General features: G+C 57.2%; 171 protein-coding genes, 3 tRNA genes, 3 pseudogenes and 1 riboswitch (1 of these 178 only partly in view). Of the genes and pseudogenes, 49 read left to right on the top strand and 128 right to left on the bottom strand.

Annotation, left to right across the window (positions count from 1 at the left end):
* From AC3B5A_RS01360 to AC3B5A_RS01345, 4 genes are all read right to left on the bottom strand, one after another.
* Nucleotides 1-2,339 carry the 5' portion of a glycoside hydrolase family 31 protein gene (locus AC3B5A_RS01360; protein ID WP_489798500.1) on the bottom strand. Its footprint begins 172 nt before the window's first position, so the window shows 2,339 of its 2,511 coding nt (coding positions 1-2,339); its start codon is at nt 2,337-2,339; the stop codon falls past the left edge of the window.
* 95 nt (nt 2,340-2,434) lie between these two features.
* Nucleotides 2,435-3,259 (bottom strand): carbohydrate ABC transporter permease, encoded by an 825-nt coding sequence (locus AC3B5A_RS01355; RefSeq protein WP_489798221.1) that lies wholly within the window; start codon nt 3,257-3,259, stop codon nt 2,435-2,437.
* Nucleotides 3,256-4,146, bottom strand: coding sequence for a carbohydrate ABC transporter permease (locus tag AC3B5A_RS01350; protein WP_489798219.1), 891 nt, complete (start codon nt 4,144-4,146; stop codon nt 3,256-3,258). Before AC3B5A_RS01350 ends, AC3B5A_RS01355 begins: the two co-directional genes overlap by 4 nt.
* An 85-nt stretch (nt 4,147-4,231) precedes the next feature.
* Entirely contained in the window at nt 4,232-5,623 is a 1,392-nt protein-coding gene (locus AC3B5A_RS01345; RefSeq protein WP_489798217.1) for an extracellular solute-binding protein, read from the bottom strand.
* 232 nt (nt 5,624-5,855) lie between these two features.
* Between AC3B5A_RS01345 and AC3B5A_RS01340 the strand changes: the two genes are divergently transcribed.
* Nucleotides 5,856-6,881 (top strand): LacI family DNA-binding transcriptional regulator, encoded by a 1,026-nt coding sequence (locus AC3B5A_RS01340; protein WP_489798216.1) that lies wholly within the window; start codon nt 5,856-5,858, stop codon nt 6,879-6,881.
* A gap of 22 nt (nt 6,882-6,903) precedes the next feature.
* Here the strand turns inward: AC3B5A_RS01340 and def are convergent, their stop codons facing one another.
* Entirely contained in the window at nt 6,904-7,386 is a 483-nt protein-coding gene (gene def, locus AC3B5A_RS01335; protein ID WP_489798214.1) for a peptide deformylase, read from the bottom strand.
* Between the two features lie 88 nt (nt 7,387-7,474).
* Nucleotides 7,475-9,286, bottom strand: a pseudogene (locus AC3B5A_RS01330) (AMP-dependent synthetase/ligase); the annotation flags it as partial.
* Between the two features lie 258 nt (nt 9,287-9,544).
* Here AC3B5A_RS01330 and AC3B5A_RS01325 point away from each other — a divergent pair.
* A complete protein-coding gene (locus AC3B5A_RS01325) occupies nt 9,545-9,793 on the top strand; it encodes a hypothetical protein (protein WP_489798212.1) in 249 nt (82 codons plus the stop codon).
* A 226-nt stretch (nt 9,794-10,019) separates the two neighbouring features.
* Nucleotides 10,020-11,393, top strand: coding sequence for a hypothetical protein (locus AC3B5A_RS01320; RefSeq protein WP_489798210.1), 1,374 nt, complete (start codon nt 10,020-10,022; stop codon nt 11,391-11,393).
* A gap of 644 nt (nt 11,394-12,037) precedes the next feature.
* Here AC3B5A_RS01320 and AC3B5A_RS01315 read toward each other — a convergent pair.
* From AC3B5A_RS01315 to AC3B5A_RS01255, 13 genes are all read right to left on the bottom strand, one after another.
* Nucleotides 12,038-12,571 (bottom strand): hypothetical protein, encoded by a 534-nt coding sequence (locus AC3B5A_RS01315; protein WP_489798209.1) that lies wholly within the window; start codon nt 12,569-12,571, stop codon nt 12,038-12,040.
* A 7-nt stretch (nt 12,572-12,578) separates the two neighbouring features.
* The gene (locus AC3B5A_RS01310) at nt 12,579-13,016 is read right to left on the bottom strand and encodes a Panacea domain-containing protein (protein ID WP_489798207.1); all 438 of its coding nucleotides are present in this window, start codon (nt 13,014-13,016) and stop codon (nt 12,579-12,581) included.
* Between the two features lie 250 nt (nt 13,017-13,266).
* A complete protein-coding gene (locus tag AC3B5A_RS01305) occupies nt 13,267-14,121 on the bottom strand; it encodes a methylenetetrahydrofolate reductase (RefSeq protein WP_489798206.1) in 855 nt (284 codons plus the stop codon).
* Nucleotides 14,122-14,259: 138 nt separating this feature from the next.
* Entirely contained in the window at nt 14,260-16,599 is a 2,340-nt protein-coding gene (gene metE / locus AC3B5A_RS01300; RefSeq protein WP_489798204.1) for a 5-methyltetrahydropteroyltriglutamate--homocysteine S-methyltransferase, read from the bottom strand.
* 148 nt (nt 16,600-16,747) lie between these two features.
* Nucleotides 16,748-17,791, bottom strand: a complete 1,044-nt coding sequence (locus tag AC3B5A_RS01295) for a tRNA (adenine-N1)-methyltransferase (protein ID WP_489798202.1) — start codon at nt 17,789-17,791, stop codon at nt 16,748-16,750.
* A gap of 95 nt (nt 17,792-17,886) precedes the next feature.
* The gene (locus tag AC3B5A_RS01290) at nt 17,887-18,747 is read right to left on the bottom strand and encodes an ABC transporter ATP-binding protein (protein ID WP_489798200.1); all 861 of its coding nucleotides are present in this window, start codon (nt 18,745-18,747) and stop codon (nt 17,887-17,889) included.
* A 1-nt stretch (nt 18,748) separates the two neighbouring features.
* Nucleotides 18,749-19,192 (bottom strand): tripartite tricarboxylate transporter TctB family protein, encoded by a 444-nt coding sequence (locus AC3B5A_RS01285; protein WP_489798198.1) that lies wholly within the window; start codon nt 19,190-19,192, stop codon nt 18,749-18,751.
* A gap of 122 nt (nt 19,193-19,314) precedes the next feature.
* Entirely contained in the window at nt 19,315-20,859 is a 1,545-nt protein-coding gene (locus AC3B5A_RS01280; RefSeq protein WP_489798196.1) for a glutamate synthase subunit beta, read from the bottom strand.
* Nucleotides 20,856-25,430: a glutamate synthase large subunit gene (gene gltB / locus AC3B5A_RS01275; RefSeq protein WP_489798194.1), complete on the bottom strand. Its 4,575-nt coding sequence runs from the start codon at nt 25,428-25,430 to the stop codon at nt 20,856-20,858. The genes AC3B5A_RS01280 and gltB overlap by 4 nt, the downstream gene beginning before the upstream one ends.
* A 351-nt stretch (nt 25,431-25,781) precedes the next feature.
* Nucleotides 25,782-27,224, bottom strand: coding sequence for a radical SAM family heme chaperone HemW (gene hemW / locus AC3B5A_RS01270; protein ID WP_489798192.1), 1,443 nt, complete (start codon nt 27,222-27,224; stop codon nt 25,782-25,784).
* Between the two features lie 196 nt (nt 27,225-27,420).
* Entirely contained in the window at nt 27,421-27,666 is a 246-nt protein-coding gene (locus AC3B5A_RS01265) for a 2TM domain-containing protein (protein ID WP_489798191.1), read from the bottom strand.
* 200 nt (nt 27,667-27,866) lie between these two features.
* Nucleotides 27,867-28,634, bottom strand: coding sequence for an ABC transporter permease (locus AC3B5A_RS01260; protein ID WP_489798498.1), 768 nt, complete (start codon nt 28,632-28,634; stop codon nt 27,867-27,869).
* A gap of 5 nt (nt 28,635-28,639) precedes the next feature.
* A complete protein-coding gene (locus tag AC3B5A_RS01255) occupies nt 28,640-29,521 on the bottom strand; it encodes an ABC transporter ATP-binding protein (protein ID WP_489798189.1) in 882 nt (293 codons plus the stop codon).
* 523 nt (nt 29,522-30,044) lie between these two features.
* Here AC3B5A_RS01255 and AC3B5A_RS01250 point away from each other — a divergent pair.
* Both AC3B5A_RS01250 and AC3B5A_RS01245 read left to right on the top strand, forming a co-directional pair.
* Entirely contained in the window at nt 30,045-30,926 is an 882-nt protein-coding gene (locus tag AC3B5A_RS01250) for an SDR family oxidoreductase (RefSeq protein ID WP_489798187.1), read from the top strand.
* Between the two features lie 394 nt (nt 30,927-31,320).
* A complete protein-coding gene (locus tag AC3B5A_RS01245) occupies nt 31,321-32,094 on the top strand; it encodes an SDR family NAD(P)-dependent oxidoreductase (protein WP_489798185.1) in 774 nt (257 codons plus the stop codon).
* 194 nt (nt 32,095-32,288) lie between these two features.
* On the opposite strand, the gene lepA is transcribed toward AC3B5A_RS01245, so the two are convergent.
* Entirely contained in the window at nt 32,289-34,169 is a 1,881-nt protein-coding gene (gene lepA / locus AC3B5A_RS01240) for a translation elongation factor 4 (RefSeq protein WP_489798183.1), read from the bottom strand.
* A 229-nt stretch (nt 34,170-34,398) separates the two neighbouring features.
* A complete protein-coding gene (locus AC3B5A_RS01235; protein ID WP_489798181.1) occupies nt 34,399-34,818 on the bottom strand; it encodes a YjdF family protein in 420 nt (139 codons plus the stop codon).
* A gap of 341 nt (nt 34,819-35,159) precedes the next feature.
* Between AC3B5A_RS01235 and AC3B5A_RS01230 the strand changes: the two genes are divergently transcribed.
* From AC3B5A_RS01230 to AC3B5A_RS01215, 4 genes are all read left to right on the top strand, one after another.
* A complete protein-coding gene (locus tag AC3B5A_RS01230; protein WP_489798179.1) occupies nt 35,160-35,495 on the top strand; it encodes an ATP-binding cassette domain-containing protein in 336 nt (111 codons plus the stop codon).
* A gap of 161 nt (nt 35,496-35,656) precedes the next feature.
* Nucleotides 35,657-36,439 (top strand): DUF3021 domain-containing protein, encoded by a 783-nt coding sequence (locus AC3B5A_RS01225; protein WP_489798177.1) that lies wholly within the window; start codon nt 35,657-35,659, stop codon nt 36,437-36,439.
* A 92-nt stretch (nt 36,440-36,531) separates the two neighbouring features.
* The gene (locus AC3B5A_RS01220) at nt 36,532-37,572 is read left to right on the top strand and encodes a LacI family DNA-binding transcriptional regulator (RefSeq protein WP_489798175.1); all 1,041 of its coding nucleotides are present in this window, start codon (nt 36,532-36,534) and stop codon (nt 37,570-37,572) included.
* 329 nt (nt 37,573-37,901) lie between these two features.
* Nucleotides 37,902-39,671: a glycoside hydrolase family 13 protein gene (locus tag AC3B5A_RS01215; RefSeq protein WP_489798173.1), complete on the top strand. Its 1,770-nt coding sequence runs from the start codon at nt 37,902-37,904 to the stop codon at nt 39,669-39,671.
* Between the two features lie 220 nt (nt 39,672-39,891).
* Here the strand turns inward: AC3B5A_RS01215 and AC3B5A_RS01210 are convergent, their stop codons facing one another.
* From AC3B5A_RS01210 to AC3B5A_RS01190, 5 genes are all read right to left on the bottom strand, one after another.
* Nucleotides 39,892-40,881 carry a hypothetical protein gene (locus AC3B5A_RS01210; protein WP_489798171.1) on the bottom strand — a complete coding sequence of 330 codons (990 nt, stop codon included), beginning with the start codon at nt 40,879-40,881 and terminating at the stop codon, nt 39,892-39,894.
* Nucleotides 40,882-41,158: 277 nt separating this feature from the next.
* A complete protein-coding gene (pulA, locus tag AC3B5A_RS01205; RefSeq protein ID WP_489798169.1) occupies nt 41,159-43,387 on the bottom strand; it encodes a type I pullulanase in 2,229 nt (742 codons plus the stop codon).
* Nucleotides 43,388-43,527: 140 nt separating this feature from the next.
* Nucleotides 43,528-44,505, bottom strand: coding sequence for a sugar ABC transporter permease (locus AC3B5A_RS01200; protein ID WP_489798167.1), 978 nt, complete (start codon nt 44,503-44,505; stop codon nt 43,528-43,530).
* Complete coding sequence (locus AC3B5A_RS01195; RefSeq protein ID WP_489798165.1) at nt 44,498-45,943, bottom strand: carbohydrate ABC transporter permease; 1,446 nt, start codon at nt 45,941-45,943, stop codon at nt 44,498-44,500. Before AC3B5A_RS01195 ends, AC3B5A_RS01200 begins: the two co-directional genes overlap by 8 nt.
* A gap of 74 nt (nt 45,944-46,017) precedes the next feature.
* The gene (locus AC3B5A_RS01190) at nt 46,018-47,244 is read right to left on the bottom strand and encodes an extracellular solute-binding protein (protein WP_489798163.1); all 1,227 of its coding nucleotides are present in this window, start codon (nt 47,242-47,244) and stop codon (nt 46,018-46,020) included.
* A gap of 393 nt (nt 47,245-47,637) precedes the next feature.
* On the opposite strand from AC3B5A_RS01190, the gene AC3B5A_RS01185 reads away from it, so the two are divergent.
* A complete protein-coding gene (locus tag AC3B5A_RS01185) occupies nt 47,638-49,368 on the top strand; it encodes an alpha-amylase family glycosyl hydrolase (RefSeq protein WP_489798161.1) in 1,731 nt (576 codons plus the stop codon).
* A gap of 192 nt (nt 49,369-49,560) precedes the next feature.
* Complete coding sequence (locus AC3B5A_RS01180) at nt 49,561-50,370, top strand: TraX family protein (protein ID WP_489798159.1); 810 nt, start codon at nt 49,561-49,563, stop codon at nt 50,368-50,370.
* 24 nt (nt 50,371-50,394) lie between these two features.
* On the opposite strand, the gene AC3B5A_RS01175 is transcribed toward AC3B5A_RS01180, so the two are convergent.
* Entirely contained in the window at nt 50,395-51,414 is a 1,020-nt protein-coding gene (locus AC3B5A_RS01175) for a LacI family DNA-binding transcriptional regulator (protein WP_489760954.1), read from the bottom strand.
* Nucleotides 51,415-51,673: 259 nt separating this feature from the next.
* Here AC3B5A_RS01175 and AC3B5A_RS01170 point away from each other — a divergent pair, with 259 nt between their 5' ends.
* Nucleotides 51,674-52,432, top strand: a complete 759-nt coding sequence (locus AC3B5A_RS01170) for a glucose 1-dehydrogenase (RefSeq protein ID WP_489798157.1) — start codon at nt 51,674-51,676, stop codon at nt 52,430-52,432.
* A 92-nt stretch (nt 52,433-52,524) separates the two neighbouring features.
* Entirely contained in the window at nt 52,525-52,785 is a 261-nt protein-coding gene (gene rpsT, locus AC3B5A_RS01165) for a 30S ribosomal protein S20 (protein WP_489798156.1), read from the top strand.
* Nucleotides 52,786-52,860: 75 nt separating this feature from the next.
* On the opposite strand, the gene AC3B5A_RS01160 is transcribed toward rpsT, so the two are convergent.
* Nucleotides 52,861-53,454, bottom strand: a complete 594-nt coding sequence (locus AC3B5A_RS01160) for a hypothetical protein (protein ID WP_489760957.1) — start codon at nt 53,452-53,454, stop codon at nt 52,861-52,863.
* Between the two features lie 135 nt (nt 53,455-53,589).
* Complete coding sequence (locus AC3B5A_RS01155) at nt 53,590-54,714, bottom strand: GuaB3 family IMP dehydrogenase-related protein (RefSeq protein ID WP_489760958.1); 1,125 nt, start codon at nt 54,712-54,714, stop codon at nt 53,590-53,592.
* Nucleotides 54,715-54,834: 120 nt separating this feature from the next.
* Between AC3B5A_RS01155 and AC3B5A_RS01150 the strand changes: the two genes are divergently transcribed.
* Nucleotides 54,835-56,526 carry a type 1 periplasmic-binding domain-containing protein gene (locus AC3B5A_RS01150; RefSeq protein WP_489760959.1) on the top strand — a complete coding sequence of 564 codons (1,692 nt, stop codon included), beginning with the start codon at nt 54,835-54,837 and terminating at the stop codon, nt 56,524-56,526.
* Nucleotide 56,527: 1 nt separating this feature from the next.
* Here AC3B5A_RS01150 and AC3B5A_RS01145 read toward each other — a convergent pair whose 3' ends face one another.
* The 3 genes from AC3B5A_RS01145 to AC3B5A_RS01135 form a co-directional block, all read right to left on the bottom strand.
* A complete protein-coding gene (locus AC3B5A_RS01145; protein ID WP_489798154.1) occupies nt 56,528-56,902 on the bottom strand; it encodes a peptidoglycan DD-metalloendopeptidase family protein in 375 nt (124 codons plus the stop codon).
* Between the two features lie 565 nt (nt 56,903-57,467).
* Nucleotides 57,468-59,402: an acyltransferase family protein gene (locus AC3B5A_RS01140; RefSeq protein ID WP_489798152.1), complete on the bottom strand. Its 1,935-nt coding sequence runs from the start codon at nt 59,400-59,402 to the stop codon at nt 57,468-57,470.
* 488 nt (nt 59,403-59,890) lie between these two features.
* Nucleotides 59,891-61,096 (bottom strand): MFS transporter, encoded by a 1,206-nt coding sequence (locus AC3B5A_RS01135; RefSeq protein ID WP_489798150.1) that lies wholly within the window; start codon nt 61,094-61,096, stop codon nt 59,891-59,893.
* Nucleotides 61,097-61,273: 177 nt separating this feature from the next.
* Between AC3B5A_RS01135 and AC3B5A_RS01130 the strand changes: the two genes are divergently transcribed.
* Entirely contained in the window at nt 61,274-61,621 is a 348-nt protein-coding gene (locus AC3B5A_RS01130; RefSeq protein ID WP_489798148.1) for a MerR family transcriptional regulator, read from the top strand.
* Complete coding sequence (locus AC3B5A_RS01125) at nt 61,605-61,790, top strand: hypothetical protein (RefSeq protein WP_489760963.1); 186 nt, start codon at nt 61,605-61,607, stop codon at nt 61,788-61,790. Before AC3B5A_RS01130 ends, AC3B5A_RS01125 begins: the two co-directional genes overlap by 17 nt.
* A gap of 775 nt (nt 61,791-62,565) precedes the next feature.
* Here the strand turns inward: AC3B5A_RS01125 and AC3B5A_RS01120 are convergent.
* Nucleotides 62,566-62,638, bottom strand: a tRNA-Ala gene (locus AC3B5A_RS01120).
* Between the two features lie 301 nt (nt 62,639-62,939).
* Nucleotides 62,940-64,199 carry a hypothetical protein gene (locus tag AC3B5A_RS01115; protein WP_489798146.1) on the bottom strand — a complete coding sequence of 420 codons (1,260 nt, stop codon included), beginning with the start codon at nt 64,197-64,199 and terminating at the stop codon, nt 62,940-62,942.
* 165 nt (nt 64,200-64,364) lie between these two features.
* Here AC3B5A_RS01115 and AC3B5A_RS01110 point away from each other — a divergent pair, with 165 nt between their 5' ends.
* Nucleotides 64,365-64,769, top strand: coding sequence for a pyridoxamine 5'-phosphate oxidase family protein (locus AC3B5A_RS01110; RefSeq protein WP_489760965.1), 405 nt, complete (start codon nt 64,365-64,367; stop codon nt 64,767-64,769).
* A gap of 125 nt (nt 64,770-64,894) precedes the next feature.
* Here the strand turns inward: AC3B5A_RS01110 and rsfS are convergent, their stop codons facing one another.
* From rsfS to AC3B5A_RS01075, 7 genes are all read right to left on the bottom strand, one after another.
* Entirely contained in the window at nt 64,895-65,278 is a 384-nt protein-coding gene (gene rsfS, locus AC3B5A_RS01105) for a ribosome silencing factor (RefSeq protein WP_489760966.1), read from the bottom strand.
* Nucleotides 65,279-65,359: 81 nt separating this feature from the next.
* Complete coding sequence (gene glmU / locus AC3B5A_RS01100; RefSeq protein ID WP_489798145.1) at nt 65,360-66,742, bottom strand: bifunctional UDP-N-acetylglucosamine diphosphorylase/glucosamine-1-phosphate N-acetyltransferase GlmU; 1,383 nt, start codon at nt 66,740-66,742, stop codon at nt 65,360-65,362.
* Between the two features lie 128 nt (nt 66,743-66,870).
* Nucleotides 66,871-66,941, bottom strand: a tRNA-Gln gene (locus AC3B5A_RS01095).
* A 114-nt stretch (nt 66,942-67,055) separates the two neighbouring features.
* Entirely contained in the window at nt 67,056-68,078 is a 1,023-nt protein-coding gene (locus AC3B5A_RS01090; protein WP_489798143.1) for a ribose-phosphate diphosphokinase, read from the bottom strand.
* A gap of 93 nt (nt 68,079-68,171) precedes the next feature.
* Nucleotides 68,172-68,834, bottom strand: a complete 663-nt coding sequence (nadD, locus tag AC3B5A_RS01085; protein WP_489798497.1) for a nicotinate-nucleotide adenylyltransferase — start codon at nt 68,832-68,834, stop codon at nt 68,172-68,174.
* Nucleotides 68,835-69,027: 193 nt separating this feature from the next.
* Nucleotides 69,028-69,624 carry a phosphoribosylglycinamide synthetase gene (locus AC3B5A_RS01080; RefSeq protein ID WP_489798495.1) on the bottom strand — a complete coding sequence of 199 codons (597 nt, stop codon included), beginning with the start codon at nt 69,622-69,624 and terminating at the stop codon, nt 69,028-69,030.
* 62 nt (nt 69,625-69,686) lie between these two features.
* The gene (locus tag AC3B5A_RS01075; RefSeq protein ID WP_489798141.1) at nt 69,687-71,015 is read right to left on the bottom strand and encodes a glutamate-5-semialdehyde dehydrogenase; all 1,329 of its coding nucleotides are present in this window, start codon (nt 71,013-71,015) and stop codon (nt 69,687-69,689) included.
* A 221-nt stretch (nt 71,016-71,236) separates the two neighbouring features.
* Here AC3B5A_RS01075 and thrC point away from each other — a divergent pair, with 221 nt between their 5' ends.
* The gene (gene thrC / locus AC3B5A_RS01070; RefSeq protein WP_489798139.1) at nt 71,237-72,724 is read left to right on the top strand and encodes a threonine synthase; all 1,488 of its coding nucleotides are present in this window, start codon (nt 71,237-71,239) and stop codon (nt 72,722-72,724) included.
* A gap of 296 nt (nt 72,725-73,020) precedes the next feature.
* On the opposite strand, the gene AC3B5A_RS01065 is transcribed toward thrC, so the two are convergent.
* The 6 genes from AC3B5A_RS01065 to AC3B5A_RS01040 form a co-directional block, all read right to left on the bottom strand.
* Nucleotides 73,021-73,761, bottom strand: coding sequence for a hypothetical protein (locus AC3B5A_RS01065; protein ID WP_489798138.1), 741 nt, complete (start codon nt 73,759-73,761; stop codon nt 73,021-73,023).
* Complete coding sequence (locus AC3B5A_RS01060) at nt 73,758-74,699, bottom strand: ABC transporter ATP-binding protein (RefSeq protein WP_489798494.1); 942 nt, start codon at nt 74,697-74,699, stop codon at nt 73,758-73,760. Before AC3B5A_RS01060 ends, AC3B5A_RS01065 begins: the two co-directional genes overlap by 4 nt.
* A gap of 109 nt (nt 74,700-74,808) precedes the next feature.
* On the bottom strand, nt 74,809-75,180 hold the full coding sequence (locus tag AC3B5A_RS01055; protein WP_489760973.1) for a GntR family transcriptional regulator: 372 nt from the start codon (nt 75,178-75,180) through the stop codon (nt 74,809-74,811).
* Nucleotides 75,181-75,573: 393 nt separating this feature from the next.
* Entirely contained in the window at nt 75,574-76,275 is a 702-nt protein-coding gene (locus AC3B5A_RS01050) for an HAD family hydrolase (protein ID WP_489798137.1), read from the bottom strand.
* A complete protein-coding gene (gene recN / locus AC3B5A_RS01045) occupies nt 76,265-78,085 on the bottom strand; it encodes a DNA repair protein RecN (protein ID WP_489798135.1) in 1,821 nt (606 codons plus the stop codon). Before recN ends, AC3B5A_RS01050 begins: the two co-directional genes overlap by 11 nt.
* A gap of 12 nt (nt 78,086-78,097) precedes the next feature.
* Nucleotides 78,098-79,021 (bottom strand): NAD kinase, encoded by a 924-nt coding sequence (locus tag AC3B5A_RS01040; RefSeq protein ID WP_489798134.1) that lies wholly within the window; start codon nt 79,019-79,021, stop codon nt 78,098-78,100.
* Between the two features lie 206 nt (nt 79,022-79,227).
* Here AC3B5A_RS01040 and AC3B5A_RS01035 point away from each other — a divergent pair, with 206 nt between their 5' ends.
* The gene (locus tag AC3B5A_RS01035; RefSeq protein ID WP_489798132.1) at nt 79,228-80,016 is read left to right on the top strand and encodes a hypothetical protein; all 789 of its coding nucleotides are present in this window, start codon (nt 79,228-79,230) and stop codon (nt 80,014-80,016) included.
* Here the strand turns inward: AC3B5A_RS01035 and AC3B5A_RS01030 are convergent.
* The 10 genes and pseudogenes from AC3B5A_RS01030 to AC3B5A_RS00985 form a co-directional block, all read right to left on the bottom strand.
* Entirely contained in the window at nt 79,980-80,804 is an 825-nt protein-coding gene (locus AC3B5A_RS01030; RefSeq protein WP_489798130.1) for a TlyA family RNA methyltransferase, read from the bottom strand. The two genes, AC3B5A_RS01035 and AC3B5A_RS01030, sit on opposite strands and share 37 nt — an antisense overlap.
* Nucleotides 80,801-81,088 (bottom strand): hypothetical protein, encoded by a 288-nt coding sequence (locus AC3B5A_RS01025; RefSeq protein WP_489760978.1) that lies wholly within the window; start codon nt 81,086-81,088, stop codon nt 80,801-80,803. Before AC3B5A_RS01025 ends, AC3B5A_RS01030 begins: the two co-directional genes overlap by 4 nt.
* Before the next feature lie 19 nt (nt 81,089-81,107).
* Complete coding sequence (locus AC3B5A_RS01020) at nt 81,108-82,139, bottom strand: HAD-IIA family hydrolase (RefSeq protein WP_489798128.1); 1,032 nt, start codon at nt 82,137-82,139, stop codon at nt 81,108-81,110.
* Nucleotides 82,140-82,507: 368 nt separating this feature from the next.
* Nucleotides 82,508-84,034 (bottom strand): annotated as a pseudogene (locus tag AC3B5A_RS01015) (tetratricopeptide repeat protein); the annotation flags it as partial.
* Nucleotides 84,035-84,594: 560 nt separating this feature from the next.
* The gene (gene tyrS, locus AC3B5A_RS01010) at nt 84,595-85,917 is read right to left on the bottom strand and encodes a tyrosine--tRNA ligase (RefSeq protein ID WP_489798126.1); all 1,323 of its coding nucleotides are present in this window, start codon (nt 85,915-85,917) and stop codon (nt 84,595-84,597) included.
* Between the two features lie 275 nt (nt 85,918-86,192).
* A complete protein-coding gene (gene argR / locus AC3B5A_RS01005) occupies nt 86,193-86,753 on the bottom strand; it encodes an arginine repressor (RefSeq protein WP_489798492.1) in 561 nt (186 codons plus the stop codon).
* Nucleotides 86,754-87,101: 348 nt separating this feature from the next.
* A complete protein-coding gene (locus tag AC3B5A_RS01000) occupies nt 87,102-87,881 on the bottom strand; it encodes a hypothetical protein (protein ID WP_489798125.1) in 780 nt (259 codons plus the stop codon).
* 62 nt (nt 87,882-87,943) lie between these two features.
* Nucleotides 87,944-90,547, bottom strand: coding sequence for a phenylalanine--tRNA ligase subunit beta (gene pheT, locus AC3B5A_RS00995; RefSeq protein ID WP_489798123.1), 2,604 nt, complete (start codon nt 90,545-90,547; stop codon nt 87,944-87,946).
* 6 nt (nt 90,548-90,553) lie between these two features.
* Complete coding sequence (gene pheS, locus AC3B5A_RS00990; RefSeq protein ID WP_489798122.1) at nt 90,554-91,621, bottom strand: phenylalanine--tRNA ligase subunit alpha; 1,068 nt, start codon at nt 91,619-91,621, stop codon at nt 90,554-90,556.
* Between the two features lie 182 nt (nt 91,622-91,803).
* Complete coding sequence (locus AC3B5A_RS00985) at nt 91,804-92,907, bottom strand: TrmH family RNA methyltransferase (protein ID WP_489798120.1); 1,104 nt, start codon at nt 92,905-92,907, stop codon at nt 91,804-91,806.
* Nucleotides 92,908-93,179: 272 nt separating this feature from the next.
* On the opposite strand from AC3B5A_RS00985, the gene AC3B5A_RS00980 reads away from it, so the two are divergent.
* Nucleotides 93,180-94,607 (top strand): oligosaccharide flippase family protein, encoded by a 1,428-nt coding sequence (locus AC3B5A_RS00980; protein ID WP_489798118.1) that lies wholly within the window; start codon nt 93,180-93,182, stop codon nt 94,605-94,607.
* Here the strand turns inward: AC3B5A_RS00980 and rfbA are convergent.
* Genes rfbA through rfbB form a run of 3 tightly spaced genes read right to left on the bottom strand, consistent with a single transcriptional unit; the run spans nt 94,600 to nt 98,084 of the window.
* Nucleotides 94,600-95,481 carry a glucose-1-phosphate thymidylyltransferase RfbA gene (gene rfbA, locus AC3B5A_RS00975; RefSeq protein WP_489798116.1) on the bottom strand — a complete coding sequence of 294 codons (882 nt, stop codon included), beginning with the start codon at nt 95,479-95,481 and terminating at the stop codon, nt 94,600-94,602. The two genes, AC3B5A_RS00980 and rfbA, sit on opposite strands and share 8 nt — an antisense overlap.
* Nucleotides 95,482-95,515: 34 nt before the next feature.
* Complete coding sequence (locus AC3B5A_RS00970) at nt 95,516-97,015, bottom strand: sugar nucleotide-binding protein (RefSeq protein WP_489798114.1); 1,500 nt, start codon at nt 97,013-97,015, stop codon at nt 95,516-95,518.
* Between the two features lie 52 nt (nt 97,016-97,067).
* Entirely contained in the window at nt 97,068-98,084 is a 1,017-nt protein-coding gene (gene rfbB, locus AC3B5A_RS00965; protein ID WP_489798112.1) for a dTDP-glucose 4,6-dehydratase, read from the bottom strand.
* Between the two features lie 186 nt (nt 98,085-98,270).
* Here rfbB and AC3B5A_RS00960 point away from each other — a divergent pair, with 186 nt between their 5' ends.
* Together AC3B5A_RS00960 and AC3B5A_RS00955 are read left to right on the top strand one after the other, a co-directional pair.
* Nucleotides 98,271-99,188, top strand: coding sequence for an acyltransferase family protein (locus AC3B5A_RS00960; RefSeq protein WP_489798110.1), 918 nt, complete (start codon nt 98,271-98,273; stop codon nt 99,186-99,188).
* Between the two features lie 1,031 nt (nt 99,189-100,219).
* Nucleotides 100,220-100,384 carry a hypothetical protein gene (locus tag AC3B5A_RS00955; RefSeq protein ID WP_489798108.1) on the top strand — a complete coding sequence of 55 codons (165 nt, stop codon included), beginning with the start codon at nt 100,220-100,222 and terminating at the stop codon, nt 100,382-100,384.
* Nucleotides 100,385-100,471: 87 nt separating this feature from the next.
* Here AC3B5A_RS00955 and AC3B5A_RS00950 read toward each other — a convergent pair whose 3' ends face one another.
* The 4 genes from AC3B5A_RS00950 to AC3B5A_RS00935 form a co-directional block, all read right to left on the bottom strand.
* Nucleotides 100,472-101,377, bottom strand: a complete 906-nt coding sequence (locus AC3B5A_RS00950; RefSeq protein WP_489798107.1) for a rhamnan synthesis F family protein — start codon at nt 101,375-101,377, stop codon at nt 100,472-100,474.
* A gap of 559 nt (nt 101,378-101,936) precedes the next feature.
* On the bottom strand, nt 101,937-103,271 hold the full coding sequence (locus tag AC3B5A_RS00945) for an O-antigen polymerase (protein WP_489798490.1): 1,335 nt from the start codon (nt 103,269-103,271) through the stop codon (nt 101,937-101,939).
* An 8-nt stretch (nt 103,272-103,279) separates the two neighbouring features.
* Complete coding sequence (cps2T, locus tag AC3B5A_RS00940) at nt 103,280-104,458, bottom strand: beta 1-4 rhamnosyltransferase Cps2T (protein WP_489798105.1); 1,179 nt, start codon at nt 104,456-104,458, stop codon at nt 103,280-103,282.
* A gap of 64 nt (nt 104,459-104,522) precedes the next feature.
* Nucleotides 104,523-106,340 (bottom strand): DUF4012 domain-containing protein, encoded by a 1,818-nt coding sequence (locus tag AC3B5A_RS00935; RefSeq protein ID WP_489798103.1) that lies wholly within the window; start codon nt 106,338-106,340, stop codon nt 104,523-104,525.
* Nucleotides 106,341-106,709: 369 nt separating this feature from the next.
* Here AC3B5A_RS00935 and AC3B5A_RS00930 point away from each other — a divergent pair, with 369 nt between their 5' ends.
* The gene (locus AC3B5A_RS00930) at nt 106,710-108,443 is read left to right on the top strand and encodes a sugar transferase (protein ID WP_489798101.1); all 1,734 of its coding nucleotides are present in this window, start codon (nt 106,710-106,712) and stop codon (nt 108,441-108,443) included.
* 125 nt (nt 108,444-108,568) lie between these two features.
* On the opposite strand, the gene AC3B5A_RS00925 is transcribed toward AC3B5A_RS00930, so the two are convergent.
* On the bottom strand, nt 108,569-110,053 hold the full coding sequence (locus tag AC3B5A_RS00925) for a sensor histidine kinase (protein WP_489798100.1): 1,485 nt from the start codon (nt 110,051-110,053) through the stop codon (nt 108,569-108,571).
* A 184-nt stretch (nt 110,054-110,237) separates the two neighbouring features.
* Here AC3B5A_RS00925 and trhA point away from each other — a divergent pair, with 184 nt between their 5' ends.
* Entirely contained in the window at nt 110,238-111,116 is an 879-nt protein-coding gene (trhA, locus tag AC3B5A_RS00920) for a PAQR family membrane homeostasis protein TrhA (protein WP_489798099.1), read from the top strand.
* A gap of 205 nt (nt 111,117-111,321) precedes the next feature.
* On the opposite strand, the gene AC3B5A_RS00915 is transcribed toward trhA, so the two are convergent.
* The 4 genes from AC3B5A_RS00915 to AC3B5A_RS00900 all read right to left on the bottom strand — a co-directional run bounded on the left by AC3B5A_RS00915 (nt 111,322) and on the right by AC3B5A_RS00900 (nt 115,187).
* On the bottom strand, nt 111,322-111,804 hold the full coding sequence (locus AC3B5A_RS00915) for a GreA/GreB family elongation factor (protein ID WP_489798097.1): 483 nt from the start codon (nt 111,802-111,804) through the stop codon (nt 111,322-111,324).
* A 113-nt stretch (nt 111,805-111,917) separates the two neighbouring features.
* Complete coding sequence (locus AC3B5A_RS00910; RefSeq protein WP_489798095.1) at nt 111,918-112,325, bottom strand: FKBP-type peptidyl-prolyl cis-trans isomerase; 408 nt, start codon at nt 112,323-112,325, stop codon at nt 111,918-111,920.
* 44 nt (nt 112,326-112,369) lie between these two features.
* A complete protein-coding gene (locus tag AC3B5A_RS00905) occupies nt 112,370-113,986 on the bottom strand; it encodes an L-serine ammonia-lyase, iron-sulfur-dependent, subunit alpha (RefSeq protein WP_489798093.1) in 1,617 nt (538 codons plus the stop codon).
* 163 nt (nt 113,987-114,149) lie between these two features.
* Complete coding sequence (locus tag AC3B5A_RS00900; protein WP_489798092.1) at nt 114,150-115,187, bottom strand: LacI family DNA-binding transcriptional regulator; 1,038 nt, start codon at nt 115,185-115,187, stop codon at nt 114,150-114,152.
* A 217-nt stretch (nt 115,188-115,404) separates the two neighbouring features.
* On the opposite strand from AC3B5A_RS00900, the gene AC3B5A_RS00895 reads away from it, so the two are divergent.
* The 3 genes from AC3B5A_RS00895 (at nt 115,405) to AC3B5A_RS00885 (ending at nt 118,868) form a co-directional block, all read left to right on the top strand.
* Nucleotides 115,405-117,165, top strand: a complete 1,761-nt coding sequence (locus tag AC3B5A_RS00895; protein WP_489798090.1) for a glycoside hydrolase family 13 protein — start codon at nt 115,405-115,407, stop codon at nt 117,163-117,165.
* A gap of 186 nt (nt 117,166-117,351) precedes the next feature.
* Nucleotides 117,352-118,626, top strand: coding sequence for an MFS transporter (locus AC3B5A_RS00890; RefSeq protein ID WP_489798088.1), 1,275 nt, complete (start codon nt 117,352-117,354; stop codon nt 118,624-118,626).
* A gap of 161 nt (nt 118,627-118,787) precedes the next feature.
* Nucleotides 118,788-118,868 (top strand) — tRNA-Leu (locus AC3B5A_RS00885).
* Here AC3B5A_RS00885 and AC3B5A_RS00880 read toward each other — a convergent pair.
* The 9 genes and pseudogenes from AC3B5A_RS00880 to AC3B5A_RS00840 form a co-directional block, all read right to left on the bottom strand.
* Nucleotides 118,827-119,876 (bottom strand): Ppx/GppA phosphatase family protein, encoded by a 1,050-nt coding sequence (locus tag AC3B5A_RS00880; protein WP_489798488.1) that lies wholly within the window; start codon nt 119,874-119,876, stop codon nt 118,827-118,829. The two genes, AC3B5A_RS00885 and AC3B5A_RS00880, sit on opposite strands and share 42 nt — an antisense overlap.
* Before the next feature lie 115 nt (nt 119,877-119,991).
* A complete protein-coding gene (locus tag AC3B5A_RS00875) occupies nt 119,992-120,609 on the bottom strand; it encodes a DUF501 domain-containing protein (RefSeq protein ID WP_489798486.1) in 618 nt (205 codons plus the stop codon).
* 11 nt (nt 120,610-120,620) lie between these two features.
* Nucleotides 120,621-121,109 carry an FtsB family cell division protein gene (locus AC3B5A_RS00870; protein ID WP_489798484.1) on the bottom strand — a complete coding sequence of 163 codons (489 nt, stop codon included), beginning with the start codon at nt 121,107-121,109 and terminating at the stop codon, nt 120,621-120,623.
* Between the two features lie 520 nt (nt 121,110-121,629).
* The gene (eno, locus tag AC3B5A_RS00865) at nt 121,630-122,925 is read right to left on the bottom strand and encodes a phosphopyruvate hydratase (RefSeq protein WP_489798086.1); all 1,296 of its coding nucleotides are present in this window, start codon (nt 122,923-122,925) and stop codon (nt 121,630-121,632) included.
* Nucleotides 122,926-123,087: 162 nt separating this feature from the next.
* Nucleotides 123,088-126,624, bottom strand: coding sequence for a transcription-repair coupling factor (gene mfd / locus AC3B5A_RS00860; protein ID WP_489798084.1), 3,537 nt, complete (start codon nt 126,622-126,624; stop codon nt 123,088-123,090).
* Nucleotides 126,614-127,213, bottom strand: a complete 600-nt coding sequence (gene pth, locus AC3B5A_RS00855) for an aminoacyl-tRNA hydrolase (protein ID WP_489798083.1) — start codon at nt 127,211-127,213, stop codon at nt 126,614-126,616. The genes mfd and pth overlap by 11 nt, the downstream gene beginning before the upstream one ends.
* Before the next feature lie 177 nt (nt 127,214-127,390).
* Nucleotides 127,391-127,903, bottom strand: a complete 513-nt coding sequence (locus tag AC3B5A_RS00850; RefSeq protein WP_489798082.1) for a GNAT family N-acetyltransferase — start codon at nt 127,901-127,903, stop codon at nt 127,391-127,393.
* A 30-nt stretch (nt 127,904-127,933) separates the two neighbouring features.
* Nucleotides 127,934-131,182, bottom strand: coding sequence for a UPF0182 family membrane protein (locus AC3B5A_RS00845; protein WP_489798483.1), 3,249 nt, complete (start codon nt 131,180-131,182; stop codon nt 127,934-127,936).
* 347 nt (nt 131,183-131,529) lie between these two features.
* Nucleotides 131,530-132,807 (bottom strand): annotated as a pseudogene (locus AC3B5A_RS00840) (uracil-xanthine permease family protein); the annotation flags it as partial.
* 557 nt (nt 132,808-133,364) lie between these two features.
* Between AC3B5A_RS00840 and AC3B5A_RS00835 the strand changes: the two are divergent.
* Nucleotides 133,365-135,005, top strand: coding sequence for a peptide ABC transporter substrate-binding protein (locus AC3B5A_RS00835; RefSeq protein WP_489798080.1), 1,641 nt, complete (start codon nt 133,365-133,367; stop codon nt 135,003-135,005).
* Nucleotides 135,006-135,873: 868 nt separating this feature from the next.
* Here the strand turns inward: AC3B5A_RS00835 and AC3B5A_RS00830 are convergent.
* Both AC3B5A_RS00830 and AC3B5A_RS00825 read right to left on the bottom strand, forming a co-directional pair.
* Complete coding sequence (locus AC3B5A_RS00830; RefSeq protein WP_489798078.1) at nt 135,874-136,086, bottom strand: zinc ribbon domain-containing protein; 213 nt, start codon at nt 136,084-136,086, stop codon at nt 135,874-135,876.
* Between the two features lie 703 nt (nt 136,087-136,789).
* Nucleotides 136,790-137,767 carry a DNA-processing protein DprA gene (locus tag AC3B5A_RS00825; RefSeq protein WP_489798077.1) on the bottom strand — a complete coding sequence of 326 codons (978 nt, stop codon included), beginning with the start codon at nt 137,765-137,767 and terminating at the stop codon, nt 136,790-136,792.
* 187 nt (nt 137,768-137,954) lie between these two features.
* On the opposite strand from AC3B5A_RS00825, the gene AC3B5A_RS00820 reads away from it, so the two are divergent.
* Both AC3B5A_RS00820 and AC3B5A_RS00815 read left to right on the top strand, forming a co-directional pair.
* Nucleotides 137,955-139,217, top strand: coding sequence for an ROK family transcriptional regulator (locus AC3B5A_RS00820; RefSeq protein WP_489798075.1), 1,263 nt, complete (start codon nt 137,955-137,957; stop codon nt 139,215-139,217).
* 59 nt (nt 139,218-139,276) lie between these two features.
* Nucleotides 139,277-140,215: a carbohydrate kinase family protein gene (locus AC3B5A_RS00815; RefSeq protein ID WP_489798073.1), complete on the top strand. Its 939-nt coding sequence runs from the start codon at nt 139,277-139,279 to the stop codon at nt 140,213-140,215.
* 189 nt (nt 140,216-140,404) lie between these two features.
* Here the strand turns inward: AC3B5A_RS00815 and AC3B5A_RS00810 are convergent, their stop codons facing one another.
* From AC3B5A_RS00810 to AC3B5A_RS00790, 5 genes are all read right to left on the bottom strand, one after another.
* Nucleotides 140,405-141,232 carry a hypothetical protein gene (locus AC3B5A_RS00810; RefSeq protein WP_489798071.1) on the bottom strand — a complete coding sequence of 276 codons (828 nt, stop codon included), beginning with the start codon at nt 141,230-141,232 and terminating at the stop codon, nt 140,405-140,407.
* 93 nt (nt 141,233-141,325) lie between these two features.
* Nucleotides 141,326-142,498, bottom strand: coding sequence for a hypothetical protein (locus tag AC3B5A_RS00805; RefSeq protein ID WP_489798069.1), 1,173 nt, complete (start codon nt 142,496-142,498; stop codon nt 141,326-141,328).
* A 109-nt stretch (nt 142,499-142,607) separates the two neighbouring features.
* Nucleotides 142,608-145,067 carry an ATP-binding cassette domain-containing protein gene (locus AC3B5A_RS00800; RefSeq protein WP_489798068.1) on the bottom strand — a complete coding sequence of 820 codons (2,460 nt, stop codon included), beginning with the start codon at nt 145,065-145,067 and terminating at the stop codon, nt 142,608-142,610.
* A gap of 62 nt (nt 145,068-145,129) precedes the next feature.
* A complete protein-coding gene (locus AC3B5A_RS00795; protein WP_489798481.1) occupies nt 145,130-145,774 on the bottom strand; it encodes an ECF transporter S component in 645 nt (214 codons plus the stop codon).
* A 272-nt stretch (nt 145,775-146,046) separates the two neighbouring features.
* On the bottom strand, nt 146,047-147,414 hold the full coding sequence (locus tag AC3B5A_RS00790) for a dipeptidase (RefSeq protein WP_489798066.1): 1,368 nt from the start codon (nt 147,412-147,414) through the stop codon (nt 146,047-146,049).
* Between the two features lie 162 nt (nt 147,415-147,576).
* Here AC3B5A_RS00790 and AC3B5A_RS00785 point away from each other — a divergent pair, with 162 nt between their 5' ends.
* From AC3B5A_RS00785 to glnA (AC3B5A_RS00770), 4 genes are all read left to right on the top strand, one after another.
* Nucleotides 147,577-148,191, top strand: a complete 615-nt coding sequence (locus AC3B5A_RS00785) for a DUF3043 domain-containing protein (RefSeq protein WP_489798065.1) — start codon at nt 147,577-147,579, stop codon at nt 148,189-148,191.
* Between the two features lie 27 nt (nt 148,192-148,218).
* A complete protein-coding gene (locus AC3B5A_RS00780; protein ID WP_489798063.1) occupies nt 148,219-149,799 on the top strand; it encodes an FAD-dependent oxidoreductase in 1,581 nt (526 codons plus the stop codon).
* Between the two features lie 82 nt (nt 149,800-149,881).
* On the top strand, nt 149,882-150,676 hold the full coding sequence (locus AC3B5A_RS00775) for a DUF4191 domain-containing protein (protein WP_489798061.1): 795 nt from the start codon (nt 149,882-149,884) through the stop codon (nt 150,674-150,676).
* A gap of 111 nt (nt 150,677-150,787) precedes the next feature.
* A complete protein-coding gene (gene glnA, locus AC3B5A_RS00770) occupies nt 150,788-152,224 on the top strand; it encodes a type I glutamate--ammonia ligase (RefSeq protein WP_489798059.1) in 1,437 nt (478 codons plus the stop codon).
* Between the two features lie 321 nt (nt 152,225-152,545).
* Here the strand turns inward: glnA (AC3B5A_RS00770) and AC3B5A_RS00765 are convergent, their stop codons facing one another.
* Entirely contained in the window at nt 152,546-152,752 is a 207-nt protein-coding gene (locus tag AC3B5A_RS00765; RefSeq protein WP_489798058.1) for a hypothetical protein, read from the bottom strand.
* Nucleotides 152,753-152,969: 217 nt separating this feature from the next.
* Here AC3B5A_RS00765 and AC3B5A_RS00760 point away from each other — a divergent pair, with 217 nt between their 5' ends.
* From AC3B5A_RS00760 to AC3B5A_RS00740, 5 genes are all read left to right on the top strand, one after another.
* Nucleotides 152,970-153,269: a hypothetical protein gene (locus AC3B5A_RS00760; protein ID WP_489798056.1), complete on the top strand. Its 300-nt coding sequence runs from the start codon at nt 152,970-152,972 to the stop codon at nt 153,267-153,269.
* Nucleotides 153,270-153,413: 144 nt separating this feature from the next.
* Nucleotides 153,414-154,439: a threonine aldolase family protein gene (locus tag AC3B5A_RS00755; protein ID WP_489798054.1), complete on the top strand. Its 1,026-nt coding sequence runs from the start codon at nt 153,414-153,416 to the stop codon at nt 154,437-154,439.
* A 201-nt stretch (nt 154,440-154,640) separates the two neighbouring features.
* Nucleotides 154,641-157,721 (top strand): cation-translocating P-type ATPase, encoded by a 3,081-nt coding sequence (locus tag AC3B5A_RS00750; protein ID WP_489798052.1) that lies wholly within the window; start codon nt 154,641-154,643, stop codon nt 157,719-157,721.
* A gap of 234 nt (nt 157,722-157,955) precedes the next feature.
* Nucleotides 157,956-158,192, top strand: a complete 237-nt coding sequence (locus tag AC3B5A_RS00745; protein ID WP_489798051.1) for a hypothetical protein — start codon at nt 157,956-157,958, stop codon at nt 158,190-158,192.
* Nucleotides 158,152-161,292 (top strand): mucin-binding protein, encoded by a 3,141-nt coding sequence (locus AC3B5A_RS00740; protein ID WP_489798049.1) that lies wholly within the window; start codon nt 158,152-158,154, stop codon nt 161,290-161,292. Before AC3B5A_RS00745 ends, AC3B5A_RS00740 begins: the two co-directional genes overlap by 41 nt.
* Before the next feature lie 434 nt (nt 161,293-161,726).
* Here the strand turns inward: AC3B5A_RS00740 and AC3B5A_RS00735 are convergent, their stop codons facing one another.
* The 14 genes from AC3B5A_RS00735 to AC3B5A_RS00670 form a co-directional block, all read right to left on the bottom strand.
* On the bottom strand, nt 161,727-163,403 hold the full coding sequence (locus AC3B5A_RS00735; protein ID WP_489798047.1) for a glycoside hydrolase family 32 protein: 1,677 nt from the start codon (nt 163,401-163,403) through the stop codon (nt 161,727-161,729).
* 30 nt (nt 163,404-163,433) lie between these two features.
* Nucleotides 163,434-165,329, bottom strand: a complete 1,896-nt coding sequence (locus AC3B5A_RS00730) for a glycoside hydrolase family protein (RefSeq protein WP_489798045.1) — start codon at nt 165,327-165,329, stop codon at nt 163,434-163,436.
* A 113-nt stretch (nt 165,330-165,442) separates the two neighbouring features.
* Nucleotides 165,443-166,492 (bottom strand): LacI family DNA-binding transcriptional regulator, encoded by a 1,050-nt coding sequence (locus tag AC3B5A_RS00725; protein ID WP_489798044.1) that lies wholly within the window; start codon nt 166,490-166,492, stop codon nt 165,443-165,445.
* Between the two features lie 33 nt (nt 166,493-166,525).
* On the bottom strand, nt 166,526-167,518 hold the full coding sequence (locus tag AC3B5A_RS00720) for a carbohydrate ABC transporter permease (RefSeq protein ID WP_489798042.1): 993 nt from the start codon (nt 167,516-167,518) through the stop codon (nt 166,526-166,528).
* 9 nt (nt 167,519-167,527) lie between these two features.
* Nucleotides 167,528-168,463: an ABC transporter permease gene (locus tag AC3B5A_RS00715; RefSeq protein WP_489798040.1), complete on the bottom strand. Its 936-nt coding sequence runs from the start codon at nt 168,461-168,463 to the stop codon at nt 167,528-167,530.
* A gap of 151 nt (nt 168,464-168,614) precedes the next feature.
* Nucleotides 168,615-170,237: an extracellular solute-binding protein gene (locus tag AC3B5A_RS00710; protein WP_489798038.1), complete on the bottom strand. Its 1,623-nt coding sequence runs from the start codon at nt 170,235-170,237 to the stop codon at nt 168,615-168,617.
* 257 nt (nt 170,238-170,494) lie between these two features.
* Complete coding sequence (locus AC3B5A_RS00705; protein ID WP_489798037.1) at nt 170,495-171,208, bottom strand: YesL family protein; 714 nt, start codon at nt 171,206-171,208, stop codon at nt 170,495-170,497.
* A gap of 120 nt (nt 171,209-171,328) precedes the next feature.
* Nucleotides 171,329-172,255 carry a hypothetical protein gene (locus AC3B5A_RS00700; protein ID WP_489798035.1) on the bottom strand — a complete coding sequence of 309 codons (927 nt, stop codon included), beginning with the start codon at nt 172,253-172,255 and terminating at the stop codon, nt 171,329-171,331.
* Nucleotides 172,245-173,381, bottom strand: a complete 1,137-nt coding sequence (locus AC3B5A_RS00695) for an Mrp/NBP35 family ATP-binding protein (protein ID WP_489798034.1) — start codon at nt 173,379-173,381, stop codon at nt 172,245-172,247. Before AC3B5A_RS00695 ends, AC3B5A_RS00700 begins: the two co-directional genes overlap by 11 nt.
* A 152-nt stretch (nt 173,382-173,533) precedes the next feature.
* Entirely contained in the window at nt 173,534-174,295 is a 762-nt protein-coding gene (locus AC3B5A_RS00690; protein WP_489760875.1) for an ABC transporter permease, read from the bottom strand.
* On the bottom strand, nt 174,292-175,146 hold the full coding sequence (locus tag AC3B5A_RS00685; RefSeq protein WP_489760876.1) for an ATP-binding cassette domain-containing protein: 855 nt from the start codon (nt 175,144-175,146) through the stop codon (nt 174,292-174,294). The genes AC3B5A_RS00690 and AC3B5A_RS00685 overlap by 4 nt, the downstream gene beginning before the upstream one ends.
* A 69-nt stretch (nt 175,147-175,215) precedes the next feature.
* Nucleotides 175,216-175,335 (bottom strand): listeriolysin S family TOMM bacteriocin, encoded by a 120-nt coding sequence (locus AC3B5A_RS00680; protein ID WP_489760910.1) that lies wholly within the window; start codon nt 175,333-175,335, stop codon nt 175,216-175,218.
* A 454-nt stretch (nt 175,336-175,789) separates the two neighbouring features.
* Nucleotides 175,790-178,390, bottom strand: a complete 2,601-nt coding sequence (gene ligA / locus AC3B5A_RS00675) for an NAD-dependent DNA ligase LigA (RefSeq protein WP_489798032.1) — start codon at nt 178,388-178,390, stop codon at nt 175,790-175,792.
* Entirely contained in the window at nt 178,390-181,974 is a 3,585-nt protein-coding gene (locus tag AC3B5A_RS00670) for a tetratricopeptide repeat protein (protein WP_489798030.1), read from the bottom strand. The genes ligA and AC3B5A_RS00670 overlap by 1 nt, the downstream gene beginning before the upstream one ends.
* Before the next feature lie 51 nt (nt 181,975-182,025).
* Here AC3B5A_RS00670 and AC3B5A_RS00665 point away from each other — a divergent pair, with 51 nt between their 5' ends.
* Nucleotides 182,026-184,290 (top strand): glycosyltransferase, encoded by a 2,265-nt coding sequence (locus tag AC3B5A_RS00665; protein ID WP_489798028.1) that lies wholly within the window; start codon nt 182,026-182,028, stop codon nt 184,288-184,290.
* A 12-nt stretch (nt 184,291-184,302) separates the two neighbouring features.
* Here the strand turns inward: AC3B5A_RS00665 and AC3B5A_RS00660 are convergent, their stop codons facing one another.
* From AC3B5A_RS00660 to AC3B5A_RS00650, 3 genes are all read right to left on the bottom strand, one after another.
* Entirely contained in the window at nt 184,303-185,514 is a 1,212-nt protein-coding gene (locus tag AC3B5A_RS00660; protein WP_489798480.1) for a pyridoxal phosphate-dependent aminotransferase, read from the bottom strand.
* A gap of 133 nt (nt 185,515-185,647) precedes the next feature.
* The gene (gene ppgK / locus AC3B5A_RS00655) at nt 185,648-186,415 is read right to left on the bottom strand and encodes a polyphosphate--glucose phosphotransferase (protein WP_489760912.1); all 768 of its coding nucleotides are present in this window, start codon (nt 186,413-186,415) and stop codon (nt 185,648-185,650) included.
* A 177-nt stretch (nt 186,416-186,592) separates the two neighbouring features.
* The gene (locus AC3B5A_RS00650; RefSeq protein ID WP_489798478.1) at nt 186,593-187,597 is read right to left on the bottom strand and encodes a glycosyltransferase family 2 protein; all 1,005 of its coding nucleotides are present in this window, start codon (nt 187,595-187,597) and stop codon (nt 186,593-186,595) included.
* A 195-nt stretch (nt 187,598-187,792) separates the two neighbouring features.
* Nucleotides 187,793-187,946, top strand: a riboswitch (FMN riboswitch).
* A 5-nt stretch (nt 187,947-187,951) separates the two neighbouring features.
* On the opposite strand from AC3B5A_RS00650, the gene AC3B5A_RS00645 reads away from it, so the two are divergent.
* Together AC3B5A_RS00645 and AC3B5A_RS00640 are read left to right on the top strand one after the other, a co-directional pair.
* Nucleotides 187,952-188,554, top strand: coding sequence for an ECF transporter S component (locus AC3B5A_RS00645; RefSeq protein ID WP_489798026.1), 603 nt, complete (start codon nt 187,952-187,954; stop codon nt 188,552-188,554).
* 4 nt (nt 188,555-188,558) lie between these two features.
* Complete coding sequence (locus AC3B5A_RS00640) at nt 188,559-190,913, top strand: energy-coupling factor transporter ATPase (protein WP_489798025.1); 2,355 nt, start codon at nt 188,559-188,561, stop codon at nt 190,911-190,913.
* On the opposite strand, the gene AC3B5A_RS00635 is transcribed toward AC3B5A_RS00640, so the two are convergent.
* From AC3B5A_RS00635 to AC3B5A_RS00610, 6 genes are all read right to left on the bottom strand, one after another.
* On the bottom strand, nt 190,914-191,114 hold the full coding sequence (locus AC3B5A_RS00635) for a hypothetical protein (protein WP_489798023.1): 201 nt from the start codon (nt 191,112-191,114) through the stop codon (nt 190,914-190,916).
* Between the two features lie 55 nt (nt 191,115-191,169).
* A complete protein-coding gene (locus AC3B5A_RS00630; RefSeq protein WP_489798021.1) occupies nt 191,170-192,867 on the bottom strand; it encodes an NAD+ synthase in 1,698 nt (565 codons plus the stop codon).
* 7 nt (nt 192,868-192,874) lie between these two features.
* Complete coding sequence (locus AC3B5A_RS00625) at nt 192,875-194,077, bottom strand: M20 metallopeptidase family protein (RefSeq protein WP_489798476.1); 1,203 nt, start codon at nt 194,075-194,077, stop codon at nt 192,875-192,877.
* Nucleotides 194,078-194,249: 172 nt separating this feature from the next.
* On the bottom strand, nt 194,250-194,855 hold the full coding sequence (locus AC3B5A_RS00620) for a methionine ABC transporter permease (RefSeq protein ID WP_489760915.1): 606 nt from the start codon (nt 194,853-194,855) through the stop codon (nt 194,250-194,252).
* 149 nt (nt 194,856-195,004) lie between these two features.
* A complete protein-coding gene (locus tag AC3B5A_RS00615; RefSeq protein WP_489798019.1) occupies nt 195,005-196,219 on the bottom strand; it encodes a methionine ABC transporter ATP-binding protein in 1,215 nt (404 codons plus the stop codon).
* A gap of 77 nt (nt 196,220-196,296) precedes the next feature.
* Entirely contained in the window at nt 196,297-197,286 is a 990-nt protein-coding gene (locus tag AC3B5A_RS00610) for a MetQ/NlpA family ABC transporter substrate-binding protein (RefSeq protein WP_489798017.1), read from the bottom strand.
* 248 nt (nt 197,287-197,534) lie between these two features.
* Between AC3B5A_RS00610 and AC3B5A_RS00605 the strand changes: the two genes are divergently transcribed.
* Nucleotides 197,535-198,071, top strand: a complete 537-nt coding sequence (locus AC3B5A_RS00605) for a peptidylprolyl isomerase (protein ID WP_489798016.1) — start codon at nt 197,535-197,537, stop codon at nt 198,069-198,071.
* 174 nt (nt 198,072-198,245) lie between these two features.
* Here AC3B5A_RS00605 and AC3B5A_RS00600 read toward each other — a convergent pair whose 3' ends face one another.
* The 3 genes from AC3B5A_RS00600 to AC3B5A_RS00590 all read right to left on the bottom strand — a co-directional run bounded on the left by AC3B5A_RS00600 (nt 198,246) and on the right by AC3B5A_RS00590 (nt 201,459).
* Nucleotides 198,246-200,591 carry a RelA/SpoT family protein gene (locus AC3B5A_RS00600; protein ID WP_489798014.1) on the bottom strand — a complete coding sequence of 782 codons (2,346 nt, stop codon included), beginning with the start codon at nt 200,589-200,591 and terminating at the stop codon, nt 198,246-198,248.
* Nucleotides 200,592-200,689: 98 nt separating this feature from the next.
* Entirely contained in the window at nt 200,690-201,166 is a 477-nt protein-coding gene (gene dut / locus AC3B5A_RS00595) for a dUTP diphosphatase (RefSeq protein WP_489760887.1), read from the bottom strand.
* Nucleotides 201,166-201,459, bottom strand: a complete 294-nt coding sequence (locus AC3B5A_RS00590) for a DUF4193 domain-containing protein (RefSeq protein ID WP_489760917.1) — start codon at nt 201,457-201,459, stop codon at nt 201,166-201,168. The genes dut and AC3B5A_RS00590 overlap by 1 nt, the downstream gene beginning before the upstream one ends.
* Nucleotides 201,460-201,629: 170 nt before the next feature.
* On the opposite strand from AC3B5A_RS00590, the gene sepH reads away from it, so the two are divergent.
* Nucleotides 201,630-202,994: a septation protein SepH gene (sepH, locus tag AC3B5A_RS00585; RefSeq protein ID WP_489798013.1), complete on the top strand. Its 1,365-nt coding sequence runs from the start codon at nt 201,630-201,632 to the stop codon at nt 202,992-202,994.
* Between the two features lie 68 nt (nt 202,995-203,062).
* Here the strand turns inward: sepH and AC3B5A_RS00580 are convergent, their stop codons facing one another.
* Entirely contained in the window at nt 203,063-204,295 is a 1,233-nt protein-coding gene (locus AC3B5A_RS00580; RefSeq protein ID WP_489798012.1) for an alkaline phosphatase family protein, read from the bottom strand.
* A 131-nt stretch (nt 204,296-204,426) separates the two neighbouring features.
* Between AC3B5A_RS00580 and AC3B5A_RS00575 the strand changes: the two genes are divergently transcribed.
* The 5 genes from AC3B5A_RS00575 to AC3B5A_RS00555 all read left to right on the top strand — a co-directional run bounded on the left by AC3B5A_RS00575 (nt 204,427) and on the right by AC3B5A_RS00555 (nt 213,650).
* Nucleotides 204,427-207,096, top strand: a complete 2,670-nt coding sequence (locus AC3B5A_RS00575) for a DNA gyrase/topoisomerase IV subunit A (protein WP_489760890.1) — start codon at nt 204,427-204,429, stop codon at nt 207,094-207,096.
* A gap of 669 nt (nt 207,097-207,765) precedes the next feature.
* Entirely contained in the window at nt 207,766-207,921 is a 156-nt protein-coding gene (locus AC3B5A_RS00570; RefSeq protein ID WP_489760891.1) for a hypothetical protein, read from the top strand.
* A 167-nt stretch (nt 207,922-208,088) separates the two neighbouring features.
* Nucleotides 208,089-210,617: a mucin-binding protein gene (locus AC3B5A_RS00565; protein ID WP_489798011.1), complete on the top strand. Its 2,529-nt coding sequence runs from the start codon at nt 208,089-208,091 to the stop codon at nt 210,615-210,617.
* Between the two features lie 451 nt (nt 210,618-211,068).
* Complete coding sequence (locus AC3B5A_RS00560) at nt 211,069-212,622, top strand: C1 family peptidase (protein ID WP_489798009.1); 1,554 nt, start codon at nt 211,069-211,071, stop codon at nt 212,620-212,622.
* A 53-nt stretch (nt 212,623-212,675) separates the two neighbouring features.
* Nucleotides 212,676-213,650, top strand: a complete 975-nt coding sequence (locus AC3B5A_RS00555) for a hemagglutinin (RefSeq protein WP_489760894.1) — start codon at nt 212,676-212,678, stop codon at nt 213,648-213,650.
* Between the two features lie 149 nt (nt 213,651-213,799).
* On the opposite strand, the gene glnA (AC3B5A_RS00550) is transcribed toward AC3B5A_RS00555, so the two are convergent.
* The 15 genes from glnA (AC3B5A_RS00550) to dusB form a co-directional block, all read right to left on the bottom strand.
* Entirely contained in the window at nt 213,800-215,137 is a 1,338-nt protein-coding gene (gene glnA / locus AC3B5A_RS00550) for a type I glutamate--ammonia ligase (RefSeq protein ID WP_489760895.1), read from the bottom strand.
* A gap of 24 nt (nt 215,138-215,161) precedes the next feature.
* Nucleotides 215,162-215,899 carry a bifunctional 1-(5-phosphoribosyl)-5-((5-phosphoribosylamino)methylideneamino)imidazole-4-carboxamide isomerase/phosphoribosylanthranilate isomerase PriA gene (gene priA / locus AC3B5A_RS00545; protein WP_489760896.1) on the bottom strand — a complete coding sequence of 246 codons (738 nt, stop codon included), beginning with the start codon at nt 215,897-215,899 and terminating at the stop codon, nt 215,162-215,164.
* A 46-nt stretch (nt 215,900-215,945) separates the two neighbouring features.
* Nucleotides 215,946-216,578, bottom strand: a complete 633-nt coding sequence (gene hisH, locus AC3B5A_RS00540) for an imidazole glycerol phosphate synthase subunit HisH (RefSeq protein WP_489798007.1) — start codon at nt 216,576-216,578, stop codon at nt 215,946-215,948.
* Nucleotides 216,575-217,492 (bottom strand): hypothetical protein, encoded by a 918-nt coding sequence (locus AC3B5A_RS00535; RefSeq protein WP_489798006.1) that lies wholly within the window; start codon nt 217,490-217,492, stop codon nt 216,575-216,577. Before AC3B5A_RS00535 ends, hisH begins: the two co-directional genes overlap by 4 nt.
* The gene (gene hisB, locus AC3B5A_RS00530) at nt 217,492-218,091 is read right to left on the bottom strand and encodes an imidazoleglycerol-phosphate dehydratase HisB (RefSeq protein ID WP_489798004.1); all 600 of its coding nucleotides are present in this window, start codon (nt 218,089-218,091) and stop codon (nt 217,492-217,494) included. The genes AC3B5A_RS00535 and hisB overlap by 1 nt, the downstream gene beginning before the upstream one ends.
* A 1-nt stretch (nt 218,092) precedes the next feature.
* On the bottom strand, nt 218,093-219,295 hold the full coding sequence (locus tag AC3B5A_RS00525) for a histidinol-phosphate transaminase (RefSeq protein WP_489798474.1): 1,203 nt from the start codon (nt 219,293-219,295) through the stop codon (nt 218,093-218,095).
* 68 nt (nt 219,296-219,363) lie between these two features.
* Nucleotides 219,364-220,743 (bottom strand): histidinol dehydrogenase, encoded by a 1,380-nt coding sequence (hisD, locus tag AC3B5A_RS00520; RefSeq protein WP_489798472.1) that lies wholly within the window; start codon nt 220,741-220,743, stop codon nt 219,364-219,366.
* Between the two features lie 88 nt (nt 220,744-220,831).
* Nucleotides 220,832-224,386 carry a DNA polymerase III subunit alpha gene (gene dnaE / locus AC3B5A_RS00515; protein WP_489798003.1) on the bottom strand — a complete coding sequence of 1,185 codons (3,555 nt, stop codon included), beginning with the start codon at nt 224,384-224,386 and terminating at the stop codon, nt 220,832-220,834.
* Between the two features lie 63 nt (nt 224,387-224,449).
* Nucleotides 224,450-225,376, bottom strand: a complete 927-nt coding sequence (locus tag AC3B5A_RS00510) for an RluA family pseudouridine synthase (RefSeq protein WP_489760902.1) — start codon at nt 225,374-225,376, stop codon at nt 224,450-224,452.
* Entirely contained in the window at nt 225,373-225,921 is a 549-nt protein-coding gene (locus AC3B5A_RS00505) for a signal peptidase II (RefSeq protein WP_489798001.1), read from the bottom strand. Before AC3B5A_RS00505 ends, AC3B5A_RS00510 begins: the two co-directional genes overlap by 4 nt.
* A 22-nt stretch (nt 225,922-225,943) precedes the next feature.
* Nucleotides 225,944-227,200, bottom strand: coding sequence for a DivIVA domain-containing protein (locus AC3B5A_RS00500; RefSeq protein ID WP_489760904.1), 1,257 nt, complete (start codon nt 227,198-227,200; stop codon nt 225,944-225,946).
* A gap of 132 nt (nt 227,201-227,332) precedes the next feature.
* A complete protein-coding gene (locus AC3B5A_RS00495) occupies nt 227,333-227,611 on the bottom strand; it encodes a YggT family protein (RefSeq protein ID WP_489797999.1) in 279 nt (92 codons plus the stop codon).
* Nucleotides 227,612-227,639: 28 nt separating this feature from the next.
* The gene (locus tag AC3B5A_RS00490; RefSeq protein ID WP_489760906.1) at nt 227,640-228,098 is read right to left on the bottom strand and encodes a cell division protein SepF; all 459 of its coding nucleotides are present in this window, start codon (nt 228,096-228,098) and stop codon (nt 227,640-227,642) included.
* Between the two features lie 31 nt (nt 228,099-228,129).
* Nucleotides 228,130-229,401 (bottom strand): cell division protein FtsZ, encoded by a 1,272-nt coding sequence (ftsZ, locus tag AC3B5A_RS00485; protein ID WP_489797997.1) that lies wholly within the window; start codon nt 229,399-229,401, stop codon nt 228,130-228,132.
* A 115-nt stretch (nt 229,402-229,516) separates the two neighbouring features.
* Nucleotides 229,517-230,686 carry a tRNA dihydrouridine synthase DusB gene (gene dusB / locus AC3B5A_RS00480; RefSeq protein WP_489797995.1) on the bottom strand — a complete coding sequence of 390 codons (1,170 nt, stop codon included), beginning with the start codon at nt 230,684-230,686 and terminating at the stop codon, nt 229,517-229,519.

Genomic DNA, 230,686 nt, shown 5'->3' with positions numbered 1-230,686 from the left:
ACGGCTGCAAATGCCTTGTCCTTGACTTCGAACGGCATCTGCGCCCGAAGCAGCACTTCATATGCATCCTCTTGCACCGGGTTCTCCGCCACACGCATGTCCGCAGGAAAATCAACCACCACTCGCTGCATCACATCGACATTGCGAACCGTTACGGTATAGCTCAACGTCCGCTCATCGTATGCCGCATCACAAGCCGCAGCGACACCGCCAACCGAAATCCGGCACGGATCTTGGGGCCTGCCCACTCCGCGCACCGTGATATTCCACGTCCTGCAACCCGGCACCGAACGCACCTCGCCTTCGACAGGGGCGATGACGAAGCTTCCCACGCCCTCCGCGACTTGCGGAACGCCCAAGCTTAAACATGTGCGGGCAACATCGATCCCGGGCTCTCCACCGTCTTCACATAGAGTGAACGATCCTGCCGCGGCAGGAAATACCATGATGTCCAGCTCTTCCGGATTGCTGATGTCGTTGATACGTTTGCGGGCGTTATGCTCTTGGTCGCAATGTTCCAGACGCTGCATAGGAACAATTCCGCCAGCAGGAGCAAACACCGGAATGCGATCGATGGTGCGCCACACGCGCATCGATGCACCATGCTCGCCCTGCGCATGGTATTGCCTGCCGTCAAAGCAGTCAAACCAACGTCCCTCGGGGAACCATACGTCCGTCGCCCCTGCTTGAGCAGCAGCATCGTCGGGAGTGACCACAGGGGCAACCAGCAGCTGCGTGCCAAACCTGAACTCGTCAGGAACCTCATATGCCGCGGCAATCTCGGAAGACTGCCAATACATCGGTTCGACAATCGGCCGCCCCTCCAACGAGGCACGGTAATTCATGGAATACAGATATGGAATCATCCTGTGGCGCAGCCGCAAGGCTTGAGTCATGGATTCGCGAACTTGCGAAGAGAAATTCCACGGTTCTTTGCCGCTGAAAGCAGAGGCACTGGAATGCAGACGGTTGATGGGACTGAACACACCAAGCTGATACCAGCGAGCCTCCAACACATCATCCCGGTAGCCCAGCATATGCCCACCAATATCGTGGCTCCACCAACCGTACCCGATATTGGAGGCCGTTGCGGTGAAGTAGGGCTGGAATCTCAAGGATTTCCATGAAATGATGGTGTCTCCGGAAAAACCGACCGGATAACGATGGGAGCCGGGCCCTGCATAGCGTGAGAAGATGAGCGGGGTGCAGCCTTGATCCTTGGCATCATGGTAGTGCAGACGGTTCAATGCCCACAGAGGATCAAGCCCCGGCTGCCGAGTCACACCACCCTGTTGCCAGTCAATCCACCAGAAATCAACACCCTCGCGCTCCAAGTCGTGATGCATGCCCATATAGGCTTCTACAAAGCGCGGATTGGTTAAATCGAACTCGATGTCTTCCCCGGCTGCAATGTCATCACCCATCACCGCAGCGGCGGCAGCGTAAGGCTGCTCAAAGGCTCTGATGCCGTCACGGGGATGGACGTTAAGCGTGGTACGCAGGCCTCTGTGGTGTACCTCATCGAGGAAGCGCACATGGTCCGGGAAAAGCTCCTTATTCCACGTGTATCCAGTCCACCCGGAACCATATTTGGCATCGATGTCGGTGAGGTGCCAATCCATGTCTATGACCGAGACCGTGAGGGGAATACCTTGTGCATCAAAGCGATCCATAAGATTTATATATTCATCTTGCGTATATGGATAGAACCGGCTCCACCAGTTGCCCATGGCAAACCGCGGCAGGAGCGGGGTGTTCCCCGAAAGCCTGTAGAAATCCCGTATCGCCTCTATATAACGATGACCATACCCGAAGAAGTACAGATCAGTCTCGGCATGATCGCGTGGGTGAATCATTACATCATCGTCAGAGAAAATCATGCTCTCTGAATCATCGAGTACCGACCAACCGTCACGCGAGATCACGCCGGATTCAATGGCGATGGCACCGTCGGCTTCATCCAGCGTACGAGCGGTACCTCCGAGGTTGCCGCTGGGGCGATCCCCATAGTGCCACGTATTGGCTTGACTGTTACTCACCCCGGCAACAACAACGCTGAAGCCCTCCTTGCTGGGAGCCTGACGATTGTAGCTGACGCGAAGATGCTCAGTTCGAATGCTGAGCCATCCACTACGCTCTTCAACACTGAAATCCACTGCTCCCGCAAAGTTCCGGTTCTTGGCGAGTGAGGTGGGTTTATCCTCGAATACACCAGAATCCGACCATTCATAACGAAAGAGCGACTCGGTGAGGAACGTTATCCTCCATTGCTTCCCTTGTAATATATTATGTTCCCGAACCACGGAACTTGCCACGCCCGAACGTGATTTCCCTTCGATTGTTGAACGCACTTCTACCCCTTCACTGATAAGCACATATACGTGGTGCAGAAAGCCGAGACCTTCTGCACCACCAACCATGTGACCTTGATGGTCTACTTTTCACTTCCAGCTGAGATACCCGAAATGAACTGTTTTTGGAAAATAAGGTACACCAGCAGAACCGGAATAATCGCCAAGGAGGTCGCGGCGAACAATCCACCGTAATCCGTACCGTATTGCCCGTTGAACGACTGCAAACCGACAGAAAGCAGCTGCTTCTTATCGCTGGTGATCATGAGGAACGGCCACAGGTAATCTTCCCAGTTCCATAGGAATTGGAAGATGGCAAGAGATGCGACCGTGTTGCGGCTCATAGGCAATATGATGCTATGGAAGATCTTCCAATCTCCTGCACCGTCAAGCTTGGCCGCCTCTATGAGTTCGTCGGAGATACCCGAAATCGCTTGGCGGAATTGGAACACACCAAAGGCGCTGATCATGCCAGGCAGAATCAATGACCAATAGGAATCCTGCAATCCGGCTTTGGTCATCATGTCGTACTGGGGAATGATGGTCACAGCCCACGGCACCATCATCGTTCCCAGCACAATACCGAACAGCAGGTTGCGCCCGCGGAACTTCATCTTGGCGAACACATACCCCAGCACAGCACTGGTGTAGATCATGATTACGGTCTTTACTACCGAGACGAAGAGCGAGTTGCCGAACAATCTCAGAAAGTCAAACTTGTTCTGAATCCCTACGTAATTGTCCAGCGTCGAGGGCTTGGGGAATATACTGCCTCCGACTTTCACGATCTCGCTGTTGGGAGCGAAGGAGGAGATGAACATCCACAGGAACGGAACAATGGTGATGAGCGCGATGATGAACAGCAGCGCGGTGGCAACCCATCCCCCAATTTTTCTTGTTTTCGTCATGACATGTCCTCCTCGCCCGACACCTTGAACATGAGCCAGGTCAGGATTGCAGTGAAGATGAACAACACCACGCTCATCGCTGAGGCTACGCCGAAGTTGTATTTCTGGAATGCCTGATCGTAAATCAGGTAGCTAATGGTGTACGTGGACGTTCCCGGTCCGCCCTTGGTCATGACCATGATCTGGATATAGGCTTGCAGATAGCTGATCAACGATGTAATGATGATGAACAAGGTAGTCGGCTTCAGCAGAGGTATCGTAATCTTGAACATGATCTGGCTTGGTTTGGCGCCGTCAATCTGCGCGGCCTCGTAAACGTCATCGGGCAGATTCATGATACCGGCCAGATACAGAACCACCGCATAACCAAAATCTTTCCAGATGGTCATTAGGATGATTGCAGGCATGGCAAATTTAGTGTCGTGCAACCAGTTGATATTGAGACCGGTAACCTTGTCGATCATGCCGAATTGCGGATCGAACATCCACATCCATACAAAACTCACAGCAATGAGAGGAGTGATGGTGGGCATGTAAAACAGGCCACGGAGCGTATCCTTGAACTTGATGAGCTTCGAGCTGAGCAGCAGAGCCAAAGCCAGACCGATAAGTACGCGAAATACAGTGGCGGCAAGCACGAAGACCGCAGTATTGAGCAGTGAATTCCAGAACAGTTTATCGCCCAGAATCTGCTTAAAATTGGCAAACCCCACCCAGTCATACTGCCCAACCAGTGGGTTCCAGTCGTGCAGGCTGCCTGCAAACGCCTTGAAAATCGGGTAAATCAGGAATATAGCGAAGTACACCACAAAGAATACGACAGCTACATTGCGCATCGAAAATATGCGCCCGAGCGACGCTCCCGAATGCTTCTTTTCCACTTCCATCCATGCTCCTTTACATCTGCACAATGATGGTGTGGCGGTCTCGAAGCTGATTGCCGAGACCACCACACCAACGCTCAATCATGGCCTACTTGTGCTCATCGAAATGAACGTATTTGCTTTCCTTGGATTGGAACTTTGAACTCTTCATGTCCTCATCCATTTGTTTCTGACCAGTCTTGAGCGCCTGGTCAATGGGCATGTCCTTCTGGAACACGTTCTCGAAGGTCTTGATGCCGGTGTTCTCCACAGTCGCAGGGACGGGTCCCGGCCAGATCAGACGATCGAGACGGTCCTTTATTCCAGACATACCGGGCTGAGCAAGAATCTTTGCATCGTCCTGCACGCTCACCTTTGCGGGGAAACCGTTGAGCAGATCGGATGCAGAGCGGATGTAATCATCGTTGGCGAGAATATACTTGATGAAGTCCTGAGCTACGGCCTGCTGCTCTTTGGACTGGCGGGAATTGACGCAGGGAGTGGATTCGCCGTTGTAACGGTCGTATGCGAAAGGCACCTTGTCGTCAAATGTCGGAGTTGGGAAGGCACCATATTCGATGTCGGGGTATTTGTCTTTCAACGTGCCTTGAATGCTGCCCCAGGCGTACACCATGGCGCTCTGCCCCTGACCGAAGCTTGCGATGTAATCATTACCGAAATTAATGGAACCTATCTTGTCTTTATCGTAAAGATCCTTGAGGAACTGCATGTTCTCGGCAGTGGTTGCATTGTCAAAGTTGGCTTTCGTGCCGTCCTTGTCGAAGAGCAGCTCGCCTTTTTGATAGTTGAGACCTTGGAAAATGGCTTTGTACGCTTCACCGTTGATGTTGAAACCGGCTTGAGTCATCTTGTCGCCGTCGCTCTTGGTAAGCTTCTTCGCCACCTGAATGAACTGATCCCATGTCTTTGGATAGTCGGCATCGGTAAGACCGGCAGCAGACCAAAGCTTCTTGTTATAGTAGATGCTACCCGTTGCCAGAACAGAATCGATATACTTTACTTTGCCGTTGGCATCCTCATGCACATTGGCAGTGCTGTAGTCCTTTTCCAGGTCTTTGGTAGGGATGTCGTAGTCTGCGGCGTAGGGCTGGACCAGCGAATCGTAGGAATTGTGAATATTGAACAGCGCCGGCCCGTTCTTGCCCTGCAAGGCAAGCGGCAGTTTGGTCCAATAATCAGCCCAAGGTACGTTCTTCGTAGTGAATTTCACGTTCGGGTAGATCTTCTCGTACTCGTTGATCATTTTGAACACCGGGTCAGTGGTTTTGGTTCCCCAAGACCAGTATTCAAGGGTAATCGGCTTTCCATTGTTGACCAAGTGATTGGGGTCGTACTTCACGGTCGTACCGATGGTCTTCATACCTTTATCGGTTTTGGTGTCTGTGGTACCTGACGCACCGCTGCCTGAGCCACCGCATGCTGCGGTCGCCAGAATGCACACGGTTGCAACCGCCGCTGAAGCGAACTTACGAATATTCATCCATTACCTCCTTGTAAAAGTATGTGGTCTCCAAAATACTACTGTTTTCAAGCATGAAGCAAATTCTCATATTGCAAATGTAAACGTTTTATCTTGAAAAGCTTTACATTTCGCTCGAAAATCCGTATTTGCTTTTTAAAACATGGCGTGTCGTTACATGTAAACCGTTGCATAACGATTTTACACTTAACGGCATTTAGGGGTACTATATGCTCGACAACCAAGGAGCAACATGGAGAACACACATAACCGTCAACGCAAGGCGAGCATCTCCGACGTCGCCGAACAAGCCGGTGTCTCGACCGCAACAGTATCCCGTGCGTTCTCACACCCCGACAAGCTCTCGCCAAAAACACTCTCCTCGGTGTTGGAAACCGCGGAAAAGCTTGACTTCTCCATATCGCGAACGCCGGGAATCTTGAAATCAGGGCATTCCTACCGTGTGGCTCTGCTCATCGGTAGCAGTGAAATCACTTGGTTCACCGCACACATCATAGAAGGCTTAAACTCCGTGTTCAGCAAGGCCGGATATGACCTGGCCATCTATCCAATAACCAACACCGCCGAGCGGCAAAAGTTTTTTGCAGAGTTACCTGTACGCGGTAACGTCGATGCCGTCGTCATCTCCTCATTCGACACCAACAGCAGCGAGATACAGCGTTTGCGCTCCATCAAAGTACCCATTGTCGGTATCAATCCCTCTTCGCGAGAAGGCCTCGCAGCATCAATCAACATCGATGATGTTTTGGGAGTCAACATGCTTGTGCGTCATTTGGCAAAACTGGGGCACCGTAACCTGCTATACCTCTATCCTGCTTTTCTGACGAACCTGAACTACAGTTCGGCTGCTCGTCCTCGTGCTTTCAGCAACATGTGCGCCACACTGGGACTGCACGGCACCTCCATCAGATACAGCGCAAACTCCGAATTCGACACGGCACTCACCGAACTCATGCGCGACGGCGACTCCCCTACGGCAATCTGCTTCCTTGACGACGAACCGGCTATCCCCTTTTTCTCAACACTTCCAAGGCATGGATTCTCCGTGCCTGAAGATGTCTCCATCGTAGGATTCGACGACAGCCAATTCGCCAAGGAAGTCGGCCTGACAACCATCCGTCAACGGCCGCGCGACATGGCCGAAGCGGCTGCAACGAAAACCCTGAGACTCATTGAAAGCAAAAGCATAAGCCACCGTCACGAGACAGCACCGATTCAGCTCGTTATACGCACATCAACAGGCAGGCCCCGTCACTAAATACTGCCTGCCTATTTGTTGCTTACTTGTTATTACGCAGCTGGCGCATGGCCTCGCGGCGCTCCTCTTTTTCCAGCCGGTCAAGGTAGACGTGGCCATCAAGATGGTCGGTCTCGTGCTGCAGCATGCGACCCATGATGCCGCGACCCTCCACCACGATGGTCTTGCCATCCAGGTTGATGCCACGCACACGGGCATAGTCGGCACGCCGAGTCTTGTACCACAGGTTCGGCACCGACAGGCAGCCTTCCTCGCCGTACTGCTCGCCACTGGTCTCCTCAAGCACCGGGTTGATCACATACCCCAGTTTGCCTTCGATATTGTACGAGAACACACGCAGGCCTACACCAATCTGGTTGGCAGAAAGGCCTGCACGGCCGGGATCGTCCACCGTGTCGAGCAAATCCTGCACCAGGCGATGCACCTGCGGCGTAATGGTACGCACCGGGTCGCATGGGGTGCGCAGCACCGGATCAGGGACAACTCGAATTTCACGTAACGACAATTCACTTACTCCTTAGAAGTCTTGACGAGGCTTGGCTGAACGCAACATCAGCTTCCGCCAACCTTACCAGCTACTGCGCGTGTGCGGTTTTCGGCGCGTACAGTTGATGCTCGATCACATCAGCATACTGCTTCAGCACGGCGGGACGTACCACTTTCATGCTCGGTGTCAGCGTGCCGGCATCTTGCGTGAACTCGCTGTCGAGAATCACGAACTTACGCACTGACTCGGCCCGAGAAACCTTGCTGTTGGCCTGGTCTACATACTGCTGCACGCAGGCGCGCACCGCATCGTTCTCCACAACCTCACTCATCGGCATGCGCTCATCCAAGCCGTGACCTCGCAACCACGAGCGCAGCATCTCCGGCTCCAGTTCGATGAGCGCTGAGACGAACGGCTTGCCATCACCCACGACCACGGCGTGTGCCACGATGGGGCACGATCCGATGGTGTCTTCCATGGGAGCCGGGCTGATGTTCTTGCCGCCTGCAGTGATGATGATGTCCTTCTTGCGGCCGGTGATGTAGACGAAGCCATCGTCGTCAATCTGGGCGATGTCGCCGGTCTTGAGCCAGCCGTCGTCCCCCAGCACTTCAGCAGTGAGTTCGGGCTGCTGGTAGTAGCCAAGGAACACGCTTTCGCCCTTGATCATCAGCTCGTCGTCGTCCGCCAGTTTGATGGCAATGCCGCTGCCGGGACGGCCGACCGCCCCGACCTTGTTGAAATCTTCGAAGTTGACGATGCACGGCGCGGCAGTTTCCGTCATGCCGTATCCCTGAATGAAGGTAACCCCGTCGATACCGTTGAAGAAGTGCGCCAAATCGGCGTTCATGGGGGCACCGCCACAAGCCAAGTACTTGAGGTTCGGTCCCATGGCAGAACGTACGGTGTCGCCAACGGTCTTCATATAGAAGCCGTGCATCGCCTTGGCTTTGAGGCTGTGCTTGCGGCCTTCCTGCTCGTCGCGCGACCACTGGTTGAAATGGTCGAACGCTGCTGCGAATACCTTGCCTTTCAGTCCGGCCCCGGCCTTCTGTGATGCGGCGTTATAAACCTTCTCGAACACACGCGGCACACCGAGCAGGTACGTGGGCTTGAAGCTGCGCAGGTCGGGCAGCAGACGCTTAGTGCTTGACGTGTACCCAACCACGCCTTGGGATCCGATGGCAACGTACTGGATGTAGCGCGCGAAGCAGTGCGCCAGCGGTAGGAAGAGCAGCAGGCGGCTGGGATTGTAGAGCATGTCTTTGAGCACAACCCAACCGATGAACACGATGACCATGAAGTTGCGGTGCGAGAGCATTGCGCCTTTAGGAGCACCGGTGGATCCTGACGTGTAGACGATGGTGGCCACGTCATCGGCACTGACACGGTCGATGGCTTGGTCGAGCTGAGCGTCGCTCACCGAGCGGCCGAAATCGACTACGGCGTCGAGGCCACCCTCCCCCATGTTGAACACGTATTCGAGGCCTTCCTGCCGCTGGCGCAGGTCCTCGAGCGTCTGGGCATGTTCATAGTCGCCGGCGAAGGCGATGACCGGCTTGACAGCGCTGACGATGGAGCCGGTCTGCTGGGCGGAATCGGTCTCGTAGACCGGCACACTCACTGCACCAATCGCGGCGCATGCAAAATCAACCACTCCCCACTCGTAGGATGTGGATGCGTAAATGACCACCATGGAGCCGCTGGACACGCCCAGGCTCATCATGCCTTTGGCCACGGCTCGCACACGCTCGAGCATCTGCTCCGCAGTGACATCGTGCCAGTTGTATGCCTTGGTATCCTGCCATTGGGCGATAAGACCTTCAGGGTCACGCTCGGCGCGTCGCGACAGCAGCGAGAAGATAGTGTCCTTCTCGGTTGTCTTACTGACCGGATCCAATTTAAATTCTCTGAGCATGCTGCCACTATACCTGAGCGTCAGGCCAAAGTTACGGTTGCGTAGGGTCGCATCAGTCACGAAACTATGCCCACCCATTTATAAGCGGCTCAATTCATACGAAATCTATCATGTGTTATTTATGTCACAGTCTGTATATATCATTTACTCATAACACTGCGCGCTTGCTCTACCCGCAAGGCAAGAACCGGTGCGCACATGGAAGAGCACAGTTGTCGCCAAGTGGTTCGGGCGCACACACATGGAGGAATCGTTCGCATGACCTTGCCTACCACCACAGGCCGCCACACCAGCACACCAACCCGCAGTTATCACGCGCGCATTGCCTTGGCACTGCTGGTCTGCGCAGCAGTTCTCATCCCCACCGGGCTCAGCGCCGTCGCATCCGAAGACAATACCGCTGCCAGCCAAACTGCAGCTCCCACGAACACCACGTCTGATGTCACGGCACCTTCCAGCGTAAACAGTGAACAAGCCTCGAACATCACCCCCCCCCCGCGAGACTGAACCGCTAAACCCCGTCCCGACACCAGGGCTCTCACCCAACTCGCCACTGCTTGACACAGCCAGCGACGACCAACCACAACCCACAGATGTAAATGCAGTCCCCGAACCAAAACCAGCCGAACCCGAAGTACTCAACAAACCCGGCAGCCCACAACCTCAAACCGACAACAACCCACTACTTCGCGGCAGTGGCGCATGTAATGTCAACCTCACCGACGCATTCAGCATGCGGCTCGAATTCTACAAAGACGCAGGACTCACCCAATACCTCGGATCACATCCACCAGTGAACCAAATCTACTCATACCTCGCATGCGACTACACCGCCAGGAACACCACGCAGTTTCGTTACTCCAACGGCAGCGCAGCCCAAGGCGACGTCACCCAAAACATCACCTATGAAACCGTGAGTAACGGCTCGGCTTATTTCGGTTTCAACTCGTGGATAGGAAATGCACCAGTAGGAACCAGATACCGGAAGGTGGTACTCGCTCTCAGAGGTGTCGACCGACACTCCACAAGTAGCAAATGCACTCCTAAGAATATCTCGATCAAGCCAGACAGCCATGCTCAATTAGCTGCATGCGCAAGTGTTGAGGCATTGTTGCCCATTCCTGAGGGGCAGCTCAACTCTTACATGTTGAACGGTAACTATTACAACGGCGGAAACACCCAACCCGCCTACTCCGGTGTGTACGTGCCAGACAAACCGGGCTACGACGTGACCGTCACCAATGGTTCTTGGAACCCCAACACACGCATCGCCACACCCAACAACCCCACCAACTGGGCAGGCACCCCCGTCTACGGTAGCGACCTACAAAACGCCACTGACTCAGTCACCACCATCACCTACATCAAACCAGCAGCCAGCGCCACCGTCCACTGGAGCCTCGACACCATCGAACACACGGAACTCAACCAAACCTTCAACGGCCGGCAAGACGACCCACTCAACACCACCCTAAGCAGCCGTATTCCAAACGGATATTACGTCGGCTCCACCAGCCCCGGCACCACCTGCAACACCACCACCTGCACCATCAACACCGTCTACCCCGCAGGCCACACCGACTACTGGATCACCTGCTGGAAAACCGTTCCCAAACACGAATCCTGGAACGCCACCCTCATCGTCCACTACAAAGACGACCAAGGCAACACGCTAAGCCCCGACCAGAGCAAAACCATCACCCTGACCCACGACTACACCACCAGACCAGACACCGGAACCATCGTCGTGCCGGGAGACTGGGCATATCCGGGCGGCGACCCGACCGTCATATTCCGCACCGTCACCGGCAACAGCAGAAACCTCAATTTCGCCATCGACAACCCCACCATCCCCCACTACACCACCAACACCACAACCGCCCTCTACGCCAACACCGGCCTCACCATCGGCTACAACCTCGTGGACGGCGGCAACGACACCAAGGAAATCACCGTCATCTACCACCGAGCCGTCAACACCCTGCCGTTCACCGGAGGCACCGCCACCGCAGCCACCATCGCACTCATCGGCCTTGTTGTCGCCGCCCTGCTCGCCACCATCATCACGATCCTGAAGCGCAAACAACACCACATCACTACCAACTAAACACACGGTCTTGTGAGATGTTGTTCGATGCCGTCCAGTGCTGTGCAATGTGTGCAACGGTGGCCGGTGTGTGCGGCTTGCCTGTGATGGCCGGTAACTCACAAGCCGCACACATATCAGCCACCAACCGACAGCCGACTAACAGCCAACCAACCCATGACACCAACCAACCCACAAGTCCGACTACGCCTTCCCAACAACCCATCCTCTGCACAACCAGATACGATTCGATCACCAAATCACCAATCCGCAACCGAATCGTACCCACGTTCCCACACAATCCAAGCTAGCGAGTACAAAACGATCATCAAACCATGGATAAGCGAACGAAACGTAGCCACAAACCCACACAACCCAAGCTAACGAGTACAAAACGGTCAATAAACCAGAGATAAATGAACGAAACGTACCCATATCTCCATACACCACAAGAACACAGGTACATTTCGCTCACATAGTCGCGATGTGAAGTGACCGAACCGTACCAACCAGTCCACCAGACTTCCGTCACCAGCCACAACCTCTCTCACCCAAGGCGATGACGGAACGTGGGGTGGGTGCTGCAGCACTGCATCTGACGCATCCACCTCACACCACTCCCAATGCACATCATCAATCGAGGAAAAATTACGTTTGAATGCTGCCTATGTATGCTTCTTTTTCGAGGGCCAAACAGCGTGCTCCGCATCCCACCATACGATGTGAAACTGGTTATCCACTAGAAAGCCGTACAACCGTTTAGCACCTGAAATACGGAACCGAGCTATACTATCACCCTCACGCTCATATTGTTCTCCCAAGCGCTTCACAGCTGCAGAATTAGGACATAGCGAAAAGTCCTTATACACTTTGAATTCGCCCATCACTTGGGAATTAAGCTCGCCTACAGTACTCTTCTCGAACTCTTTGAGCTTATGCAGCAAATCAGCATGATCATCCGTACTTATACGAGCCAATGACCAGGGGCATTCATCATCAAGATCTACTGCATCAAAACGGAAAACAATATGCATATTATTTAGCTTATCGCGATTTTTTACAGAAGCCGATGGAATTTTAAGACGCCCACATGAATCAACAGCTACAGCCTCAGCAGAAGCCTGCTTTTTACGAACATACGAAGTTCGCGCAAAAGCCGTTTTAGGATGGCGCCGCTTCTTAGATCCATTGTGCCCCATAATAGACTCAGTCAGTCAGGCTGCCGTAATATTCAGCCATAGCTGCGCATGTTATCTCCGCGTTTGAGCGCTCACCGTCGGGAGTGTTCCCTCTTGCTTCCTTCCACGGAGCCTCCTTATGCGTGAGATTACTCAAATCCCATGCGCCCATGTCTCCATAGAACTTAAGGACTGCATCAACGGTGGCCTTTTCATCTTCAGTCAGCGCGGACGCATCTCCATGAATATCGGCAACATCGACACGAAACAGACCGCTGTGCATTTTATACAACTCAGGACTCACCGGCCCATTAGCCCACGCTTCAATTCGGCTGGGAAATAGCCTCTCCTCATCCCACACCAACGACCACGCTTGCGAGTAGTAGCATAATTTTTGCAGTTTCATGGCAGTCATGGAGCCATGCTGCTCCAATATATACCTAGCCACATCTTGAATCTTAGCCATCACTACACCTCCTACTAGGACTGCAATACTGCATTATCTTGTTTTGACGACAACTCATGGAATGTGTGTCTAGACGACTACATATAGGATAGTGTGTTTTGACGACAAAACCAAGTACCGCTTGTCAGTAGCATAAAAATACGGTGCGAAAGTATATGAGACTTCTGTTCTGCACGGGCAAACCAAAAATAGGAGACAACTTCCCTATCCTAAGGAAGCCAGAAACCACCTATGCGCGGAAGTGATGCCCCTACTTCGCGTTTGTCTCAAACAACCCTGCGACATTGTTCCAGATGCCACGGGCCACCGAGGGGCGGTTCATGGTGTAAAGGTGCACGCCATCCACGCCATGGGCCACGAGGTCGGCGATTTGCTCGGACGCATAGACGATGCCGGCTTGGCGCAGAGCTTTGGGATTATCCCCCCATCGATCGAGCATGCGCTGCAGCGCGGGCGCGACGGAAGTGTCGTTGCGCTGGTTCATGGTGGCGACATTGCGCTGGTTGATGACGGGCATGATGCCGGCTTCAATCGGCACATCGATGCCGGCGTCATGCGCCGAGTCCATGAACCGGTAGAAGTCGTCGTTGGAATAGAACAGTTGGGACAGCAGATGGCTGGCGCCGGCATCCACCTTCTTCTTGAGGTTCACAATATCGTCTTCCACACTCGCACACTCCGTGTGACCTTCCGGATAACAAGCGCCGAACACAGGCATGTCCGGGTCGTGACGGCGGATGTAGGCAACCAGGTCGCTGGCGTGCTCGAAGGCGCCATACGGTTCGTTGCCCTCCACCGGATCACCGCGCAGCGCCAGGACTCCGGCGACTTTGGCTTCGTGGAAGTACTCGAGCGCCTGGTCAACGGTGGCTTCGTCGCTATAAAGCGCTGTAAGGTGAGCCACTACCGGGAAACCATACTCGCGGCTGATGGTTGCCGCGATGCGAGCCGTACGCGTGCGATCCTTGAGCGCGCCGTGCCCGTAGGTCACCGAAACAAAATCAGGGTTGACCTCTTTGAGACCATCCATTGTGTCGTAGATAGTGTTGACCGAGGTTTTGGTGTTCGGAGGAAAGACTTCCAGCGAGAAAATCGGCGAGTGCATGGTGTTTCCTTGTATCATCTCAATATTTTGACCATATACACACAACAGTATGTGCATTTATGTCATTATTTATTCAATAAACCGGGCCGCCTGAACATGTCTATGCACGCTTCAGACGGCCCGATGAATCCTGCTCATTTAGCGTCGCGACGCGTCGGCAAGCTCAGCACGTACCTGCTTGGTCGCCTCGACCATATGTTCCAGGCTCGGCCATGTCTCAGCTTCGCCGCGCGTTTTCAGCCCGCAATCAGGGTTGATCCACACGCGAGAGGCATCGGTCTTCTCCAGCACCGCGTGGATGCGATCGACTAACTCTTCCGTGCTAGGAATGCGCGGCGAGTGGATGTCATAAACACCTGGACCCACCTCGGTCTCAAAGTGCGCTTCCTCGATGGCATCAAGCACGACCAAGTCGCCGCGGGAGGCCTCGAAGGAGATCACATCCGCGTCCATGTCGTCGATGTCCTTGATGATGTCGTTGAACTCCGAGTAGCACATGTGCGTGTGAATCTGCGTGGTCGGCTTGACTCCGGAATGCACCAAGCGGAATGCCGGAACAGCCCAGTCAAGGTATTTCTTGTGCCAGTCGGTTCGGCGCAGCGGCAGCTTCTCGCGCAGCGCTGCCTCATCGATCTGAATGACCTTAATGCCAGCCTCTTCCAAATCGAGAACCTCGTCACGAATGGCGAGAGCCAACTGCTGGGTTTGCACTTCGTGACTCACATCCTCGCGCGGCCAAGACCAGTTGAGAATGGTGACCGGGCCGGTGAGCATGCCCTTGACCACACGGTCGGTACGGCTTTGCGCGTACTTGCTCCAGCGCACGGTGATGGGCTCGGCACGGCTCACGTCGCCCCACACGATCGGAGGCTTAACGCAGCGCGTACCGTAGGACTGTACCCAAGCGTTCTTGGTGAACAGGAAGCCGTTCAGCCGCTGGCCGAAGTACTCCACCATGTCGTTGCGTTCAAATTCGCCATGTACCAGCACGTCCAAGCCAACCTGCTCTTGGCGGGCGATCACATCGTCGATGCTGGAGGCGATGAACTGGTCGTACTCATCTTGGCTGATTGCCCCGCGGCGCAGCTTGGCGCGAGTGGAGCGCACCTCGCTCGTCTGCGGGAATGAGCCGATGGTGGTGGTCGGCAGCTCCGGCAGGTTCAGCGCTTCGTGCTGCACTGTGCGACGCTCGGCGCGAGCCGGCTGACGGGTGAAGTCATCCTGCGTGAGCTTGCCGAGACGCTCGGTGACGGCAGCATCGGCGGCCACGCGAGTACCGTCGAACAGTGCCTGGTTGTCGCTCATGGCAGCGAAGGCGTCTCGCTGCGCACCATCGGTGGTGCCGCTCCCCTGTTCGGCTGCGTCGAGCACAGCGATGTCTTTGAGTTCTCCCAGCTTCTCGACGGCGAACGCAAAGTGACGCAGCACTTCAGGTTCCAGTTTGTCCTCGCTGCTGGTGCTGAAGGGCACGTGCAGCAGTGAGGACGAGGTGGCGACGGCCACGTCGTCGGTGACGGTGCGTACCGCTTCGATCAGACCCAGACTTTCGGCGTAGTTGTTGCGCCAGATGTTACGCCCGTTCACCACGCCGGCGAAGATGGTGGTGCCGGCGGCAGAACCGTACTCTTTGAGCGCGGCGAGGTTTTCGTCTCGCCCTTCGTTCAGGTCCAGACCGATGCCGTCGAAGCCCATCTGATTGATGGTCTCATATACGTCGGCGATGTGGCCGAAGTAGGTGTTGAGCAGCACTTTGACCTTGCCCTGACGTGCCTGCAGGATGGTCTTGTAGAGCGAGGTGAAGAGTTTGAGGTCGCCGGGCTGCTTGTCGAGCACCAGGTACGGCTCGTCCAGCTGCACCCATTGCGCGCCAAGCTGTGAGAAGCGTTCGATCACGTCAGCATAAACCGCTGCCACTGCACCGATAAGCTGCTCGTCTACCGGCACCTCTTCGGCCTGCGGTGTGCGGGCTAGCTTGAGGAACGTGTAGGGGCCGATGAGCACCGGCTTGGTGAGGATGCCGAGTTCTTTGGCTTGCGTGAACTCGTCGAATGGTTTGCTGGACGACAGCTTGATATCCGTGTCGTCGCTGATTTCGGGGACAATGTAATGGTAGTTGGTGGTGAACCACTTCTTCATAGGCAGTGCGGTCACGTCGCCGTGGCTGCCCTGGTACCCGCGACCGATGGCAAATAGCGTGTCTTCTGCGTCTTCGAAGCCGAGGTCTTGGTAACGCTTGGGTACTGCGTTCAGCAGTATGGCAGTGTCCAGCATCTGGTCGTAGTAACTGAAGTCGTTGCTGGCAATGAGGTCGATTCCGGCGTCTTGCTGAATCTTCCAATGTTCGGCACGCAGCGTCGCGCCAGTCTCGCGCACACTGTCCAGTGTGGCGTTGCCTTTCCAGTACGCCTCGATGGCTTTCTTGAGTTCGCGGTCGCGACCGACGCGCGGGAACCCGGAAACGGATGTGGCGATGGGCATGAGTCCTCCAGACTATCGCGCGGCTATGCGTCAGACGTTCGACTGGCAGAGCCGCTCAGGTATGGTCTGAGACTACCAAATTTTTACTGAAATGCGGCATTACTGCCGTTAAGGTGTCGCTATAACCTGAAGTTATAAGGGTGCATCATTACGATTGCAGCTCACCCACCTGCATGTCCAGATCGTGCAGCACGTGACGCAGCTTGCGGTCGGAGATATCTCGCAGCTCAAGCTCCTCAAGTCGCTCGGCACGCTCCTGCTCGCTCATGGAATCGACGTCGGTCTGCGTGTCCTTCGCTGCTCGCTCACGCCTGCGCAGTGCAGTGAAGCCGTCGGCCATCGCGCGCGAAATCACCAGGAAACCGGTGTGCCCGATCATCTGATGGTCAGGACGCACGGCCAGCCCTTGGGCCTTCCAATGCCGCTCGAACGTCTCCTGTATTTCGGGTTCCGTCCATACTCCGGATTCACGCAGGGCCTCACACAGTCGGCTGAGCTGAGTGGTAGTAGTGATATATGCAACGAGCACGCCTCCGGGAGCCATGACCCGCCACGCTTGTTCAAGACGATTCCACGGGTCGAGCATATCGAGCACGATCCGGTCGAATGTGTGCGCGGCAAGCGTTGCCGCCACACTGTCGAAATCTCCGGTTTTCACATCCCACCATTGCGGCTCTGCGCCAAAATACAACGTGGCGTTGGCCTGTGCCACGCGCGCGAACTCGGGTCTCATCTCGATGGTGGTAAGACTCCCCGACTCGCCCACTGCATCAAGCAGATTGATGCTCATGGCACCCGATCCGGCCCCCGACTCCAGTACGGACATGCCTGAACGAATATCACCAAGCTGAATGACCTGTGCAATATCCTTGGGGTACATGATCTGCGCGCCACGAGGCATGGAGAGCACATAGTCCGCCAGGCGCGGACGCATCACGCTGAAATCCCAGCCTCCGATAGCTCGCGCAGCCTTCCACGGCTTAGCTTGGTCGCGCTCGGAAAGCTGCTCGCGCTTGGCACGCACCGTGGTGACGACGATGCCTTCAGTTCGGCCAATAACGTCATCGTGCAGGATAATGCCGTGCGAAGTCTGGGTGGTGCCACCTGCCACCAGCTGCGAGGTAATCTTGTTGCCTTTGCGGTCGGTGAACTGCACCTTCTCGCCCGCCTGTAACGCTCCGTTCCTTGCCACGTATACCTCCACTGATAACGCTCACTCATTCATCCGTCTGCTATGACATGATGCCGCATGGCGTTGATATATGGCATGACCGGGGCGCAACTGACTCACTGCGCAAAGGCGTTCCAACGTCCATCATAATGCGTGACCTGCAGCGGAAGGGAGAATATCTCGCTCAGCCGCTCTGCAGTAAAGCCGTGTTCCAGGTCTCCCGTGTAGACGATGGTGCCGGGACGCGGATCGTTCTCGTCCTTCGACATGGTGTGCCGTTGTGCTTCAACGCCACCCATGCGCCCCATGATGGCGACATGGTCGAAGCCTTCGGGAATCTCGTCGAGCCGGTGGGTCACCAGTACCGACGCACAGTTGGACGCCTCATCCAAACCGATATCTCCCAAGGCGCGCAGCACCACCTCACGGCCGCCCAAGTCAAGTCCTGTAATGGGCTCGTCCAAAATGAGCAGATCTGGTTGAGCCATAAGAGCACGGCAGATAAGCACTCGCGTCAGTTCGCCTTGCGAGAGTTTGGACATACGTTTACCAGCCAGATAGCCGATGCCGAATCGTTCCATCAACGCTCGGGCATGAGCATAATCCTCTTCACTGTACCGGTCTCTCCACCGGCCCACTACGGCGTTCAACGCCGTCACCACCGCATCCAGCGGGTCCTCGTCCGCCGGGAACGTGCGCGACAGCTCCAGAGAACTCAAACCGATACGATTGCGGTAAGAGAACACGTCGACTTTGCCCAAACGGTTTCCGAGAATCTCTACGGTGCCGCATGACGGAAAGCCGCGTGTGGCCATCATCTTGACCAGCGTGGATTTCCCGATGCCGTTGGGGCCAAACAGCACCCATTTTTCTCCGGCGCGGACAGTCAGGTTGACATCCGAGAGAATCACACGGCCGTTACGCCGGAATTCGACATCTTCCATGCGAAGCGCATATTCTTCCGCCATCAGCACCATCTCACACCGCAGTGCCGTTGGAATCCAAGTTCGGATTGTCTTTGGGATTACCCGCGGTAAAGAACAGACTCAGCACACCCACCACGAATACTGCGGAAACAGTCATGATGAGCCACATCGGATGGCTGGGCAGCCACATGACCACGATGAACGCGATGGCGGAAACCACAATAAGCACCCACGTCAGGATGCGGAACCACTGACGCACGGAATGTGGCGCACGCACCGGGGCCGGCTTGCGTGAAGCGCTGGCCACGTCGCTCAGATCGACCACATTCCCGCCGGACGGTTTCCACTCGGCTTCCCCACCTTCGGCCAGTCGGCGTGAACGCTCCTGCAGAGCATACTCGTTGACCAATCCTGCGCGAGAGGAACGGCCCTCATTCTGCTGTACCCCTTGGGAGCCGCGCTTGGCTCGGGCCCTTCTTTCGGCGCGATTCGGCATGTGCAATCCTTCCTGTGTCACTGTTTGCTGCTGACCATTCTAACCCGACCTGCGCCAAGATGAGACGCACCTCACGTACCGGCAGCAGATGGCAAGCGAGTTCGCCGGACCGGTCGCACCTGTTACACCTGAGGCAGCATCATCGGCCGCTGGCTGGCATGAATGGGGGTCGGCAGTTCGCTGCTGCGGCCGGACATCAACGATCCGTCAACGGCCGCCGCACAGCTGCGTCCCTCAGCGATGGCCCACACCACCAGGCTCTGCCCGCGCCCGGCATCGCCGCATACGAACACACCCGGCTGGCTGGTGGCGAAGCTCTCGTCACGCGCGACATTGCCACGCGCGTCCAGATCGACTGGCATCTGGTCAATCAGGGTCGACGTGTCGGGGTGCAGGAAGCCTGTGGAGATAAGCACCAGGTCCGCTTCGATGACACGTTCGCTACCTTCTACGGGTACAAAGGAATGCCCGGCGGAAGGCTTGACCGTAACGACCTTTACACCGTTCACGGCACCGCTCTCACCGGCCTCGAAGCCCACAGCCAGGCTGGTTTCGTCAAGCTCGACCCGCTCTGTGGCTCCTGTCTCGCTTCCGGTGAAGCCAACGGTGTCGGTGTTGTACTCATAGACACCGCCCTCCTCCATGGACGAGGTCTTCCCATACAACCTGGCATACGTGGGCCATGGCTGTGATGTCGGTCTGCTGGACGGCTCCTTGGGGTTGATCTGCAATACGGTAACGCTGGAGGCACCTTGGCGCAACGCGGTGCCCAAGCAGTCGGAACCGGTGTCGCCGCCGCCGATGATGACAACGCGTTTGCCCTTGGCGTTGATGTCGTGTACCGGTTCCTGACCATACAGGCGACGTGTGGCATCAGGCAGGAATTCCATGGCAAAATGAATGCCGTCCAAACGGCGTCCTGTCACCGCTACGTCTCTGGGAACCGTAGAACCTATGGCGACCACCACCGCATCGTAGCGAGAACGCAAATCGTCCCAGCTTACATCGCGGCCGATTTCCATTCCGGTGCGGAACACCGTGCCTTCGGCTTCCATCTGCTCTACACGGCGGTCGATAAGACCCTTTTCGAGTTTGAAATTAGGGATGCCGTAGCGCAACAGCCCACCGACCTGTTCATCGCGTTCATAGACCACCACGGTATGTCCGGCACGGGTGAGCTGCTGAGCACATGCCAAGCCGGCGGGACCGGAACCGACCACCGCCACGGTCATATCGGTCAGCCTCTCGGGCGGCATGGGCTTGACATAGCCCAGATCCCACGCTTGGGTGATGATGGTCTCCTCGTCGTTCTTGATCATGGTGGCCGGCTCGTGAATACCCAGTACGCATGCCTGCTCGCAAGGCGCGGGGCACACCAGACCGGTGAATTCCGGGAAGTTGTTGGTCATGGAGAGCCTGTCATAGGCTTCCTGCCATTTACCTTGGCTCACCAAGTCGTTGAACTCTGGGATGAGGTTCCCCAGAGGGCAGCCGGTCATGCAAAAGGGAGTACCGCAGTCCATGCAGCGAGCCGCTTGCTCGGCGGTCCACGGTTCGAAACCGTTATGCTCATGTACGTCGTTCCAATCGCGCAGGCGTTCGCTCACCGGCCGGTCGCGCAGCGTCTGACGAGTGCGGACTTTCAGGAATCCTTTCGGGTCGCTCATGCGATCGCTCCTTCCATCATGACTTGCTGGTAAATGCTGTCCCATACGCCCGGTTGAGCAAAGTCAACGTGGTTCGCCTCAGCGGTTGCCATGGCGTCTTGCATGGCCAGGAAACGGCCGGGAACGATATGCGTGAACCGATCCTGCGCATTCTGCCAGTCGGCCAGCAGCTCTGTGGCGAATGCGGAACCTGTGGCTTCGGCATGCCGTTTGACCAGATCATACACACGTTCGCTGTCTTCTTGGTTCAACGGTTCCAGAAGCAGCGAACCGGAGGCTACGGCCTCGGGATTGACCCTGTGCACGTCCAAGTCGAGCACGTAGGCGTGCCCGCCGGAGAAGCCGGCACCAAAATTGCGACCGGTGGGACCGAGCACCACAACCGTGCCGCCGGTCATATACTCGCAGCCGTGATCGCCGACGCCTTCCACCACGAATGTGGCTCCTGAATTGCGCACAGCGAAACGTTCCCCGGCCACACCGGATACGAACATGAACCCTGACGTGGAGCCGAAACCAGTCACGTTGCCGGCAATGACGTTGCTGTGCGCATCAAGACCCGCTTCCAGATGGGGACGCACCACGATGGTGCCGCCTGAAAGCCCCTTGCCGGCGTAGTCGTTCACTTCTCCGTACACGCGCAGCGTCTCGCCGCTGGGGATGAACGCACCGAGCGACTGGCCGGCCGAACCGGTGAGGGTGATGTCGATGGTGTCTTCCGGCAGTCCCTCGGCACCATATCTCTTGGTGATTTCGTAGCCGACCATGGCGCCGACGGTACGGTTCACGTTGCGCACAGGCACGTCAATGCGCACCGGTTCGCGTTGTTCCAGCGCCGGTTGCGCCAGTTCGATGAGCCTGCGGTCGAGCACATGTTCAAGCTCGTGGTTCTGCTCGGTGGTGTAGTGCAGCACGGTGCCCGGCGTCGGCCCGGGCTGGGCGAGCACGGCGCTTAAGTCGATGCCGTCGGACTTCCACCGGCGAATGGCTTCATCCTGGTCGAGGCATTCCACGTGCCCAACAGCTTCCTCCAAAGTGCGGAATCCAAGGCTGGCCAGAATCTCACGCACTTCTTGGGCGATGTACATGAAGAAGTTGATCACGTGCTCAGGCTTGCCGGTGTACCTGCTGCGCAACTCCGGGTCTTGGGTGGCGATGCCTTGTGGGCAGGTGTTGAGATGGCAAGCGCGCATCATGACGCACCCCTCCACCATGAGCGCGGTGGTGGCGAATCCGAACTCTTCCGCTCCCAGGAGAGCCGCAACCACCACGTCACGGCCGGTCTTGAGTTCGCCGTCGCATTGGAGCACCACTCTGGAGCGCAGACCGTTGAGCACAAGCGTCTGCTGCGCCTCGGCCAAACCGATCTCCCACGGGGTTCCCGCATGTTTGATGGCATTGAGCGGAGCCGCACCAGTACCGCCATCGGAGCCGGAGATGAGCACCACATCGGCACGGCATTTGGCCACGCCCGCAGCCACGGTGCCCACGCCGAACTCGGAGACGAGCTTAACGTGGATGCGAGCCTGCGGATTGGCCATTTTGGCATCGTTGATGAGCTGTTTCAAATCCTCGATCGAGTAGATGTCATGATGAGGGGGCGGCGATATGAGTTCCACTCCGGGAGTGGCATGACGCACTTTGGCGATCCACGGCGGCACCTTGGCTCCGGGCAGGTGGCCGCCCTCACCGGGTTTGGCGCCTTGTGCAAGTTTGATCTGCAAATCCGTGGCGTTCACCAGATAGTTGCTGGTCACGCCGAAACGTGCCGAAGCTATCTGCTTGATGCGGCTGGAACGTTTCGGGTCGGCGAGACGGTCATCGTCTTCGCCGCCCTCCCCGCTGTTGGAACGCGCGCCGATCTGGTTCATGGCCACCGCCAGCGTTTCATGGGCTTCGCGCGAGATGGAACCATAGCTCATGGCGCCGGTGGAGAATCGTTTGACAATCTGTTCTGCTGGTTCGACTTCGTCTATAGGTACCGGCTGCCGGCTCGGCACCAGTTTCATCAGACCGCGCAACGTCATGATCCGATTGGAGGTGTCGTCAACGTGTTCGCTGTAGCGTTTGAACAAGTCGTAGTCGCCACGCTCGGTGGCCTGCTGCAGCAGGAAGACCGCTTCTGGATCGTTGAGATGATCCTCGCCGGTGCGGCGCCACTTGTATTGCCCGCCGGTGCGCAGTTTACGGTGGGGCGTGGCCGTCCACTGATTGGGATACGCCACCTTGTGACGCACCGCCACTTCCTGGGATATCTCCTCGAGCCCGATGCCGCCGACCTGCGAGGTGGTGCCGGAGAAGTAACGGTCGATGACCTCACGACTCAACCCCACAGCTTCGAACAGCTGGGAGCCACGGTAACTCATGATGGTGGAGACTCCCATCTTGCTCATGATCTTCAGCACTCCCGTGGAAAGCACGTGCTTGAGATTGTCCACCGCGGTGACCGCGTCAACGTCGAGCATGCCGGAACGCGCCAGATCCTCCACCGATTCGAACGCCAGATACGGGTTCACGCAGGCGGCCCCGTAGGCGATAAGCAGGGCCACATGGTGAATCTCTCGCACGTCCCCTGCCTCCACGGCGATGGATACCTCGGGTCGTGTGTGCTGGTCGAGCAGATGATGCTGCACCGCGCTGGTCAGCAGCAGGGAGGGAATCGGCGCCCAGGTATGGTTGGATTCGCGATCGGAAAGCACAATGAAATTGCGCCCTTGCGCTATGGCTTCATCAATCTGGGCGAAGATGGCATCAAGCCGTTCTTCCAAGGCTTTGCCGCCGCCAGCCACTTGGTAGAGGCCTTGTACCACAAAGGGACGGTAATGCCCGCCCAGTATCTCGGCCTTGTCGAGGCGCTTGAGCTGAGCCATCTCGTCGGAATCCACCACCGGCTGTTCGATGACTATTTTGCGTGCCCCCGGCTCACTGTCCTCGAGGATATTGGTCTCCGGACCGATGGCCGATTCAAGGGAAGTGACAACGGACTCACGCTCCCAGTCAAGCGGTGGATTGGTGACTTGGGCAAATTTCTGGGTGAAATAGTCGAACAGCTGACGGCTGTGATTGGACAGTACGGCCTGTGGGGCGTCGTTGCCCATCGCGCCCAACGGTTCCTTGCCAGTGTTGGCCATGGGTGTCAGCAGCATCTTCAGCTCTTCCTGCGTGTAGCCGAAGGCACGCTGACGCCGTACGACCGAAACCCTGGAATGCTGCACATGCTCACGTACCGGCAGCTCGTCGAGCTTAACGCTGTTGCCTTCTATCCATTGGCGATATGGATGCTGTGAGGCCAGTTCATTCTTGATTTCCTCGTCGTCGATGATGCGCCCTTGCTCAGTGTCGATGAGGAACATGCGACCGGGTTCCAACCGCCCTTTGGCCACCACATCAGACGGGTTGATTTCGGGTAGCACACCGGCCTCGGAAGCCAATACCACATACCCGTCGTCGCTCAACTGCCACCGTCCGGGACGGAACCCGTTGCGGTCCAGTTGCGCTCCCACCTGCGTGCCGTCGGTAAACACAATGTTCGCAGGACCGTCCCACGGCTCGATGAGCGAATTGTTGTACTCATAGAACGCTCGCACGTCCGAATCGAGAGCGATGTCGTTCTCCCAAGCCGGCGGCAGCATCATAAGCACTGCGTGTGGCAGGCTGCGCCCCGCCAAGTGCAGCAGCTCGAGGCATTCGTCAAAAGTGCCGGAATCTGAATAACCGGGGGTGTCGATGGGCAGCAACGGTGCCATCTCGCCCAGCAGCTCGGAGTCCAGCTTGCCTTCCCTCGCCTTAAGCCAGTTGCGATTGCCTTGAATGGTGTTGATTTCGCCGTTGTGAGCGATGAGTCGGAACGGCTGTGCCAACGGCCAGCTGGGGAACGTGTTCGTCGAAAACCGAGAATGAACGATGGCGATGTGCGCTTTGAACCGTTCGTCCTGCAGGTCCGGGAAGAAGCTGGTGAGCTGCATGGTAGTGAGCATGCCCTTATAGGTGATGGTCCGCGAGGAAAGCGACGAGAAATAGACACCCACCTCGTGCTCGACCCGCTTGCGCACCCGGAACGTCAACCGGTCCAATTCCAAGCCTTGGCGAACACCTGCAGCATCTTTGGCAACGAACATCTCGAATGCGGGCATGGACGCCAGCGCCTGCAAACCCAAACCGTCCGGGTTGACAGGCACGGTGCGCCAAGCAACCGTCTGCAGCCCTTCCTCGGCAGCTATACTGGCAATCTGCCGCTTCTGTTCTCCGGAGCGAGCCAAATCGCGCTCAAGAAATGCAATGCCGGCCGCATACTCCCCGGCTTGAGGAAGATCGGCACCGATGATGGAGCGCATGAATTCGTCGGGCATCGACACCAAAATTCCCGCACCGTCACCAGTGTTCTCTTCAGCGCCCACCGCACCACGATGATTGAGATTGACCAGCACCTCCACGGCATTGTCGACGACTTTGCGCTCGTCTTTGCCATGCAACGTGGCCACCATGCCCACACCACACGCGTCATGTTCACTCGCAGGGTTGTACAGTCCGTTCGCCTGATGAACGGTCAGATCCAGCGCGGTATTGCCCATATGCTCGCCCCTTGCTTGCAGCTTCGCCGTAGCACCTCACTACGCTACGGCCTATGTTGTTTTGTAAGACTAGCGCAGGGAGCTGGAATGTATCTGTTCGTGTCCACAATATGCGACGATTGTTTTCCTTTGTCACGTGCCAGAAGACATGTGCTGGATGCTAGGTGCCCATGTGCGCATACGCCAGATGCTAGGGTGTCAAGTGCTTATGTGCCTATATGCCCATGCTCCCATATGCCGGTGCTAAGTGCCCAAGTGCCACACCAAACATGCTTGATGACGTAAGGGCTGGCAGCGTAAGTGCTGACGGAACGTACCCACGCCGCAGCACCTATAAGATATCAGCAGGGATTATAGGCCATAGCAGTTCAGCACGGACGAAATCACCGTATCGTTGAGCAACCGGCCGCGCCGTGTCGCCGTGATGCGCCCTTCGGAGACGGAGACCAGACCAGCTGCCGTCAGCGGCCGCAAAGCCCCAGGGTCGAGTCTTTTACCCGAAGCCTCGTCGATGCGACGGATATCAAGGCCCTCACGCAAACGAAGCCCCAGCATCACCGTCTCCTCCAGGTTTTCGTCGTGGCTGATGGCCTCGCTGCCTTGCCATGGCACGCGCTCGGCTGAGATAGCATCTGCCCATGTGCGCGGGTGAGCGATGTCCCACGAGCGCACGCCGAACTGAGAGGGATCCGAACGCCTGGGGTTCCCACGGTGCGGTTCGTCGCAGTGTGATTGAGCACGGTGCTGCGCCGGATACTCGGAAGCATTCATGAGATCTTCAGCGTCTCTTGAGTCTGCAGGGACGCTCACAGTCACGTTACCTGCCGCAGATTCATCGGCAACCGCCTCATCATCGTGCAATGACGCGATTTCGGCAGTCCTCATAAAACCTTCATCATTCTTGGCACCTGCCACACCCAAGGCCGACGGGGACTCACGCCATGCTCCCGCGTCCGAGGTGCGGTAGTGGGAATGGGCGCCAGGGCCGATGCCAGCCCAGTCCACATTACGCCAGTAGCCCAGATTGTGCCTACTCTCGTGCCCCGGACGCGCCCAATTGGAAATCTCATACCACTGCAGACCGGCTTGGGAGAACAGATCGTCTGCAAGCTCATATTTGGCAGCCTCATCATCATCGTCAGGTTTGGCGATGTCTCCACGCGCTATCTGCCTGCCCATTTTGGTGGTCGGTTCAACAGTGAGCGCATATGCGGAAACATGGTCCACGTCGAGCGCGAGCGCCGCTTGCACGGAGGTGCGCCAGTCATCCATGCTCTCCCCCGGCGCGCCGTAGATGAGGTCCACGCTGGCTTCAAGGCCTACAGCCTTGGCGGCGGCTACGTTGGCAGTGACGTTGTGCGGGGTGTGGGTACGGTCGAGGGTGTTCAGGACGTGGGGCACGGCTGACTGCATGCCGAAGGAGACGCGGGTGAAGCCGGATGCTTTGAGTTCGGCGAGATAGGATTGGTCGACGGTGTCGGGGTTGGCTTCCGTGGTGACTTCCGCTCCCGTTTCGATACCCCATATCTCTTGTATTGCCTCGAGCATGCGCCCCAAATCGTGTGCCGGCAGCACGGTCGGGGTTCCGCCGCCGAAGAACACGCTCGATACGGCCGGTTCGTTGATACCGCGCTCGGTTTGCCACGCTTTGACCAGTTTCATCTCGGCGATGGCCATATTCGCATAGTTGGCGCGTGACGCTCCTCCGCCCAGATCCGTGGCGGTGTACGTGTTGAAGTCGCAGTATCCGCACCTTTTCAAACAGAACGGCACATGCACATACACTTCAAACATTGCGATTCCTCCAGACAAGCCAATGCTTATGGCATCATGGCCGATAGTGCCGACAGGTGCCGGTAGACGCTACCGATACTCCGACTGTATGCGTTCAGTATTCGGTTTGTGAATCTGGTACTTAGGCCGCGAGTCGGTATTGGCTTGTGGCAGCTCAGTCTAGGTCTACTTCGTCTGGAGTTGGTGGCTTACTGGTCTACTTATATTGGCGCAATGCGATGAATCTGCTGACGACTATCGCACCCCATCCCAGTATCGGCCAGATGGCCCAAAAGTTTTTCGGGAAGGAATAGCCGGGAATAGCGAGGATAGTAACGATATCGACAAGCACAAATACGGTATTGCCGATGAGATACCACCGGAGGCTCTTTATTGCAGATTTTCTCTTTACTTGGTATTCGCTGTCAGGAGTAGGAGCAGGAGCTGGTTCGTTGTGGCCCATGAATGAAACCTTTCGAAAGTAACGCAGTATATTGATCAATGATCTTAAGTGTTGTTAATTGTTCTTCTCTGAAGAGCGCGTGACCATCACAAACGCGCTCCGGGCTTGTGGCCCAGTATTTGGTTTGGCGATGGCCTATGTCAATCTGCAAAGTGGGGAACCTATTCCTCTATATAGGTACATGCTCAGTTGGAATATACTCACCTGTTCTTGTTCACTCGGTAAGCAATGATTTTGGTCAGCAGCACGCTCACTACAGCACATACCGCAAGAGATGCAGCAAAAGTAACGGTCAACTGAGCAGTCATGTTGTTGTTCCAGATGCCCTCGAGCACCCTGTATGTCAAGTACATTGGGGAAACGTGAGCGACATGCTGCAGCGCGCTAGGCAAGGATTCTATAGGAATGACCACGCCTGAGCAGAACAAGAGTATAAAGAACATGCTTGAACCTATCAGCTGCAATGCTCGTGCGGAAAACGGGAGTACGGCAACAAGCCGGGCCACACACACGAACATGATGTAAGAAGCCAAGACAGCTAATATGAACAGTACCGGATTCCCTTGGAATTGAACCTGCGATCGGTATACGGTAAACACGTAGATGAACATCGTGGCTATCGAGATAAATAAAATAAGGCAGTACGCAATGGATTGCGCTACGAATCTGATCCAAGAAGGAAGCGGCAGTAAGCGCATAGCATCACTGACGCCGGTCTCCTTTTGTACTGCAAGATCGGCGGCAACACCCATCAGAGTGAAATTGGCGACAAGGAATGACGCGTCAATGGCAATCAGTGAATTGTAGATGGGTACACCACCACTGTTGTCTCCGTTTCCGTACGACGCACCGAAAATGATGAGGAGAATAAGCGGAAAAATCAGAGTGAAGAACAGCGAAACCGGCTCACGCAAGAATCTTCGAAACTCGATGTTGATCAAGTCTTTCAACATATACAATTGCTGCATGTCATTCACTCTCCCGATTGCATCGTGGCCAAGGCTATGTCGTACATGTCTCTTGTGGAGGTCTTTTGTATGGCATCTGCTGCCTCAACCCACGAGAAGTCGCTCTTGTCATCGGCGTAATACCAGTATCCCTGCTTCCCCGAAACGGTGACACCGTCCCACTGAGTGATTGATGCGGCAGAGAAGGTTTTGTACCGCGCCGAATACCTGTCCACAAAATCTGCCTTCGACACATTCACGTATCCGCTCTTGCCAAGTACCAGCACATTGTCGGCGACTGCAAACGCTATATCCAAATCGTGCGAAGCGATAATCACGTCGGTGCCTTCTTGCCGTATGAGGTTCAGGACTTCCTGTATGGCGTCCCCTATCTCAACGTCAGTTCCCGCAGTAGGCTCGTCAAGAAGAAGCAGCTTGGGGTGTCCAAGAATAGCCAAGAAAACAGTAACCCTGCGCTTTTGTCCTCCTGACAGTCTGCTCGCATACCGATCCCATACGGATTCCATGTCAAGCAAGCGAGCGAACCGTTCGCTGCGTTCATGGAGCAGCGAACGAGGGTGCTCGGCGTCTGCGTACGCGTCTAGATACAGTTTCACATATTCTGAGACGCGCACATTTTGCATGAATGCCGCATCCTGCATTTGGAACGCAATCCCTCTACGCTGCTGGTAGCGCAACGCTTCAGCCGGCGTAGATAGACACGAAACCTGCCCAGATGTAGGACTACTCAGCCCTGAAGCCAATCTCAGCAGTGTTGATTTTCCCGCTCCGTTTGCACCTGCCAGCAGCGTTATTCCACTGTGCAAAGAGAACGATACATCGTGCAGCACTTGCTTGCCAGCATAACTTTTACTGACATGATCGAATACGAGTGTACTACCGCCCATATGGCACCGCCGTTCGTCTTCAAATCCAACATTCTTCGCATATCAACCCAATACGGAGCCGACACACCTTATTACTGATAGCAAGCGAACGCTGATGCAAACCTCTCTTCAACAGCGTCTGCCGCTTAACTTACCCGTAATGCAAAATTATAGCATAGTTCTCAGTATATTGCATTATGATATATTGTAATTTTAAGAAACTCTCATTATGCTCCTCAAAATCAGAGAAGCCTCACTGGACGCCGCGTTCAAAACCCAATCCCCATAGGCAACCGTATGAGCCGCTTATGCTGACTGTGCGACTTGCTTTTTGATCCGGTTTCATTCAGTAGGGACTTTTCGGAGGATTCGCGAGGAAGCCGATTTTAAGAATGTTGGAAAATAGCCGTTTCTGATTTTGGAGTCCCTCTATTTCGTCGGAAAAGTCCCTACTGAATGCCTGGATTCTAGTTTGAAGCACTGCAAAATTTAGGGTGATAAAGTGGCCGTAAGCAGGATTTGCGAGTTCATGAAGGAGGTTGCAGTGGCTGAAGAGGCAACAACAAAGGGCGTAGGCAACGGTACCAAAGTCGCAGTGGTGACGGGGGCTTCGAGTGGTATCGGGCGGGCTATCGCGCGCTCGCTCGCGGCGAGCGGATGGCGCGTGGTGGCGCTGGCTCGGCGCGAGGAACAACTCAAGACGCTTGCCGAGGAGATTAATGCCGACGATTTTGGGAAAGATGTGAACAATTCTGGGAAAGACTCCGACGAAGCTGCCGCTGCAGATGGGGCTACCGACCCGCGCTGCATCTATGTGCTCTGCGATGTGACCGACGAGGCATCCACCCAAGCGGCGGTTGACAAAGTGCTTGCGTTCGCGGATGGGTGCGGCGGCGCGGTGAAGGCGCTCATTAATTGCGCAGGTGGAGCCATCGGCCAAGATTCCGTCGAAACCTCCAGCCTCGACGATTGGCGGCGCATGTACGAGTTGAACGTCATCGGCACCTTGCGCATCACGCAGAAGCTGCTGCCCGCGCTCAAGGCAGCGCCCGGCGGCGGGTCGGTGGTCTTCATCTCCTCCACCGCCGGCATTGAGCCGTACGAGGGTGGCTCGGGCTACTGCGCGGCCAAATCCGCCGAGCGCGTCTTGGCTCGCGTGCTGCGCCTGGAGCAGGTCGGGCAGCCCTTGCGCATCATCGACGTCTCGCCCGGCATGGTCAAGACCGAGGAATTCTCGCTCAACCGTTTCGACGGCGACCAGGCCAAGGCCGACGCGGTCTACGCCGGCGTTCCAGACCCTCTTACCGCCGAGGATATCGCCGAATCGGTGCGCTGGGCACTCTCCCAGCCAGACACGGTCGACATCGACTCGATCGTGGTGCGCCCGCGCGCCCAAGGCTCCTACACCAAGCTCGATCGCCACTGAGCCGCCGGCGCTTGCTTCACTAAATTGCAATCAGCGACGCTTTTGACGGCACAATCCCGTTGGGCGCGCCATTTGCGTCGCTAAGCCGCTGTTAGCGTCGCTTTTGACGCGCAAGTAGGTCGGATGCCGACGCTTACGTCACTGAGCAGTTGTTGGCAATGCTTTTGTCGGCTCGAGCAAGTGCGCGGCCACCAATTGCGACACTGCGTCGCTGTCAGTGACGTTTTGACGGCGCGAGCAAGGGACGCGCTGCCGGCTGCTTCGCTGAGGAGAGCGAGCGCCATTTGAGAAGCGGCCTTGCTGCCGACGCGCAGTCGCACGCCGCGAATTTAGCATTCCCCCAATCTGGTAGGTATACTGAAATAGTCCAATACACTATTGAAAGGTAGCAAATATGGGACGTCTAGATAGCAAAGTTGCAATCATTACCGGCGCAGCAGACGGCATGGGTCTTTCCGGAGCGCAGATTTTCGCCAAGGAGGGTGCCAGCGTAGTACTCACCGATGTGGTGGAAGACAAGCTGAACACCGACGCCGAAGACATTCGTAAGGAGGGCGGTGAGGCCACCGCCATGAAGCTCGACGTCTCCGACCCCGAGCAGTGGAAGCAGGTCGTAGAAGCCACCGCGGCCAAGTACGGCAAGATCGACATCCTGGTCAACAACGCCGGAATCCATATCGCCAAGAACATTATGGAAACCGACGTCGATACTTGGAACAAGGTCATGAACATCAACTCCACCGGCGTGTGGCTGGGTATGAAGGCCGTGGCGCCCTACATGCAGAAAAATGGCGGCGGCTCCATCGTCAACACCTCCTCCATCGGCGCGCTGATGGGCGGCATGGCCACCGGTTTCGGCGCGGCCTACAGTGCGTCGAAGGGCGCCGTGCGCTCACTGACCAAGTTCGGTGCCGCAGAGTTCGGCAAGGACCACATCCGCGTCAACTCGGTGCACCCCGGCTCCACCTACACCGGCATGGCTCGCGCCGCAGGACTGAAGACCAAGGAAGACATGGGCAAGGCTTACGACGGCAAGGCCATGCTGCCCCCGTATGTGGCCGGCCCAGAGGACATCGGCTACGCCTACCTCTACCTGGCCTCAGATGAGTCGCAGTTCGTCACCGGCCTCGAGCTCATCGTTGACGGCGGCTGGACCTACAACTCCTGAGCCTCGCCTTCAGCACGCGCACTACAACTGGGCCGCACATCCGCAGAATATCTGCACGGTGTGAGGCCCAGTTGTATTGCTACTGACAGCGCGGTAAGTTGAAAAGAGGCAAGGACAGCAAAAACCGACCAGCTCCTTGACCTTGCCTCATAACATGTAACAGCAAGTGAGCCGTCGGATTGCCTACTCCTACGTTACCCTTCGGTCTTTTGGGCGGCGCGGATCTTGTCTTTGGTGTCGCGGTCGTTGCCGCCTTCGCCGGTGGATAGGGCGGCGATGAAGGCCTCCTGCGGCACCTCCACATGGCCGAGCATCTTCATGCGCTTCTTGCCGGCCTTCTGCTTTTCGAGCAACTTACGTTTACGAGTGATGTCGCCGCCGTAGCACTTGGCGAGCACGTCCTTGCGCAAGGCACGGATGTTCTCACGGGCGATGATACGGGCGCCGATGGCGGCCTGAATCGGGATCTCGAACTGCTGACGCGGGATCAGCTTCTGGAGCTTCTTCGTCATCATCACGCCGTAGCTATACGACTTGTCACGGTGCACGACGGCGCTGAACGCGTCGATCTTCTCGCCCTGAATCAAAATGTCCACCTTGACCAGGTCGGCGCTCTGCTCGCCGTCCTCCACGTAGTTGAGCGAGGCGTAGCCTTTGGTGCGGCTCTTGAGCTCGTCGAAGAAGTTGAAGACGATCTCCGCCAGCGGGATGCGGTAGTGCATCTGCACACGCTCGGGGCTTAAGTATTCCATCGTGCCCATTTCGCCGCGGTGCTCCTGGCACAGGTCCATCACCGCGCCGATGAAGTCCTTCGGTGTGATGATTTCGGCGGAGACCATCGGCTCCACAATCTCGCGAATCTTGCCGTCCGGGAACTCGCTTGGGTTTGTCACCTGATGCACCGTGCCGTCTTCGGCGGTGACGCGGTAGGTCACGTTCGGGGCGGTGGAAATCAGGTCCAAGCCAAACTCGCGCGAAAGCCGCTCCGAAACAATCTCCATATGCAGCAAACCGAGGAAGCCGCAACGGAATCCAAACCCGAGCGCCACCGAGGTTTCCGGCTCATAAATGAGCGCCGCATCGTTGAGTTTCAGCTTGTCAAGCGCGTCTCGCAAGTCCGGGAACTGTGCGTTGTCGACCGGGAACAGACCCGCATACACCATCGGCTGCGGGTCTTGATATCCAGGCAGCGGCTCAGCTGCCGGGTGCACTGCGGAAGTGACCGTGTCACCCACTTTGGACTGCGAGACATCCTTGGCACCGGTGATGATGTAGCCGACTTCACCTGCGCCGAGCGCCTTGGTCGGCGTCATATCCGGACTGATCACGCCGATTTCTATCGGGTCGTGCGTCATACCGACGCCCATCATGTGCACTTTTTCGCGGGAAGTCAGCTCGCCGTCTTCCATGCGGATGTAGGTGACGATGCCACGGTAGGAATCGTACACGGAGTCGAAAATCAGCGCGCGTGCCGGAGCTTCCGGATCACCATGAGGTGCCGGTATCTCCATCACGATGCGATCGAGCAACTCGGCAACCCCTTCCCCGGTTTTTCCGGAGACACGCAGCACATCACTCGGCTCGCACCCGATGAGGTTCGCGATTTCTTCGGCATGCTGATCGGGTTCGGCGCTCGGCAGGTCGATCTTGTTCAAGACCGGAATGATGGTTAGATCATGCTCGATAGCCATGTAAAGGTTGGACAGTGTCTGCGCTTCGATGCCTTGCGTGGCGTCCACCAGCAGCACCGCTCCCTCACAGGCCGCGAGCGCCCTGGAAACCTCATACGTGAAATCCACGTGGCCGGGGGTGTCGATCATGCCGAGGGTGTATTCGGTGCCGTCGAAGGTCCACGGCACGCGTACGGCCTGGGATTTTATGGTGATGCCGCGTTCCTGTTCGATGTCCATGCGGTCCAGGAACCGGTCGCGCATCTCACGTTCGGGAACGATGCCGGAGAGTTGGAGGATGCGGTCGGCTACGGTGGATTTGCCGTGGTCGATGTGTGCGATGATGCAGAAATTGCGAATCAACGACTGGTCGGTGTATCCCGGTTTGTTCTGTGCCTCTGCCAACTTGGCTCCGCTCCTCGTCCCGCTGCGCTATGTGCCGTCGCTTGTTGTCCTTGCCAACCTAGCAGCGCGCAGCCTTATCAACTGCATTCAGTCTAACCGACGCGGTGGAAACCCAAGAGCGGCGACACTCTGCGGCGTGCAGGAGCAACTGCTCTGCGCGCCCTTGCCGGCAATCACTGTTGGATGTGCTGCGCTGTGAACCATCTCGAAGCGCTGCATCGAATATTGCTTAATGCCCTTTGTGCTTGCGTCTGCGTTTCATCTGTTTAAGCTGGAACCGTTGTTCTTGCAGCAGTCTCTTGTCTTCTTTCGACCGTGCTTTGCGCCCCTGCTTCCGCTGCTCCTGTTGAAGTTTGAGCGCCTGCTGCGCCTTGGTGCCAATGCCGTCGGCGCGCATTGCCTTTTGGGCGTCCCTGCTGAGCCGTTTCGCGCCGCATTTTTTAGCTGGTTTCAGCTGAACCGGTACGGCTGGGCTGAATTCCAACTCATCGTAGTGGTGAAGTATGAAATCATATATTTCACGGTCTTTGGGTTCCGCGCCGAACGTCACTTTCGCGGCCGAAAGCTGTTCACCTTCGTTTCGCTCAAAGACCCCGACCCAAAACGGGTCCTCGAAATACACCGTCAGCGTTCCGCTTCGGCTTGCCATATTGTCCCTCCATGTTTGTGTTCCATGAAGAAGGGACAACCCGGAGGGGCAGGTTACTTACCTCTGGCGAGGCGGCCGGGCTACCTACCGGCTCTATCGGGCGAGCGCCCGAATTGCGTTTTTGTCTTCACTTGAGCCATGCGGTTACTTTATATCGTTGCTTAAAGTCGCTCACATCGCTCGCCTCGAGCATATCATGATTGGCTGTCCACTCACGGGCTGGCGTACACCGCTCACCATTGCGGGCCGACCGCTTGACCGTTTTCGCTTTTGCACACGCCGGTTTTGGGGCAGACTCATGTTTGCACCAAACGCAACGAATACGAAAGGGCGTGATAGCGATGGCGACATTGCTCCGGGCCAATCATCTCACCAAATACTATGGCAGCCACCGGGCGGTGGACGACGTGACCCTCGGCATCGAGCGCGGCAGCCTCACCGCCATCATCGGGCCGAACGGTGCCGGGAAATCCACCACCATCTCCATGCTCATCGGCATCTCCAAGCCCGACGGTGGCACCATAACCTACCCGGACTATGAACGCGCCCGGCAGCAAGCGGTCCTGCGGCAGCGAACCGGCACGGGGCGACCCACCATCGGTGTGGTCTTCCAGAACAGCGTGCTCGACCCGCAGCTCACAGTGCGCGAAAACCTGACCGCTAACTGCATTCCGTGAGCACTTTTAAGAGAGTTGTCTCGCTAACCAATTTGCAAAACGCTGAAACTCCGCTGTTTTGCAAATCCGAAACTCAGAATTTCCTTCCAAAAGTACTCACGGAACGAAAGGGCCTCCAAAATTAAGCCTCTTATGACCAAAATTCACCGAAAGACATCAATATGCTCACTCGTGCCCATAGAAACATCACACTCTACCTATGCAACCGCACGGCCACGTTCTTCTCGCTCATCAACGCGCTCATCGGGTTCGTGCTCTACCTGCTCTTTTTGAAGGACACCATGGCCTCCAACTGGACCGGCGGCAGCCAAGGCCGTGGTTACTTCACGCTCACCGACGGCATTACCCTGCCATGGCGAGATGTGCGAACGGATGTGCTGTTCCTCGCAGTCATGCTACTGGCCGCCGCGCTCAGCTCACTGCTGTGCTACGCCTTCAACGCGGGTATTCGAACCCAATCCGCCGCCTCGGGTCTCACCTCGTTCCTCGGCACGGCGGCAGGATTCCTCTCCTGCGTCTACTTCCCCATCGGTGTCATGCCGAAGGCAGCCCAGCATGTGGTCCAGTTCTGGCCCGGAGCCTATTGCGCCTCGCTCATGCGCCGACTGCTCATGCCCGATGCCGTCAGCGACGCGTTCTCAGGCACCCCGCACGCTTCCGACATGGAGCAGGCGTTCCGTGCCAAAATGGGCATCGGCTACAGTCTGCCCGGCATGAGCGGCGATGCGACGACCTCGGCCACGCAAGATTATGCCATCCATTGCGCGCTGACGTTCGCACTGGTGATGGTATGGATGTCGGTCAATGGCTGGGCGTTCATACTCACCAAGGAGCTTCCCCTGTTCCTGGGTACCTTCGTCGGCATCTACGCGCTGGTCTGGATTATCAATATCGTCTACGCCAAGCTCACCGCCCGCAGTATGAACCAGCGCCTGCGCCAATAAACTGACAAAACCGATAAACCTGCTCCCCTCGGCAAGTGGCTCGGGGCTACGCGCACGCTAGAATTAGGGATAAGCAGAAGGCAGGAGAGCATATGCAAGCCAGCATCGAAGACGTGGCCGAACAGGCGGGGGTGTCTATCACCACGGTTTCACGCGCGTTCCGGCATCCCGATCTCGTGGCTGCCGCAACTCGCGAACGCGTACTCAGCGCAGCCCGGAGCCTCGACTTCTCCATATCCCGCTCCGCTTCCCTGCTGCAGACCGGGCAGACGCATCGCGTGGCATTGCTCATTAACGACCGCTCATCCTCATGGTTCAACGCGCACGTGTATGAAGGACTGAGCGAAGTGTTGCAGCCGTTGGGGTACGACATGGTGTTCTATCAGGTGAGCAGCAGCGCACAACGGCGCAGCTTTTTCGAAGAGCTGCCGATACGGCGCAATGTAGACGCTGTGGTAGTGGCTTCGTTCGATATTGAGGGCCGCGAAGTGGAACGGCTCAAAACCATGCACGTGCCCGTGGCCGGCATCAATGCCATACCTCCCGCCGCCTTTGACGTGAGCGTCGGCATTGACGATGAGGAGGCGATGCGCCGGGTCGCCCGCCATCTGATTTCCTTGGGCCACCGTCGCATCGCCTTCCTCACGTTCCCCAACGAGAGCGAAGGTGCCAATGCGTTGCATTTCAGCGCCAGCCTGAGAGCCAAAGGATTCATAACAGAGTGCGAGCGGGCTGGAGTGGAGCCGAATATCATCACTGTACCGGAGGGTGAGGGAGCCATTGACTCAGCGCTCAACCAGCTGTTCGCTCTTGCCTCCATGCCTACAGCAATCTGCTGCGAACAAGATTCCTTGGCGGCTCCCCTGTTCAGCCGTTTGCAAGGGTTTGGCTACCGTGTGCCCGAAGACGTATCAATCACTGGTTTCGACGACATCGACATTGCTCGGCAGATCGGACTGACCACCGTGCGCCAGGACCCTGCGGCGATGGGCCGGCTCGTTGGCACCAGCTTGGCGCAGGCGATGGGCGAAGGCGAGCCAGCCAGCGACACCTCGACTCCGGCGGCCTTGCCAAGTACCTATGAGGCAACCATCATCTTCCGCAACTCCACCAAACCGCCCAAAAACCGCTAGCCACTAGGCAAAGCCTCACTGCCACCAACGCACCGAGGCACGAGCACAACACAGTATGGCAGCCCACTGACTCACAGCATTGCAGCGAGTCAGTACACCGCACGAACGCACGCTGATGTTGTCACACAGCGCAATAGAGCATGGCGCCCCAGTTGTAGCGCACTCATCACCGTCATGAAAACGCTTTCGTTCCGTAGTATTTCACATCGTCCCAGATAACCTCAAACCTCCCTCGTGTTGTTTGTTAAATCTGCTATGCTAGCGTTGTCATAAGAACGATGCTGCGACGTCACAATACAGCATCGCACGCTCAGACCAAAGGAGGCAGCATGACCGACAACAACGCACGCAGCGACTGGTGGAAGCAAGCGGTCGTATACCAGATCTATCCACGCAGCTTCAAGGACGTGAACGGCGACGGCATCGGCGACATCGCCGGCATCACCGAGAAAATGGACTACCTCAAAGCCCTCGGCATCGATGCCGTATGGCTCTCCCCCTTCTACCCCTCAGCGCTCGCCGACGGCGGCTACGACGTGGACGACTACCGCAACGTCGATCCCCGCCTGGGCACCATGGACGATTTTGACGCCATGGTAGAAGCCGCGCACACCGCCGGCATCAAGGTGATCGTGGACATCGTCCCCAACCACACCTCCAACCGCCACGAACTCTTCAAGGAAGCGCTCTCCTCCCAGCCCGGCTCGGCCGCACGCGACCGCTACATCTTCCGCGACGGGCGCGGCGAGCATGGCGAACTGCCTCCCAACGAATGGCGTTCCCTCTTCGGCGGCAGCGCTTGGGAACAGGTGCCGGACGGCCAGTGGTACTTCCACATCTTCGCCGCCGAACAGCCCGACCTGAACTGGAAGAACCCGGACGTGCACGAGGAATTCAAGAAGACCCTGCGCTTCTGGAGCGACCACGGCACCGACGGCTTCCGCATCGACGTGGCCCACGGACTGGCCAAGGATTTCGATTCCAAACCGCTTGAGGAGCTCGGCCGCGAATTCACCGTGGAAAACAACCAGCAGGGTGTGCTCGAAGGAGTGAACCCCATGTGGGACAGGCCGGAGGTGCACGAGATCTACAAAGAGTGGCGCCAAGTCTTCAACGAGTACAACCCGCCCCGCTTCGCTGTGGGCGAGTCTTGGGTGGTGCCCGAGCACCAGCATCTCTATGCCTCCCCTGACGAGCTGGGACAGGTGTTCAACTTCCAGCTTTCCAGCGCCGCATGGACCGTACAGGCTATGCGCAAGGCGATCGAGGACGGATTGGACTCGGCGGCGCACAGCGGCGGCTCCACGGCCACGTGGGTGATGAGCAACCATGACATGCCGCGCAACGCCACCCGCTACGGACTGCCGCAGGTACCGGCTCCCGATTCCCATCAGCTGGCCAAGGATTGGCTCATGCGCGACGGCACCACCTATCCCGAAGACCGCGCACTGGGTGCCAAGCGTGCACGCGCCGCCATCCTGATGGAAGCCGGCCTGCCTGGTTCCGTCTACATCTACCAGGGCGAAGAGCTCGGCCTGTACGAAGTGGCGGATATTCCGTGGGATCGACTCGAAGACCCCACACCGTTCCGCACCCATCAGAACTTCACCGACAAGGGGCGCGACGGCTGCCGCGTACCGCTGCCGTGGACCGCCGACGATGCACCGCAAGCCGCCGACTGGAGCGAATCCTTCGGTACTGGCGCTTCCTTCGGGTTCTCCCCCGCAACCCGTGCTGACGGCACTGCCAGCGCAGACCCGCATCTGCCTCAGCCGCTCTGGTTCAAGGATTTCGCAGCCAGTAGCGAGGCTGGAGACAGCACGTCGATGCTCACCCTGTACCGCCGCGCTTTGGTGTTGCGCGCTCAATTGCTCACCGCCACCGGCGACACCACGAGCTTTGAGTGGAAGGATATGGGAGACGATGTCATTGCCTACAGCCGTCCCACCGCCGATGATGCGAATCGTACGTTCGTGAGCGTGACGAACTTCGGCGATCAACCAGTGCAGCTGCCGGACGGCGAAGTCGTCCTCACCTCCGGCGAGCTGGACGGCAACGGTCAGCTGGCACAGGACGGGACCGCTTGGCTGCTGGTCTGATCTGAGCGTCCAACGCAAACGGGCTTGTTCCGACACACAACAATCGTCGGAACAAGCCCGTCGCATATCTGTGCTCGCCCATCCAACGCAAGCCTCACAGCACGATGCTTTCACCCGCCCACTCCCCATCCCCAGCGTGATGCATTGCGCTACATGACGCAAATATCGACAGAAATAGCCTGTTTTTTGTCGATATTTGCGTCATATGTCCAAAAATGCGTCATAGCTGAGACGGGGCATACCATCGCTTGATTGATCGAGGTACGCCGGCACGGCTCAAGGCTGCGACCAATGGCTCTCGATCCATCATTTCGCTATAGGTACACCGTATGATCGCCGTAACATTCGGTTCTGCAAGCAGCGCGCGCTCACGCTGCTGCTCTTCCTGCACCACCCGCCGAATGCTGCTGTTCCCGGTCATCGCAGGATCGGTGTACTTCTGCATACCATCGAATTCAACAATGACCACACCGCCATCACTCAAAGAAAACTCGAAATCTGTTCTGAACACGCGTCCCGGACGGTAAGGATTACGGTGCACCGCCTGCATGAGCGGCGGCGGAAAGCCTTCCTCCAACAACGTGCCGCGACACAGCGACTCTCCTACACTCCCGCTATGTTCACTTGCATGAGCAACCAAAGGCACCAGTTTTGTTTTCCCTTGACGCATGCACGCCAACGTAGACTCTAACTGGCTGTGCATCACTTTGCCCAGACTCAACGCGGAGTCAAACATGCTCAGTGCGTCGCGAAACGGCATCATGCCGGCACAGGCAAACAGTGTGTCAGCAACGCTTGTCACCCGCACCCCCTGCACGGTATTGCAATCCTTTGATTCTGAGTGAATGTGCTGAAGCCGGCGGCCAGTCCCGCGTCTGGTTCGCCCCTGAGTCGCAATGTATATTGTCGACTCGTCATACCAATAAGACGGGCCTGCGATGCGATGTATGGCAGCGGCGCTCAATCCGGCGAATACCCAGTCCGGATGCACCAGACTGAGTGCACGTTCGACCCATAGCATCCTTTCGACGCGACTTAGCCGCTCCCATACGCACGCATCGGCATAAACGTTCGGATACGGCTTCACAAGAACGCCTTTATGCCAATAACGCGACAACTGTTTGTGCTCAGACCCATGGCGAGGCACGGCGCAACGATGGTTGCGATGGGCACGGCTGACGCAACTCGGCAATGATTCATGTTGATGCATGCCGCAACAATATCTGCATCGGAACCACCAGCGACCTTCATCACAGCAATGTGGTCGAACGCTTCGCGCTTTATGCCCACTGTGGATAACCGTGTCGCAGCACCGCACCCCATTGCTTCGCATCCTAGCCAGCCATTCTCCCGACTGACACATTTTTAGACATTGGCGCAAATATCGACAGAAAACAGGCTATTTTTGTCGATATTTGCGCCATATAGTGCAATTTGCCATCGCGCACGCGTCGAAGACGACCGCTGAGTCACGATATGTCACCGCATCACGCCGTACGCCGCCAGATGCACAGTGAACGCGGTGGCATGTGCACAGAGCAGATTTTAGCGGGGACAATGGCGGCAGCAGGGGCAGCGACCTTATCGGGGACGACCTCACCGGAACCGATTCCGCTATTGGCCTGATGAACACCCGGGCAACGGAAGCCGACGGAACGGGAACCAGTAGCATGATCGGCAGCAGAACGGCTACCGCTCGAACATACGCCGCTCTTGACGACGCCGTCCGCACGCAGCGCAACTGCAGAGTCGGCAAGTAGCTCCCAGCCCACGGCGGTGCTGCAACCGGCACATGTGCCTCCGTCGGCTTCCTCACGACGCCCCGCAGCCAACGGCAGACCAGCAGCATCACAGGCAATATCGAATTCGCAGGCATCCGCGCTCGCATTGGCGGCGACCAGCAGGGTTTCGTTCCCCTGTCCGACAGCGAAGGCGAGCGTACCGTCGCCGGCATGCAGCGGTGTGCGAGGAGCGTCGTACAGCGCAGGATATCGCTTGCGCAGTATGATGAGCCGGCGATACCACTGCACCAAAGGCGACAAACGTGCGGCTCGATTCCAATCAAGCCGGTTCAATTCGGCGCTGCGATCGAATGAATTGTCGCAGCCGAACTTGGTTCTGGCGAACTCCTCGCCAGAAAGCAGGAACGGCGTGCCAGGCGCGGTGAACACCAGTCCGGCAGCGATGGCATTGGCTGCCAGCATGTCGTGGACACTGGCATCGTCGGAAATTGCGGAGCCACGCGCCATACGCGCATCACCCTGATGCGGCAGCACTGTCTGTGCGCCGAAATCCGCCGTGGTGGGGTTCTCGCGCATCGTGAGGCACAGTTTGTCCCACAATGTCAGGTCGTCGTGGGCGGAAACGTAGTGAATTTGCCTCCCTGCATCCCCCGGTTCCGTCAATATTTTCAGCAGCCGCCGGGCTGTATTCGAATCGTCGGCATCCGCGCCGCCTGACCCTGCGTTGACGAAGCCATGCGAGCGCTCGTCCATCACACTGCCTTTAATGCAGTCGCGCAAGTCGTCGCAGAACCATCCGATGCCGTCATCCAGCGATTTCAACCCTGTCCCCCAGACCAGCGTTGCCGGTACATCACGCGTATCTTTTTCGTTGGCTACCCACGGTTCGCCGTACATGAGCACGTCGTTGCCGCCGGGCAACCGGTTGATGGCGCGGCGCGCCTCGTTCATGGTCTGCACGTCGATCAATCCCATCAGATCGAAGCGGAAACCGTCCACGTGGTATTCACTCACCCAGTATTGCAGTGATTCGACGATGAAACGTCGGAACATGGGGTGTTCGCTGGCCATGTCGTTGGTACAGCCCGAACCGTCTCTCAGCGTTCCCGACGCTGTGCGACGGCAGAAATACCCTGGCGCTATGCGTTCGAAGGAGTTGTCCGGCGTGTACATGTGGTTATAGACCACGTCCATGATGACGCGGAAACCAGATTGATGCAACGCTTGAATCATCGCTTTGCATTCGCGGATTCGACAGGCGCCGTCGTCGGGATCGCTGCTGTAGGAGCCTTCCGGCACATCATAGGCCACGGGGTCATATCCCCAGTTGTATCCGCCCGGCTTGGTTTCATCCACTGAACCGTAGTCGTAGAAGGGCATGATCTGGATATGCGTCACCCCAAGGTATGTGAGGTAGTCTATGCCGGTTGGGAACGCTCCGGCTCCGTCCACGCTGGTTCCCATATCGCAAAAGGCTGCGTATTTGCCACGATGCTCGGCGGGGACACCGCTGTGAACGTCGTTGCTGAAATCGCCGATATGAGTCTCCCACACGACTGTGCTGTGCCGTGCTATCCGTGGCGAGCGGTCGCGGCTCCAACCCTGCGGATCTGTGCAGGCAAGATCGACCACCATGCTGCGCACGCCGTTGGCGCCACTCGCCTTGGCCCACGGGTCGGGGCTGGTGGTGCTCGAACCGTCGGGAAAGTCCAGCTCGTAGTCGTAGTAGGTACCGTCCAGCCGTTGCGCAACCGTGACGTTCCACGATCCCCCATCGCCCGATTCAAGGTCGAATGTCGTCCAGGCAGCTCCTCCCCGACCGGTGGCATACAGTCGAAGCCGCACAGCCGAGGCCGTGGGGGCCCAGAGCGTGAACTGTGTGGAACCGTCGGTACAGCGGGCACCAAGTGGACCCGAATAATAAGGGTACGCACAATCGAAATCTGCGGGGTCGTGCTGCGGTGAGACTGGCATGAACGTCCTTTCCCAGTCGTGGCTGATGGTGGAGAATCCGACGGCGAAGACCTGCCGTCACAGGCATGCGGCAAGACAAAGCCCCACCATCCCATGGGATTGAGGTGGCGGGGCGATGCAGCACCATCAAACGGAACGAGTCAGCCCTTCGTGGACCCGTCGGTAACGGACTCCTGATAGAAGTTCTGCATGATGATGAACAGGATGGCGATCGGAATCGAGACGCAGACGGCACCTGCGGCGAAGCGCGCGTACCACTGGTTGATGTACTCCTTCTGCAGCATCTGCCACAGACCAAGCGCCACAGTGTAGTTGTCCTGCGTGCGGGCGATGGCCTTGACCATCACGAAGTCAAGCCACGGCGACAGGAAGCTAGAGATGGTCTGGTAGACGATCATCGGCTTGCACAGCGGGATGATGATCTTGGTGAACACCTGCCACTTGGTGGCTCCGTCAAGGTAGGCGGCCTCGTCAAGCGATTTGGGGATGGTGTCCATATACCCCTTCATCACGTAGAAACCGGCACCGGCTCCGGCCGAGTAGACCAGAATCAGCGCCACCAGCACGAACTTGCCTTGCGTCAGGCCGAACGTCTTCAAGATGAAGTAGATGGCAATGACCGACATGATGCCGGGGAACATGCCGAGCACCAGGTTGATGTTCATGAACGCCTTGCGTCCGCCGAAACGCAGACGGGACATGCAGAACGCGACCGAGAGCAGCAGGAACAACGATATCACGCATGAGCAGCATGCGATGAAGAACGTGTTGAGGAACATGCGGGGGAAGTTCAGCACGTCAGTCTGCGTAAACAGCTGTTTGAAGTTGTCAAGCGTGTACTGACGTGGGAAGAACGTGTTCTGATATGGCGATGGGTCCTTGTTGAAGGCCTCGAGGAACACCCAGACGATGGGCAACAGCCAGATGACCGCCAGGATGGCCAGAAACAGGTGTGTAAACACGTCGCCTAGGATTCGGCGTTTGCGCTGGTCCTGCCAGAACGGCGTTTTGGTACGCGCTTTGGCTTGGACGGCGGACGTGTTATGTTCGGCATGCTGAGAGGTTTGAACCTCGTTGCGTTCGGTGGCGCCTGTGGTGGCGCGAGTTGAGCTAGGCATTGAACGCCTCCTCGTTCTTGTACGATGCGGAGCTGCGATAGGTGAGCAGCGAGATCGTGGCGAGCACGATAAACGTCAGGATGCCGATTACCGCACCAAGGTTGTATTGGGATTTATCGACCGTAAGCTTGTAGAGCCAGGTGATGAGCAGGTCGGTCTTGCCAGCGGACTGGCCGACCGGTGTGGGGCCGCCGGCGGTAAGCAGGTAGATGATGTTGAAGTTGTTGATGTTGCCGGTGAAGGTGGTGATGAGGTACGGGGTCATCACGAAGAAGATGTAGGGTATGGTGACGTTGCGGAAACGCTGCCACCAGTTGGCTCCATCGAGCATGGCCGCCTCGTACTGGTCGGCCGGAATGTTCTGCAGGATGCCGGTGATCTGCATGATCGTATAAGGAATGCCGACCCACAGATTCACGATGATGACCGTGACCCTGGCCCAGGTGGCATCCGAAAGGAATGGCAGCGGGCCGCTGGTGACACCCCAGTTCATGAGCAGACGGTTGATGGCGCCGTCCTGCTGGAGCATGGTGTTCATGACCAGCAACGAGACGAACTGCGGCACGGCCACCGACATGGAGAAGCATGCACGCCAGAAGCCCTTGAACCGCGTGGTCTTACGGTTGATGATCATGGCCAGGAACATGCCGAGGAAGAAGTTGAGGAACGTGGCGAAGAACGCCCAGACCAGCGACCAGCCCAGCACCGAAAGGAACATGTTCAGGTTGATGTCGTGGCTGGAGGTGGACGAGCTGAACAGGCGGCCGAAGTTCTGCAATCCGACCCAGCTGAACAGCACGGTATGGTTCTTGTCATAGCTGGTGAACGCCATCGAGATCATGAACACCAGCGGCAGCACGGTGAAGACGATGATGCCGAGCGTGGGAAGTGTCATCAGCCCCACCGCAGCATTGGAGTCGGCGAGCGAACGCACGTCCTGACGGAAGGTGAGCGGCACGGAACCGTCCTCCAGTGTCGCCTGAGCCTTGTACGCGCTACGTGCGGAAAGCACCGACAGCAGCACAAGAGCGACGACGGCGAACACCGCCATGACGCCGTACAGCAGAATCTGCACGGAGTTGTCGCCGGCCTGATACACCCAGAAGCCGTCGACCTTCACTTTGGTCTGCGTGGCGGTGCCAAGCGTGCCGAATTTGGACAGGTACTTCACGCCGCTGGTGGCCAGATAGGCGATGATACCGACCTCGCACAGCAGGAACAGCACGCCTTTGGCGAACTGCCGGCGCGCCAGATTGCCCAAGCCGAATATCAGGAACGAACCACGGGTCACTACATCACCCTTGGTCCAAGCATTCCTGGCGGAATATGGCGACGGGGTCAACCCATCGGAATTCACGCGCACCGTGGCGCGTTTGCTGCGCTTGTCATGGTTCGCCGGCCGACGTCGCCGCGTCGGGGCTGCCGATACTTCACTCATAACCGTTTCCTTCACCTTAAGCGCTCCGGCCGCCGGGAGCGTCACACTCACCGGCGGCCGGAAGATGCTCGGTACTACTTCTTGTAGGCCGCGGCCCAATCAGCGGTCTTCTGTGCCGCGTTGTCGACGGTGACCTCCTTGTTGGTCAACGCCTTGCCGAAGTTGTCGCACGGATCCCAGAAGTCACCCATCGCCGGCAACGTGGACTGCACACGCGCCACACTGGAGATGGTGTCCATCTGCGCCTGGGCGGCGGAATCGCCTGTGACGCTCGAGGCCAACGACTTGTCGGAAGGCACCACGGAACGCATCTCGTAATGCTTCTTCTGCGCCTGCGTGGAGCCGAGGAAGGCGGCGAACTGCGAAGCGACCTTAGGGCTCTTGGAATTCGGGTTGTAGCCTACTGCCTTGGAACCCGCGAAGGGCGCGATGGGATAGGTTCCGGAGTCGGTGGTAAAAGTAGGCGGCACCGCGGCGGCGTAATTGTCGCCCAAAGCTTGCTTGGCGTTGTCTGCGTCCCAGGTTCCCGAGAAGAACACGTCCGCAGTGCCGTCCTTGAGCGCCGAAAGACCGGCACCGTTGTTGTCAAGCACAAAGTTGGGGTTGTTGACCAGCTTCGCCAAATAAGTGGAGACATCGGCAGCATGGTCGCCCAGGTTGATGCCGTCGCTCTTCTGGTCGCCGTCCTTGCCGAATACGTTGGCGCCGGCACCGAGATAGAATCCGGGCAAGTACCACGAGTTGCCGAGATCGAAGCTTACTTTGCCCTTGGAGAGCATGGTGTCGAGCGACTTGATGTCGTCGGCGGAGAACTTGGACTTGTTGTAGTACATGAACCAGGTATTGCCGGTGTAAGGAACGCCGTAGATCTTGCCGTCCTCGCCGGTAACGGACTTGATCATCGATTCGTCATCCTGCTTCTTGACCTGCGCCGCGGCGTCGTCGCTCAGTTCGCCGATGGCCTGGGCTTGGACGAGCAGACCGAGCTGATCGTTGGCAAAGAGGTATACGTCAGCAGCCGCGGACGGGTCCTGCTTGACGGTGGTGGCGGCATCGCCTTCGGCGACCACGGAGTTCTTCCATGTGATCTTGTAGTCGGGATGAGCCTTCTCGAACTCACGTTCCATAGTAGGCAGCCAGGAATCTGATTTTGCCTGATCTTCAGACGAGCTCCATACTGTGAGATTCACGTTCTTGTCGTCGCCGGAAGCACTGGAGTCGGAACCCGAGCCGCATGCAGCGACTCCCATGGTCAGCGCCAAGGCAAGGCCCGCGCCCATAATCCGCTTTACGTTAGTCATCTTTGACCTCCTCAATATCTGAGTTCTCTTCTTATATAGCAGGCAAATCCCCAGCTCGTGCGCCACACGCTGCACAGCATCTGCGCGGTACAGCACCGTAACTGTCGTTGTCTAAGTCAGCAGTGTACACGGTTTTGCAAACGTATGCAAATTCATATGACATCTGACGCCACAAACAAAAGAATTCCTTCTCTCCCATACCCTTCTCTTCGCCGCTATACGCCATATTTCGCCTTTTGCGGGATACAGAACACGCGCATCATAGCGTACAGAAAACACCGGTCTGCTAGCGTTTGCATAATCCTGTAGTATGTAGACTGGCAACAACGCCACCAGATACAGGCCACACCGGTTCGACGACGAACACCACAACACCGGAGTTAAGGAACGACGATGAGCGAAACCTCACAGAAACAGCGACAGCAGGCGCAGCAGCCACAACAGCAGACACCGACACCTCAGGCAACACCTCAACCACAACCGGACCCGCATCGCAACCGAGAACACACGCTGCCGCCTCGCCCGAAGTGGCTGGAAGAAGCCAGATTCTACGAGATATATCCGCAGAGCTTTGCCGACAGCAATGGTGACGGCATCGGCGACATCCCAGGCATTTGCTCAAAACTCGATTACATCAAAGACTTGGGATGCAACGCACTGTGGATCAACCCGTGCTTCGATTCTCCCTTCAAAGATGCCGGATACGATGTGCTTGATTACCGCAAGGTAGCCCCCCGCTACGGCACCAACGACGATTTGGTACGACTGTTTGCCATGGCTCACGAGCGCGGCATGCACGTGCTGCTTGACCTGGTGCCAGGCCACACCAGCGAAGAGCATGAATGGTTCCAGCAGAGCCGCAGACCGGAACACAACGAATACTCAGACCGTTATATTTGGACCGGCAGCGCGATGGAGGGCTACTCCATGCCGTTCATCGGAGGCGAGAGCGAGCGCGACGGCGCCTATATTCTCAACTTCTTCAAATGCCAGCCAGCGCTGAACTATGGATTCGCCCATCGCGATAAGCCTTGGCAGATGCCTCCGGACTCCCCTGCCGCATTACGCACACAGCAGGCCATGATTGACGTCATGGAATATTGGCTCGCCCTGGGCTGCGACGGGTTCCGGGTCGATATGGCCAACTCGCTGGTCAAAAACGACGGCGAGGACAAGCCTGAAACCATCAAGGCCTGGCGTCGCATGTTCACCACGGTCAAGAATGATTACCCGAACTCCGCTTTCGTTTCGGAATGGGGTGTGCCCGATCAGGCACTGAGCGCGGGATTCGACATGGATTTCTACCTGGACTGGCGTTGGGACGGCAATCCAAACGGCTACGCCATGATGGCTCGCGACACCGACGACCCGTTAAGCAGGCAGGGCGACGCCAGTTACTTCAATTCCGACAGCGGGCAGAGTGCCACACGCTTCCTTGATGAATACTTGCCCCGGCTTGAGGATGCGCAACAGCTCGGCGGTTACTTCAGCCTCATCACCTGCAACCACGACACCCCACGACTGGCGCCCCGTCTGAGCGAACGTGAGCGCAAGGTGGCCTACGGCATGCTGCTCACCTTGCCCGGCGTACCGTTTGTATATTACGGCGACGAGCTGGGCATGAGCTACCGCAAGCTGCACACCAAAGAGGGCGGGTTCTCGCGCACCGGCAGTCGTACCCCCATGCAGTGGGATCATAGCGCCAACCTCGGCTTCTCCACGGCGCCTGCCAGCCAACTGTACTTGCCGGTGGAAGATGAACGAACCACTGCAACGGTAGCCGATCAGAGCGGCGAGAGCGATTCCATGCTGAATTGGGTGAAATCGCTGCTGCACCTACGCGATACCGTGCGCGCGCTTGATGCCGGCGCTCGGTTGCAGGTCTTGGCCGCTGCGAGCGAGGGGCGTTCCTTGGTATACGAGCGCTTCTCAGATCATGCTACCGACGATGACCGGCGGGTGCTCGTGGCACTCAACCCGGGCACTCGCGAAGAGCAGGTGAAGCTACCGGAGAGCGTCCGTATGCATGCGGCTGTCCGAGCCGCGACCGCCCTCGGAACGGTGCAGCCTCTGGACGACGCATTGTCGATCGGGCCGCAGAGCTTCGCCGTGTTTATCATGTAGGCTGAGTGCCCGCACAGGAAATTCGTCTCGGAAGTTATCTACTTGAATACAAACATGTATATAACAATTTATATACCCTAATATGTAAGCATTTCTGTTGCATAGAATGACGGCTACAGCAACTACGTCACAGCGACCACCGCTACCGGCGACGATATGATACGAACGTCAACAGCCACAAGGAGAGACACGATGAGCAGGAACACCAGCAGACAACGTAACGCAGACGGCACCGGTATGCGCCGGGCACGGCGGCGTGGTCTCTCCGACTTCCGCATCAAGGTGATCGCAACCACGCTGCTGGCTGTAGGCACCCTCGGCACCACCATGATTCCGGCATTGGCCGGCACCGGTGGTTCAGGGGCCGCGTTGCGATCCGATGCAAGCCAGATGACCATGACCGGGCTCACGCTCACCGTGCTGAGCGAAAGTCTGCTATGGGCAGCCACTCCCCTGTATTCCTGGCTGTTGGTTCAGGGACTGCGTCATACACGCAACCTAGGTCGATACATGGCAAGCCTGCTGGTCTTGGCCCTGCTCGCCGAAGTGCCTTACGACCTCACCACCACCGGCACGAGCGTGGACTGGAGTTCGCAGAACCCGACGTTCGCTCTCTTGGTAAGCCTGGTTGTGCTGGCGGCCATCCGTTGGGCGAGATCGCTGCCGGCCAGTCAGGGGCGACTCATGCAGGTGCTGGTGGCGGCGGCCGGATTTGCCTGGATGCTGATATGCCGGGTGGGTGTGCGTCAGCAGTTCATCAACCTCGGTGTGCTCACTTTGGCATGCTGTCTTATCTTCTATCTGTGCCGCACCGAAACCGTCATGATGTTCGGTGCCGGCTTGTTGGGCGCCCTGTTTGGCGTCACTCCGGCTTTTGGCGTGGTGGCACTGCATTGGCGCAACGAGGAGCTGGGATACGACCGGAAGCACAGCTGGGTCAAATGGGTGTTTTATGTGTCATACCCTCTCATACTGTCGGTATGCGCACTAACGGTGATGTAGCGCGGGGCGGCTTAGGGCTGCCGTTCAACCGCGATCGAAGGTGGCGTCAGTGCCTCGCAGCACCAGTTGCGGTCGAACCGTACGGAACGGTTCGACCAGACTGTTGCCGGCAATGAGGTCGAGCGCCTGTTTGGCTGCCCACTGCCCCATCTCCTTGGGATCCTGTCGCATAGTGGTCAGGTCGACAGTATCGGCGTTAGGACTGTCATCAAAGCCGATAATCGAGTAATCCTGCGGGCTGATATGCCCGTACTTGCGCAGTTTCAGCAGCACCGGTATGGCCATCATATCGGTCTGGCAGCAGATGGCGTCAGGAAAATGCGACAGCCCAAGCAGGGCCGCCAAGGCCGAGTCGGCAAAATCGCGCCCACGTGGCACCTCAAGCACCTCCCATTGCAAATCCCGTTCCGAGGCCGCCTCGCACGCCTTTACGAACCCGCTCGTGCGCTTGTCGATACTGGAATTGATGGAATTGCTTTGCGAACACACATAGACGATATGGCGATGCCCGAGATTGATGAGATGCTGTGCCGCCGTATACATGCCCTGCTCATCATCAATGCTCACCGCCGCGTCGAATCCCTTGACACTGGGAGTGTTGATACCCACGATCGGCACATGGATGCGCTCGAGTCGTTCCACCTCATGGCGCGCCACCGCGAACGAAGCCACGAATACCGCATCCACATTACGTCTGACCGGTAGGTTATCAAAAAAATCACGTCGGTTTTCCGCAGTGTCAACGTGCTGAAACAGCGAGATGTCGTAGCCGGCAGGATGCATCACCGATTCGATGCCGGCAAACACCTGCGTATTGAACCAGCTGGTAATCTCCTCGTTCATCAGCATGGCCACACGGTAGGTTTGGCCCGACTTGAGCGTTGTGGCGGAACGGGATATGTTGAAATCCAGACTATCAGCGGTCTCCAACACCTTTTGCCGCGTCTTGTCAGATACCAGGTCCGGACGTGTGAATGCGCGCGAAACCGTCGAAATGGAAACCCCCGCAGCCTTGGCTACATCTCTGATCCCTGCATTCGTCATACGTGTTCCTTCCTCACAGACAGCGCCATCGTTACCCTACTGTGCTCCAACCTACTGCATACGTTCGCAAAAGGGAAGCTCACGGCGTTCCTGCTCTCAGCAAGCACCCTATCTAACTTGATTTCCATCCAAAACCTGAGTTCCGCTCGTCATCCAGCAAAACACTGGTATCATGAGAACAACTCCGCTCTGCAATGCAGCAGCACGAAGCCATGTACCGTGACTCAACGCCGTGGTACGGCACAAGAAAGGAACAAAGATGTCTGAACGTCTAACAGGAAAAGTAGCCATTGTCACCGGCGGCGCGGATGGTATGGGCGCCGCACACGCACGTCTCTTCGTTGAGGAGGGCGCCAAGGTGGTACTCACCGACATCCAAGAAGAGAAAGGGCAGCAACTGGCCGAGGAGCTTGGCCCCAACGCCCTGTTCGTCAAGCATGACGTCACCAGCGAGGAAGACTGGGCGCACGTCGTCGAAGAGAGCGAACGTGCCTTCGGTCCGGTCACCGTACTGGTCAACAACGCCGGCATGAGCTACAGCAGCAAGTCCGAGGAAATGAACGATGCCCAATGGCAGAAGGTCGTGGCGCTTAACGAATCCTCGGTCTTCTACGGCATCAAGCATGTCATCCCATCCATGCGCAAAGCCGGCCAGGGATCCATCGTCAACATCTCCTCGGTTTCCGGCTTTGTCGGGCAAGCCGGCGGCCTGGCTTACAACGCCACCAAATTCGCGGTTCGCGGCATGACCAAGAGCGCCGCACTTGAGTATGCCGACGACCATATTCGTGTCAATTCCATTCACCCCGGCGTGATCCGCACCCACATGATCGACGAAATCATGGCTCGCGGAGGTGAAGGCAAACGCGTCACGGAAGAGATGGTTGGCCAAATACCTTTGAAGCGTATGGCCGAGCCCAAGGAAGTCTCCTACGCAGTGCTGTTCCTCGCTTCCGACGAAGCAAGCTATATTACTGGCACAGAGCTTCTGGTGGATGGCGGCACCACCGCTGTGTGACTTGGCGTAAGCCCATGAAACCGTTCGGCGCGGGGACATGGTATATTAAACCTTGTATGTCCTTAAAGTCGTAACCGTTGTTTGGAGTAGATGTGGCAAACATTAAGTCGCAGAAGAAGCGAGTCATCACCAATGAGAAGGCGCACAAGCGCAACGTGGCAGTGAAGTCCGGTCTCAAGACCGCGATTCGCAAGACCCGTGAGGCCGTCGAGGCCGGAGACAAGGCCGCAGCACAGGCTGCGTTCAAAGTCGCCGGACAGAAGCTCGACAAGGCCGCCGGTGCCGGTGTGATTCACAAGAATCAGGCCGCGAACCGCAAGTCGAGCCTGGCACTCGCCGTCAACGCGCTGTAAATCTGAGCCCTTTCGGGCCGGTGTTTAAGGTGGGGATGCAATCGCAAGGTTGCATCCCCACCTTTTTCTTTTGTCTCATCCCAAGTCCGCCAACGTGCACACCCAACGTGTACCGTCGAGTTTCAGCACCAGCGTAACCCAATATTCAGCGCGACTGATGCGCAGACGTACCGCGATCTCGAACGTGGTCGGACTGATCATCATGCCGTTGACCAGCGTCGGCATTACCGGCAGGTAGCTCAGTTCGTTGCGTTGTTCGGGATGGTTGTTGAGGTGGTTGGCCACCAGCCATGCCATAGTCTCCAGCTTGCTGATGCACGTGCCGGTCAGCTGCCGGTTGAGTGTACGCCCAGGCACACGCTGGCGCACCACATCCACCACGGTGCAGGCTACCCTGCACGCGTGCATGGCAAAACGGTCGCACTGATCTGGATCAATCAACGCCTGGAAACAATAGGCGAAGTGGTATGGTATCGGAGCCGAGGAAAGCTCTACTTGAATATACCCGTCGCACTGCGGCAACCCATTGCGCTGCTGTGAAACCACTGAAGACGCGGCAGCAGAGCCAAGCGAAACTCCCATGGGCGGCTGTGCCACGCCACCATCTGTGAGCGCAAGGACGTCACGGCAGCCCTCATCCGCCTTGCTGGTGCCTGCTGTTCCTGTCATGCGCTACTCCCCGGTCGTGCCGCCTTTGCAGGTGGTATGCCCGGCGCAACACGAGCGCCGGGATTTCATCACACCAGATGGGAGCACGATAAGCAACGTGACATGGAAAATTTCAATGCTTATTTTCGCATGTGCTTATCGGATGCCCGCACCAATTACGTCAACCTCGCACTTCTGGAAGCTTTTTACATCCAAATAGCCCGTTGTGGCCATGGTGCGGCGCAGCGCTCCGATAAAGTTGGCCGTCCCGTCCGCATTATGACTGGGACCATAGAGTATCTGCTCGAGCGGTGCCACCGTGCCCACGTCGGTACGGAAACCGCGTGGCAACGTAGGATGACGAGCCTCGGCACCCCAATGCATGCCCTGCCCAGGAGCCTCAGTGGCACGCGCCAAGGGAACGCCAAGCATCACCGCGTCCGCACCAAGAGCAAGAGCCTTGATGAAGCTGCCCGATGTTCCCATGCCGCCGTCGGCAATGAGCTGCACGTAACGGCCGCCGGACTCGTCCATGTAGTCACGCCGCGCTTCGGCCACATCGGCGATGGCGGTAGCCAACGGAGCCTGCACGCCCAATGTGTCGTTCGTGGAAGAGACCGCTCCCCCTCCAAAGCCGACCAGCACACCCGCAGCACCGGTACGCATCAAATGCAGGGCCGCAGCATAGCTCGCCGCACCGCCAACAATGACCGGCACATCGAGGTCGTAGATGAACTGTTTGAGGTTCAACGGCTCATGGTCGTACGACACATGTTCAGCCGAAACCGCGGTGCCACGAATCACAAACAGATCCACACCGGACCGCACCACGGTCTTATAGAACTCCTGGGTATGCTGCGGAGACAACGCTCCGGCCACCGTGACACCAGCCGCACGAATCTCCTGCAAACGCGCCTCGATGAGTTCAGGTTTGATCGGTTCCGCATAAATCTCCTGCATGCGCGCAACCGCCTGATCGCGATCCAAACGCACGATCTCATCCAGCAACGGCTGCGGATCCTCATACCGGGTCCACAAGCCTTCCAGATCAAGCACACCAAGAGCGCCGAGCTCACCCATGGCAATAGCGGTCTGAGGACTGGTGACCGAATCCATGGGAGCTGCCAGCACCGGCACATCGAACTCATATGCATCGATTTGCCAAGCCGTCGAGACCGCCTGTGGGTCTCTTGTCCTACGCGAAGGCACGATGGCGATGTCGTCGAGGGAATAAGCGCGACGGCTCTTTTTGCCGAGGCCGATTTCAATTGCTTCACTCATGCTTGCAAGAGTAGTGCTCAGGCGTGACGAAAACGGCGGAAAATGAGGCTGCACAAACCGGCTATATTCCCCTCGAGATAGAATCAGGCTGATTCCAGTACGAGGTCGGAGGAAACAGGGATGACAGTACCAAGCTCACGCTCCCGCCGCCGGGTATCCACCTTGCTCATGGCCTGTGTCATGGTGGCTACTCTGGCGGCCTGCGGACAAAGTCCCACCGTGAACGCCGCAGAAACCCCAAACGTAGACGCTGCATCTGCCAGCAACGCACAAGCTGCCGTGTTCATCCCCTCCGACAGCATTACCATCTCCCAGCACACCCCTTTGAACAAGTGGACGGCTTTCGCCCCCCGGTTGGTCTCTGCGCTACGTAAAGCAGGTCTGGCCAAAGACGCCATCGTACAGAAGACCTCACCGTCGCAAGCCAAGCAGAACGACGACCTGGAAGATTATGTGGAACATCATCTTGTCGGCGAGGCTGCAGCCCGCCGCACCACCTTGTTTGTGGCGCCGGCTCAGGCACAGTCCCAAAGTGCTACGGTGCGCCAATACGGCGACTATGTGAGCAATGCACAGTCAACACTCCCAACCGCGTCAAGCAGCGGCGAGGGCAGCACAACACAACAGGAACCGTCTCAAGCCGATACCGCAACGAAACGGCAACACGAAGAGCAAAGACTGGCTCAGACGCTTGGAAAAGCGCACAAAGCAGGAGCACATGTCACACTCATCGCTTCACAGGTTGCCGATTTCACGCCTGATGCCTATGTGAGCCTGTCCACGCCCGAGGAGATTGGCGCGCTGCAGGCCAGTCAGCTGGTCAGCAAGCTGGCATTGGACAACACCACAGCAAACCATCCCAAAGCCATCGAGGTGCTGTTGCCGGCGGATGCGGGCGACCAGAAAAGTGCGTCGGATGACGCCAAGTCCTCTGATAAATCATCAGACAAATCCTCCTCTGCTCAGTCACAAGATGCCAGCAAGTCGTCTTCTGCAGCCTCAGACTCGTTTAACAAAGCCGCATTCAGCGGTATCTGGTCGGTATTGGCGCCGTATTTCCAGTCAGGTCGCGCCTACAGCCCCTCTGGCCTAATCACCGCGTCCAGCACGAACGACGACTGGAAGTCGCTGACCTTTGAGGCGCGCAAGTCCTCGCAGATTCGCGAGGCGTTGAGATCGCGTCTGCAGTCCGGCTCCACCGGCGACCGCGCCTCATCCCCCGCACACATCGACGGCATCATCGCAACGAACGATTTAACGAGCGATGCGGTGACCGCCGAATTGCAGTCGTTGAAATACCATGGCAGTTCAGCCGACATTAATCCAGACATCACCATCCCTAACATTGTGGGCAGCATCACCGGCAAGCGCACCTTGACCAAGCAAGCCGTCCCCAAACCCCAAGATGCCGGTGTCGCAGGTGCTCCTGCCGACGGCGAAGCGGGCGATGCCAAAGGAACGAACGGCAATACCACCGCACCTTCCACTCAACCCAACGAGAGCGGCGACCTGACGTGGCCTATCGTCACTGGGTACGGTTCATCGATCAGCATCATCCCCAACATTGTGGACGGCAAGCAGTGGGCCACAGGGATGGAGGACATCACCGGCATTACCAGCGACATGGCCGCATTGGCGTTGGCGTTCAGCGACCGTACTCCGCTCGATCAGGTTCCCTCCACCAGTATGCAGCAGGTCGGCCAATCCACCGTTCCTGTGCTTCATAGAGGCCTCGTCGCAGTGAGCGCCGGTAATCTCAAACACGAGCTCATCGATCCGGGGTACATCACCATGGCAGATGCGGGACTCTGAGTTACCCATCGCCAGCCGGTTTCAGCACGATTTTTCGGTTGGATACCAACCTCTCCGGATCGTAATATTGCCGTTCCTCACGTCTGACACCCCAATGTACGCATGAGGCTTGGCAATGGTCGGACCCTCCGCTCACCACAGCGAACGGCATGCGCTTGCGCACACTCGCACCCACATGCAACTCGCTGGCAGCTGGCTCAAAAGTCAGTGTGAAGGCGGATGACTGTAGACTGACCACGCTTTTACCAGCCACTTCCCCGTTGAAGCTGACGATACCGTCGTCTGGCGCAAGCAGCGTCGTGCCCGGCAGCGCTTCGAGGTCGAGACCTCGATGCCCGGCACTCCACTCCTGCTCAGGAGCTTCAAAATGTCGCATCACTTGGTGGGGTTCCACAGGCCATGCCATCACAGCCGTGCAGGAAGCCTGCGCATGGTCATACGCCTTCCCACGCACTCTTGGCTGGCTTATGGCAAATATATCTCCAGATGAAGGAAACTCCTTGCCGCCGGTACGCCCACTCACGGGCGTCACGGAAGCCACACCGCACCGGATTTGCCGCACGCGACTCGTATGGCCAACAGCCTGCGTCGTTCCGATTCCTTGAGGTATCAGAGTCGTAACGCACAGCGACAACACGACCGCCATAAACGCTATCGCCATATAGCTGGCGCGCGTACGCTGCCGCCATATCTCCTCACGCCAACTGAGCAGTCTGCGTATCCGTCCTGCCCGTTCCCGACATTCCCTCCGTTTACTGTTCATCGCGCTTCTCCTGCCTGTGTGAGCTTCCATGCCCATCAGTATGCAGGAGATGAAGGTGCAAGCGTGCCGTTTTGAATCGATGTGGACGAATGGTCTGCAATAATTTCATGTTCGGCGTGTCGCGGTATTGAGCACGCGGCAAACAACGCTTCTGACATTGCGTCTCATATTGTTGCCATTATTGGCCACACAATCCTCTCACCACCATTTTTCCGAATGCCTGACGTCCGCCGTCAGCCCCCGGTGTCAGGTGGATGCCATCGTCGTAGAAGTATTCCGGATGATTCTCACTGACGGCATACCAGTCCAGTACACCGACATTGCGGTGCCGGGAAGCCACGGAGACAAGCAACTCATTGTTGTCGTCTTGCCAGGCCACCGGGCCACGTACCGTAGTGAAGTACAACGGCTGACCATGCACCGCAGAGATCAGGTTTTCCACCTGTTCTCGGTTCGCGATACGGCCATTGGTGCCAAGTGCCACAATCACCACGCTGCCCGTGCGCCCCTGATTCGCATACTGCTCATACAAGGGTTGCGCAGCGCTGAACCCACGGCCGACCTTGTTGTCTTGCACTGCTGCGGGAAGGAGCTGCTGCACATAGCTTTGCGCCCCCATCTCCACCGAATCGCTGATGATGAGAGGATTGGCGCTGCATACTCCCGTGGACCGGTCCAGCGTCCACTGCCCAGCGTCGATATTCGAGGGCACTTTCCCCGCTTTGGGCACCAGCTGCGGAGGCAGTCCCAGCGTCGGTTCAGGCACTTGGGAGCGCCGCACCACAGGATGCCCTGAAATCGCTGCACCCAAATCCGACAGTGAAAGCATGGTGCCACGCAACGACTGAGAACGCTTGGCAGCCATGCCGTCAACGCCGTTTGGGGCAACGTTGCATACGAGCACCACCACTAGCCCCAACACCGCCAGAACCTTGGCCGGAAGACTGATTTCACCAAGCACCCCCGCATGGCGTCGCTTTGCTTGACGTGCAACTTCGACACCGCGGTAAAACAGTTCCGCAGCACCCCAAATCACCAGCATCTGCACTCCCCACTGCCACGCGGAGGGCCGGGACATGCGTGTGGCCGGGTTCATCAGCTCGAGCAGCGGATAATGCACCAGATAAATAGAGAAAGCGCGCGATCCCAAGTATTGCAACGGCGCCGATGCCAGCACCCGTGAGCACAAGTTGGTGGGTTCAAGCACCACCACCAGTAGGAATACCACCACGAGAGCCACAATCTGGTAGCCACCTTGATAGAGCGCGCTATCCTCACCGTTCACCGTCACGTACATGACCATCAGCGCCAAGACCAGACACCATCCGGCCACACCGAGGGCAATGCGGGCGAGTTTTGAGGTAGCGACGAACGCCCCGCCCTCTTCGGCCCTCGCAGACCTCCGCCCACGGTCTTCCATCACCAGCGCCAACAAGGCTCCGATCAGTAGCTCAGCAGCGCGCGAATCTAGCCCATAATATGCGTGCGCGTCACCCTGAGCAGCCACCCCATGCCATACCATGACCGCAGTGGAGCCTGCAGCCAAAAGTGCCGTGGACAGCAGCTTCACCGCTTTGGTGCATCGCAGCCAGTTCATCGCCCACAACACCATCGGCCACAAGATATAGAACTGCATGATGAGCGCCACAAACCACAGATGAGTCAAGGGAGACGGCAGGCCGGACGCGGCAAAATACGACACTTGCCGCACAATGTAGGTGATGTTGGTAACGAAGAAGGCGGCAGAAAGCGAGTCTGCACGAAACTTCGGCAGTAGACCCGGAGAGAAGATGTAGAGGATAGGCGCCAGCAGCGCAATCATCGCCAGAACAGGAATCACCAAACGTTTCACTTTGCGCCACAGATACGACCAGTAATCCAGCCCGCGCTCTGAGTTGAGGCGACGCTCCACACTGACCGTGGTCAGGAACCCTGAGATAACGAAGAAAATGGTGACGCCAATGAACCCGCCATCCAACAGTGAAGGACGCGTGTGGTATGCCACCACGCCAAGAATGGCCAACGCGCGTAAACCGTCGATGGCACCAATACGACCATGATGCGTTGCCCGACCACCACCACGCAAGATGGCGGCGCCGGCTCCCCTCGACATGACATCCTTGGCTGACAGGCCACGGAACATCGACACACAAACCTCGATTCACTCGGGCACCGCACTGGCAGTTCGGACAACTATCGCGCCGCTGCATGTGCAGCAACCTCGGTGAAAGAATACCAACGGGCATGGAGCGTTCATTGCCAAGGAACCGAATGTTGCAACTCAGCCAATATTCAATGCCGATATACCGCCATCATCACAGTTCAACCCGCGACACCCTTCCAACGAAGATCCCGCGAGTGGGTACAGTTCGATCAATATCACACTCATTTATGAACGAACTGTACCCACATCGGTCACTCAACAGCATTAATGCGTACGCTGCAATCAACGTACCACCCAATACCGGCCGAAATGTACCCACACCCATAGAATTTGGAATTATGACATTGCCAGTCCACGACATTCTCATCAGAATACGTCGTTTCGTTAAGGTGTGACGACATGACACGCCTTTGGGGAAGAACTAGTAGACCTGCCTATCAATCCTTTTTCAATGCACCTGCCGCAGCGTAGATGAGCATCGACAGCACGAAGGCCACCACCACAATGATGGCGATGCCCCGGTAGCCTCGAGTGGCAGCGAAGACCGGGCCGGCGATGGCACCCTCGATGGTCACGCCCAAGTACATGGCGGCGTTCGTCAGTGCGGAAACGGTGCCGCGGGCGGCACTGGTCTGCTGCTGGGTCTGGTTCATCATGACCGGCAGCATGAAACCGGCGGCCATGAGGGCGAGCACCAGCAACGCCACAGCGAACCACACATTGGTGGCCACGAAGGTCAATGCGTAAGGGACGCCCATACCCAGCGCGCCTGCGACGAGCGAGCGTGCGGTGCCGAGTTTGGCTGCGATCTTCGGGCCGACGATCGAACCGATGGTCTGGCCTGCGCCCACGGCCATCAACGCGCCGGAGGCCCAGGCCTGTGACATGCCGAAATCGCGAGTGAGCCACGAGCTGATGTAGGTCATGCCCGACCAGCTGCCGACCATGAACACGAGGTAGGCCAGCAGGGAGAGCAGCAGCTTGCGGTTGCGCAAAACTTCGGAATACCGTGCGAACGGATTGCCCATGCGAGTGCCGGCCGCGGGGCGGACGTGTGGGAACATGGCAGCCAGCACGATGACGAGCAATACTGCCAGGCCCGAAACCACGTAGAACGGCATGCGCCAGTTCGCCACGGAGAGCAGTGAGCCGATCGGGATGCCGAGCACCTGGGCCACTGCCAAGCCCGTGGTAGCGTATCCCATTGCGGAAACCACCTTGTTCGGCTCGACTACCACGGGGATGGTGGCGTAGATCTGCGAGCCGACGAACGCGGACGCCACGCCGGCAAGGAACCGGGCGGCGAAGAGCGTCGGGAAGTTCCAGGCGAAGCCGCACAGGCAGGTGAAGATGGCGAAACCGGTAACCCCACCGATGATGACGGCCTTGCGATCGAGCGCGTCGGAGATCGGGCCAGCGAACAGGGCGCTTACGACGAAGCCGATGGCGTAGGCCGAGACCAGCAGGCCGCCAAGGGCCGTGGGGATGTGGAGCTCGCGTTGCAGCACGGGCAGCAGCGGGGCGGTCAGGAAAGTGTCGGTGCCGATGACGAACTGCGTGCAGAAGGCAAGCAGGCCCATATGGGTGTTTGGCTTCGCCGCTTCCCCGTACCCAACTTTGGATGGATTAGTGGATGATGTCATGAACGTTTCCTCTCATGTCGAAATCATTGACATGTCGAGCGTATAGGTTGACACTAGTGTCAAGGTCAAATGGATACGGCATCATTTGCCCCAGGCGAACACCGAAACACCAACCGTCGCTGCAAGCCGGCTTAAGCATGGAACCCAGCCAGGAAACTCGAATAGAGAGGAACAATCATGCACATCGGGGAACTCGCCCATCAAACAGGGTTGAGCACGCGCCAAATCAGGTACTGGACGCAACATGGCTTAATCTCCGAGCATAGGGACACCAACGGTTACCGGATTTATGACGATATCTCAGTGGCGAGAGCACTACGTATTCACGCGCTACTTGAGGCAGGGCTGAGCATGGATCAGGTTGGGAAAATCGGCGATTGTCTCGATTACGATCAGGGCGTTTGCGATCGAGAATGCGCTCTGCTTCGTGCCAAGCGCAGGCAGATAGAAGCGAAAATCAACTGCCTGCGCCAAGCTCAGCAACTTATCGACAATACGCTGTCACAACATGATGACGCGCAATGAGATTAAAGCAGTCCACATTCTGTCACTGACAATACTCAAATATTACAATGCACCTGATTTGATGGCAGGCAGATTCCGCAGGCTTGCAAGAGGATTGGGCGAGACGGAAGCACAGCTTGCAGATGGATTCTACCGCGAGATGAAAACGACAAAAGAAACCAAAACATAGGCCAATTACGTTTCCCCTGATCTGCTTAGTGGAGGCAACAATGATGTGTAGGTTCGTGCTGCTGCACGTTAGCGAAGTTCGTTTTTAAGTGAACCAGACCGGTGACGTGATATCCACCAACGCTTCACCAACCACGCACACCAACTAAACAGGAGGAAGACGATGACCACACCAAATGCAAACCAACGCATCCCAACATCAGCTTCATCCCCACCCGGTTCAGCCAACCACCAATTCAACGCCACTGTACACAAGTATGCTGATATACCACAGCATCTAAGTCATCTGCGCGAGCTGCCAATGCCAGAGCGTTGCCTTTGAGAATCTCGATGATCAACCTCTCACCCCCATCGGCCTTATATGGCATCAGACTGAGGATTATTGGGTTATTGGTCAGAATGTGTATCTTTTGGGTACGCGGTGTTGCGGGAGTAAGAGATCAACTGCTTCGAGACGTGGAGGCATGAACCATGTTGACGATACGATGCCATGCAGTTGTGCTTTATCCGGCTTGCAGACAAGCCAACCGAATAATCCAATCCAGTCCCGTGTCGGCTGTTTCCTGTCCACCTATTTGTCCATTAAAAAATCAGAATCAACGGAACCGTAACAGTGCCATATGGCGATCACATAGCCAGAAACTAGTCATAACCCACACCGGCATCCAGCAGACATACAATCGTACTGAAGACCCACATCCCACCGATTACTATATCGATTCGAGGGTAAAAGAAAACCGCGGAATATTAACATTCCGCGGTTCTGTTATATCGGGTGGAGCTAGAGAGATTCGAACTCTCGACCCCCTCCATGCCATGGAGATGCGCTACCAGCTGCGCCATAGCCCCGTATTCATTTGTTGCCTTCCTTGCGAAGACTTCATCAGTCTACACCATCCTCCGATATCCGCAAAACCGGCGTGTCGCACAACGAGCACACAGACCGATCACACCACCCATGACGCCTTGTGCCACTCCACCAGCAATACACACCAGTAACGCTGATGGGTTGCAACCACATTCATGATTACAACCCATCCGCACGCCCTTTAAGGCATATCCAGCACCACACGGCCACTGCTGTCCCAGCTTCCACCGCTCCGCGTTTGACGCAAAGCTCGGTGCCGCAGAAATACCAAACACCGTTGGCTCACTGCACAGTACCCGGTTTGTTCGAGGACACGCCACCCTGCTGACCGTTGCTAGGGTTTGACGACGAGTTTTCGCCTTGCCCATCGCCCGACGAGGAACCGCCTGCGTTGGGCCCGGAGTTCGCACCGTTGCCTGACGAGGCGCCACCACTGGCCGCATCCCCGGGATTGGTGGGAGTCGACGTGCCGTTGGAGCCCGAAGAGTTGCCATTCCCTCCAGTCGAGCCGTGTGAATTGGAGGATCCCGAACCGCCCGTATTCCCGGACTCGTTACCGCCGATCGTACCGTTTTCACTGCCGGAATGGTTCGACTGTCCGGACTGTCCTTCCCCGCTACTCGAACCGGTATTCCCCTGCGTTCCGTTCTGCTGATGACCGTCAGCATTCCCGTCGCGCTTGGGGGTCTCAGTTTTGTTTTGCCCGTCGCTCGATCCGCTCTTGCCATCACCATCATTCGAATCAGTGCTCGGCGTCTTGCCGTCACTGTCGGAATCGGGAGTACGCGTAGACGAGTTGTTGACTATATCACGCACCACGTGGTCAGTGCCTTCGCCTTGCGTAAGCAAGGTAATCACTCCTGCGGTCACAGCAACGCCGATCAAGGCGGCAACTACCGCGATGATGATGGCTACACGCTTATTGCGCTGCTGCACCTCACGCTGTTTTGAGGCAGAGAGCACGCCGTGCTCACCGTTTGTGGGGCTCACACCCGTACCGCGCGACGATGCCGTGCGCGAGGCTGCAGCAGAACCGGCCGCCGGCATGACCCTCGTCGCATCGGCGCCATCGGCAGTCCCGATAAGCTGCGTCGCATCGCCCTTAGTCTCATCCTGGGCAGCGTATGAGCTTCCGACCATCGTCTGCTGCGCGTCCTGCTCGGCCCCCGTTCGGCCACGCGCCAGAGCGGAGAGACTGTCGCTGCCCTCACCGGCGAAGATCATGGTAGTCGACCCCGACGCATTGCCATGATCACTTTTTGCCGACTGCCCGGACGTTCCGATTACTGTCGTCTGCTCGCCATTCGCTTCGTCCTCATCGCCCTGATCCACAAACGGGGCTGCCGTCTGCAGCTTTTTACTCGACTCTTTCAACACGTTCTGATAGATCTGCGAGGCCACCGCTGAAATCACAGAGCCAATGGCAACGCCGATCACCGAACCGGCGATGCCTATTTTCGCAGACAGCAAAAAAGAAGTGACCGCGGCGAGAGCACCGGCACTTACTTGCGTTACGGAGATGCCTTTGAAAAAATTCTTCACACGCTTCATCATAGATGACGAACTTAGCAACTCGCTGAATGCGACGCTACCTTCACAAAACCTCCTCCGGTGACATTGCTCACACATGCCTCCAGTGAACATCCTCAAACTTAAGGGATGGGATGTAGACTAGAGGTGTCAATGACCGACTTGAAAGGAGTTGCCATGGCAACGTTAACCGCAGAAATGAAGGATTTCATCAACAACAACCTCGCGTGGATCGCCACTTCGAGCAAGGATGGTCAGCTTGACCTCGGCCCGAAGATGTCGATGTTCGTGCTCGACGACAACCACTTGGCCTACCACGAGCGTACCGCCGGGCAGCACTACAAGAACCTTGAGGACGGCAGCGACCTGGTGGTGTGCTTCGCCAACTTGGAGTCCAAGTCCGGCTACCGCTTCCGTGGCAATGTGACGCTGCACAGCGACGATGCCATCTACGAGAGCCAAGTCAAGGTCGCCGAAAAGAACGGCACCAAGAAGCCCGCCGTCATCCCGGTGCTCGAGATCACCGAGATTCAAGACCTCTCCGCTGGAGCCAAGGCCGGCACCACGATCTCCAAGGACTGATTGGAGTAGCGGCTGTAACTTTTGCCGCGCATACTAAGAAGGGCGACCCACACCATGCGGGTCGCCCTTCTTAGTTGTATTCTCATCGAAGTACAGTCACATCGTAGTACCGTCAGTCAGCACCATCAATCCTGAGCCTGCGGTTCGGGCAGCTGAAGGTCGATCGCCGGACAGTCTTTCCACAACCGTTCCAGATCATAGAAGGCGCGGTCTTCCTCGTGCATGATGTGGATGACGAAATCACCGTAATCCAACAGCACCCAGCGGGCATCCTCAACACCTTCACGACTGATCGGTTTGATGTTGCCGGACTTAAGATACAGATCCTTTTCGACCTCTTCGGCTACGGCAAGTACTTGACGCTCGTTTGACGCGGATACGATCATCATGGCATCGGTGATGGCCACCGGCCCTGTGACATCGAACGCCACGATATCGGCACCTTTGACACGATCCGCAGCAACGGCTGCGATGCGCAAGGCCTCGACTGAACTTGATAATGCAGGCATGAAATTCTCCTCGTATACTGCTGGTAATCGTCTTGTTCGCGGGTCTTAAGTTTAGGCTTCACGAAGGCCAAACCATTGTTCCTAGCGTTCCCAGGCTGGTTTCCAATCTTCCACCACATGCTGTGAATTCTCGGAGTACGCCATGCTGCCGTCCGGCACGTCATGCCTGATCACCGAGCCTGCACCAGTGGTGACACCGTCCCCGACCGACACCGGCGCCACCAGCAAGTTGCCGGCTCCCACGTGCACATTCGAACCGATATGCGTATGGCTTTTGTGCACGCCATCGTAGTTGGCAGTGATGGTGCCGCCGCCCACGTTGGTATGCTCTCCCAAGTCGGCATCTCCCATGTAACTCAAATGCGGCACCTTGGTACCGGCACCGATATGCGATTTCTTCATCTCTACGAACGCTCCGGCCTTGGTGTCAGCTTCCAGATCATTGCCGGGGCGCATGTACGTCCACGGGCCGATATTGGCACGCTCACCCACATGCGATTCCTGAACGCGCGAACGCTCCACGGTCGCTCCTGCTTCAATTCGAGCATCAATCAACGTAGTGTAGGGGCCGATGACCGCTTCGCTCTTGACAACGCTGTGCCCTTGCAGGAATGATCCCGGCAACACCGTGACGTCCTGCTCCAGCTCTACATCGTCGTCAATCCAGGTGGTGCTCGGATCGAGGATGGTTACCCCAGCCCTCATCCAGCGTTCGCACGTTCGCTCATTGTGCCGTTTGGCCAAGCTTGCCAGTTGTACTCGGTCGTTCACACCTTCCACACTCAGTGGGTCGGGAGCGGCGAACGCCCCCACCTTGCCCGTCTTGCGTGCGGCCTCGAGCGCATCAGTCAGATAGAACTCAGCCTGTGCGTTCTCAGTGTCGAGACCGGCGATGGCTCCGGCAAGCACACTGGCTTCAAACACGTACACCGACGTGTTCACTTCATGGATCGCAAGTTCCTGATCGTTGGCATCTCGTTGCTCGACGATGCGCAGCACATTGCCATCATCGTCACGGATAATACGGCCATACCCTGTCGGGTCATCCAAGTTGACCGTGAGCACCGTAGCCCCGTTGCCGGCAGCAATGTGAGCATGCAACAGTTCGTCCAGTGTCCCACTGTCCAACAGCGGCATGTCACTGGCCGCAATCAGTACTTGTCCGTTCAACGCACCTGCTTGAGACACCTGTTCCATGGCGCATTGCACCGCGCGACCGGTGCCGGGGATCTCGTCCTGCTGCACCACGACGGCATCCGCATCATACGACAGCGCAGCCTGGGCCACACGTTCGCCCTGATAGCGCACCACCACAGCGGTTGTCTCCGGATCCAAGTGTGAGACAGCGGCCATGACACGTTCCAGGAAAGTTTTCCCAGCCAATGTATGCAACACCTTGGGAGTGTTGGAACGCATGCGCGTACCCTCTCCAGCCGCCAGAATAATCGCTGCGGACAATGCCATGCCACTCCGCCTTTCGTGACGCAATCGCCCGTACGCCCACGTTCCACCCAAGGAACGCAGTTTACTGACGATTCCACTCCAATATCAAGAACGGCCGGCAGCCTTGAAGACTACCAGCCGACTGTTCGTTCCTCCACCTGGACTCGAACCAAGACTAAGGGTTCCAAAGACCCGTGTGCTGCCATTACACCATGGAGGAGCAGGACCGAAAACCAGAGGTTTACCAAGTCCGAGCTTCTATTATGCCACACTGTGCCGATTGTTCAACACTGGGCGAGTTGTCCCACCATACATCGCTTACCGACACACCGCATCAGGCAAACAGGAAGCCTTGACCGTGGTGCTCAGGATACGTGTCAAACAATCTGGCGACCGACCCATCCTCAAATACCGCACGAATGGCACTGGACAGCAACGGCGCGATGGACAACACCGTCAAACCGTCCCAACGCTTCTCTTCAGGAATCGGCACGGTGTCGGTCAATACCACTTCACGAGCACCGCTGTTCTTGAGATTCTCGACGGCTTGGGCAGAAAGCACACCATGTGTGGCCACAACGGTGATGGATGCCGCACCGGCCTGCCGCAGCACATTGCAGGCTTCGGCAATCGTACCGGCAGTGTCGATAAGATCGTCGACCAGCACGCAATCCTTACCCGCAACATCCCCTACCACACGATTGGCCACGGCGTGATTGGGGCGTGTGGTGTCGCGCGTCTTATGCACGAAAGCCAAGGGGCCACCACCTAGGCGTTGGGCCCACTGCTCAGCCACACGGATGCGCCCGGCATCCGGAGAGACGACCGCGACGTTATCAAGATGACCTTGGAAACGATCTCGAATATAGTCCACCAGCACCGGCATGGCCACGAGGTGGTCGACGGGGCCGTCGAAGAAACCTTGGGTCTGCGCGGCGTGCAGGTCAACGCTCATCACGCGGTCGGCACCTGCGGTCTTGAGCAGGTCGAATACCAGACGGCACGAGATGGGTTCTCGTCCCAAGTGTTTCTTGTCTTGGCGAGAGTATCCGAGCAGAGGGCAAACTGCGGTAATGGAACGAGCCGAAGCACGCTTGAGCGCGTCAATCATGATGAGCTGCTCCATGATGGCCTTGTTGACAGCCCCGGTATGGCTTTGCAACACGAACACGTCGGCGCCACGCACCGACTCGGTGTAGCGCACATACATCTCCCCGTTGGCAAAGTCGTAGGAAGTGGTCTCAAGCACATCGATGCCGAGCTGTTTGGCTACGTCCTCGGCGAGCGCCGGATGCGCCCGGCCCGTCACCAATATAAGATTCTTATTGGGTTTGCCTTCGAGGATTGCACTCACCATGACTCCAAACGAAATTGACTTGTAGTTGCTCTCATCCTAGTCAACTCGCCAGACGGAGGCCGCCGGACGGTGCCGTGCAACGACTCACCACACCTACATATACAGCCCGTGCTTGGCAATGTACTGCACCACGCCGTCGGGCACCAGATACCACACTGGCTTGCCTTTTCCGGCGCGTTCACGTATATCCGTGGACGAGATAGAGAGAGCCGGGATTTCAAGAATATTGACGTTCACCGCCGAGCGGATACCTTTGGGGTCGAGGTATCCCGGGCGTGTCACCGCAATGAATGTGGCCAGATCCCACATCTGGTCGGCATCCTTCCAATCGAGTATTTCAGCCACCGCGTCCGCACCGGTAATGAAGAACAGTTCGGCATCCGGGTAAAGTCGGTGCAGATCGCGCAGGGTGTCGATGGTATAGGTGACGCCCGGGCGGTCGATATCTACTCTGGAGACGGTGAATTTCGGGTTGGAGGCGGTGGCGATCACGGTCATCAGGTACCGGTCTTCGGCGTTGGTGACGTTCTGGTCGAGTTTGAATGCAGGTCTGCCTGTGGGGACGAAGATGACTTGATCCAGCTGATAGACGGAAGCCACCTCGGAGGCCGCCACCAAATGCCCGTGGTGGATGGGGTCGAAGGTACCGCCCATGATGCCGATACGGCGCCGGCACGGTGTTCCGGAAGTACCGGCAGCGGCATTTGAAGCGACCGGAGCCGACACTCGGCGCAAACGCATGGGAAGATCCGACATTCGCCGCGCCACATCCGCCGCTCGTGAGCCTAAGGCTTGCCCGTCATCGTTCACCGTCAGCCCTTCGGCCGCAGCACGGTCCGGCTGCCCCGGTGACGGACTTGTGGTGCCGGCAACGGCCGATTCGCTATTGGTGGTGCTTGGTTTGGTACTGCTCAAGAGTCGTTTGCCTTTGTATTAAGAAACGTATGGGTTAGTGCTTGCTGCTGCCATCGGGGCCATCCGTGCGATCGGATTGCCGCTGTTCGTCTGCCTGTTCGGTCTGCTGTTCGATGGCTTCCACAGTGGTGCCCGAGGCCTCGGGGTCGATTTTGCCCATGTCCTCGTCCCATTCATCCTGCACCACGCGTCTGATTTCAGCGAACGTGGGCAGCGGGAAGCTGGGCTGGTACATCCGTCGTACTTGGGCCACACACTGGGTCGCGGCCACCAGGGAGAACGTCATGCCTTCCACATCGCCTTGTGCTTCTTGCCTGCGGAACTGGCTGATGTAGTGCTCCATGCCTTCGGCTTGCCGCACCATGCTTCGGTACTGTTCATCGCGAATCTCCACGACGTCGCTGTCGTCCGCCTCAGGCCAGCCTATGAGCACCGCGTCTGCGTACTCCAACGCCGCGCGCTCTTCAGCCGAGGCTATACCGTCCTCGACCTGCACGAGAAACACGTAACGCACTTGGCTGAGACGCTCAGCCGCTATTTTCAGCCCCATGGCCGGCGCATCCACGTCAATGCCTCTGTCCGCAGCGAGCTTCAGGTCAGGCGCGGCCACCTCCGCCACACTGTCCACCATCCCCGAGCCGTCCTCATATCGGCTGGTCTCGTGCTGTGTTGCTTCATGCTGTGTCGTTTCACTCATTGGCGCACCTGTCCTGTTCCGTAGCCTATCCATTGTGTCGTCGTCATTTCCTGAAGCCCCATCGGCCCTCTGGCATGCAGCTTTTGCGTGGAAATCCCCAACTCCGCACCAAAACCGAATACACCGCCGTCAGTGAACCGCGACGAGGCGTTCACCATGACCACGGCTGAGTCAACCGCACCGGTAAACCGTTCAATCGCCGAATAGTCTTCCGCCAGGATGCATTCAGTGTGACCTGTGGAATGAAGGCGGATGTGCTCTACGGCATCATCGAGCGAATCCACCACACGCACCCCCATGGTCAGGGCCAGATACTCGATGTCCCAGTCGTCCTCGCTGGCATGACGCACCACCAATCCGTCTATGCCGGCAGATTCCAGCAACTCGTATGACCGTTCGTCAGCATGGAGCTCCACTCCGGCCTGCGTCAACGCTTCGCCGATCACCGGCAGGAACGCTTCGGCGACATCGCGGTGCACCAACAGCTTTTCAGCGGCGTTGCACACACCCACACGCTGTGTTTTCGCATTCAGTACGACCGGCACCGCTTTGGCAAAATCAGCCGAAGCGTCCACGTAGATGTGCACATTGCCGGCGCCGGTTTCAATAACCGGCACTTTGGCCTGCCGCACCACGGACTGAATCAGCCCAGCACCACCCCGGGGTACCAGCACATCAATGTACCCACGCGCCTCCATCATGGCTGTGGCACCCATACGACCAAATTCGTCAACCGACGCCACCAGAGAAGCATCGAAGCCGAGCTCATCCAGCACACGCTTGACCACAGTGAGCGTCGCCCGATTGGTACGTTGCGCGGCGTGCCCGCCACGCAGCAGCACCGCGTTGCCGGACTTCAAGCACAACGACACCACATCCACCGTCACGTTGGGGCGTGCTTCATAAATCATGCCGAATACGCCGATGGGTACACGCACCTGTTCAAGCCTCACACCATTGGGCAGCGTAGAGCCGCGCACCACCTGCCCTAGAGGGTCAGGAAGAGAGGCCACATGCCGTACCCCTTGGGCGGCGGCATGCACCCGTTCCTCATCGAAGCGCAGCCTGTCCAGCAAGCCCGGTGCCATGCCGTCCGCGAGCGCAGAATCCATGTCTTCGCTGTTGCTGGAGGCAATTTGAGAAGCATGTTCATCCAAAGCGTCAGCGAGCGCCATGAGCAGCATGTTCCGCTTGTCGCCGCAGGAACGCGCCAGCGCTCGCTGCCCGTGTGCCGCCTGGTCCGCCAGCGCGCACACTTGTTCGAATACCTCGGGGTCGAGCCCGCCGACTGCCCCGCCTGCAGCCATGTTCTGCTGCTGTACCATGCTTCCTCCCTTATCAGGGCTGCCCATTACTAATCCAATAGAGTTCCAGTATACGGTCATGCCTGCAACATGTGATCGGCATACGTTACCGGCGCAAGACCTGCCGGCCAGCGCCTCGTGCTGCGAGCGCCTGTGCTCAATACCTGAAATGGTCACAACATCGTACCCGCCGTTGACGTATGATGAAAGCAGTTTCCTACCCGGCACGAACGCGAGGACCGATGACACCGTACTTTCACAGCACACGCAGCATGAACGAAAAGCTGACCGCCAAGCAGGCCATCCGGCAGGGACTGGCTGCAGACGGCGGCCTGTTCGTAGACGACAGTCTGGGCTCTGTTCCCATCGACATTCATGAACTGCAGGGAGCCAGTTATCAGCAGATTGCGCAGCGCGTGCTGGGCGTTTTGCTTCCCGACTTCAGTAGCGATGAGCTGCAGGAATGCATCGCAGCGGCATATGGCAGCCAATGGGACGACGATGACATCACTCCCATCAGGCCTTTGGGCGACGATTACGTGTTGGAGCTGTTCCACGGTCCTACTTCAGCGTTCAAGGACGTGGCGTTACAGATGCTGCCGCAGTTGATGACTCGCTCCACCGGCGATCGCAATGCCGACAAGCGCACCATGATTCTCACCGCCACCTCCGGCGACACCGGCAAAGCAGCGCTCGAGGGGTTTGCCGACGTTCCAGGCACCGGCATCACCGTCTTCTACCCCAAAGGCAAAGTCAGTGCCGTACAGCAGTTGCAGATGACCACACAGTCCGGCTCCAATGTGCATGTATGCGCCGTTGACGGTAATTTTGACGATGCTCAAAGCGCAGTAAAACATATTTTCAACGACCATGCGTTTGCCGCAAATCTCAGCCACAGCAATGTTTCCCTGTCGTCAGCCAACTCCATTAATGTCGGCAGGCTCGTACCGCAAGTAGTGTATTATTTTGCATCATATATGCAGATTGTGCAGCGTGGTGCAGTGAAGCTTGGAGACGGTGTGGAATTCGTGGTGCCCACCGGTAACTTCGGTGACGTGCTGGCCGGTTACTACGCCAAGAGGCTGGGGTTGCCGGTCAAGCGCCTGACAGTTGCCAGCGATAAGAACAACGTGCTCTTCGACTTCCTGACAACCGGCCTTTATAATCGCAAGCGCCCCTTCTTCGAGACCACATCTCCTTCCATGGATATTCTTGTCTCCTCGAATCTGGAACGAATGCTGTACTACATGTCGGAATGCGACACCAGGCTTATCACCAATCTGATGAACGACCTTGACCATTGGGGGGCGTTCGAGATTCCGGAACCGTTACTTGCCAAGGTGCGCAGGCTGTTCGCCTGTGGTTGGGCGGACGAGTCTCAGGTCAGCGATGCCATCGCGCACTGCTGGAACGAGCACCACTATGTCATCGACCCGCATACCGCTTGCGGATATCATCTGCTCGAACAGATGCCTCGAGAGAAGGGTGTGCCCCGTGTGCTGCTGAGCACCGCCAGCCCGTACAAGTTCCCGCGCGTAGTTGGGCAAGCCATTGGATTGAACTGCACTGGCGATGATTTTGCATGCATGAAGGCGTTGGAAGGCGCCACCAATACCGAAGCACCCGCACGCTTGCGTGCCCTGCGTGACTTACCGGAACGATTCTCCGATGCAATCAGTATTGACGACATGCCTGATTATGTTGCCAAAGCGTCACAGTCGTTAGGCTGATTCGCAGCACTGTCACCCTGCTTGCCACACCCATCTGCCCCACTCACTTGCTACCACCAAGAAAACTCTCGGTAATACAGAAGGGTTGGTTTTGAGTACCGCGACATGGCGGCGCTCAAAACCAACCCTTCCTTTCCCACGAGGTTCACATTGACATGAAGCGGGATTTACTGTTGCATACGGATACATGTGCCACATAAAAGGCATATAGTGCTGTATAAAATACGTACACACATACCCTGGTCTCCTCTATCTTGAGTTCAGCACATGTTTATACCTGGCACCAAGCGGGAAGTTTAGTCTTCGCGCTCGGCAACGATGCGCCGCGAAACAGTCATTGCAATAAAGAGGAACATCGCTGAAATCACGATGGCCGCAACGGTATCCGTCCAATAATTGATAAAGATGTGCGTGGACAGCCATCCGACAATCTGGTTCATGTTCTGCCCAGGAATGCTGATAACAGCAAAGAAGACAGCATATATTACGATAAAGACCGCCAAAAAGGCAACGACCAGTTGAGGAGAATGAGGGCACCGTTGCACCGCCGGAATCATCAATGCATCGCAGACTATCAGAAAGACAAGGATCGCCAGCATGATGGGGTACAACATACTTACGGCAACCGAAGCATCACCTATGTGCAGTACCGCACCACCGTTCGGCAAGTTGTATATCCAGAGTGTGAGGCACGCATCCACGGCAATGAGCATATCAGCGCAGACAACAGCCACATACATCGCGTCACTTTGGATTCGTCGAGACAACGGCACTACTGAGCGCATACGCCAAGCTCCACCGGCATCATCCACGGTAGCAAGCATGAACGGATACAGTAGCACGACCATGAATATGATACCGATCAACATGCCTCCGATAAGCGAACCAAACGTGGTGTCGCTCAGATGAAAGGCTACCATCAAAGCCGTGAACACTGGAGGCAAGGCCAATCCGAAGACCAGCATAACCAGAGGCCTACGATAGTTCATATACCGCAGCAAATCCAATTTTATGGCCAACCACAGTTGCTTTGTCATCGCGCCACCTCCTGTGCGTGCTCATCTTGCGTACCATTCGTTGCTCCACGCGAACGTCGGTCATTGGTAAGCCTGATGATGTTGTCGATTGAAGCCGGCTCCACCACAGCTCCCGGTATACAATTCATCGCCTGCGCCAGCTTATCGGTTCTCACCAGCACGTCGCAACCGGTGGCATAGCTCGTAACGCCTACCGCCCAGTCAGCTTCTTGTACCGGCGTGGCATCCGGCCCTCCTTTGAGCACTCGGAACGAGTCCTCGAACTCATCTTTCGGACCGGTATAGAACAACGATCCAGAAGAGATGTAGGTAATGAAATCAGCTGATAACTCGAGGTCGCCAGTGATGTGCGTACTGAACAGCACGGAGTGACGTTCGTCCTCAATGTAGGCCGAAAGAATGTCCATAAGTTCATCACGTGAGAGCACGTCAAGCCCACTCGTAGGTTCGTCCAAGATAAGCAGCTTGGCCCCATGGCTCATCGCCGCTGCCAGCATGACCTTCATCTGCATGCCCCTGGAAAGCTGCCTCATGCTTTTCTTACGCTCGCTGATGCCGAAGCGCTCGAGGTAATCCGAGAAGGCTTGTGCATCCCACTCCTTGTACATGCCGCTCAGCGCATGTTCCACAAGGTTGACGCTCCAGTATTCCGGGAAGAAATTCGTATCAAAAACCACGCCGAGTTGCGTTTTGACCGCTTCCTCGTCAGCAATGTTGTCCAATCCGAGCACCTCAATGGAACCGGTGTCCCTCTTGACCATGTTGAGAATCAACTTGATAAGTGTGGATTTACCCGCGCCGTTGGGACCGATGAGTCCCATGATATAGCCCAGCGGCAGGTCGAACGTGACCTCGCTGACACTAAAGCCCGAATCGTAGGTCTTGCCCACATCGCTCACGCGTAGTGCATAGGGTTGCCCGGCATCAGCGCTGGGCATAGCAGCCGCGCCTTTTGCCAAGGCACGCTGCTGCATCGCGGGCATCGAAGGTGATGCTGTCATCTTCAACGCTCCTTTCTTGTTTCACCAAACCACGAACACCGTGAATCTATTCGCCATAGATTTCCCAAAGCAGACGTGTTACGTCCTGCATGGACATGCCAACCGATTGAGCAGCATTCACCGCTTGATCGAGATGGTCCCGTACTGCTTTCGTTGATTGCTGTTGCATCATTTCGCCGCTGCGCTCAGCGACAAAAGAGCCTTTGCCTTGCCGGTTCTCCACAATGCCTTCATCCGCAAGCTCGTTATACGCGCGCGTAACGGTAAGCACTGAAATACGCAGTTCTCTGGCCAGCTTACGCAACGACGGCAGCGCATCCCCGGGATGTAACTCCCCTGAACGCACGGCCTGGCGAATCTGATCTTTGATCTGCTCGTAGATTGGTTTGCCGGACACGGATGAGATGATCAGTTTCATCAATGTCCCTTTCTGTTGATTGATATTGTCGTCAGCCTCACAGCCGGCACATGCTAACTGTTCCTTGCTGATATATAACACTATATAACAGTTTTCTTAACTGTGCAAGTCACCACTATAACAGTTGTCATATTCCCCGTAATTGCAACGATGCGTCGGGTGTGTCGTACCAGCACCAGCACCAGCACCAGCACCAGCACTAGCACCAACCTATTCCTACTTGCCTAGACGCTCCATGCCGAACCTGCATATTGGATCTTCCCAACACAAGACGCACGAGACTGGGCGCGCAGACGAACGCCACCAACGACTACTACTCGGTTGTAGCCGCAAAAACCAAATGTGCGCTTACTTCATAAAAGTTCGTCTACTTCAACCGCACACACGGCATGCTTACAACACCATTGGCGCCTGTGCAAAATCAGTCAACACACCGTCGGCCTCACGCCGCAAATCGAGCCAATCATCTCGCGAATGCTCGTCCAACACCGCCCACACTTGCATACCAGCGGCCCTCGCAGCGCGCACCGCGGTAATTCGATCTTCAAAAACCGTACACAAGCCAGGCTCCACGCCGAGCCGCTCAGCCGTCAGCAGGTACACGTCAGGGCTGCTTTTGTCGACATCGCCAGCGTCGCCAACACTAACACACTCGTGGAAATACCCGTCAAGCCCTACATGTTTCATCGCCGGCTCATACATATGCTTGGCCAGCGCCGTCGCCACAGCCAGCGCCGCTCCCGACTCGCGCAGCGCACGCACATACTCCAAAGCATGTGGCTTGGGCTGCACATCCGTGGCATAGGCCGTATACGCCATGCCGTCCCACAATGCTGCCAGCTCCTTCACAGAATCAGGCAAACCAAACCGCTCTTTGGTGTACTGCGCCACTTGATGTGACTGCATGGTGGCGACCGTGGCCATGTAGTCGTCGGGCATATCTATGCCGCGGTCGGCAAAGAAGTCAATATCAACCTGCGCCCACACACCCATCGAGTCCAACAGTGTGCCGTCAAGGTCAAAAATCGCCGCTTTCCCCGAGTTGGCACTCTCTGCCGGGCTTTGGATCTTATCGTCGTTCAGTTCATTTGCCAAGAGTGCTTCCCTGCAACAGTTCTCGAGCGTGCTCGAGCGAGGTTTCGGATTCCGTGCCAGCCAGCATGCGCGCCACCTCATGCACCCGCTCTTCACCGTCCACCCGTTCCACGACGGTGGAAACCGATGATTGGGAACCATTCTGCGCGTTCTTGCCGTTTCCTGTTTTCCCGCCGCCTGACTTGCACACTACGAATTGTGCGTCCGCCCATGAAGCCACTTGCGGAAGATGCGTGACCACAATGACCTGCGCGGTGCGAGCCAGTTGCGCCAGACGTTTGCCTAGTTCGGCAGCGGCCTGACCGCCCACGCCAGCATCCACCTCATCGAAGATGAAGGTCATGTCGGAAGTGCCGGTACGCTTGCCCGCAGCGGCAAGTTCGAGCGCCAGCATCAGTCTGCTCAACTCACCGCCCGAAGCGCTTTTGCCCATCGGCAGCTGCGCAGATCCCGGGAAGGGAGTGAACAGGAACTCGATGTCATCGATGCCATGAGCATCAAGAGGAGCAGATGACGGTACCTCCACGTCTACCGAGCCGGCAGCACCGTCACAGACTGCACGCTGAGTGACATGAATGTCGAGTTTCGCCCCTGCCATGGCCAGGTTCCCCAGTTCGGCAGTGACTGTTTTGCTCAGCGTTTTCGCGGCTTTGAGCCGCGTTTTACTGAGTTTTTGCGCAGCTTGCAGAGCATCGTCGAATCGTTGTTGTCGTTCGGCTTGCAGCGCTTCGATTTTTTCAGGAGAGGCGTCCAGATCTTCGATTTCAAAGGCCGCTTTGTCTCGCCATGCTATGACATCACTGAGTTCGGGACCCCAGCGTCGTGTCAGCTCATCCAAATCGTGGATACGAGCATTGATTGAGTCCAGACTTTCCACGCTGCTTTCCTCGCCCATCTCGTCCGACAGCGAGTACACAATGTCAGTCAAATCGGCGTTGAGCGATTCCAGCCGGTCAGCAGCTTCGCCAAATGCTCCTTGACTGTGAATGGTGCGCAGGGCAGCAATGGCTCGCGTGATGGCATCCGAGGCTCCAATGGCATCACTGTCGGCATCGACTTGAGAGGCATCGAGCGAAGACAATGCGGCTCCCACCCCGCGCGTAATTTCAGCAGCGTTTTCGATACGCGAGCGCTTCTCTTTCAGGTCCTCGTCTTCCCCCGGTTTGGGATCAACCGCGTTGATTTGTTCCACGGAGTCTCGCAGATAGTCGGCTCGCTGACGTGCAGCCGATTCTTGGGAGCTGATGCGTTGCAGCTTGTCATCAATGTCTTGCAGGCTTCCCCACGCCTTACGGTACTCAGCCAGTTCCGTCTCGTCGCCAGCCACCATGTCGAGAAATTCGCGCTGCCGCGCCGCAGAAGCCATGCGCAACTGGTCGCTCTGACCGTGAATGGTGACCAATTCTCCTGCCACATCCGCCAGAACACCGCGCGGCACACTGCGCCCGTCCAGCACCGCACGAGAACGCCCTGAGGCAGGTACAGACCTTGCCAAAAACAGCTCTTGCCGCCCTGCCTCATCAGGATCGGGATCACTCTGCTCACGCTCTTCAACAGCCCCTGCCTGTACGGCAAAACCTACAGCAGGCCCTTGCTCATCAACGTCGAATACACCTTGCGCCCATGCGGCATCGGCACCCGGCGAGACTCTCGCACTGCTGGCTGCATCACCGGAGATGAGACGAATGGCGCTGAGCAGCATGGATTTGCCGGCACCGGTCTCTCCGGTGATGGCCGTCATGCCCGACTTCAGCTCAAGCTTCGCTGCACGAATGGGCCCGAGATGGCGTACTTCAAGTTCCTCAAGCATGCATGACTCCTTCTATTCCTGACTTGCAGTGAGGGACCGCTCCCTCACTTGTTCCTCAAGCCGGGCCTGCTCTCGCAGGCTGACCCCGGGAAGGTTGAACTTGGTGACCAGACGACTGGTAAAAGGTACGTCCGACAAGCTGGCCAAGTTGAGTGTATGGGGCAGCTGCCCCACCTCGACCCGTGACCCGCGTGGCAGTACCATGCTCCGCCGTCCGTCACAGCAGATGCATCCGTTCGTCACCGACGAGTTCAGCACGTGCACGCCAAAAGTCGAACCCGAGCCGATGATGACAGGACGAGCAAAGAGCGCATGTGCGGCTAAAGGCACCATTTGCAAGGCTTGCACGTTTGGCCATATAATCGGCCCTCCAGCTGAGAACGCGTAGGCGGTGGAACCTGTCGGGGTGGAGATGACCACACCATCACCGCTGAACGAACTCATCGGCACACCGTCCACACTCACCGACAGTTCCACCATACGGCCGCTGCCCGGCTCTTTGACGGTCACGTCGTTGAGCGCCCAATCATGCACCCGCTGCCCCGACGGCAGCGTGGCGTCGACTCGGGCCAGCATGCGCGACTCCGTGGTGTAATTGCGATCGGCGATGCGACTGATGGCCTCAGTAAGTTGGAAACTTTCAAACTCGGCAAGGAACCCTATATGCCCCAGGTTAATACCCAAAATCGGCACATCTGTGCCATACACCATTTCGGCAGCGCCCAGTATGGTGCCGTCGCCTCCAAGCACCACCACGATTTCCGTATCCGCACTCACCGTGGGTGCAGCCTCACCAAAATCAGGAGCAGCTAGGTCGTCGACAACATCGACTTGGAACCCGGCATGCTGCAGCTGATCGAGAGCATGACGCACTACGGTTCCGCCCTCGTCCAACCTTGAATGCGTTACCACCACCGCATGCCGCTGTTCCGCCATCCATATGCCTTTCCTGCCGAGTCCACACTGCCCTTATCCTAACCGACCACCGTCTACAAACCAGCAAGTGGTTCCGTCCTTGGAATAACACGAACCCTATGAACATTCCACTTGAGATATGTTCCGCAATGTTGCGACTTCACTGCTTTCTCTCGTACAGTGGCATGGCGGTTTGTCCTTGAACCGAACTGCGGAAGCGAGTATTCATGAACCTCAACGTTTTCGGTGGCATCGTCGAACCGCGCACGTACGGTACGATCATCGCGCATGGCAACGTGTCGCTCTGCGCCGGCACTGTGTGCGCAGTGCTGGAGGTACATGGCGAAGTGAGCATGCATGCGGCCCGCGCAGGGCGCGTCAACCTGCACGGCGGAGGGATGCGTTGCGACGGCGATCTTCAGCTGGCTGCGGTCAGCGGGCACGGACGCTTCGATGTTTCAGGTGAGCTGCAGTGCGGCAACATCGACTGCACGGGAGACATTGCCGTGCATAGTTTGGTCTCAAGCGGTAATGTACATGTCACCGGCGCGCTTTGTGCCCAAACCGTGCGTGCCGCAGGCCTAGTCGCAGTACGGGGCCGTGCGCATGTGCAAAGCATCGAGGCGCTCACTGTGAATGTTGAACCATTGCAATCTCGCATGCTGACCCGTTTGGGCATGGACCAGTACACCGCATGCAGCAGTTTGGGGCGCATCCGTGCGCAGCAGGTGCGACTGCAGGCCACGGACAGTGAACGTGTGCAAGCCGCACTGGTGTCGCTGTCCAACCGTTGCCGAGTACAGGAGGTGCTATTCGATGACGATTTGACGTTGGACGACACGTCACATGTCGACGCCATGCAGCGCTCGTGGCCTCCGTCTCGACGATTTTCGTCTCAACGTCCTTTGACTCGTCAAGTGTCATCGCCTCACTCGTCTGAATCGGTGGCGCTACCGGTCAATCAGCTGCAGACAGACGCTCAGCAAGCAGCGGCAGTTGAGCGTAAAGTGGCGTAAAGCAAATACTCCATGTTGCCGTGTGTGCCTGCAATGGGAGAAACGCACGTGCCGCGCACATCCATGCCGCACCGCTCAGCGCATGCGCACACCTGTTCCAAAGCAGCTTCCCGCAGGCGTTCGTCTTCGACGATGCCATGCTTTCCCAAGTGACCTTTACCGACTTCGAACTGGGGTTTGACCAGCAGCACCATATGCGCGCCGGGAGCGGCGAGTTTGGCGATAACGGGAATGACATAGGTCAGGGATATGAACGAAACGTCCGACACTACGAGTTGGGGGCGGAAAGGCAGCGAGCGCGCGGTGACGTCACGAATGTTGACCCCGCTCATCTCTATGATACGAGGGTTGGCGGCGATGCGAGGGTCGAGCTGGCCGTGCCCCACATCGAGAGCGATGATGCGTTTGGCACCTGCGCGCAGCAGCACGTCGCAAAACCCTCCGGTCGAAGCGCCGATATCCAAGCAATCCAAGCCTTCGGCGTCAATCAGTCCATCTTGTGCGAAGTGGTCAAAGGCACCCAGCAATTTGTAGGCGCCACGGGAGACGTAGTCGTCCCCTGCCGTAAGTTCGATGTGCGATTGCGAAGTGACCTGCACTGAGGGTTTACCGGCTGCGGTGCCGTCCACCAGTACCCGACCCTCACGAATCAGACGTTGTGCTTTGGCTCTGCTGGAAGCGATACCCAGTTCTGCAAGCCGTACATCAAGCCGTACATTTCCTGTAGACGTCTCCAGGTCCGTAGGAGGCTTTCTCTCATGGCCATCGTCTCGAATCACAGAGTTCATGTGAGGCCCTCAGTCTGCCGCGCATACCTGCCCGCATTGGTTGCGCTGTCTTGATCGCGATCTCCCTCGTCAAGCTCGAGCTGCAGACGAGAGAGCACATCGCGCAACATGGCGATATGCTCTCGCTCTGAAGCCGTGTCCATTCCAGGTTCATCATCAGACGGAGATGTAGGAGCGTCTTCGTCACCGTAGACAGCAGAAGCCCCAAGCTCGCCAAACATGTCGGCAAGCTCAGGAAAACGCTGCACTAGTGCAGCTTCATCCATCTCAACCGTCTCATCCATGGTGTTCACACCACGCCGGTTAGAATTCGAACTGGGGCAGGATAAGCGAACATGCCGCATCCGTCCCCTGCTGTGCCTCGAACTCCCACACGGCGTTACAGGCGGCGCGCAGCGCATTCACGCTTGACGTTGAACTGACCTCAAGCCTCTCCCCTACGACATAAGCCTCATCGTCGGTACAACGCCACACACCATCATCCAGGCGTTGGGGCTCAGGCATGGTTTCATGCAACCCTCGCAGGTCTTTTGCCACAAACGTGGGACGCAGGTATTCGGGAGCGCGCAGCAGCTGCTCAGGGGTACATACGCCGGTAAGCACCAGCAGCGAATCGTACCCTCCTCGGTTGCCGGCCTCAATGTCAGTGTCGAGGCGGTCTCCGATGGCAAGGCAGCGTGACTTCGCTACCATGTCCTCGCCCTCGCCGGCCGCCAGCACCCGCGCTTCGTCATACATTGCAGACTCGGGTTTGCCGGCCGACGAAATCGGTTTGACGCCGGTGGCCGTCACCACGGCTTGAATCAGCGAACCACACCCAGGCGCCACGCCATGCTCTTTAGGGAGCGTGGAGTCCAAGTTGGTGACGAAGTATTGTGCGCCATGCTCGACCGCGAAAGAAGCCTCGGCAAGGTCATGCCACGAGATTTCGGGATACCAGCCTTGTATCACTGCGGCAGGATCGTCCTCGGACGATTCGACTATTTCGAGCCCCTGAGAACGCACTTCCGCCTTAAGATGTTCGGCACCGACCACCATGATCTTGGAACCCGCCGGCACTTGGCGAGCCAGCATACGAGCAGCCACCACCGATGATGTGATTACCTGGGACGGCTCCACGTCCAAGCCGAAGCCTCGCAACTGCTCTGCGACAGTGGCCTGCATACGGGCGGAGTTGTTCGTGGTGTACTCCACACTCATGCCTTGCGATTGTGCCTCGCGGATGGATTGCGCAGCATGCGCCACCGGGTTCTTGCCTCGGTACACCACACCGTCAAGGTCGAGCAATGCCAACGCATACGCGTTTTCAATCGGTTCAGCCGTCCCTGTAATCATGTGTTTTATTCCTCTCCCTGCTGGTCGTCGGCGTCACTGGGCACCGCCGACTGAGGAGCTTGTTCCCCACGACCGTTCTCGTCGTACTCACTCGATACGGCAGCCTGCTGGGCAGGATCGATATCGCTATCTACTCCCTCTTGGGTCAAACTCTCGGACAGCTGGGTTTCATCATCCTCATCCGCATCAAGCTCAGCTTCATCCTGCACGGGCGGCTGCGGTACGGTCTCGGTGTGGATACGAGGATCGATCACATCAAAACCGTCAGCCTCCTGCGCCACACTGGCCTGCGCTTCAACCTGAGCCTCTGCTGTTTCGGGGATGATGGCCGCCTGTGAGCTCTCGGTTCCAGCCGCTTCGACAGCACCTTCATCAATGCTGGACTCGCTATCGGAGTCGTCCTCTTCAAGCGATTCCTCGGTATCGTCGCTTTCGGTGTCGTTGCCTTCGGTATCGGCCCCGTCATTCTGCTCGGAGGACGCATCGAACTCGTCACGCTCGTCGTCATACCCGCCACGGCGTTCCGGTTCCGGCGCATACTGTGCGTCTTCCTCCGTGATGCCGAGTTCCTCCATCATATCGTCTGGCAAGCGTTCGAGATCGTAGTCAATGACCGGCTCTTCGTCCTCTTCGTCAACGTCTGCATAACGCTGCTCAAGCTTGTCGAGCATGACATCCAAATCTGTGGCTTCATCGCTGCGACCGGCCTGTTCCAAGAAGTACTGTTCCGCCTGCAAGGCACGCATGCGATAAGCTCCGGGAATGTTGGACTTGCCGAGCTTGTCCACCACGCTGATGGCCTGATCGAGCAGCCCTAGGTCGCTCAAAGCACCGGCATAGACGAGGAACATCTCAGCCTTCGCCTCTCCTGTCAGCGATTTGGCCTCATCGCTCAATGCCAGAGCCACGGCCTTCTTCGGGTTGCCCAAGCCACGTTCGCAATCGGCCATGAACGGCATGTAGTCACCGTATCCGTTCATGCGCTGAGCGGTTTGGAACTCACGCAACGCCAACTTGTAGTCACCCTGACGGTAGGCCACAAATGCCAAGGTCTCACGTGCGAAATCGATGCGGGACGCCTGCCGAGCCACCCACTTGGCGTGCTCCAAAGCCGCTGCAGGATCACTTTCTTCCAATGCATATGCTGCTAGAATATGCAATCCGGTGTTCTCTGCATGCTCTTTCGACAGGCCACGCAGACGCTCTTTTTCATCTTTGGAGAGCATCGACCATTCCATGCCGCGCGGCATGCGAGGTTCGTCTGGACGGCGATCCGTATATGGGTTCTGCGAGGGGAAGGAGATAGTGCCGTCAGAATTGCGACGCATACCTCTATCCATATATTCACTGCGGCCGTCATTGAAGCTGCGACGATCGTGGTCACGGTGCTGCTGACGATCGTCGCGCGAGTCACGACGGAAGTCACGACGATCCTCACGATGCCCGTTATCCCGGCGGAAATCCCTGCGATCGCCTCCCTGGCGCCTATCATTGCCGCGATAACCACCATGGTCACCACCATCACGGCGGAAGTCACGACGATCCTCACGCCCACCAAAATTGCCGCGCCTATCGTCGGAACGCCGATCATCACGTCGGAAATCCTTGCGGTCGTTGCCGCGATAGCCGCCACGGCCGCCTTCGCGACCAAAGCTTGAACGACCGCCGTCCTGACGGAAGTCACGACGCTCACCATCGCGACGACCACCATTGTTGCCACGGTAATCGTTGCGTTCATCATCACGGCGGAAGTCACGGCGATCCTCACGGAATCCGTCTCTGCGGTCGTCCCGATGGAAGTCACGCCTGCCGTTGCCACGGTAGCCCTCACGACCGCCATCGCGACGGTCGTCACGGTGGAAATCACGACGATCCGAACCGCGATACCCTCCGCGGTTACTGTCTTCGCGCCGGAAATCTCGCCTATTGCCTCCGTCTCGGTATGAACCGGAACGTTCACCATCACGGTGGAAATCACGTCGCCCACCGTTGTTGCCACGGTATCCGCCACGCTCGCCATCGTCACGGCGGAAGTCACGGTGATCATCGCGCCGGCCGCGATAACCGCCGTTGCCTTTGAAACCGTCTCGCCCACCACGATCATCCCTGCGATATCCGCCACGGTCACCGTACTCTTTGCCGCCATGACGTTCGTCGCGGTTCCCACGGTAGCCACCGCGGGAACCGTTACCCGATCCTCCCTTGTGGAAGCCGTCACGCCGTCCGCCCGAGGCTCCGCCACGGTAGCCGCCGTGCCCGTGGTACCCGTCTGAATGCGAGCCGCCAGCAGCGTGTCCGCGAGATTCGCCGCCGTGAGATTCGTGCTCGTTATATGCCATATTTCGCTTTACCTTTACCTATATCTATTATGGTGTGATGCTTAGCAGCCTACCCTACGGCGGGTTGCGGCATCGAACAATTTATGCCTGAAGCCAATCGGTATGCCCTGTACGGGTCATTGCTCCAGTTCGACAGCGCCGACGGCCTTCTTGCCGCGCCTGACCAACGCAAAACGGCCTCCCAGGAAGTCAGACTCCTCCAACTCCTGATCCGGGTTCTCCACCCGCACGTTGTTCACGTACACACCGCCCGACTTGATGGTTTTGCGCGCCAAAGACAGAGAAGCGAACAGACCGGCAGACACACCGGCCTGAGCGACTCGATCCCCGACCTTTGCGCTGGCGAATGCCATACCGTTCTCGGTTTCGACCTTCAGCCCTTCGATGCTTGACTCCAGCGCATCCATAGCGATATCATGCAAGTCGCCCCCGCGGCCGAACAACGCCGATGCTGCGTCAAGCGCCTGCTGTGTCTTCTCTTCGCCATGCACGAAGCTGGTCACTTCCCATGCCAGTGTGCGCTGAGCCTGCCGTGCACCAGGATCATCCTGCGCCTCGCGAACCAAACGCTCAATCTCTTCCTTTGGCAGGAACGTGAACGCCTTGAGCAGCTTCTCCATCTGGTCATCCGGCTGGTTGAACCAGAACTGGTAGAACTTGTACGGGCTGAGCATGGTGGCATCCAACCAGACAGCATTGCCTTCGGACTTGCCGAATTTCTTGCCCTGCCCATCGGTGATGATGGGGCTGGTGAACACGTTGACCGACTCCCCGTGCACCTTTCGGATGAGATCAAGACCGCTGGTCAGATTGCCCCACTGGTCGGAGCCGCCCAATTCCAAAGTGCATCCGAATTCTTCATACAGGTGCAGGAAATCGTTGCCCTGCAGCACCTGGTAGCTGAACTCGGTGAATGAAATACCTTCGTCGGAGTTAAGACGACGAGCCACCACATCCTTGGCCAGCATCGTTCCCATACGGAAGTTCTTGCCTACGTCGCGCAGAAAATCGATGACCGACATCTGTGCAGTCCAATCGTAATTGGAGACAAAACGAACCGGGTTAGCACCATCCGTCACCAGAATGTCGCCGATCTGATTCTTGAGACGCTGCGACCAAGCAGCAACAGTCTCTTTGGCGTTGAGCGTGCGCTCACCGCTTTGCCGCGGGTCTCCGATCAGACCGGTGGCTCCACCGACCAGTGCAATGGGGTGATGCCCAGCCTCCTGAAGGTGGCGCATGATGATGAGCTGCACCAAGTTGCCGATGTGCAAAGAAGCCGCGGTGGGGTCAAACCCGCAATAGTAGGTGATCGGCTCTCCGTTGAGAGAAGATTCCAACTGAGTCTTGTCAGTAGACTGCGCAATAAGGCCACGCCATTCCAACTCGTCGTACAGCGCAGCGAATCCCGCTTCCTTGTAGCCGGTGACGTGAGACATACCCGTTTCCTTCTTCCCTTGGTGCTGCAACACTCCAAAGCCTGTCCGATAATCGCGCATTTCCAATATTTCTGGAACCTTGCGCTGAAGTGCAGAATGTCTTCATTTTCGCAGCAGATAGCGACACCAACAGACCCTGAAGCAACCAGGTAAGAGACCTCACGCCATGCAGAGCAACGGGTTGGCGCACGACTCACTCAACGTTGAGGAGCCAGGATACGGTATGTGCCGGCACTATTGGTGCCGGCACATACGATGTTTCATGTTTCGCCGATTCAGTCCTGTTTGGATTTCTCGTACTCCGCGATACGCTTGGCGCGCCCTGACGCCACATCAAGCAGCCAACGGCTCCGATCCTTCGCGGTATCGTCACTGGCGCAGATCAAGAGCACGGTATCGTCTCCGGCAACCGTGCCCAAGATGCCGTCGATGGGCTGACGGTCGATGACGCTGGCCATGTACTGCGCAGCACCTGCCGGCGTATGCACCACGACGAGGTTGCGTGCCGAGGCAACAGAAACAATCAGCCCCGCCAAACCGCGGGACAGCTGCTTATCCATATGTTCGGTTGCGCTCTCCTGCCCATCCCATGGCTCTGCGCCGATGGTATAGGCAATGCGACCGTTCTTCAATCGCGACTTGGTAGCGTTCATCTCATCGAGATCGCGGCTCAGTGTAGCTTGCGTCACATCGATGCCTCGTTCGGAAAGCATGACGGAAAGCTGCGCCTGCGAAGACACGATGTTTTCCAGCAGGATCTGCTCAATGACGTTCAAACGTGCCGCTCGATTCGTCGGTCGATGCAGACCGGTCACTCGGCGTGTCGCGTGCTCCAAATCGCTCTCTTTGCCGTCTTGGCCGCCAGCTTGCGCAGACTGCCCATCATTCGCATCACTCGCGACAGATGCCGCGCCAGCACTTGCATTGTCAGTGCCGGTGGCACCCCCATCAATGCTTTGCCGCTCAACACCTTCATCTACAGCACCGTCAAGCTTATCTGAACTCAATTCAGCTGCACGGATGCCTTGTTTCTCGGTCACTTCGCCCTCCTTGTTTTCTCTCTCATGACCATTCTAGCGAATGTTGCATACTACTATGCTCGTAGCTGCATATTATCAACAAATCGGCCCCTGTGCGTCGCAACACGCACAGGGGCCGATACTCTTCTCGCGACTTACCTCACATCAGGCTCCAAATGTACCGCTATCTGGCATGCTATTCATTATGTTCTGCATTTCCTGCATCAACGAAGGATTAGACATAACCCACGCGGAGAGAAGGAGCACGATGACCGCAATGACGATGGCTGCTATGGCAAAGCCCCGCCCACGCATGTGGTACAGCTTGGTACGCCATATCGATGCTGCACCCAGAACCAACGCCAAAGCGGGAAACTCGGGGAACAGAATCGCGCAGGCGAAGGAAAGAATGGCCATGGCACTCCAGCGCCCCCACAATGGGTTTTGCTGCGGATCGTTCATGTCAATACCGGCTCGCATGTCCGGAACATGGGGAACTGAGTTGCCCGGCACCTGTTGCCCTGTCTGCGGCATGTTGGGATTATAGCCATACGGCGCGTTATTGTACGGCGTGTTGCCGTTCTGCTGGTTGGCATTACCTGGCATCGGGTTGAAGCCGGGCTGACCGGGCATGGGCTGTCCTTGTGCTGGTTGACCCTGCTGAGGCTGCCATGCCCCCGGCATGTTCTGAGAACGAGGATCAGACTGCCCTTGCCCTGCTGCGTCTCCCGCAGGATTCTGGGTATCCTGCTGACCGGAGCGCCCGCCGGCGAACGGATTGGAGAACCCGGTTCGTTTTTGGGCCGGCTTCTCTTCCTTCGGTTCGGGTTTGCCGAACACGTAGGGGTCGTAGTCCTTCGGGAATTGCGACGCCAGAGCACCGTATTCAGGCAGCTGTGACCCGTTCACCGGTTCATTTGTCATATCATTGTTTGCTTCGTCCATGGCGTTCCCTTCGTCAGTTGCAGGACGTTATCGTACGTATCACACTAACCTCATACTCGGGTTCACGCCCTGAGCGTGGCACCCAATGTGGCAGCTTGCTGTGCTATGCGGGCACGTAACGCTTCAGTATCCGTAGAATCAAGCGTTTTGTCCGGTGCGCGGAACGTGACTGCATAGGCCAACGACTTCATATGTTCGCCCAGTTGTTCACCAGCAAACACGTCGAAGAGCTCTATGGATTCCAAGTCGTCACCTGCAGCCGTCTCAATCGCTTCCTGCAGTTGCGCTTCAGTGACATTGCGGTCAACGGTGAATGCCAAATCCTGCTTGACCGGAGGGAACGTGGAGAGCGGCTTGGCTTGCACCGGTTTACCGTCCAAACGAGCAAACATCGCCGTCAGGTCGAGCTCAAACGCCGCCGAATGCTCAGGGAAGCCAAGAGCCGCGTTCACGTGCGGATGCAGCTCGCCGACCATGCCCACGCACGTCTCATCCATCATGACACGCGCTGCACGACCTGGATGCCACTGTTCCGGTACATCTCCTGCTGCCGGCTGGTCAAGGGACACTTGTGCTCCCAAACGATCCGACACCCTCATCAGGGCCTCTACCGCGTCGCTCCAGTCCACGTCGCGGCTGGACTTGAGCCAACCGGACTCCTCGGCTTTGCCGGTCAGCAACGCCGCCACATGCAATGGCTGTTCCGGCAGACCGGCATCCAGCGCAGCGAGCTGCTCATCGTTGGGCTTCACTCCTCCAGGCAGTGCTGGAATGGCGGGAGCATCGGGATCCCACAGGTAGACGTGTCCAAGTTCATAGAGCGATACGTTGTCCAACCCCCTACGAATGTTGCGCTGCACTGTCTGGGCGAGGGTCGGCAGCACGGAACGGCGTAGATACGGCCTGTCACCTGCCAATGGATTGGCCACTTCGACGCTCACGGGCTCGATCTGTTCTGCGTTATAGCCGAACGCCTTGAAATCAATCGGCCCTACGAACGGATAGCTCAGCGTCTCCACCAAACCGTATTCAGCAAGTTCGTCAGCCACTTGGCGCTGACGTCGTTGATCCGCACTTAATCCCACACTGCCGCTCACAGGAGCTGGAGGCACCGTCACCGGAATCTGATCGTAGCCGACTAGTCTGGCCACTTCCTCCACCAAGTCGCACGGGTCGGTGAGGTCAGGGCGCCACGTGGGCGGCACCACATTCACAGCGCTGGCATCACCATGTGATTCAACCGTACAGCCGATGTCTGTCAGCATGGTGCGAATAGTGCTGTCGTCGGTATCCAACCCGGTCAGCCGCTTGACTTCACTAAGCTTGAACACGACAGGTTCATGAGGCTGCGTACGGTTCACATCGACCGGGGTATCGGAAGGTTCTCCCCCACCGAACTGGGCGAGCAAATCAGCGGACATCTGTGCTGCTGCGGGTTGCAGGTCAAAGTCCACACCACGTTCGAAGCGACGTGATGCTTCGGAAGGAATCTTGTGTCGCCTAGCGGAACGCGCAATGGTGACTTGGTCGAAATGCGCCGCTTCCAGCAGCACATTCTTCGTCTCGCTGGTCACTTCACCGTACAGACCGCCCATCACACCGGCCAGGCCGAGAATGCGCGAACCGCGCTTCCCTTCCGGAGAATCGGTGATGAGCAGATCTTCAGGATCCAAGTCGTGTTCTTTGCCGTCCAGCGTAGTCAGCTTTTCGCCGGATTGGGCGCGCCGCACCACAATCGGACCGCTGATTTTGTCCATGTCGTACGCGTGCATAGGCTGCCCCAAGTCGAGCATGACATAGTTCGTCACGTCCACCGCAAGGGAGATCGAACGCATACCGGCACGAATCAAACGGCGCCGCATCCAGTTGGGTGTGCGAGAGTCCGGGTTGAAGCCACGCACAGCACGAGCATAATAGCGGTCGCAGCCGGGCACACCGTGAATCGGGTTGTTATCCTCAATCACCACTTCAATGTCGCGCTGTCCCTCACGGGCATCCTGCGGCGCTTTGGCTGCAAGAGCCAACGCGGGATCGGTGTACTTGGCACCGGTGGAGTGATGATATTCGCGTGCTACGCCACGGTAGGAGAATGCGTATCCGCGGTCTGGGGTGATGTTGATCTCGAGGAGCGGCTGGTCCAGATGCAACAGATGCATGGCATCGTCACCGGGCTTCAGTGCGTCATATTCCGCCTCACTGAAGCCGTAGTGACGCAACAGGATAATGCCGTTATGGTCGTCCCCCAAGCCAAGCTCGCGCTCGGAAGCGCACATGCCGTTGGAGATATGACCGTAGGTCTTGCGCGGCTCGATCCTGAAGTCACCGGGGAGCACCGCACCGGGAAGCGTCACGACGACTTTCTCGCCTGCGGCCATGTTGGGCGCACCGCACACAATGCCGCGCGGCACCTTGTTGCCGTTCTCGTCAGTCTCATTGAACTCGGGACCCACATCCACCTGGCACCAGTTGATGGTCTTGCCGTTCTTCTGCGGTTCCGGATCGGCGCTCACCACGTAGCCCACTACAATCGGACCGGTGACCTGAGAGGAGTGAATCTCTTCTTCCTCAAGCCCCACACGCACCAGATCGGCGGCCAGCTGCTCATAGGTCAGGCCTTCGGGAACCTCGGTGTGCTCTTGAAGCCAGTCAATATCTACCATTGGCATGAGTACTTACTCCCCCATCACAAACTGTTCGCTGAAGCGCACGTCGCCTTCAACAAGATCATGCATATCGTTGATGTCGTGGCGCAGCAGCAGGGTGCGCTCCATGCCCACGCCAAACGCGAAGCCGGTGTATACGTCCGGGTCAAGGCCGGCGGAACGCAGCACGTTCGGGTTCACCATGCCTGAACCGCCCCACTCGATCCAACCGGGGCCACCCTTCTTGTCGGGGAACCACAGGTCGATCTCGGCGCTGGGCTCGGTGAAGGGGAAATAGCTGGGACGGATGCGGCTCTTGGCATCGGGGCCGAACATGGTGACGGCGAGCTTATCGAGCACGCCTTTCAAATCCCCCATCGTCAAACCTTTGTCGACCGCAAGGGCCTCGCACTGGTGGAAGACCGGTGTGTGCGTGGCGTCAAGTTCATCCGTGCGGAACACGCGGCCTGGAGAGGCTATGTAGAGCGGAACGCCCTGTGAGATGAGCGCACGCACCTGGTCGGAGGAGGTCTGCGTGCGCAACACCATGTTCGAGCCCACAAACCCGGCTGCATCCTTGGCCTGATTGCCTTTGACATAGAACGTGTCCTGCATCTGGCGGGCAGGATGATCCGGCCCGAAGTTCAAGGCGTCGAAGTCGTACCATTCGCTCTCCACCTCGGGACCGGATGAGATGGTCCAACCCATGGAGATGAACAAATCTTCGACGTCTTCGAGCAGCTTGGAGAGCGGATGACGCGCACCAAGAGGCTTGCGGCGCACCGGCAAGGTCATGTCAACGGTCTCGGCGGCAAACTTGGCGCTCTCCTCGGCAGCCTTTACCTGAGCCTCTTTAGCGCCGTACGCATGGCCGAAATCTGCGCGCAGCTTACCGAGCACCTGACCAGCGGCTTTCTTCTCGTCGGCGGGAAGCGTGCCGATGGCGCGGTTAGCTTGCGTGATGACGGAATCCGCACCCATGTATTGTGCTTTGACGGCCTTGAGCTCTGCCATCGATTGGGCGGACTGAATCTTCTCTATGCCTTCGGCGGCCGCGTCCGTCACCGCTTGCGCGTCGAATACCACACCTTCTGCCACGAGTACCCTTTCTGTAGCGACTTGGGTTACCGACGCCACGACCCACAAACCCGCGGAAATCAAGGCATCACTGTCTGTTCATTCTTCCAATATGACTCGACATGCTGCATCGCTGAGCATGACGCAGCGATGCAGCACATTGAGTCTGCCGAATCACACCATGCGCTTGCCTGCGTGCTCTCTTATGCCATGGCCAGCGAATACAGCAGCACCGCGCTCGATGTGGCGAGATTGAGTGATTCAGCCTTGCCGTAGAGAGGAATCGAAACGATGCGCTGCACTCGTTCCAGCACCTCGACAGGCAACCCGCGAGCCTCGTTGCCAAACAGCACTGCGTGACGAACCGGTACGGAAACAGTGCTCGTTGCTTGTATTGCGCCAGTATCGGTATCGTCGCCCGTTGCATTCAACGGTTCTTGCGGCGCTTGTACCGTGTGAGGTTGCGTGATGCCTGCGCGCTCGGCGAGCACATCGACCAGTGATTCCGGCTTGGTTTGCGCCGTGCCGTAGACGTCCGCAGCCATAACGTCGACGCCGCTCTCCACTGCCCAAGCAAAAAACTCGTCCGTGCTCATGGTGAGCACCGGCAGGTGAAACAGCGAGCCGGCTGTGGAACGCACCACCTTGGGGTTGAAGCGATCCACGCAGTCGTCAACGAATACGACCGCACGGCACCCGGCCGCGTCCGCCGCGCGAATCACTGTGCCCGCGTTGCCCGGGTCGCGCACCTGCCAGAACGCCGCGACCGTGTTCTTCAGGTTGGAGGTAGGCAAAGGATTCGCTGCGTCAGCATCAATCGACCGATCAAACTCCTGTGAGCGCGAGCGCCTTTTACCTGAGAAATCGTCGCTGTCTGCCCTGCTGTCTTCCATCGATGTCGCATGTTGCAATGCATCATCCGCCTGGTTCTGAACCTCAAAAGTATCGACGCTATACCGCATTGCCTCCATGCTGCCGACCGCCACGATACCTTGGCAGTCGGTGCTCATCTTACGCATCACCTCGGCACTCACGGCATGCACATACAGCCCCTGGGCTTCAGCCTCGATCACAATCCGCAATACCGTATCCGAAAGATACCCGTCGTCGCCTTGTTCGCTCACTTGTGCGTAACAGTCCAGCACCGCATCAGCACGCCACCGCACCGCCTCCCGCACCGCCTGCGGCCCCTCTATCAAAAACCGACCGGTTTTCTTACGCCCATGCGAGCGCGCCAAATCCGCCACTCGCCGGATGCGCTCTGCCTTAGGGTTGGTAAGTGTTTCGGTTGCATTGTGTACTGCCATGGGTATCACTATACGATGGGACGGAGAGGAGACGGGCGATGATGCATCGTCTCACAGCTAGTTAGCCTGCGCAACGTTCTGCAACCAGCTGTACACCCCTCACCGGCCTCGATCAATGTGCTTATGTACCAGTCGTTTCATATCACGCTGGAAAACAGACATATGCTGGGTTCTAGCGAGAAACGACATGGCATGATAGTAAACTCACATTTGTTGCATCTTACGATGTCTAATTTTGTGTCTTAGATTAGTAGGTAAGGAATCAGGACTATATGAGAATCCGCGAGGTCGCTTCGAATTTTGTTGTTGCGTTTTCGACGCAAGGAATCTCAATGATTCTTAGCTTTATTACATCGCTAGTCGTTCCCAAACTCCTTGGTGTGACCGAATTCGGATATTGGCAATTATTTATGTTTTACACGACCTATTGCGGCATATCACATCTTGGTCTTAATGACGGAGTTTACCTGATTAATGGCGGAAAAACACGTAAAACTCTGGATAAGTCATCAATCAAAAGCCAGTTCACCGTGGCTTTTCTCCTGCAAATGGTATTTGCAATCATTATTCTTGCTGTAGCACTACTAGGCGGTTTTGGGCAGCAACGCGCTTTCGTTATCTTCTTTACCGGCATTTACATGGTTCTCACGAACCTCACCAGTTTCCTCGGTATGGTGTTCCAGGCAATCAACGAAACGAAATTATATTCGGTCTCTACAATCGTTGATCGGGTTATCTTCCTAGTGCCTCTTATTATTTTGCTCGTTCTACGAGTGAATCAGTTCGAACTGTATGTTGTGTTTTATGCGATATCAAAAGTTTTTGCCCTCGCCTTTTGTCTATGGAAGGCGAAAGATATTCTATCAGCACATACGTTACCTTTTAACGAATCTATTCACGCTGCAATACGAAGCATTAAAGTCGGCATTAACCTCATGATTGCGAACTTTGCCAGTCTGCTCATCCTAGGAGTGGCACGTTTCGCTATCGACAGCAAATGGGGTATCGCCGTCTTCGGCAAATTATCGCTTTCGTTGTCTTTGGTAAACTTCTTTATCACCTTTGTAGCCCAAGCCAGCATAGTTCTGTTTCCGGCTTTGCGACAGAGCAAAACAAGCGAATTGCGTCGTATCTATGAACGTATTCGTGATGTAATGGAGCTTGTATTCCCAGTAATATACGTATTGTACTTCCCGATAAGTTGGCTCTTGAAGCTCTGGCTCCCTGAGTACGCAGAAAGCCTTCGATTCTTTATTCTTCTTATTCCGATATGTCTTTTTGATGCGAAAATGGACGTTTCCTGCACCACCTATTTTAAGGTGCTGCGAAAAGAAAAAGTGCTGCTCAAAGTAAATCTTGCAACAGCACTATTGAGCAGTATTGGAGTTGTGCTGTTCACCGTCGTATGGCCTTCTGTATACCTCGTGATTGGAAGTGTTACCGCGGCAATCATCCTACGCAGCTTCGTGTCTGAAATCCTTATCGGCATGGAGCTCGACGTCAAGTTCAGCATAATTTCCGTTGAAGAAATTGCGCTCACCGTTGTGTTCATCGCACTTGCTTTTACTCTTCCCAGTATTCCTGCAGCGCTCAGTTACGTCGCCGTGTACTCCGTCTTCGTGGCTGCCAACCGCAAGGCGGTCAAGGAACTTGCTTCCACCATCGGGCAGAAGCTCGTAAAGAACGAAAGTGCTAAATAAACTTCTCCTCAGCCACGTCCTTCAGATGCTTGCCGTAAGAGCTTTTGCCGTATTTGCATGCTGCCTCAAACAGCTGTTCGCGGCTGATCCAACCATTCTGGTAGGCCGCCTCTTCAACGACGGCAATAGGCTGCCCTTGCACGCGCTGAACAGACCGTACAAATTCGCCAGCCTCATAGAGGGAGTCCATAGTGCCCGTATCGAGCCACGCATATCCTCTGCCTAGCGTGGTGACATTGAGTCGATTCTGGGCAAGGTACAGCTGATTCAGATCAGTGATTTCCAGCTCTCCGCGTGCGCTTGGAGTAATCTGCTGGGCAAGTTTGCAGACATCGGCGTCATAAAAATACAGACCCGTAACAGCGTAGTTGCTTTTCGGCACAGCCGGCTTCTCTTCGATGCTCACCGCCCTATGGTTACCATCGAATTCCACAACGCCATAGCGTTCCGGATCGTCGACGTAATAGCCAAAGACGCTGGCGCCGCCGTTTTCCGCAGTGCGCACCGCTTCCTGCAGCATCTCCTTCAAACCATTGCCGTAGAAGATGTTATCTCCCAAAACCAAGGCACACGCATCACCGTCAATGAATTCCTCACCCAGGATGAACGCCTGCGCCAAGCCGTCCGGAGACGGCTGAACCTTGTATGACAAACTGACTCCGTACTGCGATCCATCACCGAGCAGTTTCTGGAAATTCGGCACGTCGTTGGGGGTCGAGATGATGAGAATGTCCCGAATACCGGCCAGCATGAGCACACTCAGCGGGTAGTAAATCATCGGTTTGTCGTACACCGGCAGAAGCTGCTTCGACGTCACTGTGGTGAGCGGGTACAGCCTCGTGCCCGAACCTCCGGCAAGAATGATGCCCTTCATCGCATATACCAACTTTCCTAGTTCTAATGTACTGCTACTTACTGAGTGCCGCATTCACGTATGCATCAAACGTTTGCTCCCATGATGCCGGCTCGAATCCTGCTCGTTTCACTTTCTCTAGACTCAGCGTGCTATGCAACGGTCTCGGCGACACCGGTGTACTGGCATTTGCGTAGTACTGCTGTGTTGAAACCGGCTGCACTGCGCCACCGTTGCCATTGGTCGCGTCAAAGACCCGCTTGGCGATTTGCGCCCAAGAAGCACTTTCACCGTCTCCGGTAACGTTATAGGCACCGTACTCAGCATTGGTATCCAGCAAATGGAATATTGCTCTGGCCAGCTCGGACGTAAACATGAGACGCCCTACCTGATCGTCCACCACAGTCACAGCCTGAAGGCTGTCCTCTCCGTCGGCCACACGGTTGGACAGCTGCATCATGGTGTTGATGAAGTTGTGCCCCTCCCCTATGACCCAACTGGTTCTGAGAATATAATGCTTCGGCACATTCGCCACAGCCAGGTCACCTGCAGCCTTTGACTGGCCGTATACTCCAAGCGGAGAGAAGCCTTCTTCTTCGTCATGCTCCTCTACAGCGCCGTCGAAGACATAATCACTCGAGATATGCACCAACGTAATGTGGTGTTCAGCCGCCACTCTGGCCAATAGCGCCGGCCCTTGTGCGTTTGCTTTCCACGCCGCCGCACGCCCGTCATCGGTTTCAGCTTTATCTACTGCCGTATAGGCTCCCGCATTAATAATGGTGCCATACAGATCCCAGTCGATATCGGCATAGCTTGCCTGGTCTGAAAAATCGAACGTCGAGATATCGGTGAAATCGATATGAGCAATATCGTGTTCCTGCGCATACTGTTGAATGGCTTTCCCCAGCTGCCCGTGAGCGCCGGTCACCATGATGCGCTTGGGCGCCATCGGGACGACGTCGGCAAGCATCGGATGATGCAAGTCGGCTTCACTGCGCTCGCTCTGCTCAAGTGGAATAGGCCATTTGATGTTGAGCTGGGGGTCTGCCAGATTAACGAACGTGTAGGTCTTTTTCTGCTCGAGTGACCAATGTGCATTGACAAGGTAGGTATATGCAGTTTCATCCTGCAACGCCTGGAAGCTGTTGCCAACGCCGCGCGGCACGAAAATTGCCTTTGAGGGATCGAGCCGTGTGGTGTACACCTGCCCGAAGCTCGGCCCTTCTCGCAAGTCCACCCAAGCGCCAAATATCTCGCCGTTAGCTATCGAAATATACTTGTCCCACGGCTCGGCGTGGATTCCTCTCGTCACGCCCTTCTTGGCATTGTAACTGATGTTGTTCTGAACAGGACCAAAGTCCGGAAGGCCCAGGTCGACCATTTTCCTGCGCTGCCAGTTCTCTTTAAACCACCCACGGCTGTCGCCGTGAACAGGCAAAGACAACACCAGCAAACCTGGTATGTTGGTTTTCTCCACGGATAATGGCGCTTCAAACTCCACTGTTCTTGTACCTCTCAACTGGCGAAGTCTCGCTCGACTGACACTTCGCATATTTTACTACGATCAGCAAACGAAATATAATCCGACTGCGGCTTAGCGTGTATCACTGCCCCTGTTGCGTATATTTCGATTCCGTCGCCGCCTTAGCTGGTTCCCACCAATCGCGATGATTGGTGTACCAGTCGATGGTTTGGCGCAATCCGTTTGCAAAATCAGTATGCTCTGGTGTCCATCCCAGTTCAGTGCGCAATTTGGTTGAATCTATGGCGTAGCGTCGATCATGCCCCGGCCTGTCTTTGACCCAGTCAAAATCATTCTCGTCACGCCCCATTGCACGCAGTATGTCGTGGAGAACCGTGAGATTGTCGCGCTCGCCATCGGCACCAATCAGGTAGGTTTCACCAAGCCGGCCTTGGGTGAGAATCGTCCATACTGCCGAGGAATGGTCTTCGGTATGGATCCAATCGCGCACATTACGGCCATCGCCATACAACTTAGGCCGGTTCCCGTCAAGAATGTTGGTAATCTGTCGAGGAATGAACTTCTCAACATGCTGGTAAGGACCGTAGTTGTTGCTGCAGTTCGAGATGGTTATCTTGGTTCCGTATGTGCGGTACCATGCTCGCACGAGCATGTCCGACGCCGCTTTGCTGGAGGAATAGGGGCTAGACGGATGGTATGGGGTCTCCTCGGTGAACCGTGCAGGATCGTCTAATGCCAAGTCCCCATACACTTCATCAGTGCTGACGTGATGATAACGAACATCGTACTTCCGTGCAGCTTCCAGCAGACAGAACGTACCTTCGATGTTTGTCTTGACGAATGGCTCGGGGTTGGCTATCGAATTGTCGTTGTGCGACTCCGCCGCATAGTGCACGATGGCGTCATGCCCAGGAACGATGCGATCAAGCAGTTCTGCATCGCAAATGTTCCCATGCACGAATTCGACCTGGTCTTTAGGAAGACCGGCAATGTTCTCAACATTGCCGGCATAAGTCAGCGCATCAAGCACAGTAATATGCGTTTCCGGATGGTTCTTTGCCACCCATCGCACAAAATTCGAGCCGATGAAACCGCAGCCACCGGTCACTATGATGTTAGACAAAACAGATTCAGACATATCAAACTATTCCTCGTATTTTGCACTTCCACTGTTGTAAGATATGCTTACGTTTACCGGCGTTCATATCTACCCACATTATTGTACCACAAATTCTCGCCTGCTTGAGTGTTCAAGGAACCGCTGGATTCAGCTCACCGTTAGAGTATAAATGGCGAAACATAATTCTTTACATGTATATATTTCATGACCACTAAGAATCTGGTTCGTTGTGAGCTAAAACTGAGTTGTACCAAATGGCGTATATCATTTATGCAGCATATTGGACAGTCGCACCTATACTGGAGAGAAAAATTGGTCAAATCACTAGACGAGCCCAAGCATAACAAATCATCCAAAAATCGAAACAGCAGTCTAGAGCTTGTCCGTCTTCTAGCGATGTTTGGCATCGTTTCTTACCACTTTCTTGTTCATAGCAATTTCAATATTATTAAACAACCGATGAGTTTTAATAAAGTATTCATCGAATCTTTCTTTTCCGCAAACGGTAAAGTAGGTGTGGTGCTATTCCTGAGTATCACCATTTGGTTTCTAGTACAAAGAGATTTGACACTCTCTGATTCATTGCGCAGAGTATGGTTGATGGAAAGGGAACTTCTCTTTTACAGCATTCTGATAGTAATCTGTCTTCTTTACTTTAAGCACCATATCGGAATACGTCTGATATATAAAACACTCTTCCCGCTTCTCACTGGAATCTGGTGGTATCCGACGAGCTATGCGATACTCATCGTACTGATGCCTTTCCTAAATGGAGGTCTCCGAGCGCTAGGACGTAAGAAGCACCTAATTTTAGCAGTCACATCCTTCTGCATGTGGACAGTAATACCAACGGTGATGCCAAACGCGACACTTAGTATGTCGCCACAAAGCGTGATGGCGTTGGGCTACCTTTACATACTCATAACTTATGTGAGATGGTACGCCAAGCCTCTCTCATTGAGAAATGCGTGTTTCTTGATTATAGTTGGATATACAATATTCCTCACATATTCTGTGGTATTTAGCTTCATAGAAGACAAATACCACAGATTCGGCGGACGCCAAATATCTCTATCTCAATCTGAGAATATGCTACCAGTGATTATGATTGCATGGGGGTGATGTCTATCGCTTTGTCATACGAAATTCGCTCGTTAATTATCAACTCTCTAGCGAAGTCATCGTTTGCAATCTATCTGATTACGGATCACCTTATCATACGCAGCATATTGTGGACTAAGATTTTTAATATTAAGAGGTTTTATACATCTAAATGGTTCCCATTTATTGCATTTGCTGGGGTGCTAACTATCTGCTTTGTTGCCATCGCTATTGATTATCTAAGGCGTGCAATTTTTAAGCTAACAGTTGACCGTCACCTAGGAAAGTACTTTGATAGACTACAGCAGTTTATGATACAACATTTCAAAACATGGCACGTTCATCGTTCAGTTTCTTCTGAGTTCAATCAAGATTAACAAATACAGCTAGACGGTGAATCAGTCTGAATTTGCTAGAAATTAGAATAGAGCAGAGCTACATACCGACTCGGGCATTTGCCATCGATATAGGTTGTAAGAGTTGAACGCATTGCTTTAAAATTCTCTACAGACTAAACTTGCATGCAGTGTCCAATCACCACGGACTCGAACATTACAGGAGTCATGAAAGCAACGTGACTGAGGGCATAAAAGAGGACGCGGTGAGCTGTGACGTGTCGGTCTCCTCGATGCTATCCCGAAGGACTGAGGAACACTCGCTATTGATCTATGGCAGAAACGCCTTTCTATTGGGCACGGTTGAAGGAACTGCTGCCACAGGCGCGCACCCAGCGGCGCATAGTCCATCTCATGCACAGCGTGCTCTCCAGAGTCAACCACCGGCACATGATCTGGGCCGTCCCTTCACTCAAGGCCACTTCCTGCCTATGCGAGGGGACATCCATAGATTATGGATCTGCCTGTGTTCGATAACTACCCCGTCAAACACAGGCAGCGAATTCGCATGAACACCACAATCGAACGCCTGAACATCGTCGGCAGATTCCCAACGGCAGGAGCACCCTGATGCTGATCTGTACGAGGATCTGGTACACCACCTCGAAACTTGATCGGGCCGGCGTTACCTCGACGGTGTCCTGGTTACAGGACATCATGAATGAAGTGACTAAGGAATCACCACAATGCTGGATGAAACCAAAAGTGCGCAAAACATCGGACACTACCGATTGGTGGATAGACGGCAATTCACAAGGATTCCATCAACATGGCGTTGATGCTGAACTCGATGTCACCAACGACAGCAGGTTCGGCATCTGAAAAGGACGACTTAGCCTAGTATCAACCACAAATCCACACGTACAGTTCCTTTAACATAGAACTTAGAGAACACAAAACTCACCATTGCTACCTATGATTTGCAATCACTTTCTTGACACTTGGTAGTATATGTTCGAGGACTACACCTAGTGGTTTGCACAAAGTCCTACGCAGCGTTAAAGCATTCGTATAGTAGTATCTTTCTGACGTTGTACCGACATTGCATATATACCGTTCAAGAAAGTGCGCTAAATCCCACATCTGCCGCGCGTCCGTCTGAGCAAAATCATCTATTCGATAGCCTATCTTTTTTATTCTTCCAAAGTAGGCTCCATTCATAGCAAAACACGTCCCTGCAACATACACGTAACCTGAATCTAATCTTACACCTAGTTCAGCTGCCGTCTTTAAATGTCTCGCTTCTTTCTCCTTCGGATCTTGTATGACCAAGTTTTTCGCCGCAGCTATATCAAATGAACTATCATTTTTTAAAGTATCAATGACTTTATGAATGTTCTTCGCAGAGAGTATCCCCTCATAAAGATTCAAAAACCATGACCTTCTGAAAAAAAGCTGCTTATAAATATACTGGATTACTCTCTTTGTTCCTTTTGAGTGCAGCTTAAATACTACATCGTAGTCGTTTTTTACCTGTGTACAGGCTTCAAAAAACGGGCCTATGTCAAAACCTTTATTGTCTACTCTAATAAGTTTGACACTATCCGCCTTAAAAGCGCAAATATCAGATATAGTCTTTTCTGCAATCATACCCTTCGTAACTGTTACAACTATGTCAACATGATACTGCCGAAGGTTGAGTAAATACTGCTTAATCTCCGGCCACGACTCATCGTAGAAAAGGTGTAGCATGACTAAAATCTTAGCGTTTTTATTCTTTTCTATTATCGAGGACTGCGTGTACTCATAAAAGTTCCTTTGCAAGCCGCGTATATGTGAATGTGGCCTATATACGACTTTTCCTTGTAAACTCATATTCTACCTGCCTAAAAGAGTTCTTCTCAGCAAACGTAACCATGTACGGGGATTACGGAGCCTTCTGAAAACACGTACTACTGGTATCTCGTACTGTGCTCCATGCTGTGCCAATAAAACACAGCATCGATGCTGCCCTTCAAGGATAATATTAAACTGATCAATGACAATAGCACCTTTGCGAATATCGTAAGGCGTTTCTAATAACCTTGTATATAGATGACGAAGCGCATCTATACTTCTGTTGTCTGTACCTACCTGATTACGGCTCCTCTCACAGTACACCCTATATTCTTCCTGTATTTGTGCGTCATTGGGGTTCACCAATGCTCGGTAAGGTATCGCCCTATCTAACGAATACAGGCCATCCTCATAGTCGCGTAATATCTTTCCCAGACTTACATTGTCAATTATGTACGACGAAATCCCGAGCTTTTTTAGATACTCGAAATTTTCATTGTCTATATAGAAACGCGAGTCTAAATTTGCATTGCTAAATGATTCTTCTTGCAATATTATACTACCTTTATATTTTAAATCGTGTATAGTTAATGAACTTTCAGTGGCAGCTGCGCTGCGCCATGTACTTCTCCTTGATTGGCAATGCAATAGATATTTTCTGCGTGACTGCGTAATAAACAATTACAAGAGCTAAAAGAGAGAAGATCTCCCCAATTGATATAATACCGAGAGAATACTGCTCGATAGAAGAGAAACTGATCCAATAAAAAAGGTATGAGTACACAATAATAGAGGAATTTCTACTTTTACTGGGACTTTGCTGTTTAATCCTTGCATACCACATAGAAAAGATAAACACAACAACGAAAGTCATCAGACACATTCCAATGAACCCAAAATCATGATAGGGCCTCCGGAAAAAAGTATAAACGTTCCCCTTTGTAATTCCCAATTGCCGAAATTCTAAGTGCACGCTCACGGGATCATCAAATTTTCCTATAGATCTTAGAAAAGAGTATATTCCAGGAAAGGTCTCAAAGCCTACAGGCTTTGCATCAGCATTCCCGGCATCATCCAAGAATTGATTAAATTGCTGAATCGACCCTCCAGCATATGTTGATATATAATCAAACATTGATCTTGTAGTTTTCCTGCCGATGAGTGAAGTTGCCAAATAGAACAGAATAAATATGGCAGGAACCATCATCACAGCAGTGCGAATAAACTTTGCCGAATTGTGCTTATCCCAATGAGTCTCATATCCTTTAAGGATATAGGCTACTACAAGCGCAAAACTGAATAGCTTCAGTATGTCTAATCTGCCAGAACTCATCAGAACCTTAACGACGTAAAGAAACACAGGCGCGAACATACTAATTAATTTGGTTGTTTTTACTTTTTTGGAAAAGACATACTCAATAATCAAGAAGACGAAGACGTACCCAATCGCGTCAACAGTTCGTGTCAATAGCGCCACACCTTTGTTTAAAGTCTCAGTAGCCTCATAAGAAACACCATTTCGATAATGCCATAGAAGATTGCTACCTGGAACATATCCTGCCGCAGTTGCAATTCTAACTATCTCCCGATAATACAATAAAAGCACTATGACTTCGAAGATTACAACAACAAAAATGAGCTTCCCAGATACATTAAATGCATCTATACGACTACTTGTAAGTTGCTCACTAGATTGCTCTCTCTTTGGTGTAACGTAGATAGCCAATGCATTAGCAAGCAGGGCACAAATAAACCCACTCATCATTACTAAAACTGTAAGAGATGAGTATGTCATATTCCAGTTCTTCACATTCATTGCTGCAACGGATGTACTAAGAATAAAGACAGCAATCATGAAAAGACTTGGCTGAAAAATATCATGCTCGAAAAGCAGGTATCCAATAGCAAACAACATGATTTCGATACCAAGCATCAAAAAAATTAGCATTTCACACCGCCCTTCAAGAAAAGTTTTTCATATTCACTGACAATATATTCCCAACTGTACTTCTCTGAAATTCTTTGAACAGCTAAATTCGAAATCTTTCGAATGTCATTTATTGATAGCATCTCAGCACGTTTAATTACAGATGCCAAGCTGCCATTATCTTTCGACCAATACAAGGCGCCGTTTTCAGCGACTTCTCTATTGAATCCAACATCCAATAGCAGATTAAGCTTTGTTGCAGCCAGAGCTTCAATCAAACTTGGGTTAGTTCCACCTACCTCATGACCGTGCAAGTACGCGAATGCCGATTCTCTTATTTTTTTTAGCAATTCGCGGTCGTAAACTGTACCTGCAAATTTAATTCTCTTATCCCGACTAAAGTGTGTTCTTTTTTCAAGTTTTGCGAGAAAATCACTATCGACAGCAGTTATGAATACCAAATCCCTTTTAGTATCAGATTCCATAAATTCACGAATCATCGTTTCATAATTGTTTTCTGGTACAAACCGTCCAACTACTAGATAATACTGGCCGATTGAGAGATTATTATGCACAAGCCACTGAGAGAAACTCTCATCCCAATCGTCAAGTGAAGAGTGAGTTAAGTCTGCTCCATAGGCAATATAAGTAGTTTGTGAATTCTGCACACTATACTCGCTTTGTATATATTTTTCTATATTTTTACTATCACAAACCAGCAAATCCGCATGCTTAACCATGAGTTTCTCTGAATATTTCCAGTATTTACGGACCGCAGGACTCCATTTAGCACGTTTCCACTCATGCCCATCAGGGTTAACAAAAAGCTTTCCGTTTACAGCATGAATCGCTTTTTTAAATACACCAACAAATGGCCCTATCCTGCATGCCAGCACGTAAAAAATAGGAGAATCAATCTTATTCTCTTTCGCGTACTTAATAAAATAACTCAGAGCATCCAAATCATAAAAAATCGCGCGTGCTGAGCCAATATGCTTCCACGCAATCCTATGGCAAAGTGCACCGTTGTACTTGAAATCTCCAATTTCTTCCTTATTTTCTACGGCACACGCAACATGATATTGTATATCCCTAGAGATTTTACGTCCTGTCAATTCCTCGACAAATGTTTCAAATCCACCGTAATTTGCAGGAATCCCCTTGCATCCTACGATAAATACATGCTGCACCATTCTTCACTCCTATATAACAGTTCTATCCGCCTCTTAGGATTACTCCTAATACCCCATGCGCAAATTATAAATGCGAATCATTATTTGCTATCCATCCTTGCGGAGTTTGATCAATTTCCAAGTCCTCCCTTGCATTCGGAGAAACCTCAACGTCAAACGAATAAGTAACTGTTTTCTGCGGTCTAACAAGAGCTAAGCTAGCTTGAACCGAAACACCATTCATCATTACAGTACGCGATTCAGAAAGATTGCCCGTTGTTTTCATGTTCGATATTTTTCCTCCACGTGGCGCATAGATGAAGACTTTTTCAAAGCCTGCTCCCCTAGCATCACTCTTCCACGATCCAGCAATATAGTTAGGCAAATCGTCTGCCGTCTCTGTAGTCAATGAATTAAAAATTTTATATTCAACGTGATACTTCTTGCCGCCGTTCGAGTCACGTTCGCCTCCGCTGATGGTCGAGGTGCGGTGCACGTACCAGTCCATCTTGGAGGGGTTCTGCTCATTGATGTAGACACCCACTGTCGGTTTCTCTTCGCTATTTGGCGCGTGCGCGGTGTAGCCGGCGGCATCAAGCGTCTGTTCCATAGACTCATCATATGAATATACGTTGAAATGGCGGCCTTTGGTCATAGTGCCCATGATTTTAGCAATGCCCATCAGCTTGTTCATATCCATGCCGGAGAACATCTGACTCATCCCCTGATCCACCACTTGCTGGAAGTAGAGATCCTGCTGGAGTGGTGAATAGTCTTTGTACACAGTATTAAGCAGAAACTCAGCAGTATTCTTTCCGTCAAGGGTTCGCCCATCTTTGAGGGTCACTCCCCCGTTGATGCCATTGAGTTCCTGAAGGAATACAGGATCGACCAAAATCACTGCATCAATTTGCTGCTTCGCGCCCCATGGGGTGCGTTTCCATATCGTCGTGATGTTATCTGCTGAACTTTTCGTCTCCGGGAAGGCAGCCAAATCTCGAATGTCGAATGACATATTGAGCGGTCCCCAGTCAGTCATTGCTTTGGTCTCGTCGGCTGTAGGCTCCCCTTTCCCATATGGAATTAGTTCAGCATTCGAATGGAACTTCCCCATTTCGATTTTGCCGTTGCTGGTAGTCATAGTGCCGACCGAACCAATCAAGCCACCGCTGATGCGTGCTTCGGAAGTCGTCATGGCCGCCACAAGATACGTCTTTGGACTATCTGTGCCAAGGAACTGCGGCAAAAGATTCATCATACCGCTCATTTGATTCACTTGCCCGGCAAGACCGTCAACTTTGGTCTTGGCACTGTCATATGTGTTTTTAATCATCGATATTTTCGGCGTGGGCAGCGCATCAAACTGCTTCACTGCGCCTTGAAACGACTTGTTGGCACTCACCATTTGCTGTTGCGTTTTAATAAGTGGGTCCAGATTAAGATTCCCGTCACCGCTACTCAGCGACGCGCCTTTGAGATTGGTGAAAATGGTGACAAATTGTGGAATGCTGTCAGTCGTCATCGAATCCAGCGCCTGTGTCATACCTTGCACATTCTTGATGTCACCTCCGACCACAGGAACCTTTGCCGCAATATTCCACAACGCGCCATGAGAAATACTGTTCGCGTCTTTTGCATATTTCCGCACTTGAGGCAAACTGTCTGCAACTTCAGTGAAGGCATCAACTCCTGAGCCGCTAGAAACACCCTTGAGCAGTGTCATCGCCTTGGTTTCGTCATCCTTGACCTGCATGGCTTCATTATAGAGCTTGTACACTCCAACGGCCCCCGCAAGCGCGAGCAGCAGCAACACTCCCAAAACACTCCAGAGCACCGTATGGTGACGTTTCCCGAGTTCATCTGGATCATAAACATGCTGCATCCCTGCTTGTTTCAGATTCATCCAATGCTCCTAACCCTGCACAACATCTCACTTCTGCCATCGTAGAGGACTGCGTTTGCCGAAACGCCGACCGCAACTTTGCCAGCTGCAATTTGTCTTTCCAACCTTCACATCGTACCCAGAAGTCGTAACAACAACGTCCAAGTAGACGAAACCCTTGGTAAGTAAGGAATATCACTTCTACACATCGCCGAGGTGCTGGTAATCCTAATTTATACGTGCACAATTATTCGCATTCACAATATTCAAAATACGACAGAATCTATATCTTTACGCAAATAACTCCCCCCCCCCGCTCAATTACGTGTCATTTGATTGTTCGTATATGCATTACACTGTAAGCAGAGAAGTACGAGGGAAGAGGATTCCATGCCACAGTCGGAGCACACTGCAGAAGTCACAGCGGAGCAAACTGTAGAGTTTGACACTGCACACGTTGCTGCCTCATATAGTGCCAACAAAGACTCTGAGCACACGCATTCCAGCAACACCTCTGCCTATTCTCATGACTCCTCTTCAGAAACTCAGGATGACCGCGCAGCAGCGTTCTTTGACGGCTCATACGACTTCGAATCGGCCATAAACGACAAAGAATCCGGACTTTCCGCAGCAAAACTCTCTCACCAGCGTTTCCCTGGATGGAGCATTTTCTACAACGCAGTGCTTGCAGTGCTTGACACCGTTATGACACTTCTGGCGACTTTCCTAGTGTTCCTCTTCCGCCCATCGACCTATCAGTACATGCTCGTGCGCAACTCCGAAGATGGAGCAATCGGCAAGTATTTGGTTCTTATCGTCGCCGCTTGGCTTATCAGCCTTGTCAGCCAGCACGCTTACGCACGGCACACTATGGGAGAAGGCTACGAGCTATACAGCAAGATCGTCGCCGCCATGTTCATGGATTTCATTTTCCTGTGCACATTCGTATACCTCATCAAACTTGAGATTCCTCGTAGTCTGACCATCGCTATCCCTCTGATCACGGGGGTTCTCACCATCATCGAGCGATGGGTCATGCGCAGAATGTTGCATCATAATCGCAATAAGGGCGAGTATAACTACAAAACCGTTGTGGTTGGCTCTCCCGAAGGTATCCACGCCACCGTGCAGCAGCTCACCGAAAACAAAGGACTCGGCTATCTTCCAGTAGCCATCTGCCCAGTTGAGTCAGTGACCGCTTCCAACAATGACCTCAGCACAAGAAACTTAGTGCCGGCCACATTCGTTCCACAGAACGACATCGAAAAGCACCTTCATAAGCTATCCTTCAGCTCCCATTTACCACAAAACGCTCGTATCTGGGGAGCGCAGACCATTTTGGTGGCCGACGTGATGATGAGCCATTCCGAAGCCATGAAGGCGCTCTCTTTAGCGGCCGAAAGCATGGGATTGGAATTGGCATTCTCTGCATCAGTTGCCGATATGAGCGGTGCAACTGTGCACATGCGCAATGACCCCACCATGCCAGTACTCACCGCTCGGCTGACTCAGTATTCGCTCTTCACCAAATTCTGCAAGCGCGTCATTGACATAGTTGGCTCAATCGTTGCACTCATACTGTTTGCCATACCCATGATGATTGTGGCAGTGCGCATTAAGCGTGAAGACGGCGGGCCAGTGTTCTATCATCAGCAGCGCGTCGGCATATACGGCAAAACATTCACCATGCATAAGTTCCGCTCCATGAGAGTCGACGCCGACGATATGAAAGATCAACTCGCCAAAGAAAACGGTTTGGAAGACAACTTCATTTTCAAAATGAAGAATGATCCCAGAATCACCAAAATCGGTAACTTCATGCGCCCCCGTTCTATAGACGAGCTACCGCAGCTATTTAACGTTCTCAAAGGAGACATGAGCCTCGTCGGGCCCCGCCCAGCACTCCCAGATGAAGTAGCAAAGTACGAAGCTCTCTACTCCTCACGACTTTTGGTGAAACCTGGAATCACAGGAGTCTGGCAGATTTCCGGGCGCAGCAACCTGACACAGGAACAGTCTGAATTCGCCGATGTCTCCTATATCCAAAACTGGTCGCTGACAGGTGACATCGCAATCATCATGAAGACCTTCTCTGCCGTGATACACAAAATTGGCGCATACTAAATCGCTAGAGCAACGCTCTTGTACAGTTGTGGGGTGCATACTTATTCGAGTATGCACCCCACAACTGTAGTTGCAGCTTCACTGCTCTCGGGAGCGGCTACTTGCCGACTCGCTGCATTACTCCACTACTCCCGCGCAGCTCGCAGCTTCATGTCGAGCACCACTCTGGTACCGCCGTTGCGAGCCGGTTCCCAGCGCACGGTGCCGCCGAAGTCGTTGGTAACGAAGGTGTTGATAATCTGTGTGCCCAAGCCGGAGCCTGAAGAACGCGCCATGCCGTTGTGCTCCTCGTGCTCAAGACCGGATCCGTCGTCTTCCACCACCACGTTGAGGTTCTTGCCGCTACGGCCTACGGAGATGGTGATGTTGCCTTGGCTGCGCCCTTCGAATCCGTGCTCAACGGCATTGGTGATCAGCTCAGTGAGCACCAGCGAAAGCGGCGTGGCGTCTTGCGCCGGCATCATGCCGAACTTGCCCACATAGTGCACGTTGATGTGCTGGTCCTTCATACTGGCCAAGTCAACGCTCATCTTCAACAGGTTCGCGATCACCTCGTCAAAGTCGACGATCTCATCCACCGTCTGGCTCAGACCCTCGTGCACGGTAGCAATGGTCTGCACGCGCCGCTGCGCCTCCCGCAGCTCCGCCTTTACCTCGGGCGACTTGGTTTTGCGCGCCTGCAGCCGCAGCAATGCCGAAACGGTCTGGAGGTTGTTCTTCACCCTGTGATGAATCTCGGAAATGGTGGCATCCTTGGTTTGCAGCTCCTGTTCGCGTCGGCGCAGCTCGGTGACGTCGCGGCATAGCACGATGGCGCCGATGCGATTGCTTTCGCTGTACAACGGCAGCGCGCGCATGGACACCATGGAATTGTTCGCGTCTAGTTCGCAGTCCGCCGCCAGTTTGCCGCTCAGCACATCGGGCAGCGAGTCAGGCACCGAGTCACCGTGATGAATGAGCTTCGTGCCCACCTCACTCAGGTAGTGCCCTTCCATGGCTGTGAGCGCGCCGAGGCGACGGAAGCAGCTGATGGCATTGGGCGAGGCATAGTGCACCACTCCGTCTACGGTAAGCAGGATGAACCCGTCTGCAACTCTCGCATTGTGGCGTTGGCTCATGAGCGCGTCATGGTACGGGAACTGGCCTCGCGCAATCATATCGTACAGTTGTTTGCCGGCGTTGATGCTCTCTGATTCGTAGCGACCATTGGACTCTCGGGTAGCCATGTTCGTTTCTCGAACCACTATTCCAAGGGTCTTGTTGCCACACCTCACTGGAGTGTAGACGTTGCACACCTTGGCTTTGCCGACGGTCTGCAGGTATTGCGAATGAGTCTCCCCACTCGCTTGCAAGGCATCCTCGAGCTCTGGTACCAGTTCGCTCGGCACTTCGCTGCCAACCGCATCATCGCTGCGCAACGTCATCACCGTGGACGGGCGGCACTGTTCCGCAACGATGAACTTACCATCATCCCTCTTTACCACAAGAAGCAGGTCAGCGAAGCTCAGATCTGCCACCACTTGCCAGTCAGCCACCAGTAAGTGAAGCCATTCGCGGTCGCCTGCGTCAAACTCGGATTGCGCGGCAAGAATCTCATCTAAATCAGCCATAGACACCATCATACGCATGTTCCACAATTCTCAACATCAGGCTCGTGTTGCCACAGATGATTCTGGCGCTGCCGCGTATGACCCAGACAAACGAATACCGTCACAACGTGGTAGTCACATTGCAACTTACGACAGCGTAGGTTACGATGAGAGCTGAATACAGGCAAGCGACGGCGGGAGAGATATGCCAAGTACCACAGACCGCGATTCGCGTGCAAACGCTGCACTCAACGCACAGCAACGCTCTACTGAGGCTCGTGCAGCATTGGTCCGCACCCGCGCCCATACCCGGGCCGAAACCGTCCGCAGCCGTGCCGAACAGCGCGCAACGCGGATTGTGGCACAGGGCGAGGCGAAAGCCGCACGCATCGAGGGCATTGATGTGCCGGATGCGCGTCGCCGTGTTCGCCTTGACGTACACGGCCGGCCAAAGCCGTTACTGCGAGGTTGGATTCATGCGGTGGCCTCCCCGCTGGCATTGGCCGCAGGCATCGTGCTCATCTGCTTGGCTCCCGGCACGGGCCTTAAGTGGGCCTGCGCCGTATTCATGGTCTGTTCGTTGGTACTGTTCACCAATTCAGCCGCCTATCATCTGGGTGACTGGTCGGCGCGCGTCACCGATGTGCTGCGCCGCATCGACCACATGAACATTTTTCTGCTCATCGCAGGCACCTACACTCCAGTGTCCTTTGCACTGAGCGACACGTGGCGCATTCGTGTGATCGTAGGCATGTGGGTCTGCACGGCAGTGGCGCTCATCATCCACGTAGTGTGGATCAACGCGCCCCGCTGGCTGTACACAGTGGTCTACATTGTCTTCGGAGTCTCAGGAGTCGCCTTCCTCGGACTGTTCTGGAACTCCCCCACCGCTGGCCCGGTAGTCGTGGTGCTGCTCGCTGCCGGAGGAGCCTGTTATATTGCCGGTGCCGTCGTGTATGCGCTGCGTCGTCCCGACCCGTGGCCGCGCATCTTTGGCTTCCACGAAATATTCCATGTGGGCACCGTGGCCGGGTATGCCTGCCATATGGTGGCCATCTACATGGTGGTGGTAAATCTCAGGTAGCCCGTCTCAGATAGCCTGACGGCGTGTCAGCTCTGCACCGAAACACCTCTCTGCGGCACTCGGCTGCGGTTGCGTCATCCTTGTGCAACCGACTATACGCAAAAGGCATCTTTCTCTGGCAGCGCTGTACCGCTGTGCCAAGAGAAAGATGCCTTTACATATTTATTTTCTTATTCCTGCATATATCGCGGAATAGATTCAATCATTACTGCAGAGGTTCGGATTCCTTAATCTCAACCTCTATGTCACGGCCGCTCGGAGCCTGATAGGTGACGGTGTCACCGACCTTGGCGCCCATGACGGCAGCTCCGATCGGCGACTCGGGGCTGATAACATCAAAGTCAGTGGCCACAGCGATGTCACGAGAACCGAGAACAACCTGCATCTCTTTACCACCAACCGCAAGCTTCACCAACGAACCGTTGCCGACGGTACCCTTCGGCGGAGCCTGCACAATCTTGGTGTTACGCAGCTTCACCGTCAGTTCGATGATGCGCCCCTCGTTCTTACCCTGCTCCTCGCGAGCCGCCTGATAGCCGCCGTTCTCAGAAAGGTCGCCTTCAGCACGCGCCACCGCGATACGTTTGGTGATCTCCTCGCGATACTCCCCCTCGCGGTATGCAAGCTCGCTCTTGAGCTTGTCGAATGCCTCCTGGGTGAGCAGCACTGTCTTCTCTTCTTCGGCCATCTTGTCCTCCTTGAGCCTTGAACCGTATATTTCAGCGTATAAACGCGTGTGCATAAATCATAGAGCGCTGCACGGCACCATAACCGATACCATGCAGCGCCTTAATCCGCCAATCAGCGTGTGGAAATGATATCCACCACAAAAACGAGCGTATCGTCACCACCGATGCCAGCCTGAGGCATACCAGAGCGACCGTAGCCATACTCCGGCGGAATGGAAACCACCAGCCTCGAACCGACGTTATGGCCCGGCAGCGAGCGATCCCAACCCTTGATGACCTGCCCCACACCGATGCCGAAGCTCGCGGGCTGATGACGATCGAAGCTCGAATCGAACGGGTCGCTCTTGCCCCACACCACACCGTGATAATTGACGGTGACCGTGTCTCCACTGCGCACCATCGGGCCGTCGCCTTCGATAAGTTCAACGGCTTTCAGGCCCTTAGGAGCCTCGCCTTCAGGGAACTCGATCTGCGGATGCGCTCCGAACTCAGCGTTTACTTCGGGCATATTGCCAGCCATGCGGCCTCCTTCACATTCATTGCCAGATTCACAACGACACTAGACTAGCACTCAACCACGTTGACCGCGAGTCCTCCCTTGGAAGTTTCCTTATACTTGGCCATCATGTCCTCGCCGGTATCCTTCATGGTTTTAATGGCCTGATCAAGCGTGACGATGTGCCCGCCGTCTCCCAGCAACGACACCCGCACAGCATTGACCGCCGTGTTGGCCGCCATGGCGTTGCGTTCAATGCATGGCACCTGCACCAGTCCGGCCACAGGGTCGCAAGTCAGCCCCAGGTGATGCTCGATGCCGATCTCGGCAGCGTTCTCCACCTGCTCGGGTGTGCCGCCCATCACTTCGCATAACCCTGCGGCAGCCATGGAACACGCAGACCCGACCTCACCTTGGCATCCTACTTCAGCTCCGGAGATCGAGGCATTGCGTTTGAACAGATAGCCGACGGCACCTGCTGCCAAGAGGAAGCGGATGACCCCATCTTCGTCGGCGCCATCGCAGAAGTGCCAGTAATACTCCAGCACGGCAGGAATGATGCCGGCAGAACCGTTGGTGGGTGCTGTGATGATGCGGCCACCTCCGGCATTCTCTTCATTCACCGCCATGGCAAACAGATCCAGCCATGCCGAATGCGAGTCATAGAGCACGCTGGCATCCGGTACCGGCGTTGCGCCCTGATGTATCTGCGGCAGCACGTCATCGTTTGCATCATCGGCATGCCGGATGCCGAACGTGTCACTGGCCGCACCAGGCTGAGCAATCCCCCGCCCGACTGCGGAAGACGCCTGTGCACTATGAGTCAGCCCCAGCACATCGGCTCCGCTGGCCAAGCGCTGATAGATTTTCGGCGCACGCCGAGGCACATTAAGTCCTCCCGGAAGTACCGTCTGGCGACTGGTGCAGCCGGCATTGACGCACTCTTGCATGTATTCCCACACGCGCAGCAGGCGCGCCCTCACTTCAGCCTCAGGCTGCACGGCAATTTCATTCTCCCAGGCAATCTGCGAGATGCTTTTCCCCGTGGTACGGCACAGTTCCAGCAATTCTACGCTGGACGAGAACGGATACGGAGCTTCGGCAGGGAAATCAGCATCGTCCGCACTCTCTTGATCAGCGAAGGACGAGCCTGCCGGAGGCTGGTCATGAATGCCGATCATCAAGTCATCTGCGTGGCCCTGACGAATAAAGCCGCCACCGATGGAATACCAAACCTGCTCGGCAATCACCTCGCCGTTGCCTGCAAACGCTTTGAAGCGCATACCGTTGGTGTGTGGCGCCAGCCGTTCCCACTGTTCAAACACCACGTCACGATCATAGTCGAACTCTACGCGATGCGTGCCATTGAGCATGATGAAACCATTGCGCTCACACTCGTGTTTGATGTCAAGCAAATGATCGGTGTCAACCGTGGCCGGCACACTGCCCTCCAAGCCAGCCACCGCAGCACGGTCGGTTCCGTGCCCCAAACCGGTAAGAGAAAGCGACCCATACAAGGTCACTTCCACACGACGCACCATATCGATGAGTTTGCGTGAGGCATCTGCCGCCGCTGTACCGGTAGAGAGAGAGGACGCAAACGCCGCACCGGCCGCCATCGGCCCCACGGTGTGCGATGAGCTGGGCCCCACTCCTACTTTGAACATATCGAGAATGCTGAACATGACCAATATTCTAGCCGTCCGCATACCCGTATCGGAGCCGCTGCGCGAGCAGAGAAACGGCGCGTTCATACCGCCGACACAGCACGGTTACCGAACCGTCATACAGGTGACATACGGCAAGCAGAAAGGCGCGGCAGTTGGCACTTCGCGCCCCACCTGCGATTCACTGTTCTGGCGCAAATGTGGTGGTGTCACGTACCATGAGCACCGACCTCACCACATCATGAGGCTGTGCCAGAGGTTCGGAACGCATTAGGGAAAGCGCCTTGAGGGACGCGTTTCGAGACATGTCAACCGGATCCTGGTGGATGGTGGTCAGCCCAACAGCACCGGCCACATCATTGTCGTCAAACCCTATTACCGACATATCCTCGGGCACGCGCATACCTTTGCTGCGCAGACGAGCCACCAGCGGCACCGCAAAATCGTCCGTCTCCACACAAATGGCGGTCGGACGAACCGGTGCCTGAAGAATCCGGGAGGCCGCCGCGTCAAGCGCCTCATCACGGCTGCGATAATCCCGTACTTTCCCCAAGTCAAAATGTTGCACCTGCCGCCGGCTATACCCTTGTGCCTGTGCAGCCTCGACGAAATCGCGAACACGCAGCTGGGTACTGAATTCCAAGTCCCCCGGTTCGGGCCACCCCACAAACCCGATGTTGCGGTGTCCCAACGCCCTGAGCAGACGAACAGCGTCATCCATGGCCCGTTTGTCGTCCATGAGCACCGAAGCGTCGAAACCTGTGATGGTTCTGGAATCAAGCCCCACAGTAGGAATGGTGAGATGCTTGAGTACTCCAATATGCCGTTTGCTCAGGTTGATGGAGGCAACGACCACCGCATCCACGTTGCCCCCAGCGGGCAGCCGGTCAAAGAACTCGTCAAGCTGGGAGTGATCGCGCACCATGTTGGGAATGATGTCGTAGTGGCTGGGCACCAGCACTTCGTAGGCCCCCTGCATCACACCGGCATCAAACCAAGTGTTGAGCGCGTCTGAGAAGAGCAGCGACACCCTCATGGTCTTCCCGCTGGCCAGCGACGAGGCATTGCGCGCAAAGGAAAAATGCAGACGCTGCGCCGCCTCTTTGACTGTCCGGCGTGTGCGCTCATCGACTTTATCCAAGCCTCGCAGCGACCTGGAGACCGTGGAATCCGAAACCCCTGCCTCCCTCGCAACGTCATGAAGCGTGACCCTGGCCATGCATTTCCCCCTAGCTGACGCCGTTTCTTGCACGGATTGTACTGACGGCGAAACGTTTCTGATTCTACTGCAACTTGGCAACTCGCGCTGTTCATGGGGCGAGTTGACTTTTACCATGCAAGCGCTATTATTTTGCAGTATCGGCATTTCACCAGACAATAACGTCTACAAATGCTGAAATAACCATATTAACGCCATGCACTATAAGGAAGTAGCTATGCAAGAACAACATAACGAAACGCATGATAAAAGCGCTTTTACCGATGCTGACCTGTGGTGGAAACAAGCAGTGGTCTACCAGATCTACCCACGCAGTTTCAAGGACTCCACCGGATCGGGCCTAGGAGACATCAACGGCGTCACTTCCAAGATGGACTATCTCAAAGAGCTCGGTGTGGACGCCGTATGGCTCTCACCCTTCTACCCTTCCGAGCTGGCCGATGGCGGCTACGACGTGCAGGACTACCGCAACGTCGACCCCAAGCTGGGCACCATGGACGACTTCGACCGCATGGTGGAAGCAGCCCACGCCCGCGACATCAAAGTGATGGTCGACATCGTCCCCAACCACTCCTCCCACCTGCACCCCTGGTTCCAGGAGGCACTCAAAGCAGCCCCCGGTTCCCCGGAACGTGAGCGCTACGTCTTCCGCGACGGCAAAGGTGAGAACGGCGAATTGCCCCCCACCAACTGGCTTGCCAACTTCGGCGGTTCTGCCTGGACGCGCGTACCCGATGGCCAGTGGTACCTGCACCTGTTCACCAAGGAGCAGCCTGACTTCAACTGGGACAACCCCGAGGTGCGTGAGGACTTCATCAAGACACTGACCTTCTGGTGCGACCATGGCACAGACGGTTTCCGCATCGACGTGGCACAGGCTCTGGCCAAGGATCTCGATCGCGACGACCTGGACAACTACGATGTGGACGCCATGCACGTCACCGTGGAAGACGGCACCCACCCGGTCTATGACCGCGAGGAGGTGCACGAGATCTTCCGTCAGTGGCGCAGCGAGGTCTTCGACAAGTACACTCCGGCACGCTTCGCCGTTGGTGAGGCTTGGGTGCCGGCTTCACGTCAGCATCTCTATGCTCGCCCCGATGAGCTGGGCCAGGTGTTCAACTTCAAATTCGCCGAATGCAACTGGCTGCGTGACGAGATGCACAGCGCCATCGAGGACGGTATCGCCTCGGCAGCGCAGACCGGCGGTTCCACTTCCACCTGGGTGATGGGCAATCATGATGTGCCTCGCAGCGCCACCCGCTATGCGTTGCCGCAGGTCAAGACCAACAACGGTTTATACCATGCCATCGCCAATGATTGGATCTTGCGCGACGGCACCACCTACGTCGAGGATCGCGAAGCCGGTACTCGCCGTGCGCGTGCGGCAGTGATGCTGGAGATGGCGCTGCCCGGTTCCGCCTACATTTACCAGGGTGAGGAACTCGGCCTGTTCGAAGTCGCCGATATTGCATGGGATGATCTTGAGGATCCGTGGGCGTTCGGCACTTCTCGCAACTTGTCCAAGAAAGGCCGCGACGGCTGCCGCGTGCCACTGCCTTGGGAGGACGATGCAAGCAATACGTACGGCTTCTCCCCCGCAGGCGCTTCCAAGCCGCATCTGCCCCAGCCTGCATGGTTCTCTCAAGTCGCAGCCCGCACGCAGGAAGAGGACGACAGTTCGGTGCTCTCGTTGTACCGCAAGGTGGTCAAGATGCGTCATGAGCTGCAGACCACAGACACGAGCCTGACCTGGCTTGACGGGTTTGACCGCCAGGGAAGCGAACCTGACGGAGCTGACGGCAACTTGGGCGGTTCGATCGCCTATCGCCGTGCGAACGGTTGGGCCAATGTCACCAATTTCAGCGCTGAGCCGATGACCTTGCCTGAAGGTAAGGTGCTGCTCACCTCCAGCCCGCTCAACGCCGACGGCACCTTGCCGCAGGATACGTCCGCGTGGATTCAGCTCGACGACTGAGCCCTGCCGGAATGCCGTTCGGTCACCGTTATGCCCCGAACGGCGTTCGACATGCTTGTGTGGAGTGGTCTGAACCGCCACTCCACGTATGAATTCCACATACCAATCCAGGTTTGCCTGTTCAGCGCAGCGTAGGAGCTGCGACCGTACGATCAAACCCTCACAGCAATACAGTAAAGAAGTATCATGGAACAAAACATCACCGCCAACGAGCCGTCATCCGCCCAACCAGGCAGCAGCTCTCGTCGCGAAGCTTGGCGTTACATCATTGGACTCTTCGTCTACAACACACTCACCTATGTGGGCTTCACCATGGTGGGCAGCGTGCTCATGCCACAGCGCCTGCGCGACATCGGCGTAGACGACCCCAGCACCCTGCTCGGTACCATCAACGGCGTGGGCGCCGTACTCTCCATGTTCATCAACGTGTTCATCGGCAGCATGTCCGACCGCACACGTTCCCGCTTCGGCAAGCGCACCCCATGGATTGTCTCCGGCGCGGTACTGTGCGGCCTGTCCTTCTACGCCACCGGCCTGCCCACCATCGGTGTTGGAGTGGGCATCGCCTACTGCTTCTCGCTCATCGGCCTGAACATGATGATTGCCCCCATTACCGCCATCCTCTCGGACCGTGTGCCCGAGCGTGACCGCGGCACCGCTTCGGCGGCGTTCGGCGGTGGCGCTGTGATCGGCCAGGGCCTGGGCAACCTGCTCGCCGCCCAGTTCATCTCCCACACCACCATCGGTTTCGCACTCTCCGGCATTTCCCTGCTGCTGGCCGGATGGCTGGCCATGGTCATCATCCCCAAGGAGAAGGCCAACCTGGACACCCCGAAGAACAACGAGTCGTTGTGGAAGGTGCTCGTGCACGCGTTCACTCCGCCGACCAAGGGTGCGAGCGACTTCTGGAAGGCATTCGTGTGCCGTACCGGCCTGCTCATCGCCTATCAGATGATCACCGCCTACCAGCTCTTCATTTGCGAAGACCGTCTCGGGCAGAGCAAGGCCGAGGCCGGTGCCGTAATCGCCACAATGTCGGTGATCACCATGGTGGTCTCGCTCATCGCCACTGCCGTTTCCGGCCCCATCTCCGATTTCATCAAGCGCCGCAAGCCTCCTATCGTTTTCGCCTGCGCGCTCTACGCCATCGGCATCGCCCTGGCATGGGCCATCCCGACACCTACCGGCATGCTGCTGTTCGCCGGTGTGGCAGGCTTTGGCTACGGCATGTATTCGGCCATCGATCAGGCGTTGAACGTCGCAGTGCTTCCTAACAAGGAGAACGCCGGCAAGGACCTGGGCTTCATCAACATCGCCACCTGCGCCGGTCAGGCCTTGGGTTCGGTGTGCACCACGGTTTGCGTGGCCATCGGCCACGGCTATGATCTGGTGTTCCCTGTCGCCATCGTCATGACCGTCGTCTCGGCAGGTGCCGCCCTGCTCATCAAGCGTGTGAAGTAACACGTTCGATTGAGGTTTCCCTGCGTGTGGGGTGTAGCGATTAGTGTCGCTGCACCCCACATGTGTTCGATAGATCCTTTCACACATGCTTCAGTTCCCACACACGCTGCGGCTGTAGTGTAGAGCGCTTGTGGCACAATGGCTATGTCTGTTTCAGACGTGCCCCCGTGGCGGAATTGGTAGACGCACCTGACTTAAAATCAGTCGCCATTGGCATGTCGGTTCGAGTCCGACCGGGGGTACAACAACCGGGCTCCGTAGTCCATCACAATGCCGTCCAACAGACCGTGATCGCTGGAGACAAATGAGTCAATAGGCGTACCATGGTCAGCCTGTGCAGCGGCAGACACCCGTTCAAGCACACGATTCCACACCAATGCTCCGCCACCCACCACATCGATGCGGCCGGGATGAATGGCCCGATAGCTCGAACGTTCCGCCCGGGACATCCTCAAGAACTTCTCATCGACCGCCACAGCGTCTGCAATAGGCAACCGAACCCCATCAACCGCGCTATGATCGTACTCATCGAGCCCCAATGCCAGCGCAGTCATGGTGGTAACACTGCCCGACACGCCAATGATGGTGCGCGCCTGCCCGGCAGGGACATGCTCAAACGCCTCGTCAATATGCCGGTCAACGTCGGCTACGGCCTCATCAATCTGCGCCTGCGTGGGAGGGTCGGCCAACAAGTGCCGCTCCGTCATGCGCACCGAGCCAATATCCATCGAAAACGCGGCGCGCACAGACGTAGCCGGAGCGTCCACACCGTCTCCACCAAGCACCAGCTCCGTGGAGCCACCACCCAAGTCGACCACCAAATACGGGGCTTCAAGACCGTTTCTCGGCACACTGCCAGTGGCACCCAAAAAGCTTAACGCCGCCTCTTGAGTCCCTGCAATCACCTCGGGAGTCACCCCCAGAATGTCACGGATGCCCTGCTCGAACACGTCGCGGTTCTGCGCATCCCTGGTAGCCGAAGTGGCCACGAAACGCAGCCCGTCCACCGGATGCTCCTGCAACACTGCAGCGAAGGCATGCGCGGCATCCCACGCACGTTCCAGCGCGGCCTCGGAGAAACGGTGGTGTTCATCCACTCCTTCGCCCAAACGAATCACACGCAACATACGAGGTACGATGTCGTCCACATGTCCGTCCTGATATACGCGTGATACTTTGAGACGAATCGAATTCGTACCGCAGTCCACACCAGCTACCACTACCGAATCCCGCTGTGCCGTCTGTTTCATGATTGCTTCCTTCGTCAGATACCTAAAGATTCGATCGCAGCCTTACTGCCGCATGCCGTTGCAGTGGTCTCTCATGCACATGTGCCACATTCGAGTCGACCAGTGAAGCTCGCCCTCACTCCAACATATCCGCTCGCACACTGCACCGGCAGACGTCCGGCGAGAACTCATCCTTCACCTGTTCCAATACACTGTCTCCGAACGGGTTGATGCCAGCACCCATCACCAGCGTCTGCGCCAGCAAGGCATGCAGGCACTTCACACGAACCGGCATACCTCCTGCACTGATGCCCTGCACATGTTCCTCACTGTCACCAAGTCGTGCCGCCAGCTCGGAACGGAACGCCAAGTACTGCTGATGGGCGGCGCGGTAACACGCCTGCAGATCTTCACTGCCTTCCAGCTCCTCCGTCATCTGTGCCATTGCCCCGCTTGCCTCCACATGAGAGACCGCTTTCACCGCCTCCGGGCTGGTGAGGTAACACGTTGTCGGGAAAGGGGTGCCGTCCGGCAGCTCTGGACGCGTCACCACGGCCAACGGGCTGCCGCAGACTGCACACCTGGCTCCAACTGCCACCATTCCCCTAGGATAGCGACCTAGCTGTTTGGTGACCATGGCGATGTCCCGTTCACTCGGGGCATCACTCATTACACGATCCACCAGCGCTTGTGCCGCGGTGCGTATGGCAGCCGGAATGTCTTGCTCGGCTTGCTGTTTGGACGATATTGTCATGTCTGTCTGGCTCATTTCTTTGAACTCTTGTCATCAGTGCCGTTATTGTCTGCACCATTTCCGGCATCGCTCTTGGGATGTGTCTTGTCTTGGGCACTGCCCGACACCACTCCGGTGTCATCGTCGCGCTTGGGCAATGGAGCATCGGCCTTCTTGAACGAATAGGACATCTCACTGTACCAGGGCAACGGTTTGGACACTGCGGTAGCCGAACCGCCCTTTTTGGGCTTGACTCCGGTCACCGCCTCCGGATGCTCCACATGCACAGCCTGCTCACCCGGAAACACGAAGCCGAGCCGTTCCCTGGCCTGAGCGGTAACATAGGCTTTGTCGTCCCAACGGGCGATGTCGTTCTCCAGACCGCGTTTTTGCGACTGCAACGAAGCTTCCTGTCGTTTCAGTCCGTTGAGTTCCGACAGGTTCTGTGCATAGCTATGGAACGTGGCAACCAGTTGAATCGTTCCCAACAGCACAATGAATACGGCAGCGAACAAGGCTATAGGGCCAGATTCCCGTTGCTGCTTAGCTCGCGTCGCGGAGCGTGCGGAACCGGTTTTGGAGCGTGCCTTGTCCCGGTCAGCAGACTTGTTGTTACGTGCGTGACGGTCATCTTTGCGTGCATTCAGAGACGAAGTGGAACCGCGTTTCTTCTTTGCGGATACGCCGCTCGGTACAGCATGCTCACGCTGTGATCGTGCACTGGCAGCCTGCCGCTCTCGGTCTAATTCAGCGCGCACGCTCTGCGCGGCGCGAGCCTTCGAAAAGCCTCTGGGGTCTGATGATTGGCGAGCGTTTGGCATTGACTGCCTCCGTTCACTCACTTGTCTTTCACCCCTGCGTCTGCCGCTTGGCGAGCCACCTGAATTGGTACTACTCATAGTCACGAAAATACCCGCCGCATTCGACCTTATGCAGAATGCGGCGGGTGGAACAGTTCGGGCGCACACCTTACTGGAAGATGTGCGCCCGAACTCAGTATTGTGCTCGCATCAGGCGCTGACAACGCGCCATGCTGAACACTTACTTCATGTACTTCTTGCAGGCCTTGAAGGCGCTGTAGCCGGCATACTGAGCGGTGGAGCCAAGCTCCTCCTCGATCTCAAGCAGGCGGTTGTACTTGGCGATGCGCTCGCCACGGGCCGGGGCGCCGGTCTTGATCTGGCGGGTGTTCTTGGCAACCGCGAGATCGGAGATGGTGGTATCCGGGGTCTCGCCGGAACGGTGGGACACCATGGAGGTGAAGCCGTTGGCGGTGGCCAGCTCGATGGCGTCGAGGGTCTCGGTGACGGTGCCGATCTGGTTGAGCTTGACGAGCAGGGAGTTTGCGGCCTTCAGGTCGATGCCCTTCTGCAGACGCTTGGGGTTGGTGACCAGGAGGTCGTCGCCCACGAACTGGAGCTGGTCGCCCAGAGCGGCGGTAATCTTCTGCCAAGCTTCCCAGTCTTCTTCGGCGAACGGATCCTCGATGGAAACCAGCGGGTACTTCTCCACCAGGCCCTTGTAGTAGTCGAGCATGTAGTCCGCGTCGCGGTCCTCACCATCGAAGTGGTACTTGCCCGTCTCCTTGTTGTAGAACTCGGAGGAGGCCACGTCCAGGCAGATGCCGATCTGACGGCCGGGCTCGTATCCAGCCTGCTCGATGGCGGTCATGATGTACTTGAGGGAGTCCTCGTTGGACTTCATCTTGGGCGCGAAGCCGCCTTCGTCACCAAGGCCGGTGTTGTAGCCTTCCTTCTTCAGGATGGAACGCAGGGTGTGGTACACCTCGACGCCGGCGCGCAGGGCCTCGCTGTAGGTGTCGAAGCCGTAGGGGGAAATCATGTATTCCTGGATGTCGGTGGCGAAGTCCGCGTGGGCGCCGCCGTTCATGATGTTCATGTTCGGCACCGGGAGGATGTGGCCGTTGGTGCCGCCGATGTACCGGTAGAGCGGCATGTCGGCCCAGTCGGCAGCGGCATACAGGGCGGCCAGGGACACGCCGAGGATGGCGTTGGCGCCGAGCTTGCCCTTGTTGGGGGTGCCGTCGAGCTCAATCATGGTTTCGTCGAGCGCACGCTGATCGGTGACGTCCATACCGATGATCTTCGGGGCGATGACCTCGTTGACGGCCTTGACTGCGTCAAGCACACCCTTGCCCATGTAGCGGGACTTGTCGCCGTCGCGGCGTTCCCAAGCCTCTGCCTCGCCAGTCGAAGCACCTGAGGGCACCAGGCCGACGCCCTGAGCGCCGTCATCGGTGTCGAGCACGACCTGCACGGTCGGGTTTCCACGGGAATCAAGGATTTCGCGCGCGTATACGCTTTCAATTGCTGCCACAGCTACTCCTTAGCGTTGGTTTCTCTAACAAATTCCAGAATAGTGGCCTTGTTGGACGAGCGAGAGGCAAAATCACGCGTATTTGTGAACGCTCACACAACCGGTTGCCGCGCCCACGTGCCCCGGCACGCTCACATTGCTATGGCTCTGCCGGCATCCCAGTCAGCGCGCCGCACCCGTCCAAGCCAAATCCTTGAGCAACTGCGACGCCCACTCCAGCACTTCGTCGCTGCTCATCGGCCCGGAGCCCAGCGATCCGTTGAATGGCGCCGGCAGCAGCACCGTGTGGGTGACCGGCCGGTACTGCATACCGTGGTAGATGCGGTTCAACCTCATACGCAACGATTCCGGCGGGTCGAACTTGGAGATGCGCACGCGCGAGCCTTGTCCGATAATCTCGGTGATACCCAGCTTGCGCGCGGCCTCACGCAGACGAGTGACCTCAAAGAGTGCGTCGAATTCCTTAGGCATGGCGCCATAGCGATCCGTCAGCTCGTCGCACAAATCGTCCAGGTCCTCTTCGGTATGTGCTGCGGCAAGTTTGCGGTAGGCCTCGAGGCGCAGCTTGTCGGAATCGATGTAATCCACCGGGATGGACGCTTCGATGGGCAGGTCTATGGTGACGGCGACCGGTTCGGTTCGTTCCGGCTCCTTGACCTGTTCCACAGCGTCGGAGACCATGCGCACGTAGAGGTCAAAGCCCACGCCCTCGATGTGGCCGCTCTGCTCGCCACCCAGTAGGTTGCCGGTGCCGCGCAATTCCAGATCCTTCATGGCCACGTCGTAGCCTGAGCCCAGCGCCGTGTTCTGCGCGATGGTGGCCAGGCGGTCGTGCGACTGCTGGGTCATCGGCTTGGTGGGATCATAGAGGAAGTAGGCGTAAGCACGCTCCCGCCCGCGCCCTACGCGACCTCGCAACTGATGCAGCTGGGAGAGACCGAAGCGGTCGGCCTGGTCGACGATGAGCGTGTTCGCATTCGAGATATCAAGCCCCGTCTCGATGATGGTCGTGCACACCAGCACGTCAATATCGCGATGCCAGAAGCTCTGAATGATCTCATCGAGTTGTTTCTCACGCATCTTGCCATGAGCCACGCCAATGCGCGCTTCCGGTACAAGTTCGTGAATCTTGGACGAAACCTTGTCGATGTCGTTGACCCGGTTGTGCACGTAGAACACCTGTCCCCCACGCAGTAATTCGCGTCGCACAGCCGCAGTGACCTGCTGATCCTCCTGCGCTCCCACGTATGTGAGCACCGGCAGGCGATCCTCGGGAGGAGTGGCGAGAGTAGACATCTCACGAATGCCCGTCACCGCCATCTCCAACGTGCGCGGGATGGGGGTGGCGGACAGGGAGAGCACGTCGATGTTGGTGCGCAGCGCCTTGAGCGTCTCCTTGTGCTCCACACCGAAACGCTGCTCCTCATCAATGATGAGCAGCCCCAAGTCCTTGAACTTGATTTTGGGGTTGAGCAGCTTATGGGTGCCGATGACCACGTCCACCCTGCCGGATTCCAAACCTTCGAGCGTCTCGTTGATCTCCTTGGTGGTTTGGAAGCGGCTCATGGCAGCCACCTCAACCGGGAAGCCATCGTAGCGCTCGGTAAACGTCTCGTAATGCTGCTGCACCAGCAGCGTTGTGGGCGCCAGCACCGCCACCTGCTTGCCGTCCTGCACGGCCTTGAAGGCGGCACGCACCGCGATTTCGGTCTTTCCGAAGCCCACATCACCGCAGATGAGACGATCCATGGGCACCGGTCGTTCCATGTCCGCTTTCACCTCGGCGATGGTGGTGAGCTGATCGGTCGTCTCTTGGAACGGGAACGAATCTTCCAGTTCCTTCTGCCATGGGGTGTCAGGTCCGAACGCATAGCCGCGCGCCGCCTGACGAGACGAGTAGAGTTTGACCAGGTCATCTGCGATCTCATGTACGTGCTTGCGCGCCTTGGCCTTGGTCTGCGCCCAGTCCGAGCCGCCGAGCTTGTTGAGCTTGGGCGCATCGGAACCAATATACTTCGACACCAGTTCAAGCTGGTCGGTGGGAATGAACAGCCGGTCGGCCGGTGCGCCGCGTTTGCTGGGAGCATACTCGATGACCAGATATTCGCGCGTGGCCTTGTTGGCCCCCACACCCGTGGTACGCTGCCGCATCTCGACGAAACGACCGACACCATGCTGCTCATGCACCACGAAATCGCCGGTTTTCAACTCCATCAGGTCAAGCGGTTTACGACGCCTGCCACGTGTCTTGGTGCGTGCGGCAACACTGGTTTTTCCAGTCAGATCACGTTCAGTGAGCACAGCCACTTTGGCCGCGACATCCACAAAACCGTCAATCATCTCGGCCTGCGCCGTGTGGAATTTCGTAACGCCGACGCCTTCCACCGCCCGCTGCAGCCGTGCCAGCGTAGTGGCCGAACCAGCGGTCAGCGTGACATCGATCCCGGCACTTACCAATCCTTCGATGCCGGAGGCGGCCTTGTGCTCATCACCCCGGTATTCCGCCGCGGCCTGAGCATCCAGACTGATATGGCCGGCGACGGAAGCGTCTACACCGAAACCGGTAACCTTCCATACATCATGGTTCGCATATTCAAGCTGGGCAACACTTTCACCGAAGTCCATGAAACTGGCCTGCTCGAAGCTAATCGGGGCGCCTGCACCGTGTCCGCTGGCCGCCACATGCCAACTGGCTGCGAGGAATTCGTTCGCCGTCTTGACCAGGTCGTCAGCAGCTCGGCGCAGTTTTTCCGGATCGGACAGCATGAGCACCGCGCCTTTGGGCAGCATGCCGGACACCGGTTCCATATCCGTCACCAGTGCGGGAATCAGCGACTCCATGCCTTCCACCGGAATGGCATCGGCAATGGAAGCGAGCATATCGTCGGCATTGGGAATCTCTCCGATAAGCGCCTTGGCTCGCGCACGCACGGCATCAGTGAGCTGCAGTTCACGGCAGGGCGTGGCCCATACCATATCGATGTCGTCACCATACGTGCGCTGATCTGAGGCGTGGAACTCGTGCATGGTGTCGATCTCGTCGCCAAAGAACTCGATACGAACAGGATGCGGGAGCGTGGGAGGGAACACGTCGAGAATGCCGCCGCGCACCGCGAACTCGCCGCGATTGACCACCAATTCCACCCGCGTATAGGCGTTCTCCACCAGTCGTACGGCTGCCGTATCCAGCTCTATCTCGTGCCCGCGCTCAAATACCAACGGCTCCACCTCACCCAGACCTGCCACCACAGGCTGGATGAGTGAACGCACCGGCATCACGAGAATGCGTATGGGACCGAACACCGGATTCCCTGTTTGGGGGTGACTCAGCCTACGGAACACTGCCATACGGCTTGCCACGGTATCGGAGCGCGGTGAAAGGCGTTCGTGCGGAAGCGTTTCCCATGCTTCAAGCTGGCACACTTCCTGCGGGTCGCCCTCATACCAGGCACGAATCGCTTTGACACTTTCCTCGGCCTCGCGCGAAGAGGAAACCACCATGACCACCGGTGCCCGTCTGGCCGCCGCAGCCGCCAATGCCGGACGGATACCAGTGGGGGCACCTACCGTAATCGCGGCATCGGCAGCACCCACGGGACCGTCCACCTTACCTTCGACCAGCTGACTGAAGGACTCATCACGCTGCAAGCGTTCCAGCAGCGGAACCAATGTGCCCGATGCATTCACCTCATCGGCCATTGAACCGCTCCTGTGCCGCATTCAGCCCGGTGACCATAACGGTCTCGACAGCATCCGCCCCATCGGCAAGAAACTCCGGCAACTCTTTGCGCTGAGACGCCGCGAACCCGCCAAGCACCCAGTCAATGGTATTCTCGTGCGCTCTGGCACCACGTTCGGCATGACCGACCCCCATGCGCACACGCGCATACTGGTTGGTCCCCAGAGACCTGTCGATGGAACGGATACCGTTGTGCCCACCGGCCGAGCCGCCCGACTTTACTTTGATGCGGCCGAAGTCCAAGTCCATATCGTCGTGCACGACGACCACGTGTGCCGGCTCAATACCGTAATAGGAACAGATGGACGATACAGCGGCACCCGAGTCGTTCATAAACGTGAGTGGTTTGGCCAGGAAGAACTTGACCATCTTACCGTCCAGACGCATCACGCCTTTTCCGAGATCCGCCAGGCCTTTATGCCCACTGAGCGAGACCGACCAACGCTGTGCCAACTCATCTGCCACCATGAAACCCATATTGTGACGGGTGCCTTCATATTTCTTACCAGGGTTTCCCAGCCCCGCCACCAGCCAAAAATCAGATGCCATCCGCGCTCTGCCCATCCTTTGTCATCCAAAGCCCACACGCCAAGTGACCGGCACGATATGCCGGTCTGCCAAGCACTGCACAGTCGAGCGTGCCGCGCTGTGAGAGCCAACCACCGCCTCATCCTACTGGAAATTGGCGACGCGACGATAACGTTTCAGCCAAGCGCACGTCACCGTTCAGGAGCGATGACCTTCAACGGGCCGATACCAGTAGGCCAGATCGGAGTAGGTCTCACTGTTGCGCGACGCTCGAGGAAGCAATCCAAAACGAGTGAATCCGTACCGCTGCACCAACGCGGCAGACCCTTTGTTCTCGTCGAACAGCAGCGCAACAACAAGCCGATGGCCGATGCTTTCCGCCTGCGCGAGCAGATGTTCAAGCAGCGCGGAACCATAGCCATGCCGGCACTCTTGGGAAGCAACATAATAACTGACTTCCACCACACCGTCGAAACCTTGACGCTGATGGAATCTCGACAACGAGCCGAAACCGACCACGGTGCCCGCTCCGTCGGTAGCCACCACCACGGGATATACCTCACGTGGTGTGTGTTCGTCTACCCAAGCCGCGCGCTGTTCGAGAGTACGCGGCACCAAGTCGGCGGTAACCCCACCGGCGATCACCGACTCATTGTAGATGTCGGTGATCGCCTGCAAGTCATCTTCCCCATAGGGCCGGATGATTCCCATCTTCTCCCCCTACTCCCGAATACGCTTCGACTACTGTTTGTTTTCCAGCTCAATGGCTTGGTTCAACGCATTGTTCAAATCCTGTTGAGCCTTACCATACGCCGCCCAATCGCCGGACTTCATGGCCGCATCAGAGTCCTTCATGGCCTGACCGGCGCGGTTGAGTGCGGCTTTGAGTTCAGGGCTTGCTGAGTTGGAGGGCTTACCGCCTTGCTTATCAGGTGACTGACCCGTGCCTTTGCCACCGTCAGCAGGGGTACCCGAACCGGATTGCGAGCTGCCCGTTCCCGCGCTATCAGCCGTTCCGGCTCCGTCATCGGCATTCTCCGCATCTCCTGCCGAGGCACCGGAGTTACCGCCAAAGACCTGATTGAGGGCGTCGTTAAGCGTGTCTGCAAAACCGACCTGATCGCCAAAGGCGACCAACACCTTTTTCAGCAAGGGGAAACTCGTGCTGCCGGCGGACTGCACATACACCGGTTGGACGTATACCAACCCTCCACCAAGCGGCAAGGTAAGCAGGTTGCCTCGTCTGAGCTTGGTAGATCCGGATTCGAGCAGATTGAGCTGCTTGGAGACTTCAGCGTTGGCATTGAAGTTGTTTTGCGCCTGTCCGGGGCCTGGAACATTGGAGTCCTTCGGCAATTCCTGTAGTCGAATCGTGCCGTAATTCGAGCCGATATGCCCTTTCTCATTGCCGGCATCCGAATCGACGGAAAGGAATCCGGTAAGAATCTCCCTGGTGGATGTGCCTGCAGGCACATATGTTGAGGTCAGTGAGAACAGCGGCTCGTTGGAACCTCCCGTTTTCAGGGTGAGATAGTACGGAGGTTGCAGCACGTTGGAACTTCGCCCTGACTGCGACTCGGTCGGGTCGGTCGGAGTCTGCCAGAAGTCCTCGCCGGAGAAGAACTGGCCGGCGCTGGTGACGTGGTACTTGGACAACAGCTGGCGCTGTACCTTGAACAAGCCTTCCGGATAGCGCAAATGACTCATCAAATCGCCGGAAATATCGGAAATCTGGTGGTATTGACCAGGGAATATCTGCTGCCAGGCCTTGATGACCGGATCGCTTTTATCCCACACGTAAAGGTCGACCGAGCCGTCGTAGGCATCAACCGTAGCCTTCACCGAGTTGCGAATGTAATTCGCTGGCTGGCTCATCAGTCCCTTGACGGTAGAGGAGGTAGTTGTGGTGGAGTCCTGCGTGGCTCTTCCCAAATCAGTGTTCTGCGAGTATGGATACGCATCTGATGTGGTATATCCATCGACGATCCACTTGACACGCCCATCCACTACCGCCGGGTATACACGCCCGTCGAGCGTCAGATAGGGAGCCACCTTGGCCACACGCTCACGCGGGCTGCGGTCATAGAGAATCTGCGAATCTGAAGTGACTCGGTCGGAGAAGAAAATCTTGTCGGAACCGAACCGCAACGCATAGAGCAGACGGGTGAAGGCATTGCCTATCTTCGGCCCGCCATTGCCATCAAAAGTATTGGAGGCGCCGGTGGAACCCTTGGGATAGTCAAACTCCCAAGACTTCGTGCCTTTGGGCGAACCGACGATGGAATAGTCGGGAGCGTTGGGCGAGAAGTAGATGCGCGGCTCGTAGCGTTCGGACTCGGTAAGCTTGCCTTGCGTGGGAATCCCCGATTCGAAGAACTCAGGGTAGCCGTCGCTGGTCACTTTGTTGCCGTATGCGGCCACCACACCGTAACCGTGTGTGAAGACCGTGTGGTCATTCACCCAGTTGCGGTTGTCGTTGCCGTTAAGATCCAGCTCGCGCGCGGCGATCATGGTGTCTTGGCTCTTGCCGTCGATGTCGTACTTGTCAACCGCCAACGTGTCGGCGAACGTGTAATACTGCTTGGACTGTTGCATCTGCTTGAAGGTGGGCGATACCACTTGCGGGTCAAGCAATCGAATCTGCGCGGTGGTCTCCGGATCCGATGCCAGAGCGCCGGATTTGCCTTCGGTAGTGGCATCGTACTGTTCGGTCTTCAAACCGTCCAGACCGTACGCCTGACGGGTCGCGCTGATGTTGCGTGAGATGTAGTCAGACTCCATCTCCTGCTCGTTCGGGCTGACCTTGAAGCGCTGCAGCAGCATGGGCCATACGGTACCAAGCACCACAGCGACCACCAGAACCGCAGCAACCGCAATGACCGGTGTTTTCCATGCACGCAGGGCCTCAGCGGCACTGACCGCGGTCGAGGATGACCCGTCGAACGCGTGAGTGCGCATCAGCCAAACACCAAGCACCACACCGAGCAAAGCCGTAAGCGCAGCCATAACGAAAGACACCGGGATAGTGGCATGGACAGTGGTGTAATCAGCTCCGGTGAATCGGGTGCTGTCTGCAGTCAAGTTGGAGAACACCGACGCTACCTGACTGACCGCCCAGAGCAGCATGTTCAATATGATCCATACACCGATCTGCCTTCTGGCGCGTTTGGTGACGGTCAGGATGCCGCGCCCGTTCACCGGCATCGTGATGCGGATGCCCCCCATGGCAAAATGCGTGACCGCGGAGAAGATAAGGCCAACGACCAGCATGACGGTGAGCGCCGAAAGCATAAGCTTGAGACCTGGCAATATGAACACATAGAATCCGTTGTCGATGCCGAATTGCGGATCCTTGACACCGAAGGACTGCGCATTGAACATGAGCAGCACCTCGGACCAGTTGGCATTGAATTGAGATCCGAAGAGCACCCCGACGATAAGCGATACGACCACAGCCACACGGCGCGCCGACTTGGAACTGAACGACGTGCCGACCTCGACCACATCACCGTTGATACGAATGGTGGAGCCGTCTGCACCGGCCGGCCTGGCACGTATGGCGAGAGTGGCGGAAATGTAACTCACCACAGCCAACACCAACGCATAAGCCACCCACAGACCGACCTTGGTCCATAGCTGCTTCCACACTACACTCTGGAAACCAAGTTGGTCATACCACATCAGGTCTGTGATGAAACGATCGAGACCGAACAACAGCGCCAACAGAACCACCAAGACAATGGCGACAACAAACAGCACCTTCCATGCCAGACCAGACCCGCGCCCAAAGCCGGACGAACCATTCGAAAGCCGGGGCACGAACGGCGGCAAGGACGACCCTGAAGACCTGCGCGAACGGGACTTCCCTGCCTCGTCACCATCCGTCTCCACGTTGAGGATGGTGGGATCGTCATCCTCCTCGCTTTCCCCGCGCCCCCACGAAGGGCGTGAGCTTCTGCCGGACGGCCCGTAAGGGAAATCGCCGTTCATTGCACTGCCGAAAAGGTCATATATAGACATGGGTCAATCGTAGCGGTAGGCATCGCCGGGAGCATGTACACGCCAACCGGCAATATGGCATACGAGATGGCAGAAGAGAATATGCCTATGAATCCACCCATATGCATACAGGTAAGGCCCGCCTGATATACAGACGGGCCTTACCTGTTCATTGCGTTGCCTTTGAGCGGCGCCATTCATCGCACCGCGAAGCGACGACTAGGATACGATCAATGGCTTGAACCGGCATTGTCGCCGAGCGACTCCGCCGCAGCATCATGCTGCGCACCTGCCGCAGCCGGTTGCCCGCCAACCGCAACGCCTGCCGCATCTTCTACAGGTTTATCTTCCTGCAATGCGCCAGTGAGACGACCGATGAACTTCAGACCGTGGTAGACCACGAGCACCACAACGGTGCCGATGGCAATGCCGTTGAACTTAACGCCGGAGATGGCGAAGCTGAAGTCGGCGATGCCGATGATCATCGTCACCGCAGCAGTCATGTTGTTGAGCGGGTTGGCGAAGTCGACATGGTTGTCGACCCAGATGCGAACGCCGGTCATGCCGATCATGCCGTACAGCAGCGTGGTGACACCACCGAGCACACCGGCGGGAATGGTGTTGATGATGGCACCGAACTTGGGGCAAAGGCTCAGCACGAGCGCAAAACCTGCCGCGCACCAGTAGGCAGCCGTGGAATACACACGAGTGGCCGCCATCACACCGATGTTCTCGCCGTAGGTAGTGGTGCCCGAACCGCCGCCGACACCGGCGATGGCAGTGCCCAGACCGTCGGAGAAGAGAGCCGTGCCGATCTTGTCGTCATAGTCACGGCCGGTCATCTGCGCCACGGACTTGACATGTCCCACGTTCTCGGCGATAAGCACCATGACCACAGGGATGAACATGGGCAGCACGGAGAAATCGGCCTGCGGGGCGTGGAAGTGCGGGAAGCCGATCCATGCGGCATCAGCCACCGCTTTGAAGTCCACCTGCCCGCACACACAGGCGTACAAGTAACCGACAAGCACGCCAAGCAGAATGTTGAGACGGCCGAGCAAACCCTTGAACAGCATCGCAATCAGCAGCACCGCCGCGAGCGTGACGATGGCGGTGTCGGGAGCCTTTTTGAAGTTGTCCCACACCGAGGGAGCCAGGTTGAAGCCGATGATGGCCACAATGGCACCGTTGACCACCGGCGGCATGATGATGTCAATCCACTTTGCGCCGGCAAAATGCACCAGCAGGCCGATAACCGCCAGCAGCAAACCCGTGCACATGATGCCGAAGCTCGCAGCGGCCAGTCCCTTGCCTGCGCTCGCCACGGCCATGATCGGGGCTATGAAACCAAAAGAGCTACCCAAATAACTGGGTAGCTCATTGTGATTGATCAACAGGAACAGCGCCGTCGACATTGCCGTGAAGAACAATGTCGTCGATGGGTCGAAGCCCGTCAATATCGGGACGAGGAACGTGGCTCCAAACATTGCGACCACATGCTGGGCACCAATGCCGGCGGTGCGTCCCCACGTCATTCTCTCATCGGGTTCAACCACTTCACCGGGTCGCAACGTCTTGCCATCACCGTGCAATTTCCACGTGAACATGCTGCTCATCTGTTTTCTCCTTGAAATTTGAGCATTTGGCGCGAACCTATGGGCTTCGCGTCTTGCGTTATTCTAATCACTCAGCGGACAACCGCGATACCACACCCACACATCCGGGGTACAACGCTCGTGCATACCTGCTGCACCCCGCGTATCCCAGGCACGAATCTCCGGTTCGATGATGAGGTTCAGCCCATCGGTCGTTTGTGGCATCCTGCGCTCTCAGGCGCAAACCTCCCTGATGCCGTCGGATCCGACATGTGCAGGACAACACCCGGCTAATGAAAACGACGGTACACCCTTTGTCTCCCCTCATCCAAGCCCAGGTTTGCGGGTTCAAAACAACGTTCCTCGCATAAAACGGGACCGACCGCCACCCTGTGAGCGTAATCGCAAAGACCTTGCGAACACCAGCTATGCTGAGACGGAGTACTGATTCAGGTTCTGTCTTTGCTACCGGACGACTGCGGCACCATCCGTGCCTGCTACGAACCGGCAGACACGCAAGCCCCGGCACACACCTCGTACTCATCAACATTGCGGTACACATAGAGAAGGAGCATACGATGACCATATCTTCTACGGTAAAACGATCTGGAACCGCCCTGATGGCGGCGACTCTCATGTGCGCAATACTCACCGGATGCGGAAATTCGAACAGTGCCCAGACAAACGACGACGCAGCCAATATCATCACGGTCAACGAGACCGAACCAGCGGCCGGACTAGTGCCAGGCAATACGAATGACACCGCCGGATGGAAAGTGGTGACACAGATTTTCGAGGGGCTCGTGACCTTCAGCGATAGCGGCAAACTCATTTATGCCGACGCCAAAGCCATTACTCCCAACGCCGACGCCTCCCAATACACCGTCACGCTACGACCAAATCTGCGCTTTTCCGACGGCGAGCGCGTCACCGCATCCACATTCGCCAAGTCCTGGTCATTTGCGGCCAATGCCGCCAACGGTCAGATGGGTGCGTCTATATTCTCCAACATCGCCGGCTATGATCAGCTTCAAAATCAGAACGGCGACCCCGGCGCTCAACTCTCCGGCCTCACCGCGGTGAACGACACTACGCTACAGGTGCGGCTTGCCTCGCCTGATTCCTCGTTTCCTTACAAAGTAGGAGATGTGGCATTCCTGCCCATGCCTTCGTCGGCATATCGCGACATCAAAGCCTTTGGTGAGCATCCAGTGGGCGACGGCCCCTATGAGCTCACCAGCTGGGAGCATGATCAGCAGATCACACTCAAGCCAAACCCCAAGTACAACGGCCCCAGAAAACCTAAAAACAAGGGGCTGACCTACAAAATCTACACCAATCTCGACAGTGCCTACGCCGACCTGGAATCGGGAAATCTGGACGTGCTCGACACCATTCCCAATTCTGCGCTCAAGACGTATATGCACGAGTCGGGATTGCAGTCAATCAACGCGCCAGGGCCAGGATTCAAGTCCATCACCATTGCACAGAACCTGCAGCACTTCACCGGGCGCGAGGGACAGTTGCGGCGTGCCGCCATCTCCAAGGCCATCGACCGTACCGAAATCGTGACTAAGACGCTGCACGGCACCGCCACTGCGGCCACCGACTTCACAGCGCCTACGATTTCCGGCTACAGCAAGGATCTGCCCGGGGCTGACGTGTTGAAATATGATGAACACCAAGCCAAGGAGCTGTGGAGCCAAGCTGATGCCATATCTCCATGGACAGGAACGTTCCAGTTGGCCTACAGTGCCGACACCGCCAACAAACCATGGGTGGATGCCATAGTCAATTCGGTGCACAATACGCTCGGCATTGACGCCAAACCCTACATTTTCGCCACGCAGAAGTCGTTGACCGGAGCCATACACGATCGCACCATCGCAGCGGCATTCATTCAAGGCATGCAGTCAGACTACCCGCACCCCGAAGGCTACTTGGTACAGGCCTACGACTCGTCAGGAGCTGACGGCAAAGGGTTGAACAACGGGGATTACAAGAACCGCGCATTTGACGGGATTATTGCGCAGGCAGCACGCCAAACCGACTCAAACGCCGCCCTTGACTACTACCGGCAAGCTCAGGAGCAACTGTTCACCGACCTTCCGGTAATTCCATTGTGGTACACGAACACCAACATGGCGGCACGAAACGGTATAAACGGTGCGCAACCCAACTACATGGGAGTACCGGATTACCCGAACCTGACCAAGTAGTAGACGGTGAGGCTCCGACGTTGAGTCGTAAGTATCGGAACCTCACTGCAGTCGACGCAACCGACGCAACCACGCAACCACGCAGCGAAACCGACGCTCATCCAGACTAAGAGACGGTTCTGTCGCATATCCCGCACCAAACGCAACAAAACCGACGCTCACACCACCTCAGCGACGGTTTCGTTGCATTTCCACCACCAAACGCAACAAAACCGACGCTCATCCAGATTCAGCGACGGTCCTGTCGCGCAGCACCCTTACATCAAACGCAGCTGGACCGTCGCTCACCATATCCCAGCGACGGTCCAGCTGCACCACCACCATTCAACACAACGAAACCGTCACTCACAGTGCCCCAATGACGGTTTCGTTGCACCTCTGCACCCTCACGCACCCGAACCGACACCGATGGCGCCAACAACGACACTAAACCTGACGGCGACACTCGTTTACAGACGACTACGCAACGGTTACATCGCATCTATCACAACCAAACCAACAATGGACGCAACAGAACCGACGCTCACATCGTCTCAGCGACGGTTTCGTTGCACTTCCGCAGCTCAACGCAACCAAAACGACTGATACTCATTTACGAACGGCCACAAAGCACAAAGCACAAAGCACAAAGCACAAAGCACAAAGCATCCTACATGACAAAATCTAGCGGCAGAACCGTCGCTGATACAAACTCAATGACGGTTCTGCTGTAAATGCTGCACCAACGCGACAAAACCGACGCTCATCTAGGCTAAGTGACGGTTCTGCTGCATACTCCGCACCAAACGCAACGGAACCGTCGCTCATATTCAATCAGCGACGGTTCCGTTGCGTTAGTACTCAGATTGCCGCAATTTCCGGCCATCAATCAGTTGCCGACGAGGAAATCAAGCATATTCATACCCGCGTCCGTCTGCCCGCAGTACAACTCGGTGTAGCCACAGCTAGTGCAACTGACAGTGATGAACTTTTTGTTCTGCACATCAAACAGCTTGGCGAAATCTCCACCAGTGGCCTGGAACTGATCCGACACATACGTGGTGCACCCGCACTTATCACAGCGATATTGCCTCTGTTCCATGGTATTCCCGTCATGCCGTCGTATTTCGCGCCGATTTTAACTGCGCCCTGTTCCATCATATAGCAATGTACGGCCCCAGTTCCTTGGGTTCAGCGAACAATCCGCCACCGACCCGCAAACCATCGCCGCCACGGCGTTCCACCTACCGGATTCAATGAACAGTCCCAACGCTACGCAAGGTGTTGCACTTCTTTATTGCCCCAGGTATGCCGCGGAGTCGGTTCCGACACGGTAATTTCCCGCAAGACCACACCTTACGCCCAAAAGCCGGCACGTGTACACGATGTACATGCAGGCCTGCATGCCTACGGATCGCAGACACCTATACCCACAGGCCGGTATGCGTGGCAACGTGCACCACAATGACCACAATCGTCACGCACACCTTACGCCCGCAGGCAAGTAAGCCCAATCGGTTCTTTTCCGCCCCACAAGTACAGCACGCTTACACTCGCAGACAGGCATGGCACGAAGTTGGCGTCCGGCTGGCAGTTTCCCGCAAGACCCCACCTTACGCGCGAAAGAGGGCATGCTTGTGTCCCAGCCGTTGCTGCTTCAGGGCCCACACACCTTACGCGCGTGAGCAGGCATGCCGTGTCGGCGTGCTCATCATCGCGGACACTATTCAGCACACGCCTTACGCGCGTGAGCAGGCATGCCACGATTGGCGGCACCGATTCTTCGCTTCGCCGTCGTTCCGTCCTCACTGCGCCCGCAGTCCGGCAAGCACTTGGTCGAGCACCTGGCTCACATCAGCCACGCTCGACACGACATACACACCCTTGCGGCCGACCATAGAAGCTCCCCACACCGTATGACGCGCCACCTCATCGCGCAGCAGCACCGGCTTGCCTTGCCGTTGCGCCAATCTTGCCTGCATACGAGCGTCAGACTGCTCGGTTGCCTCCACAATCACCGTGGCCACCGCATAGCCGCACATCGTTGCACTTCGTGCAGGGAATGTGTGGCGACTGGGTCCGGTCTCAGGCCAGAACTGGGAAAGCAGTTGCCCTTCTCGCCCTATCCGCTCCTGCAGCAGCCGATTAGTCAGCGGATAGCACCGATCGATGCCCGTGCCGAGAAACGCCACTGCCCTGCCGCCCAAATCCATGGCCTGCCGATGAACCTCCGCATCGACACCCACCGTCAGGCCGGCGAAGACGGTCAGGCCACGCTCCACCAGCATGCCGGTAACCGCTCGAGCAAACAGAAGCGCATCCTGAGAGGCGTTCTGAGAGCCGAGCACGCACACGCCCAGATCCTGTCGGTCACGTTCATTGAATCGACCACGGCAGAACACAAATGGCGGAGTGTCTTCCACTTGATGCAACCGTGGCGGGTAGCGCTCATCAAGCACAGAGACAAAATCCAAGCCATGTCGATCCCATTCGGCCACCAACTGCTTCGCCTCGTCCCGAGCTTCTTCCAGACGATGCCGACGCTCGGCATTCACCGGCACCTCGTCATCTCCAAATAGCACACCGGACTCATACTGCCCCTCACCTTCATCTTTCAGGGCAAAATGTGCAGGGTCCGCCTCGTGGTTGAACACCTCGATGGCACTACCCTGCCGCGTTATCTTTTCGGCAATTGCACTCCAAGACTCTTTTCTGCGGTCAGTCGCGTTCAGCAGCGCTACGAGCGCTGCATTTTCCTCAAGAAGCCGGGAATTTCCGGACATACTAACACTTCCTTCTTGATTTTTGATGTGACCTATCTAACCGCATACGATGTACGCAGAAGCATCCGCGACACGCCCTTGCTATACGTCATGGCAAACTTCTAATATTAACGCTGTTAACATATAGTGAGGGTTACCGCCCCAGCAGGCTCACCCGACCATGCTACACACAGAGCAAAGGAGACCTATGCCGTTCACCACGCACACCATCTCCCAAGCCTCACTTTCCGAGTCCAACCGCTCGCACACCTTACGCTACCTCTACCAGCACGGCGTCACCTCTCGCGCACAAATAGCCCGGGCGCTGAACCTCACACCGGCCGCCATCAGCAAAATCACAGCACGATTGCTGGAAAACAACATCATCGAAGAAACACAAGCACTACCTGGTTCACGCAACCGCCGCTCCGTGGGTCTGCGCTTGCGGCACGAAGCATTCCACGTCATCGGCGTCAAATTCGCCCGAAGCCTCCTGCAAATCGGAGTCTTCGACCTGCGCGGCACTCAAATTTCACTAAACAACCTGCCCACCGTCAGCAACCACACCGTGCGCCAGGCACTGAACGACGTGCACCGCACCATCGCCGCACTGCTGCGCGACGACCATTGCATCATCGCCATCGGCATGGCCGTGCCGGGCCCCTACCTGCGAGAGGCGGGACGAGCTGCATTGGTCTCATCCATGGACAGTTGGCGACAAGTCAACTTCGTGGAAGAATTCACCCATAGCTTCCCCGTACCCGTCTTCATTGAGCAGGACGCACGTGCAGGGGCGCTCGCCGAGCAGCTGTTCTCACAGCACGGCTCCCCCAGTTTGGCGTACTACCTGCTGGGCGAAGGCGTGGGCTTGGGGGTTATCGACAACGGTCACCTCATTAACGGTGCCATGGGCACTGCCACCGAACTCGGCCATATCAGCATTGACGTGGATGGAAGGCACTGTGAATGCGGCAACCGAGGCTGCCTTGAGCAATACTGTTCGGCCGTGGCAGTGCATCGCACCCTCAACCAGCGCGGCTACTGCCCCGGAATCGAGTCGATGACCCATCAGCAAGCCTGCGAACGACTGTTCACCGATGCACAGGAAGGTCGCGCAGATGCGGTCGAGCTAGTGCACACCATTGGCACTTACGTGGGCTATGGCTGCGTCACCATCATCAACGCATTCAACCCGTCCCGGATTATTGTGGGAGACATGCTTGCCGCCGCCGGAATGCCCCTGCTGCAGGCTGCTCAACGTGTGGTCAAGGATAGAGTCATCCCCGAACTGAGGGCAGGAACGTCCATCGAACTTTCTGCTCTGCCCACCGATGCCGCAGTGAGCGGCGCGGCGGCGATCGCCATCACACAGTTTCTCAACCAACCTTCTCGTTTTACACCGCCGGAGCGACGCGCTACGGCACGAGCTGCGCCCGGTATGTCAGCCTTTGAGGCTCAGACCTTGCCGTAAACTGTAACCAATTAAAAATTTTTAACCTGATGCAACATCACATAACCGAAAGGATCGAAATGAGCAAGCCAATCGTGCTTTCCATGGGAGAACTGCTGTGGGACATGCTGCCCAGCGGTAAGCGTGCAGGCGGCGCCCCCACCAACTTCATCTATCACGCCATGATGAACGGCTGTGACGGCTATGCCATCAGCGCAGTCGGCGAGGACACGTTGGGCGATGAACTGCTTGAAACTACTCAGAAGGCCGGTATCAAGGGAGTTATCGCTCGCAATGCATGGCCCACCGGCACTGTGGCTGTGGAGCTGGAAAACGGCATCCCCGAGTTCTCCATCATCTCGGGTGTGGCCTGGGACCACATCCCGCTCACCCGACAGATCATCGACCTGGCGGAACAGGCAGATGCAGTGTGCTACGGCACGTTGGGCATGCGCTCCCCCGAATCGCATGACACCATCATCGAACTGCTGCACAGCACCAAGCCGGGTGCCATGAAGTTCTTCGACATCAACATTCGCGGCAACAACTACTCCAAAGAGCTCATCGAAGAGCTGCTGCAGGAATCAACTGTCTTCAAGATCAACGATGCCGAATTGCTGCTGCTCCGGGACATGTTTACCATCGAAGGCACCACTGACGAGGAAGCATGCCAGTGGTTCATCGACACCTATGGGCTGGAATATGTGATTCTGACCGGTGGCGCAACGTTCAGCACCATCGTCTCCCGCGACGGAGAGACCTCCACACTCTCCACCCCTCGCGTGGATGCCACCGACACCGTGGGCGCGGGCGATTCCTTCTCCGGCACTTTCACTGCCAAGCTGCTCACCGGTTCATCGCTTCGCGAGGCTCACAAGGCCGCGGTCAACACCTCCGCATTCGTGTGCACTCAGTCCGGAGCGTGGCCTGAGTACCCTGCGACCATGACCGACTACTTGGCACTGGCCGCGGAACGGAACGACACAGAACAGAAGATCACAGAACAGAAGGCCGAGTAGCACCTCGAGCCCTGCGGTTGTTCCGCTGCACGGATTTGGCCGGTGTCTGTTGCATGAGAGCATCAGACACCGGCCAAATCTATGGTAGCCTGCCATCACAGTCCGCCATCACAGTCAGACGTACAGCGCACAGCGCACGGCAAGCGCCATACCCAAACTGCACATGGGAGACCGTTCAGCACCACCGCGTCAGGTGAGCAGAATGTACAGCACCACCGCCACAACCAGTACCACCACAACACCCAGCAGCACCAATAGCAACTTGCGCCGCCGCTTAGTCTTACGGTAGCCATCAAGCTCGTCTTGCGGCACCTGGTCGATGGCCTGCTTGAGATTACGCTTGGCTTCGTTCACATCATCCTTGTCGGACGTACTCTCATCCAAGGCTCGCTTGGCATCCTGCACACCGGCGGTGTTACCTCTGCTTCGAGCAATTTCCTCATTCGCCTCGTTCAATCTCCGCTGGTTCTTATCGGCCTGACGAGTCACATTCGCAGCTGCTTCGCCTATGGCATCTGCATAGTCCCTTGCCTCTTTGGCCTTATCGGGATTGCACTGCAACATCATCACATTGCTCGACGTTTTCAACGAAATGAACAGGTTCCGACTTTCGGCGGCGCCCGTCCCACTGGCATCCCGTGTGCCGCCATCCTGCTCGATATCACCGGAAGACTTGGTGCTAATGCCATCGGGATCGGCGACCACCGTATAGGTGCTGCCGGCAGCGTTGACTTCGATGGTCATGCCTTCTTCCAGAGCCAGCGAAGTCTTACCCTGCTCAATATGATCCCAATACAGTTTTGACCCACCGAATGAAGCCAATGGCTTTCCGATGCGATCTTTCTCATCTTCAAGCGCCTTCTCGGCCGATTTGATGTCCTTGCGATAGGTCTTCTGCGCTTTTTTCAGCGTCGACTTCGCCGAAGACGTAGCCTCCTCATATTCCGACTGGGCGTCGTTATAGGCTTTGTCAGCCTCTTCCATGTCCATAATCTCTTGGGACTTGTCGCTGGCCATGATTGCCTCCTCGCGTGCATATCATAATGTAACCTAAGTCACACTTTTATGATACCTCGCCAGGATGCTCCGCGTTTAGCGAATACCGGAATTTCAGCCTTGCCAATGTCCCGACATGCACAATAACTTGCCATCGGCGGACGTCTTGCCCTCAGAAGTGCACGCCTGCCCGGATTGCGGAGCAATGGACGCTTGCGGTGCCGGCACTGCGGCAGAATCGTTGCTGCGCACCTGAGGTGCCGTCGCACTTGGAGAAGATTGCTGCGACTGCGCCCCTGCCCCCTGCTCCTGAGTCGGAGTCTGCGGCTGCTGAGGCTCGTTCTGTGCCTGAGGCTGGGCCGGTTGCGGATTTTGGCTCTGATCGCCCTGCTGCGGTGTTTGCGCGGATTGCTGTTGCGCCTGCTTGCTCAAGTTCGCAAGCTGCGCTTGCATGCTGGCCAGACTATCCCGCGAATTTTGCAGTTCACGCTCGGTTTTCATATATTGCGCGTTCAGATCTTTGTATTCCTGCGACTTCTTGGGGTGACTGCTGCCAGCGCATGAGCCGATACCAAAACCGATGGCGAGCACCAGGGCCAGCACCAGTACCACTTTCCACCTGCGCGGTTTTGCCGTTTGTACAGCACTCCGGTCACCTGCGGCATTTGGTTGCCGCCGTACAGCACGACGACTGTCATTCCCCGCTGGATTCGCTGCGCTCGGGGTGTTCTTGGACCGTTGGTCAGCCTTGGTGTGCTTACGTCCTTGTCTGTGCTTCAACTGGCTCGAACGCTCATGTTCCGGATCATTGTGCCGTACTGCACCAGTTGACATGCTCGATGGCGGAACGGCACTCGCCGTAGCCGCGCCCGATGCTGTTGGCACTGGCTCGGAGGGATATGGAGAGACGACACTGGGGGTGGTCGCAGGAGCAGGTTTCACCGCGCCGGTTCCGAGCGGCACCGTCACAGGATTCGCTACAGGCGCCGAGGTCTGGCCTGTATAAGATGGCTGAACGGGATTTGCAGTGTTGCCATAGGGCGTTTCCATAGCATAGGGTTGAGTCTGTGGCGCGTTCTGCGCCGAAGGAACCATGGCGGCAGGCAATCCCAACGACGCCTGTTTACGCCGCTTGTCTTCAGCACGTTCTGCGGCAGCACGCTGCACCATGGCTTGCAATTCGGCCTCTACGACAGGATTGAGCGGCGCCTCTGCGGGCAGCTCACCGTTGGGGTACAGTGAGGGCCCGTCAATATTGCTTGACTGCGGCATATCCGTCTCGGACATTTTCTCTTCCCCTCATTGATGGCATATACATTGGCAATCTTAGACGAAGGCAAGGTCAGAGTCGCATAATATTCGCCGGTATACATCACAGACAGCCCGCATGCGCGCATCACCCTCCAAAGAAAACGAAGGTGCCTGCCGCCCAAGCCGCAAGCAGCGCCACCACCGGAACAGCGAAACACCCGAGAGCAAACATATGGTCTCGTCTATGCACCTGGCTGACCCGGGCATGGGTACGAATCGTTTCACCACCAAATCCACGAGCCTCCATAGCCACCGACAGCGTAGTGGAACGCCTGATGGAAAGCACGATGAGTGCAAATGCCTGAGGGAAAAACGCTTTGATTTTATTGTCGTCGCCCAATCCCCGCGAGCGCCGCGACGCGGTAAGCGCAGCCCAGTCGTCGCGCAGCACGGAGAACATGCGCATGCCTGCCAGCCCACCGTAGACGAATCGATCCGGCAGATGCAGCACTTGACTGAGCGAATCCGCCAAGTCGGTGGCGTCAATGCCGAGCATGGCGATAACCGCCGGTACACCAATCGCCAGCACTCGCAGACCGGTGGCCAGCGCCAGCGTGGCAGAGCGTTCGGTGATGTTGATCATGCCCCAGTGCCACCACAGTGCCCCTCCTTCTTTGCCGTATAGCAGCACTGCGAGTGCCGATCCAGGGGCTCCGATGAACACGGGCCATGTGTGGCGTACCACGGTCCAAGGTTTAAATCCCATGGCCAACAACGCCACGAACTCCAACCCGAGCGCCACCAGAGCCGATACCCAGTCGAGGCTGAGCAACATGGGCAGAGAGACCAGGAACCCGCCTATCATGCGCCAAGCCGGGTTGAGGGAGGCAAGAAACCGTGAACGACTGGACGGCTTTTCCTCCTCGCTCCGGTCGTTGACGGAGCTGACTGTCACCTGTTCATCGGAGGGAATCGCTGTCTCGTGTACTGCTTGTGCAGGTGCGTGCGATGCGGGCGCACTGGCCAGTTCTACGACGCGCGCCCCCAGCGCCGTGACCAAATCACGGTCATGCGTGATGACGATGATACTCACACCGTCGGCACGCAACGATTGGATGAGTTCGGCTATGCGCATCCAGGTAACCCGATCCTGCCCGAAGGTCGGTTCGTCCAAAATCACCACTTTCGGAGCTGCCGCCAAAGCGGAGGCTACCGTGAGACGGCGTTTTTCACCACCGGAAAGCGTGTAGGGGTTGGCATTGGCGTGTGCGGACAGACCGAAGCGTTCCAGCAGACCTTCTGCGAGCGCTGTTGCATGATCTGGCTCAACGCCGGTGCGAACAGGGCCAAGCTTGACTTCTTCGAGCACGCTGCCGGTGGCGAATTGGTGTTCGGGATTTTGGAATACGTAGGAGATGCGCGCCGCCAGCTGTGCCGATGACCATTGATACGGTTGTGCGCTTGCCGTTCCGGCTTGCAGGGAAGGTGAGGCTTCGACAGTGCCGTCCACTGGTTCAAGCAGCCCGGCCAGTGTGAGTGCAAGCGTTGATTTGCCGGCACCATTATGGCCCACGATGGCAGTGATCTGCCCAGTGGAGAACTCTAGGTTGATATGGCTGGCGATGGCGTTGCCGTTGCGTCCCACTGCCAAGTCGTGGGTACTCAGCACCACATCGCCGCTGCCTTGAGCCGGATCAGTGCCGGGTTCACCCTCCACATGTATGCGTTTCACCTCGTCTTCGGGTCTGCGCCAACGCTGCGGCACCCAGATGCCCAATGATGCAAAGTCCACGTCCTTGCGCGTGAACACCTCCTGGGGGGTGCCGTCCGCCAGCACCACTGCGCGGGAACCCTGTTCTTGGTCATGCTCCTTGCCCAGCACCACCACACGGTTCACTGTGTCTATCCACGGGTCGACGCGATGTTCCACCAGCACCATTGTGGCACCGGTGGTTTCCAACACTCGAGCGACTGATTGCACAGTCTGTTCCACGCCTGCGGGATCAAGGTTGGCGGTCGGTTCGTCCAACAGTAAGGCACGCGGGTGCATGGCCAGCACACCGGCCAGCGCCAGCCTCTGCATCTGACCGCCACTCAAATGTGCTGATGAGCGATGCAGTTGCAGGCCTTCGAGCCCGGTGTCCGCCATACTACGACGTACTCGTTCCCAAATCTCGTCGCGCGGCACACCCATGTTCTCCGGTCCGAAGGCCACGTTGTCACCGATGCGTTCGAAAACAGCCTGTGCCTCGGGGTCTTGCAACACCAGTCCTACCGCACCTCGTGCCTGCACTGCAGGTACTCCGTCCACCAGTACTGCGCCTTGCGAGATGCCCCCTTCGCTGTCTTCCTCACCGTTGACGGCCCCGGCTCCGAGCAGTCCTGCCACAGCTTCCAGCATCGTCGATTTTCCGATGCCGGAAGCTCCCAGCAGCAGCACCCGTTCACCGGCGGAGATGGTGAGGTTCAGACCTTGGAGCGAGAACCTGCTTCTCGAGGCATGCCGATACCCCCAGTTCTCGAAGCGTATGGACGCACCCGGCCGCGCCCCAGACCGCGCTGTGCCTGCACCGGCCGATTGTTCCGGTTCCACGCTCGTGTTCATGCGATTCTCCCCATATGCTCCGCTGCCTTCTTCACCTCACCGTTCTCCCGCGTTGCCGTATCTTATGCGTTCACGTTGTGCACTGCACGACCGGACGCGAACTTGTCGAGCGCCCCGGTGGCAGCGATGGCGCGATAGAGATACCACATGAGCGTGCCTGCGATCAATGCGCCGGCAATAAGCGTGGAAACCAAGTTCCAGATACCGTAGGAACCAGTGATGGAGAAGCCTTGCATGTGGGTAAAGAACACGTACAGCCAGCAAGCCAGTCCCGACACCGCCCCGGACAGGGTGGTGAGCGCCACATTCCAAACCCGGTAACGAGTCAGTGCAAACACGAGTTCCGCGCCTATTCCTTGCGCCAAGGCTATGGCCACGGTCCCCAGTCCTCCCCACACGTTGCCGAAGAACGCTTCGAGCACAGCCGCCACGATCTCAGCGTAGAGACCAGCACCTGGTTTGCGTACGATGACGAGCGCCAGAGGGCCGGCGAACAGCCAGAAACCGTTCATGAACCCGTCGAGCCCGGGCACCAAAGCGGTCAACGGTGCAGCAACCGGACTATATAGCAGAGCCGCAGCCCAGTAGATGAGCGAGCTGACCACTCCTACGACCGAAGCCACGGAGATATCGACTACGCGCCAGCGCAGACTCGCGGGAGCCGTAGCAGGAGAAACCATTGCAGTTGCTTCGGATGAATCCGACATAGATGATGACATGATGTGTGCCTTCCCGGGGTTGCTGTATTTCAGCGCACCCAAGGCACGGGAAAAGAGACGTCCGTGCGCCGGCATTATCCGGACTCACGTTCATTCGGTCGAGGTAACCCTCATCTCAGCCGCGCATCACAGCATCCATCCTACAGAAAGACTCAATGAGTAATCGTGCTGCGCAGCCCCCGTGTCACCGCCCACTGTACGGCAAGGGCCGGATTGACAGGGGCCGATGCCGTACAGCATTGCGGAAAGCCGATTTACGTTCAGCAGGAGAGCTTGTCCAGAATCAGCGCCTCGGTAACAATGTTGCGCTCCAACGCCGGCAGACTGATGGACTCATTGGGGCTGTGGGCATTGGCTTTCGGATCTTCCGGACCGGTGACGAGCACCTGCGCTGCGGGGAACAACCGCTGCAGCTCGGGAATGAAGGGAATCGACCCGCCTTCACCTTTGTTGACCGGCTCGGTACCGAACGCCTCACGCATTGCTTCGAGCGCGTCCTGAGTGGCTTGCGCCTGAGGATCCATGCTCCAGCCCATGCCGGCGTCCAACAGGGTGACTTCCACTTCGGCACCGAAGGGTGCATGCTCCTTCAGGAAGCGAGAGACGGCCTCTTGGGCTTCTTCGGGTCGCTGTGAGGGAGCCGTGCGCACGGAGAGACGGAAGCGGGTCTGATCGGCGATCACATTGAACGAACCATCCACCGGGTGGGCGTCGAACCCGATCACCGAAACGCTGGGCTTGGTCCACAGACGGGAAGCCAACGAACCTGTTCCGGCCAAACGGTAGGAGTCCACCACAGCGGCATCGGCACGCACGCTGGACTCCTCGAGGTCACGTTGCAGTCCGCCGACCGGGTCCCCGCCTTCCAGCCCGTCGATAACCAGAGATCCGTCCTGGTCGTACATGGAAGCTATCAGCATGGACGCCAAGGTGTTGGAGTCGAGGATCGGGCCGCCGAACTGGCCGGAATGCACCGGATGCCCCAGCACACGCACGCGCACATCCAAATCGGTGTTGCCACGCAGGCTGGTGGTGAGGCTGGGGATCTCAGTTGACCAGTTGCCCGAATCAGCGACGATGATGACGTCGGAATCAAACTCGTCACGATGGGCCTCAATGAAGGGAATGAAGCTCGGCGACCCCATCTCCTCCTCACCTTCGATGAACACTTTGATATTGACACCCAGGTCATCTCCCAACGCTTTGAGCGCGCCGGAGTGAATGGCAATGCCGCCACCGTCATCCGCCGAGCCGCGGCCATAGAGCCTGCCATCCACCTCAGTGGCGGTGAACGGATCGGTGTCCCACGCACTGGCATCGGGCACGGGCTGCACATCGTGGTGGGCATACAGCAGCACGGTGGGCGCTTGCGGGTCGACGAGCTTGGAACCGACCACCTCGAACGCGCCCGGCGTACCGTCGGGGTTCTGAGACTGAATCACCTTGGCATCCACACCCACCAGTTTCAGTTCATCAGCCACAAATTGCGCAGAACGACGCATATGCTCGGCGGTAATGCCGTTGGCGGACACGGATTGCATCGCCACTTTTCGGCTCAGCATGTCCACCACCCGTTCGAAATCAGAAGCTACCCTGGATTGCACCGTCTGTGTACTCAATGTGCTCATACTGTATTCCTCATTCCTCACTGTCGAAAGCGAATGCGAGCCGCGTGTACGGCATCTGCCGCAGGCACGCAAGCTGAGCAAGACATTTGCGTAGCGTCAAAACCCAGTCGTCAGGCGGTCAAACCACCTACTCGCGTCTAGGCGTCACCGTAACCTGCAAGCATGACATGGAACCCATTCGCCAAGAAGAACGAGGCCGCCGAGGAAGGCGTGCAAGCAAGCGAGAACACCACCACGCGCAGCACAAGCAAAGGTAAACCCACACCCAAGCGCCGCGACGCGCAGGCCAAGAACCTGCACCCTCTGGTTCCCAAGGATCGCAAAGCCGACTCCAAGGCCGAGAAGGCACGCGTCAGGGCTCGCGAGGACGCCGAATATGAGGCCATGCGCACCGGTGATGTCTCGAAGATGCCGCGCAGCGAACGCCTCCCGTGGCGTATCTATATTCGCGATTATGTTGACGCCCGGTTCAACATCGGCGAGTTCTTCATTCCGGTGATGTTTGTCGCCCTGATCCTCAGCTGGATCGCCATGGCCAAGTCCACGGCGCTTTCCTACGGCATTGTAATGGCACTCTACGTATACATCTTGGTCGGCATTGTCGATATTTTCATCATGTGGCACGGTTTGAAGAAGAAACTCATCGCCAAGTACGGCGAGCGTTCCGTGGCCAAAGGTATGCGTTCGTGCAGCTATGCGTGGAGTCGTGCCATTCAGCTGCGCCGCTGGCGCATTCCCAAGCCCACCTCGAAGAAGCGCGGCAACTGGCCCAAGTAACCCGCCGCGCCAACTTGTGGAGGCACTATGACAGCACCGGATCACACCAGTGATCGTACGTTCGACATTGTGGTAATCGGCGGCGGCCCGGGAGGCTACGCCACCGCCCTGCGCGCCAGCGAGTTGGGGCTCTCCGTCGCCTTGGTCGAGCGTGATCGCGCGTTGGGAGGAGTATGTCTGAACCGCGGTTGCATTCCCTCCAAGGCACTCATCACCGCCACTCATGCTATGACAGCGATACGCGACAGCGAACGCATGGGCATCCACGCCACATTGGAGAAAGTCGACGCAGACCGACTTCGTGCCTACCAACAAGAGATGGTCTCTTTGATGACGCAAGGCGTGCAATCCTTACTGTCTGCACGCAACGTAACCGTCGTACACGGCGTAGCAAGCATTGCCGAGACGGGTGTGGTGCTGGTACAGCAAGGCGAGGAGACGGCCGACAAGCAGGGGCAGGTTGGCGTCAGTAGCGTAAACGACACGACAATCAATGCAAACAGTGCAGACAGCACAAGCGGCAATATCTCCGACGGAAAATATGCGACATCTGGAGCGCGGCACACGCTGGAGTTGCATGCTTCCGATATCGTGCTTGCCACCGGTTCGCGCCCCCAACCGTTTCCAGCGGCTCCCTTCGGCGGCGCCGTCATCGACTCGACGCAGGCACTCAACGCGATTCCCTTCCCCAGCAGCGCCATCGTCATCGGCTCGGGTGCGGTAGCGGTCGAGTTCGCTTCGATGTGGAACCAGGCCGGTGTGGACGTCACCATGCTCATTCGCGGCGAGCGTGTGCTGTCAGGTTGGCACCGACGTACCTCGCTTACGCTGACCCGTGCTTTGAGCAAGTCAGGAATAACCGTCCTCCCCCACACTGCCGTAACATCCGCCTCTACGGACGATTCCAGCGGTGAGGCCGTCATACACTACCGCAGCAGCCGCGAAACCGACGAGTCTTCCGAGCTTGAGCTGCGTGCGCAGACCGCGCTTGTGGCCATCGGCCGCACCCCCGTAACCGGTATGGAGTGGCTTAACCAAGCCGGTGTTACCCGTAACGAGGACGGCACCGTGATTACCGACGAACTCGGGCGCACCAACGCACCGCACGTTTGGGCGGTGGGAGATATTACCAGTGGCCCTTCACTCGCCTACCGTGCCTATGAGCAAGGCATCATCGTCGCCGAAACCATCGCAGGTCTCTGCCCCAAACCCCTCGACGACCGCACCGTGCCGCAAGTGGTGTTCAGTGCTCCGGAAGCGGCAAGTGTGGGACTGACACTGGACGATGCCGAAAGAAACGGTTTCGTTGATGCCAGAGAGACGGTATACCCGGTGATGGGCAACGCTCGCATGCGCATGAGCGACGCTGCTGGATCCATGGCGCTGATTTCCGGCGCGCTCCCCGAAATGCCAGATGTCCCAGTGGTGTTGGGAGTGCACATGGTAGCGCCCGGAGCTTCGGATCTGATAGCCGAAGCCGAGCAGCTGGTGGGCAACCGCATACCGGTGAGCCAAGCTGCAAGACTGATCCACCCGCATCCCACGTTCAGTGAAATGCTTGGGGAAACGCTGCTGAGAGCCGATGGCAGACCGCTACACACCCGTTAGCAGTTCAAACCCCTACAGTCTGCGCTGCTGGTAGGATGAGGGCATCGCACGTACGAGTAACACCCACGAAGTGAGGAAGTTGATGGCTAAAGAGAAGAAGCCAACCGAGAAGAAGGACAAAGGCCCCAAGATCATCAGGCAGATCACGCAAATCTACCAATATACGCATGCCGATGACAAGGCTCTGCCATGGCTGCTGGCAGCGGTATTCGTCGCGCCGCTGATTGTGATTGTCGTTGCGGGACTGCTTCTGCACTGGGGCTGGCTCACTTGGGTTCTTATGATTATCATGGCAGTGATGCTGGGCATGCTCTTTGCCACCATGACGCTCACACGCCGTGCCGACAAGGTCGGATATGTAAGGCTTGAGGGACAGCCCGGTGCAGCTGTCGCCGTGCTTGGCAACATCAACAAGGCCGGGTACAGCTTCCCCGAGCAGCCGGTGTGGATTGACCGCAAAACCAAAGATTCAATCTGGCGCGGCACTGGGTACAACGGTATCTATCTGCTGGCCGAAGGTGAATCCGGCAGCGTCCGGCGGGAACTCGATCGTCAGGAGCACGCCATCAAAGGCGTGACCGCCGGCTCTTCAATTCCTGTCTACCGCATCATTGTCGGTACCGGTGAAGGCCAGGTACGACTCAAGAACCTACGGCGAGTGGTGCTCAAATCCAAGACGCGCGTGCCCAGCGGCCACAAGAGCGCCATCATGCGTAAACTGCATCCCACCAGCCGTTTCCTGCTCACACGTGAGGAACTCAACGTGCTCAACGAGCGCCTGCGCACTCTGCAGCGCAAGCAGGGCCTGGGCATTCCCAAGGGCATCGACCCCACCCATCCGCAGCATATGAGCCGGCGGGCCATGCGTGGCAAGTAAATCGGCGCACACTTACGAAACACGTTCGTAACATGAGGAACAAAGCGCCGAAACGCCACGCTTTACACTGGTAGGTAATTGGTTCACTCACCCAAGGAAAGGAGCGGTCCATTGACTGCACTTGAAACCAAGGAAGATCTCGAGGCCCTCGTCAATGCCGAAGGGGCAGAATACATTTCGGTACGGTTTACCGATCTGGTCGGCAGCCAGCAGCACTTCACCGTTCCCGCAAGCGAGTTCCTGGAGAACGCATTCACCGACGGCGAGCCCTTCGACGGATCCTCCATCCGCGGGTTCCAGTCCATCGACGACTCCGACATGAAGCTCGTGCCGGACGTCTCCACCGCTTATGTCGATCCGTTCCGCAAGCACAAGACCATCGTCGTCACCCATTCCGTGGTGACCCCCGTAACCATGGAACCCTACTCGCGCGACCCGCGCCAGGTGGCAGCCAAGGCCGAAGCCTATCTCAAGGCCTCTGGTGTGGCAGACACCGCCTGCTTCGCTCCGGAACCCGAGTTTTTCATCTTCGACTCGGTGCGCTACGAGAACTCCATGGGCCGTTCCTTCTACCAGATTGAATCCAACGAAGCCCCGTGGAACACCGGCCGCGAAACCGAAACCGACGGTACGCCGAACATCGGGTTCAAGAACACGGTCAAGGGCGGATACTTCCCCCCTGCCCCGCAGGACCACAACCAGGATCTGCGCGACGACATGGTCGCCAACCTGCAGCAGGCAGGCATGACGCTGGAACGCTCTCACCACGAGGTGGGCGGCGCAGGCCAGCAGGAGATCAACTACCGTTTCAGCACGCTGCTGCACGCCGGCGACGACCTGATGAAGTACAAGTACATTGTGCATGAGACCGCCGCCGAGGCAGGCAAGGCCGTCACGTTCATGCCCAAGCCCATCGCGGGAGACAACGGCACCGGAATGCACTGCCACCAGTCCTTGTGGAAGGACGGCAAGCCGCTGTTCTACGACGAGAACGGCTACGGCGGACTGTCCGACATTGCCCGTTGGTACATTGGCGGCATCATCAAGCACGCCTCCTCGGTGCTTGCATTCACCAATCCGTCACTCAACTCCTACAAGCGCCTGGTGCCCGGATATGAAGCGCCCACCAACTTGGTGTACTCCGCTCGCAACCGTTCGGCTGCCATCCGTATCCCGTTCGCCGGTACCTCGCCTTCGGCAAAGCGCATCGAGTTCCGCGTGCCCGATCCTTCGGCGAACCCGTACCTGGCCTTCTCCGCTCAGCTCATGGCCGGCCTGGACGGTGTGATCAACCACATCGAGCCGCCGGCTCCGGTTGACAAGGACATCTACGAGCTGCCGCCCGAAGAACTGCAGGGTATGAAGCACGTGCCGGCATCCCTCGGCGAGGCGTTGGATGCGTTGGAAGAAGACAACGACTTCCTCACCGCCGGCGATGTGTTCACTCCCGACCTGCTGCAGGCGTGGATTGACCTGAAGCGCGGAGAGATCGATCAGCAGCGTCTGGCCCCCACCCCGCTGGAGTATCAGCTCTACTTCAACTGCTGAGGCTTAAGCTTCACATTTCGGCATATTGGCTGGTGCCTGCTGCTCTGCAGCAGGCACCAGCCTTTTCATTTTTGCAGCATTAAAAATTGCTAGTTGCAGTAAGCACGGCGTGAGTGACAGGCTTGCCGTTGTTTAAAGGTCTTACGAGTCTTCACACAACCGGCAAGACGGCATCTATATCAGAAAACGGAGTCCCCAGCGAGAACTGAACTTTCCGATGTACCAAAACCAGACAACATATAACGCACACCATATATTTGAATAATTCCAGCATTATATGCTTTGCAAATAAATAATTTCTGGTATGCTTAATAGCAGCCTTCATGATAACGGTTTTACCTTTACTCTTGCTAGGCTATCTAACTCACAACCAATTAAGGATAATGAAGTGAAAAAAACAGGATTCATCGTAGCTATAGCTACTGTACTATGTCTTTCTACTCCATCTTCAGCAATGGCTGGCACCATAACACCATCACACAACGAAGTTGCTGAGACTTCCTCATATTCTCTGTCAATAAGCACCATGCAAGGCAATGACGCTCAAATCGGGCCTCGCTACATAAGACCAATCCTCGATTACAGTAAAGTGAGAAGAGTCCTCAATTCATACAATGAATGCGAACGAATAAGAAAACAGCAATACAGGTATGCCAAAGCGGCTTACTGCGTCCCTAATGCAATTACAGGGGTAGCTTATCTGGTAGTTTGGAACTGATTGAGATAGAACACTCTCCCGTTGTAGGTGGCGAAGATTCGTATTCTTCGCCACCTACACGGTTTAGCAAGAAAGCAGCACTCGGCCATGTCACAGGAAGAAGTATTCATAGAGGCCTTGCAGTTTCTTCAAGCAGCCTATACCCAAACACCATATACACAGAATTATGTCTCCTCAATACTGGACTTTGTGGAACAATCCCATACTCAGGATGCTGAAGAGTTAAAAAGACTTCAAACGCAGTATATCCTAGACACGATTTCTCTCCTCAACTTTTTTGAGCTACGGCTTAATGCACTAGAGAACGGCGATCCCGCCCCCAGATAGCTGGAGCACTCGAAGCCGCGGCTGCAATAATGCTCGCATTCTCAGCAGAACAGGAAGAAACTAACAATTTTGTGGCCCAGGTTCGCAGACTCTGCGTTAGACTGAGGCTGTCCGGTCTGACATCAAGAGGAGCGATCTTATAGCATGCTGAATTTCGTCAACGACTACTGCGAGGCCGCGCATCCGGCAATTTTACAGCGCATCGAAGAGACCAATTTCGAGCAGCTGCCCGGCTACGGCTCCGACCATTACTGTGACGAAGCCAAAGCGAAGATTCGCAAAACATGCAATGCCCCGGACGCTGACATATGGTTCATGGTGGGCGGCACGCAGACCAACCAGACCGTCATCGACTGCATCACTCCCGCATGGGCCGGCGTGGTGGCGGCCGACAGCGGACATGTCAACGTGCACGAGGCCGGAGCCATCGAATTCTCTGGTCACAAGGTGCTCACAGTGCCGAGCCACGAAGGCAAGATGGATGCGCGCGAGCTCGACCGGTTCTGCGCCGATTTCTACGCCGACGGCAACCACACCCATATGGTCTTCCCCGGCTGCGTCTACGTTTCTCAGTCCACCGAATACGGCACGCTCTACACCAAAGCCGAACTTGAATCCATTGCGGAGGTCGCCCACAAATACGACATGCCGCTCTTTCTTGACGGAGCGCGCTTGGGGTACGCATTAGCGGCAGAAGGCAACAATCTCAGTCTTGAAGATATCGCCAGCATCGTGGACGTATTTTACATCGGCGGCACCAAAGTAGGAGCATTGTTCGGCGAGGCGGTCGTATTCACCAAAGGCAACACCCCGAACCATTTCCTCACCCAAATCAAGCAGCATGGCGCGCTGCTTGCCAAGGGTTGGCTGCTCGGACTGCAGTTTGACACACTGTTCACCAACGATCTGTACACCCGCATCGCCGCGAACGCTGACGAACAGGCCGACCGTATCCGCAAAGCATTGCGAAACAAAGGCTATCAGATTGTTTTCGAGAACCACACGAACCAGACTTTCATAGTTATGGATCAGCCAACCATAGAACGTCTATCGCGCAACGTGAACTTCGATTTTGTCACCAAATACAGCGATACGCACACCATTATGCGCATCTGCACTAGTTGGGCAACCACAGCCGAACACGTGGATCAGCTTATCGACCTGCTGTAGCCAGGCATGACTGACTGCGCCACAAAGACGCATACGCATGCTTCGGCTCGAGACCATGCTCCCATCCATGCCACACTTTATGATTGAGCATTACCAGCCGGCACCGCCGGCACCATAACCGCGCAGTTCGAGCGGTTCGGGCGCTTGTGTTTCAGCCTGACGCAAGAACTGACTACTCCGCGGCGCATCGATGGGAACATCATGAGTGATTCAACGAATCATCAACTGCCAATCTCCTCCGAACGCTTAGAAACAGACTGGAAAACAGATCCGTCCCTCGCTGACGCAACACGCATCACGCAGGAACTCGGAGTCGATGCCAAGACCGGTCTGAGCTCTGACGAAGCCGAGCGCCGACTGCAACGATTCGGCCCCAACACGTTGCAATCCGCTCCCCCGGTGCCTCAGTGGAAAAAATTCCTTCAACAGTTCCGAGACCCTCTGGTCTACCTGCTGCTGGCTGCAACAGCCATCTCCGTGGTGGCATGGTTCATCGAACGCGCAAATGCACAGCCAGGCGCACAAGGCGGCGAAAAGCTGCCGTTCGACGCTATCGTCATCGTGCTGATTCTCATCGTCAATGCCGTGCTCGGCTACTTGCAGGAGGCCAAAGCCGAGCGTGAAGTGGCGGCGCTGTCCAGCATGACCGCACCACAGGCCCAAGTGCTTCGAGACGGCGCACTCACCACCGTTGACACTGCGCAACTGGTACCGGGAGATATTCTTGCACTTGCCGAAGGCGATGCCGTAAGCGCCGACGCCAGACTGCTCTCCTGCGCGTCGCTGCGTGTGGCCGAGGCGAGCCTGACCGGCGAGTCGGTACCGGTGAGCAAAAATGCGGCAACGCTCAACAGTGCCGCAGCTCTCGGCGACCGTACCAATATGGTATTCAACGGCACAGCAGTGACCCAAGGCACAGGCCGGGCCGTGGTAACCCGCACAGGCATGGATACGCAGGTAGGCAACATCGCGAGCCTGTTGGCGAACGCGGACGAAGAATCCACTCCTCTGCAGAAGGAGATGGCGAAAGTCTCGAAGATTTTGGGAGTGGCGGTGTGCATTATCGCCGTGCTGGTCATTGCGGCACTGGCGTTTATGGAAGGATTCCATAACGTGCACGATGTCATCGATTCACTACTGCTTGCGGTCTCGCTTGCCGTTGCGGCTGTGCCCGAGGGACTGACTGCCATCCTTACCGTGGTATTGGCGCTCGGCGTGCAGCGCATGGCTCAGCACAAAGCCATCGTCAAGAAACTATCCAGCGTCGAGACGCTCGGTTCGGCATCGGTGATCTGCTCGGATAAAACCGGCACGTTAACGCGTAACGAGATGACTGTGGAACGAGTGGTCACCACCAGCGGTGAGGTGCAGCTGAGCGGCACCGGGTATACCGCAGTCGGCGAAATGAGTCTAGTCGAAGCGCTGCCATTGCAATCTGACCAGGCGGAATCCGATGTTTCTGCCTCCTCCAGTCCGAAAACCATACCTGAACATGTGATGCATGAGGCAACGGCGACCTTGGGAGCCGGTCTCTTGGCCAATGACGGCGATCTGAGCGAAGGGCAGGCAGTGGGCGATCCCACCGAGGTGTCCGTCATTGTGGCAGCTCGCAAAACCGGCACAGACAAGCTGTATGGCGATTTTGAACGTGTGGCGGAGATACCGTTTACCTCCGAACGCAAACGCATGTCCGTCATCGCACGCAACATGGCCGATAACGGGCTCCTATCCGTCTTCGCCAAAGGTGCGCCCGATGTGCTTTTGGAGTATTGTGACCGCATCCTTGAAGGTACTACGGTAAGGCCCCTCACCAGCAAAGACCGCAGAACTGTGTTGAGTCAGGTAGAGCGTCTCTCCTCTCAGGCCTACCGCACACTCGGCCAGGCCTACCGTCCACTGGAAGTCGCCAACATCAGCGACGTTGATGGCATTGCCACGAACGAGCAGGGCGATGCATCTGATATCAGCGAGCAAGGTGAGGCGATCGAGAAGCATCTCATTTGGGCCGGTATGGTGGGCATCATCGACCCTCCGCGCACGCAGGTGGCTCCAAGCGTAGCCGAAGCGCATGCGGCAGGCATCCGCACGGTGATGATCACCGGCGACCATCCGCTCACCGCAGAGCGCATCGCCGCCGACCTCGGCATCATCGAAGCGGACGGCGAGCGCAAACCCACCGATAACGATGCAGCCGATAACGGTGAGGCTCACAGCAGCGAAGGCGAAAGCGTTACAGCTCAGTCTGCCGGCAAGGTGACCATGACCGGAGACGACCTCGAGCGTTTGGGCGATGACGAGGAGGCCATCGACGCGGCCACGGCTTCAGTAAGCGTTTACGCACGCGTTGCCCCCGAACACAAACTCACGATAGTGCGCTCTCTGCAACGCCAAGGCAACATCGTGGCCATGACCGGAGACGGCGTGAACGACGCCCCTGCGGTCAAAGCGGCGGACATCGGCGTGGCAATGGGAGTTACCGGCACCGAAGTGACGAAGGAAGCCGCCAAGATGATTCTGGCGGACGACAACTTCTCCACTATCGTGGCCGCTGTGCGTGAGGGACGCGGTATTTTCGAGAACATCAAGAAGTTCCTGCGCTACCTGCTCAGTTCCAATATGGGCGAGGTGTTCACCGTATTCGGCGGCGTGGTGCTCTCCGGGTTCCTCGGTATCACCCAACCCGGTTCCACAGGTGTGACGGTGCCCTTGCTGGCCACACAACTACTCTGGATCAACCTGCTCACCGACGCAGCTCCGGCGCTGGCGATGGGTGTGGATCCGTCGAGCGAGAATCTTATGGATCAGCCTCCTCGCAAGAACGGCAGCAGCGTCATCGACAAGACGATGTGGGGGGACATCATCTTCACTGGCATTGTCATGGCAGCCGTCACCCTTATCGGTATGGATCTGCACCTGCCCGGCGGCCTGTTCACCGATCGTTCTCTTGGCGGCAGTCATGAATTCCAGATGACCGAAGCACGTACCATGGGCTTCACCATCCTCGTCTTTGCACAGATGGTCAATGCGCTTGCCTCGCGCTCTCACAAACAAAGCATGTTCACAGGCCTGTTCTCGAATCACTGGCTGTGGGCCGCCATCGGCATCTCCACCCTGCTGCAGGTGGCGGTGATCTACACGCCTGCGCTCAACACAGCGTTCGGCACCACACCGCTGAGCGCACTCGACTGGCTGGAGTGCCTGGGACTTTCACTGTTCGTCGCTGTGGCTTCGGAAGCACGCAAATTGGTGCTGCGCATCAAGGAACCGCGACTGACGGCTTAGAAACAGTACGCGTTGTCGGCTAGACAGCGGCAGATACTGATATATACGAATATAAGTCCCGCGAATCGGTGCCGCGCCTTACGTATCCACAGTACGTGCATAAAATCCACACATAATTGTAGTCTATTATACAGTATGCTTTGCTGTTCACGGAAGCTACGCCTACAACCAGAACATGCTGCGGGGCTGCGACGGCGCCCCGCGGTGCCGTATCGAGAAACACAGGTGCATCATATGTCCCTCTTCACGCAGTCGCGACACAAGCTACAGAGCAACGGCACAGCCAAGCAGTATCACCGCACTCGTCCCATAGCCGTGCTCGTGGCGGCCGTGGCTGTGTTCACTGGCACTGCGGCCACTGCGTTTGCCGCAGGAAACGACACCGGCGTTGGCTCAGATTCCAGCACGGAGACTCAGCAAACATCGAATATTGCTCCCCCCCCCCGCAACAGCGGGCACACTAGGCGCTGATTCGGCAGGTACCATAGCTCCGCAAGGAATCAGCTCCTCGATCGGCATTCTGAACAGCATCGACTATGATAACTTCGTGCTCAACAGCCGCAGTAATCCAGCATTCTCCGTAAGCGACATCCTGCAACATGAGCTATTCGGCGATAAAGGCGGCACCGGCTACGGCACTGCTACGCAGACTCTCACCACTTTGCAACAATCCAGCGGTCGCACACAGACCGTAGGCGAACCGGCTCCGCACAACGTGATTCGCCTGTACCATATCGGCAGCAAACAGGGCATCAGCAATCCATCCATCACTGTGGACATGGGCGTCTACCCGGTTGCATACACAGGCACAGGCAACTCGGCGCCCAAAATGGTATATTCCGGTAATTCCAGCCTCTCTGGAAGTTTGAAATACGGTAAAACAATCGCACTGCCGGTAGCGAACTCGGGCGCTACCACTGCACAACAAACAATACAGTGTGCAAACAACCTGTCCTACAGTGCCGCCTGCATCAGCACCTCTTACGTCGGCTCACAATACGTCGCGGTGAGCATCAAACCGTCGGATTTATCGCTCACCGACGCGCAGATTCTCGCCAGTACCCGTGCCAGCGGTATCGTTTCCGGTAACGGTCAGGCCTCGGATGACCAAGCAGCTCTGGAGTTCTACCATGGAGCAGCCATCAGCAACCGGTCACTTACCCAGCGCGTTACGTTCAACGGCAACAACAGTGCCAAGCTCACCATCGCTCCGGACAGGAACGTCGACATGAATAGCCCAACCGCACCATGCCACGGTTACTACCCGTTCGGCGTGGGTGCCGGTGGCACCTTGACGCTACCCGATGTGACGCCGGCACCGGCACCGACCCCGCCGCCAGCACCAAAGATATCCACCGTCTACGTGCATTGGATGAACTACAACAACCGCGACACCAGCAACGCCGCCAATGCCATCGAAAATACCGCCATGTTGGAAGCATACCAAGGCAATGCAGGAACCCAACTCGCAGGACAATTGCGATGGACCCTGCCAGCCGGCGGATACGTGACCAACACGTCACCGGGCATCACCTCCAACGCGAATGGCACGTTCAGCATCAACGTCACCTATGATGCCAACGGAGGCGCTACCAACTACTACGTCTGGTATGCGGACATCCCCACGCGCATCGTCACCCACATCCATAACCGCATCGTCAAATTCCAGTATGCTAACGGCACCACAGCCAAACCCGACCAGACCCTGACCGACAAGCAGACTAGGACGTTCAAGCAGACCCCGACCACCGGCGCGATCAGCGACGACGCCGGATGGGCCGTCGACCCTACCAGCACCGGCATGCAGATAACAGCCCCCGCCATTCCCGGCTATACCGCCAGCCAAAGTGCAGCACCCGGCGCACCGGACCTGAGCGCCTACGAACACGCCGACCATACCTACACCGACACCGTCACGGTCACCTACACTCCCGATCCACAAACCATCACCGTGCATACCGTGCGTGTGCCCTGCTACACCAACCCCGGAGACGAGCAGTCAGGCAAGCCATGCGATGCGAAGCCTGCCAGCGGCACCACATGGCAGCCCAATGACGGCACTGAAACCGGCAGCCAATCATTCACCCATCTCACCGACGAAGCCGCCGGCGATACCATCAGCCAGACCGTAAAATACAACGGCGACGACCACGCTGCAGGCTGGAGCGACCAGCTCGACGGGGTGCAGGACATCAAAGATAGCAACAACAAACCCATCAGCGACGGCACCGGCGCCTGGCATTACCACCTCAATCTGGTTCACACCCCCGCCGGCGGAGTAGAAGCCTACCTGTACCTGCAGGCCAACCCCTACACCATCGACACCAAAACCACCAGCCGCACCGTCAAATACCGGTACAGCGACGGGCGCGAAGCCAGTACCGACCAAACACAATCCACCACATGGCAGCGCAAAGTCATCGTAAACGTTGATCACGGCAACAAGAAATCATACCGCAACTGGTCCAAAAACGGCGACACCACCACACTGAAGGACGATTTTCCCGCGATTGCCACGCCCGCAATCGCCGGCTACACTCCTGACACCAAGAACGTGCCGGCCATTGCCGGGTTCGACCATGACGGCAACAACGCCGCCACCGGAAGCCCCTCCAACGCAGCGACCAACTTCCCCACCGCCAATCCGGACGGCAGCGGCAGCCGCAGCACCATTGTCACCGTCACCTACACCGGCAACCCGCAGAAGTTGAAGGTTGTCTTCCTCAAATTCGATAACGACCACACGCCCACCGTACTGGACGGCGCCTGCATCAAAGACAAAACCGACCCCAACTTCAACGGATGCATGGGAGAAGTAGCCGCCTACAGCCAGACCTTCACCGGCCCGTCCAACAGCCCTGCCACCGGAACCCTAGACCGCACCATGAGCGTCGGCAGCTCCGACTGGGTGTTTGCCACCACCGACGGCATCAAGCAAGGCCAACCGGTCGGACCGAAACTGACCATCAGCTTCACATTGGACACCACCTACGACACTGACGACAACACGGACCAGGTCGAATATGTGTACATGAAAAACAACCGGCAAATCCACTACGCCGACAAAACCACCACACGCACCGTCCACCACCAGTACGCAGACGGCAGCCAAGCCAAACCCGATACCATCCAGACCGTGTACTGGAGCCAGGATCAGTTCACCAACGACTACCCCGGCTATGCCGGACAACCCACGTTGAAATACAACTGGGTTCTCGACAAGACCAAAACCGACCCCGCTCTAGTCACTACAGCGGGCCAGGTGTCCATGCCTGCCGTGGATACCACAATGACCGACTACACCACCAGCCCACGCACCGTGGATTCCATCGACATCATCACCCATGACGATCCCAGATTCACTCCGGGAACCCCCACCGTGCCTGGCGACCCGACCACAGCGTCACGCACCCAGGAGGTAACCGTCATCTACCACCGGGCAGTCAAGGCCCTACCGTTCACCGGTACCACGCTCACCGCGTTGGGACTGATCGCAGGCGGGATACTCCTGGCTGGAGTACTCATCACCATCAGCCACCTGCTCAAAAAGAGGCAGAATCGCATCAAATAAGCACCTACCAAGCACCACGCTAAAAACACAACGGTAAATGCCTGCTTTCCCAGCTGAAAGCAGGCATTTCTCGCGTTTACGCAATCTATCCGTTTCTTCTTGCGCATAACACTCATTTATGAGCGAACTGTACCCATCTCGGCCACTACTCACATAAAATGCGTACGATACGGTCAATACGACACCATTTCATGACCGAAACGTGCCCACAATCGCCATCGCACGCCGCGGGTGCGTACATTTCGGCCAACAATAAGTCACAACACGACCGAATTGTACCCACGTTCCCACCAGCTCCAAGAAAATGGGTACACTTCGGTCAAAAACACACTGTTCAGTGTCCGAAATGTACCCGCTCACAGTGCGGCTGACGGAAAGTGGGTACATTTCAGATGCTGCGGATCAATGAGCCATTGATATACATGGATATATCGTCAGATGGAACCTACATCTTGAAAGCTATAGCGCAACGAAGTGGGGCGGGTCGCCGACACCGTGACCTGAGTCCTGGTATCCGTCGAGAACTTGGCAAGCGTGTAGGTACGGCCGCCGCCCTCGAACCACAGTTCCACACTGCTCTGATCCTCCAATATGTTCAACACCGCCTTGCCGCCGGCGGGCACACCACTGGGCACCGATGCATACTTCTTACTGTAGTGGTTGGCACCTTGGGCATCGGTGAACCGTGTCGTGGTACGGGCCACCGTATATTGCCCAGTATCGGCGTCATAATCAATGGTGACACTCGAATCCTGCTGTTTGAGCGTCACACTCGTATGCCCGTTCACCCCCGTTCCACCGGATTCAGGAGTCAGTTCAAAGCGCATGCGTTGGTAAGAGGAACATTCCTTGGTAAACGATTTGCCATCTTTGCCCTGCCCGTTGCCCTGACTGTCTCCTTGCCCCTGCGCTTGGCCGAGCCGCGCCTTGCCTGTCTCGGCTTTCCCATAGAGCGCTTTGGGCTCGATGAAACTGCCGGAAAGCGAGTAGTCCCCGGCATGCCCTGCCAATCGCAGCTGATGAGCCAGGCTCAGCGAACCGAGATTGTAGGCGGTGCCGTGATCGTCTTCCAGACTCTTGTTGGTGTAATCCCAGTTGCCCATCCACGCCAGCGATGTCACCGTCCGGTCGTCCTGCTGCATGAAGTTGGCGCCATAGTAGTCCGAACCGTCGTCCATGCGTTTGGGCTGCTGCTCGGGGACGAACACCGCATCTTGGTCAAGATGTCCGACCATATAATACGTGCCGGTCGGTTGAGAATGGTTGTAACCGTTGGCTCCAAAGAACAGCACCGTTTTGCGCTCCCCCGTGTCCGGGTCCGTCAGTGTTTTCACGTTCGGGCATTCGATCAGCCCCAAATCCGTGCCGTCTTCCAGCGTATCGGCGTCGATCATGGTGTCTCCGGCATGGTCGAAGCTCAGGCCGTCATCACTGGTATAGGTGCTCACCCGGTCACCGGCCGCCAAGTACATCGTCAGCCTGTGCGCTTCCGGATCGATGGTGACATATGGGTCTCGGAAGTTGGCGCTGGCATCGGGGGCCTTGAGCACCGGCTCCTTGGCGTACGGCTTAAACGTCTTGCCCTCATCGGTGGAATAGGCGACGAACTGCTGCTGGCCGGCAGGCATGTAACTCGTGAAGTACGCCACCAGAGCATGTTCGTCAAGATCGGCAAAGAACTTGCCCTCATTGCGCACAATCGAACCGGTGGCCATATCATCCCACCCCCCGACGTGTTTGGCGATGGCGATGCCCTCGTGGCGGTAGTGCACGAAATCATCGGTGGTGACGTGCGCCCATTCCGTGCCGTCACCATCATGCTTGAACTGGGAATTCTGCAGGTACATGAAATGGTAGCGGCCGTCGCGCCCCTTCCATATGGTCTGCACATCGTTCATGAAACCGGCCGGGTTATAGAAGTGATACTTCTGCCTGAACTGGCTGCTGGCCAAACTGTTCTCCACTGCATCCCCATCTTGTCCCGCACCGGTCTTGCCTCGAGCAAAGCCGGGCACCAGCCCGGACACCCACACCAGCGCCACGGCGACAGCCAAGGCAATCACCGTCGATAGCGCCACCACGGCTTTGTGGACTCTCGGTTTTCCGGCCATACCTGCATCGCTCCTTAGCTCGCCCACGCGTCATCTTCCGGCGAACGGGTGCACACGCACGGTGCCCGCCCCCATCGAAGCCTGGATTCCCGAGGACGTGCACACCGCGTGAGCGTCCATGATCAGGGTTCCCGCGCTGCGACCACCGTCAAGGAACACCTCCACGATGTCGCCGTCGCGGAACACCTCCACACGGCGCACACCACGTTCGCTCGAGGCCAGATCGGCTTTGTCCGCGGACATTCCCTCAGTGGCCAGACGCACCACGCCGCCGACGCGTTCCACTCGAGCCGAGGAGCCGTTGCCGCTTTGTGCCAGCACGATGCTGAAGTCGCTGTCATCCTCGAGCGTGACATCGATGTAGCACGGAGCGTTTCCGATGCCGTCCTCCCACTGCCCAGGTTCGCTCAGACGACGTTCGAATTCGGCGGAACCGACCAGATGATCGAACACTTCTCGCACCGGATAGCCGGTGAGCACACCGTCTCGGATATGCAGTTCGCGGGGCAGCGACATGGCACCGTTGACGCCCATGGCACTGGCCTTGCGCGCGCCGAACCAGTCGGCTAGCCAGCCCATGGCGATGCGGCGGCCGCCGCGGTCGCGGAAGGACTGGACGGCATAGTAGCCGGAGCCGAAATCACACCAACCGCTGGAGCGAACGTCGAGCCGTGGCTTGCTCGCATCGGCGATATCGCCGACATACCAGCGTACCGGCTGGAAGCGGCCATGATCGTCACGGTATTGCATCAGGGCACCGGCCACACATATCGAGCCGTCCAACGCAAAGATGTCGGGGCACTCGTACGTGTTGGCGACGGCATGCCGGAAGTCTTTGACAACCGGCCCTAGGCACCGCCAATGCGCCTGACCCAAGTCAGTGCCGTCGGCCTGAAACGCGACGATGGAGGGCACGCGCCTGGCGTCGGGGATCTGCGTGAGCACGGCACGTTCCCGTCCCAGCGACGAATCGCGTGTATACCAGCCCAGCTTCTCCCCGTCCTGCGGCGCATCGTCCGGGTTGACGGCACCCGGATTCCCGGGCCGCGCTCCGTCGCCGTCGTCCGGAAGATTCGTGGCCAGCACGATCAACGGCAGTGCGTCGCCATCGGCACCGTTGTAGGTCGGGTCAGCTACCCCCATGTCGATCTTCGGGTCTCGGAAATCAAGGCCGAAGGACTCGTTAGGACGGGTGATGACCGTGTGCTCGCTTTCGATGGTGATGCCGTCGTAGCTGATGGCGGTGGTCTGCACCTGCTCGACCGAGCTGTCATCTCCCTTACGCGCCATATGCCGAGTCAAGTAGAACCTGATGGCGGCTGCATTGTCGCCGTCTAAGCAGGGTTTGCCGCTCTCGTCCACTGTGATGGCCGATCCGGAGAACGCGCCACCGGTCAGCGTGATGTCTTCGTGAAGGCTGGGCTGCGGGAACAGCACAATCGGCAAGTCCACCCAATGCACGAGGTCACGGCTGACGGCATGCCCCCAATGCATGTTGTCCCAATCCCAACCGTAGGGGTTGTATTGATAGAACAGATGGTAACGGCCTTGGAAGCGACACAGTCCGTTCGGATCGTTCATCCAATGAGCGGCTGGCTTGAAATGCCCGGAGAACCGCGCTGTCTCATCTATGTCAGGCACAATGTAGCGAATACCCCGTTCCAGCAGGTCTTCTCCACCGGAGCAATATGCCAGACTCACCCGTCCCCCATGCACGGCAAGCCGGTACTGATGACCTTGCTCGAGGGGCAGCACCAGATGTTGGCGGTAGTTCTGTGGTTTCATTGCCTCTTTGCGCTCAATCGAGCCATCCTCGCAAAGAGTGACAGACGCTTCACCGTTCCCCTCGCGTTCGAGAAAAACCTCCACTTGGGTATGGAATCGGGCGTCGAATGCAATGTGTTCTGCCTGTGAGCTGAGTGACACTATGGAACTCCTTTGGTGATATGTGCCGTGTACGGCTACCTGCCACACGGTGACAGGACGAAAATGTTGAACATGGATATGCGTGCCTTCCGACGAACCGGTGGCGCGTACACTCATGAATGACCTACGACCGATTCCTTTTCTATCAGAGCGCATTCGACCTGCGCGTGAATCCTGTCGAACGATGGTATGGGGGCCGTGGTGGGGCGTAGCTTGACATCGTCCAGCCGCCGGCGCTCGAGCAGGGAGATGAGCTTGAGCGCGGCCCAATACCCCATCTCGTAATGCGGCAGCTCGATGGTGGTCAGGGATGGTGCCATCATTTCAGCAACCACTTGGTGGTTGTCGACGCCTACTACGGATATATCCTCGCCTACGGTAAGACCACGGCGCATCGCGGCACCGTACACGTACCATGCCCGAGCGTCGTTGAAGCAGAAAAACCCGTCAGGGTGACGATCTTCAAAGAGCTTGTCGACCTTCTCCATGCCGTCCTCACCCATCTCCACATTGACGATGAGCGCATCATCCACCGCTCGGCGGTGCCTGGTCAATTCACCGCAATACCCGGCGAGCCGGCCGCGCTGCGCCTGCATGGGCCCGAACGAGCCGATGAAGGCGATGCGCTTGCACCCTGCCTCGATGAGGCGACGGGTGGCGATGCGGCCGATGAAACGTTCGTCGGGAATGATGGAGGCTACCTGACCGCTGGCGTCCGTGGCATCGACCACCACCACACGCTCGTTGCGCAGGCTTTGCGGCAAGTGGATGACCTGGTTATACACGCTGGCGTACAGGAAGCCATCCACGCCGTATTCCTTGAGCGCCTGTATCTCCGAGGCGCGCAGCCGGTCGTCGCCGTCCGTGTTGACGGCGACGAGGATGTATCCCTGCTGCCGAGCCGCCTCCTGAGCTCCGAGGATAAGCCTGCCCGCGTACGGAGTGGTGGCGATGTGGTCGCTGATGAATCCGAGCACGCGGGTCTTCCTCCCTCGCACCCCGGCTCCGGCGCCACGCAGCTCATACCCCATGGAACGGGCTGCCTGGCGCACTTTGTCGGCGGTCTGGGCGTTGACACGACCCCGATCCTTGCCGCTCAAGACGAGCGACACGGTAGCTTTGGAAATACCAAGGCTGTCGCCGATTTCCTGCAACGTGACCACGATTACCCCCTTGTATTCGAAGACAGTATGATATCAGCCCTTGACGGCACCGATCATGACACCCTTGTTGAAGTACTTCTGCAGGAACGGGTAGACCACCAGCAGCGGCAGCGTCGAGACGATGATGATGCCGTACTTGATCTGTTCGGCGGCTTCCTGCGCCTGCTGCGCCCCAAGGGACGCCACGTTGGTCTGCGTCTGGTTGGCCAGCAGAATCTGCTGGAGCACATTCTGCAACGGCCACTTCTTCATGTCGGTGATATAGACCAGACCTGTGAAGTAGTCGTTCCAATGCCCCACAAAGTAGTACAGCGCAATGACGGCGATGATGGCCGAGCTGAGCGGGATGACGATGCGCAGGAAGTAGCCGATGTAGCTCATGCCGTCGAGTTGCGCCGCGTCGTAGAGCTCCTCCGGGATCGAGGAGTCGAAGAACGAGCGTGCGATGATGACGTTGTACACGCTCACCGCGCCGGGCAAGATGAACACCCATGCGCTGTTGAGGATGCCGAGCTGCTTGTAGAGCAGGTAGCTGGGAATGAGGCCTCCGCCGAAGAACATGGTGAAGGTGAACAGGAACATGAGCACGCGACGAGCCCTGAACTCCGGCCGGGAGAAAGCAAAGGCCACGGGAATGGTGACCACCATGTTCAGCAGTGTGCCCACCACCGAGTACAGGATGGTGTTCGCATACCCGTTCCAGATGCGCGAATCCTTGAAGATGGTCTCATACCCTTTGAACGTCAGCCCTTTGGGCAGGAGACTCAGTTGACCGCTGGCTACCATCTTGGGATCCGATACCGAAGCGATGACCACGAACCAGAGCGGGTAGAGCACAGCGATGACCACCAGTGCGATGATCACCCAGATGATGATGTCGATGATCCAGTCGGAGACGCTTTTGCGCTGCTTCATCTTTGTGTTGAACGGAACGTCTCCGCCGTTGACCTTGACAGCCAGAGCAGTGGCGTCGTGCGCTTGGGCCACGGCTTCGTGGCTGTCGGCTTGCATCTGTGTATCTGCCATGATGCCTCCTTAGAAGATGCTCGTGTTCGAAACCTTCTTCGACACATAATTCGCGATGATGAGGAAGAAGAAGTTGACGATGGTGTTAAACAGGCCGATGGCCGTGGAATAGGAGAACTGGCTACCCAGAATACCGATTTTGTAGGTGTACGTGGAGATGACCTCGGAGGCCGAGGCGTTCAACGCATTCTGCATGAGGTATACCTTCTCGAAGCCAACGGAAAGCACGGAACCCATATTCATGATGAGCAGTACGCCTACGGTAGGCATAATGGTCGGTATGTCCACATACCGGATGAGCTGGAGTCTGCCTGCGCCATCGATCTTCGCCGCTTCATAGAGCGAGGTATCCACTGAGGAAAGGGCCGCAAGGTAGATGATGCAGTTCCACCCGACGTGCTGCCAGACCTCCGAAACCCAATAGATGGTGCTGAACCATTGCGGTTCGCCGAGCAAGCTGGTCTCACCGAGGAATTTGCCGAGCAGACCGGTGCCCGGCGTCAGGAAGATGTTGATCATGGCCACAATGACCACTGTGGAGATGAAGTGGGGCATGTAGGTGATGGTTTGCACGAAGCCCTTGACTCTGCTGCTGCCGATCTGATTGATGAGCAACGCCAGGATGATCGGGGCAATGAACCCCATGAGCAGCGTCCACAGGCTGATGGTCACCGTATTCTTCATGATGTTGACGAACATCGGCGAGGCAAAGAACTGTTTGAAGTAATCCAAACCAACCCAGTCACCGCCGGTTATGCCTTTGCTCGGCTCGAATTTGCGGAACGCCAGTTGAATGCCCCACATCGGCACATACGCGAACAATGCCACGAAGAATACCGCCGGGATTGCCAACAGCCACAGCTGCCAGTACCGTTTTAGCGACCAAACGATGCCACTCCACCCGTGTGGCTGATTCTCGTGGGGTACACTCTTTTCCCCTCTCATGCACAACTCCTTCACTGTTCGCGCGTATATGACATATTCATGGAACAGCCCACCTGCGATGGTGCGCCGCCCTCCGGCACAGTAAGAGCTGCACCGGCAAGAGTGGCCCCACTTCACCGTTCGAGGTGGGGCCACTCGTCGGACCGAAGACTTACTTTCCGGCTTCGGCCTTGGTGTACTGGTCGTAGTACTTTTGCCAGATATCGATATTCTTCTTGAGTCCCAGACTCGGATCTTCAAGCTTCTTGACGTACGCATCCCATTCCTGGTCCACGCCGCCCTTCTGAATCCACTTGGCGGTCTGCTCCAGAGCATAGCTCAGAATGGCGGTGTTGTTGTTGCCCAGAGTGGTCTGATCCTCTTCGGTATCGATACGCACGTAAGCGGGCATGACATCCTTGACCGGATCGACGTTGGCGAAGTTCTGCTGGTACGGCACATCTGCCTCGTGCAACGCGTCAGCGGTCTGGTCATTCTCGACCTTTACACTGTCGGGGATCCAACCGGCGAACCGGTCGGCCACGGCCGCGCACTGCAGCTTGCCGTCATAGCAGCCGTCCTTCATGCGGAATTCGTTGTCGCTCTTCTGCTCGACATAGTCGGGAATGTCGCCGTAGTACTGGGCCACGGAAATCTTGGGGCTGTACAGAGCATTGATGACCTTGTAGATGGCATCCTTGTTCTTCGCGTTCTTGTTGACGGCGATGCCATGGTTGCTCAGTTCGGTCAGATCCTGCGAGTAGTCCCAGGTCACCTCGGAGTCGGGCCTGCTGGCGGTGTCCTTAGGCACCGGCATGGGCACGTATTCATCCTTGAGCTTCTCGAAGTCGGTCTTCGACCAGCCCACAATCAAACCGGACTTGGCCGTCTTGCCGTCACCGGTGGTGGCCGCTGTGGTGGCTGCGTCATCACGGGTCATGGCGTCCTTGGGAACCAGGCCCTGTTCCATGAGCGAGTGGAGATAGTTGATGACCGACTTGTATTCCGGCGTGGTCAGGAAGCTATCGACCTTGCCGTTCTTGACATAGTAGCCCTGCAGCGAGGGTGAGGTGCCAGCAAAGCTGGTCGTGATGCCGGTGGAGTTGAGGAACACGAACGGGTTCCACAGCTTGAATCCATCGGTATCGAGCTTGCGCATGTTGAACGGAATCTCATCGGCCTTGCCGTTGCCGTTCGGATCGTCGTTCTTGAACGCGGTGAGCACCTGTGTCAGTTCGTCCCAGGTCTTGGGCATTTGCAGACCGAGCTTGTCGAGCCACTTCTTGTTGATGAGGAAGTGGTTGGTGGAGACCCGGTAGCTCTCGCCACGATCGGTCGGCAGCACATAGACGTGGCCGTCCTTGTCTTTCACCATCTTTTCAGCGGTCTCGTTCTGGGTGAAGAACTTCTTGACGTTGGGCATCTTGTCCATGTTGGCGTTGAGATCGTCGAAATAGTCATACTTTGTGGCGTCTCCCGGATCGAATGCAAAGATTGATGCGTCCGCGATGTCTCCGGAGGCGAGCTTGGCGCTCTTCTGCTGGCTCCACGAAGAATCCGCAAGATCGTCCCACTGAATGTGGCAGTCGCATGCGGCTTCAACATCCTTGACCCACTTCATCTTCGTCATGGGCGTGTCGGTGGAATAGCGGGTGATCATAAGCTTTACGATCGGCTTGCCGTCTTTGTCAGTGGCATTGTCGCTGGAATCCGAACCGCATGCCGCAAGCGGCATCAGCATGGCTACCAAGGCACCGGCTGCCGCGAATTTCTTCCATGCACTTCCTTGTGTCATTTACACTCTCCTTTTCGTAATATCACCAGCCGCCACCGAGCAGCCTCGCTGACGAACGGTTGATGATGAAATAAGAAATAACAAGTTAACCGGTTGATGTCAACTTTGCTCATTAACTTGTTAACTTATAATGCAGAATCCTAGCCATTGCAGTTAGATTCTTCTGCCAGTATCCATAACCGACACGTTAACAACATACGTTACCGCAGTATTGCCAACTGCGCTTGAGCCGAGCTTCACCGCAACTCATGCAGCATTCAACGCCGGCGACTCACCCGATCCTTGCGCGCTTGAGCACGCCGCTCGGCACGTTTCCGCTTCTCCTCACGCGGCTCAAGTACATGTACATCCATACCCGGCAAACGCCCCCAGGAATAGACGGCCATCATGTCGGCAAACAGCGGCACGGCCACACCGAACGCCGCCATCAGTCCCGGCCACTGCCAGTACGCCCATACCACAATGAACAGCAGCAACACCAGCATGACGCTGTTCAACGGTCTCGCAATCACCATCGAAAGTGAGTATTTAATGATCCACATCGGCCGCTCTTCGAAGTTCGAACGTACCGGCCAGCTGAGAAACACGAACAGGCCATAGAACACGTTCAGCACCAGCAATACGCCAGAAACGGCCAGTCCAGCGGTTCCCATGTCGTTGCGCATGGTCAGCCAGTAATCCCATATCAGCAACGCCCATACCAGGAATTGAGGCCAACCAAACAAGTTTGCGGACACAAATTCGGATTTCCATGCACGGTGGAAGACGGTCCATGTCTGTTTAATCGTCCACGATCGGTCGTCCACGTCAAGAATCCAAGTACGATACACCGTGCATGCCGCAGCAATGGAGGGAAACACTCCAAGCACGCCCAACCCCAACAATGTGTAGGCCACGAAGGCCACGTGCACCACTGTAACCATCATGATGATACGTGCGATGAACTCATACCCAACCGCGAACCGCTGCATACCGCCCCCTTGCGTTTGTTGGCTATGCCTAACCATAGCGCAACACCGGACTGACGGCCGGGTAACGCGTGGCACAACCGTTAACCAGACATTAACCAGCCACGCCTCACACCGGCAGCATCAGTGGAAGTCAAGGTAATTCACAAAGTCCCGTACATATTTCGTACCGCTTTCCAAGTTTGCCAAAGCAAGGACGGCGTCACTCGGCAATCCCGATTCGCCTTTCCACACCGAGGACTTGGAAAGGTCAAGACCATACGCCTGCGACGGATCAGCCACCGGGACACCGTTCGAGTCCAGTAATGCCCCGATATTTGCCAAGTGTTTCATCTGCGCGGCAGACAGTCCATCTTCAAGCTTCGACGTATAGCCATGCTGCTGCAATTGCGGAAATTGTTGTCTCGTGGATATGAAGGCGTTAATCTGCCCTGCGGTCACCTGCACCAGAATCTTGGCGGAATCATCAACGCTGTTGCCGTCAGCTCCATCGTCCTCTTTGCGTTCACTTGAGCCGACGCTGACATTGAGATCAGCATTGATGCCGACCAACCGCTCGTCATCGATGCTTTCATGCCTCAGAAAGCCGGAGCGTATGCGCGTGAGCTGGCTGGAATACTCGTGCATGTTGAGTGCTTCCACGCTCAGGTACGGGTCTGGCGCCTTGGTGACAAGCGTGACGATGTACGAGATCACCAGCGCGAGCACCATCAGAACAGCCACCACACCAAGCAGAAAATGCTGTACAAAGAACGGCCATTTGTCTCGCACCGGCAACTCTCGGAACGTCTTCCACTTGGATTGTTTCGTATACACATTGTCTTGTGCTAGCACACCCACACTGGCTATTTGCTCGTCACTAAGAGCCCGCATGTCAGAGTTCGTCTTGTCTGCGCTGGCAACGGTGCCATTGTCTGTACCGGTCTTGTCTGTACCGGCGGCAGTGCCATAAACTGCATTGGCTGTCGTGTTATCAACGTCGCCAGCAGTCTCGTCTGACGGTGACACCGCTCCGTCGCGGCCGCGCGAATCATCATGATCATGCTTCATGCGCACCTCGCATCAGCCCTTGAGCCAAGTCTCGGAATGCATCCGCCAGCGGGCTCGCAGCCAAGGAGCCGTCCTCGTTCAACACTGCAGGGCGGCCGGCCTCACCGCTCTCGCGCAGCTCAGGTTCGAGCGGCAACGTGGCCATCAGCGGCACATCATACCCCAGTGCGGAGGTCAGCTGAGCACTCACCCGTTCGCCGCCCCCCTGGCCGAACAGACGCAACCGTTCCCCGGCATGGTCGAAGTAGCTCATGTTTTCCACCACGCCGCGTACCTTCATAGGCACCTGCAAAGCCACCAGACCACTGCGCACCGCTACATCCGAAGCGCTCGGCTGCGGAGTGGTGACCACCACTAGCTCAGCGTTAGGCAAGGCTTGAGCCACCGAGATGGCCATGTCGCCAGTGCCCGGGGCCAAATCAAGAAGCAGCACGTCAGGCTCACCCCACCACACGTCGGAGAGGAACTGTTCAAGCGAGCGCTGCAGCCGCGGACCGCGCCACAAAATCGCACGATCGGCACCGGCGAACATACCGATGGAGATAAGCTTGACCCCCCAAGCGCTCACCGGCATGAGCATACCGTTGACATTGGTGGGCTGGGAGTGCACTCCGAACAGCTTGGGCAGCGAGAACCCGTAGATGTCGGCATCGATGGCTGCGGTACTGTACCCAAGCGCCGCGAACGTGGCCGCCAGATTGGAACTCACGGACGATTTGCCCACTCCCCCTTTGCCAGATGCGATGGCGAAGATGCGGGTCTTGACTCCTGGCTTGTTGAAAGGGTTCTGCCGCCGCTCGGCTTTGAGATCTGCTACGAGCCGTTCGAGTTTGTCCTGTTCCATCGAGCCGACTTCGATGTGGGGCGTCAGCTCGGCGGCGGCGCACGATGCCACAGCCTGCTTGATCTGTTCGGCGATGGTTGCCGACAGGGGGCAGCCCGGCACAGTAAGTTCCACGTGTACGGTGACATCGAAGTGTCCGTCGCGCTCTTGGGGGGTGATGTCAATGCCTGCAATCATACCCAAATCGGTGACCGACCGGCCAATCTCCGGGTCGATGACGTGGGAAAGCCTCTCATACAACCGTCTACTCAACGTCTCGATGTCCACGCCAGCTGCCGTCATTGAAACCTCCTTGACGAGCCTGCGCCGCATGCGCCGTTGAGCAACGTCACTCACCTACCATAGCCGCCCGCTCAACATTCGTCTATAGTCGGAGCCGATTCCGCACAGTTACGTCAACTTAGAAGCACGGTACAGCACCGTGTTTTACCTCTTCACGATGCGTTCACTCGTTTACGTTCCAGTGTTTTGCGTAGGTAAACGACGCCCAGCAACACAACTCCACTAGCAACAAGCCACAGCGACGTTACCTTCAAAAACGACAGATTCCAATACTCATTCATGCCCCATATCTCAAAGAAATCATTCATCATATATTTCCATGGGAGAGCACTTCCAATCTTTTGGATAGATGAGGGAAGCTTATCGAATTGAACAAACGCTCCGGTAAACATATAGCACGCGAATAGCAAGGTCATACCGAGCGGAAGTAATACTCGAGTATTCTTGACAACCAAAGCGATAAGCGTTCCTACTAGCAAGAATGCAAAGACACCATACAGGCATTGAAGCACATACGCTGCCAGATAGCCGAAAGATGGAAGTTTGGCCCCATACACAAAATACGCGACGGAAATATTCACAAATATGCTCAGCAGAGCAAGCACAACATAAGAGAAAACATCAGCGAGCGTGTATGTCAGTAAGTTGACATTAAAGTATTTAAGCCGCTTATAACTATCATTGCGAATACTTTCACCAACCCAGATGGGAAAGCTAATCAGGGTGAGCGGAATCAAGCCTATGCCAGTCGTGACGAGCACATATTTATCGATAAAATGATACCCTTGGCCAATATCGAAATTCTTAAACGACGTCATCATGACGAACATCATGATAAGCGGGAAAAAGACCGTAAAGAAAATCGATATCGGAACACGCATTTGCATTTTTAGACTGAGAATAATTTTGTTCACGCCACGATACTTTCCGCTTGATTTGCCATGAGATAGCACGTATATATGCTTGGCTCAAGGTAGGAGAATTCAACTTTGTCCTGATGACATTGTTCTGTCAATTTTGCTTTATCTTCTGCGTCTTTCAGGTAGTACACCGTACCATCCCCTGTATCAGCATGCTGGATAGATTCATCAACAGGAAATGCATCCATTCCATTCACTTTCAGCGCACCAATATGAGGAAAATCTGCAAACAGTTGACTTTTAGTGCCATAGAATGCAAGTCTTCCACGGCGCAAAATCAGGATATCTGTAGCCCAATTATTGATTTCTTCAAAATAATGAGAAATATTGATTACGGTAGCGTCTCTGGTTTCCTCAGTCATAATCTTCAAAAGTTGACTACGCTTGTATGCATCCAGCCCTGACGTGATTTCATCGAAGAAATACACAGATTTCTGTTGTGACAGAACCAAGCCCAAAGTAAATCGCTGCAATTCACCGGCGGAAAGATCCTTAATCAACGAATTTTCCAAGCCACTGAGCTGATACTTATTTAAGAAAGCATCAACACTGTCTCGACGCCAGTGTGGAAAAATTAAAGCGACAAACTCTTTAACCTTAATTAAGTCACTATAGCTGTTGTCCTGAAATACGATGCCGACATCGCTGCCTTGAAAGTCCTTCTCAATTGCACCGCGACTCAGCTTGTACTCGCCTAAAACGGTATTAATCAGAGTAGTCTTCCCGGCTCCATTTTCGCCAAGAACCGCCAACTTACTACCATTGCTGATTTCAATGTTCTTTCCAGCAAAATCCAAGATGGTTTTCCCAGAAAGATTAACTTTTATATCTTGCAGAATAATCATTGTTGCTCCTCATGGGAGGGTCGGTACATTGTGCACCAGCCCTTCCACCGCGATGCTAGAGAATTCAGCTCACACCGCAGCCGATGAACAAGAGCAGGAGCAGCAACAACAACCAGCTGCATAATTCATTGAAGCTCCACGACCTTCGGTAGGGTCGAAATTGTTGAATGTCGTTTTTGTGATTGACATAGTCAAACCTTTCCATCATTATTCGGATTACGAATAACCATCAGTACTGATTTACGGCTATACAGAGAACTTTTATACAACCACTTCAAATTTCCCTGCATAAGACAGCGTATGGCATCCGCTAAAAAAGTACAACTCAATTACAGAATTCTGTGCCTTTTTGAGTCATACGTAGTAAAAAAACATCTTTAAACACAACTCCATCCGGGCGTGTCGCGCCTTTGCGATGTCATATCAAATTACAGCCCAGCGCGTGTTCATTCATCAACTCTCGTATACTATTTTTTATAAAAGCTATCATCCGCTATTACTTTTATTGATACCGTTGACCATCCTGACTCACGCAACAAACGTAGAATCAATATTCAGCAAATTTTGCAAAATATACAGTTTTGTACACGCATCTCTGATAGGCAGGACAATGAGGCCGCACAGCAACCCATAGTAGGTCAGCCTACGATTCCTGCACGTCCCCGGTTTCCAACAGCATCTTGAACTGTTCCTCGTCCAGCTGCGGAATGCCCAGCTCCTCGGCTTTCGCCGCCTTGGACCCGGCATTCTCGCCGACCACCACGTAGTCGGTTTTCTTGCTCACCGAACCCGCGGCCTTGCCGCCACGTTCCACGATGGCTTCCTTGGCCGAATCTCTGCTATAACCTTCCAATGAGCCTGTGACAACCACAGTTTTGCCTGACAACGTTTGCGGCAGCTGGCTGATTTGGGCAGCGTGACTGCCCACGCCCGCATCTTTCCACGCCTTGAGCACCGCGAAACGCCAATCGTCAGGATTGTGCGCGGCCTGGAACCAACCTGACACCGATTCGGCAATTTCCGGACCGATTCCGTCAATGGCGGACAGCTCCTCCACGCTGGCATGTTCGATGGCTTCCAAACTGCCGAAAGTCGTGGCGACCAGGCGTGCTGTGGGCGGACCGAGGCGCCGGATGGACAATGCCACCAGCACACGCCACAACTCGGCGTCTTTGGCCTTGTCAATCTCAGCGAGCATGGTGCGCGTGGTCTCGGACGGACGCACATACAGCGGCCTCTCCTCGTCGGCTTCCTTCCGCCGCTTCACCGTTCTGCTGCCTACTACCACAGCATCTTCAGGAATCTGATACTCTTCACTGCCGGCAGGTTTCTTGGCATCCAACGGCAACGTCCAGAACGCAGGGACAGTATGCCATAGGCCAGAACCGCCGAGCGCCTTGCGGTGAAAGTGCTTGCGCCCGTTGGCATCGACCTCCACGCTTTTTTCTATCACTTGAATCTCGCGCCACACATGCACGCTGCGCAACATTGCGGCGTCCAGCGAGAACAGGCCTGCCTCGCTGGTGAGCACCGGTTCCTGAGGAGCCGGGAGCACCAGGCCTGCGGCCGGCTCGTACGGTGCCGGCTCCTCCCCCGGCTTCACTTCGATCTCCTGAACGCCGGGCATGTAGGTGGCGACGCTGTCAGGCCGGTTATCTTCCGGGTTGGTCAACGCAATGGCGCTTTGCTCACCCAAGTGCTCAATATCGAACGCCTTGCGGGAAGCAAGATGGATGACCCTTTCGCTGAACTGCGCCGGGCAGGATTCGACGTTTGGACAGCGGATGTCTTTGTCGCCCTCTTTGGACGGTGCCAGTTTCGTACCACACGAAGGGCAATATTGTGGCATCTCGAACTCTCGCAACTGCTCTTCGCGACCACGCCGCCGTTCCAGCACCGGCCCCACTATCTCGGGAATCACGTCTCCGGCCTTGCGCACCACCACGGTGTCGCCGATGAGCACATTCTTGTGTTTGACTTCGGTGGGATTGTGCAATGTGGCGGCAGCCACCGTGGAACCGGCAACGTAGACCGGCGCAAGCACCGCTACCGGGGTGACCCGGCCGGTGCGCCCCACTTGCACGGTGATATCCAGCAGCTGGGTGTTGACCTCTTCAGGCGGGTACTTGTAGGCGATAGCCCATCGAGGAGCGCGAGAAGTGGAACCGAGACGACGCTGCAGCGCCAGATCGTCCACCTTGACCACAATGCCGTCGAGTGCATGCTCGATGTCTCCGCGATGCTCACCGTAGTAGTCGATCATCTCGAGAATCTGGTCGAACCCGGTCACTTCCCGGTTATGCGGGGACACGGGCACGCCCCACGTCTGGTACAACGCATAGGCCTGCGACTGGTCGTTCACCGCGTCATGCCCAGTCGCACCGTCACCCCAGTCCAAACGTCCCAACCCGTGCGCGTAGAAGCTCAGATGGCGTGTGGCGGTGATGCGAGGATCCTTTTGCCGCAGACTTCCCGCAGCAGCGTTGCGAGGATTGGCGAACGGAGGTCGCCCGGCGTTCTCATTCGCCTCGTTGAGACGTTTGAAATCGTCCCAACGCATGAACACCTCGCCGCGAACCTCCACGAACTGTGGAATATCTTCGGCCTTGCCGCCAAGATTCGGCGGTATGGAGGAGATGGTGCGCACGTTGGTGGTGATATCCTCGCCCGTCACTCCGTCCCCGCGGGTCAGCCCCTGTTCAAGTACTCCGGAACGGTAGATGAGATTGAGCGCCAGCCCGTCGATCTTGACTTCACAGGTCATGGGCAGCGCTTCGTCTTCAGGCCACTCCAACGCCTGACGCACCCCGTCATACCAGTCTTTCAGCTCATCTATAGAGAACACATCATCGAGACTCATCATCTGAGATGGATGCCTCACCGAAGCAAAATCGTTCGAGAAGGTGCCGCCGACACGATGTGTGGGAGACTGCGGGGTATCAAGCACCGGGAATGCTGCTTCCAACGCTTGCAGGCAGCGCAGTCTGGTATCATACGCCGCGTCAGAGGAGACCGGCGCATCGTCGATGTAATACGCCACTTGATCGTTTTCCACCCACGCGGCCAACTTTGCCCACAGACGTGCCGCAACCTCGCTGGTCAATGCGGGAACGTCGAGCACGGTCAACGTCATGGCATCCGCGTCGGTTGCGCTCAATGCCGCAACCCAAGCCGCCGACCCTGGAGTGAACTGCGACACTCCCAGATTCAGCGCTTCCTGATGCTCGTGTGCCCCGATTCCCATTATGCCCCCAATGAGCGCAGGAACTGCATCTGCGCCATGTCGATACCATCTTGATTGCCCTCGCTCATGCGAGCCTTGGCTACGGCCAATGTGCGCGCCGGTATGAACATGCCACGATCCACGCACACCCGTGCAGCCTGACTTACCATCGGCGCCACACCGATGTGCGGCCAGACCGGAATGTCATGTGATGCAAGCATCTGGCTCACCTCTTGCGGCGAAGAGGGCACAGTAATGCACTGGGATTGAGCTCTGACCACGACCTCGTGCAGTTCTTCTGGGGCCGACTCGATCTTGCCGGGCGCCAGATGTTCGCTCATCATATAAGCGGCAGCAGCCACGTCGAGCCGATCACTCATCCATTCCGCGTAAGCCAGACGGTAGTACGCATACGCTGCATCATCCCCGTCCAAGCTCACCCGAAGCGCGTTCAAACAGGCAGCGCGTGCAGAATTCCAGTCCTCGCCACGTGCCAACTGCACCGCCAAACGCATATGCGAGAGCGGATAAGCCGGAGCATAGGCCACCATCTTGTTGAGGTGCGGCAGCGCCGCAGCAGGCCCCTGCACTTGCGACATCACATCCGACAGTTCCATGTGCGCGTAGAACAGGCTGTCAGGAATGAGCACCGTGCACTCGTCGGGGGTGGCGAACAGCCGGTTGTACACCACCCGCTCCGCATAGGAGTTGAAGTAACGCGGCACGCCAGGAATCGAGTCGTAACGGGCGTCAATCTCGTCGAGCGTCTGCTCCAGCAGTTCGATGGACTGATTGAATCTGCCGGAGAAAAGCAGGTCTCGCGCCTTGAGGCGCGCATCATCTATCTGCTTGCTCAGAACAAAATGGATGTCGGGCACATCGTCGCCGTCGATGAGCGCACGACTCACCATCGGCGCCAAGTCATCAAGTTCCGGGTCTCCCACCGCAGCCACGATGCGCATGGCCTCCTGTGCCTTGCCTACTCGCGGCATGGACTCATCCATCGCCAAACGTTGGAAGTCCGAATCCACGCGTTGCAGTACGTCGCCTCGCTGAATCGACAGACCGCTCACTGTCTGCGTCCCCAAAACCTGTGCTTGAGCCTGCGGCAGCACCTCATCAGAGAACTCCGGCTCCGACTGAGCGGTGGCAGGAGCAAAACGCTTATCGTGCAGGGTGAACTGCGGGACGATCTCAGCGAACCCTTCGATTGAATCCAGTGCCATTGCCGCGGCACACTGCAGATACAGTTCCTGAGGATTATCCAATCCGCCCTCGGCGATGCGCCGCATGAAATCTTCGCGGGTGAATGTCACCGTCACCACGGCAATAGGCTGAGGAACCTGCACATTGCCACGCAGCATGTCCCCTCTTGAGCCGACAGACCCGTCGCCCATGTCGGCGCCGTCCATATCATCCTCAAAATCGCCATGCTGATGCATACCGGTACCCCACAGTCCCATGCGGCGGTCACGTTCCTGCGCAGCAATGGCCATGTCGTCGATGTCGACTCCCTGCATGAGGTCAGCGAACTGCGCATCTACCGAACTGTCATCACCAGCATCATTGCGGTGTCCCGAAACGCCTGCGGTCTCGCTGTTGCTCCCTGCGCCATTATCCGTATGCGCATCGTTTTGTGCAGGGTGCTGAGCCGCATCTTCCTCGCAGGGCTGCGAAGCCGTCGCAGCCTGACGCGCGGTGCGAGCATCATCCGTCCCATCAGCCGCACGGTCTTGGGTCGAGGCATCGGTGCGAATCTGACCGTGGTCATCACTCAGGCTGACCTGCGCAGGGTCTCCGTGCACGTCGCCGTCCTTGGGATCGGCTTTGGAACGCGTGCCTCGTGAAGGAACATCGGCCCTCTTCAACGCCCCCAACGCTCGCGCGATCATCTCGCCGATCGTCGAATCCTGTGCTTCCAAGGCTTGCTCCAAGCCAAGCGACTCAATGCGCAGCGAAACACGATTCACCTGCTCACTGGCGCCAAAGCACAGCGCGGCCAGCACCAAGCCTGCACGCAGGTTGTAGTCCACACTCATCTCCACGCGTTCGCTGTGCGTATAGTCAACCCACTGATGACGGCCGCCATCCCACCGATGCTGCGGCATCATGGAGGAACCCACCGCACTCAGGGATATAGCCGTCTCGCCCTGCGCGATGTTCGAGCGAAAATCAGCGTCGAAACGGAAAGGGAAACGTAGGCTGCGCAATAACCCGGAAAGGGTTTGCCGGTATTCCCACTCCCCTTGCGCACGTTGACCGGTGCCATCTGGTTGCACACCGTCATGTTCCATGTTCTGCAGTGCGGCTTGCTGCGCGATATGCAGCACACGCTGCACAGAGTCGGCGCTTGGCTCATCCAGACGCAGCCTCCCCTGATCGTTCACGTCGAAAGCGGCTAGCGCCGGATTACGCAACAGCGTCGCGTCAATATCGGCAGCTTGCTCCACCGAAACGGTGTCTTCGATCGGCAACGATCCGACGCGTGCGTTATGTTCCAGCCAGGCACTTACGGCGGCGAAACGGTTCAGATTGCCTTCGATATGCAGTGCGCGCAACGCCGAGGACAGTTCCAACGCCTCTCCCCAGTCGAAGGCGTACATGCCGGAATGGTTCAGAGTAACCAAGCTCAACGGCTCTCTGCCATGTACCGCTTCCAGACCTTTCGTGCTCTCCAACGCCCCGGCTTCACGCATCAGTCGCGCGAAGTATTCCTCCAGGCCAGAGACACGCAGCCCCTTGGCTTTGGCTTGAGTGCCATCGGCCACGGCACGACGTATGGCACCTAGGGGCGCTTCGTGGTTGAGTCTGCGGAAAATATTGCCGGCGCCAAAGCCCATGGTGCCCACGTAATGCGGCATGGCGCAAGCGCAGAAGAAGGCAATCGCGAGCGCATCACGGTATTCGAGGTCCACGCGCAAGTTACGCGGCACGTCGAGACGCAGCTGTTCGAGCGTGTACCGCTTGCCTACGGAAAGCCAGGAGGAAAGCCACATCGGCTCTCCCGATGCGTCCCTTCCGACCACGGCACCTTGCAGGGCTTTTGGCGGAACGTAATCTGCGTTCCGGTTGCCTGCGCGCGAGATACGGCTGCTATCGGCCAGTGTTATCTCGCCTTCTTTGCTGAAGAAGAGTGCCGGGGTCAGGGATTGCACGTCATCGTTGGGATCGACGCTCACAAAAACTCGCCCTTGACCGTCAGCGAGCGCCAACTGGTGGAATCTGTTTTTAGCTCCATCGAAGAATACGCCGAGAGAGAAGGCAGTACCGTGGCGCTGCGGCAGTTGCGCCCATCCTGGAACCAATCCGTCTGCAATGCCTGGAAAGTCGGGGAACATATGCGTTTTTACCAGCGGTGAGAGCGTCAATGCGTGGGCTTCGATGCCCTCCACGATACGACTCATGTCCGCTGCGTCAGCCCCCACGCCCCCGCTGGTTCCGCTCCCACTTGGTACGCTGCTTCCCTGACCGGGTATGTGGCTTTGCTGTGCGGTTTCATAGACAGCTGAGGCGGCTTTACGAGCGGCGTTCACGACGCGCGAAAAGATGCCGTTGTCTTCCGGCAGCGAATCTCTGTCATGCATGTACGGCGTGAATTTTGACATAGATTTTATTCTTTCAATCCATTCAGACATTCCAGCTTATAGAATAACAGGGTGAACGTTCGCAAAAACCGGCCCAACCGCCTATCCACAGCCGCTCTGAGAGCCCTGCTGTGGGTCTTGCTGATCGCCATACTCGAGTGTGTGGTGTGCAACCTGCCATTCTGGACTTCTACGTCGGCCAGCACGGATTCCGCCGCAGCGCTCAACGCGATTGGTGCCGGTCTGGAACGGCAGAACGACGGCACACTGATAGTCCATGACCCTCAACAGGCGTGGATCGAGGCAGACAGCGATGGCAGCTCCCCTTACGTGCGCGTCGACATGAACATTGACAAAACGGCCGATTCACCACACACCAGGCTCAGCAAGTCGTTCTTTGTGGCTCCGCAGGTGGATGGCCATATGGGGCGCAGCATCTCCTTGTCCCAAGATGCTCCGCGCTCCCACTATCTGAACGTGGGCCGTGGCAGCACGGTCAAGTTGTGGATTCAAGAGGCTGCCGGCACACGCGTGGCGGCCACGGACCTGCGCACGAACGTCCGCGTTCCTTTCAGCATCGAACCGGTGCGCATCGCGCTCATGGCAGTCATCGCCGTATTCGTCGAGGCGTTCCGTCCCGGATCCCCTTTGTGGCGCATATCGCTGGACACCGGCAGTCGCAAGCAGCGCGGATTGTTCTGGGGCATGTTCGCTTTGTTGGGCGCAGCCACATTGGCCGACATTATTCCCAACGCCGTATCCCCTGAGTCGATGGCATTCCACCAGCCGGGCAACTACACGTACGATTTCAACCAGTACGGCCACCTCGCCGACGCTCTGCTGCACGGTCAGGTCTCCTTGGATATGCCGGTGCCGAGCGAACTGTTGCATGCTTCCAACCCTTACGATCCTTCCGTACGCGAGCAACTGCTGCATGATGGGGTGACACCGATCTACTGGGACTATGTGTTCTATCAGGGGCACTGGTACTCATACTTCGGCGTATTGCCGGCGTTGCTGCTCTTTGCCCCCTTCCGGTTGATTTCCAGCTGGTTCACTCCTGGAGGTCTCATGCTCTCCACGCATGCCGCCGTGGGCATAATGACATTCGGCATTATTCTCTTCGCTGCCCTGCTCATGATTCGCGTGACCAAACGGGTCGCCCCCAACGCCCCACTGGCCGGCATGATATTGGCACTGCTCACCTTGCTGGTGGGGTCGAACGTAAGCTATCTGGCGTTGCGCACCAACTTCTATTCGGTGCCTTGCGCCGCTTCCCTCCTGCTGAGCATCGTTGGCTTGTGGTTCTGGTTCGGTGCCATCAACTGCGAAGAAAAGCGCAACAAACATACGGTACGCATCGGATCGGCCCCACCGGTCTCATGGCCCCATTTGGCGGCGGGATCTCTGGCGATGGCAGGTACGATCGGGTGCCGCCCCACGTTCATCTTCACGGCTTTGCTGGCACTTCCCCTGTTTTGGAGGCAGCTGCAGGCCATTGCCAAAACGCTTCTTTCCAAGCGCTTCAGGCCCACAGATGGCAGCACAGCGCGAGCGGAGCGACGAAATGCCATCACTTTGTTATGCGCGGCGCTCCTGCCTGCATTGGCCATCATCATTTCCGTCGGCATCTACAACGCCGCACGCTTCGGTTCGCCGTTGAACTTCGGGGAACAATACCAGCTTACGGTATCCGATATGATGACCGTTACCGGCAATGCGCGCAACCTGATGTCTGAAATCGGATACTATCTGGCCACTCCCCTGACCTTCATGGACCGTTTCCCCTTCTTGGGAATCACCGCAACTCCGATGACGAACTGGAGTTACACCGACCCGATGGCCGGCGGCCTGTTCATGCTGTGCCCGGCGCTGCTACTGGTGGTCGCGCTGCCATGGATGCGTCGTCGTCTACGCACGTCAGGCATCTTCCCCACGCTGGTGGCAGCAGTGGCCCTTGCTGCGCTGCTAATCGTGGTGGACAGCGCCAAAGGCGGCCTGTCATGGCGCTACATGATTGATTTCGGCTGGCTGCTGGCGTTGGTGGCTGCTGTGGTGCTGGTGACAGTGACTGCCAGCATGCATGCGGACACCTCCGGCGAGTTGCGCGTACTCACAGCCGATGAAACGCATGCAAGCGCGTCTGCCATGTCATGGCACAGCACCCCTGTACGGCTCGCCGCCATACGGTTACTGTGTGTGGTGCTGGTCAGCGCCAGCCTGCTGATCAGTGTGCTCACCGCATTCACCCCAGGACGAGACGATGCGCTCATCAAACACGATCCGGTATTGTTCCACACCGTACAGTCCTGGTTCTCGCTCCTCTTTTCACTGTGAACCGTGCAGCTCTTAGAGCACCATGGCATCGACTGCATCCAACAATGCGGCAACATTGGAGGCAAATACATCAGGTTCCGGCAACAAGGATAATGCCATGGCGCCGTTGCCCGGCATGTCGAAGAAGTATCCAGGCTGACCGGTGAGATGGTGGTGCTCGATGAGTGAGAGCGTCAATTCGGTCTCATCGATCGTCGAGGGGAAACGCACCAACACGTTCCAGCCTCCCTCGGGCCGCAGCAAGGACACCAGCCCGGATTCATGCCGATCCAACATGGTGTGCAGCGTGGCCAAATTGGCATGGACACGCCCTCCGACCCGAGCAAGTTGGCTCGGTGCCGCGCCCAGCAGTTCGGGCATCTGCTCGGCAATGATGTTGCTCATCGGCAGGTAGTCGTCGGCAATCATGTCCAATCTGCACAGTGATTCCTCTACCAGTTCATCTGGCCCGGAAACCTCGATCCACCCCACTTTGGCGTGCGGCGCGGCCAACAGTTTGGAGAAGCCGTCGAGCGCAAAGACCAATGCTTCTTTCTCCCCAGCAAAGCGACGGTTGCCGGGGAATGGCTCGAGCGTGTAGTCGAAGAACACCTCATCGGCGATGATGGCGATGCCACGTTGCGCGCACAATGCCACCAAGCGGGCACGCTCGTCCGGTTTAACATAGGAGCCGGTGGGATTGTTGGGGTTGATGACGACGATGGCTCGAGTGCGAGAGCCGGCTTCGGAATCGAGCAGCATTTCAATTTGCGACAGATCCATGAACCATGATCCGTCGAACGACAGCTGGTATTCGAGCGTCTCCACGTTTTCCAACCGCCCTATGGACTCAATGAGAGGGTATCCGGGTTTGGGCGCCAGTACAACGTCTCCGGCGTCGCACAACAGTTTGAACAGCCACGAATACGCCTGCGATGTGGAACTCAACAGGTAGAGTCTCTCAGGGTCTACCGCATGCCCCTCCTGCCCTTCTCCACTGCTTTCGGCGCGACCGCGTTCTTCCAGAAATTCGGCTAAGGCGCGGCGTGCTGTCTGCGGCCCCTTGGGTTGTGCATCGTAGATGCCGGGAACCAATGCCGGTCCGAGTCCGTTGGCGGTGGGGTTTGAATCGTTGAGTTTACCCAATGCCACGCCTCGGCTCTTGGCTTGCGCTTCGGCCTGGGCAACGGCGTTGAGTGTCACGCTGCCCACACGTGATGAAAAATGCACCGGCCGGTACGACATAGGCACACACCTTCCTTGATTTGAGCGTGTATCTGCTTATCTGCCGGCAGCGCCCACAACCGGCACCGTCACGCTCCCTATACAGACGGGGGCGAGCCTCAAGACTCGCCCCCGAATATCAATGGCAGAATGCTCACGCCTGCTTGGTCGCCGCATAGTATGCGGCACCGATAATGCCTGCCTCGTTACGCAGCTGCGCCGGCACCAACGGGGTCTTGATCTCGATGTACGGCAGGAACTTCTCGCTCATGCGGCTCACGCCGCCACCGACTACGAACAGATCCGGGCTGAAGTACTTTTCCAGCAGCCCGTAATACTTGGTAAGGCGCTTGGCCCAACGCTTGTAGCCCAAGCTCTGCTGGTCGCGCACTGAGGACGCAGCATACTTCTCCGCGTCGCCCTTGCCCTTCTGCAGCTCGATGTGACCAAGCTCAGTGTTGGGAATGAGCACACCGTTGTAGATGAGTGCCGTGCCGATACCGGTTCCCAGCGTGGTGGCGATGACCAGACCGTCATGCCCCTTCGCCGCACCGAACTGCTGCTCGGCAAGACCTGCGGCATCAGCGTCGTTCACCACCGTGACAGGACGGCCGCACGCCTGGGAGAAGACCTCGGTCACATCGGTACCGATCCAGGACTTGTCAAGGTTGGCCATGAAGTCAATGGTCTGACCGGGCTTGATGGGTGCCGGGAACGCGATGCCCACCGGAGCGCTGGCAGGAACCTCGAAATGGTCGAGCTCCTGGCGCACCACTGCCGCCACCGCTTCAGGGGTGGAGTTCTCGGGGGTGAGAATCTTCAGGCGCGGCTCGGCAAACTGCCCGTGCTCCAAATCGACGGGAGCCGCCTTGATGCCGGAACCACCGATATCGACACCGAAGGCCTGCGCTGTTTCAATCATCATTACCCCTTTGGTTCATGAGCTTATAAACTCAGGTATCTTAACTCATCCGATACCCAAAAAGACGACACGTTACGCAACATGCCCATATTGCCGCCCCGTCTGCATTCGGCGGAGTTCGACCGTACGCACCGGCACATCAGACGATCAGCCGATCTGCCGGCAGGTCGGTTTCGCTCAACGCAAAGACGGCATGGGCTTCCAGTCAGGGTCGTGCAGCAGTTTTCTCGAATCGATCCATCCCTTGAAGATCTGCTTGAGCCCATTGCCCAGATGCTCACGGTCTACAGCCACCAGGCGAATCACCTCCTTGACACCCGTCAGGAAGGTACCCAGGGCGAACATCGCCGGACGATAGTCGCCGTGCGCCATGAAGTAACGCGCCATATAGCCGCGGTTGCGCATGATGTGGTAGCGGTTCATGTCCGAAGTGGAGTTGAGCTGGCGCACTCCGGCGATGTCCCAGTTGCCTATGGTGCGAGTGCGGCGGATGATGCGGTCGGCCACCACAATCGACTCGGTGACTTTGCTGGCCAGATAACCGTACATGGTGTCATCCCAGTAGATGAAGAAGCGCGGGTCAGGGAATCCGATTTTCTCGACGATGCAGCGGCGGAACAGCCCTCCTTCGAAGCACAGGGTGTTCATCCGGTGATACCCGGATGGCCCAAATGCCGCAGGAGCGATGGGATTGGGAATACCCAGAGGAACGATGAAGTCGTACTGCCAGTAGAACGGACCTCCATCAAAATCGAAGCGCGAGCCTTGGATGACATCGTGGTTGGGCGTCCACTTGGCCAACTTGCCGATGGCGTCAGGAAGCACCGCCACATCATCATCCATCACCCAGAACCATTGCGCGCCGAGCTCATAGGCTTTCTTCACACCGGCGTTGAACCCGCCGGCACCACCGATGTTGCCGCTTTGCGGGGCATACACCACGCGCGAACGCCCGCCCTGATCGTCAGGATCGGTCTGCCCCCAACGTGCCGCCACTCTGGCCGAAAACTCGAGCACCATGTCTCGGGTGCGGTCGCTGTGCTCGTTGTCCACCATAACGATGCGCCATGGCGCCTGTTCCAAGTGCTCGATGGATTCCAGCAGCTCTCCCAACAACTCCTGGCGCTTGTAGGTCACCACTACGATGGCCAGGCGTTCGATGGTTCGCCCTTGGTGAAGCATGCCACGACGTGCCGGCCGGGCAGCACCGGAACGCTCAATATCCTTGCCGACCGAGGGGCGCTGCGAATCTGCGGAGGTCATGTGTTCTGTTTCATTCATACCGTCATTCTTGCACGCCCGCCCAACGAGACCGGACGGACGTACCGTTCACACTCTCGTGCCCATTTGGCGAGCCGTACGTGTATAGCTTGGGAGTGCAAGTTTCAGGGAAGGTGCAATTCCTTACTGGCGGTAACGTCCGGAACCACTGTCATAACGGTTCCCAAGACGAAGCCCGCGCGCTGCGCAAGCGGCTGATTCGGTGAGACTCCGAAGCCAACGGTCATAGTCCGGATGAAAGAAACGAGGCTCGATATGAGCTCTAATCAGCATACCCAAAACAACGATGGGCGCCGCGATAAGACGCAGTCCTCCCATGCCACCGGCGTTGCCGATTCCGGCCGCTGGTCCACCCAACGCATCGCCGTCTACGCGCTGTTTGTGGCGCTGGCCATGGCGCTGAGTTTTGTGGGCTTCCCCATCATGCCGGGCACCAACTGGCTGAAATATGATCCATCCGGCATCGTCTGCCTTATAGCGGGATTCGCATTCGGCCCCTCGGCGGCGGCCATAGTAAGCATTTTGAGCTTCCTGCCGCACGTGTTCGGAGACCCTTGGGGAGCCCTCATCGCCATCATCGTGGCACTGTCGCTGAGCATGCCCGCGGCGTTTATCTACAAAACTCGCCGCACGCGCGGCCGTGCAGCCGTTGCCATCATCGTGGGAGCCGTGTGCGCGCTCATCATGGCCATCGTGTGCAACCTGCTCATCACACCGATCTACACCGGTTGGCCGGTAGACAAGGTCGTGGCCATCATCGTGCCTACCTTGCTGCCGTTCAACCTCATCAAGTTCGCCATCAACGGCGTGGTCACTTTCCTGATCTACAAGCCGATCTCGAACTTCCTGAATCGCTGACACCGTGGCGATCTCGCAATGCAGCACCCTCTCGGCTGAGCCGCTCGTACGCATGCGCGACGTACGGTTCAGCCACAACGGCGGCCAGACCTGGGTATTGGACGGTATCGACCTGAGCATTACTCCGGGCGAACGACTGTGCATCATCGGTCCCAATGGTGCCGGAAAATCCACGCTCGTCCGTCTCATCGCTGGTCTGTCGGCTCCCGACGAGGGAGAAATCACCCTACTCGGCCATCAGGTCTTCCACGAGAGCACCCCGGACGCCGACCAATACCGTGCGGCACGCCGCGACATCGGCGTCGTCTTCCAAAATCCTGCCGACCAGCTCATTACTACAGTAACTGCTGATGACACCGCTTTTGGGCCGGAGAACCTGAACATGCCGCGCACTACCATCGGCACACGCGTGGACGAGTCATTGCGCGCCGTGGAAATGAGCGATTTCAGGGCCGCCGATCCCACCAGACTGTCCGGCGGCCAGCAACAGCGCGTGACGATGGCCGGAGCCTTGGCCATGTCTCCCCGTCTGCTGGTGCTTGACGAACCCACCGCCATGCTTGACGAAGAGGCACAAGCCGATGTGCTGCATATCCTGGAGCGCTTGCACGACAACGGCACCACCATCGTCCATGTCACCCATAAACCCGCTGAATTGCAGGGTGCCGACCGCGTGCTTGAACTACGTGACGGGCTGTTGCACGATGTGACAGCCTCGAGCGCGACCGCGATGGACGGCGTAGGCGATGCCGGCACAGTGTGTACCGATGCCGAAACGGACTTGACCACTGCACCAACGGCCGCATCCAGCGCCGGCTTAGATGCCGCTGCCGGCAATGACCCCGTCATCAGTGTGGAACATGTCAGTCTGCGGTACCCCAATGCCCAACGTGATGCCTTGCATGACGTGACGATGCACATCGATGCCGGAGAGATCATTGCCATCATGGGCCGCAACGGTACCGGGAAAACCACACTGACACGCGTGTTGACGGCGCTTTCCGCACCTGACACCGGTACGGTGCGCGTAGCAGGATTGGATATGCGTCATCTCAGCCGCGCTGACAAGCGCACGCTGCGCCGCACCGTGGGACTGGTCATGCAACAGCCAGAACGTCAACTGTTCGCCGACACCGTGCTCCAGGATGTCGCCTATGGACCAAGAAACCAAGGGCTGACCCAGGAGGATGCCGAGCGCCAAGCTCAGGAAGCACTGGACATGCTGGGCATGGGAGCGTTGACAGACCGTTCGCCCTTTGCCCTGTCCGGCGGCCAGCAGCGGCTCGTCGCCATTGCGGGCATCATTGCCTGTCACCCGCGCGTGCTCATCATGGACGAACCGAGCGCAGGGTTGGACAGTACCGCAGCGGCACGGATCGACCAGCTCATCTTGTCCTTGCATGCACAAGGCGTCACCGTTGTGCTCATCACCCATGCCAAAGAACAGGCAGCTCGTTTGGGAGCCCGCATTATCAAGCTGCGCGGGGAACGAGAGCTTGCGGCACAACCGGCTTCAACGCGTCATGCCGCGCCGCAACCGGATTCTGCCCCCGCATCAAACACCGCGGCCGCATCCCATCGCTCGTTCATCGCTTCACTCGATCCGCGTGTCAAGCTGGTGTTGTTCCTGGTGTTGCTGTTCACCGGGTTCACTGTGGCCACGCCCGCCCAACTGCTGCTCTCAACGGCGGCCGTGGCTGCCATCATCGGTGCGGCACGCATCAACCCGTTGAAGCTCCTGGGTTCTCTCAAACTGTTTCTCGGCATGTTCGCCATTCTCGGCATTGTCAACATGTTCTTTGTGCAAGGCGGCCGCACCTTCTTCTCTTGGGGACCACTGGCGATCACGGAGGCCGGTCTTGCCGATGCGGTGCTCTACTCATGCCGCTTGGCATTGGTGGTGATCATCGGGGCGGTATTGTTGCGCACCACCACACCAACCGAACTGACGGACGGTTTTGCGTCCTTGCTTTCCCCTCTCTCACATTGGGGCTTGCATACCCAGGAGATTGCTCTGGTCATGAGTCTGGCCTTGCGTTTTCTGCCCACCCTTGCCCAAGAGGCACGTTCCATCGTCGATGCGCAGTCGGCGCGTGGAGGCAGCATCGAAACCGGCACTCCGGCCAAACGCATCAGAGCATTGGCAGCCATCATCGTGCCGGTGTTCACCGGCGCGCTGCGCCATTCCGACAACCTTTCGCTCGCGCTCGATGCGCGTTGCTACGAGGCGGGCATGCCACGCACCCGGTGGCATGAGATGAAAGCCGGCAGGCGCGATTGGGTGTTTGGCATATGTTGCACTCTGTATGTGTGCGCCTTGTTGGTTCTGGGACGCGGCGCGGCCATCATGTGGACCTGATCAAGCCTGCCAAGCGTTCCAGCGCTTGTCCTGCTCGTCCCACATCAGGTTGCGCTCCTGTGCTATGTTCCACGCGTCAAGTGCATCCTTGCGGGTGCGGTAGGGTCCACTACGCTGGTTGGCCGGTGAGAGTTTGCCAAGCTCCGGCTCACCGGTCACCGTGTTGAAATACCACTCGTCTTGGTGTTCCTCGCTGTTCATATCGTTACGATCCTTTCGATGCCATGGTCGATTCTGCCTTGCATGATTGTGCGAACTACTCTCGGAAAGCGTTGGTGATGGGCAGCCTGCGGTCGCGTCCGAATGCGAGCGCCGTGACCTTCGGCCCCAACGGGTATTGCCGGCGTTTCCATTCGGCCCGGTCCACCAGCCGCATCACCGTGTCAACCGTCTCTTCATCGAATCCGTCGGCCAGCAGGTCGGCCCTCCCGTGGGCTTTTTCGATATAGGCGGCGAGCACCTGATCAAGCAGATCGTATTGCGGCAGAGAATCGGAGTCTTTCTGCCCGGGGCGCAACTCCGCACTCGGCGCTTTGTCGATGCTGTTCACCGGAATCATCACACCGCCGTCAAGTGGCGTTCCGGCTCCACCGTGTTCGTTGCCGACCATATGCAGACCACCGATCCCCATGCCGGAGGCGGCGGCCTTGTTGCGCCATCGGGACAGATCCCATACGCGCGTTTTCAGCAGGTCTTTGATGGGCGCGTACCCTCCCACGGCATCCCCGTAGATGGTGGAGTAGCCGCATGCCAGCTCGGATTTGTTGCCGGTGGCGAGCGCCAGAAGGTTCTGACCGTTCGAGTAGGCCATCACGATGACTCCGCGGATGCGTGCCTGCAGGTTCTCCTGCGCCACGCCTTCCAATTCCAGCTGGTTCTGGAAGGCGGTGAACAGCGGCTCAATGGGCTGGATCTCGTAGTGCGCTCCGAGATTGCGAGCCAGATCCGCCGCGTCGTCTTTCGACCCGTCGGAGGAGTACATGCTGGGCATGGAAATGCCCCATACATGCTCGCCGCCCACCGCGTCGGCCGCCATGGCCGCCACCAGTGCCGAATCGATGCCGCCCGACAGACCGAGCACCACTCCGGTGAACCCGTTCTTGGCCATATAGTCCTTCAGCCCGAGCACACAGGCGGTGTAGACCTCCTCATCTCTGCACGGCCAGGACGCCACCTGCCCCGGAGTCTGATGAGCGGTTGAAGAGTCGAAGTCAAAGATGCCGAGATGTTCCATGAACATCGGCGAGCGTTCAAGCAGCGTCCCGTCGGCGTCCACCACGAAGCTTCCGCCGTCAAAGATGAGATCGTCTTGGCCTCCCACCTGATTGACGTAGATGAGCGGTGCTCCGACCTCGCCGGCACGCCGGGCGGCCAGATCGAGACGCGTGTGCGTTTTGCCTTCCTCGTAGGGGGAACCGTTGATGGTCAGCAGCACGTCGATGTTGCGGCCGGCCAACTCGGCCACCGGCCCGCCGTCCTGCCAGATGTCTTCGCAGATGGCCACACCTACACGCACGCCGTCGATGTCGAGCACGACCGACCGTTCTCCTGCCGCAAAAATGCGGAACTCGTCGAACACACCGTAGTTGGGCAGGAAATGCTTGTCATATCCGGCCCATACCACACCGTCGTGCAGCACCACGAGACGATTGGTGGGTTTCGTGCCCGTTGCGGACGTGCCAACCGTGCCGACAACCACGTACAGCGCACCCAAGCCTTCGCGTTTGAGGGTTTGCGCCAGCTGATCCGCTTTGTTCCATGCGGCCGTGCGGAACGTGGCGCGCAGGGCGAGGTCTTCAATGGGATACCCGGTGAGCGTCATCTCAGGGAACGCCACTACTTGGGCGCCTTGAGAAGCGGCAGCGCGTGCGAATTGAAGCACGGTGCCGGCGTTGCCTTCAAGGTTGCCTACGGCGGTGTCGATTTGAGCGATGGCGAAACGAAGTTGAGTCATGTCCCCATCATATTTCATCCTCGCAACCGGTGCGACGCGGGACGTCAGCGCATGCGCGTCGCTCTTCGATGGCCTGCGCCACGTCGAGTGCCGCATTGACATAGAACTCGGCGGTGGGTTTGATGGCTTCGTCGAGCGCCACAAAGCCGGGACTGTGCACACCATGGTGCCCCGGCCCGCCGTTGGAACCGATGGAAGCGAACACCAGCGGAGCCAGACCTTGGTAGTTGCAGAAGTCTTCACCACCCATTGAGGGGATGATCGGTACGAGTTGCGCGTAGTCGGGAACCCGTTCCATCACCTTGCCAGCCAAGTATTCGTCACTGACCAACGGGAACGCCACAACATTCCACTCCACGTCCGCCGTGATACCGTACGCTTGCGCCGTCGACTCAACGATGGTACGGAAGCGCCGCTCCATGGACTCCCCATCGTCCTGGTGGAAATAACGCACTGTCCCCAAGAATCCCGCCTCTTGCGGAATAACATTCCACATTTCTCCCCCTCGCACGGAGGTAACCGAAAGAACCGCCGGGTTGAACGGCGGAATGTTGCGACTCACGATGGTCTGCAACGACAGGATCATGGAGGCGAGCGCCTCAATGGGGCCTGTGCCATGATCAGGGTGCGCGCCATGCGCCCCTTGGGCGTGCAACGTCACGTCGAATTTCACGCAGCCCGCCATCATGGGTTGGTTACCCACGGCAATCTGCCCCGGTTTCATCTCGGGATTGTTGTGCGTGCCTATTACGGCATCCACGCTGCCCAACGCTCCGCACTCCACCACCAATCGCGCCCCTTGCGCGTTCTCTTCCGCAGGCTGGAACAGGATGACGATCGACCCGTGAATGAGTTCCGGCCGCTGGGCAAGCCAGAAAGCGGCCGCCAGAAGACCTGACATGTGGATGTCATGCCCGCAGGCGTGCATGCAACCGGTGTTGCGGGACGCGAACTCCAACCCGCTGTGCTCTTCGATAGGCAGCGCGTCGATGTCGGCACGCAGGGCGATGCGCGGCCCTGGACGCTCCCCATGAATCTCCGCCACCAACCCGGTCTGCAAATCAGTGTCGAGTACGTTGATGCCGTGACTTTCGAGCTGTTCTCGCAGGAATTGTGTGGTCCAATGCTCGTGCAAACTCATCTCCGGGTGCTCGTGCAACCGGTGCCTGACGGCGACGATGTCGTCATCGATGGTGAGATGCTCGCTCATGATACCGCTCACTTCCGTTGATGCCGTTGTTCTGATGCGCAGAACCCGGCCAAACCTGTTTTCGGGTACGATGCCGCCTGTCGGCGTGGCCATAAAACCACTATAGGCGAGATGCACCGCCGTGGGGTGTACCTGTCCACGTATCGGATATGCCGTCATACCACCCCACGCGTTATTGACGGCGTCGGAATATGTGCTTGGCCAGTGCATTGGCGATGGCTTGCACCACTTGCACGAGCACGATCATGATGATGACCGCCATCCACGTGGCAGACGCATCGTATTTCTGGTAGCCGTAGGAGATGGCGAAGTTTCCCAGCCCGCCGCCGCCGATATAGCCGGCCATCGCCGACATGTCCAGAATGGAGATGAACAGGAATGCATAGGCCAGGATGAGCGGGCCGAGTGCCTCTGGAATGAGCACGGTGCGGATGATGGTGAACGAGGAGGCGCCCATGGCACGTGCCGCCTCGATCACTCCCGGGTCCACACTCACCAGATTCTGCTCCACGAGCCGCGAGGTGGCGAACGTGGCCATCAATGCCATAGGGAAGATTGCCGCAGTAGTGCCGATCGAGGTACCTACCACCTTGACCGTCAGCGGCTGCACCGCGGCAAGAAAGATGATGAACGGGATGGGACGCACGATGTTGACGATCACGTCGAGCACCCGGTAGACCACGGCGTTCTCAAACAGGTTGCCCGGGCGTGTGCCGTAGAGCACCACACCGAGCACCAGTCCGAGCAGGCCGCCGACAACCAACGTGACCAACACCATTTCCAGGGTCTGGCCGATGGACTGCAACAGCAACGGTTTGAGCACATCCCAGCTTTGGTTCGCCGCCAACACCACCGTTGCGCGTGTGCCCCTTCCAACGGCAACAGACTGTGCCGTTGCAAAACCGGCGTCCACCCAATTCGTTGCACTCATCGCACACCTCCCTGTTCGTCTTCACTGATTGCGGTTTCACTCAATGCACTGCGCACATCGCTATCGGTGCTCACAGGTGGCACTGTCAACGATGCTGGATTGAGCACACGAGCCACGGCCTGCTGATATTGCACAGGATTGGCCGCCGTGCCGAAGTCGTAGACGTCACTGCCCCGGCTCAACGCTTCGAGGAACCGGTTCACCGTCATCTCGTCCCCACTCAACTCGTAGGTCATCGCTCCGATGGCAGAGCCGTCCACGGTATCGATGCCGCCGTAGAGCATGCTGGTGGATACGCCGAATTTTGCGATGAGATCGGATATGTCCTGCCCGGAGGCCGGGGACAGCAGTTCGTCGCCGTCCATCACATCGCGCTGACGAATCTTGATGGTGACGATGCGCCCCGGCCACTGTGCACGCATGGTCTCCAAACGTGCCGGCTCGGGCAGTCCGGAGACTGCGGTGGCAGTGAAACGTTTGGTGACCGCCTGATCAGGCAGGGCAAACACGTTGTAGGCGGACCCTGTTTCCACGACTCTGCCCTGACTCATCACCGCCACACGGCTGGCTATCTGCTTGACCACGCTCATCTGGTGGGTAATGGTCACCACGGTGATTCCCAACTGCTCGTTGGCCTGGCGCAACAAATCCAGCACTTCCGCCGTGGTCTGGGGGTCGAGTGCGCTCGTCGCCTCATCGGCAAGCAGAATCTTGGGGTTGGTGGCCAAGGCCCGGGCTATGCCCACACGCTGCTTCTGCCCGCCGGAAAGCTTGGCCGGGTACCGGTCGGCGTAGTCGCTAAGACCTACGAACCGGAGCAGCTGCTGCACGCGTCGCTCCTGATAATCCTTGCGCCAGTGGTCAAGTTCCAGCGGATACGCAATGTTCTGCGCCACCGTTCGGTTGGCAAACAGATTGAACTGTTGGAAAATCATGCCGATTTTCTGCCGCATCGCCCGCAGCTGAGCGCCTTTGAGCCCGTTCAGGTCCTCCCCCAGCACGGTAACCGTACCCGAGGTGGGCCGCTCAAGCGCGTTGATCATGCGCACCAGTGTGGATTTGCCGGCACCCGAATAGCCGATGATGCCGAATATCTCCCCCTGCTCGATGCTCAGCGAGACATCGTCCACGGCACGAACCGGCTTACGATTGGAGCCGTCACTCTGGTATTCCTTGACCACGTGGTCGAAGACAATGGCTGGATCTGTCATATGCGTTCCTCATTCCTCAAATTGTCATCTTGCCGTCGCTGTTGGTTGACCCACGTCAGTATCGGGCCAGCCGTCACTTACTCCCCGGCACTTTTGGCTTCCCTCTCGATGTCTTTGAGATAGCCCTGAAGCTGATCTGCGGTGTACTGGCCTGCAAGCACGGCAGTCCCCTTCGACTTGGCGACCACCCCGTCCATGACACGTTTACGGTGGAAAATCTCCACCAGTTTCGTGTATGTGGGGTTCTTGACATCATCATGGCGCACCACGAACACGTTGATGTATGGTCTGGCCTCGGGGCCATCGGGATCGTCGGTGGCGATGGCGTCGGTGGGCTTGAGCCCGGCATCGGCCACGAAATCATTGTTGATAACGCCGGCATAGACCTTCGGATCGTTAAGGAATGTAGGCACTTGCGCCCCTTTGACCGGCATCACTTTCACTCTGGAAGCGTCTTGGTCGATGTCCGCGGGAGTGGTGAACGGCGTCCAAGGGTGCTTCAATTCGATGAGATGCTGAGATTTAAGCACACTCAGGGCTCTTGCCTGGTTGCTTTCATCGTCCGGGATAGGAACCTGGGATCCTTGCGGTATCTCATCGACGCTGCGTACTTTGGTGGAGTACATGCCCAGCGGATAGACCGCCACCGCGCCGATGGGCTGAAGCTGCTTGTGGTTCTTCACGTTGTAGTTGGCCAGATACAGCAAGTGCTGGTATTCGTTCATATCCATCTTGCCCGAGTCCACCGCCGGATTGTTGGACGTGTAATCCTGGAAATCAACCAGATCCACGTAGATGCCTTCCTTCTGGCTCTCGTCCTTGAAGGCCACCCATTCCGGGCTCGTCACGCCCACCACGCCGATCGTCACCGGATTTGCTTTGGAACCTTTGGGGGCTCGAGCCTTGAGCGCATCCACGGTGCGCGGTCCAAGCCCGACGACAAGGGCCACCAGTACCACCAGAACCACCGCAATCACCACGTTGCGCTTGATGTGATACACCCGCACCGGTTCTTCAAATTCAAGCGAACCCGAGAACGGTTCTCCATCTGGTTGTTCGTCGCTCATCGCGTTCCTTTCATGGGATCATCTGGTCGGACCCTCACGCCGCACCTTACGTGCCGGCGTTCCTGACCTTGCGCCGATATGCGGGCCGAACCGCACCCGTTGCAGCCAGCGTACAGAATCATGCACGCCGACACGGCACTATCGGCCAAATTACGTATCACCGTTGCTTATAACCGGCTACATCCCCGCTGCCCGCATTGCCCGCAAACGGCCCGACACCGTCCCTAATCCGTGCGAGAATGAGGCTCATGACTACAGTTATCATGCACACATCCGAAGGCGACATCACACTCGACCTGTTCGACAACAAGACACCCGAAACCGTGAAGAACTTCCTGGGCCTGGCAACCGGTGAGAAGGAATGGACGAACCCCGCCACCGGCGAGAAGTCCCACGACAAGTTCTATGATGGTCTCACGTTCCACCGCATCATCAAAGACTTCATGATTCAGGGCGGTTGCCCCTTGGGCAACGGCACCGGCGGCCCCGGCTATGATTTCGACGACGAGATCGTGCCTGAACTCAAGTTCGACGAACCGTACAAGCTGGCCATGGCCAACGCCGGCGTGCGCCGTGGCGCCGACGGCAAGATGCACGGCACCAACGGTTCCCAGTTCTTCATCACCACCGTGCCCACCCCTTGGCTTGACGGCCATCACACCATCTTCGGCGAAGTGGCCGATGACGAATCCCGCGCCGTGGTTGACAAGCTCGAGGCTGTGGACACCGACCGCAGCGATATGCCGCTGGAACCGGCCGGCATCATCTCCATCGAAGTGAAGTAGGCTCAGCGGCATAACTGCCTCAAGGACTGAATCCGCAACAGTGAAGGGGCGGTCGGAAACAATTCCGGCCGCCCCTTTGCCATACCCAATCATCGTGATGCCCGGCACCCCTAACCAGTGCGAAGTCTGCCACAGACCCGTACCGGAACCGCCACCCCACTTATCGGTCGCTGGCTATGAGCGCTGGTTACGCGCAATCTTGCGTATCTTGGCCTCGCGTGAGTCTTTGGAACCGGTAAGACGATATACGTCGAACACACCTTCCACCTTACGCACCGCAGACAGCAATGTGGTCATGTGCTGCGGATCGGCCATCTCAAACGAGAACTGGCCGACGGCCACACGATCCGAGCCAGTGGCGATCGAAGCGCTGGAAATGTTGACGCCGTGATCGGAGAGCACCTGCGTGATGTCCGAAAGCAAGTGCGCCCTATCGAGCGCTTCCACCTGAATCTTGACCATGAACAGACCCTTGGCACTGGTCCATGCCACCTCGATAACCCGTTCAGGCTGATGCTTCTGCAGGTCAAGCATGTTCAAGCAGTCGGCACGATGCACGGAAACACCGTCATTGCGCGTGATGAAACCGACGATCTTGTCTCCCGGCACCGGGGTGCAACAACGCGCCAACTTGACCCACACATCGCCCACACCTTTGACGGAGACTCCCAGCGATTCGCTCTTTTTACTCCCTCGGTCGGCATGGGTAAGCGGCAGTCCGCTCTGTTCCACGTCGTCTTCCACCTCGTCGCTGCCGGCATCCTTCACCAGATGCGCAATGACGTTCTGTGTGGACACCTGTCCCTCGCCGATGGCCGCGAACACCGCATCGGCACTGTCAAGACTCAGCTCGTCTGCCAGCCCGACCAATGCGCTCGTCGTCAGCAGCGTGTTGACCGGCAGGTTGCGTTTGCGCAATGCCCGCGTCAGCTCGTCCTTGCCTTCGTCGATGGCTTCGCTGCGTCTCTCCTTGCTGAACCATTGCCGAATCTTGTTACGCGCCTTCGGGCTTTTCACAAAACTCAGCCAATCACGTGACGGGCCTGCCGTCTCGGACTTCGACGTCAACATCTCAACGGTGTCGCCCGATTCCAGCACCGTGTCCAGCGGCACCAGCCGGCCGTTGACCCTGGCTCCCATCGCACGATGACCGACTTCGGTATGGACCGCATAGGCAAAATCGATGGGCGTAGCGTTCGCAGGAAGCGAAATTATTTTGCCTTTGGGCGTGAACACATACACTTCGGAGGAACCGAGATCCTCCTTGAGGGATCCCAGGAACTCGTCGGAATCAGGGGTCTCACTGGTCCAGTCGGCCAGCTGCTGAATCCATTTGAGATTGTCGGCTTCGCTGAGTTCCGAGCTATCGGCACCCTCACGCTTTCGATCATCTTTGTCCGGCACGCTCAAATGCCGACCGGCCTGCCCGTTCTCCTTGTACTTCCAGTGCGCGGCGATACCGAACTCGGAACGACGATGCATGTCCCATGTGCGAATCTGAATCTCGACCGGCTTGCCCCCAGGCCCCACCACGGTGGTGTGCAAGCTCTGGTACATGTTGAGCTTGGGCATGGCGATGTAATCCTTGAACCGCCCCGGCACCGGACTCCAGCGTGCGTGCACTGCACCGAGCGCCGCATAACAGTCCTGAATGGTGTCCACGATGATGCGCACGCCGACAAGATCGTAGATGTTGGCGAAATCATGACCTCGCACAATCATCTTTTGATAGATGGAGAAATAATCCTTTGGCCGTCCCGTCACCGTCGCCTTGACATGCTGAGCGGACAGGTCGGCGTTGATCTCAGCCAGAATCTGCTTCAGGTACACGTCTCGTTGCCCTGCCCTGCGAGACACCAGCACCACGATTTCGTTGTATATCTTGGGATAGAGCACTTTAAAGCTCAATTCCTCAAGTTCGGTCTTGATGGTGTTGATACCCAGTCTGTTGGCAAGAGGGGCGTATACATCGAGCGTTTCACGCGCTTTGCGTTGAGCGTTCTCCGGTTTGACGTAACGCCATGTACGCGCATTGTGCACACGGTCGGCGAGCTTGACGACCAGCACACGCACGTCCCGGCTCATGGCAACCACCATCTTGCGGATGGTCTCGGCTTGGGCCGAGTCACCGTACTCCATATTGGTCAGCTTGGTGACACCGTCCACCAGACCCGTCACCGTGTCCCCGAACTCGGCGCGGCATTGCTCCAGCGTGTAATCGGTGTCTTCCACGGTGTCATGCAACAGCCCTGCGGCCACCACAGCCGGCCCCATGCCCAAATCAGCCAGAATCTGCGCCACGGCAAGGGGGTGAATGATGTAGGGTTCTCCGGAACGACGCCGTTGATTGCGGTGCTGGTACACAGCTCTGCGGTATGCCTGCTCGAGAATGTCCAAGTCGGCGTCCGGGTAGTGCTGTGCACATACGGAAGCTATGGGCAGCAACGGATCCAGCGGGTCCGCGCTCACTTCACAGCCCAGCATCTTCGCCGAATATTGTTCCTCGTCGCGGCCCGCCATATCCGCTCCCCTCGTTGTATTACCTGCCATCATACTTGAGCGGTCCAACCGATTGGGCCACAGCTCGGCGAGTCACCTGCCAGCGCCACACTGACACTTCAGACTTGCGAAGCCACACCGGTGGAACCGAACCCTCGGTCTGCCCTGTCAGAGCCCGGCAGCGCTTGTGCCGGCACAAAACGTGCTTCGACATAGCGCTGGATCACCAGCTGGGCGATGCGGTCTCCGGCATGGAAGACCGCCGTATGTTCAGGATCGAGGTTGATGAGCGGAACCTTGATTTCCCCACGGTACCCGGCATCAATGGTTCCAGGAGCGTTGAGCACCGTCACCCCCTGCTTGACGGCAAGGCCGGAACGCGGGTGCACCAGCCCCACATAGCCTGCGGGAAGAGCAAGAGAAACGCCGGTGGGCACCAGCGCCCGCTCAAACGGCTTGAGTTCCACATCCTCGGTGGTGATCAAATCCGCACCTGCATCCCCGGCATGCGCATAACGCAGACCAAGGTGCTCAACAGAACCCAGGGTGAGCACCTCAACGGTTTCCGGCTCGTTGTACGCCTCGTCGAATGCCATTATGCGGCACACTCCTGGCACACCGGCTGCCCGTTCTCATCGGCGTAGGCGAGTTGGCTGCGGTGCTTCACCAAGAAGCACTGCGAGCAGATGAACTCGTCGCCCTGCATCGGAATGACGGTGACCGAAGAGTCCTCGTGACTTAAATCGGCGCCAGGCAGTTCGTAATCCTCGGCGATGGCGTTCTCATCGTCGTCGATATCGCTGTTGTTGTTCTGCTCGCTTTTGCCGAGAGCCTGCAGCGACTCCTCGTCTTCGTCTTTGTTACGGGGAGAATCGTAGTCCTGAGCCATGCCCGGTCCTTTCATCTTGGCGTTCCGTCGGCATCGGCGCGGCGGAGCGTTTACGGTTTATGGGCTACAGGATACACGATTTGCGCGCAACGTAAAATACGACACGTGGGGCACAATAGAGAAAGCAGATGATAGATTGGGCTAGAGAAGCTCTAGGAAAGTGGTGGTATATGCCGGGCAGTGAAGCGGTTGAAGCTCAGTTCGACCATGTTGACGACGCCGGAAATCTGGTGTTTCATGCGGACGGCGCAACCTTCAGGGTGCAGGTGAGCGACACGCTGGAGCGTGCCGTGCTCGAAGCCCGTCAGCTGTATTCCGAGGCCACGCAGACCGCCCCCGTGCATGAAACGTCGACTCTGCCCATCTCCAGGATTCAGGCACAGATTCGTGAAGGTGTGGATGCGCAGAAAGTGGCGGAACAGTACGGATTGAGCGAGGCTCTGGTGCGCCGCTTCACGTCATCGGTGCAAACCGAGAAACAGTACGCCATCGAGCAGTTCCTCACCGTTCCGGCGCCTAAAGGCAGCCGTGTGCACACCATCGGGGACTTGATTGACCTGACGCTCACCGCCGCGCATGTAAGCGAAAACGAGGTAACATGGAGCGCGACACGCCGAAGCCGCGAGCCGTGGAAGGTGAGCGCGCAATTCAAGACCGAGCGGAACCGCATCACGGCCGAATGGTCTTGGAACATGCGAGACAACTCGGTATCATGCCTGAACACAGCTGCACGGATCTTGCTGGGAGAAAGCGTCAACGAGCCGGTGGACAGCGGCGTGGTGAGTATCGACACCATCGCAGGGGCAGGCAGGACATCTGCGGGCGGCACCGTGACGCAGGATCGCATCGGCAGCACTCTGCCTTCATGGCAGCAGCCACAGAGCCAGCCAGCCGCTTCACTGCAGACCGGTGAGGATGGGAACGACACGCCAGAGAACATATCAGGATATCCGGCGTTTGTTCCTGTAGCGCAGATGCAGCAATTCCAGATTCAACAGATGCTCGCGCAGCAGCTGCAACCTGAGCAAATGCCCACCCAGCCAATTCCGCAGTCGTTCCCCATCGCCGCTCCGCAAGTCCAGGTAGCGGGAACCGACGTTGAAACAGAGCCGGAAGCAGCGTCAGCGTATTCCAGTGAGGCAGAGCAGCTCTCCCCTGATGTTGCTGATATTGCCGCTGGCCAAGAAAGCACAAGTACAGTTCCCGATGACGCACCAGCCTTGGCACCCGCTGATGTTTCACCAAGCGCCGTCTCCACGCAGACCGACTGGCAGCCCCTCGGCTCCGAGACGGACGACTCGATACCATTCGTGCAACCACAATCCACTGCGCAACCTGCTGTGCCTGTTTCCGAGCCGGTCATCCCCTCCGCTGTCGGTGAAACCGCGGTGGCAACTGACGGTGCTGAAAACGCCCAGGTGGAACCGGTTACCGTCGAGACGGAAACCATAGCGAGCACCTCGGTGCATCGCAGCAAGGGAAAGTCGGGCCGTTCCGCCATGCCCAGCTGGGACGAGATTCTTTTCGGCGACTGATTGCTGTTCCAGAGGTTACGCTTCGCTTTGCATAGCCTTCCCCTGCCTGCCCATCAATATCCCTCTGCTTAATCGATAAGGTCGATGAGCAGGGGGATATCCGCTTCCATGGCCGACATCGAACCGTGCACACCTGCGAGGTGCATGGCGTTCTCGCTCTGTGTACGGGAGTCCACGATGGTGGTACGTCCCAGTGCAGAAACGACAATGTCGCCAATCATGGGCTCCACTCGAGCACTGACCGGACCAAACAGTCCTTCCTTCACCGCTTCGGCGCGCGTGCGCACCTGCGCCTGCCCATGCAATGATTCGCGCCACCGCTGAGCCACTTCATCTACGTCGGCTTCGGGCTTGACATAGAGCATCGCGGCTCGGGCTTCTCCTCCGACGAGTGCCACATCGCGCCGTAAGTCACTTCGTGCGGCAACGTCGATGATGCACGAAGGGTCAGGGGTGATCATACCGTGGTCGGCAGTGATGACGATAAGGGTGCCTTCAGGCGCGCTGCGATGCAGCAGCCCCAACTGCGCATCCACCGATTCGAGAGCCGCTGCCCAAGACTCTCCCTCCCATCCATCATGATGCCCCGTCTTATCCACGTCACGCAGGTAGAAGTAGGTCAAGCCCGGTTCTCTGGCAGCTCGGCAGGCTGCCGCAACGCGGGCGTTTGGCGTGCCTCCGCTCACGTAGTCCGCTCCCCGCAGCGCGGCGCGCGTAAGCGGCGAATCGGCAAATTGACGCAGTCCGGCGCTGGTGGCACGCACTCCCTGTTCGCGCAAACGTTCGAATATGGTAGGTTCTCGCTGCAGGTCGAGTGGATCTGGCGCACCGTCGAATTGGATAAGCTGAGCCAAGGCACCGGTGCCAGGGTTGCGCTGGGTGTACCCGGTCATGCCGGTAAGTCCCGGGGCGGTGCCGGTGCCGAAGGCAGCCAACGCAGCCACCGTGGTGCTCGGAAACGTCGAGGCGATGGGGCGTGCATTCTCGGCACGCTTCATCAACGAGCGCAGATATGGTGCGTGGCCTATGCGCATGTTCAGGTTCCAATATCCCAGCCCGTCCACCAGCACCACAATGGCGGAACGAACCTTCGGCAACCCGAGCGTGGCGCATAATGCCTCGGGGTCACTGTGCACACGCGTAGACGTCGGAGATCCGATGGCAGCGCTGAGAGCGGGCAAGAGCGCTGATAGATGTCTTGCCCCTCCGCGCGCCCGATGGACGGCATCCCCATATTGCGCTATTGGCACGGGTTGCAGCAGATCTTGTTCGTCAGGTATGGCAATGCTCACGCGTCTCATTGAATCACCGTGCGCAGAAAAGTTCCGCATACAGGTCTCATCTCCCCGCGTCATGCCAAGTCAATCAGGCAATGCACGGTTCGGGCTATTATATAAAGTCGGTAAGGTCGTCAAGAGGGAGTTCACAGGGTATGGCTCAACGCCGCAAAACCGTCAAGCCGGGCTTCGACCCACGCACGGTCAAGGAAAACATCGTCGAGACGCCGCTTAATCAAGAGATGAGCACGTCGTTCCTCGAATACGCCTATTCAGTGATTTATGCGCGCGCCCTCCCCGACGCCCGAGACGGCATGAAGCCTGTACAGCGGCGCATCATCTATCAGATGGGTCAGATGAATCTGACGCCGGATAAGGCGTATATGAAGTCCGCACGCGCTGTGGGCGAAGTGATGGGTAAGCTCCACCCGCACGGCGATTCGTCGATCTACGAGGCCATGGTCAGACTGGCGCAACCCTTTGCCATGCGTCTGCCGTTGGTGGACGGGCACGGCAACTTCGGTTCGCTCGACGACGGTCCGGCAGCTTCCCGATACACCGAAGCGAGGCTCGCTCCGGCCGCTTTGGGCATGAATGCCGACATCGCCGAGGATACCGTCGATTTCTCTCCAAACTACGACAACAAGCTCAAAGAGCCTGACGTGCTGCCTGCGGCTATTCCGAACCTGCTCGTCAACGGCGCTTCGGGCATCGCCGTGGGCATGGCCACGAACATGGCCACCCACAACGTGGGTGAGGTGGTGAATGCCGCCAAATATCTGATGTCCCATCCCGACGCTTCACTCGACGACCTCATGCGCTTCGTTCCCGGACCGGACTGGCCCGGTGGTGGCATCATCATCGGTCGCGATGGCATCCGCGAAGCCTATGAAACCGGCCGCGGCACGCTCACCACCCGTTCGGCTACGCATGTGGAGAACGTAACCGCCCGCAAAAAGGCCATCATCGTCACCGAACTGCCGTTCATGGTGGGCCCGGAACGAGTGCTCGAACGCATCTCCGCCGGGGTGAAAAGCCATAAGATCGAAGGTGTCTCAGGTGCCATCGACCTGACAGACCGGCACAACGGCACCCGCATCGTCATCGAAATCAAAACAGGGTTCGATCCCGCCTCCGTGCTGGCTCAGCTGTTCAAAGCCACGCCGTTGGAAGACAACTTCACCATGAACAACGTGGCGCTCGTGCATGGACGTCCGCACACCATGGGCTTGAAGGAGATGCTTGAGGTGTGGGTGGAGCACCGCCGCACCGTGGTGCACCGCCGCAGCGAATTCAGGCTGCGCAAGGCCCAAGAGCGCCTGCACCTGGTGGAAGGCATGCTGCTGGCCATGGTCGATATCGACGAGGTCATCCAGGTGATTCGCACTTCGGACGATGCCGAAGCTGCGAAAAACAGACTCATGTCCGTGTTTGACCTAGACGATATTCAAGCGCAGTACATTCTCGATTTAAGGCTGCGCAGGCTGACCAAAATGAGCCGTATCGAGCTGGAAGGCGAACGCGACGAACTCAACGCGCGTATCGCCGAGCTCAACGACATTCTCTCCTCCCCGGCCAAGCTCGACGCCGTCATCGTCTCGGAGATGGACGAAGCGGCCGCCAAGTTCGGCGACCCCAGGCGCACGGTGCTACTTGACCAGGCCGAGGACGGTACGCTCACCCCGGTGCACGCCGAAGGTTCCGATGTTTCAGGTGTGCAGAGCGAAGCCATGCAGGCCATCCAGGCGGTTCAGATCGTCTCCTCTGCCGAGGCCGGTGTGGCTCAGGCCGCTGCCGCACGCAGGGCAGGCAACGACGAAGACGCCGTACAGGCCCTGCAACTTGACGATTCGCCCTGCACCGTGCTGCTCAGCGCGTCAGGCCTCATCGCACGCGGCGAGGTCAGTACGCTCGACCAGTGGCAGACGCGCACCACCGCAGATCAACGCGGACCCAATGATCAAATCGTCTCCCTGTTCGAGACCACGACCCAGGCACGGTACGCGCTCATCACTTCGGCCGGCCGGCTCGTACTCGCCAATGTGGCCGATCTCCCCTCACTTGCCGTCTCAGGCGCGGCGACACCGACAGATGTGTCTCTGGGCGTGGCTGCAAAGGATCTTCTCGGCGGCACCGAGAACACCGATCCGGTGCCCGGTGAGACCGTGGTTGCAGCCGTGCCGGCTTTGAGCGATGTCCCCCTTGCCATCGGTACGCGCCGGGGCACGGTGAAACGCTGGAACCGAGAATCGCCCAGCACCATGGACTCGTGGAACGTCATCGAGCTTAAGGACGGCGACAGCGTCGTCTTTGCCGCTCCCGCCAAAGACGACGACCGTATCGTCTTCGTCTCCTCGGACTCATCTCTGCTCACCTACGCCGCCGCCGAGGTCCGCCCTCAGGGACGTACTTCAGCCGGAATGAACGGTATCCGTCTGGCAGAAGGTTGCACGGTGATGACGTTCAACGTCGTACCGGCCGGCAAGGTGTCCTGGACCTACGACGAAGGCGAAAACGGGCTATATTCAGCTTCCGGCGCCGTGCTGCTCACCGTGGCCGGCGACTCTGCGGCATTGCCGGGCACCGAGAACGGCGCAGCCAAAGTCACCCCCATCGAGATGTACCCCACCAAGGGGCGCGGCACCGGAGGCGTGCGCTCGCAACGCTTCCTCAAAGGCCAGGATGGGCTGACACTTGCTGTGGTGGGCACTTACCCGCTGCGCGCCAGCACACCCGAAGGTGCCCCAGTGGAGCTGCCCAAGCCGGACATGCGCAGAGATGCGTCCGGAGTGGAGCTAGACGCGCCCATCGAGTTCGTGGCGTAGCGACTCTGTGGCGACAGCGGTACAGGTCACCTGAGCCGCTCAGCCTTGTCCGCGTTCGCCACCAACTAAGGCAAAATGGGTAGGGTCTCCTCCCCTCCAACTCAGTCGGGTACGTTTCGTTCAAAATCTGCCCCATAATTGACTGAAACGTACCTATAAGTAGCATGCTCATGTGTGCATTCTCATTCAGTAGGGACGAATTCGAATTCAACTCTCACCGTCCCAAAACCAAAACGGTGCCATTTCGCTAATCTTCAATGCAGGCATACCTTCATATTTGCTATTTCGTCCCTACTAAACGCATCAACATCATAATGAGTTCGTTCCGTGAGTACTTTTTCATGAACTGCACGATTACTATCGCACCAAGAACGTTGATATTCCGCCAATCTCCAAAACCGACACAACCACACCTCCTACAAAAAGTACTCACGGAATGCTCCGTCATTGACGCTTATCTCAGAACCTAGTATGCAGGGAATATGCATAGTGTTGTCTGATGCGGTAGGTAGTGTTTGTTGTGTTGTTTGTGGCCTAGCTCACTGCAGTATCGTCAGCACGACCACAAGTACATAGACGAATATTGAATAGTTGCAGAGTCCGTGTGATCTGCACACCAAACAGCAGCCGAAACTCGCGCAGCAGACAAGCACGAGCAGACCAGGAGGCATGATGACCATGGTTCACGCGCACCACAGTGACCGCACAGCAGCGAAGTCCGCACGCACACGCCTGATTGCCGGTATCGCTGCCGCAGCTACCCTACTCACCGCTTTCGCCGCAGGCTCAGTCGCCTACGCCGGCAACACCGCCAACGAAGCCTAAACCACAGCTGGGGCAACCCAAAATAGCAATGAAATCACCCCCCCCCCAGCAAACCCGGCACGCTAGGAACTAACCAAACAGCATCCATCTCCACACGCGGTGTCACCGCACAAGCCGTCAGCGCAGACGTCGCACTTACTTGTTACAGCAGTTTCTGCAGCGGCCCCATGCCGTCCTATCAGTATTTCGCCGCCGACGACTACGTACGCGGTGGCGCCACCGGCACCTTCAGCGTCAATACCAGCGATTTGGTGGCCGGCACCACCATCCTTGTCTCCACCATTGTCCAATCTACCGATAGTACGTGGGGAGAGTCAGTTCCCTTCAACGATGAGGGCAAACCAGTCAACATCAGCACCAACACCGGCAAACCCGTGGGCACTCTCCAGTTCGACCCCAACTCGCCTTGGGGTTCCGCACTCACCTTGAGCGTCACCAACACCATTCCCGGCAACAGCACCACATTCTTCAAATTCACCGGAGAATGGATGTACTACATCGCATACCAGACCAGTGCCACAACGATGCACACCATGCCGTTCACGAGCACCTTCACTACTGGCAAGAACCAGACCGGTGCCACCAACCACGCCTACAGTATCGAATTCGCGGCTCCAAAACCCACATACAAAGCGACCGAGCTCGCCGGAGACATGTTCAATCTACGCTTAGCTGACACCATCACAGTCAACGATCACATGCGGAAGAATCTTTTAACAGACACCACGTTCAGAGATATTCAGACACCAACACTGACCATCGGACCAGGTAACAAGCCTGGAGTGGGAACGACACCAAACATCAAAGGCCGGGACATCATCAGAAACACGAACATATATACCAGCCAGACAGTCGTCCCCACCAAAGCAACGGTGTACCTCGGCACATTCTACGTTTCCAACGACTACGCACAGACCACACCGGGAGACAAGAATGAAGCCGATACCGTGGAATCAGACATCACAAAAGCCATACCGGTCGTTAACGCCGGAGATGGTATCTACGCCAAAGAACTCGATGCCAAAGTCAAGAAACTCACTTCCTCAGCGATGTATTATTCGCGGCAAGACGACGGATCCATCATGACTTCCACCATAATCAAAGCTGCAGATCAAGTACTCACTGACGTCCAGATTGATCAGAACACCCGCAGCACATATCATGCAAGTGCTGCAGCCTACAGCAAGAATCGTGAAGCCGACGTGACCTCCACACGCAACTACTACCACAAGTATCTCAACAGTTATGCCAGCAACATCGGCATCTACGAATACTTCACACCTGCCAATACCAACAAAACAACTTCCGTCGATGCATTCTCGCTAGACAGCAGCGCCCCTGACGCCAACAATACATGCGCAGGAGGCATGACAGGCAGCACATGCACGTCACATACCGTTGGTTCGGTACTCAAAAAGGTGAGCGGCTCTACGCCCAGCACCGGTTCATCGTCCAGCGGACAAACCACGGTCGCCACGCATCATCTCAACCTTGATGGAACCTCCGCAGCACCAGACAGTCAAACCGTTAGCTTCCCCACGGGCAAAACCAACTCCGTCACCGGAAGCAAGGGCACTGCGACTGCAGCCAACACCCCGGCCTCCATACCCGGCTATCGACCACTCACCAGCACCGATTTAAGCTCGTTAACCGACGCACAGCGCCAAACCATCGCCACCACACTCGGCGCGTCGAACTCCAGCGTGGCCGGGTTGACCGCTCTAGCCAACAACACTGATGCCAATAGCATCTGGGCCACTGGCAACCTATCCGTTCCCTACCCTGGAGAAACCGGCCTCAGCTACAACGCCAACGGCGATATCGTCGCCTTCGGCACCGCAGGAAGTACCGCCGGTTGGGGTACCACCGACGTCTACTACTTCTACATACCAGCCAACCAAACCATCACCGTCCAATATTTGAAAGTACCAGACACCTGCGCACCTGCCAACAACGACTGGGCATCCTGTGCCGGCAGTCAACCCGTCACCCAATACCAACAATCCTTCACCAACCAACCCGGCACACCCGTACACGAAACCCTGAACTACACCGACAAACTCTTCGGACCCGACCGAGCAGTCGGACTACCCGCCGAAGTCAGCGTCAGCGAAGGAAGCGACAGCGCTAAAACACGCACTTTCACATTGAACACCACCATCCCCAGTAGTGACACCACACTCACCATCTACCTGAAAAACAATCAAGTCAAGAAAGACGCTGGAGTCAAAACCATCACCAGAACCATCCACCACCAGTATCCAGACGGTTCCACGGCAGCACCAGACACACTGCAAACCAGCACGTGGAAAGAAGACCTGTTCTACGATGTCATCTACCCTAACCAGCCACCCCAGCATTACAACAACTGGCACAACACCGACATCACCGCATTCGATGCTGTCACCCCGTCAAAGCCTGGATATCTCACCAACCCACGCACAGTCACCTCCATCACCGGCATCACCCAAGACGGTCGTACCGATAACCCATCGGTCACATTTGCAGCTACTGATCCAGCTAACCCCAACACATCCAATCGCAAGCTCGATGTCACCGTCATCTATCAGCGTGCCATCACCCGCATGCCTTTCACCGGCGGCACCGGAGTGATCATTGGCGGTATTATCGCCCTAGCACTCCTAGCCCTAGCAGCCCTCCTCACCCACCTGCGCAACAAGCGAACCAACCAGTAGCCAGTAACAAAAATCAGTGAGGGTGAGTTCACACTATCCGTGTGAGCTCACCCTCACCCATAGCCCTCTTCATTCAGTAGGGACGAATCAAGCTAAAACACTCTTCACTCGAAAACCAAAACATTGGAATCTCAACGACCTGCGAAATCGATGTAACGCCACACCCTGCTTTTCGTCCCTACGAAACGCACCAACACCATGAACAGCCCATTCCGTGAGTACTTTCACGCAGGCTACACAACCACTGCTTCAACAAGAACGTTGAAATTCCACCAATCTCTAAAACCAGCACACCCACACCATCCACAAAAGTACTCACGGAACGCTTCAACGCGGCAATACCGTGGTGAGCGACGACACATGAGGCAGATAAGCGTCCTTGTTCCCCATCGTCATTCGTATCTGACCGTATACTGATTCGTATTCTACGAAACCGGAAGGCATAAGCATTATGGCATCATCAGACGAGACACCTACCATGAACAACAACGCTACGACTGGCAGCCGCAACGGAGACAAAACCGCACCATCGCCAACCGCCTCCGCTCCTACCTCCGCAGCATCTTTGCAAGCCATCACCGCCGATCAGACCCGGCAGTATTCGGTTAACTTCAACACCGACCGCGCCAACCGTGTGGCTGCCAACGCAGCAGTGAACAACGGCGTGCTTAAAGCAGCCACCAGCTACCAAGGACTGCGCGAACTGCCACAGGACTTCTCGGTCGAACTCAAGCAGGGATCCATCACCAACCAGCGCCATTCTGGCCGCTGCTGGATGTTCGCCGCACTCAATACGCTGCGTTTTGAAGTGATGCACCGCTGGAATCTGGACGACTTCGAATTCTCAGAAACCTACCTCTTCTTCTGGGACAAGATGGAGAAATCCAACGCCTACCTCGAAAACGTGCTCGCCACACTCGACGAGTCCACCGAAAGCCGCATCTTCCAGGCCATCAACGACTATCCGGCAGCGGACGGAGGCTGGTGGCAGATGTTCGTCAACCTTGTCAACAAGTATGGTCTCGTCCCCAAGTCCGCCTACCCGGAATCCGCAAATTCCCGGGATTCCGACGACTTCACCCAATATCTCGCCACCAAACTCCACCAGGCGGGCGCCACCTTGCGCGAGCGCCACGAAGCCGGTGCAAGCATGGATGAGCTGCGCGAGCTCAAACGCCAAAGCATGGAAACCGTCTACCGTATCTGCGCCATCAGCCTCGGCGAACCGCCGGAACATTTCGATTTCTTCGCCCGCACCAAGGATGACAAGAACAACGAAAAGACCGGCAGCGCCACTCCCGCAAGCACCGGAACCAACGTCAAAGCGAAGGCCAAAACCGCAAAGAACGAGGACTCGCGCATCGACTCCAGCCAGCAAATTCGCGAATTCGGCATCACCCCGATGGAGTTCTACAGGAAGTATGTGCCGGTGGACGTGAACGACTTCGTCACCCTCGCCAACGTGCCGATGCCAAGCCGCCCGATGAATCGACGCTATCATCTCATGTACGCCACCAATGTCGTCGAGTCCGGTCCCCTCGAATTCATCAATGTGCCGATCGACGTGTTCCATAAAGCAGCCGTTGACCAGCTTACCGACGGTCACCCCATCTGGTTTGCCTGCGACTGCGACCAGTTCTCCCTGCGCGCAGAAGGTGTCTTTGACCGCAGCACCGTGCGTACCGACGAACTGTTCGGCACCGACTTCACCCTCGATAAGGCACATGGGCTGGAATACGGCGACTCCCCCAGCAACCACGCCATGACTCTGACAGGCGTGAATCTTGATGAAGCCGGTAAGCCCGACCGTTGGAAAGTGGAGAACAGCTGGGGCAAGGCCAGCGGACGCGATGGCTACTACGTGGCGAGTGACGAATGGTTCAGCGAATACGTCACCGAAATTATCATCCACAAGCGCTATCTGAACACCGAGACGCTCGCCGTGCTCAACACCGAACCGATCGACCTCGACCCCTGGCAGCCACTCACCAACGCTTGCTGCTAAGCATGCTCGGACGCGGTCGCTCACCATTCAGTGCCATGCGGTAGCATCGGGATATGGCTTCTCATCACGGCTCCTCGCACCCCTCACGCCGCCGACGCGGCAACCAGAGCGGCCGCAAACGACAGGCCAAGAACACCAAACGCAACTCTCGTACTGCCTCATGGCGCAATCAGTTGCGCCGACGCTGGAACAAGGCGAACGTGGCCACTCGCACCACAGCGGTCGCGCTCGCCGTCATCGCGGCCATCTGCGCCATGGCACTTGTCATGGGATTGGTGCGCGTCGTGCAATGGCGTGTGGAGGTAAGCCAGGCGGAACACCGGCAACAACAGTCCGAGCAACAGTACAACTTCGACCCGGGTAATATCATTTCCGACGCGCAGTTCTTCAACGCAGACGCCATGAGTCAAGCCGAAGTGGAGGCGTTCATCGCCGACCCGGCGCGCAGCTGCACCGAAGCCAACTGCCTTGCGGCACGCACATTCCCCAGTGAAAGTAAACCCGCCGACGACCTGTGCCAGGCCTACACCGACCCCGGCAACGAGAGTGCCGGCGCCATCGTCTACAAATCCGCCCAAGCCTGCGGCATCAGCGAGAAGGTGCTCCTGACCATGCTGCAAAAGGAGCAGCACTTGCTCTCCACCACCCCAGCCTCCGACTTCCAATTCAAATCGGCCATGGGGTTGAGCTGCCCCGACGACGCGGACTGCGATCCCCAATATGCCGGATTCTTCCGCCAGGTCTATGGTGCCGCCAAACGGTTCAAGTACTATCAGGCCCATGCCGAGCAATACCCATATCATTCCGGCACGCTCAACTATGTGCAGTACCATCCCAACAAGGAGTGCGGCGGCACACAGGTCTACATATCTACCGCCGCCACGGCCCTACTCTACGTCTATACACCCTATCAGCCCAACGAGGCCGCTCTCAGTGCCGGCTACGGCGAGGGAGATGGCTGCTCGAGCTACGGCAACCGCAATTTCTCACTTATTTACAGCAACTGGTTCGGCGACCCGCGCAAGTAAACATCCTCGCTGTTGCCCTCCAAATAGCTGCCCGTCCAAGCACTATGCGCCACTATATACGCCACAGATTGGAACGATGTACAACAAAAAAGCGGTGTTGCTTCTCCAGACAACACCGCTACATCTCAGCCATATATTACAGCCACGCATCACAGCTTGGGCAGGAAGTGCTCCAATTCGTACGTGGTCACCTGACGACGATAGTCGTCCCACTCATGGTGCTTGTTACGCAGGAAGTATTCGAACACCTGCTCGCCGAGCACCCCGGCCACAAAATCGGACTTTTCCATAATCGACAGCGCGTCGTCGAGCGAGCCGGGCAGAGGTTCGATGCCCATAGCCTTACGTTCGGCATCGGTGAGCTTCCACACCGCATCACTGGTGGGCTCCCCCAACGTCATCTGCTGTTCGATGCCGTCAAGGCCGGCCGCCAAGAGCACTGAGAAGGCGAGGTAGGGGTTGGTGACCGAGTCGAGCGCACGGAACTCCATGCGCGCCGAGTTGCCCTTGCCTGGCTTGTACTGCGGGATACGCAGCAGGGCGGAACGGTTGTTGTGCCCCCAGCACACGTAGCTGGGTGCCTCGTTGCCTCCCCACAAGCGCTTGTAGGAGTTCACATACTGGTTGGTCACCGCACAGATTTCAGCCGCATGGTAGAGGATGCCGGCAGCGAACTGACGGGCGATAAGCGACATGTTGAATTCCTGTCCAGCCTCATAGAACGCGTTCGAATCCCCTTCGAACAGACTGAGGTGGGTGTGCATGCCCGACCCGGGTTCATCGGTCAAGGGCTTGGGCATAAAGCTCGCGTGAATGCCTTGATCGATGGAGATTTCCTTGACGATGGTACGGAACGTCATGATGTTGTCGGCAGTGATGAGTGCGTCGGCGTAGCGCAGATCGATCTCGTTCTGCCCCGGCCCCACTTCATGATGCGAATATTCCACAGAGATTCCCATCTGCTCAAGCATGTTGACCGCAGCCCTGCGGAAGTCCATACCGGAGCTTCTGGGCAGGTGTTCGAAGTACGAACCACGATCTACCGGAACCGGCGGTTTGCTCCAGTCGTCTTGACTCTCGAAGAGATAGAACTCAATCTCGGGGTGTACGTAGAAGGTGAAGCCCTTCTCCTTGGCACGTTCCAGCTCCTGCTTGAGCACGTGGCGCGGGTCGCCGAGCGAGGGCTCTCCCTCGGGGGTAAGCACGTCGCAGAACATGCGCGCACTGCCTTTATCCGCACCTTTCTGAGGCAGCATCTGGAAGGTGGAGGGGTCGGGTTTGACAATCATGTCGTCTTCCGAAAGACGAGTCATGCCTTCGATGGCCGACCCGTCGAATCCGATGCCTTCGTTGAACGCGTCCTCGAGTTCGGCAGGTGCAATGGCTACGGACTTCAGCGTCCCCAGCACATCGGTGAACCACAGGCGAATAAAGCGCACATCTCGCTCTTCTACCGTGCGCATTACGAATTCTTGCTGTTTATCCATGCCTCCCATGGTCTCACACTCGTATTACAAGCCGGTGACGGCGAGCGCCTGAGACAGGGTGAAGGCCCCGGCATACAGGGATTTTCCTGCGATGACCGAGTCCACATTGGAGGTTTGTTCACTCTTTCCCAATGCGTTGACAGCCGCAATATCATCCAAACTCGAGATACCGCCCGACGCGGTGATCTTTGCTTCGGTGCGTTCGGCCACTTCGCACAGCAGGTCCACGTTGGGACCGTTCATCATGCCGTCTCGCTCCACGTCGGTGACCACGTACCGGGCGCAGCCGGCATCGTCGAGCATGGCCATGGTGTCGAACAGGTCACCGCCCTCTCGCGTCCAGCCGCGCGCTGCCAAGGTATGGCCTCGCACATCAAGGCCTACGGCCACTTGGTCCCCGTAACGTTTGATGGCCGCTACGGTCCACTCGGGATTTTCCAAAGCTGCGGTGCCGATGTTGACTCGTGCTGCGCCGGCGTCGAGAGCGGCCTGCAAACTGGAGTCGTCCCGGATGCCACCGCTTAATTCGATGTGCACTCGTTCACCCAGCGTTTCGACGATGCTGCGCAATTGCTCGCGGTTGTCGCCGGTACCGAACGCGGCGTCGAGATCGACGAGGTGAATCCACTGTGCACCTTCGTCCGCCCACGCCTGAGCCGCCTCGAGCGGGCTGCCGTAATCGGTTTCCGATCCGGAACGCCCTTGTACCAGGCGCACCGCTTTACCGTCTCTTACGTCTACTGCGGGGAGCAATGTCAGCATGAGGTTCTCCGTTCTTATTTCCGTCTTTGCATTCTCTGTGTTCAGCCTATAGTGTGTTCAGCCAGTTGCGCAGCAGCACGGCACCGGCGTCCCCCGACTTTTCAGGGTGGAATTGAGTAGCACTCAGGGGTCCTTGCTCCAACGCAGCCACAAAATCGTTGCCCGCGTAGTTGCAACGGGTTACCTTCAACGGCTCGCCATGCAGCGCATCAGTGGCGGATTCGGCGTTCATTGCCGCGTAGGAGTGTACGAAATAGAAACGCTCATCTTCCACCCCAGCAAGCAGTGTGGAGTCGGGAGCAGCCTGCACCGTGTCCCAGCCCATATGCGGCACGCGAGGAGCATCCAGCGCTTCGACAGTGCCTCGCACCAGCCCCAGACCAGGTACAGCCATGCCGTGTTCACTGCCTGAGGTGAACATGATCTGCTGCCCTACGCACACGCCAAACACCGGCCGCTCTGCTTGCAGACGACGGTTGATGATCTGCGCGCCGTGTGCGGCTTCAATGCCTTGCATGCATGCGCCGAACGCTCCCACTCCCGGAACCACAAGGCCATCTGCCTCGAACGAGAGCTGGGGATCGGCGGTGAGTTCGACCTGCGCGCCCACATGTTCCAAGGCACGCATCATAGAGCGAACGTTACCGAACCCGTAATCGAACACCACCACTCGTTTCATGAGCGTTTCCCGTCGTCCGCCGGGTCGGTTCCCGAGATATCGCCGGCATTGCCGGAATCCTCGGCACCGGTGCCTGCATCTGCGCCCCTGTCCTGGTCGCGCTCTGCACGCTCTTGCGCTTTGGCTGCCTTCTGCGCCTGACGCACGAATGAATTGACGGTTCTCATGGCCTTCAACCGTCCCATCGACGACGAGTCGAACGTCGGCTGCCCCTGCGCTTGCAGATCCGCCAATGAGACGATGCCGAGCATCACATCTTCCACAAACCGGGGCGAGGACGCGAACAGCACAGGGGGTGCAAACTCCTGCCCCGCTTCGCCGTCCATGTACAACGTTGATGCGAGTTTATCCGCACGGTTGACGGCCAGCACCACCGGCATCCCCGATACCATGCGGGACAGGCTTGAAGCAGCGGCTTCGGGAGCGTCACCGTCAAGATTGCGCAACACGGCCACAGCACCATGCTCGTCCGCCATGCAGTCGGCGGCAATGTCCGTAAGCGAGCAGAACGCGGTAAGCAACTCGGCGGAGACCAGACCGGTGATGAGCATGGCAGCCTTGGCTTTGTTGCCGATCAGCCCATCCAATTCGGCATCGAAATCAGCTTGCGTAGCCTGACCGAACTCGCGTTCGAACTGCGCCAAATCATCCGTTTCAGCTCCTTGAGCATGCGCATCTTCACCGGACTCATGCGAGTCACCGCCGGTACCATTCACCGCATCAGGACCGTTCATCCCATCGGTGTCATGCGCAGTCGCACCCTCACCCTCGCCGTGGGTGCCGGTACTTTCTCCCGATGCGCTCTCCTCGCTCATCCCTGACGGAAACAGGTCGTCCATATTGAACTCATACGGCACCTGCGCATCAAATGCACCATCGTCGAACGTGTTATCTTCCCGGTTGCTACCCGCCACTACAGCGTTCCTTTCGTACTCGGCACTCCGTCCACTCTTGGGTCAGGTTCCACCGCCACACGCAGGGCACGGGCCAGCGCTTTAAACTCAGCCTCGGCGATATGGTGCGGATCGCGGCCTGCCAGCACTTGCATATGCAGGCACAGGCCGGCGTGCACGGCAATGGATTCCATGACGTGGCGCACCAGAGATCCGGTGAAATGCCCGCCGATCATCGCGTACTGGAACCCTTCGGGTTCACCGGTGCACACAGCGTAAGGCCTTCCGGAGATGTCCACCACTGCACGCGCCAAAGCCTCGTCAAGCGGCACCGTGGCATCGGCGAACCTGCGGATGCCGCGCTTGTCGCCAAGTGCCTGTTTCAGCGCCTCTCCGAACACGATGGCAGTATCTTCCACGGTGTGATGTGCGTCGATGTCGGTGTCGCCATGGGCTCTGATAGTCAGGTCGATAAGCGAATGCTTGCCGAGCGCAGTCATCATATGATTGAAAAACGGCACCGATGTGTCGATGTCAGTCTTGCCGGTACCGTCCAGATTCAAGCTCAACTCAATGCTTGATTCGCTGGTTTGCCTTGTAATCGCAGCAGTTCGTGCCATGTCATCCCTCCGCTTCCATGGTAGCGAGCACCTGAGTCAAGGCAGAGCGGAACACTTCCATCTCCTCATCGGTTCCCATGCACACGCGCAGCCAGCCCTGAGGGCCCACGGCCCGGATGAGCACACCCCGCTCCAGCATTGCTTCGAAAATCGCTTCTCGGTCTTCAAAACCCCCACCGAACATCAGGAAGTTTGACTGCGACGGAGCTACGGCAAGTGCCCTACCATGCCACGTCAGCGTCTTGAGCCATGCGGCCGTGGCTTCACGGGTGCGGCGCAGATGCTCGACCTGGCTGAGCTGTTCGTCGGCATGCTCGAGCGCGGCCAATGCGGTGGCCTGAGTGACTGCAGACAGGTGGTAGGGCATGCGCACTATGCGCAAGCAGTCCACCACTGCCGGGGCTGCAGCCAGGTAGCCCAGACGAGTACCGGCGAACGCGAAGGCCTTGCTCATGGTGCGGCTCACCGCCAGCGCCGGATATTCGTCGAGCAGCTCAACCGCCGAAGGAACGCCCGGATCCCTGAATTCAATGTAGGCTTCATCCACCACTACCAACGGATGCACTTCGGGACCGGCCCCGGCCACACTCGCACTCTTGCAGAAGTCGAGAATGGTGCGCAGCTGATCTTGCGGCAACAATGTGCCGGTGGGATTGTTGGGGCTGGTGAGCAGCACCATGGCCGGTTTCAGTTCGCTGATACGCGCAAGCAATGCGTCAAGATCCAAAGAGAAGTCGTCCCGGCGCCCCACCACCTGCCAGTCGGTGAACGTGTCGCGCGCATACTCGGGATACATGGAGTAGGTGGGAGCGGCACCCAGCGCCGACCGCCCGGGACCGCCAAACGCTTGGAACAGTTCGAGCATGATCTCATTGGATCCGTTGGCGGCCCACAACTGCTCGGCAGCGAGCGCCACGCCGGATTCGCGTTTCAGGTAATCTGCCAGCGCCCCGCGCAGCGCTATATGTTCACGATCCGGGTATCGATTAAGGCTCGGCGCCACGCGGCGTACGGCTTGGGCGATACTGTCCACCACTGCCGGTGAAGGCGGGTATGGGTTCTCGTTGACATTGAGGCACACCGGCACGTCGAGCTGTGGGGCACCGTATGGTTCCTCGTTTTGCAGATCGTTGCGCAGCGGCAGAGCACGTCGCGCAGAGGCTTGATCGCCGGGCGCGCTGGCCTGCTGGTTGCTGTCTGCCATACCGGCAGCACCAACCGTAGCGCTGGCAGTAGAGCTGTCATTGGCGCTCTCAGCTTGTTGCCGGTCGTTCATCGCAATCCTGCCGTTTCCTCTTGAGCTGCCAAGGTGGCTTTGTTGTACGGATCGTCGACGAAACGACTGAGCACACATTCCCCATGAGCCGGCAGGTCTTCGGCCACGGCAAACGTGTTGATGCGCGAGGCGATTGCTTTGAGACCTTCCTCGTCGTATTCCACCACTTCCACGGGTTTGAGGAACGAGTGGACGCCCAAACCGGGGTTGAAGCGCGCTGTGCCACCAGTGGGCAGCACGTGGTTCGACCCGGCCATATAGTCGCCAAGCGGCACCGGCGAGTAGGGGCCACGGAAGATGGCGCCGGCGTTGATGATGCGCGGCACCACCTCGTCCGGATGCTCGGTTTGGATCTCCAAGTGTTCAGCGGCATACGCATTGGCCGCTTCGATGGAACGATCAAGCGAATCGGTAAGGATGATGCCTGATTGGCTGCCGGACAGCGAGGTACGCACTCGTTCAGCGTGTTCGGTCAGGGGCACGCGATGTTCCAGATCTCTCTGCACGGCCTGGGCGATGTGCTCGCTGTCGGTGATGAGCACGGAGCCGGCGAGCTCGTCATGTTCCGCCTGGCCGATCAGATCGGCAGCCAGCCAGCTCGGGTTGGCGCCGGCGTCTGCGATGATGGCAATCTCCGTGGGGCCTGCCACAGCGTCGATGCCCACGATACCGGAGACAAGACTTTTGGCAGTGGCTACGAAGATGTTGCCCGGACCGGTGATCTTATCGACCGGATCGCACAGCACCTCCCCGTCCTGCGGTTCGCTCCCTTTGGCTCCATAGGCGAACATGGCTACTGCTTGAGCGCCTCCCACGGCGTAGACTTCGCTCACACCCAAAATGGCGCACGTAGCCAGAATAGTGGCGTTGGGCAGGCCGTCCCCACCGGGAGTGGGAGGCGTGGCGATGGCCAAGGACTTGACACCGGCCACCTGAGCCGGCACCGCGTTCATGATGACGGAGGTGGGATACACCGCTTTGCCCCCCGGAACGTACAGTCCCACTCGTTCAACGGGAATCCAACGTTGCGACACACGGGCGCCAGGCGCCAAATCGGTGTGGAAGTCCTGCGGCACTTGGGATTGGCATACCGCACGCACACGGGTCACCGACTCCTCGATGGACTTGCGCACCTGGGGGTCAAGCTTCTCCAGCGCCTCCTGCATGGCACTTTGCGGCACACGCAGATGATGCACGTGCACATGATCGAACTGTTCTTCGTAGTCGCGCAGTGCCTGTGCACCGTGCTCTTTGACCGCTTCGAGAATGGGGCGCACCACTTGTGCGGCGTCGCCGGTACCCATGGCCGCACGCGGCATGGCTTCGAGAAGTTGTGCTTTGGACAGGGCCTTGCCCCGCAGATCGATGGTTCGCATCATGGTATCGTTCATAGCGCCATCCTAGCAACTTTCCGGCTGGGAATGCGCCACAGAGCACAACTATGTCACATGCTGAGACGCAGACTCACGCCGCAGGCAAACACTTGGGGCCGAACACCGTTTTAATCTCCGCGAACAGCGCGGTCTCGCGTTTGACGCGGAACCGGTCACCAAACGTGAGTACCTGAGCGTTGCCGTCCGAGTCAAGCACCGCCAAACGCACCTCGCAATACCCGGGATGCGAGGAGATGATCTGCCCCAGCTGCATCACTCGTCCCCTATCCAGTGCCTGCATGGGCAGGGTGATGATCAACGGCTTGCCGTCATCGTCCTCGATGGTGGGTACCACCACTTCCATGGCACGCAGGCTCACGCTCTCGTCACGCTGCTCCGCCTGACCTCGAATCTGTACGATCTGATCAAGGGCCAAATCGGGGGCGTATGTGGTGTAGGCCTTGCCGAAGAACATGCACTGTACCGAGCTTTCCATGTCTTCCACCGTCACGATGGCCCATGGGTTGCCTTTCTTCGATACACGCCGATCCACGCTGGTGATCAGCCCGGCGATGGTAACCTGCCGGCCATCCCCCGAGTTTTGCGCACTGTTGATGAGCTGCGCGATGGACATGTCCCGCAACCCCGCCAGCACGGCGCTCATGCCCGAAAGAGGATGGTCGGAAACATACAGCCCCAGCATCTCGCGTTCAAAGTTCAGTTTGGTCTTCTTGTCCCATTCCTCGATGTCCGGCACCTGCACCTGGGCATCGCCCATCGCGTCACTTCCCCCGTCATCATCCAAATCGGAGAAGAGATCGAACTGGCCTTCCGCCTCCTTGCGTTTGAGGCTCACCACCGAGTCGATGGCGGACTCGTGAATCTGGAAGAGGGCACGACGGTTGGGGTCGATGGAATCGAAGGCACCGGCCTTGATAAGAGATTCCACCAAACGCCGGTTGAGGGCGGAAATCGGCACGCGGCGCACAAAGTCCATGAAGTTGACGAACTTGCCCCGTCCGCTCTCGCGCTCGGCAATGATGTCATGCACAGGGGTGTCACCCACATTGCGGATGGCACCCAGTCCGAAGCGCACCACGTCGCCCACAGGCGCGTACTCCAGGCGCGACTCGTTCACGTCCGGTGGCAGCACCTGGATGCCCATACGTCGCGCTTCACCGAGATACAGTGCGGTCTTGTCCTTATTGGTGCGCTCGTTCTGCAGCAGGGCCGCCATGAACTCCACCGGATAGTGCGTCTTCAAGTACGCCGTCCAGTACGAGATGAGCCCGTACGCCGCAGAATGCGCCTTGTTGAAGGCGTAGCCCGCGAACGGCACGAAGATGTCCCACACAGCCTGCGCCGCCTCCTGGGAGTAGCCATGCTGCTTCATGCCCTCGAAGAACGGCACCTGCTCACGCGCCAACACCTCGGGCTTCTTCTTGCCCATGGCACGGCGCAGCACATCTGCCTCACCGAGCGAGTAACCGGCCAAAATACGCGCAGCGGACTGCACCTGCTCCTGGTAGACGATCAGACCATACGTCTCGTCGAGCACCGGGGCCAGTGCCTCGGCCACCTCCGGGTGGATGGGTGTGATCTCCTGCAACCCGTTCTTACGCTTGGCGTAATTGTTGTGCGAATCCACATCCATGGGGCCCGGTCGGTACAGAGCGATGAGTGCGGATATATCGTTGAAGTTATCAGGTTTCAGACTCTTGAGCAGAGCACGCATGCCGTCGCCATCGAGCTGGAAGACGCCCAGAGTGTCTCCCCGGGAGAGCAGCTCGTACGTGGCTTTGTCGTCAAGCGGAATCTTGGTGTAGTCGATGGACTCCTTGCCGTTGATCTCGATGTTCTTCAACGTGTCTCGAATGACCGTCAAGTTGGACAGGCCAAGGAAGTCGTTCTTCACCAATCCCAACGTTTCGCACGTGTGGTATTCGAACGTGGTGGTCACCGTGCCGTCGGTGCGTTCCAGCAGCGGCGAAGAGTCGGTGATGGGAATGGCGGACATGATGGTGGCGCAGGCGTGCACACCGGTCTGGCGGATCAGCCCCTCAATGCCCTTGGCCTCGTCAGTGATGCGCTTGGCATCCGGGTCGGCCTCGTAGAGCTCGCGGAATTCCTTGGCCTCGGCGTAGCGCTTGGACGTGGGGTCGAACATTTCTTTCAGGCTCGCGTCCTTGCCGTTCTTGCTCGGCGGCAGGGCTTTGGTGATCCGCTCGCCCACGGAGAACTCGTAGCCCATGATGCGCGCGGCGTCCTTCAAGGCCTGCTTGGTTTTGATGGTGCCGTAGATGACGCACTGCGCCACCTTGTCGTGCCCGTACTTCTCCCCCACATAGTCGAGCACCTTGGCGCGGCCGTCGGGGTCGAAGTCGATATCGATATCGGGCAGGGAGACGCGCTCGGGGTTTAAAAACCTCTCGAAAATCAACCCGTGCTTGAGCGGGTCGAGTTCGGTGATGCCCATGGCATAGGCCACCATGGCGCCTGCCGCCGAGCCTCGGCCCGGCCCCACCATTACGCCGTGGGTCTTGGCCCAGTTGATGTAGTCCGCCACCACCAGGAAGTAGCCGCAGAACTGCATCTGGCAGATCACGCCGCACTCGTAGTCGGCCTGGGCGCGCACGTCCTCGGGAACGTTGCCGTCATAACGTTTTTCGAGACCCGCCTGCACGTCATGCAGGAACAGCGAGGTCTCATCCCAGCCGTCCGGGCAGTCGAAGTTCGGCATGTAGGCGCCGTCCTCGTGGTCGTCGAACATGACGTTGCACCGTTCGGCGATCTCCAATGTGTTGTCGCAGGCTTCAGGGAAGTCTTTGAACAGGTCACGCATCTGCTCGGCGGATTTGATGTAGTATCCCGAGCCGTCGAATTTGAACCGGTTGGGGTCATCGAGGCGTGAACCGGAGTTGATGCAGAGCATGTCATCCTGCGCTTGGCGGTCCTCTTCGTTCACATAGTGGGAATCGTTCGTGGCCAGCAGCGGGGCATCCAGCGCCTTGGCGATCTTGAGCAGATCCTCGAATACCCGCTTCTCGATGCTCAGGCCGTGGTCCATGAGCTCGATGTAGAAATTCTCCTTGCCGAAAATGTCCTGCAGGTGGCCGGCGGCACGTAACGCCTCATCATACTGCCCCAAGCGCAGACGGGTCTGGACGATGCCTGATGGGCAGCCGGAGGAGGCGATCACACCGGCACTGTACTGCTCAAGCACGTCGTAATCCATACGGGGGTAACGCTGTACGCGGCCTTCCAAGTTGGCCACGGACGAGGCTTTGAACAGGTTGCGAAGCCCTTCGTCGGTTTCGGCCCACATGGTCATATGGGTGATCAGGCCGCCGCCGGAGACATCGTCGGAATGCTGGGCTTCAGTGCCCCAGTGCACACGGGTTTTGTCTTGGCGCGCGGTTTCAGGCGTCACATATGCTTCGATGCCGATGATGGGTTTGATGCCGGCATTGACCGACTCGGTCCACATCTCGTAGGCGCCATGCATGTTGCCATGGTCGGTGATGGCGACGGCGGGCATACCCAGCTCTTTGGCACGCGCCACCAGGTTCGGAATCTTCGAAGCGCCGTCAAGCAGCGAATAGTGGGTGTGGTTGTGAAGTTGCACGAAGTTTCCCGAATGAGCCATGCCTCCACCCTACCGACTCATTGCGACCGTATGCCTATCGAAGAGGCGGCCTCAGCAACCGGGTCAGCGTATCGAGCTGGCGCGTTGGCGTACTGCCGCGAGGGCTGCCGCCAAATCCGGCGGATATTGAGACTCGACAGTGGTCCACGCGTGGGTGCGCGGATGGCGAAACTCCAGCTTCATGGCATGCAGCCATTGGCGTTCCAGTCCCAGTTCCTTGGCCACCACCGGGTTGCTGCCATACATCGGGTCTCCTACCAATGGGTGTCCGATCGAAGAAAAGTGCACACGAATCTGGTGCGTGCGACCTGTTTCCAAGTTCACCGACACCAAGGTCGCCTCGCCAAAACGTTCCAGCACGTCCCAATGCGTTACCGCACGTTTGCCGTCAGGAAGCACAGCGAAGCGGAAATCGGAAACTTTTGCACGACCTATGGGTGCCTCGATGGTGGCCTTGTCTTGCTTGAGGTTGCCTTGCACCAGCGCATGATAGGTCTTCACCACTTCGTGCTCGGAGAATTGGCGGCGCATCTCCTTGTAGGCGAGTTCCGACTTGCACACCAGCATGAGTCCGCTCGTCCCCACGTCGAGTCTGCTGACGATGCCTTGCCGTCCAGGAGCTCCATACGAGGTGATGTGCACGCCACGTGCCAGCAGACTGCCCAGCACGGTAGGGCCGGTCCACCCCACCGACTGGTGTGCGGCCACACCCACTGGCTTGTCCACCACCACGACATCGTCGTCTTCGTAGACCACTGCCATGTCTTGCGCCAACGGTTCAACCGGAGTGTCTTCCTCATGGATGTCAACGTTCACCATGTCGCCTGCCAGCAGCATACCTGACTTGGGCAGGGCGCGTCCCAGTACCGACACTTCACCGCTCTCGACCAGTTCCGCGGCTTTCGATCTGGACACACCCAGCATTTTTGCCGCCGCCACATCAAAACGACGGTTCACCAGTGCATCTGGAACCGGTACCACATGGCTCATGACCGATCTCCTTGCCCGGCACTTTCTGGATCGATGGTGCGTTCGGTATGGTCAGTGTGGTCGGCCGCGCCAAACGGTACGCCAACCATGATGAGCACTACAGCCATCACGGCCGCCACAAGCAGTACGATATCTGCCACATTGCCGACGGACCACCCGTAGTCAATGAAATCCACAACGCGACCATTGAGGAATCCGTCTGCATATATCACACGGTCGATGAGGTTGCCAAACGCTCCAGCGCATCCCAGACTCAGCGCCACCGTCCACACCATATGCCGGGTGCGTAGTGCCAATAGCGCCAAAACCACGCATGCCACAATCGCCAGGCATGAAATCAGCCATGTGCTGGAAGATCCCATACCCAAAGATGCACCAGGGTTGCGCACCAAGGTAAGCCCAAGTCCGAGGGGAAGACGCACAGAACGGCCATCGCTCAGCGCACTGAGCGCCCAGAGCTTTGAACACCTGTCTGCGAGCAGCACCAATGCGGTTACACACAACAAAACGGCTGTGCGTGTGCACAGCCGTTGTTGAACCTTCACAGTCATCTCCACGCTTCGCCAATCAGCGGCCGGAGCGCTCGATCTTGCTGTACGTATCGACGTCTGAGACCTGCGTCATCAGCTGGTGCAGGAAATCGCTCAGACGGGCACGGTACTCAGTCTCGAACTGCTTGAGGCTCTGGATGTTCTCCTCCGCGGCCTTGGCTTGAGACTCGTAGTTGTCGTGCGCCTGACGTGCATAGACATCTGCCGCAGAACGGGTACGGGTGTCATACTCGTTCGCCTTGCGCTGCACTTCGGTCTCGTATCCGGCGGCATCGGCGCGCACCTTGCGTGCGTAGGCATCGGCGTCCTCATGCGTTTGGTTGGCATAGAGGTCGGCATCCGAACGCTTGCGAGAAGCGTAGGACTCAGCCTTCTCCTTCACCTGCTTGCCGTAAGACTCGGCTTCGGAGCGGGTGCGGGATGAATATTCGTTCGCCTTGGCGATAATCTCGTCGTACTTGGACTGACTGGAGTCGGTAATCTCCTTGGCCTTGGCCTTGCCCTTGTCCACGTACTGGTCGTGCAGCTGCATGGCCAGCGCCAGCATCGCCGTGGCACGCTCGGCCTCGTTGTCACCGTTTGCGGCAGCTCCTGCGATCTTCTGCAGGCTGCCGGTCTCCGTGCTGGGCTCGATCTTCGCCACTTGGGCGCGCAGTTGACTCTCCCTGCTCTTGGCCTCTTCGAGCTGGCGGTTCAGATCCCGTACTTGATCGGACTGCGAACGAGTCTGGTTCAGTTGCTGCTGCAACCGGGAAAGTTCACGATTCAGACGTTCGTTGCTGGAGCGCACCTCGTCACGCTCCCGCTGCAATGCGGTAAGCTGACTGGTCAAATCGCCTGAGCCCTGCGTCTTGGCGGCCTGAGCGGTGAGCTGATCCACCTGCACGTTGAGACGATCAACCTGATCCTTGAGCTGGCGATTCTGGGAGACCAGAGCGCGGTTGTTCTCTTCCGCCTCATTCAATTTGGCAGAGTCCACGGCCGGCTGAGCGGTTGCTCCCTGCTTGGATCCAGCTGCCTTCAAGGACTGGTTCTCTTGCGTCAGAGACTGCACTTGCGAGTTCAGCTCCGCAATCTTTGCATTGAGCTTACCTACCTCTGGCCCTGCACTCTGTGCGGACTGTCCGCCGCGCACCGCTTGGCTGCTCAGCACATCTACGGTCTCGGTGACTTCGTCGAGAAACTCGTCCACCTCGTCGACGTCATAGCCTTCTTTGAAATGAACAGTGTTGAAACTGTGCTCTCGAATATCCTTAGGCGTTAGTAAAGCCATAAACTATTACCTCACTTTGGGCGCTGACGCGACTGTTGTTCCTCAAGCCATGCTAGCACAATCCTGTCCCAGTAGCGCAGAACACACCGATTATTGGTCTCTTGGGTTCCCGTCCGGATTCGCTGACCTGCATCAAAGCAGGAAATTGAGCACTTCGAGTCCCAGAATCAGCACAACTGGACTAAAATCAATGCCCATGGCACCGATGCGCACGATGGGAATGTAGCGTCTCAGCCAACGCAACGGCGGATCGGTGAGAACGTAGAAAACATTAAAAATACTACCGAGCGTCGGGCCGGGACGCCAGCGCGGCATGAGCACCAACACCCAATCGATGATGGTGCGTATGAGCACCACCATCGAGTAGACGTTGATAAGCCACGAAATGATGGAGTACAGCAGAAAGAGCATATTCCCTCGGAACGCGCCGGAACTTCAGCTAGAAGAGTTCATCGTCGGAATCCGGCCTGGATTCCTCTACTTTGATGTTCACCTGTGCGGGACTGAGCAGGAAGACACGCGGGGTGACACGCTCGATGGACCCGCGTACGCCGAATACCACACCAGACGAAAAGTCGACGATGCGATAGGCCACGGATTCAGAGACACCGGTGAGATTGAGAACCACGGGAATACCGTCACGCACTGCACGACCCACCTTTTGCGCATCCTCATACGAACGTGGATGAATGGTGGTGATGCGGTTGATTTTGCTCTGGAACGGGTTCATTGATGTCTCGGAAGATTCCATGGGTTCCTCATGCTGCGGCACCATAGGCGTGACAGTGCGGTCGGAGTCAAACGCCGAAGTGGGAGTGTCCTCCTCGTCCAGGTCGTCCTCGTCAACAACGTCGGCCATGCCCAAGTAAGACATGGCATGTTTCATGATACCAGCCATAAGAACCCTCTTTCAGTGTGCAGTCGTTACCTTACCGCAGAAAATCCGGAATGTCGAGGTCACCAAACTCATCAGCCGAGTCGTCTGGCTCCTCATAGACGCGACCAGCAACTGGTCGGCCTTGCGGATCACGGTACACAGTAGAGGGGGCGGCACCCCCCTGAACGCCCTGCGTATTGGGAGCTACGAACTGCTGTTGCAGAGGCTGACGGACTTGCTCTTGCACTGCAGGCTGAGCCTGTGGCTGAGCTGATTGCACAGCAGGCTGCTCCACAGTCTCCGGCACTTCGGCTGGTGCAGACTCAACAGAATCTTGAGCATCGCCGTCATCCTTCTTTGACGTGCTGTCGAACCCTGCCGCGATGACGGTGACACGAACCTCATCGCCATAGGAGTCGTCGAGAGCAAGACCCCAGATAATCTGTGCTTCCGGATGGATGGCGCGGCGGACAAGCTCCACTGCGGCGCTGGTCTCCTGCATGCCCAAATCGGTGGGGCCGGCAATGTTGATAAGAGCACCGTGGGCACCTTCGATGCTCTCTTCGAGCAATGGGGAGCTGATGGCAATCTCGGCCGCCTGAGTGGCGCGATCTTCACCGCGGGCGGAGCCGATGCCGAAGAGTGCAGTGCCTGCGCTGCGAAGAATCGAGGTCACATCAGAGAAATCTACGTGAATATAGGAGTTCATGGAGATAAGGTCGGTAATGCCCTGCACACCGGCCAGCAGAGCGGTGTCCGCGGTCTTGAAGGCATCGACGATGCCGATGGTACGGTCGGAAAGCTCCAGAAGCCTGTCGTTGGGGATGACGATGAGCGCATCGACTTCCTTGCGAAGGTTTTCAATGCCCAACGTAGCTGAAGCGGCACGCTGCGGTCCTTCGAACTCAAAGGGGCGCGTAACCACAGCGATGGTAAGCGCACCCTGCTGATGTGCCGCACGGGCCACGATCGGGCTGGCACCGGTACCGGTGCCACCACCTTCGCCACATGTGACAAATACCATATCGGAACCCTTGAGGGCCTCCTCGATATCGGACTGATGGTCTTGCGCGGCCTTGGACCCCTTCTCAGGGTCAGCACCTGCGCCAAGGCCACGACTGGTATGGTCACTCAGCGAGATCTTCACATCCGCGTCACTACGGAGCAAATCCTTTGCATCGGTATTAATCGCTACGAATTCAACGTTCTGCAGCCCCTCAGCAATCATTCGATTGACGGCGTTGCCACCGGCACCACCGACACCGACCACTTTGATGCTGGTCTTGTCGTTGAAATTGTCTTGTTGGGCAATCTCGCTCACCATTGTCTCCTGTCACTCACGTATATCTGTAACTCTACCGCAGAACGCCGCCAAGTTGACTTGACTCGCGTCGTGCGTCGTAACGTTCGTGTAAACAATCCACTGCACCGGCGATTCGTCAATAGCTGGCGTCCATCGGATCGTTGCCGAATAATTCCTCACGTTCCTCGTGGCTGGTGGTTCTGGAATCCAACCAGCCGTAAGGCACATGCACTTTTTTCGCAAAGCGAACACGCCCCCGCGGCTTATCCATCAGTCTCTCGGGATAGCGCACTTCAGGGTCGAGTTTGTCCATCTGGCGCCGCACATCGTCAAGCGTCTCGCATTCCATGAACGCACGGCGCGTCTGCCCGCCCACAGGAAAACCCTTGAGATACCAAGCCATATGCTTGCGCAGATCATGAACGGCCATCTGCTCGTCACCGTCATAGAACTCGACCAGCAGACCGGCATGCTTCATAATGATGGCGCACACTTCGCCGAGATTCGGGTCAAGCCGCTCGTCGCTGCCGGCGAACGCGTTGGCAATGTTTGCGAACAGCCAAGGGCGCCCTTGGCAGCCACGCCCCACAGCCACACCGGCGCAACCGGTCTGCTCCACCATGGCCTGAGCGTCTTCGGCTCCCCAGATATCTCCGTTGCCGACTACCGGAATATCCAAGGCCTGCACCAGTTCGGTAATTTTGTCCCAGTTGGAATGACCGCCGTAATATTCGGCCATGGTGCGGGCGTGCAAAGTCACCGCTGCGCATCCCTCGTCTTCGGCGATGCGGCCTGCGTCCAAAAACGTCTCATGCTCGGCGTCAATACCGACACGAATCTTGGCTGTCACAGGAATGCCGGCGGGATTACATACCTCTACCACGCGGCGGATGACTTCTCGGAACAGATCCGTCTTCCAGGGCAGGGCGGAACCTCCCCCACGCCGGGTCACCTTGGGTACCGGGCAGCCGAAGTTCAAATCGATATGATCGGCCATATGACCGTCCACCACGATTCTCGTGGCCTGCGCGGTAATCTCGGGGTCCACACCGTAAAGCTGCAGCGAGCGGATCTTCTCGCTGGGTGCGAACCTGCACAGCCGGAATGCCTTCGGATTGCGCGCCACCAAAGCCCGTGAGGTAATCATCTCAGCCACATACAGGCCGTCCGGACCGTAGCTTTCGCACAATACGCGGAACGGCCAGTTCGTAACGCCGGCCATGGGAGACAGCACCACTGGTGTAGGGACATGCACCGGCCCCAGATCAATCGGGGCGATGGCAGAAGGTACAGCTACATCGGGCAC

Source organism: Bifidobacterium sp. ESL1133 (genome assembly GCF_058107325.1).
This window is presented reverse-complemented; position numbering and strand designations above follow the sequence as displayed.

Coding starts and splice junctions, on each gene's coding strand:
- AC3B5A_RS00810 (WP_489798071.1), bottom strand. CDS start 141,232: ATGGCCAGCGACAAGTCCCAAGAGATTATGGACATGGAAGAGGCTGAC.
- mfd (WP_489798084.1), bottom strand. CDS start 126,624: ATGGCCGATGAGGTGAATGCATCGGGCACATTGGTTCCGCTGCTGGAA.
- AC3B5A_RS00830 (WP_489798078.1), bottom strand. CDS start 136,086: ATGGAACAGAGGCAATATCGCTGTGATAAGTGCGGGTGCACCACGTAT.
- hemW (WP_489798192.1), bottom strand. CDS start 27,224: ATGTTTGAAGTGTATGTGCATGTGCCGTTCTGTTTGAAAAGGTGCGGA.
- AC3B5A_RS00650 (WP_489798478.1), bottom strand. CDS start 187,597: ATGCTTCACCAAGGGCGAACCATCGAACGCCTGGCCATCGTAGTGGTG.
- thrC (WP_489798139.1), top strand. CDS start 71,237: ATGACACCGTACTTTCACAGCACACGCAGCATGAACGAAAAGCTGACC.
- trhA (WP_489798099.1), top strand. CDS start 110,238: ATGCCAAGTACCACAGACCGCGATTCGCGTGCAAACGCTGCACTCAAC.
- nadD (WP_489798497.1), bottom strand. CDS start 68,834: ATGTCGGATCTTCCCATGCGTTTGCGCCGAGTGTCGGCTCCGGTCGCT.
- AC3B5A_RS00765 (WP_489798058.1), bottom strand. CDS start 152,752: ATGGTGCTTATTGACAGAGAATATGAGGAAGTCTCAGCAACTTCGTTG.
- AC3B5A_RS00715 (WP_489798040.1), bottom strand. CDS start 168,463: ATGAGAGGGGAAAAGAGTGTACCCCACGAGAATCAGCCACACGGGTGG.
- AC3B5A_RS01060 (WP_489798494.1), bottom strand. CDS start 74,699: ATGCCCAGCGCTGATGCCGGGCAACCCTATGCACTACGCGTGAGCGAT.
- AC3B5A_RS01325 (WP_489798212.1), top strand. CDS start 9,545: ATGACCTTGCCTACCACCACAGGCCGCCACACCAGCACACCAACCCGC.
- AC3B5A_RS01180 (WP_489798159.1), top strand. CDS start 49,561: ATGAGCAGGAACACCAGCAGACAACGTAACGCAGACGGCACCGGTATG.
- recN (WP_489798135.1), bottom strand. CDS start 78,085: ATGCTTGAGGAACTTGAAGTACGCCATCTCGGGCCCATTCGTGCAGCG.
- pheT (WP_489798123.1), bottom strand. CDS start 90,547: ATGCCAATGGTAGATATTGACTGGCTTCAAGAGCACACCGAGGTTCCC.
- AC3B5A_RS01265 (WP_489798191.1), bottom strand. CDS start 27,666: ATGGGCCACAACGAACCAGCTCCTGCTCCTACTCCTGACAGCGAATAC.
- AC3B5A_RS01170 (WP_489798157.1), top strand. CDS start 51,674: ATGTCTGAACGTCTAACAGGAAAAGTAGCCATTGTCACCGGCGGCGCG.
- rfbB (WP_489798112.1), bottom strand. CDS start 98,084: ATGTCTGAATCTGTTTTGTCTAACATCATAGTGACCGGTGGCTGCGGT.
- AC3B5A_RS00705 (WP_489798037.1), bottom strand. CDS start 171,208: ATGCAGCGGTTCGCGGTTGGGTATGAGTTCATCGCACGTATCATCATG.
- ligA (WP_489798032.1), bottom strand. CDS start 178,390: ATGGGAATCGGGGCACACGAGCATCAGGAAGCGCTGAATCTGGGAGTG.
- AC3B5A_RS00900 (WP_489798092.1), bottom strand. CDS start 115,187: ATGGCCAGGGTCACGCTTCATGACGTTGCGAGGGAGGCAGGGGTTTCG.
- AC3B5A_RS01285 (WP_489798198.1), bottom strand. CDS start 19,192: ATGCCGAATCGCGCCGAAAGAAGGGCCCGAGCCAAGCGCGGCTCCCAA.
- AC3B5A_RS00970 (WP_489798114.1), bottom strand. CDS start 97,015: ATGCGAAGTGTCAGTCGAGCGAGACTTCGCCAGTTGAGAGGTACAAGA.
- AC3B5A_RS00615 (WP_489798019.1), bottom strand. CDS start 196,219: ATGACAGATCCAGCCATTGTCTTCGACCACGTGGTCAAGGAATACCAG.
- AC3B5A_RS00565 (WP_489798011.1), top strand. CDS start 208,089: ATGCCGTCCTATCAGTATTTCGCCGCCGACGACTACGTACGCGGTGGC.
- AC3B5A_RS01305 (WP_489798206.1), bottom strand. CDS start 14,121: ATGCACTCGCCGATTTTCTCGCTGGAAGTCTTTCCTCCGAACACCAAA.
- rfbA (WP_489798116.1), bottom strand. CDS start 95,481: ATGAAGGGCATCATTCTTGCCGGAGGTTCGGGCACGAGGCTGTACCCG.
- AC3B5A_RS01350 (WP_489798219.1), bottom strand. CDS start 4,146: ATGGAAGTGGAAAAGAAGCATTCGGGAGCGTCGCTCGGGCGCATATTT.
- AC3B5A_RS01065 (WP_489798138.1), bottom strand. CDS start 73,761: ATGACAAAGCAACTGTGGTTGGCCATAAAATTGGATTTGCTGCGGTAT.
- AC3B5A_RS00910 (WP_489798095.1), bottom strand. CDS start 112,325: ATGGCTGGCAATATGCCCGAAGTAAACGCTGAGTTCGGAGCGCATCCG.
- AC3B5A_RS00980 (WP_489798118.1), top strand. CDS start 93,180: ATGAGAATCCGCGAGGTCGCTTCGAATTTTGTTGTTGCGTTTTCGACG.
- AC3B5A_RS00525 (WP_489798474.1), bottom strand. CDS start 219,295: ATGGCAGACAGCAACCAGCAGGCCAGCGCGCCCGGCGATCAAGCCTCT.
- AC3B5A_RS00925 (WP_489798100.1), bottom strand. CDS start 110,053: ATGGCTGATTTAGATGAGATTCTTGCCGCGCAATCCGAGTTTGACGCA.
- AC3B5A_RS00800 (WP_489798068.1), bottom strand. CDS start 145,067: ATGAACACGAGCGTGGAACCGGAACAATCGGCCGGTGCAGGCACAGCG.
- AC3B5A_RS00845 (WP_489798483.1), bottom strand. CDS start 131,182: ATGAACGGCGATTTCCCTTACGGGCCGTCCGGCAGAAGCTCACGCCCT.
- AC3B5A_RS00605 (WP_489798016.1), top strand. CDS start 197,535: ATGACTACAGTTATCATGCACACATCCGAAGGCGACATCACACTCGAC.
- AC3B5A_RS01310 (WP_489798207.1), bottom strand. CDS start 13,016: ATGGCTAAGATTCAAGATGTGGCTAGGTATATATTGGAGCAGCATGGC.
- AC3B5A_RS00610 (WP_489798017.1), bottom strand. CDS start 197,286: ATGAGCGACGAACAACCAGATGGAGAACCGTTCTCGGGTTCGCTTGAA.
- AC3B5A_RS00580 (WP_489798012.1), bottom strand. CDS start 204,295: ATGAGACGCGTGAGCATTGCCATACCTGACGAACAAGATCTGCTGCAA.
- AC3B5A_RS00755 (WP_489798054.1), top strand. CDS start 153,414: ATGCTGAATTTCGTCAACGACTACTGCGAGGCCGCGCATCCGGCAATT.
- AC3B5A_RS00950 (WP_489798107.1), bottom strand. CDS start 101,377: ATGAGTTTACAAGGAAAAGTCGTATATAGGCCACATTCACATATACGC.
- priA (WP_489760896.1), bottom strand. CDS start 215,899: ATGCTGACATTGCTCCCCGCAGTAGACGTAAGAGACGGTAAAGCGGTG.
- tyrS (WP_489798126.1), bottom strand. CDS start 85,917: ATGTCTCACGTCACCGGCTACAAGGAAGCGGGATTCGCTGCGCTGTAC.
- AC3B5A_RS01080 (WP_489798495.1), bottom strand. CDS start 69,624: ATGGTGGACAGTGTGGCGGAGGTGGCCGCGCCTGACCTGAAGCTCGCT.
- AC3B5A_RS00790 (WP_489798066.1), bottom strand. CDS start 147,414: ATGAGCACATTGAGTACACAGACGGTGCAATCCAGGGTAGCTTCTGAT.
- glmU (WP_489798145.1), bottom strand. CDS start 66,742: ATGGCATTGTCCGCAGCGATTATTCTGGCGGCTGGAGAGGGTACGCGC.
- AC3B5A_RS00635 (WP_489798023.1), bottom strand. CDS start 191,114: ATGAACAGCGAGGAACACCAAGACGAGTGGTATTTCAACACGGTGACC.
- AC3B5A_RS01220 (WP_489798175.1), top strand. CDS start 36,532: ATGCAAGCCAGCATCGAAGACGTGGCCGAACAGGCGGGGGTGTCTATC.
- AC3B5A_RS01035 (WP_489798132.1), top strand. CDS start 79,228: ATGAACCTCAACGTTTTCGGTGGCATCGTCGAACCGCGCACGTACGGT.
- AC3B5A_RS00575 (WP_489760890.1), top strand. CDS start 204,427: ATGGCTCAACGCCGCAAAACCGTCAAGCCGGGCTTCGACCCACGCACG.
- gltB (WP_489798194.1), bottom strand. CDS start 25,430: ATGGGCAATACCGCGCTGGATCTGACCGTTCATCAGGCGAACGGACTG.
- cps2T (WP_489798105.1), bottom strand. CDS start 104,458: ATGGTGCAGCATGTATTTATCGTAGGATGCAAGGGGATTCCTGCAAAT.
- AC3B5A_RS01185 (WP_489798161.1), top strand. CDS start 47,638: ATGAGCGAAACCTCACAGAAACAGCGACAGCAGGCGCAGCAGCCACAA.
- hisH (WP_489798007.1), bottom strand. CDS start 216,578: ATGAAACGAGTGGTGGTGTTCGATTACGGGTTCGGTAACGTTCGCTCT.
- AC3B5A_RS01340 (WP_489798216.1), top strand. CDS start 5,856: ATGGAGAACACACATAACCGTCAACGCAAGGCGAGCATCTCCGACGTC.
- AC3B5A_RS01135 (WP_489798150.1), bottom strand. CDS start 61,096: ATGACATCATCCACTAATCCATCCAAAGTTGGGTACGGGGAAGCGGCG.
- AC3B5A_RS01260 (WP_489798498.1), bottom strand. CDS start 28,634: ATGCAGCAATTGTATATGTTGAAAGACTTGATCAACATCGAGTTTCGA.
- AC3B5A_RS01210 (WP_489798171.1), bottom strand. CDS start 40,881: ATGCATCAACATGAATCATTGCCGAGTTGCGTCAGCCGTGCCCATCGC.
- AC3B5A_RS01315 (WP_489798209.1), bottom strand. CDS start 12,571: ATGGGGCACAATGGATCTAAGAAGCGGCGCCATCCTAAAACGGCTTTT.
- dut (WP_489760887.1), bottom strand. CDS start 201,166: ATGGCATTCGACGAGGCGTACAACGAGCCGGAAACCGTTGAGGTGCTC.
- hisB (WP_489798004.1), bottom strand. CDS start 218,091: ATGGCACGAACTGCTGCGATTACAAGGCAAACCAGCGAATCAAGCATT.
- AC3B5A_RS00685 (WP_489760876.1), bottom strand. CDS start 175,146: ATGATTATTCTGCAAGATATAAAAGTTAATCTTTCTGGGAAAACCATC.
- dnaE (WP_489798003.1), bottom strand. CDS start 224,386: ATGGCTCATTCGGGAAACTTCGTGCAACTTCACAACCACACCCACTAT.
- AC3B5A_RS00820 (WP_489798075.1), top strand. CDS start 137,955: ATGCCGTTCACCACGCACACCATCTCCCAAGCCTCACTTTCCGAGTCC.
- AC3B5A_RS00775 (WP_489798061.1), top strand. CDS start 149,882: ATGGCTAAAGAGAAGAAGCCAACCGAGAAGAAGGACAAAGGCCCCAAG.
- AC3B5A_RS01255 (WP_489798189.1), bottom strand. CDS start 29,521: ATGGGCGGTAGTACACTCGTATTCGATCATGTCAGTAAAAGTTATGCT.
- AC3B5A_RS01355 (WP_489798221.1), bottom strand. CDS start 3,259: ATGACGAAAACAAGAAAAATTGGGGGATGGGTTGCCACCGCGCTGCTG.
- AC3B5A_RS01040 (WP_489798134.1), bottom strand. CDS start 79,021: ATGGCGGAACAGCGGCATGCGGTGGTGGTAACGCATTCAAGGTTGGAC.
- AC3B5A_RS01025 (WP_489760978.1), bottom strand. CDS start 81,088: ATGGATGAGACGGTTGAGATGGATGAAGCTGCACTAGTGCAGCGTTTT.
- AC3B5A_RS00780 (WP_489798063.1), top strand. CDS start 148,219: ATGACAGCACCGGATCACACCAGTGATCGTACGTTCGACATTGTGGTA.
- AC3B5A_RS00710 (WP_489798038.1), bottom strand. CDS start 170,237: ATGACACAAGGAAGTGCATGGAAGAAATTCGCGGCAGCCGGTGCCTTG.
- AC3B5A_RS00670 (WP_489798030.1), bottom strand. CDS start 181,974: ATGTCAAAATTCACGCCGTACATGCATGACAGAGATTCGCTGCCGGAA.
- metE (WP_489798204.1), bottom strand. CDS start 16,599: ATGCCCATCGCCACATCCGTTTCCGGGTTCCCGCGCGTCGGTCGCGAC.
- AC3B5A_RS01140 (WP_489798152.1), bottom strand. CDS start 59,402: ATGTCGAGGGGAGCCGGCGCCGCCATCTTGCGTGGTGGTGGTCGGGCA.
- AC3B5A_RS00825 (WP_489798077.1), bottom strand. CDS start 137,767: ATGTCCGGAAATTCCCGGCTTCTTGAGGAAAATGCAGCGCTCGTAGCG.
- AC3B5A_RS00680 (WP_489760910.1), bottom strand. CDS start 175,335: ATGTCAATCACAAAAACGACATTCAACAATTTCGACCCTACCGAAGGT.
- AC3B5A_RS00555 (WP_489760894.1), top strand. CDS start 212,676: ATGGCTTCTCATCACGGCTCCTCGCACCCCTCACGCCGCCGACGCGGC.
- AC3B5A_RS00495 (WP_489797999.1), bottom strand. CDS start 227,611: ATGCTCTTTCTGCTGTACTCCATCATTTCGTGGCTTATCAACGTCTAC.
- pth (WP_489798083.1), bottom strand. CDS start 127,213: ATGGCATCTGATTTTTGGCTGGTGGCGGGGCTGGGAAACCCTGGTAAG.
- AC3B5A_RS00935 (WP_489798103.1), bottom strand. CDS start 106,340: ATGAATCTGAAACAAGCAGGGATGCAGCATGTTTATGATCCAGATGAA.
- AC3B5A_RS01110 (WP_489760965.1), top strand. CDS start 64,365: ATGGCAACGTTAACCGCAGAAATGAAGGATTTCATCAACAACAACCTC.
- AC3B5A_RS00955 (WP_489798108.1), top strand. CDS start 100,220: ATGAATGAAGTGACTAAGGAATCACCACAATGCTGGATGAAACCAAAA.
- ppgK (WP_489760912.1), bottom strand. CDS start 186,415: ATGATTGAAACAGCGCAGGCCTTCGGTGTCGATATCGGTGGTTCCGGC.
- AC3B5A_RS01345 (WP_489798217.1), bottom strand. CDS start 5,623: ATGAATATTCGTAAGTTCGCTTCAGCGGCGGTTGCAACCGTGTGCATT.
- AC3B5A_RS01160 (WP_489760957.1), bottom strand. CDS start 53,454: ATGACAGGAACAGCAGGCACCAGCAAGGCGGATGAGGGCTGCCGTGAC.
- AC3B5A_RS01145 (WP_489798154.1), bottom strand. CDS start 56,902: ATGCGACATTTTGAAGCTCCTGAGCAGGAGTGGAGTGCCGGGCATCGA.
- AC3B5A_RS01200 (WP_489798167.1), bottom strand. CDS start 44,505: ATGCCTAGCTCAACTCGCGCCACCACAGGCGCCACCGAACGCAACGAG.
- AC3B5A_RS01235 (WP_489798181.1), bottom strand. CDS start 34,818: ATGGCAAGCCGAAGCGGAACGCTGACGGTGTATTTCGAGGACCCGTTT.
- AC3B5A_RS00835 (WP_489798080.1), top strand. CDS start 133,365: ATGACCATATCTTCTACGGTAAAACGATCTGGAACCGCCCTGATGGCG.
- AC3B5A_RS00815 (WP_489798073.1), top strand. CDS start 139,277: ATGAGCAAGCCAATCGTGCTTTCCATGGGAGAACTGCTGTGGGACATG.
- AC3B5A_RS01245 (WP_489798185.1), top strand. CDS start 31,321: ATGGGACGTCTAGATAGCAAAGTTGCAATCATTACCGGCGCAGCAGAC.
- AC3B5A_RS00785 (WP_489798065.1), top strand. CDS start 147,577: ATGACATGGAACCCATTCGCCAAGAAGAACGAGGCCGCCGAGGAAGGC.
- AC3B5A_RS01030 (WP_489798130.1), bottom strand. CDS start 80,804: ATGAACTCTGTGATTCGAGACGATGGCCATGAGAGAAAGCCTCCTACG.
- AC3B5A_RS01130 (WP_489798148.1), top strand. CDS start 61,274: ATGCACATCGGGGAACTCGCCCATCAAACAGGGTTGAGCACGCGCCAA.
- AC3B5A_RS00805 (WP_489798069.1), bottom strand. CDS start 142,498: ATGTCCGAGACGGATATGCCGCAGTCAAGCAATATTGACGGGCCCTCA.
- AC3B5A_RS01125 (WP_489760963.1), top strand. CDS start 61,605: ATGATGACGCGCAATGAGATTAAAGCAGTCCACATTCTGTCACTGACA.
- AC3B5A_RS00880 (WP_489798488.1), bottom strand. CDS start 119,876: ATGAAACAGACGGCACAGCGGGATTCGGTAGTGGTAGCTGGTGTGGAC.
- AC3B5A_RS00850 (WP_489798082.1), bottom strand. CDS start 127,903: ATGGGAATCATCCGGCCCTATGGGGAAGATGACTTGCAGGCGATCACC.
- pulA (WP_489798169.1), bottom strand. CDS start 43,387: ATGCCAGTCTCACCGCAGCACGACCCCGCAGATTTCGATTGTGCGTAC.
- AC3B5A_RS00985 (WP_489798120.1), bottom strand. CDS start 92,907: ATGGCAGTACACAATGCAACCGAAACACTTACCAACCCTAAGGCAGAG.
- AC3B5A_RS01225 (WP_489798177.1), top strand. CDS start 35,657: ATGCTCACTCGTGCCCATAGAAACATCACACTCTACCTATGCAACCGC.
- ftsZ (WP_489797997.1), bottom strand. CDS start 229,401: ATGGTGAGCGAGATTGCCCAACAAGACAATTTCAACGACAAGACCAGC.
- AC3B5A_RS00700 (WP_489798035.1), bottom strand. CDS start 172,255: ATGAAGCATGATCATGATGATTCGCGCGGCCGCGACGGAGCGGTGTCA.
- AC3B5A_RS01000 (WP_489798125.1), bottom strand. CDS start 87,881: ATGGACGAAGCAAACAATGATATGACAAATGAACCGGTGAACGGGTCA.
- AC3B5A_RS00695 (WP_489798034.1), bottom strand. CDS start 173,381: ATGACGGCAGCTGGCGTGGACATCGAGACGTTGAGTAGACGGTTGTAT.
- AC3B5A_RS00660 (WP_489798480.1), bottom strand. CDS start 185,514: ATGTCGTACCGGCCGGTGCATTTTTCATCACGTGTGGGCAGCGTGACA.
- AC3B5A_RS01150 (WP_489760959.1), top strand. CDS start 54,835: ATGACAGTACCAAGCTCACGCTCCCGCCGCCGGGTATCCACCTTGCTC.
- AC3B5A_RS00905 (WP_489798093.1), bottom strand. CDS start 113,986: ATGTTCAGCATTCTCGATATGTTCAAAGTAGGAGTGGGGCCCAGCTCA.
- AC3B5A_RS00590 (WP_489760917.1), bottom strand. CDS start 201,459: ATGGCTCAGGACTACGATTCTCCCCGTAACAAAGACGAAGACGAGGAG.
- AC3B5A_RS01020 (WP_489798128.1), bottom strand. CDS start 82,139: ATGATTACAGGGACGGCTGAACCGATTGAAAACGCGTATGCGTTGGCA.
- AC3B5A_RS00795 (WP_489798481.1), bottom strand. CDS start 145,774: ATGTCGGATTCATCCGAAGCAACTGCAATGGTTTCTCCTGCTACGGCT.
- AC3B5A_RS00960 (WP_489798110.1), top strand. CDS start 98,271: ATGACCACTAAGAATCTGGTTCGTTGTGAGCTAAAACTGAGTTGTACC.
- rsfS (WP_489760966.1), bottom strand. CDS start 65,278: ATGCCTGCATTATCAAGTTCAGTCGAGGCCTTGCGCATCGCAGCCGTT.
- AC3B5A_RS00570 (WP_489760891.1), top strand. CDS start 207,766: ATGATGACCATGGTTCACGCGCACCACAGTGACCGCACAGCAGCGAAG.
- AC3B5A_RS01155 (WP_489760958.1), bottom strand. CDS start 54,714: ATGAGTGAAGCAATTGAAATCGGCCTCGGCAAAAAGAGCCGTCGCGCT.
- AC3B5A_RS01290 (WP_489798200.1), bottom strand. CDS start 18,747: ATGGTGCTGATGGCGGAAGAATATGCGCTTCGCATGGAAGATGTCGAA.
- AC3B5A_RS00600 (WP_489798014.1), bottom strand. CDS start 200,591: ATGGCGGGCCGCGACGAGGAACAATATTCGGCGAAGATGCTGGGCTGT.
- AC3B5A_RS00560 (WP_489798009.1), top strand. CDS start 211,069: ATGGCATCATCAGACGAGACACCTACCATGAACAACAACGCTACGACT.
- AC3B5A_RS00895 (WP_489798090.1), top strand. CDS start 115,405: ATGCAAGAACAACATAACGAAACGCATGATAAAAGCGCTTTTACCGAT.
- AC3B5A_RS00490 (WP_489760906.1), bottom strand. CDS start 228,098: ATGGCTGGTATCATGAAACATGCCATGTCTTACTTGGGCATGGCCGAC.
- AC3B5A_RS00890 (WP_489798088.1), top strand. CDS start 117,352: ATGGAACAAAACATCACCGCCAACGAGCCGTCATCCGCCCAACCAGGC.
- AC3B5A_RS00875 (WP_489798486.1), bottom strand. CDS start 120,609: ATGACAATATCGTCCAAACAGCAAGCCGAGCAAGACATTCCGGCTGCC.
- AC3B5A_RS00720 (WP_489798042.1), bottom strand. CDS start 167,518: ATGGCAGATACACAGATGCAAGCCGACAGCCACGAAGCCGTGGCCCAA.
- AC3B5A_RS00745 (WP_489798051.1), top strand. CDS start 157,956: ATGTCCCTCTTCACGCAGTCGCGACACAAGCTACAGAGCAACGGCACA.
- AC3B5A_RS00915 (WP_489798097.1), bottom strand. CDS start 111,804: ATGGCCGAAGAAGAGAAGACAGTGCTGCTCACCCAGGAGGCATTCGAC.
- AC3B5A_RS00735 (WP_489798047.1), bottom strand. CDS start 163,403: ATGGCCGGAAAACCGAGAGTCCACAAAGCCGTGGTGGCGCTATCGACG.
- AC3B5A_RS01190 (WP_489798163.1), bottom strand. CDS start 47,244: ATGACTAACGTAAAGCGGATTATGGGCGCGGGCCTTGCCTTGGCGCTG.
- AC3B5A_RS00630 (WP_489798021.1), bottom strand. CDS start 192,867: ATGACTCAACTTCGTTTCGCCATCGCTCAAATCGACACCGCCGTAGGC.
- AC3B5A_RS01055 (WP_489760973.1), bottom strand. CDS start 75,180: ATGAAACTGATCATCTCATCCGTGTCCGGCAAACCAATCTACGAGCAG.
- AC3B5A_RS00620 (WP_489760915.1), bottom strand. CDS start 194,855: ATGGTGTTGGTCACGTTGGTTGTCGGCGGCCTGCTCGGACTGGTGCTC.
- AC3B5A_RS01280 (WP_489798196.1), bottom strand. CDS start 20,859: ATGAGCGACCCGAAAGGATTCCTGAAAGTCCGCACTCGTCAGACGCTG.
- AC3B5A_RS01320 (WP_489798210.1), top strand. CDS start 10,020: ATGCGGCTCGAATTCTACAAAGACGCAGGACTCACCCAATACCTCGGA.
- AC3B5A_RS01090 (WP_489798143.1), bottom strand. CDS start 68,078: ATGGTGAGTGCAATCCTCGAAGGCAAACCCAATAAGAATCTTATATTG.
- AC3B5A_RS00945 (WP_489798490.1), bottom strand. CDS start 103,271: ATGCTTGGTATCGAAATCATGTTGTTTGCTATTGGATACCTGCTTTTC.
- AC3B5A_RS01215 (WP_489798173.1), top strand. CDS start 37,902: ATGACCGACAACAACGCACGCAGCGACTGGTGGAAGCAAGCGGTCGTA.
- AC3B5A_RS00500 (WP_489760904.1), bottom strand. CDS start 227,200: ATGGCTTTACTAACGCCTAAGGATATTCGAGAGCACAGTTTCAACACT.
- AC3B5A_RS00510 (WP_489760902.1), bottom strand. CDS start 225,376: ATGAGCCATGTGGTACCGGTTCCAGATGCACTGGTGAACCGTCGTTTT.
- AC3B5A_RS00645 (WP_489798026.1), top strand. CDS start 187,952: ATGAGCTCTAATCAGCATACCCAAAACAACGATGGGCGCCGCGATAAG.
- AC3B5A_RS01230 (WP_489798179.1), top strand. CDS start 35,160: ATGGCGACATTGCTCCGGGCCAATCATCTCACCAAATACTATGGCAGC.
- AC3B5A_RS00750 (WP_489798052.1), top strand. CDS start 154,641: ATGAGTGATTCAACGAATCATCAACTGCCAATCTCCTCCGAACGCTTA.
- AC3B5A_RS00930 (WP_489798101.1), top strand. CDS start 106,710: ATGCCACAGTCGGAGCACACTGCAGAAGTCACAGCGGAGCAAACTGTA.
- AC3B5A_RS01175 (WP_489760954.1), bottom strand. CDS start 51,414: ATGACGAATGCAGGGATCAGAGATGTAGCCAAGGCTGCGGGGGTTTCC.
- sepH (WP_489798013.1), top strand. CDS start 201,630: ATGCCGGGCAGTGAAGCGGTTGAAGCTCAGTTCGACCATGTTGACGAC.
- AC3B5A_RS01195 (WP_489798165.1), bottom strand. CDS start 45,943: ATGAGTGAAGTATCGGCAGCCCCGACGCGGCGACGTCGGCCGGCGAAC.
- AC3B5A_RS01075 (WP_489798141.1), bottom strand. CDS start 71,015: ATGGTACAGCAGCAGAACATGGCTGCAGGCGGGGCAGTCGGCGGGCTC.
- AC3B5A_RS00625 (WP_489798476.1), bottom strand. CDS start 194,077: ATGAGCGAGCATCTCACCATCGATGACGACATCGTCGCCGTCAGGCAC.
- hisD (WP_489798472.1), bottom strand. CDS start 220,743: ATGCGAACCATCGATCTGCGGGGCAAGGCCCTGTCCAAAGCACAACTT.
- glnA (WP_489760895.1), bottom strand. CDS start 215,137: ATGGATAAACAGCAAGAATTCGTAATGCGCACGGTAGAAGAGCGAGAT.